This is a genomic window from Pseudomonas sp. YQ_5, assembly GCF_043103305.1.
Taxonomy (GTDB): domain Bacteria; phylum Pseudomonadota; class Gammaproteobacteria; order Pseudomonadales; family Pseudomonadaceae; genus Aquipseudomonas; species Aquipseudomonas putida_Y.
This window is the reverse complement of the sequence record NZ_JBICJS010000042.1, coordinates 1-225,880: the sequence shown is the minus strand read 5'-3', so window position 1 is coordinate 225,880 and position 225,880 is coordinate 1. Positions and strand designations below refer to the sequence as shown.

The window sequence follows — 225,880 nt, the reverse complement described above, 5'->3', positions numbered from 1 at the left end:
TGCGCCGATCGCCCACATGGTATGGAGCGGTGACGGTGCCCTGATGTGGGACTGGGGCGTACTGGACTTCGCTGGCGGCACCGTGGTGCACATCAACGCCGGTATCGCAGGCCTGGTCTGCTGCCTGGTACTGGGCAAGCGCAAAGGCTACCCGACCACCCCGATGGCCCCGCACAACCTCGGCTATACCCTGATGGGCGCGGCGATGCTGTGGATCGGCTGGTTCGGCTTCAACGCAGGCTCTGCTGCTGCCGCCAACGGCACTGCCGGCATGGCCATGCTGGTCACTCAGATCGCTACCGCCGCCGCCGCACTGGGCTGGATGTTCGCCGAGTGGATCGGTCACGGTAAGCCAAGTGCGCTGGGCATCGCTTCGGGCGTGGTGGCTGGCCTGGTCGCCATCACCCCGGCTGCGGGCACCGTCGGGCCGATTGGCGCGCTGATCATCGGCCTGGTTTCGGGTGTGCTCTGCTACTTCTGCGCCACCACGCTCAAGCGCAAACTCGGCTATGACGATTCGCTGGATGCCTTCGGCGTGCACGGTGTTGGCGGCATCATCGGTGCCATCCTCACGGGTGTGTTCGCAGCCCCGGCACTGGGTGGCTTCGGTACCGTCACCGACATCGGCATGCAAGTCTGGATCCAGGCCAAGGGTGTGATTTTCACTGTGGTCTACACCGCCATCGTCACCTACGTGATCCTCAAGGTGCTGGATGTTGTGATGGGCCTGCGGGTCAACGAAGAAGAAGAGTCGGTCGGCCTCGACCTGGCTCAGCACAACGAACGCGGCTACAACCTGTAACTGCGACGCGGTAAAAACTTGCCCGGCTTGCCGGGCATTTTTTTGCCAGTTTTTCAGCATTTCCCGCACGGCAAACGGTTTATTCGACACGTTCGTGACGTAGGTAAAAAACTTACAAGTCGCAGGGCGTTTATGGTGCTTTGCTTTTTCTACGGGCGCGCTAGAATGCGCGCCGAAGGGTGTTTGACGAGTAGTCCACACACTTCGCCAGCCTTTGCTAGGCTTGCCAATAGCGTGTGGCCAGCAGGGGCTCATGGATTTGTCAGGTCCTGCCAGGAGCAGGGCCTGCTGGGTACCGCCTCCCATCAGGAGTGCCGACCCAAGGGCAGTGGCCTAACCCACGGCCAGTTGAATTTTCACTGGTGGCTGCCGGTCTACGGCTGCACTGGTCTATAACCAACCTGCTTTTCGCAAGTCATGAGGTAGAACATGAGCGACGACGATCTGGAAAATGATGACCTCGAAGTAGGCGACGAAGACGAGGGTGATGAGGTCCTTGAAGGGGCGGCTGACGACGGCGTGGAAGACGCTGGCGATGACGACAGCAGCCCGGCACCCGTTGCCAAGGGCAAATCCAAGGCAGCAGTCTCGGTAGACGAGATGCCGAGCATGGAAGCCAAGCAGAAAGAGCGTGATGCACTGGCCAAGGCGATGGAAGAATTCCTTTCTCGCGGTGGCAAGGTGCAGGAAGTCGAGGCCAACGTGGTCGCTGACCCGCCCAAGAAGCCAGACAACAAGTACGGCAGCCGCCCTATCTGAGTGGCTGATCGCAAAAAAGCCCGCCGTCGCTGCGGGCTTTTTTATGCCTGTGGGTTTTGTGTTGCCTGTTCCGGCCTCTTCGCGGGCATGCCCGCTCCCACAGGTTCACCACAAGGTCCAGGGCCTGCGCGGTCCCTGTGGGAGCGGGCGTGCCCGCGAATGGGCCGCAAAGCGGCCCCGTCAGCGCCAGCGCGCGAGCACGTCAGGCAGCTGCGACAGGCGCTGGATCTCGGCATCCGGCGCCTGTTCGCCAGCCCAGGCCTTGCCCTGCGGGTTGAACCACACCGCGCGCAAACCGGCGCGCTGGGCACCGGCAATGTCATCGCCAGGGTGATCGCCGATGTGCACCGCCGCACCCGCGTCCACCTCACCACGGCGTAGCGCTTCGAGGAACGGCGCCGGGTCTGGCTTGCCAATGCCCAGGTCCTCGGCGCACAGGGCAAAGCGGAAGTAATCGGCCAGCCCCAGCCGGCTGACGTCGGCATTGCCGTTGGTGACCACGCCCAGGATGTATTGATGGCGCAAGATCTCGAGCACCGGTTGCACCTCTGGGAAGATCTCCACCTGGTGGCGGGCATGCAGGAACACTTCGAAGCCTTCGTTGGCCAGCGCCTGTGCGTGCTGCTCGCTGTAGCCGACCTCTTCCAGGGCATGGAACAGCACGCGCCTGCGCAGGGCGCTGATGCGGTGCTTGAGGCCGGGCTCTGCTTGCACCAGGCGCTCGCGGATGGCGAACAGGTGTTCCACCGGCACGCTGCCGAGGGTTGGTGCGTTGGCCTCGAGCCAGTCGCGCAGCACGACTTCCGCGGTGGCAATCACCGGCGCGGTGTCCCACAGGGTGTCGTCGAGGTCGAAGGTGATCAGCTTGATGCTCATGAGTCTGTGCCTTTGCTGCGTTTGGCCCGAGGGTGGGCGCTGTCGTACACCGCGGCCAGGTGCTGGAAGTCCAGGTGGGTGTAGATTTGCGTCGTGCTGATGTCGGCATGGCCGAGCATCTCTTGCACCGCGCGCAGGTCCTGGGACGATTCCAGCACATGGCTGGCGAAAGAATGGCGAAGCATGTGCGGGTGCAGGTGTTGGCCCAGCTCACGCTCACCGGCGGCCTTTACCCGCAGCCGAACGGCCCGGGGGCTGATGCGATTGCCCTGGCGGGTAATGAACACTGCACGGTCGCGCGGGTTGCCGATGCCGCGCAAACGGTACCAGGCCTGCAACGCCTCGCGAGCCTTGCGACCCACCGGCAGCACGCGGGCCTTTCCACCCTTGCCCAGTACCTGCACCAGGCCGGCGGCGAGGTCGAGGTGATCAAGATCGAGGTTGGTCAGCTCGGACAGGCGCAGGCCCGAGGAGTAGAACAGTTCGAGGATCGCCTGGTCGCGCCGAGCGATGAAGTCGTCGTCCACACCCCCATCGAGCAACTGCAGTGCGCGGTCGGTATCCAGTACTTTGGGCAGCCGACGCTCACCTTTGGGTGCGCTCAGGCCGGTGGCCGGGTCGTGCTGGCAAAGGCCTTCGCGGTTGAGGTAGCGGTACAGGCCGCGCACAGCCGACAGCAGGCGTGCCAGGCTGCGCGGGGACTGGCCATGGTGGTGCAGGCGAGCGACCAGCTGGCGCAGCTGCTGGATTTGCAGCGCCTGCCAGTCGGCAATGCCGTGCTCTTCGCAGTAGGCGATGACTTTTTCCAGGTCGCAACGGTAGCCCTGCGAGGTGTGCTCCGACACCTGGCGCTCGTTGCGCAGGTGTGCGCAATAAGCCTCCAGCTGGCGTTTCATCAGCGTACCGGGCGCAGGGTCTGGGTAACGCGTGGCACAACGCGGCCGAGCACCTCGGCGATATAGCCGAGGAAAAGGGTGCCGACGCTGCTCTTGTAGTGTTGCGGGTCGCGGCTGCCGATGGCCAGCACCCCGTGCAGCCCTTGGTACTCAAGAGCTGCCACGGCGCTGGAGCCCACTTCCTGGCGCTGCTCTTCACCGAACAGGAAAGCCAGCTCGTGCTCGCGCAGGTTGCCACTGACGGTCTTGCCACCGCCCAGCAGGGCACCGATGGCTTGCTGCGCCTCGGCATTGCTGACCCAGCGCCCGACCGGCGCGACGTTGTCGCCGAACAGGATCAGGCTGACGAAGGGCACCTGGAATTCCTGGCGCAGGCTGTCTTCGACCGCCATTACCACTTCTTCCAGGCTGGCGGCATCGAGCAGGTCAAGGATCAGCCGGCGGGTCTTGTCGAACAGCCGGTCGTTGTCGCGGGCCACGTCCATCAGTTGCGACAGGCGATGGCGCATTTCGATGTTGCGGTCACGCAGCAGCTTGAGCTGGCGCTCCACCAGCGACACGCTGTCACCTCGCTGGTGCGGGATGTGCTGTTCGATCAGCAGCTCGTCGTGCTCGGCGAAGAAGGTAGGGTGGGCGCGCAGGTAGGCGACCACCGCTTCGGCATCGAGCTCGGCGGACTGCTTGGGTACAACCTTGGGCTGATCGGTCATGGCGGTTACTCGTTTAGAGACGAACCTGTCCTTCGTAGACGCGTACGGCCGGGCCGGTCATCATCACGGGCTTGCCGGGGCCGGCCCATTCGATGTGCAGGCGGCCACCGGGCAGGTCGAGGGACACCGGGGAGTCCATCCAGCCCTGGCTGATCGCCGCCACGGCCGCGGCGCAGGCGCCGGTGCCGCAAGCCTGGGTTTCGCCGGCGCCGCGTTCCCACACGCGCAGGTTGGCGCGGTGGCGGTCGATGACTTGAATGAAGCCGGCATTCACCCGCTGTGGGAAGCGTGGGTGGTTTTCGATCTTCGGGCCCAGCTCGTGCACGGGTGCAGTATGCACGTCGTCGACACGCAGCACGGCGTGCGGGTTACCCATGGACACGGCGGCTATCGAGTACAACTGGCCGTCAACTTCCAGGGGGTAGCTTGGCGCTTGTGCGTCGGCGACAAAGGGAATTTCGGCAGGGATGAAGCGCGGCGGGCCCATGTCGACACTCACCTGGCCGTCGTTCTGCACGTCCAGCACGATGATGCCGCTCTTGGTTTCCACGCGGATGCGCTTTTTCGCGGTCAGGCGCTTGTCCAGCACGAAGCGGGCAAAGCAGCGAGCACCGTTGCCGCATTGCTCGACCTCGGAGCCGTCGGCGTTGAAGATGCGGTAGCGGAAGTCCACTTCCGGGTTGTTCGGCGCCTCGACGATCAGCAACTGGTCGAAGCCGACACCGGTATGGCGGTCACCCCATTGCTTGGCGTGCTTGGGCTGGATGTGCGCGTGCTGGCTGACCAGGTCCAGGACCATGAAGTCGTTGCCCAGCCCATGCATCTTGGTAAAACGCAGCAGCATGGGCTTACTCCGGTAGCAGGCTTTCGCCAGCATACAGTTCGGCGACGGTCTCGCGGCGGCGTACTTCGAACGCCTGGTCGCCGTCGACCAGGATTTCAGCGCAACGGCCGCGGGTGTTGTAGTTGGAACTCATGACAAAACCATAGGCGCCCGCGGACTCTACGGCCAGCAGGTCACCTTCGGCCAGGTTGAGGACGCGGTCCTTGCCGAGGAAGTCGCCAGTCTCGCAGATAGGGCCGACCAGGTCGTAGGCGCGGCCTTCGCCTGCACGTGGCTTGACCGCACTGACACCCATCCAGGCCTGGTACAGGGCCGGGCGGATCAGGTCGTTCATCGCTGCATCGATGATGGCGAAGTCCTTGTGTTCGGTGTGCTTGAGGTATTCCACGCGGGTCAGCAGCACGCCAGCGTTGGCGACGATGTAGCGGCCTGGCTCGAACACCAGGGCCAGGTCGCGTTCACCCACACGCTCGCGGATGGCCTTGATGTAGTCGGCCACCCGTGGCGGCTGTTCGTCACGGTAGCGCACGCCGACACCGCCACCCAGGTCCAGGTGGCGCAGGTGTATGCCGCACTCGGCCAGGCGGTCGACCAGCACCAGCAGGCGGTCGAGGGCGTCGAGGAATGGCTCGACGGTGGTCAGCTGCGAGCCGATGTGGCAGTCGACACCGACCACTTCCAGGTTCGGTAGCTGAGCGGCGCGCACGTAGATGGCCTCGGCATCGGCAATGGCGATGCCGAACTTGTTTTCTTTAAGGCCGGTGGAGATGTACGGGTGAGTACCGGCATCGACGTCCGGGTTGACCCGCAGCGACACCGGGGCAACCTTGCCCATTTCGGCGGCGACTACTTGCAGGCGCTCCAGCTCGTCAGTGGATTCGACGTTGAAGCAGTGCACGCCAACTTCCAGGGCGCGGCGCATGTCTTCGCGGGTTTTGCCAACGCCGGAGAACACCACGCGGTCGGCACGCCCGCCAGCGGCCAGCACACGCTCCAGTTCACCACCGGAGACGATGTCGAAGCCTGCGCCCAGGCGCGCCAGCACGTTCAGCACGCCAAGGTTGGAGTTGGCCTTGACCGCGAAGCACACCAGATGCTCGGTGCCTTGCAGGGCGTCTGCGTAGCTACGGTACTGAGCCTCGATGTGGGCGCGCGAGTACACATAGGTAGGGGTGCCGTAACGTTCAGCAATGGCCGACAGGGCCACGCCTTCCGCGAACAGCTCGCCGTCGCGGTAATTGAAAGCGTTCATCTGGTTTCCTTACTGCGCTGGCGACTGCTCGGGCTCGGACTGCAGCTCGGGCTGCTGTTCTTGTTCCGGGGCCGGCTTGGCTTTTGGCTGGTGCTGGTGCGACTTGTGCGCTTTGCCGTTATCGCCATCTTCAGGCAGATACAGCGGGCCTTTCTGGCCACAGGCCGAAACGAGGCAGGCAACAGCGACCAGCGCCGCGAAGGAGGAAATCAGGCGCTTCATGGGTGAAATCCTTAGAAAAATGCAGTATTGCGCCCGAGTATACCGAGCGACCGGCGGCTTGCCTATGCAAGGACCGGTCCGCCGGGCGGGCTATGCTTAGCCTCTGCGCAGCCCCCTGTAGGAGCGGGCTTGCCCGCGAAGAGGCCGGTGAAGGCAACGGCTAAACCTTTGCATTCGGCGGCGAGCGCCCGTATCTTGCCCGGCTTGCCTGTAACGCAGCCAATTTCGAGGTTCCTGCAATGAGTTTGAGTGAAGCGCGTTTCCATGACCTGGTCGACGCGACCCAACAGGCCCTGGAAGATCTGTTCGACGAGAGCGGTCTGGACCTGGACATGGAGAACTCCGCTGGTGTCCTGACCGTCAAGTTCGAGGGCGGCGCCCAGCTGATCTTCAGCCGTCAGGAGCCACTGCGCCAGTTGTGGCTTGCCGACCGCTCCGGTGGTTTCCACTTCGATTACGACGAAGACAGCGGCAAGTGGGTGTGCGAAAAGAGCGAAGAGTTACTGGGTGAAATGCTTGAGCGTATCGTCTGGGAGCGGGCCGGCGAGAAGCTGGACTTCGACGAAATCTGACATGAGTAACGCCCAGGTCCGGCCGCCCAAGCCGCTTTACAGCAACGTCAGCCCGGCAGTGCCGTCACCGTGCATCAGCGTATGCCGGCTGGACGAACAGCGGGTGTGCACTGGTTGCCATCGGCATGTCGAGCACATTCGCGAATGGCGCTCGGCCGATGACGAACGACGCCGGCAGATCTGCCGCGAGGCCCAGGTCTTGCGCGAGCAGGCTAAGGCACACTGAACGCAGGGGCTTGAGTATTTGCCCGGCTGTGGTAGTGTCGGGTTCTGCGTCGGTGACGCCAAAGCCTTCTCAAACCCCGCCCTTGGGCGGGGTTTTGCTTTATTTGCGCATTGAAAACTGCCTGTTCAAAGGAGTCTGACTGGATCATGAGCACCAAGCCTTCCCTAATCCTCACCCGATTGGACGTACAACGTCTGGAGCGTCTGATCGACAGCCTCGACGAGAGTACGCCGGGTGTGCTCGCCCTGCAGGACGAGCTGGACCGCGCCGAGCAGGTGGTTGGTCACGAGGAAGTGCCGGCGGGCGTGGTGACCATGAACTCGCGGGTGCACTGCCGTGAGGAAGCCAGCGGCAAGGACTACCACCTGACACTGGTGTATCCCAAGGATGCCGGGCCGGAAGGCAAGGTCTCGATCCTGGCGCCGATTGGCTGCGCCTTGCTGGGGCTGTCGGTAGGCGAACAGATCGACTGGCCGGCACCGGGGGGCAAGACCCTCAAGCTGAAGTTGCTGGAAGTGGAGTACCAGCCGGAAGCGGCGGGTGATTTCGACCTGTAAGGGCCAGAGGGCCGCTTCGCGGCCCATTTGCGGCATAGGGCTAGCCGCCTTGTGCTGCGAATTCACACGCCCTGCGCCAAAACCTGCTGCAGCCCCTCATTCAAAGCCTGCTCCAGTACCCGCTTGTAGCTCAGGTATACCTGCGTTGCCCCCAGCCGGTCATCCAGCAGCTCGGACAAATCCAGGTCGGTGATATAGCACCGGTACTGCTCTGCGCCGCGCCGCTGCCCGATGATCTGTCGGGCCACTACCGCATACAGCTGCTCACCATGTTCCAGCTCGGAAAACTCCTGCTGGTCGCAGTACAGCGTCACATGCGCCACGCCCGCTACACCCGCCTGGATAATCGCCTGTACCTCATAGTAAGGCTGGTCGCTGCCCTCGGCCGGGGCCAGGCGCGGCTCGATGTTGCGTGCCTTGCCTGGGCCGGTGGGCAACAGCTGCGCGTAGTGGATATCCAGCGAGGCGGGTCGCAGGCTATCGAGGGGCAGGCGGGCATCGCGGCGCATCACCACCGAGCGCAGAAAACGTTGCAGTGGCAACAGCAGATGCGCTTCGTCATGCAGCGGCAGGCGTTGTTGCCACAATGCGTTGTATTCATCCAGCACATACACGTCGGCCCAGCCGGCCTGCAGGCGGTAGAACACCTGAATGCAGGCTGGCCGGCCTTGCTCCAGCACCAGGCGCAGGTCGTGGTCCTGCAGCGCATTGGCATCCAGGTACAGCGGGCTGTAGGTGCGGCGCTCTTCGCCCAGGTAGGCCAGTAGCGCCTCATGCTCGGCCAGGGTCGTCAGGCTGACATGCTCGGGCAACAGCTCCAGCACATGGGTGTGGTGGGCCACTTGCAGCAGGTAGCGGTGGTGTAGCCCTTGATCCCGCAGCAGCTGCGCAGTGTCGAAAATTTCTTCTACGCGTTGGCCGATAGGCTGGGCGCGGCTTTGGCAGAAGCAGCGTACTCGCACCCGTGGCCGGTGGCCGCGCTGCGCCGGGCTGTTGAGGAAGTCGCGCAGGCAGCGCACCAGCGCGTGTTCGCCGTCATAGCGCTGGACCAGCACCTCGTTCCAGCTGTTGACGGTGACCTGGTCCAGGGTCAGCACCAGGTTTTCGCGCACGCCAGCGTAGCTCAACGCGTCGGTGCGCTCTGTGGTCATCAAAACGTTCAGGTCGCGGTGGTGACGCAGCGGGTCGACGCCGACGTTGACCAGCAACAACACCTCATCGGCAACGCTGGGCTGCAACAGGCGCACTTCGCTGACGGTCGGCAAGGGCAGGGGAATACTTTGCCGCAGACAGCCCAGCAGGTTGAACAGCTCGAATTCCCCGAGGTCGCTGGCCCCTGGATGCAGCGCCATGCGGGTGCTGCTGTCGATCACGCCGTTGCGATGGGCCCAGGACAGTAGTTCGAGTAGCTCGCGGCAGCGTTTGATCGGGCTGAAGTGCTGCACCTCATGGGTGCTCAGATTGCCGCTGTACAGCTCCCAGTGGTAGCTGCCCGGCTCCTTGCGGTTGGGGGCCTGAACCAGCGTAAGGGTGCCTTCGGCGAGGTCGGGGGCGATGCCGGGGTTGATCACTTCGACCTTGCCGGCGCGGCGCTCGAAGGCGGCGTACAGGCGCCGGCCCAGCACATTGAGGTCGCGCTGGTCGGCGCGGCTGCTGGCGTTCTGGGTGCGAGCGAACTGGCTGAGGAAGCGATAACTGAGGTTAAGCTCGGCAACCAGCTCACGCCGCTCGACGGCAACCTGCTGCACTTTCCATTGGCTGCGGCTGTCCAGCAGGGCCAACTGGCGCTGGTCCCAGCCCCACTCGTCGGCCAGGCGCTGCAGCAGCCGGCGTTGCCAGCCATGGCTGCGGCCCTGATCGCTGAGCTTCTTGTTCACCTTCAGGTACAGGCTGCGCCTTACCAGCTCCAGGCGCGCGGGTTCGCCGCGTTGCAGCAGGTAACGTTCGATGCGCCGGTAGATCATCACGTAGGGGTCCAGCTCGTCGAGGTCGAGCTGGTTGGCAAACACTGCCTGCTTGTAGTCCAGGCTCAGGCAGCGCACCGCAGGGTGTTCGTCGGCGTAGGCTTCGGTCAACAGCAGTTTGAGCAGCGATTTGTAGGGCGAGTCGATGCCTTTGAACAATTGCCACAGGCCAGCGCCGACGAACTCACCGGGCGGAATGTGCGCCAGGTTGCCGAGATCAAGGGCGTCCTGGCTGCGGATGAAGCGCTTGGACAGCAAAGTCTGGGTGTAGCTGTAATAGTTGTGCTCCTCGTACACCGGTACCAGCCACCACAGCGGCGTGCGTCCGGCCAGCCACAGGGTGGTGCGGTAGAACTCATCCAGCAGCAGGTAGTGCTGGGTGGTGCCACAATCGTCGGAGCCGAGCTGGCCATCGCGCTGACCCTGGGCGAAGCCCTGTGTATCGATCAGGAAAAAGTGTGCTTCGGCCCCCAGGCTTGCCGCCCAGACCTCCAGCAGCTGGCACTTGCGGCGCAGCTCACCCAGCAGCTGTTCGGGCAAGCCGGGTGCATGGCACACCCACAGGTCCATGTCGCTGTGCTCAGCCTGCGCCAGCGAGCCCAGGCTGCCCATCAGGAACAGGCCGTGGATCGGGCGTGGCGGGTTGCCATGCTGGGCCTTGTAGGTGAACGAGCGGGCCAGGCGTTGGGCATCTGCCACCAGCTCGGCGCTTGGCTCGTAAGCCGATACGCCCGCGGGTGTGCTGCCGGAGACGTAACCCGGCAATAGCGGGTGGTTCACGTGAAACAGCAGCGGCAGCAGCGACAGTACCTGTTGCTGGCGCGTTGACAGGCCCTCCTTTGCCCGCTGCAGTCGGCCCTGGTTGAGATGCAGGAAGCGCGCACGCAATGTCGCCAGGACCTTGCGGTCGATGCCTTCGTCCAGGTCAGGGCGTATTTCGTGAGGGTGGTTCATTGCGCGCTCGGGCAGGCCATTGAAACTGTGGCGAGTTTAGCCTGAGTGGCGGGGTCGGATAAGCGGCAATTGAAATTCTGGCGCCATTTTTCCAGCGCTTGCCTGCTCCAGCTTTCGCTGCGCTTCAGGCATGATGGGCGCATTGAGTTCATGTAGAGAGTGTCCAATGCGTGTATGGATCGATGCCGACGCCTGCCCCAAGGCGGCCAAGGATCTGATCGTCAAGTTCGCCCTCAAGCGCAAGTTCGAGGTGGTGATGGTGGCGGGGCAGGCTGTGGCCAAGCCGGCGTTCGCGATCGTGCGTCTGATCGTGGTGCCCAGCGGCATGGATGCGGCCGACGATTACATTGTGGAGCACGCCGTGCCTGGCGAGCTGGTGATCTGCAGTGACGTGCCGCTGGCCGACCGCCTGGTGAAAAAGGGCGTGGCCGCATTGGACCCGCGTGGGCGCGAGTTCGACGAGCGCAACATGGGCGACCGCCTGGCGGCGCGCAACCTGTTCACCGAGCTGCGTGAGCAGGGCCAGGTGGGGGGCGGGCAGGCGGCCTATGGCGAACGCGAGAAACAGGCGTTTGCCAATGCACTGGACCGGATCATTGCCCGGCTCTCGAAAAGCTGAGCGCTGACACGGTTCCTGTAGGCGACAGCCCAGCCTGGCGCGGTGGATGGCACCGGCTCTGCCGGTGTTCGCGGGTAAACCCGCTCCTACAGGCGATCGCGCAGGCTTTTCATGAGTTGCCCCCACAGGTACCGAGTGATCTTGAAGCCTGCGCTGGACCTGTGGGAGCGGGCATGCCCGCGAAGAAGCGAACGCAGTCACTTACTCGTGCGTCAGCTCCAGCACTCTGTCCACCAGCTTGTAGATCCCGCCCGCCGCCTCGCTGATCGACTTGGCCTCCATGTACGCCGGGGTAGTCACGAGCTTGCGCTGGGTGTCTTCGACAATGTCGTGTACATCGCATTCTTCATGGGTGCCGCCCATCTTTTCGACAGCCGCCGCAGTGCCGGCATCGCTCCCGATGGTGCAGACCACGCCCGGCCCGTAGATCTTCGCCGCCAGCGCCGGCGAGATGCAGATCAGGCCTACGGGTTTGCAGGCGTCGGCAAAGGCTTCGGCCAAGGCCAGCACGTCTGGGTTCACGCTGCAGTTGGCGCCTTCCACGGCAAAGTTGGACAGGTTTTTCGCTGCCCCGAAACCGCCCGGCACGATCAGCGCATCGAAGTCTTCGGCCTTGGCCTCACGGATATCCTTGACCTCGCCGCGGGCGATGCGCGCCGACTCCACCAGCACATTACGCGATTCGGGCATTTCTTCGCCGGTCAGGTGGTTGATTACATGCATTTGTGCGATGTTCGGCGCGAAGCACTGCACCTGCGCACCGCGCTGGTCGAGGCGCAGCAGCGTGATCACGCTTTCGTGGATTTCGGCGCCGTCATACACGCCACAGCCGGAAAGAATCACCGCTACTTTTTTTGTCATGCTCATTACTCCAGTGTCGAGGCGCTAAATGTCCTCTAGTTTGGCAGATGTCGCCATAGGGATTCCTGCGGGTGCGGCCTAATCTTGGTGGATAACGCCTGAGGTCGCGCCCATGGACCTGATACTGCTGGCCGTACCGTTCTTTTTTGTGCTGATAGCCGTCGAGCTGGTCGCCGATCGCGTGCGTGGCCAGCGCAATTTCACCCTGGCCGACTCGATCAACAGCCTGAGTACCGGCGCACTGTCGACCAGTACCGGGCTGCTGACCAAAGGCGTAGGGCTGGTCACCTATGCCCTGGCCTTCGAGCACCTGGCGCTGCTGCGATTGCCGGCAGAGGCAGGGTGGGTCTGGTTGCTGGCCTTTGTCCTGTACGACTTCTGTTACTACTGGCTGCACCGCCTGGGGCATGAGCGCAACGTGCTGTGGGCTGCGCACTCGGTGCATCACCAGAGCGAGGAGTACAACCTCACCACGGCGCTGCGCCAGACCAGTAGCGGGTTCATTTTCTCGTGGCTGTTCTATCTGCCGCTGGCGCTGCTGGGCGTGCCGCCACTGGTATTCATCACCGTGGCCTCGCTCAACCTGCTGTATCAGTTCTGGGTGCATACCCGGCATATCCCCAAACTTGGCTGGCTGGAGTGGGTGTTGATCACGCCATCCAATCATCGCGTCCACCATGCGCAAAACCCTGCTTACTTGGATCGCAATTACGGCGGTGTGTTCATTCTCTGGGACCGTCTGTTCGGCACTTTCAAGGAGGAGGACCCGGCCGAGCCGGTGGTGTTCGGGGTGACCACGCCGCTGGCCAGCTGGAACCCGCTATGGGCAAACCTGCAGTTCTATGCCCAGCTCTGGCACGACGCCCGGCGCACCACCAGCCTGTGGGACAAGCTGCGCATCTGGTTCATGCCTACCGGCTGGCGTCCGGCCGATGTGGCCGCACGCTACCCACAGGCCAAGCAGGACCTGGCGCTGTTTCGCAAGTTCGAGATTGCCCTGGGGCGCGCGCAGCAAGCCTACGTGGGCGCGCAGTTCGTGGTCTACGTGGCCTTGGGCAGCTACTTGATGGCCGTGGCCGAGCACGTGCCGGTCGCCGCGCTGGTGCTCGGTTGGTCACTGATGGCGTTTGGTTTGTTCGTGCTGGGCGCGTTGCTGGAGAACCGGCCCTGGTCTGCACGCCTGGAGGTGGTGCGGCTGTTTCTGAATGCGCCGGCATTGTACCTGGCCGGCGCCTTGGGCTTAGCGGTGGTCGTGCCGCTGGCCTGGCTTCTGCTCGTGGTTTACAGCCTGCTCAGCCTCTGGGGGTTGGGGCTGGCTCGCCGCCCTGCGCTCCGCGCGCAACGCGCGGAAGCGCCGGCGCAGCCAAAGCAGGCCGCCCAGCGCCACCAAACCGCCAAGCACCCATAGCTCGTAACGCTTGACGTTGCCCAGCAAGCCTTCGAGGATGGCGCCGAAGTGGTAGGCAGCGGCGCCCAGGGCCACTGCCCAGATGCCCGCGCCAATCCCGTTCAGCAGCAGGTAGCGGCGTGGCGGGTAACCCGACAGGCCTATGGCCACCGGCATGACCGTGCGCAAACCATAGACAAAGCGGAAGCTCAGCACCCATATATCAGGATGGCGGCGGATGTGGTCCAGCGCGCGGTCACCCATTGCCTGCCAGCGCGGCTTGCGCGCCAGGATCCTGCGCCCGTGGCGTCGGCCCATGAAGTACCACAACTGGTCGCCCGCGTAGCTGCCGAAGAAGGCCACCAGGCACACCAGATTGATATCCATGTAACCGCGGAACGCAAGGAAACCCGCAAGCACCAGAATGGTCTCGCCTTCAAAGAAGGTGCCTAGAAAAAGGGCGAAGTAGCCGAAATCCTGCAGGAATTGTTGAAGCATTTTCTGAGGTGCTGGCGAAATGAACGCGCAGCCTACCCCTTCGCGCGCGTTCGTGAAAGTGTCCAAATGTGTCTCGACGTGAACAATTTCAGCGCAGACAATGCCAGAGGCCACTTGCCACGGCTTGCCCATGTGTGTAACACGGGCGTCATAATGGGCGCTTATCTTGCCGCTCAATAGATGATAGGGCGTTAACGTCCTCAGGAACGCCAGATGAATAATGAAGTGCTAAGCCCTGTCGCGATCAAGGATGCTCAGGAGCTCCCAGAAGAGATGGTGCAAACCCCGCCAGACCTGCCTCCGGCGGCCGAGCCTGAAGCGGAACAGGTGGCCGAGCCTGTGGCTCCGGTGCCTGCGCCGGCCCCGGCAATCGCCGTCCCTGGCCTGGACGACAGCAGCCTGTACATTCATCGCGAACTCTCGCAACTGCAGTTCAATATCCGGGTGCTGGAGCAGGCACTGGACGAGAGCTACCCGCTGCTGGAACGCCTCAAGTTCCTGTTGATCTTCTCCAGTAACCTCGACGAGTTCTTCGAGATTCGCGTCGCCGGTCTGAAGAAACAGATCAACTTCGCCCGTGAACAGGCCGGAGCCGATGGCCTGCAGCCCCACCAGGCGCTGGCGCGCATCAGCGAACTGGTGCACATCGAGGTAGAGCGTCAGTACGCGATCCTCAACGACGTGCTGCTGCCTGAGCTGGAAAAGCATCAGATTCGCTTTATCCGCCGCCGTTACTGGACACCCAAGCTCAAAACCTGGGTGCGCCGGTACTTCCGCGACGAAATTGCCCCGATCATTACCCCGATTGGCCTCGACCCGACTCACCCGTTCCCGCTGCTGGTGAACAAGAGCCTCAACTTCATAGTCGAGCTCGAGGGGGTGGACGCCTTTGGTCGCGACTCGGGTCTGGCGATCATTCCGGCACCACGCCTGCTGCCGCGGGTTATTCGCGTGCCGGAAGAGGTGGGCGGCCCGGGCGCAAACTACGTGTTCCTGTCGTCGATGATCCACGCGCACGCCGACGATCTGTTCCAGGGCATGAAGGTGAAGGGCTGCTACCAGTTCCGTCTGACGCGTAACGCCGACCTGGCGCTGGACTCTGAAGAGGTCGACGACCTGGCTCGCGCGCTGCGCGGTGAGCTGTTCTCGCGCCGCTATGGTGACGCCGTGCGCCTGGAAGTGGCCGATACCTGCCCGAAACACCTGTCGGACTACCTGTTGAAGCAGTTCAGCCTCAGCGAAAGCGAGCTGTACCAGGTCAATGGCCCGGTCAACCTCACCCGCCTGTTCAGCATCACCGGCCTGGACAGCCATCCGGAGCTGCAATACACACCGTTCACCCCGGCGATCCCCAAGCTGCTGGCGAACGCCGACAACATATTCAGTGTGATCAGCAAGCAGGACATCCTGCTGATGCACCCGTTCGAGTCCTTCACGCCAGTGGTCGACCTGCTGCGCCAGGCCGCCAAGGACCCGCACGTGCTCGCCGTGCGCCAGACCCTGTACCGCTCGGGGGCTAACTCGGAAATCGTCGACGCCCTGGTGGACGCAGCGCGTAACGGCAAGGAGGTCACTGCGGTGATCGAGTTGCGTGCCCGCTTTGACGAAGAGTCCAACCTGCAGATGGCCAGCCGCCTGCAAGCGGCCGGTGCGGTAGTGATCTACGGTGTGGTCGGGTTCAAGACTCACGCCAAGATGATGCTGATTCTGCGCCGCGAGCAGGGCGAGATCGTGCGTTATGCGCATCTGGGTACCGGTAACTACCACGCCGGCAACGCCCGTCTTTACACCGACTACAGCCTGCTGACCTCTGACGACGCACTCACCGAGGACGTCGGCAAGTTGTTCAGCCAGCTGATCGGCATGGGCAAGACCTTGCGTATGAAGAAGCTGCTGCATGCGCCGTTCACCCTGAAAAAGGGCATGCTCGACATGATCGCGCGGGAAACCCAGTTTGCCCTCGAAGGCAAGCCGGCGCACATCATCGCCAAGTTCAACTCGCTGACCGACGCCAAAGTCATCAAGGCGCTGTACAAGGCCAGCCAGTCGGGCGTGAAAATCGACTTGGTGGTGCGTGGCATGTGCTGCCTGCGCCCGGGCATTCCGGGGGTTTCGCACAACATCCAGGTGCGCTCGATCATTGGCCGCTTCCTTGAGCACACGCGGGTGTTCTACTTCCTCAATGGCGGCGAAGAGCAGATCTACCTGTCCAGCGCCGACTGGATGGAGCGCAACCTCGACAAGCGTGTCGAGACCTGCTTCCCGGTGGAAGGCAAGAAACTGTTGCTGCGGGTGAAGAAGGAGCTGGAAGGCTACCTGACCGACAATACCCACGCCTGGACCTTGCAGCCAGACGGGCGCTACGTGCGCAGCACCCCGACCGGCAACCAGAACCCGCGCAGCGTTCAGGCGACCCTGCTGGAGCGCCTGAGCAACCCGGTCCTCAACGTACGCTGAGGACGAAGCCGACCCGGGCCAGCCACTCCGCCTCGTTGGCGAAGTCGGCCTGGGTCAGCTGATTCTGCTCCAGCCAACCTTCAGGGAAAGCTACATCCAGGCTGTTGTCCCCGCCGTGCAGTTCTACCTTTGGCATTTGCTGGGTGCCGCGGATGTGGTGGAACAGGATGGCAAAGCGCAGTAGCACGCACAGGCGCAGCAGCTTGACCCCTTCATCGCCCAGTTCGGCGTAACGGTCCTTGGGGATGTTGCGGCGGTGGCCGCGCACCAGCAGGGCCATCATCTGCTGATCTTCCCGGGAAAAGCCCGACAGGTCCGAGTGCTCGATCAGATAGGCACCGTGCTTGTGGTAGTGATAATGGGCGATGTCCAGCCCGATTTCGTGCACTTTCGCGGCCCAGCCCAGTAGATCCCGCCAGTTTCCTTCTTTCAGATCCCAGGCGTCGGCCACCTGGTCGAATGCGTGCAACGCCTTGCGCTCGACGCGCGCAGCCTGGCCCTGGTCCACGTGATAGCGCTCCATCAGCGAGTTCAGGGTGCGTTCGCGCACGTCTTCGTGATGGTGGCGGCCGAGCAGATCGAACAGCACGCCTTCGCGCAGGGCGCCGTCGCAGTGGTCCATGCGGTTCAGTTCAAGGGCATCGAAGATCGCTTCGAGAATTGCCAGGCCAGCCGGGAAGATGGTGCGGCGGTCTGGCTTGACGCCGTCGAAGTCGATCTTGTCGACCTCGCCCAGCTTGAACAGCTTGCGTTTGACCCAGGCCAGGCCTTCGGCGTTGACCTCGCCATTGCCCAGGCCGCCGGCCTTGATGGCGGCGCCGATGGCGCGAATGGTGCCGGATGAGCCGATCGCCTCATCCCAGGTCAGGCGGTGCAGGGCATTTTCGATGCTCATCAGTTCCAGGCGCGCGGCGGTGTAGGCCTGGGCATAGCGGGCCGGGGTGATCTTGCCGTCGCGGAAGTAGCGCTGGGTAAAGCTGACGCAACCCATCTGCAGGCTTTCGCGCAGCAGCGGCTCGAAGCGCTGGCCAATGATGAACTCGGTGCTGCCGCCGCCGATGTCGGCGACCAGGCGCTTGCCGGGGGTGTCGGCCAGGGTGTGCGACACGCCCAGGTAGATCAGGCGCGCCTCTTCACGGCCGGAGATGACCTCCACCGGGTGGCCGAGGATGGCTTCGGCGCGCTGGATGAATTCGTTACGGTTGCGCGCTTCGCGCAAGGCGTTGGTACCGACGATACGCACGGAGCCTGCCGGCATGCCGTTGATCAGCTGGGAAAAGCGCTTGAGGCAATCCAGGCCTCTTTCCATTGCCTCTTCACTGAGCATGCGTTCTTCGTTGATGCCGGCGGCCAGCTGAACCTTCTCGCCGAGCCGCTCAAGGATGCGGATTTCGGTATGGTGGGCCTTGGCCACGACCATGTGAAAACTGTTGGAGCCAAGGTCGATGGCGGCGATCAGGGACAGGTTCTTCGCGATGGTATGCGGCATGATCTGGTTGTTCTCGGTCGTTAACCTGGCAATCGTGCCACGATAGCAGGCTATCGCCAACGCGTGGCACTCCGCCGTTGTGCTGGCCTTGATGCAAGGCAATGTGCCATTCGATTCTATGACGGTCATATGACAGTTTCGATTCGCGGCTTCTTGCGCAACTATAGTTACACTCAATCGTCCGTGGCTTCCTGTCCGGCGTGGGTGCGGCTATCATGGGCCACGTTTTTTGCTTACGACCCTGGAGATATCCATGAGCAGCGATCTGATCAAACATGTCACCGACGCCTCCTTCGAAGCCGATGTCCTGAAGGCCGAAGGCGCGGTACTGGTCGACTACTGGGCTGAATGGTGCGGTCCATGCAAGATGATCGCTCCGGTTCTGGACGACATCGCTTCCACCTACGCGGGCAAACTGACCGTCGCCAAGCTGAACATCGACGAGAACCAGGAAACCCCGGCCAAGCACGGTGTGCGTGGTATCCCGACGCTGATGCTGTTCAAGAACGGCAACGTCGAAGCTACCAAGGTTGGTGCGCTGTCCAAATCGCAGCTGGCCGCATTCCTCGACGCCCACCTGTGATGTGAGAAGGCCCCGCAAATGCGGGGCTTTTCTTTTTCAGAGCACTAGACGCAGAAAAAAGCAAGTGTTACATTCGGCCTCGCACTGCTTTTCCAGTGCCCTCTACATGCCGTCGCCGAAGCATCCCTAATTCGAATCAGTACGCGATCCTGTCGCCATCCAGCGGCGCGGCCTCATTAAGCCAGAAGCTTAATTCTCCCTTCTTACATGATTACGTCATTCCCCTTATGAACCTGACTGAACTCAAGCAAAAGCCGATTACCGATCTTTTGGAAATGGCCGAACAGATGGGCATCGAAAACATGGCCCGTTCGCGCAAACAGGACGTGATTTTCGCCCTGCTGAAGAAGCATGCGAAAAGCGGCGAAGAGATCTCGGGTGACGGCGTGCTGGAGATTCTCCAGGATGGTTTCGGTTTCCTGCGTTCGGCTGATGCGTCCTACCTGGCCGGCCCAGACGATATCTATGTATCGCCCAGCCAGATCCGCCGTTTCAACCTGCGTACCGGCGACACCATCGTCGGCAAGATCCGCCCACCGAAGGAAGGGGAGCGTTACTTCGCCCTGCTGAAGGTCGATACCATCAACTTCGACCGCCCGGAAAACGCGAAGAACAAGATCCTGTTCGAAAACCTGACGCCGCTGTTCCCGAACAAGCGCCTGAAGATGGAAGCCGGTAACGGCTCCACCGAGGACTTGACCGGTCGCGTCATCGACCTGTGCGCCCCGATCGGCAAAGGCCAGCGCGGCCTGATCGTTGCCCCGCCGAAAGCCGGTAAGACGATCATGCTGCAGAACATTGCGGCCAACATCACCCGCAACAACCCCGAGTGCCACCTGATCGTCCTGCTGATCGACGAGCGCCCGGAAGAAGTGACCGAAATGCAGCGCACCGTGCGTGGCGAAGTGGTCGCTTCCACCTTCGACGAGCCACCAACCCGCCACGTGCAGGTTGCCGAAATGGTGATCGAGAAGGCCAAGCGCCTGGTCGAGCACAAGAAAGACGTGGTTATCTTGCTGGACTCGATCACTCGACTGGCACGTGCCTACAACACCGTGATCCCGAGCTCCGGCAAGGTGCTGACCGGTGGTGTCGACGCTCACGCCCTCGAGAAGCCCAAGCGCTTCTTCGGTGCTGCGCGTAACATCGAGGAGGGCGGCTCGCTGACCATTATCGCCACTGCGCTGGTTGAAACCGGCTCGAAGATGGACGAAGTGATCTACGAAGAGTTCAAGGGCACCGGCAACATGGAGCTGCCGCTGGACCGCCGCATCGCCGAGAAGCGCGTGTTCCCGGCCATCAACATCAACCGTTCCGGCACCCGCCGCGAAGAGTTGCTGACCGCTGACGACGAACTGCAGCGTATGTGGATTCTGCGCAAGCTGCTGCACCCGATGGACGAAATCGCCGCCATCGAGTTCCTGGTCGACAAGCTCAAGCAGACCAAGACCAACGATGAGTTCTTCCTGTCGATGAAGCGCAAGTAAGCTTCCCGATCAGGCAGTAATTGGGGCCGCCTCGCGGCCCTTCGCGGGCACGCCCGCTCCCACAGGTTAAATACAATCCTTGTGGGGGCGGGCGTGCCCGCGAAGGGGCGCAAGGCGGCCCCAGTGCATTTTTGCCCCCAAACAGGCCTCGAACGGCGCTACACTCTGCACCCCGACCGATACGGCCAACACGAGGCTCCTGCATGCAGTATCGCGACTTGCGCGACTTCATCCGTGGCCTGGAACAGCGCGGCGAACTCAAGCGCATCCAGGTACCGATCTCCCCCGTCCTGGAAATGACCGAGGTCTGCGACCGCACCCTGCGCGCCAAGGGCCCGGCATTGCTGTTCGAAAAGCCCACCGGCTTCGACATTCCCGTGCTGGGCAACCTGTTCGGTACCCCGGAGCGGGTGGCCATGGGCATGGGCGCCGAGTCGGTCAGCGAATTGCGGGAAATCGGCAAGCTGCTGGCCTTCCTCAAAGAGCCCGAGCCGCCCAAGGGCCTGAAGGACGCCTGGTCGAAGCTGCCGATCTTCAAGAAGGTCGTGTCGATGGCGCCAAAAGTGGTCAAGGACGCGGTGTGCCAGGAAGTGGTGGTCGAGGGGGATGATGTCGACCTCGGCGCCCTGCCGATTCAGCACTGCTGGCCTGGCGACGTGGCGCCGCTGATTACCTGGGGCCTCACCGTTACCCGTGGCCCGAACAAGGACCGCCAGAACCTGGGCATCTACCGCCAGCAGGTGATCGGCCGCAACAAGGTGATCATGCGCTGGCTCAGCCACCGTGGCGGCGCCCTCGACTACCGAGAGTGGTGCGAGAAGAACCCCGGCCAGCCGTTTCCGGTCGCCGTGGCGCTGGGCGCTGACCCTGCGACCATTCTCGGCGCCGTGACCCCGGTACCGGACACCCTCTCCGAGTACGCCTTCGCCGGCCTGCTACGAGGCAATCGCACCGAGCTGGTCAAGTGCCGCGGCAGCAACCTGCAGGTACCGGCAACCGCCGAGATCATTCTGGAAGGGGTGATCCACCCGGGCGAAATGGCCCCGGAAGGCCCGTACGGCGATCACACGGGCTACTACAACGAAGTGGACAGTTTCCCGGTGTTCACCGTCGAGCGCATCACCCACCGGCAAAAACCGATCTACCACAGCACCTACACCGGCAGGCCGCCAGATGAGCCGGCCATTCTCGGCGTGGCGCTGAACGAAGTGTTCGTGCCGATCCTGCAGAAGCAGTTCCCGGAAATCACCGACTTCTACCTGCCGCCGGAAGGCTGCTCGTACCGCATGGCGGTGGTGACCATGAAGAAGCAGTACCCAGGCCACGCCAAGCGCGTAATGCTGGGTGTGTGGTCGTTCCTGCGACAGTTCATGTACACCAAGTTCGTTATTGTCACCGATGACGATATCAACGCTCGTGACTGGAACGATGTGATCTGGGCCATTACCACGCGTATGGACCCCAAGCGTGATACGGTAATGATTGACAACACCCCGATCGACTACCTGGACTTTGCGTCTCCGGTGTCGGGGCTGGGTTCGAAGATGGGCCTGGACGCTACTCACAAGTGGCCGGGCGAGACTACACGCGAATGGGGCCGGGTCATCGTCAAGGATGAGGCCGTCACCCGCCGTATCGATGAGCTGTGGGATCAGTTGGGAATAGATTGATGCAGGTAACGTTGCAGCCGTCCGGGGCGGTGCTGGCGCTTGAACCCGGGGAACGGATCCTGGATGGAGCACGGCGGCTGGGCTATGACTGCCCAAACAGCTGCCGCAATGGCAATTGCCATGTTTGCGCCGCGTTGTTGGTTGAAGGACGGGTTCGCCAGGATGGCGAAGTCCGCGACCATGGCGAGTTGTTCACCTGCATTGCCGAACCGCTGGAGGACTGCGTGTTGCTCTGGGACGGTGTGCTTGCCTTGGGCGAGCTGCCAGTGCGCAAGCTGGCGTGCAGCGTCAGTGAGTGCGTCGACGTCGGTGGCGACGTCTGGCGGGTGCGCCTGCGTGCGCCTGCCGGCAAGCCACTGCGCTACCATGCAGGGCAATACCTGATGATCGAACGTGAGGGCGGCAAGCAGGTGGCCTTCTCGCTGGCGTCCGCGCCACATGCCGGGCGCGAGCTGGAGCTGCATGTGCTGGCGCGTGAACCCAGTGCGGTGCAACTGATCGACCAGCTCAGGCGAGATGGCCTGGCGCGCATCGAACTGCCGTTTGGCGACACCCACCTGGCCGAGCTGCCAGACGGGCCGCTGGTGCTGATCGCCGCCGGCACCGGAATGGGCCAGATGCACAGCCTGGTCGAGCACTGCCGGGCCCAGGGCTTCAAGCACCCGGTGCACCTGTACTGGGGAGTGCGCCGGCCTGAGGACTTCTACCAGATCGAGCACTGGGACGAATGGCTGCGCCTGCCCAACCTGTTCCTGCATCAAGTGGTCAGCGACCTGTGCGGCTGGGAAGGCCGCTGCGGCATGCTGCATGAAGCGGTATGCGAAGACATTGCCGACCTCAATAGCGTGCACGTGTATGCCAGTGGCTCACCGAACATGATCTACGCCACACTCGACGCCCTGGTCGAAGCCGGTATGGATGCGCACCGCATGCGTGCCGATGTGTTCGCCTACGCGCCGCGCGGTTAATAACCGAAGTTTGAAAGTATGGGTATAAGGCGGTAATTATTACCGCCTTGGCCAATAACTTTCACCGTTGCTGAAGCAGTACTTTCCAGTCGTCGGAGCCGTGCATGAAACGCGTGCTCAAGGGCTTGAGTATTCCTGTAATTCTGGCCTATGGTTACTGCAAGCGCCCTTGGTAAAGCGGCCTCGGGCCGCAGCGTAATCGAATCTCGCTACCTCCGTAGTTCACAGGAATAATGGCGGCAGCTTATGTCGGCTCTTGAAAGTATGTCTTGGGAAGTTTCATACCCTCCAGCACTCGATTTCGGTCAGCAACATACTCGCGAACAGTTGTTCAGCTCCATGAAGACAACCATGTCCAGGCATCAGGGTGGGCCGGTGTGGCTGTTTGCCTATGGCTCGTTGATCTGGCGCCCGGAATGCAATTCGGTGGAGCGTCAGCGCGCGCGGGTACATGGTTATCACCGTGGCTTGTACCTGTGGTCGCATGAACATCGCGGCACCCCGGAAACCCCCGGCCTGGTGTTTGGCCTGGACCGAGGTGGTTCCTGCAGCGGTTTTGCCTACCGGCTGGATGAGCGCAACCTGGACGACTCACTGATGGCCCTGTGGCAGCGCGAGATGCCGTATCCGGCCTACCGGCCACACTGGCTCCACTGTCGCCTGGGCGATGGTAGCAAGGTGCAGGCCTTGGGCTTTGTGCTGGAGCGGCATTTGCCGTGCTATGCCGGCAACTTGCCGGATACTTTGCTCAGCCAGATCCTGGCCAGTGCCAAGGGGCGTTATGGCACCACGCGCGACTATGTCGAGCAGACCTTGAATGCACTGCGCAGTCACCAGATGCCCGATCGCAATCTGGAAGCGCGATTCAGGCGTTGCCATAATCTGCGCGAAGTGTGAACAACCAGCTCCGGCCTCTTCGCGGGTAAACCCTGCGCGGTCGCCTGTAGGAGCGGGTTTACCCGCGAAGGGGCCGGGCCTGCCGGCCAATTCCACCCGCCGTTAACCGTTGCCGTCACCACCGTATTCGCGGTACTGCCTTACCTGGCCAGCACCACCAACTTACCCACAGCCTGCCGTTGCCCCAGCTTCTCGATAGCAGCCCCGGCTTGTTCCAGTGGATAAGTCTGCGACACCAGCGGCTTCAACTTGCCCTCGGCATGCCAGGCAAACAGCTGGCGGAAGTTGGCGGCATTGTCCTTCGGCTGGCGCTGGGCAAATGCCCCCCAGAACACGCCCAGTACCGCCGCGCCCTTGAGCAGCACCAGGTTGGCCGCCAGCTGTGGAATGCTGCCGCTGGCAAAACCCACCACCAGCAGCCTGCCATTCCATGCCAACCCGCGCATCGCTTGTTCGAACAGCTCGCCTCCGACCGGGTCGTAGATCACGTCCACGCCTTGGCCGCCGGTCAGACGTTTGATTTCTTCGCGCAGGTTGGCCTGGCTGTAATCGATCAGTTCATCCGCCCCGGCAGCCTTGGCCACGGCCAGTTTCTCGGCGCTGCTGGCCGCCGCGATCACCCGCGCGCCCATGGCCTTGCCGATCTCCACCGCCGCCAGGCCGACTCCACCGGAAGCGCCCAGTACCAGCAGCGTCTCGCCTGCCTGCAACTGGCCACGCTGGCGCAGGGCGTGCATCGAGGTGCCGTAGGTCATGCCGAAGGCCGCAGCGGTGGTGAAGTCCATGCTCGCCGGGATCGGCAGAACGTTATAGAACGGCACCGCCACTTGCTCGGCGAACGCACCCCAGCCGGTGAGCGCCATGACCCGGTCGCCTACCTTGAACGCACCGGCCTTTTCACCGATGGCGGCCACCACGCCCGCTGCCTCTCCACCGGGAGAGAACGGCAGCGGTGGCTGGAACTGGTACTTGCCTTCGATGATCAGGGTGTCGGGGAAGTTGACCCCGGCAGCGTGCACGTCCAACAGGATCTCGTTTTTCTTCGGCAGTGGGCTGGCCACCTCTTCCAGCACCAGGTTGCGCGCTGGACCCAGGGTTTTGCACAACACAGCTTTCATCGGGGCTATTCCTTTGCGGGTAGTGGCCGATAAGTGTAGGAGGGCCGCTTGGTAGGTCAACGAGCATGGCCCGCCCTGATGGGGCGGCATAAGCCCGGGCTTGGGTTTGAGCGGTGTGCTGGGTAAGCTGGCGCCAATTGTATTGAGGAGCGAATTCGTGAAAGCGTGGATCTTGATGGTGCTGGCGCTGCTGCTGCCGGCTGCGGCCATGGCCGAAGAAGCCAAGGAAGGGGCGCCCAAGGTCGCCTACATCAGTCTGAGCCCGCCCTTTGTTGGCAACTATGCGCTCGACGGCAGCCCGCGGCTGCGCGTGTACAAGGCTGACGTGGCCCTGCGCGTGACGGGTGACGAAGCGGCCAAGACGGTGAAACACCACGAACCGCTGATCCGTAACCAGCTGGTGGCATTGTTCACCCAGCAGACGGTGGACAGCATGAGCAACGTCGAGGCCAAGGAGCATCTTCGCCAAGAGGCGCTGAAACAGGTGCAGCAGGTGCTGGAGGCGGAAGAGGGCAAGCCGATCGTTGAGGACCTGCTGTTCAACAACCTGATTGTGCAGTGACCTGAAACAGTGTGAGGTCCATCACTGATAAGTCGGATTGAATTCAGGCTTACCCCGTGTGTAGGACCCTTCTGTCTTTCCTGTAAGCCCGCCAGTTTTCAGTTTTTGGGGCCATGGCCAAGCTAGATTGTGCCCTGTCTTCAGTTGCTCGAGAGTGTTGGCAATGGCTTTGAAGTACCAGCCGAAAGAGGCGACTGTACTGATGTGCGACTTTTCAGGCTTTCAAGTGCCTGAAATGATCAAGGTGCGTCCCGTGGTCGTTCTTCGCAAGCACAGTCAAAATCGCCAGTTAGTGACGATAGTCCCTTTGAGTACCACTGCACCGGATCACATGGCAGGGCATCACGTTGTGCTGCCGAGTTATCTGCCTGGTTCGGCCCTGACATGCTGGGCCAAGTGCGACATGATCTACACGGTGGCTACCTCCAGATTGGACAGATGTCGGGTCAAATCGCGGCAAGGAAGTGGTCGGGAATACATGACCTTTACAATGCGGCCAGAGCATTTCGCCGCCGTGAGGGCTGCAGTTGGCTTTACGCTGGGTTTCACACATCCAGCAACAGAGCGGTCTGTTGTCAATGTTACGCTCGATGCGTGATAATCAGCCTGTTCCCGCAAGGGGCTTGTAAGACTCTGAGGATCCTGGTTCAACCAGCAATTACAGAGCCGGGCAGGTATATGGCGATGACAAGTCGACCTGTCTGTGAGTAGGGCGCCGAAAGGCGCCCTTTGTCTTTGTGCCAGTTTTCCAACTTTCGGCGGACGCTCGCGCATGCCTTCAAGACGCCAGGGTACGGCGGAACCGCGCGAGGGCCACGCTGAAGAACACCAGGCCGATCAGCGTCAGCGCCAGGATATCCGGCCATACCACCGCCCACCCGGCATCCCGGAACAGGATTGCGGCACTCAGGCTGACAAAGTGCGTTGAGGGTGACCCCTGCATCACCCACTGCAGCCACTGCGGCATGCTGTCCAGTGGTGTGCTGCCACCGGACAGCAACAGCATCGGGATGATCACCGGGATCGCCAGCAAGCCGAACTGCGGCGTCGAGCGCGCCAGGGTGGCGAGGAAAATACCCAGCGCAGTGCTGGCGAACAGGTACAGCGCGGTCACGGCCAGGAACAGCCCCATCGAGCCAGAAAGCGGCACGCCCAGTGCACCTTTGACGACTACCACCAACGAAATCCAGGTGCAGATCACCACCACCAGCGCGTTGCTGCCGATCTTGGCCAGCATGATCTCCAGCGCGGTCAGCGGCAGCACCAGCAGGTGGTCGAGGGTGCCGTGCTCACGCTCGCGCAGCAGCGCGGTGCCGGTGAGGATGATCGCCAGGATGGTGATGTTGTTGACGATCTGGATCACTGCCAGAAACCAGCCCCCCTCCAGGTTGGGGTTGAACAGCGCCTTGGGGTTGATTAGCACCGGGCTTTGCACGTTGCCACGCTGGCTGTAGTCGAGCAGCTCGCGCTCGAAGATGCGGCCGATGTAGCCGGCGCCCATGAATGCTTGGCTCATGGCCGTGGCGTCGACGTTGATCTGCAGCTCCGGCGAGCGCCCGGCCAGCAGGTCGCTCTGGAAGTTCACCGGTACGTTGATGACGAAGGTGTACTGGCCGCTGTCCATGGCCTGGTCCAGGCGCTGCGGGGGCAGCGGCACGGCTGGCTGGAACTCGGGGGGTTGCAGGGCTTCGCTGAGCTTGCGCGAGAGCAGGCTATGGTCTTCATCCACCACCGCCACGCTGGCGTTGTGTACGCCGATCACCGAGCCGGCCGCCGGCATGTAGATCGCCACGCTGAAGGCATATAGCAGGAACAGCAGCAGTACGCTGTCATGGCGCAGGCTGGTCAGTTCTTTCAGGCCCAGGCGCAGGGTGTGGTTCAGGCGCGACATGTCAGGCCTCCTGCTTCTTCAGCATTGCCAGGCTCAGGCCAGTGAATGCGGCAAAGAAACTGAGCAGGATCAGGCACTGCGGCCACAACTCACGCAGGCCTAACGCTTTGGTGAAGGTGCCGACTGCAATGTCGAGGAAGTAGCCTGCCGGGAACAACTGGCCCATCACCGCTGCCGCGCCGTCTAGCGACGAACGTGGCACGATCAGCCCGGAAAACTGGATGGTCGGCAGGCTGGTAATGATCATGGTGCCGAGAATGGCGGCGATCTGGGTGCGGGTGAATGCCGAGATCAGCAGGCCCAGGCTGGTGGTTGCCAGCAGGTAGGCTACGCCGCCACACGCCAGGGCCAGTACGCTGCCCTTGAGCGGTACGGCGAACAGCCAGCGGTTCATCGCCACCAACAGCGCCAGGTTGACCAGGCTCACAGCCAGGTAGGGCATCTGCTTGCCAAGCAGGAACTCCAGGCGGGTGAGGGGTGTGGCGTAGAAGTTGGTGATGGAGCCGAGCTCCTTCTCGCGCACGATGCCCAGCGCAGTGAGCATGGCCGGAATGAAGGCCAATATCAGCGCCATTACGCCAGGGCCGATGGCGTTCACGCTGACCACATCCTGGTTGTAGCGGAAACGCGTTTCCAGGCGCACCGGGTCCTGGCGTGGCTGCGGTTGTGGGCTGGCCTGTGCCAGTTGCTCCAGGTTGGCCTGGTGCACGGCTTCCACGTAGTTGCGGCTGGTTTCTGCGCGGAACGGCATGCCACCGTCGAGCCAGGCGGCCACCACCGGCTGGCGCCCTGCATACAGGTCGCGGCCAAAGCCGGGCGGAATCTCCAGTGCCAGTTTGATTTCCGAGCGTTGCAGGCGTTGGTGCAGCTCTCTGCTGTCGCGGATTGGCGCTTGTTCAGCGAAGTAGCGTGAGCCACGGAAGGCTTCGAGGTAGGCGCGACTTTGCGGGCTCTGGTCCTGATCGTGCACGGCGAAGGCGAGGTTTTCCACATCCAGTGAAATGCCGTAGCCGAAGATCACCATCATGAACAGTGCACCCAGTAAGGCAAAGGCCAGGCGCACCTTGTCGCGCAGCAGCTCCTTGCCCTCACGGCCGGCCACTGCCAGCAGGCGGCGCAGGCTGAAACCCTGGCGTAGCGGCAGGCTGGGGGGGGACGCCTGTTCCAGCACGCTGCTGTCGGTGGCGGCTGGCGCCAGCTCCTGGGCCTGCTCCAGGCAGCGAACGAACGCGTCCTCCAGCGTGGCGCCCTGGTACTGATGCTGCAGGGCATCGGGTGTGTCGCAGGCCAGCACCCGCCCAGCGTGCATCAGCGAAATACGATCGCAGCGCTGGGCTTCGTTCATGAAGTGGGTGGAGAGGAAAATGGTCACGCCCTGCTCGCGCGACAGTTCTACCAGCAGGCGCCAGAAGTCGTCGCGGGCGGCCGGGTCGACGCCAGAGGTCGGTTCGTCGAGGATCAAGACTTCCGGGCGATGCAGAACCGCCACTGCCAGCGACAGACGCTGGCGCAAACCAAGGGGCAGGGCGCCAGACGGTTGGTCTGCGATAGCGGCGAGGTCGAAGCGCTCGATCAGCTCATCGATGCGCTGGGCGCTCTCGGCTTTGGGCAAGTCGAACAGGCGGGCATGCAGGGCCAGGTTCTGCCGGGTGCTGAGCTCGCCATACAGAGAGAAACTCTGCGACATGAAGCCGACCCGCTTGCGTGTGGCCAGGTCGCTGGCGTCCACTGGGCGACCCAGCAGGCTAGCGCTGCCCTCGCTGGCCGGCATCAGGCCGGTGAGCACCTTCATGGTGGTGGTCTTGCCGCAACCGTTGGAGCCCAGGAAGCCAAAGATCTCCCCTCGGCCAATGGCGAAACTGACCTTGTTCACCGCTGTGAAGTCGCCAAAGCGTAGGGTCAGGTCGTGCGCCTCGATGGCGACCGGGCCGTCCGTGGCTTGGCGCGGCGGGATTGCCAGTGGTTGATGCTGCGCCTTGCCCGCGCCCTGGTAGTGGGTAAAGGCGTCATCCAGCTTGCCGCTGGGGGTTACTGCAGCCAGTTCGTGGCTAGGGCCGGCGGCCAGCAAGTGGCCGCCATCGAGCATCAGGCAATGCTCGAACTGTTCGGCTTCTTCCATGTAGGCGGTAGCCACCAGCAGGGTCAGTTGCGGGCGTTGTGCGCGAACCTGCTCAACCAGCTCCCAGAAGCGCCGCCGCGACAGTGGGTCGACGCCGGTGGTCGGCTCGTCCAGGATCAGCAGGTCTGGCTCGTGGATCAGCGCGCAGCAAAGGCCCAGCTTCTGCTTCATGCCACCCGACAGCTTGCCGGCCGGGCGCTGGGCAAAGCGCTGCAGGTCGGTGGCCTGCAACAGATTGGCCATGCGCTGCTCACACTCGCGGCGGCCCAGCCCGAACAGGGTGGCGAAAAAGCGGATGTTCTCGCTGATCGACAGTTCCGGGTACAGGTTGTTGCCCAGCCCCTGCGGCATGAACGCTACTTTGGGGTATAGCGCGGTGCGATGGCGGCGTTGGCGGATCGAGCCGCCCAGCACCTGCAGCTCTCCCTGCTGCAGGCGTTTTACGCCGGCGATCAACCCCAGCAGGGTCGATTTACCGGCCCCATCGGGGCCGATCAGCGCGCAGCGGGTGCCCACAGGCAGGCTGAAACCTAGCGGGTGCAGGGCTATGAGGTCGCCGTAACGGTGGCTGATGCCTTCGGCCAGCAGTGCCGGGGCGTTCATTGCAGGTTGGCCGGCCAGTCCACCTCAGCCGTGCGTACATAGCCGGCGCCTGGCATGCCTGGTTTGGCTTGCGGCACGGCGCCCGGGTCGCTCAGGCGCAGTTTGACCCGGAACACCAGCTTTTGCCGTTCGTCGCGGGTTTCCACCTGTTTGGGGGTGAACTGGGCCTTGGCGGCAACAAAGGCCACCTTGGCCGGCAGCGCGCGCTCGGGCAGGGCGTCGAGCACGATGCGCGCCTGATCGCCTACGGTCAGCCGGCCGCTGGTGGACGCCGGCAGGTACAGGTTCATGTACTGGTCGCTGGGGTCGATCAGCATCAGGACGCGGCCGCCGGCACCCAGCACTTCACCGGGTTCGGCCAGGCGCAGCTGGATGATGCCGTTGATGGGCGCACGCAGGCTGCTGTCGTCGATTTCGCTGGTAAGCTGTGCCACTTGAGCTTCGGCGGCGCCGATTGCAGCCTTGATCGCTGCCAGTTGGGCGCGGGCAGCGACTACTGCTGCGTTGGCCGTGTCAAAGCGCGCCTGCTGTTGGTCGAGCAACTGCTGGCTGGCGTACTTGCGCTGGAAAATTTCGCGCACGCGCTTGAGCTCCTGGCTGGCCAGCAGCAGTTCGCTCTGGCGCAGTTGCACGCTGGCCTGGGCGGCGGCGTAGTTTTCCCGGGCGCGCAGCACTTCGGCTTCGGCCTGGCTGCGCTGGGCTTCCATCGTGCGGGTGTCGATGCGTGCCAGTAGCTGACCACGGGTAACGTTGTCGCCTTCATCGACCAGTACTTCGGCCAGGCGACCTGGGATCTTGCTGGCGATCTGCACTTCGGTGGCTTCAAGGCGGCCGTTGCCCATGCTCAGGCCTTCGGGCAACTGGTCGTGGAGCGACTTCCAGTACCCCAGCCCGCCGGCTGCAACGAGCAGTGCGATCAGTGCAGTGGCGAAGATTCTAGGGGCGTATCGGTTCATCGATCTGCATCCTTGCGGTCATGCACAGTCCATCATGCCTGACGGCCATGTATGGCGTGTTGATATTGGTCAAGCCCTTGACCTTAGCTGCGCATTCAGCGCAACGCGACAATCACCGCCCATTGCTCGGGCGTTACCGGCATGACCGACAGGCGGCTGCCTTTTTGCACCAGCGGCAACTCGACCAGCCCGGCCTGCTGTTTCAGCCACCCCAGCTCCAGCACTCTTGGGAAGGTTTGTACGTGGGCCACATCCACTGCGCTCCACGGGTTCTTGTCGGTCGTGGCCTTGGCATCGTGATAATGGCTTTCCGGGTCCAGCGCGGTAGGGTCCGGGTAGGCCGCGTGGGTGATTCTGGCAATGCCGGCGATGCCGGGTTGCGGGCAGCTGGAGTGGTAGAAGAAAAATTCGTCACCCACGCTCATGGCCCGCAGAAAATTACGCGCCTGATAGTTGCGCACGCCGTCCCAGCGCGCTTCACCCAAGCGTGCGAGGGCTTCGATGGAGAGCTCGTCGGGCTCGGATTTCATCAGCCAGTAGGCCATGAATGCTGCTCCTGAAAAGGTTTGAAATAACCTGTTGCACGAAACCGACAGCCGGTTGGCGTCAAGGTTTGCGTGCGGACGCATGTTGTCGGAAAATGCGCACCGTTTAAAGCGCGTGCACCGGCGGTACCCAGAATATCGCCGAGTACAGAACAGTTTGCCTGGGGGGCAATCTTCGATGAATCAACGTAAAAAGCCGGATCTACTGTGGATCCTGGTGTTCATTTTTGGCCTGGGTGTGGTCACTACCGGTTATGCGCAGGGGTTCTGGGAGCGCAAGCTGGACAGCGCCTATCAGATGCCGGTTGACGCCAGCCAGCCACAACGTTGATATCCCCCGCTGGCGCCGCTCAACGTGGCGCCAGGTACCAGCCACGGTCCGAGACCGTGCCTTGCAGTGGTACGTCCCAACTGGCCTGCGCCAGCCGCTCGACCTTCTGGCATTCATGCGCAAGCCCCAGCAGCAACGGTTTTTTCCAGGTTTGCCGACGCGCCTGGTAGGCCAGGCTGCGATCATAGAAGCCACCGCCCATACCCAGGCGGCCGCCCACTTCGTCAAACCCGACCAGCGGTAGCAGAATCAGATCCAGCGCCCAGATTGGCCGTTGGCGTTTGCGATCGATAATCGGCTCTGGAATACGGAAGCGATTGGGCTTGAGCTTCTCACCCTGCTCAAAACGCTGGAACACCATGCGCGTGCGCGGCCAGGCGTGCAGCACCGGCAGATAGGTGCGCTTGCCGCGACGCTGTGCTTCGCGTAGCAGTAGGCGAGGGTCGATTTCACCGTCGTTGGGCAGGTACAGGGCGATGTGGCGGGCGCGGCGGAACAAGGGGTGTTGCGCCAACTGGCGGTACAGGCCGAGCGTAGCCTGGCGTTGCTGGGCAGGGGTCAGGGCGCGGCGGGCATTGCGAAGCAGGCGACGTAGCTGGGGGCGGGTGAGCGGCACGGTTTCGGTCATGGCACAGGTGGTCCCAGATGTGCTGCCTTATACGAAAAGTGCCTGCGCGGTGACTATTCGTACAAAGCTTGAATAAAGTCGGCCAAAACGAATTGCCCGCCGGGGAGGGCGGGCAAGAGAATTCAGGCTCCCCGATAAGACCGCTATCGGTGTAGCCCTTGAACCCGAAAGTTCAAGGTGGAGATTGCAGGGGGCGTTAAGGCTTTCCGTCGGGCGGACATGCACACCGGCCCCAGCGTGCAACCCCCGTGGTTGTGCGTATCGGCTCAGGGACATAACCGACTGGCGCATCCCCCAGGGAGTGGCGCCAGTATACCAATCTCAGCCGATTTTGGTATCCGTGTCGTCGGACAAAGCCTTATCTACCCGATCCAGCAGGTCGCGCACCTGTTCGCGGTTTGTGCCGCTGACCGGCGCATCATTGCGGTCTTCCTGGCGGTGCAGCATTTCGTGGGTAATGTTCAACGCTGCCATGACCGCGATGCGGTCGGCACCGATCACCTTGCCGCTGCTGCGGATTTCGCGCATTTTGCCGTCCAGGTAGCGCGCAGCGCTGACCAGGTTGTTGCGCTCTTCCGGCGGGCAGATGATCGAGTATTCCTTGTCGAGGATCTGCACAGTGACGCTATTGCTTGAACTCATGAGTCTTGCTCCAGAGCCTTGAGGCGTAAAATCATCGACTCGACTTTGCGCTTGGCGATCTCGTTCTTTTCGATGAGGTGGGCGCGCTCTTCGCGCCAGGATTTTTCCTGAGCTACTAGGAGTGCATTTTGCCGTTTTAGTTGCTCGATGCGTTCGATCAGCAACTCGAATCGGCTCATCAGTGCCTGCAGGTCGTTCTCTTGCGTGGGTTGCACTCGATTCGCTCCGTCGTTGAGTCCCCTGGCGATGATGCCTCTCCCTGGGCGGCAACGGCCAGTGCCGATAGTCTTGGCGCGCCTGCCGATGCTAGGATACAAGGTCTTCATTCTAGACATTGCGCCGTCTGGCGCCTAGCTGCCCATGCCCAATACTCAATCGCCCTACAACGCCTTCGCCATGCTGCTCTCGAGCAATGGTCATCCCGTCACCCCGGCCGAACTGCACGGCCTGCTGATTGGCCGCAGCTGCGCCGGGGCCGGCTTCGATGCCGATGCCTGGTTGGCCGATGCCGCCCAACTGCTGGAAACCGAGCCTGGTGACAGGGTCCGCAACGCCTTGGTCGGCTTGCAGGAAATGGTCAAGGGCGAGCTGACCAGCGACGACATGGCGATCGTCCTGCTGCTGCCTACCGATGATGCTGCACTGAGCGACCGCGCCACCGCGCTGGGCCAGTGGTGCCAAGGCTTCGTGACCGGTTTCGGCCTGAACGCTGGCGGTAAGGACTTGTCCGACGAGGCCAAGGAAGTGCTGCAGGACCTGGTAGCCATTTCGCAGGTCCAGGAAGCGCTCGAAGAGTCCGAAGACGGCGAGAGCGACTACATGGAAGTCATGGAATACCTGCGCGTGGCGCCCCTGCTGCTGTTCTCCGAACTGGCCAAGCCGGCCGCACCCGCGCCCAAGCCCTCGCTGCACTGATCAACCAGGGGTAGTCTGCCCATGAGCCACATTCCCAAGGCCGAGTATGCCCGTCGGCGCAAGGCGCTGATGGCGCAGATGGTCCCCAACAGCATCGCCATTCTGCCCGCCGCCGCGGTTGCCATCCGCAACCGCGACGTCGAGCACGTGTACCGCCAGGACAGCGACTTCCAGTACCTCAGCGGCTTCCCGGAGCCCGAGGCGGTGATTGCTTTGATTCCAGGGCGCGAGCATGGCGAGTACGTGCTGTTCTGCCGTGAACGCAACCCCGAGCGCGAGCTGTGGGACGGCCTGCGGGCGGGCCAGGAAGGGGCAGTGCGCGAGTTCGGCGCTGACGATGCCTTCCCCATCACGGATATCGACGAGATCCTGCCTGGCCTGATCGAAGGCCGCGAGCGGGTCTACAGCGCCATGGGCAGCAACCCGGAGTTCGACCGCCGGCTGATGGACTGGATCAACGTGATCCGCTCCAAGGCACGCCTGGGCGCCCAGCCTCCGAACGAGTTCGTTGCGCTGGATCATCTGTTGCACGATATGCGCCTGTATAAATCGGCGGCGGAAGTGAAGGTGATGCGTGCTGCCGCAGATATTTCTGCGCGAGCCCACGTGCGGGCCATGCAGGCCTGCCGGGCCGGGCTGCACGAGTACAGCCTGGAAGCCGAGCTGGATTACGAATTCCGCAAGGGCGGGGCAAAGATGCCGGCCTACGGCTCGATTGTTGCGGCCGGGCGCAATGGCTGCATCCTGCACTATCAACAGAACGATGCGCCGCTCAAGGATGGCGACCTGGTGCTGATCGACGCCGGCTGCGAAATCGACTGCTATGCCAGCGACATCACCCGCACCTTCCCGGTCAGTGGGCGGTTTTCGCCCGAGCAGAAGGCCATCTACGAGCTGGTGCTCAAGGCACAGGCGGCGGCGTTTGCCGAAATAGCCCCCGGCAAGCACTGGAACCACGCCCATGAGGCGACCGTGCGGGTCATCACTGCAGGCCTGGTGGAGCTGGGCTTGCTCGAAGGTGATGTGCAGGCGCTGATCGACAGCGAAGCCTATCGCGCCTTCTACATGCACCGCGCCGGGCACTGGCTGGGCATGGATGTGCACGACGTGGGCGAGTACAAGGTGGGCGGCGAGTGGCGGGTACTGGAACCCGGCATGGCGCTGACCGTGGAACCGGGGATCTACATTGGCGCCGACAATCAGGCCGTGGCCAAAAAGTGGCGCGGTATTGGGGTAAGGATCGAGGACGACGTGGTAGTGACCAGGCAAGGTTGTGAAATCCTGACTTCGGGCGTGCCGCGTACGGTCGCCGAGATCGAGGCGCTGATGCAGGCTGCCCGCAAGGCCGTGGCATGAGCCGGGTGAACCTGGCGATCATTGGCGGCGGCCTGGTTGGCGCAAGCCTGGCTTTGGCCCTGCAGGCCGGCGCCAAGGCGCGCGGCTGGAAGATCCTGCTGATCGAGCCGTTCGCCCCCGGCGACAGCTACCAGCCCAGTTACGATGCACGCTCGTCGGCGTTGTCATTCGGTACCCAGCAGATTTATCAACAACTGGGCCTGTGGCAGGCCATCGGCCGCCGCGCCGAGCCTATCCGGCAGATTCACGTTTCCGACCGTGGTCGCTTTGGCGCCACCCGCCTGGATGCCATGGAAGAGGGCGTACCGGCGCTGGGTTACGTGGTGGAAAACGCCTGGCTCGGGCAGTGCCTGTGGCAAGGGCTGGACAGCGAGGTGGTCAGCTGGCGCTGCCCGGCGGAAGTCACCTCGATGCAGGCCACCGAACGCGGTTACCGCCTGCGGCTGAACGACGATACCCAACTGGAATGTGACCTGGCGGTACTGGCCGATGGAGGCCGCTCCGGCTTGCGCGAGCAGTTGGGTATCCATGTGCGCCACACGCCGTACCAGCAGAGCGCGTTGATCGCCAACATTACCCCGGGTGAGGCCCATGGCGGCCAGGCTTTCGAGCGCTTCACCGAAGAGGGCCCCATGGCCTTGCTGCCGTTGCCGGAAAACCGCTGCGCACTGGTATGGACCCGTCAGGGCATGGATGCGCGGCGCCTGGCCGACATCGACGAGCGCAGCTTCCTGCGCGAACTGCAGGGCGTGTTCGGCTACCGCCTGGGCGCGCTGCGCCAGGTGGGCGCACGGCACCTCTACCCGCTGTCCTTGATCGAGGCCCAGGAGCAGGTGCGGCCGCACCTGGTGGTGCTGGGCAACGCAGCACACAGCCTGCACCCCATCGCGGGTCAGGGTTTCAATCTGTCGCTGCGTGACGTGCAATCCCTGGCCGAAGCGCTGCTGGCAGGTCCACAGCAGCCTGGCGACCTGACCACGCTGCAGGCCTATCACCAGCGCCAGCGCCTGGACCAGGCGATGACCATCGGCTTCTCCGACCAGGTCACCCGCCTGTTCGGCAGCAATCAGCCGTTGCTGACTGCCGGGCGCAACCTGGGCCTGCTCGGGCTCGACCTGTTGCCACCGGCAAAAAGCTGGTTCGCCCGCCAGGCCATGGGCCTGGGCACCCGTCCTGATCCGCGGGGCCAGGCATGAGCAACCCGCGTAAACTGGCGCGCCGGGCGCGCATGCTGCGCTGGCTGCTGAACCTCTACCCACCGTACCTGGGTGCCGGTATCCGTGTGCAGCACATCAGCCCGGACCTGCGTAGCGTCAAGGTGGCGATGAAGCTGACCCGCTGGAACCGCAATTACGTCGGCACCCAGTTCGGTGGCAGCCTGTATGCCATGGTCGACCCGTTCTACATGCTGCTGCTGATCGAGCAGTTGGGGCGTGACTACATCGTCTGGGACAAGGCCGCCAGCATCGACTTCATCTCGCCGGGCAAAGGCCCGGTCTATGCCGAGCTTCACGTCGGTGACGCACTGCTGGACGAAATCCGCCAGCAGGCAGCCACCGGCAAGAAATGCCTGCCGCGTTTGCAGGTCGATATCCGCGATGGCGCCGGCGAGTTGGTGGCGCGGGTCGATAAAACCCTATATGTGCGGCTCAAGCCGCAAGCGAGGCTGGCGTAAGGCATGGAAATGCGCGCAGATCTGTTGATTGTCGGTGCCGGTATGGTCGGCAGCGCCCTGGCCCTGGCGTTGCGCCACAGTGGCCTGCAAATCCTGTTGCTCGATGGTGGCCCGCTGACGGTCGTACCCTTCGATGCCCAGGCCCCGTTCGAGCCGCGTGTCAGCGCGCTGTCGGCGGCCAGCCAGCGCATCCTCGAGCGCCTTGGCGCTTGGGACGGCATTGCCCAGCGGCGCGCCACGCCGTACTCCGACATGCATGTGTGGGATGGCAGCGGCACCGGGCAGATTCACTTCTCGGCGGCCAGTGTGCATGCCCAGGTGCTCGGCCATATCGTCGAGAACCGCGTGGTGCAGGACGGCCTGCTGGAGCGCCTGCATGACAGCGACATCGGCCTGCTGGCCAATGCGCGGCTGGAGCAGTTACGCCGCTCTGGCGATGAGTGGCTACTGACCCTGGCGGATGGCCGGCAACTGCGTGCGCCATTGGTGATCGCTGCCGACGGTGCCAATTCGGCGGTGCGGCGTCTGGCCGGCTGCGAAACCCGCGAATGGGACTACCTGCACCATGCCATTGTCACCAGCGTGCGTTGCAGCGCCGGGCACCAGGCCACGGCCTGGCAGCGCTTCACTGACGAAGGTCCGCTGGCTTTCCTGCCATTGACCCGCGATGGCCAGCAGGACTGGTGCTCGATCGTCTGGTCGACCACCCCGGAGCATGCCGAGCAACTGATGGCGCTGGATGAAGCAGCCTTCCGGCAGGCTCTGGAACGTGCCTTCGAGGGCCGTCTGGGCCAAGTGTTGCAGGCCGACCCAAGGGTATGCGTGCCGCTGCGCCAACGCCACGCCAAGCGCTATGTGGGTGAAGGCCTGGCGTTGATCGGCGATGCCGCGCACACCATCCACCCGCTGGCCGGGCAGGGTGTGAACCTCGGCTTCCTCGACGCTGCGGTGCTGGCCGAGGTACTGGTCAATGCTTGCGAGCGTGGCGAGCGGTTGGCGGATGTGAAGGTGCTGAGCCGTTACGAGCGGCGGCGTATGCCGCACAACCTGGCGTTGATGGCGGCGATGGAGGGCTTCGAGAGGTTGTTCCAGGCCGATCCGCTGCCGTTGCGCTGGTTGCGCAACAGCGGGTTGAAGCTGGTGGAGCAGATGCCGGAGGCCAAGGCGCTGTTTGTGCGCCAGGCGTTGGGTTTGAGTGGTGACCTGCCGGATCTGGCCAAGGCTTGAGAGTGCCGGGGTTGCGTAGCAGCCTTTTGCAACATCCGGTAACGGATAGGTAGATGAGCCGGAAAATGGGATTCACTACCATTCGCACCTCTCATACGATCCGAGGAGTGCTTTTCATGTTGCCACGCAAGCCCCTACTGGCCGCCTTGGCCCTGACCCTGTTCGGCGGCACTGCCCAGGCAGCGGACGAAGTTGTGGTGTACTCCTCGCGCATCGACGAGCTGATCAAGCCGGTGTTCGATGCCTATACCGCCAAGACCGGCGTCAAGATCAAGTTCATTACCGACAAGGAAGCCCCGCTGATGCAGCGCATCAAGGCCGAGGGCGACAACGGCGTGGCCGACCTGCTGCTGACCGTCGATGCAGGCAACCTGTGGCAGGCCGAGCAGATGGGCATCCTGCAGCCGATCGAGTCCGACGTCATCGACCAGAACATCCCGTCGCAGTACCGCGCCTCGTCGCACGACTGGACCGGCCTGAGCCTGCGCGCCCGCACCATCATCTACTCCACAGAGCGGGTCAAACCCGAAGAATTGAGCACCTACGAAGCCCTGGCTGACAAACAGTGGGAAGGCCGTCTGTGCCTGCGCACGGCAAAGAAGGTGTACAACCAGTCGCTGACCGCCACCCTGATTGAAACCCACGGTGAGGCCAAGACCGAGCAAATCGTCAAAGGTTGGGTCAACAACCTGTCCACCGATGTGTTCTCCGACGACAATGCGGTGATCCAGGCCATCGAGGCCGGGCAGTGTGATGTGGGCGTGGTCAACACCTACTACTACGGCCGTCTGTACAAGCAGAACCCGAACCTGCCGGTGAAGATCTTCTGGCCCAACCAGGGTGACCGTGGCGTTCACGTGAACCTCTCGGGTATCGGCCTGACCAAGCACGCGCCACACCCGGAAGCCGCGAAGAAACTGGTTGAATGGATGACCGGCGAAGAAGCGCAGAAGCTGTTTGCCGACATCAACCAGGAATTCCCGGCCAACCCGAAGGTGAAACCATCGGAGGAAGTGGCGGCGTGGGGCAGCTTCAAGGCCGACAGCATTCCGGTGGAAATTGCCGGCAAGCGCCAGGCTGAAGCCATTCGCCTGATGGATCGGGCTGGCTACAACTAAGCGCCAGGCTTTATCCTCTTTGGGCCCCTTAGGGCCCTTTCGCGGGTAAACCCGCTCCTACAGGATCTGCACTGCCTTGCGCAGTCCCTGTAGGAGCGGGTTTACCCGCGAACGACCGCGCAGCGGTCGCAATCGCACTCGAGATTTCAGCCTTGCCCCACACCCCTCAACGCCGCTGGTACCTCCCGGTCTCCCTGATTGCCGCCTTGGTGCTGCTGCCCCTGAGCGTGCTGCTGCTGTCCTGGCAATCCATCGACCTGCAGATCTGGTCCCACCTGCTCGACACCCAGATGGGTCGCCTGCTCGGCAATACCCTGACCCTGGTGGTGGGTGTGGGCATTGGTGTCACCGTACTGGGCGTCAGCCTGGCCTGGCTCACCAGCCTCTGCGACTTCCCTGGTCGACGCTGGCTGGACTGGGCGCTGATGTTACCGTTCGCCATCCCGGCCTACGTGCTGGCGTTTGTCTTCGTCGGCCTGCTGGACTTTGCCGGCCCGGTGCAAAGCGCCCTGCGCGAGGTGTTCGGGCCAATGCGCCTGCCCCGGGTGCGTTCCACCGGAGGGGTAATCACTGTTCTGGTACTGGTGTTCTATCCCTATGTCTACTTGTTGGCTCGCACGGCCTTCCTGGCTCAGGGCAAGGGGCTGATGGAGGCGGCTCGGGTACTTGGGTTGTCACCCCTGCAGGCGTTCTGGCGGGTGGCCCTGCCCATGGCGCGGCCGGCGATCGGTGCCGGTATCGCCCTGGCGCTGATGGAAACCCTGGCCGACTTCGGTGCAGTGGCCGTATTCAACTTTGACACCTTCACCACGGCCATCTACAAGACCTGGTACGGCTTCTTCAGCTTGTCCAGTGCGGCCCAGTTGGCCAGCTTGCTGTTGCTGGCGGTGATGCTGGTGCTGTACGGCGAGCGCCGCGCCCGGGGTGCCAGCCGCAGCGGCAACGAGCGACCACGCGTGCAGGCGCTTTATCAACTGCGTGGTCTCAAGGCGCTGCTGGCCAGTGGCTGGTGCCTGCTGGTGTTCGCCTGCGCTTTCGTCATCCCGCTGCTGCAGTTGCTGGCGTGGTTCTGGCAACGCGGCCGGCATGACCTGGATGAGCGTTATGTCGGCCTGGTGCTGCACACCCTGTACCTGGGCAGCATGGCGGCGCTGGTCACGGTATGCGTGGCGTTGCTGCTGGCCTTTGCCCGGCGCCAGGCACCGACGGGCGGTATCCGCGCCGGGGTTGGCCTGGCCAATCTGGGGTATGCCCTGCCCGGTTCGGTGTTGGCGGTGTCGATCATGCTGGCTTTTAGTTACCTCGACAACCACTTGGTCATTCCGCTGTCCAGCTGGCTGGGCGGCGCCGGCAAGCCGCTGCTGCTAGGCAGCCTCTCGGCGTTGCTGCTGGCCTACCTGGTGCGCTTCATCGCGGTGGCCTACGGGCCGCTGGAGAGCAGCCTGGAGCGTATCCGCCCGTCACTCCCCGAAGCCTCGCGCAGCCTGGGTGTAGGCGGCGCTAGATTGTTTTTCAAGGTGTATCTGCCGCTGCTGGTACCCGGTGCCCTTAGTGCCGCGCTGCTGGTGTTCGTCGATGTGCTCAAGGAAATGCCCGCCACCTTGCTGATGCGGCCGTTCGGCTGGGACACCCTCGCCGTGCGGGTGTTCGAGATGACCAGCGAGGGCGAGTGGGCCCGAGCCTCGCTGCCGGCACTGACCTTGGTATTGGTGGGGCTGCTGCCGGTCATCGGCCTGATTCGCCGTTCGGCACGTCGACCCGGTCACAGTCACTGAGGATGTCAGCTTGCGACCTTGCGGCTACAATGCGCGGCATTCGCGCGGCGGGTGTGAGTAACAAGAAAAGCTGACGACCCAACGTCATCGACCGCCGCCGCTTCGCCACGCCCGGAAGGAGAAACCCATGGGACAGCGCACGCTTTTGTATGACCTGCACCTGGCGCTAGGCGCCAAGACGGTCGATTTCGGTGGCTGGGACATGCCCCTGCACTATGGCTCGCAGGTCGAGGAGCACCACCAGGTGCGCAGCGATTGCGGCGTCTTTGATGTCTCCCATATGACCGTGATCGATGTCGACGGCACTGATGCCACCGTTTGGCTGCAGCGCTTGCTGGCCAACGATGTGGCCCGCCTCGACGATACCGGCAAGGCGTTGTATAGCCCACTGCTGCACGAACAGGGCGGGGTGATCGATGATCTGATCGTCTACCGCACGGAAACTGGCTATCGCCTGGTCACCAATGCCGCCACCCGTGCCAAGGTGCTCGATTGGCTGCAATTGCAGCGTGCCGGTTTTTCCGTGGGCTTCCAGGTCCGGCCTGATCTGGCCATCCTTGCCATCCAGGGGCCGCATGCCCGCGAAAAGGTCGCGGCCCTGCTCAGCGCCGGGCGCGCAGCTCTCATTCGCGAACTGCGCCCGTTTGAAGGCGTTGCCGACGGCGACTGGTTCATTGCCCGCACCGGCTATACCGGTGAGGACGGCCTGGAGATCATCTTCCCGGGCGAGCAGGCGGTGGCCTTCTTCAACGACCTGGTCGGCGCCGGTATCGCCCCAAGCGGCCTGGGCGCCCGCGATACCCTGCGCCTGGAAGCTGGCATGAACCTGTACGGCCAGGACATCGACGAAAACCACACCCCGCTCACCTCCAACCTGGGCTGGAGTATCGCCTGGGAACCGGCCGAGCGCGACTTCATCGGCCGTGCCGGCCTGCTTGCGGAAATCGAGCACGGCGTGCAAGAAAAACTGGTGGGTCTGGTGCTGGAAGAGCGCGGTGTACTGCGCGCCCATCAGGTAGTACGTGTAGCCGGTATTGGCGAAGGGGAGATCACCAGTGGTAGTTTCTCGCCTACGCTGAGCAAGTCCATTGCGTTGGCGCGCGTGCCAATGGCTACCGGTGATCGGGCCGAGGTGGAAATTCGCGGCAAGTGGTACCCGGTGCGGGTGGTCAAACCGACCTTCGTGCGCCACGGCAAGATCCTGATCTGAACAATTTATAACCGGCGGGCCTACCGCTGAGCCAATCGAGGAATTCAAGACATGAGCAATATCCCCGCCGACCTGCGTTTTGCCGAAAGCCATGAATGGGCTCGCCTGGAAGCCGACGGTAGCGTGACCGTGGGTATCAGCGATCACGCCCAGCAAGCCTTGGGTGATGTGGTGTTCGTCGAGCTGGCTGAAGTCGGCAAAGTGTTTGGTGCTGGCGACGCTGCGGGTGTGGTGGAGTCGGTCAAGGCCGCTTCGGACATCTACGCCCCGGTCGGTGGCGAAGTGATTGCGGTCAACGAAGAGCTGGCCGATAGCCCGGAACTGCTCAACGAAGAGCCTTACGGTTCGTGGATCTTCAAATTGAAGCCAAGCAACCCGGCCGACCTGGACAAGTTGCTGGATGCGGCTGGCTACCAGGCGCTGATTGGCGAGTAAGACCGCGTCGCTTGCTTCGCGGCTAAAGCCGCTCCTACACAGGTACAGCGCTGCATTCGAGACGGGTACAGCCCCTGTGGGAGCGGCTTTAGCCGCGAAGAGGCCGGGCCTGCAAACAAGTTTCCCCGCACAATCGGCAATCCCTTCCTAGACTTGTAAGTCTCCATGAGGCCTGGTCTAGGAAGAGAGCGTCGTCATGTCCCAGTCGCCATCCCTGCATCAACTGCAAGAGCTCAACCCATTTTTGCGCCGCCACCTGGGCCCCGATGCCACAGAGCAGCAGGCCATGCTCAACGCGCTGGGTATCAACAGCCGCAACGAACTGATCGAGCAAACCGTTCCGCCAGACATCCGCCTCAATCGCCCCCTCGACCTGCCTGCGGCGCTGGACGAGCAAGCCGCCCTGGCCAAGCTCGCCGGCTACGCCGAACAGAATCAGGTCTGGACCAGCCTCATCGGCATGGGCTACCACGGCACCATCACCCCCACAGTCATCCTGCGCAACGTGCTGGAGAACCCTGGCTGGTACACCGCCTACACGCCCTACCAACCCGAAATTGCCCAAGGCCGGCTGGAGGCGCTGCTGAACTTCCAGCAAATGGTCATCGACCTCACTGGCCTGGCTCTGGCCAATGCCTCGCTGCTCGATGAAGCCACCGCTGCCGCCGAAGCCATGGCCCTGGCCAAGCGGGTGGCACGCAACAAGAGCAACGCCTTCTTCGCCGACGAGCACTGCCATCCGCAGACCCTTTCGGTACTCAAGACCCGCGCCGAGGGTTTCGGCTTCGAGCTGATCGTCGACTCTGTGGATAACCTTGCCAAACACTCGGTGTTCGGTGCTTTGCTGCAGTACCCCGACACCCACGGTGAAGTGCGCGACTTGCGCCCGCTGATCGACCAGGTGCACAGCCAGCAGGCCTTGGCCTGCGTGGCCGCGGACTTGCTCAGCCTGGTAGTGTTGGCGCCGCCCGGAGAACTGGGCGCCGATGTAGTGCTGGGCTCGACCCAGCGCTTTGGTGTGCCGATGGGTTACGGCGGGCCTCACGCGGCCTACTTCGCCTGTCGCGATGACTACAAGCGGGCTATGCCGGGACGCATCATCGGCGTGTCACGCGATGCCCGTGGCAACACCGCACTACGTATGGCCCTGCAGACCCGCGAGCAGCATATTCGCCGCGAAAAGGCCAACTCCAACATCTGCACGGCCCAGGTGCTGCTGGCCAACATTGCTGGCTTCTACGCGGTTTACCATGGCCCGGAAGGCCTGCAGCGTATCGCTCAGCGTGTGCACCGGCTGACCTTCATCCTGGCTGCCGGCCTCGAGGCCAAAGGCATCAAACGCCTCAATCAACACTTCTTCGACACCCTTACCCTGGATGTTGGCGGTGCCCAGGCGGCCATCATTGAAAGCGCCGAGGCCGCGCACATCAATTTGCGTATTCTCGGTCGCGGGCACCTGGGGGTGAGCCTGGATGAAACCTGCAACGAACAGACGGTGCTGCGCCTGCTCGACATCTTCCTGGGGGTGGATCATGGCCTGGAAATCACCGCCCTCGACCAGCTGGCCCTGCCTGAAGGTATCCCTGCCAGCCTGGTGCGACGCACGCCATTCCTCGCCCACCCCGTGTTCAACCTGCATCACAGCGAAACAGAGATGCTGCGCTATCTCAAGCAGCTAGAGAACAAGGACCTGGCGCTTAACCAGTCGATGATCCCGTTGGGCTCGTGCACCATGAAACTCAACGCCACCAGTGAGATGATCCCCATCACCTGGCCCGGTTTTGCCCAGCTGCACCCGTTCGCCCCGGCGGCCCAGGCAGCAGGCTACAAGGCGATGATCGACGAACTGGAAAGCTGGCTGTGCGCGATCACCGGCTTCGATGCGATCTGCATGCAGCCTAACTCCGGTGCTCAGGGTGAATACGCCGGCCTGATGGCCATCACGCGCTATCACCGCAGCCGCCATCAGCCGATGCGCACGTTGTGCCTGATCCCGTCGTCGGCCCACGGCACCAACCCGGCGTCGGCACAGATGGCCGGCATGGAAGTGGTGATCGTCGATTGCGACAACGATGGCAACGTCGACCTGGCTGACCTCAAGGCCAAGGCACACGCGGCCGGTGAGCGTCTGTCGTGCCTGATGATCACCTACCCCTCGACCCACGGTGTGTACGAAGAGGGGATACGCGAAATCTGCGAGGTGGTGCACCATCACGGCGGCCAGGTTTACATGGACGGTGCCAACCTCAATGCCCAGGTGGGCCTGGCGCGCCCCGCAGACATTGGGGCCGATGTTTCACACATGAACCTGCACAAGACGTTCTGCATTCCCCACGGTGGCGGCGGTCCAGGCATGGGGCCGATCGGTATCCGCGCGCACCTCAAGCCGTTCGTCGCCAGCCACCCGGTAGTGCCGGTGCCTGGGTTGGACCCGAACAATAGCGCGGTCAGCGCCGCCCCTTGGGGCAGTGCAAGCATCTTGCCGATAAGCTGGATGTACATCGCCATGATGGGCCCGCAGCTGGCCGATGCCAGCGAGGTGGCTATCCTCTCGGCCAACTATCTCGCCAGCCAGTTGGGCGCGGCGTTCCCGGTGCTCTACCGCGGACGCAACCAGCGTGTGGCGCATGAGTGCATCCTCGACCTACGGCCGTTGAAGGCACTGACAGGCATCAGCGAAGAGGACGTGGCCAAGCGCCTGATGGACTATGGCTTCCACGCACCGACCATGTCCTTCCCGGTGCCGGGCACGCTGATGGTGGAGCCGACCGAGAGTGAATCGAAGGCCGAGCTGGACCGGTTTGTCGAAGCGATGCTGGCGATTCGCGCGGAAATTGACGAAGTACAGCAGGGCAACTGGCCAGCGGAGAACAACCCGCTGAAGCATGCACCGCATACCTTGGCTGATGTGCTGGGGGTATGGGACAGGCCGTATAGCCTGGAGCAGGCGGTGGCCCCCAGTGCTCACGTGCGCCAGCACAAGTACTGGCCGGCGGTGAACCGGGTAGACAACGTGTATGGAGACAGGAACCTGTTCTGTGCGTGTGTGCCGGTGGAGGCTTATCGCTGAGGTTGGTGTTGGATGCTTCGCGGGTTTACCCGCGAAGCAGGCGACGCGGTTACTCGGCTACCGCATTCTTGGCCAGGATGGCATTGGCCAGTTCCATGTCGGAAGCCTGCATCCCTGGGTTCTCTGCCCGTGCCTCGCGCATGGCCGCTTCCAGGAACGGCCCGCGGATCGCGCCTTCGCTGGCGACGAAGCTGCTGGCGTCATCCTGCGCGGCCACTACCAGCTTGTGATCCCGCGAGGTCAGGTAGCTCGACGCCGTGGTAGCACCGGACGTCATCACGTTGCGCCAGAAGGTATCGGCCATGGCCGAGCCAAGAGGCAGCGAAAGCAAGGTAGCCGCGGCAATGGCGGTTTTGAGACGCATGTTGAAACACCTCGAAGGGTGATGATTGAAGATGCGCGCTTGGATCTTTTCGGGCAAGGCAAGTTCCTTGAATACAAAGGACTTTTCGTCAGTTGCAGACGCGCAGCACTTCCTCGGCACGGGTCTGCCCAGCGGCCACTTTGGCCTCGCCGCAACGGCGCAGGTCAACCAGGCCATCGGCCAGCGCCTGGCGCCGCAAACGGGTCAGGTCGGCATGCGGGCCGATCAATGCGCGCAAGGCGTCGCTGGGCTCGAGCAGTTCGAATAATCCCGTGCGCCCCTGAAAGCCAGTACCGCGGCAAGCTCGGCAGGCGGGTGATGAACCTGCCTGGCAGTCGGTGCAGACGGTTCGCACAAGGCGCTGGGCCATCACCCCGATAAGCGTCGCCTTGATCAGGTAGTCGGCCACACCCAGCTCTTGCAAGCGGGTGATGGCTGCGCAGGCATCGTTGGTATGCAGGGTCGACAGCACCAGGTGCCCGGTCAGCGCTGCCTGCACCGCTACCAGGGCGGTTTCGCGGTCGCGGATTTCGCCGATCATGATGATGTCGGGGTCTTGGCGCAGCATGGCCCTGACCGCGTTGGCAAACCCCAGGTCCAGCGCGGGCTGCACCTGCAACTGGTTGAAGGCTGGCTCCAGGCGCTCGATCGGGTCTTCGATGGTGCACAGGTTGACCTGTGGTGTGGCCAGCAGTTTGAGGCTGGTGTACAGCGTGCTGGTCTTGCCGGAGCCGGTGGGGCCGGTGACCAGGATGATGCCTTGGCGTTGACGTAGCAGGCTCTGCCATTGGGCCAGCTGCTGGCCGTGCAAGCCAAGGCGTTCGAAGCCTTCTTGCAATTGTTGCGGGTCGAACAGGCGCAGCACCAGTTTCTCGCCAAACGGGGTGGGCAGGGTCGAAAGCCGCAGCTCCACCTCGCCACCACCGGGCAGGCGGCTTTGCAGCCGGCCGTCCTGCGGCCGGCGCTTCTCTGCAACGTCCATGCGGCCCAGGTGTTTAAGGCGGCTGACGAGGGCCAGGGTGACCCCGGCGGGGAAGGCATAGACGGTGTGCAGCAGGCCGTCGATGCGGTAGCGCAATTGGCCCTGTTCGCGGCGTGGCTCCAGGTGGATATCGCTGGCGCGTTGCTCAATGGCGTACTGCAACAGCCAGTCGACGATATGCACGATATGTGCGTCGTCTGCGCTGGCCTCGGCCTGGCGTTTGCCCAGCTCCAGCAATTGCTCAAGTTCCCCCAGGCTGGCCGACTGCTGGTATTGCGCGCCTTTTACCGACTGGGCCAGGCGGTGGAACGACTGCGCCGACTGACGGATCTGCTGCGGGCTGGCCAGTACGCGACGGATCGACCGGCCGAGGCTGCGGGCCAGGTCGGCTTGCCAGTCATCCTGGAAAGGCTGGGCGCTGGCGACGGTGACGCTGGAGGCATCGGCCGCGACGATGAGGATGCCGTGGCGCTGGGCGAAGGCAGGGGAGATCAGGCCGGTGACCTGGGGCAGGTCGAGTTGCATGGGGTCGATGCGCAGGTAGGGTTGTCCGACCTTGTCGGCCAGCCACTGGCAAAGGTGCTCCAGGTCCAGGGGCTGGCCGGGGCGCTGGCGGCTTTCCAGGCTGCAGGCGGCGATGTGTTCCAGCGGGTGGCTAGCGGGGTGGGTGGCGGCGTGTTCGAGTACTTGCAGGGTATCGCTGGCGTGCAGGTGCTGGTCAGCGAGCAGGGCCTGAAGCACGCGCTTGAGGTCGAGTGCCGGGTTGTCGGGGGTGTGCATGGTTGGCGTCCGTGCCTGATCGGGTAGTGCTGATCAAGGCTAGCCCGGCGGCGGGAGACTATTGGAGGTGAAAGGTTTCGGGATTTTGCTGCGCCTGTATCGGACGCTTCGCGGGTGGACCCGTTCCTAAAGGGATCGCACGGGCCTTTAGTGCTATGCGGTAAAGGCCCGGTAGAGAGGGTGGTTCAGACCACTGCCAACGCCACTCGCTGCAAGTTGGTCAGGCTCACCTCACCCACACACACCAGGTTACGCAGCTTCTGTGCAATGACCTCGGCCCGGTGCCAGCTCAACCCGCCAATGCCGATTTCGATATCCAGCCAGTCATCCAGCTGGCTGACCTGCACGCTATGCGGGGTCAGGAACTGCAAGGCAAACAGGTTGAGCACCCGGCACAGGCTATCGGGCTCGGCCTCGGCCTGCAGGCGATAGTGCACGGTGCTGTGGGCGTTAGTAGCGGCCCAGGCGTCGGTACGGGGCTGTGCGTTCATGCTGGTCTCCGCAAATGAGGGAGAAATTCTTGCACGTTGGTGGCGGTATTTTTTCGCTATGATTGGGTTATTTCACCTTATTAGTGAATTCTTTTATTCAAAAAAATCTAATGTGGAGAATAAACAATGCACAGCGAGCTGGACGCCTACGACCGTCGCATCCTCGAAATGCTGCAGGAGGATGCTTCGCTGTCCAGTGCACAGATCGCCGAGCGCGTCGGGCTGTCGCAATCGCCGTGCTGGCGGCGCATTCAGCGCTTGAAGGAAGAGGGGGTGATTCGTGGGCAGGTGACCTTGCTGGACCGCAAGAAGGTCGGCCTGAACACGCAGATTTTCGCCGAAGTGAAACTGAACGCCCACGGGCGCTCCAACTTCACCGAGTTCACCGAGGCGATCCGCGGGTTCCCTGAGGTGCTGGAGTGTTATGTGCTGATGGGGGCTGTGGACTTTCTGCTGCGAATCGTCACGTCGGACATCGAGGCCTACGAGCGGTTCTTCTTCGAAAAACTGTCGAACGTGCCGGGGATTCAGGAAGTGAATTCGATTGTGGCGCTTTCCGAGATCAAGTCCACCACTAGCCTGCCACTATCGCGTTGAGGCCATTCGCGGGTAAACCCGCTCCTACACTGGCCCCACGCCTGGCGCGGATCGTATGTAGGAGCGGGTTTACCCGCGAAGCAGGCGGCGCGGTATCACGCCTTGAGCAGGTGCTTCCAGCCGCGGCTCTGGTCCACCGCCCGAGCCTGTTCGATACGCGCTTCCAGTACTTCATCGCTGATAGGCTGCTCGGCCAGCTCGTGCAGCTTTTTCAGGTCGCCGTACAAGCGGTCCATCTGCGGCGCTTCCAGCACCTGGCGGGCGTGGTGCAGCCAGGCTAGAAGCTGCTCGATACGTGGCAACTGCTCGGCCAGGTCTTCCGGGCGCTGGGTGTACAGCGGCAGCTTCAACGCGCGGCCTTCCTCGCCCAGCAGATGCCCCAGCCAGCTGGCCAGTTGCGCTTTGCCCTGGCGTTCGCCGCGGCCCTTGCGCTCTGCGGTCCAGGTACGGGCCGTCAGCCAGCGTGAGGTTTCCAGCGAGAACTGGCCCCAGCGTACGTCTTGCAGTTCTTCGGCAAACTGCTCGGGTGCGGCGCGACGGATGTCTTCGTCATCGTTGCCGGCCTGCACCAGCGGGCGCCAGTCTTCAAGCAAGGCATCAAGGCTGGTGCGCAGGTCGCGGGTGGTAGCGCGCGGTGCTGCCTGGCCCAGGCTGGCAGTGAGTGCGCGCAGCTCGCTCAGGCACTCGACCCAGTCCTGCAACAGGCGCCAGTGGCCGTTGTGGCGGTACTGCTCGGCCAGGCGCTGGCTGCTGGCCAGCAGCTGCCAGGCGAGGGCGGCATAGGCGTCGTCCAAGGCCATTTCGGCTTCCAACGCGGTGTGCGGCAGGTCCAGCTCGTAGCTGTCCGGTTCCAGCAGGCGGTAACCGCGCTCAGCCTTGCTGATGTCGCACGGCATCAGTGGCAGGCTGGCGGCCAGTTCTGCGGCCAGTTCCAGCAGGGCTTGCGGCTCACCTTCGCGCAGTTCCAGCTCCAGCTCGCAGATCTCTTCCTTGCGCTTGCCGGCGATCACGAAGCCTTGGTCCAGCGCGGCCTCGATCACCACCTTGCTCTTGCCACGGCCCCAGGCGATTTCAGCGTATTCACGGCTGAAATCGGTGGTGAACAGTGGCTTGATGGTTTTCTTGTCCAGGTTGGCCAGTTGCTCGGGCCAGCAGGTGGCGTCCAGCTTCTTCAGGTCGAGCTTGACCTTGTCCAGGTTCCATTCGTACTCGTTGCGCTCGGACAGGCCGGCCACGCTCTGGCCGCGGCACTTGAGGGTTTGAATGATCGCGTCGCCATCGCGGCGCAGGCGCAGGGCGACACGGGCGGCGGACAGTTCACGCTCGGGGGTGTCGAAGTACTGGTTAAGCAGTTCACGGGTCTGCCAGCCGGACTTGTTGCGCTTTTTCAGCAGAGGGTGCTCGCGCAGGGCGGCAAGGGTCTCGCGGCTGGCGCGGAGCTTCAGTTCGGTTTCTTTGTGCATCACAGACTCGAAAGAGGGGGCGTGGTTGGCGGAGAGTCTACAGCAGTCAGCCATCAACGGTTTATTCCAGACAGCGGATAGTCCTATGATGGGTAACGTTTCCGAGGAGTACGCGCATGCCGTTGCCGACGCTGAAAGACCAGTTTGCCGCCTTGATCGCCGCGCCTTCGGTCAGCTGTACCCAACCTGCGCTGGACCAGTCCAACCGCCAGGTTATCGACCTGCTGGCCGGTTGGCTCGGCGACCTGGGTTTCAAGTGCGATATCCAGCAGGTCAGCCCCGGCAAGTTCAACCTGCTGGCCAGCCGTGGCACCGGCCCGGGAGGGCTGGTGCTGGCCGGGCACAGCGATACCGTGCCCTATGACGAACAGCTGTGGGCCAGCGACCCGTTGAAGCTTACCGAGACCGATGGCCGCTGGGTCGGCCTGGGCAGCTGCGACATGAAGGGCTTCTTCGCCCTGGTCATCGAAGCGGTCATCCCGCTGCTGGAGCACGACTTCAAGGAGCCGCTGCTGATCCTTGCCACCTGCGACGAAGAAAGCTCCATGTCCGGCGCCCGTGCCCTGGCCGAGGCCGGCCAGCCTCTGGGCCGTGCAGCGATCATCGGTGAGCCTACCGGGCTGCGGCCGATCCGCATGCACAAGGGCATCCTCATGGACCGCATCGACATCCTCGGTCGCAGCGGCCATTCGTCGGACCCAAGCCTGGGGCGCAGCGCCATGGAGGCCATGCATGCGGTCATGGGCGAGCTGATGGGCCTGCGCCAGCAGTGGCAACAAACCTATAGCAACCCGCAATTCACCGTGCCGACCCCTACCATGAACTTCGGCTGCATCCACGGCGGCGACAACCCCAACCGTATCTGCGGCCAATGCGCCCTGGAGTTCGACCTGCGGCCACTGCCTGGCATGGACGTGGAGCAACTGCGCGCGGCCATTCGCGAAAAATTGCTGCCGGTTGCAGAGCGCCATGAGGTGCGCATCGACTATGCGCCGCTGTTCCCGGAGGTGCCGCCGTTCGAGCAGGCTGCCGATGTCGAACTGGTACAGGTCGCGGAGCGCCTGACCGGCCATCGCGCTGAAGCGGTGGCGTTCGGCACCGAAGCACCTTATCTTCAGCAACTGGGCTGCCAGACCATCGTGCTGGGCCCTGGCGACATTGCCTGTGCCCACCAGCCCGGCGAATACCTTGAAATGTCACGAATCGAGCCTACCGTGCGTCTATTGCGTGACCTGATCCGGCACTATTGCCTGCACTAAACGTCAATCGAACTGATTCGTTCCTGCATAGAGGAGACCGCGCGTGACCGCAAGCCTGTTCCGACGATGATCCTGAACGCCCCCTGCATCGCCGTTCTCCGTCCACTTATCCACAGGCTCTGTCATGCCCGATTACGTCAACTGGCTGCGTCATGCATCCCCCTATATCAATGCCCATCGCGACTGCACCTTCGTGGTCATGCTCCCTGGCGATGGGGTGGAACACCCTAATTTCGGCAACATCGTCCACGACCTGGTGCTGCTGCACAGCCTGGGCGTGCGCCTGGTGCTGGTGCATGGCTCGCGCCCGCAGATCGAAAGCCGGCTGGCTGATCGCGGGCTGACCCCGCACTACCACCGGGGCATGCGTATTACTGATGCGGCCACCCTGGACTGCGTGATCGATGCCGTCGGCGCCCTGCGCCTGGCCATTGAAGCGCGGCTGTCGATGGACATTGCCGCTTCGCCCATGCAGGGCTCGCGCCTGCGCGTGGCCTCCGGCAACCTGGTCACTGCGCGGCCGATCGGCGTGCTCGAAGGCGTAGACTACCACCACACTGGCGAAGTGCGCCGGGTCGACCGCAAGGGCATCAGCCGCCTGCTCGACGAGCGCTCCATCGTGCTGTTGTCGCCCTTGGGCTACTCGCCTACCGGGGAAATCTTCAACCTGGCCTGCGAAGACGTGGCTACCCGCGCGGCCATCGAACTGGGCGCCGACAAACTGCTGCTGTTCGGCGCCGAGCCGGGCCTGCTGGACGCCGACGGTAGGTTGGTGCGCGAACTGCGCCCGCAGCAGGTTGCCCCGCATCTGCAGCGTCTTGGCAGCGACTACCAGGGCGAACTGCTGGATGCTGCGGCCGAGGCCTGCAAAGGCGGCGTGGCGCGCAGCCATATCGTCAGCTATGCCGAGGACGGCGCGCTGCTCACCGAGCTGTTCACCCGTGGCGGTGGCGGTACGCTGGTGTCGCAGGAACAGTTCGAAGTGGTGCGCGAGGCAACTATCGAGGATGTGGGTGGCTTGCTGGAGTTGATCAGCCCGCTGGAAGAGCAGGGCATCCTGGTGCGCCGTTCGCGCGAAGTGCTGGAGCGAGAGATCGAGCAGTTCAGCGTGGTCGAGCGCGAGGGCATGATCATCGCCTGTGCGGCGCTGTACCCGATTGCCGATTCCGAGGCCGGCGAGCTGGCTTGCCTGGCGGTGAACCCGGAGTACCGCCATGGCGGGCGTGGGGACGAGCTGCTGGAACGGATCGAGAGCCGGGCACGGCAGATGGGCTTGAGTACTTTGTTCGTGCTGACTACACGCACGGCGCACTGGTTCCGCGAGCGCGGCTTTGCGCCGAGTGGCGTGGAGCGGCTGCCGGCGGCGCGGGCTTCGCTATACAACTACCAGCGCAATTCGAAGATTTTCGAGAAGCCCCTGTAAGCCTGGGCTCGCCCGCTCCCACAGGGTAATTTCGAGGGCTGAAGCCTGTGGCTTACCTGTGGGAGCGGGCGTGCCCGCGAAGCAGGCGACACCGGTCTCAAACAAAAAACGCCGCCCTTGAGGGGCGGCGTTTTTGTTTACACGGTATGCAGGTACCAGTTGTACTCGAGGTCGGAGATCGAGTGCTCGAACTCTTCCAGCTCGCTTTCCTTGCACGCGACAAAGATGTCGATGTACTTCGGATCGATGTACTTGTTCAGGATCTCGCTGTCGTCCAGCTCGCGCAGGGCATCGCGCAGGTTGTTCGGCAGGCTTTGCTCCAGCTGCTCGTACGAGTTGCCTTCGATCGGCTCGCCCGGCTCGACCTTGTTGGTCAGGCCATGGTGAACGCCCGCCAGCACCGCAGCCATCATCAGGTACGGGTTGGCGTCGGCACCGGCCACGCGGTGCTCGATGCGCACGGCGTCCGCAGAACCCGTTGGCACGCGCAGCGCCACGGTGCGGTTGTCCAGGCCCCAGCTTGGCGCGTTCGGCACGTAGAACTGCGCGCCAAAGCGGCGGTACGAGTTGACGTTCGGGCAAAGGAATGCCATGGACGCGGGCAGGGTCTCGAGCACACCGCCGACAGCGTGACGTAGCGCGGCGTTCTGCTCGGGATCCTCGCTGGTGAAGATGTTGTTGCCATCTTTGTCCAGCACGGAAATGTGCACGTGCAGGCCGTTGCCTGCCTGGCCCGGGTAGGGCTTGGCCATGAAGGTGGTGTCCATTTCATGGTCGTAGGCGATGTTCTTGATCAACCGCTTGAGCAGTACCGCGTAGTCGCAGGCCTTGAGCGGGTCGGCCACGTGGTGCAGGTTGACTTCGAACTGCGCCGGGGCGCTTTCCTTGACGATGGCATCGGCCGGGATGCCTTGTTCTTTCGCGCCTTCAAGGATGTCCTGCAGGCAGTCGGCATATTCGTCGAGGTCGTCGATCAGGTACACCTGGGTCGACTGCGGGCGCTTGCCCGAAATTGGCGAGCGTGGTGGCTGCGGGCGGCCGTTCACGTTCTCCTGGTCGATCAGGTAGAACTCCAGTTCGAATGCGGCGCAGATAGTCAGGCCCAGTTCGTCGAACTTGGTCACCACCTGACGCAGCACTTCGCGCGGGTCGGCGAAGAACGGCTCGCCTTCCAGTTCGTGCATGGTCATCAGCAGCTGGGCGGTGGGGCGCTTTTGCCACGGCTCGTTACAGAGCGTGTCGGGGATTGGATAGCAGATGCGGTCAGCATCGCCGATGTCCAGGCCCAGCCCGGTGCTTTCGACGGTGGAGCCGTTGATGTCCAGGGCGAAGAGGGAGGCCGGCAGGTTGATGCCTTTCTCGTAAACCTTGTGGAGGCTGGTGCGCTCAATGCGCTTGCCACGCACCACACCATTCATATCTGCAATCAGAAGGTCAACGTAGAGAACCTCAGGATGTTCCTTAAGGAACGCGTTCGCTTCGTTAAGCTGAACGGCACGCGGGGGTACCGACATGATGCAACACCTTTGTTGTTAAAAATATCAATCAAGGGGGGCTTGCAAGACCAGTCAATCGAAAAGCCATACTGATGTCAAGCCAACCCCATGATGCCCTGAAATGGCACATCTACGGCAGATTTGCTGCATATCGGGGCAAACCATTATCCGCTATTTCCTGCGTAAAGGGCTATCTCCGGTGCGCCGTGTTTTATTTTTTACGGAGGTGTTGTGTAAAAAAATGAACAAGGCTAAGCTCGGTCTCAACCCAGAACACAATAATACGAGGGTCACATGGTCCGCTTGCCGCGACCTGAAAGCACTGCCTGCGCAGTGCCAACAGGCACTTCCGTCATTTTTGCAAGCTTCGTCAATGGCGTGGTCGCCCTGGCCGCAATAATTGACGTTTCGCGTTCCCGGACCGGTCCTCGCAGCGGCTTGCCGCCCTTCGCTTCGTCTTCCTGCCTTTTGAACTCATTACGGACACAGCTGATTTCAGTGTATCCACTGTGGCTCTGCGCGTGGGTTTTTGCTTTAGCAATCTACTCCATCCAGAATCAAGTCGTGGACCACCTTACCTCCTGAGGTATTTATGAGTAACAACCTCGACCAGCTCACCGATTGGTTGAAAGAGCACAAGATTACCGAAGTCGAATGCATGATCAGCGACCTGACCGGCATCACGCGCGGCAAGATTTCGCCAACCAACAAATTCATCGCCGAAAAAGGCATGCGGCTGCCCGAGAGCGTGCTGCTGCAGACCGTGACCGGTGACTACGTCGACGACGACATCTATTACGAACTGCTTGACCCGGCAGACATCGACATGATCTGCCGTCCTGACGAGAACGCCGTGTTCCTCGTGCCGTGGGCTATCGAGCCGACCGCACAGGTCATCCACGACACCTACGACAAGAAGGGCAACCCGGTCGAACTGTCGCCGCGCAACGTGCTGAAAAAAGTGCTCAAGCTCTACGCCGACAAGGGCTGGCAGCCGATCGTCGCCCCCGAGATGGAGTTCTACCTGACCAAGCGCAGCGAGGACCCGGACTTTCCGTTGCAGCCCCCGGTCGGCCGTTCAGGCCGCCCGGAAACCGGCCGTCAGTCGTTCTCGATCGAAGCTGCCAACGAATTCGACCCGCTGTTCGAAGATGTCTACGACTGGTGCGAGCTGCAGCAACTGGACCTCGACACGCTGATCCACGAAGACGGCACGGCGCAGATGGAAATCAACTTCCGTCACGGCGACGCCCTGCACCTGGCCGACCAGATCCTGGTGTTCAAGCGCACCATGCGCGAGGCGGCGCTCAAGCACAACGTGGCCGCCACCTTCATGGCCAAACCGATGACCGGCGAGCCGGGCAGTGCCATGCATCTTCACCAGAGCGTGGTCGACGTGGCGACCGGCAAGAACATCTTCAGCAATGAAGACGGCAGCATGAGCGAGCTGTTCCTCAACCACATCGGCGGCCTGCAGAAGTTCATCCCCGAGGCGCTGCCGCTGTTCGCGCCCAACGTCAACTCGTTCCGCCGCTTCCTGCCCGACACCTCGGCGCCGGTGAACGTGGAGTGGGGCGAAGAAAACCGCACCGTCGGCCTGCGCGTACCGGATGCCGGCCCGCAAAGCCGGCGCGTCGAAAACCGCCTGCCGGGCGCCGACGCCAACCCTTACCTGGCCATCGCCGCCAGCCTGCTGTGTGGCTACATCGGCATGGTCGAAGGTATCGAGGCCAGCGCGCCAGTGCAGGGCCGTGGTTACGAACGCCGCAACCTGCGCCTGCCCCTGACCATCGAAGACGCCCTGGAACGTATGGAAAACAGCCGTGCGCTGGTGCAGTACCTGGGCAAGAAATTCATTACCGGATATGTCGCCACCAAGCGCGCCGAGCACGAAAACTTCAAGCGCGTCATCAGTTCCTGGGAGCGTGAGTTCCTGCTGTTCGCTGTCTGATCAACCCTGGTGCCGCAGGAGCGCGGCGGTCCAATAACGGAGAAGCACATGAGCGTCAACAACCCGCAAACCCGTGAATGGCAAACCCTGAGCGGGGAGCATCACCTCGCACCCTTCAGTGACTACAAGCAACTGAAGGAGAAGGGGCCGCGCATCATCACCAAGGCCCAGGGTGTGCATTTGTGGGATAGCGAGGGGCACAAGATCCTCGACGGCATGGCCGGTCTATGGTGCGTGGCGGTCGGCTACGGCCGTGAAGAGCTGGTGCAGGCGGCAGAAAAACAGATGCGCGAGCTGCCGTACTACAACCTGTTCTTCCAGACCGCTCACCCGCCGGCGCTCGAGCTGGCCAAAGCGATCACCGACGTGGCGCCGAAAGGTATGACCCATGTGTTCTTCACCGGCTCCGGCTCCGAAGGCAACGACACTGTGCTGCGCATGGTGCGTCACTACTGGGCGCTGAAGGGCAAACCGCACAAGCAGACCATCATCGGCCGTATCAACGGTTACCACGGCTCCACCTTCGCCGGTGCTTGCCTGGGTGGCATGAGCGGCATGCACGAGCAGGGTGGCTTGCCGATCCCGGGCATCGTACACATCCCTCAGCCTTACTGGTTCGGCGAGGGCGGCGACATGACCCCTGACGAATTCGGTGTCTGGGCTGCCGAGCAGCTGGAGAAGAAGATCCTCGAAGTCGGCGAAGACAACGTCGCTGCCTTCATCGCCGAGCCGATCCAGGGCGCAGGTGGCGTGATCATCCCGCCGGAAACCTACTGGCCGAAGGTGAAGGAGATCCTCGCCAAGTACGACATCCTGTTCGTCGCCGACGAGGTGATCTGCGGCTTCGGCCGTACCGGCGAGTGGTTCGGCTCTGACTACTACGACCTCAAGCCCGACCTGATGACCATCGCGAAAGGCCTGACCTCTGGTTACATCCCCATGGGCGGTGTGATCGTGCGTGACACCGTGGCCAAGGTGATCAGCGAAGGCGGCGACTTCAACCACGGTTTCACCTACTCCGGCCACCCGGTGGCGGCCGCGGTGGGCCTGGAAAACCTGCGCATCCTGCGTGACGAGAAAATTGTCGAGAAGGCGCGCACGGATACGGCACCGTATTTGCAAAAGCGTTTGCGCGAGCTGCAGGACCATCCTCTGGTGGGTGAAGTGCGCGGCCTGGGCATGCTGGGTGCGATCGAGCTGGTCAAGGACAAGGCCACCCGCAGCCGTTACGAAGGCAAAGGCGTGGGCATGATCTGTCGCACCTTCTGCTTCGAGAACGGCCTGATCATGCGTGCGGTGGGTGACACCATGATCATCGCGCCGCCGCTGGTAATCAGCCATGCGGAGATCGACGAACTGGTGGAAAAGGCACGCAAGTGCCTGGATCTTACCCTTGAGGCGATTCGATAAGCGTTTGCTAGGCTAGCGTTGTGACATTAAGCCGTTACATGGCCCTGCTTTCCTTGATACAGGGCCTTGTAACTTGCCAGACTAGCGGCTGTTTCAGTCGCCGCGCGCTCTGCACCGTGGGTTCTGGCTGCTGGACAGTTGCTAAATAAAAATTCTGGAGCATTACGCATGAATAAAATGGGCAAAACGTTGCTGGCCGCCGCCCTGATGGGCGCCATGGCCTCCGCTGTTCAGGCTGAAGACAAAGTGTTGAACGTCTATAACTGGTCGGACTACATCGCTCCGGACACCATCGCCAAGTTCGAGAAGCAGACGGGTATCAAGGTCAAGTACGACGTCTTCGACAGCAACGAAACCCTGGAAGCCAAGCTGCTGGCAGGCAAGTCGGGCTATGACATCGTCGTGCCGTCGAACAACTTCCTGGCCAAGCAGATCAAGGCGGGTGTGTACGAGGAACTGGACCGTTCGAAACTGCCGAACTGGAAAAATCTCGACCCCGACCTGCTCAAGGCCGTTGGCGATGCCAGCGACAAGGGCAACAAGCATGCCTTCCCTTATATGTGGGGCTCGATCGGCATCGGCTACAACCCGGAGAAGGTCAAGGCTGCGCTGGGCGTGGACAAGATCGATTCGTGGGACGTGGTGTTCAAGCCTGAGAACATCGCCAAGCTCAAGAGCTGCGGCGTGAGTTTCCTTGACGCCCCGACCGAAATGCTCCCGGCTGCGCTGCACTACCTCGGCAAGCCGACCGACAGCACCAAGAAAGAAGACCTGAAGGCCGCCGAAGACCTGTTCCTCAAGATCCGTCCTTCGATCACCTACTTCCACTCGTCCAAGTACATTGGCGACATGGCCAACGGCAACATCTGTGTAGCCGTCGGTTACTCGGGTGACCTGGAGCAGTCCAAGGCCCGTGCCCATGAAGCGGGCGACAAGGTAAAAGTGGACTACGTCATTCCGAAGGAAGGTGCCGGTACCTTCTACGACATGGTCGCCATCCCGAAAGATGCCGAGCATAAAGACGCTGCCTACCAGTTCATGAATTTCCTGATGCAGCCGGAAATCATGGCTGAAATCACCAATGCCGTGCGCTTCCCGAACGGGAACGCTGCTGCCACCCAGTTCGTGGACAAAGACATCACCAGCGACCCGAGCATCTACCCGCCTGCCGAAGTGAAGAAGCAGCTGTACGCGATCGCTGCGCCTGACGCTTCTGTGCAGCGAGTGATCACCCGCAGCTGGACGAAGATCAAGTCGGGCAAGTAAGCCTGATGCGACAGCTCTGGGCCGGGTTTCCTGGCCCAGAGCCATTGAAAGGTAATTGATGATTGCGGCATCGAAGCTGCGAAGTTAAGTTGCGCGCCGGTTTTGCGTGTGCGGCAGCATTGTCGCTACCCAGGCACTGATTGTGAGGACCCCCACTTGTCTATTTCTGTATTCCGCAAGGCCTTGATGGCTGGCGCGGGCCTGACGCTGGCATGCAGCGTCCAAGCGGCGCCGACGGTGCACTTCTATAACTGGTCCGACTACATCGGCCCTAACACACTCGCGGACTTCGAGAGCGCCACGGGCATCAAGCCTGTGCAAGACGTGTTCGACTCCAATGAAACCCTGGAAGGCAAGCTGCTGGCCGGTAACACCGGTTATGACGTGGTGGTGCCGTCCAACCATTTCCTCGGCAAGCAGATCAAGGCGGGCGCGTTCCAGAAGCTCGACAAGAACCTGCTGCCCAATTATTCCAACCTCGACCCGGCGCTGATGAAGCGCCTGGAAAAGAACGACCCGGGTAACCAGTACGCGGTGCCTTATCTGTGGGGCACCAACGGCATCGGTTACAACGTCGACAAGGTCAAGGCTGCGCTGGGCGTGGATACCATCGACTCCTGGGCCGTGCTGTTCGAGCCCGAAAACATGAAGAAGCTCTCCAAGTGCGGTGTGGCCTTCCTCGACTCGGCGGACGAAATGCTGCCAGCGGTGCTCAACTACATGGGCCTCAACCCGAACAGCACCGACCCCAAGGATTACGCCAAGGCCGAGCAGAAGCTGCTGGCGGTGCGCCCGTACGTGACCTACTTCCACTCGTCCAAGTACATCAGCGACCTGGCCAACGGCGATATCTGCGTCGCGGCAGGTTTCTCGGGTGATGTGTTCCAGGCCAAGGCTCGCGCTGAAGAAGCGAAGAAGGGCGTGAACCTGGCCTACGCCATTCCCAAGGAAGGCGGCAACCTCTGGTTCGACGTGCTGGCGATCCCCAAGGACGCCAAGAACGTCAAAGAGGCGCATGCCTTCATCAACTATTTGCTGAAACCTGAGGTTATCGCCCAGGTCAGTGATTACGTCGGTTACGCCAACCCGAACCCCAAGGCTGGCGACCTGATGGACCAGGCCGTGAGGACTGACGCTGCGGTTTACCCACCGCAGGAAGTGCTGAACAAGATGTTCGTGAACTCAGAGTTGCCACCCAAGGTGCAACGGCTGATGACCCGTAGCTGGACCAAGGTCAAGTCGGGCAAGTAAAAAATCCAGACCCGCGGCGGCCTTTGCAGGTCTGGCCGCGCGGGCACAAAAATCTTGTTGGGAGTTTCACTCATGGCAGTTGCCTCCGGTGCCTATAAAAAAGCCCTCGAGGGTGACCAGCAACCCAAGCAGGTGCTGGTCAAGATCGACCGGGTCACGAAAAAGTTCGACGAAACGGTAGCCGTGGACGATGTGTCCCTGGAAATTCGCAAGGGTGAGATCTTCGCCTTGCTGGGTGGCTCCGGTTCCGGCAAGTCTACCTTGCTGCGCATGCTGGCCGGCTTCGAGCGCCCTAGCGAAGGGCGGATCTTCCTCGATGGCGTCGACATCACCGATATGCCGCCCTACGAGCGGCCGATCAACATGATGTTCCAGTCCTACGCGTTGTTCCCGCACATGACCGTGGCGCAGAACATCGCCTTCGGCCTGCAGCAGGACAAGCTGCCCAAGGCCGAGATTGATGCGCGCGTGGCCGAGATGCTCAAGCTGGTGCACATGACCCAGTACGCCAAGCGCAAGCCGCACCAGTTGTCGGGCGGCCAGCGTCAGCGTGTGGCGTTGGCCCGCTCGCTGGCCAAGCGCCCCAAGCTGCTGCTGCTCGACGAGCCGATGGGTGCACTGGACAAGAAACTGCGTTCGCAGATGCAGCTGGAGCTGGTCGAGATCATCGAGCGCGTGGGTGTGACCTGCGTGATGGTGACCCACGACCAGGAAGAGGCCATGACCATGGCCCAGCGCATCGCCATCATGCACCTGGGCTGGATCGCCCAGATCGGCTCGCCAGTGGACATCTACGAGACACCTACCAGCCGCCTGGTGTGCGAGTTCATCGGTAACGTCAACCTGTTCGAAGGTGACGTGGTCGATGACGCCGAAGGCTACGCGATCATTGCCAGCCCGGAGCTGGAGCGCAAGATCTACGTGGGCCACGGCATCACCACTTCGGTTGAAGACAAGCACATCACCTACGCCCTGCGCCCGGAGAAACTGCTGGTAACCACCAAGCAGCCCGAGTTCGAGCACAACTGGTCGCGCGGCAAGGTGCACGATATCGCCTACCTGGGTGGCCACTCGGTGTTCTATGTGGAGCTGCCGAGCGGCAAGGTCGTCCAGTCGTTCGTCGCCAACGCCGAGCGCCAGGGTGCTCGTCCTACCTGGGGCGATGAAGTGTACGTGTGGTGGGAAGACGACAGCGGCGTGGTACTGCGGTCATGAAACTGCGCAAGCTCAAGCGAGCCTTCCAGCGTCTGGTCCCGGAGGGGCGGCATCTGGTGATCGGCGTGCCGTTCATCTGGCTGTTCCTGTTCTTCATGCTGCCGTTCTTCATCGTCCTGAAGATCAGTTTTGCCGAAGCTGATGTGGCAATTCCGCCTTATACCGAGATCTACACCTACGTCGAAGACAAGATCCAGCTGGTCCTCAACCTGGCCAACTACGGGCTGTTGACCGAGGATGATCTGTATCTCGCGGCCTATCTGGGTTCGTTGAAGATGGCGTTCTTCAGCACCCTGCTGTGCCTGCTGATCGGCTTCCCGATGGCCTACGCCATCGCCAACGCCAAGAAGGAGACCCAGACGGTCCTGCTGTTGCTGATCATGATGCCAACCTGGACCGCGATCCTGATCCGCGTCTATGCCTGGATGGGTATCCTCAGCAACAATGGCCTGCTCAACGGTTTCCTGCTGTGGACCGGGTTGATCGACCAGCCGTTGCAAATCCTCAACACCAACCTGGCGGTGTACATCGGCGTGGTCTATTCGTACCTGCCGTTCATGATCCTGCCGCTGTTCGCCAACCTTGTGAAGCATGACCCGAGCCTGCTCGAAGCTGCATCCGACCTGGGTTCGAGCACCTTCAACAGCTTCTGGAAGATCACGGTACCGTTGTCGAAAAACGGCATCATCGCCGGCTGCATGCTGGTGTTCATTCCGGTGGTGGGCGAGTTCGTGATCCCGGAACTGCTGGGCGGCCCGGAAACCCTGATGATCGGTAAAGTGCTGTGGCAGGAGTTCTTCAACAACCGTGACTGGCCGGTAGCATCCGCCCTGGCGGTGGTAATGCTGGCGATCCTGATCGTGCCGATCCTGCTGTTCAACCGTAGCCAGGCCAAAGAGATGGAGGGCCGCGCATGAAACGCTTCAGTTTCTCCAAGCTGATGCTGGTGCTCGGCTTGCTGTTCATCTACCTGCCGATGCTGATCCTGGTGATCTACTCGTTCAACGCCTCCAAGCTGGTGACGGTGTGGGGGGGCTGGTCGATCAAGTGGTACGTCGGCCTGCTCGACAACACCCAGCTGATGGGTTCGGTGATGCGCTCGCTGGAAATCGCCTGCTACACGGCGGTGGCAGCGGTGGCGCTGGGTACCCTGGCAGCCTTCGTGCTGACCCGCGTCACCCGCTTCAAGGGCCGCACGCTGTTCGGTGGCCTGGTCACTGCGCCGCTGGTAATGCCCGAGGTGATCACCGGTCTGTCGCTGTTGCTGCTGTTCGTGGCCATGGCGCAGTCGATCGGCTGGCCCCAGGAGCGTGGTGTCGTCACCATCTGGATTGCCCACACTACGTTCTGTGCGGCGTACGTCGCGGTGGTGGTGTCGGCTCGCCTGCGTGAGCTGGACCTGTCGATCGAGGAAGCGGCGATGGACCTGGGTGCCAAGCCGTGGAAGGTGTTCTTCCTGATCACCATCCCGATGATCGCACCGTCGCTGGCGGCGGGCGGCATGATGTCGTTCGCCCTGTCGCTGGACGATCTGGTACTGGCCAGCTTCGTCTCCGGGCCTGGCTCGACCACCTTGCCGATGGAAGTGTTCTCGGCGGTGCGCCTGGGCGTGAAACCGGAGATCAACGCCGTGGCCAGCCTGATATTGCTGTCGGTATCGCTGGTGACCTTCTTCGTCTGGTACTTCAGCCGCCAGGCCGAAGAGCGTCGTCGCAAGGCGATTCAGCAGGCGATCGAAGAGGGTGCTGCGGCCAACGCTTCGCAGCCGCAGGTCAAGCGCTCGGCGCAGGTGGCTGCATCGGCCTGAGCCGGCCCTTTCGCGGGCACGCCCGCTCCCACAGTCGTAGTGCACAACCTTTAAAATGTGCGCGGTCGCTGTGGGAGCGGGTTTACCCGCGAATTCCCCCAGCACACATTCAAAGCCAGACTGCATCCCAGTGTGGATAGTCCCTGACACTTCCTGCCAAGCCGGCCCGCAACGGGTTGGCAACTATGTATCTGGCGACATGCACTATGCTTTCCTCCCTTCTCATTGCCCGGTCCTGATATCCAGGCTGCCATACCGGATGATGCTCAACCCCTGCCTGATGTAACGCGAGACTGGACCTGGACTTGAACCTGCGCATCAAGGTATCCAGCGTTGCTCCTTTCAATTCGATCAGCCAATGCAGATGGTCGGGCATCAACACCCAGGCCAGTGAACGGCAGGCTTGGTCGTGATCGGATTACCGCAATTGATGAATGACCAAGCGGGCATGGTGGAATTCATCGAATAGCGGCTTGCGCTGATGGGTAATGGTGGTCAGCAGATAGAGTCTGCCGAGCTCTGAATAGCGACCACGACGAAGCAGGTGGGATTGAGCTCTGGGCATCAGGTTCTTCCTTGCAAACAGATGACCTCCCAAAGGTAGTAACTGTGATGCCGGCGCAATGAAGTGGATGGTTTCTGGATATGGCAGAGGTTATATGTACCTGTACCGGCCCATTCGCGGGTGAACCCGCTCCCACAGGTACTGTACAGAATTCAGCATAGGCACGATCTCTGTGGGAGCGGGTTCACCCGCGAAGAGGCCCGCACCGGCTGTGAAAATGCCGGAATGATCCCCGCCAGTGATGTTTATCGAACCCTGAACTACGCTCACAGTCGCATCCCACAAATCATTTGTGCGCAAGCAAGGAGCCAGCATGGCGTTGATGCGTCCGCTGTCGGTCGTCTGTCTGGGGTTGTTGTACATGCTCACCGGCTGTAGCAAGGAAGAGGTTCCCGAGACACTGCCTCGGGTGGGTGTGCAGCAGGTACAACCCACCGATTTCGCTGCCAGGGTCACCCTGACCGGCGACGTACAGGCGCGGGTGCAGACAGATTTGTCATTCCGCGTTGGCGGCAAGATCATTTCGCGTAGCGTCGACGTGGGCGATCACGTCAAGGCCAACCAGGTGCTGGCACGGCTGGACCCGAAAGACCTGCAGAACAATGTCGACTCGGCCAAGGCCGAAGTGTTCGCCGCGCAGGCGCGGGTCACCCAGACCAGCGCGGCCTTCGTGCGCCAGCAGAAACTGCTGCCCAAGGGCTACACCAGCCAGAGCGAATACGATGCTGCTGAAGCCGCGCTGCGCAGCAACCAGAGCGCACTCAAGGCCGCCCAGGCGCAACTGGCCAATGCCAACGAGCAACTCAGCTACACCGCACTGGTCTCCGAGGCCGCCGGGGTAATCACCGAGCGCCAGGCCGAGGTTGGCCAAGTGGTGCAGGCGACCATGCCGATCTTCAGCCTGGCCGTCGATGGCGACCGCGATGCGGTGTTCAACGTCTACGAGTCGCTGCTGGTGGCGCCGCCCAGCGATGCCGGGGTAGTCGTGAGCCTGCTGGACGATCCCAAGGTCCAGGCCCGTGGCTTCGTGCGCGAAATCACCCCCACCGTGTCCGCGCAAAGCGGCACCGTGCAGGTCAAGGTGGGGCTCAAGGACGTGCCGCCCGAGATGCAGTTGGGGGCACCGGTTACCGCCACTACCAATGCCCAGGGCCGGCCCAGCGTCGAGTTGCCATGGTCGGCGCTGACCAAGGCCCTGCATGAGCCTGCCGTGTGGGTGGTGGGCGAGGGCGACAAGGTGGAACTGCGCAAAGTCGAAATCCGCCGTTACCTCACCGGCAAGATCGTGGTCGCCAGCGGCCTGAAAGGCGGCGAGACCGTAGTGGTCAACGGCGGCCAGTTGCTGCACCCCGGCATGCAGGTACAGAAGGTCGACGCCAAGAGCCCAGGGGGTGAGCTATGAAGCGTCTGTTGCTGATGCTCTCGGCCGGTGTGCTGCTGGCGGGTTGTAGTAGTGAAGAAGAGGCACCAGAGCCGATTCGGCCAGTGCTGTCGGTCAAGGTCGAACCTCAGGTGCAGTCGCAGCTGGGCCGTTTCGCCGGCAGTATCCAGGCGCGCTTCGAAAGCACCTTGGGCTTCCGGGTTTCCGGGCGCATTGCCCGGCGCTGGCTGGACGTCGGGGCCCGGGTGAAACCGGGCGACACCTTGGCCACCCTGGACCCGACCGACCAGCAGAACCAGTTGCGCGCTGCCGAAGGCGATCTGGCCAAGGTGCAGGCACAGTGGATCAACGCCCAGGCCGATGCCCGTCGTCAGCAGCAGTTGTATGACCGTGGGGTTGGTGCCCAGGCACAGCTGGATATCGCCCAGACCAACCTGAAAACCACCAGCGCAGCGTTGGAGCAGGCCCGTTCCGCCGTCAGTCAGGCACGTGATCAGCTCGACTACAGCACCCTGCGTTCCGACCACGCTGCCGTGATTACCGCGTGGCAGGCCGAAGCCGGGCAAACTGTAACCGCTGGTCAAGCCGTGGTGACCCTGGCCCGGCCGGACGTGAAGGAAGCGGTCATCGACCTGCCGATCGATCTGGCCGAGCAGTTGAGCAAAGACCTGACCTTCACTGTTGCCTCGCAACTGGACCCGACCATCAACACCACAGCGAGCCTGCGCGAACTGGAGCCTCAGGCTGATGCCACCACCCGTACCCGCCGTGCTCGCCTGACCCTGGCCAGCACACCGGCGGCCTTCCACCTCGGCACCTCCATCAGTGTGACCCTTAGCTCGGAAGTGTCCCCGCGCAGCGAACTGCCCCTGAGTGCCTTGCTTGAGCGTGACGGCAAGACCCAGGTATGGGTGATCGATACGCAGCACAAGACCGTGGCCACCCGTGACGTGGCGCTGATCGACCGCACCGCTGACAGCATCGTACTGGGCTCCGGCGTGCAGCCTGGTGAACGCGTGGTCACAGCCGGCGTCAACAGCCTCAAGCCTGGCCAGAAGGTCACCTTCGACGAGGATGCGCAATGAAAGGAAGCTTCAACCTGTCCGACTGGGCACTCAAGCATCAATCGTTCGTCTGGTACCTGATGTTCGTTAGCCTGTTGATGGGGATTTTTTCCTACTTCAACCTGGGCCGAGAGGAAGACCCGTCGTTCACTATCAAGACCATGGTCATCCAGACCCGCTGGCCCGGTGCGACCCAGGACGAAACCCTGTACCAGGTTACTGACCGCATCGAGAAGAAGCTCGAGGAACTCGACTCGCTCGACTACACCAAAAGCTACACCCGCCCCGGCGAGTCCACGGTCTACGTGTACCTTCGCGACACCACCAAGGCCAAGGACATTCCGGATATCTGGTATCAGGTGCGCAAGAAGATCCAGGATATTCGTGGCGAATTTCCCGCTGGTATTCAGGGGCCGGGCTTCAACGACGAATTCGGTGATGTATTCGGCTCGATCTATGCCTTTACCGCTGACGGCCTGACCCTGCGCCAACTGCGGGACTACGTGGAACAGGCGCGGGCCGAGGTCCGCGATGTACCCAACATCGGCAAGATCGAGCTGGTCGGCACCCAGGACGAAGTGCTGTACCTGAACTTCTCCACCCGCAAGCTGGCAGCCCTGGGCATTGATCAGCGCCAGGTGATGCAGGCACTTCAAGCACAGAATGCGGTGACGCCGGCCGGCATGATCGAGGCCGGCCCGGAGCGCATCTCGGTGCGTACGTCCGGGCAGTTTGCCTCGGAAAAAGACCTGCAATCCGTCAACTTGAGGATCAACGACCGCTTCTTCCGCCTGGCTGATATCGCCGACATCGAGCGCGGCTACGTCGACCCGCCTTCGCCAATGTTCCGTTACAACGGCCAGACAGCCATTGGCCTCGCCATCGGCATGAAGGCCGGCGGCAACATCCAGGTGTTCGGTGCAGCGTTGAAAAAGCGCATGGACCAGGTGGTCCAGGACCTGCCGGTGGGTGTCGGGGTACACACCGTTTCTGACCAGGCCGTGGTGGTCAAGCAGGCGGTCGGCGGTTTCACCAGCGCGCTGTTCGAGGCGGTGGTGATCGTGCTGGCTGTGAGCTTTGTCAGTCTTGGCGTGCGCGCCGGGCTGGTGGTGGCCTGCTCGATCCCGCTGGTGCTGGCCATGGTGTTCGTGTTCATGGAGTACAGCGGCATCACCATGCAGCGGATTTCGCTGGGGGCGCTGATCATTGCGCTTGGCCTGCTGGTGGACGATGCGATGATTACTGTGGAGGTGATGGTCACGCGGCTGGAAATGGGCGAAAGCAAGGAGCAGGCGGCGACGTTCGCCTACACCTCCACAGCCTTCCCCATGCTTACCGGCACCTTGGTGACCGTGGCCGGGTTCGTGCCTATCGGCCTCAACGCCAGCTCTGCGGGTGAATACACGTTCACCCTGTTCGCGGTGATCGCCGTGGCCCTGATCGTGTCGTGGGTGGTGGCGGTTTTCTTCGCGCCGGTGCTTGGGGTGCATATTCTCAAAAGCGACAAGATCAAGGCCCACGAAGCTGAGCCTGGCCGGGTCGGGCGGGCATTTGAAGGCGGGTTGCTGTGGTGCATGCGCAACCGCTGGTTGACCATCATCGGCACCGTGGTGCTGTTCGCCCTGTCGATCTTCTGCATGCGTTTTGTGCAGAACCAGTTCTTCCCGTCCTCGGACCGCCCGGAAATTCTCGTCGACCTCAACCTGCCGCAGAACGCTTCGATCGAGGAGACGCGTAAGGTGGTCGACCGCTTCGAGGCGCGGATCAAGGACGACCCGGACCTGGTGCACTGGAGCACCTACATTGGCCAAGGCGCGATCCGCTTCTACCTGCCCCTCGACCAGCAGTTGCAGAACCCGTACTACGCGCAGCTGGTGATCGTCAGCAAGGGCTTCGAAGAGCGTCAGGCCTTGATGGACCGCCTGCAGAAGATCCTGCATGAAGAATTCGTCGGCGTCGGCACCAACGTGCAATCGCTGGAGATGGGCCCGCCAGTGGGCCGGCCGATCCAGTACCGGGTCAGCGGTGCCGACATCGACCAGGTACGCAAACACGCCATCGAGCTGGCCACCTTGCTCGACCAGAACGAGCACATCGGCGAGATGATCTACGACTGGAACGAGCCGGGTAAGGTGCTGCGCGTGGAAATTGCCCAGGACAAGGCACGCCAGCTGGGCCTGTCGTCCGAAGATGTTGCCAATGTGATGAACAGCATCGTCAGTGGCGTGCAGATCACCCAGGTCAACGACAACATCTACCTGGTCGATGTGGTCGCCCGCGCCGAAGACAGCGAGCGTGGCTCGCCTGATACCCTGCAGAACCTGCAAATTCTTACCCCTAACGGCACGTCGATCCCGTTGCTTTCGTTCGCCACCGTGCGCTACGAACTGGAACAGCCGCTGGTATGGCGCCGCGACCGCAAGCCGACCATTACCATCAAGGCCTCGGTCAATGGCGACATTCAGCCCACTGACCTGGTGGCCCAGCTGAAGCCAAAAATTGACGAGTTCGCCAGCAAGCTGCCGGTCGGTTACGAAGTGGCCACGGGTGGTACGGTTGAAGAAAGCAGCAAGGCCCAGGGGCCGATCGCCAAGGTCATCCCACTGATGCTGTTCCTCATGGCGACCTTCCTGATGATCCAGCTGCACAGCGTGCAGAAGCTGTTTCTGGTGGTCAGCGTGGCGCCGCTGGGGTTGATCGGCGTGGTGCTGGCGCTGGTGCCCACGGGGACGCCGATGGGCTTCGTGGCGATCCTCGGCATCCTTGCGCTGGCTGGCATCATTATTCGTAACTCAGTGATTCTGGTGACCCAGATAGACGAGTTCGAAGCCCATGGCCTGTCGCCGTGGGATGCGGTGGTGGAGGCCACCAACCACCGGCGCCGGCCAATCCTGCTGACGGCGGCGGCGGCGAGCCTGGGCATGATCCCGATTGCCCGCGAGGTGTTCTGGGGCCCCATGGCCTACGCCATGATTGGCGGGATCATCGTGGCCACCTTGCTGACGCTGCTGTTCCTGCCGGCGCTGTACGTGGCCTGGTACAAGATTCGCGAGCCTGAAAACAGTACCAAAACCCAGCGCTGAACCCTGTGGGAGCGGGCGTGCCCGCGAATGCGATGGTGGATTCACTGCCGCATTCGCGGGCACGCCCGCTTCCACAGAGGTATTTTGTCGCCTGCAAAATCGTGATCTGATTTTGGTTATATAAAAATGCTTAAACAGTATTTTTAAGAATAACCGCGCCTCACTACTATTGCCCTCAAGCCAGGCGCAAATCCCCTTCAAACCTCTGCCCGGCGCCCTCACTCCAAGGAGAACGAGCATGAGTGCATCTCTGCGTAGCATCGACGGCCAGGACGAAGCCACCCTCTTGCGTGAAATCCAGAGTGCCTTGCGCGGCCTGCGTTTCGGTGCGGTGGAGATCACCGTGCACAACGCTCAGGTCGTACAGATCGAGCGCAAGGAGAAGTTCCGCCTGCAACAGCCCGGCAACAAGCCCGGCTGATCGGCGCCACAACATCCAAAACTGGAAAAATGCCAATCGGGAGCTTCACCATGTCCATCCGCCGTTATGCGCTCGCCGCCCTGGCCAGTGCTGTTTTTGCCGGTTCCGCCATCGCCAAGGACTACGAACTGCTCAACGTGTCCTACGACCCGACCCGTGAGCTTTACCAGCAGTACAACGCCGAGTTCATCAAGCACTGGCAACAGGCCCACCCGGGCGACAAGGTGAAAATCCAGCAATCCCATGGGGGGTCGGGCAAGCAGGCCCGTGCGGTGATCGACGGTCTGCGCGCCGACGTGGTGACCCTGGCCCTGGCCGGTGACATCGACGAAGTGGCCAAGCTTGGCAAGACCCTGCCCGAGAACTGGCAGACCCGCCTGCCTGACGCCAGCACCCCATACACCTCGACCATCGTGTTCCTGGTGCGCAAGGGCAACCCGAAAGGCATCAAGGACTGGGGCGACCTGATCAAGAAGGATGTGTCGGTCATCACCCCGAACCCGAAAACCTCTGGCGGTGCCCGCTGGAACTTCCTCGCGGCGTGGGCCTACGGCCTGAAGGCCGGCGGTAGCGAAGAGAAGGCCAAGGCGTATGTGCAGGAGCTGTTCAAGCACGTCCCGGTGCTGGATACCGGCGCCCGTGGTTCGACCATCACCTTCGTCAACAACGGCCAGGGCGACGTGTTGCTGGCCTGGGAAAACGAGGCCTTCCTGGCCCTGAAGGAAGACGGTGGTGCCGACAAGTTCGACATTGTCGTGCCGTCGCTGTCGATCCTGGCCGAGCCGCCAGTGGCCGTGGTCGACAAGAACGCCGAGAAGAAGGGCAATACCGAGATTGCCACCGAATACCTCAAGCACCTGTACAGCCCGGCCGGGCAGAAGATTGCCGCCGAGAACTTCTACCGCCCGCGTGACGAGAAAGTCGCTGCGGAGTTCGGCAAGCAGTTCCCGAAACTGGACCTGGTGACCATCGACAAGGACTTTGGTGGGTGGAAGGCTGCACAACCGAAATTCTTCAATGACGGCGGTGTGTTCGACCAGATCTATCAGGCACAGTAAGGGCCCCAAGATTCAGAAGCCTGCACTGGCCCGGAAACTCTCCGGGCCAAGTGCGTTCAACCAGGGATATTTATGTCACGTCGCATCTCCCCCGTCATACCCGGCTTCGGGCTGACGCTGGGCTACACCTTGGTGTACCTCAGCCTGATCGTGCTGATACCGCTGGCGGCCATGTTCATCCATGCCTCGCAGCTGACCTTCGAGCAGTTCTGGAACATCATCAGTGCGCCGCGGGTGATCGCCGCGCTCAAGCTGAGTTTCGGCACCGCCCTGTTCGCCGCCATCATCAACGGTGTGATCGGTACCCTGCTGGCCTGGGTGCTGGTGCGCTACACCTTCCCCGGGCGCAAGGTCATCGATGCCATGATCGACCTGCCGTTCGCCTTGCCCACCGCTGTTGCCGGTATCGCCCTGACTGCCCTGTACGCGCCGCAGGGCTGGGTCGGCCAGTTCGCCACCGACCTGGGCTTCAAGATCGCCTACACCCCGCTGGGCATCACTCTGGCACTGACCTTCGTGACCCTGCCGTTCGTGGTGCGCACGGTGCAGCCGGTACTGGCCGACATCCCGCGTGAAGTGGAAGAGGCTGCAGCCTGCCTGGGGGCCAAGCCATTGCAGGTGTTCCGCCACATCCTGGCGCCGGCCCTGCTGCCGGCATGGCTCACCGGCTTCGCCCTGGCCTTCGCCCGTGGCGTAGGCGAGTATGGTTCGGTGATCTTCATTGCCGGCAACATGCCGATGAAGACCGAGATCCTGCCGCTGTTGATCATGGTCAAACTCGACCAGTACGACTATACCGGCGCGACCGCCATCGGCGTGCTGATGCTGGTGGTTTCCTTCATCCTCCTGCTGCTGATCAACCTGCTGCAGCGCCGCATCGAAACCCCTTGAAGGAGGCCGGCATGTCCAGTTCATCCCTGAGTGCAAGTGCCGCAGCCAACGCCGCCCGCCGTGGCAGTGCCACAGCGCGGCGTATCCTGATCGGCCTTGGCTGGCTGGTGTTCACCCTGTTCCTGCTGCTGCCGCTGGTGATCGTGGTATCCCAGGCGCTGAAAAACGGTTTTGGCACCTTCTTCGAGGCGATTTTCGAACCCGATGCGTTGTCGGCGCTGAAGTTGACCCTGCTCGCCGTGGCTATCTCGGTGCCGCTGAACCTGGTATTTGGCGTAAGCGCTGCATGGTGCGTGAGCAAGTACACCTTCCGTGGCAAGAGCATCCTGGTCACCCTGATCGACCTGCCGTTCTCGGTGTCGCCCGTGATCGCCGGCTTGGTCTACGTGCTGATGTTCGGCGCGCAAGGCCTGTTCGGTCCGTGGCTGCAGGACCACGATATCCAGATCGTGTTCGCCCTGCCTGGCATTGTCCTGGCGACCATTTTCGTTACCGTACCGTTCGTGGCCCGTGAGCTGATCCCGCTGATGCAGGAGCAGGGCACGCAAGAGGAGGAGGCTGCACGGCTGCTCGGTGCCAACGGCTGGCAGATGTTCTGGCACGTCACCCTGCCGAACATCAAATGGGGCCTGATTTACGGCGTGGTGCTGTGTACCGCGAGGGCCATGGGCGAGTTTGGCGCGGTGTCGGTGGTGTCGGGCCACATCCGTGGCGTGACCAACACCTTGCCGCTGCATGTGGAGATTCTCTACAACGAGTACAACCACGTCGCGGCCTTCAGCGTGGCCAGCCTGTTGCTGATCCTGGCGCTCTTCATCCTGCTGCTCAAGCAGTGGAGCGAGAACCGTATTAACCGCCTGCGCCACAGCGCCGCGGAGGAATGATTCATGTCGATCGAAGTTCGTAACGTCAGCAAGCGCTTCAACAGCTTCCAGGCCCTGAACACTATCAACCTGGACATCAACAGCGGCGAGCTGGTGGCCTTGCTCGGCCCGTCCGGCTGCGGCAAGACTACCCTGCTGCGCATCATTGCCGGCCTGGAAACCCCGGACCAGGGCAACATCGTGTTCCATGGCGAGGACGTTTCCGGCCATGACGTGCGTGACCGTAACGTCGGGTTCGTGTTCCAGCACTACGCGCTGTTCCGCCACATGAGCGTGTTCGACAACGTTGCCTTCGGCCTGCGCATGAAGCCCAAGGGCGAGCGCCCGAGCGAGAGCAAGATTGCCGAGAAGGTGCATGAGCTGCTGAACATGGTGCAACTGGACTGGCTGTCCGATCGCTACCCTGAGCAGCTTTCCGGTGGCCAGCGTCAGCGTATCGCCCTGGCCCGGGCCCTGGCGGTGGAGCCGAAGGTGCTGCTGCTGGACGAGCCATTCGGTGCGCTGGATGCCAAGGTGCGCAAGGAGTTGCGTCGCTGGCTGGCGCGGCTGCACGAGGATATCAACCTGACGTCGGTGTTCGTTACCCACGACCAGGAAGAAGCCATGGAAGTAGCCGACCGCATCGTGGTGATGAACAAGGGCGTGATCGAGCAGATCGGCTCGCCGGGCGAGGTGTACGATCAGCCGGCCAATGATTTCGTCTACCACTTCCTCGGTGACTCCAACCGCCTAGCCTTGAGCGAAGGGCATCACGTGCTGTTCCGCCCGCACGAGGTATCGCTGTCGCGGCATGAGACCGAAGGGCACCACGCGGCCGAGGTGCGCGACATTCGGCCGTTGGGCGCGACCACGCGGGTGACCTTGAAGGTGGAAGGGCAGAGCGAGCTGATCGAGGCCGAGGTGGTGAAAGACCATGACAGCCTGACCGGGCTGGCGCGGGGGGAAACGTTGTTCTTCCGTCCGAAGGTTTGGCAGAAGGTAGCGGATATCTGAGTCGCATAAGGTTAAGAGAACCCGGGCATGGTCCCGGGTTTTTCTTACCTGAAAGGTGACGGGGCGGTTATGCAGCCCTTACGAGAGAGCGACCGCCGCCCGTTGTTTATGCAATTAAGGAATTAATAAATATATTCTTATTCCTTTGCGAATATATCGCCCACCCTATACTTGTCTCCAAGCACGCAAACTTACTGGAGGCGTCCCCATGCGCAATGACTCGATTCGCTACCTGATTGTGCCGGGCTGGCAAGGGTCGCCAGACAACCATTGGCAAAGTCACTGGCAGCGCACCCTGCCCAACAGTGCCCGGGTCGAACAGGACGACTGGCTCACCCCGCAGCGGCAGGACTGGGTGCACGCGCTGGAGCAGGCGATTGCCGCCGAGCGCTCGCCGGTGATCCTGATTGCCCACAGCCTTGGTTGCATCACTGTCGCCCATTGGGCAGCGCAGGCAAGCCCGGCCTTGCTGCGGCAGGTGCGTGGTGCACTGCTGGTGGCGCCGGCAGATGTCGAACGGCCCACCTGCGCGCCAGTGCTGCGCAACTTTGCGCCGATCCCTACCGAGGTGCTGCCGTTCCCCAGCCAGGTCGTCAGTTCGGACAACGACCCGGCCGTGAGCGTGCCGAGGGTGCTGTACCTGGCCCAGGCATGGAACGCCGAAGCAGGGTTGCTGAGCAATGCCGGGCACATCAACGTCAAGTCCGGTCATGAGCGTTGGGAACAAGGCTTCGCCTACCTGTATCGCTTGCAGAGCCGGATCGAGCAGCGCGCACTGCGCCGCGCCTGATCGCCCTCACTTTTCACCCTTTGCCTGACGCCTGGCCATCACGGGCCTGGGGCGGGAGTTCGTCATGACGTTTCAAAACCCGTTCGGCCAGCCGCTGCTGACCTTCCCCGAGCTGGACAAGAGCCCGCTGAGCATTCGTGCCAAGGCGCTGGTGTTCATCGACCCGCGCTCGCAGCAGCTGCGCGAGGACCTTGAGCGCCTGGCGCCGCAACCTTTGCCGGTGCTGATCCGAGGCGAGACCGGCACCGGCAAGGAGCTGCTGGCTCGGCAGATCCACCGTGCCAGCGACCGTGGAGGGTTGTTCGTGTCGGTCAACTGCGCGGCCATCAGCCCCACCTATGCCGATGCCGAGCTGTTTGGCTATAGCGCTGGCACTCATGGCGGTACAGCCAGCAGCCGCGCCGGCTGGTTCGGTTCGGCCAGCGGCGGCACCTTGTACCTGGACGAGATTGCCGACTTGCCGCTGGCCATCCAGGACAAGCTGCTGGCGGCCCTGGAAAACCGCGAGGTCACTCGGGTGGGTGCGCAGCAGCCACAGCCGGTTGACGTGCGTCTGGTCGCCGCCACCAGCATCGACCTGGCCCGTGCGGTACGTGCAGGGCGCTTCAACGAGCGCCTGTACCAGTATCTGCGCGAGGGCGCGCTGGAACTGCCGCCGCTGCGCGAGCGGCCGGGCGATATCCTGCCGCTGGCCGAGTACTTCGTGGGCATCTACAGCGTGCGCCTGCAACGGCCACTGCCCTTGGTGAGCGAGGCGGCGCAGCGGGTGCTGGAGGCGCATTTCTGGCCGGGCAATACCCGCGAACTGGAGAACGTCATCCACTTTGCCTTGCTGGTCAATGACGGCGAAGAGATCCTGCCAGAGGATCTCGAACTGCCTGACCCCGCGCGTTAGACATCGCTCATGGGTAAAGAGGCTGATGGCATTGTGTTTTTGGAATAAGCAGCTAAATAAAAGATATTGTTGCGGAATAAAAAATTTGGGTATCGTCCGCCTCAAGCCCACTGGTGAACCGGTTGGGCACCCGATTTGCCATCGTCGATGGCCCAGATTCAGAACAAGGACCACCATGAAGAAGACCCTGCTGACCACTGCCCTGGCTGCTGCCCTGTCGTTCTCCGGCCTGGCCGCTGCTGCCGAGAAACTGGTGGTTGCCGCTACCCCGGTACCGCACGCCGAAATTCTTGAACTGATCAAGCCGACCCTGGCAAAAGAAGGCGTGGACCTTCAGATCAAGGTCTTCACCGATTACGTACAGCCGAACGTGCAGGTGGACCAGAAGCGTCTGGATGCCAACTACTTCCAGACTCTGCCGTACCTGCAGAACTTCAACGAAGGCAAGGGCACCCACCTGGAAACCGTGGTGGGTGTACACGTAGAGCCCTTCGGTGGCTACTCGAAGAAGGTCAAGGCCCTGAGCGAGCTGAAAGAAGGCGCAACCGTTGCCATCCCTAACGAGGGCAGCAACAGCGGCCGCGCCTTGCTGCTGCTGCAGAAGGCCGGCCTGATTACCCTGAAAGACCCGAAGAATGCCCTGGCCACCCCCAAGGACATCGCCGAGAACCCGAAGAAGCTGAAGTTCCGCGAGCTTGAGTCGGCGATGCTGCCCCGTGTGCTGGACCAGGTCGACCTGGACATGATCAACACCAACTACGCCCTGGAAGCTGGCCTGAACCCGGCTAAAGATGCACTGGTGATCGAAGGTTCCGATTCGCCCTACGTGAACTTCCTGGTGGCCCGCCCGGACAACAAGGACAGTGAGGCCATCCAGAAACTGGCCAAGGCCCTGACCAGCCCGGAAGTCAAGGCATTCATTGCCAAGAAGTACCAAGGTGCGGTGCTGCCGGCGTTCTGATGCGCTTGCTTCACCTTGCATGACCCGACGCCGACACCTTTGTGTCGGCGTTTTCATTGCTGGGATCTCTGAAAGCTGGCGCGATCCCTGTGGGAGCGGGTTTACCCGCGAAGAATCCAACGCGGTGCATGGCACCGGCTGCGCCGGTGTTCGCGGCTAAATCCCCACAGTGCTCGCGCAAACTTTTGGGTTTTGAGCAAGGCAGCCCCTTACGGCCCTGGCACCAATCGCAAGGTACTCTGCGCCGGTATTATCCCCATCTGTGCCTTCTGATACTGCCCCTGCACATACCCTTCGGCCTGGTCCGCGTAATGTCGGTCGAACGGCACGCCACTCTGCCCGACCGGGTTGATGGTCAGCGCCTGCCCGGCATCGGCAAAGTCGACCAGCCGCCGCGTCGACGGCCCATAGGTCACCGGCCATGGCGCAGAGCTGATCTTCGCCGAGAGGTTGTTCGGCACTTCATGGGTACCGGGTGCGGCGAATGGCCCAACGTTGAACAGCAGGTTCAGCGGTTTTTTCACCCCAAGCGGATGGTTGTGGGTCAGGGTATGGGCCTTGCCCCATTGCCAGCTGGCCGTATCGCTGCCCAGTGTGTCACGCAGATGCTTCAGGCTTTTCTGCCAGGCCATGCGCACGACGGCGGTACGGTCGGTACGCTGGCTGCCGCCACGGGTGTTCCACCAGGGTGAATCGGCTTGCGCTGCCAGGCGTGGCAAGGCGGCGTCGATCACGCGGGTGCTGATCAGCACCGGGAACCAGGTATCGCCCAGCTCGTCATGCAGGGCCGCGAATGCCAGTTCATAGAGGAACTGGTTGAACAGCGTGGCGCTGGTCGAATCGAGCGGGTAGTCCCCAGCCCAAGCTGCCAGTTGCTCGACCAGCTCTTTCTCTTCGTCACCTTCGGCCACTGCACGCAGGGTTGCCAGAAGCGGGGCAAGGGTACGCGGGCCATAGTCACTGGCGGTGTCCAGTTGCAATGCCTGGCTGTTTTGGGTATCCCATTTCACCTCTGGGTTGGCCAGGTGACGATCAAGCTGGCGGCCACGGTCGGGCAGGTTGTAGTAACCCGGTATCGGCACCGCCGCCGGTGGCTGGTAGTTGGCCGAGACGATATAGCCGCGGGCCGGGTTCTCCTGCTGCGGGTTGATGCTGAAGGGGTAGAAACCGAGCTTGTCGGCCTGCGCGCTGGCCCCGTCGAGGATGAACGCCGGGTCGACGCCGTCGGGGCGGATTGGCAGCTTTGCCGCTGCCCACCAACCGATATCGCCACGGGCATTGGCCCAGACAAAATTGAGCCCGGGCGCGTGAACCTTGGCGGCGGCCTCGCGCATCTTGCCCAGGGTGTCGGCGCGGTTGAGCTGGTAGAAGCCGTCGAGGATCGGGTTTTCAGTTTCCAGAAATGCCCACCACATGGCGATTGGCGTGGTGCCGGAGGTATTACCCAGCACGTTGTTGACGATCGGGCCGTGGGGCGAGCGGCGCAGGCTGATGGTGACCGGCTGCTCGCCTTTGACGGCAATCTTCTGTTCGGTCGTTTCCAGTGTGTGCCACTGGCCATCGACCATCACCTGATCGGCGTTGGCGGGGTTGGTCTTTTCGGCGACCAGGTCAACGTCATCGTTCTGGAACATGGTCAGGCTCCAGCCAAAGTCACGGTTGTGGCCGAGCAGGGCGAACGGGTTGAGTGCCTGGAAATAGCCGTAGAGGTTGAGGCCGGGCGCTGACAGCTCGGCCTCGTACCACACTGCAGGTACGGCAAAGCTGATGTGCGGGTCGCCAGCCAGCAACGGCTTGCCACTGCGGGTGCGGCTACCCGCGACCGCCCAGGCGTTGCTGCCTTCGAACTGCGGGATGCCGGCGTCGCCCAGCGCCTCATGGCTTAAGCGCGCAAGTGCTTCCAGGCTTTGCCAGTCGGCGGCGGCCAGTGGCGTGCCCAGCGCGCCCTCGGGTTGCCAGCCAAGATCGAATATTTTCAGGTAGTCAGGCCCAAGCTGGTCGCGGATGTAGGTCAGAGCAGGCTCGGTGCGGAACGCGGCGGCAAAACTGTAGGCCAGGTAGCCGGCGATGCTCAGCGTGTCCTCGGCGGTGAACGGGCGCGGGGGGATGCCGAGCAGGTCGAATTCCGTGGGTTTGGGGTGGCTGGCCTGCCAACTGTTGACCCCATCGAGGTAGGCTTGCAGGGCCTGCCATGCCGGCGCCTGCGGATCCTGCCGCTTGGCCATCAGCGCGGCTTGCTCGCGTATGCGCAGGCTGCGGAACAGGGTATCGGTGGGCAGCAGCTTGTCGCCGAGCACTTCAGCCAGTTCGCCCCGGGCCAGGCGGCGCAGGATCTCCATCTGGAACAGCCGGTCCTGGGCATGCACGTAGCCCAGTGCACGGTAAAGGTCCGGCTCGCTCTGTGCCTGCAGGTGTGGCACGCCGCGGGCGTCGTAGCGCACGCTGACCGGGGCTTGCAGACCGGCAACGGCGACCTCGCCCTCGCGCTGCGGCAGCTTGCCCTGCACGTACCAGTAACCGGCGCCAGCGGCCACGGTGACTACCACCGCCAGCAGGGTCAGGCTGCGCTTCATTCAGACTCCTTGTGCATTCAAACGGAAAATGTGGTCCGATCATCGGCGGATTCGCGAACAGAGCATAGCCCCAGGAAGGAGTTTCCATGTCCCTCAGCGAAAAACACAAAATGCTCACCGGTCAGCTCTACCACGCTGGCTGCCCTGAACTGCAGGCCGAGCAGATCGCCAACAAGCACTGGATGCATCGCTACAACAACAGTGTCGAACTGCTCAACGACGCACGCCACGGGCTGCTTGTGGAACACTTTGGCCAGGTTGGCGAAGGCGCGGTGATTCGCCCGCCGTTCTATTGCGACTATGGCTACAACATCAGCGTTGGCCGCAATACCTTCATGAACTTCAACTGCGTGATCCTCGACGTGGTGCCGGTGCGTATCGGCGACGACTGCCAGATCGGCCCCAACGTGCAGATCTACACCGCCGACCATCCGCTCGATCCTGAAGTGCGGCGCAGCGGGCTGGAGAGTGGGCGGCCGGTGACCATCGGCGACAACGTGTGGATCGGCGGTGCGGCGATCATCCTGCCAGGGGTGAGCATCGGTGATAACGCCATCGTCGGCGCCGGCAGTGTGGTGACCCGGGATGTGCCTGCGGGCGCGACGGTGGTGGGTAACCCGGCGAGGGTCCGTCAGCCCGACCAAGGGCAGTAGCAGCCCACCGCCAGGGTATTGGAGGCGCTGACCTGACGGCCGTCGAGCAAAGCCTTGAGGATTGGCTCGATGAAGCTGTTGCTGGCGTTGCACACGGCGCCTTCGCTGTACGGGCCAAAGTAAGCCAGGCGGCCTTGCCGGTCCCAGATGGCCACGGCAGGAGAGGCAGGCAGCTGCTCGCTGCCGGGCAGGTGGGTGATGGGGTGCAAGCTGCCGATATTGGCCGGTAGCTGGCCGTGGCTGCCGGGCTTTTGCAGCACATGGAAGGTAACGTCGTGGCCTGCGAACTGGCTGATAAGGTCGCCCAGGTGCTGCTGGTTGCCGACGTTGCATGGGCAGGCCGGGTCCCAGAAATGCACCACGCGGATCGGACCAGCACCGGCCAGCTCGGCAGGTAGCTGTAATTGGCTGCCGTCGAACAGCGTGGCCTGGTTGCCGAACGGGCGCAGGTAGCGAGCCTGAAAGGCGCTGTAGGCCTGCCAGAGGATTACGGCGCCGAGCAACAAGGCGGTTGCCGTGCACAGCGGTTTGATGATTCGGCTATTCATGAAGAGTCGGTGGCCCTTTCGCGACACAAGGCCGCTCCCGCAATTGGATCGATGCTGGTTGTTCGAGGTGAGCAAGCTTGCCATGGCGCCGGCCAGAGCTGAAGATTCCAGATCAATACTTGCTCGATGTGGATGTACCCCGATGCCCCCTGCCTTTCACCCTGACCGCCTGCGCTCCAGCCTGGCGCCGTTGACTGCTCGCCAGCCGCTGTCGGCACAAGCGCAGGACTACCAGCGCTTCTATGGCCTGGACCTGTCGGCACACAGCTGGCTGGGCGGCTTCCAGGCGGCGGGGTTCGACCTGGTCGGGCAGGCCTGGCTACCCGAGCAGCCAAGCGCGACGCTGTTTCTGCTGCACGGCTATTACGACCACATGGGCCTGTACCAGCATGTGATTGCGTGGGCACTCAAGCAAGGTTTTGCGGTGATCAGTTGTGACCTGCCCGGCCACGGCCTGTCCAGCGGCGAGCGGGCCAGCATCAATGACTTCGCGGTGTACCAGCAAGTGCTGGAGGCCTTGTTCGAACAGGCGCACACGCTGCAACTGCCGCACCCGTGGCACCTTTGTGGGCAGAGTACGGGAGGGGCGATTGCCGTGGACCATCTGCTGCACCAGGGCGCACGCAGCCCCGTCGATGGCCAGATCATCCTGCTGGCCCCGCTGGTGCGGCCATGTTCCTGGCGCTGGTCGAAGTTCAGTTATTGCGTGCTGCGCCACTTCGTCAATGGCATCGAACGGCGCTTCAGTGAGAACACCAACGACCCGGCCTTCCTGCCGTTCCTGGAGGCCGACCCGCTGCAACCGCGTCGCCTGCCAACGGCCTGGGTGGGCGCACTGATCGCCTGGGTCAAACGCATCGAGGCTGCGCCGCGCAGTGCGCGGCGGCCATTGATCGTGCAGGGGGAGGCGGATGGTACGGTGGACTGGCCCCATAACCTCGAAGTGCTCAAGGCCAAGTTTGCCGAGCCGCAGATACTGATGCTGCCTGAGGCCCGTCACCACCTGGCCAACGAGTTGCCGGGCATCCGTCAGCGCTACTTCGACTTCATCGACCAGCGCCTGGGCTGATCACTTGAGGTCGTTGGTGCTTTGGCCAACCGCCAGGCCGGCGCGCACAGCGGCCAGGGCCGCCTGGTAGTAAGCCTTGCCCTCGGGCGACTCGGCAAAGGTGGCGAACGCTTCCAGCTCGGCATCGGACAGGTCGCGGTAGACGTACAGCAGGGTGTTGTTCAGGTCTTCGCCAATTTGCCCCATCAGCCGCTGGCGCTGGCCATCCAGCAGGCTCTGGGCCTGGCCGCCGCCGAACAGGCCGGGGATCATCGAGCTGAGGCTGTCGGCTGCGACACCGGCGATGGCAAGGCTGACTTCAGCGCCTGCTTCACGCGCAGGCAGGGCTTGGGCCAAGTGGCCGATGACCAGCAGACGATCGTCGCTTGCCTGGATCTTGGGCAGGCCTTTGGCGTTCTTGGCCAGTTCGTCCTTGCGTGTGGCCTTGAGCTCGGCCGCCACCACTTTGCGCCCCAACGGCGACTGGAAGAAGGCCAGGGCCGGTGCCGGGTTGGCCAGGGTGGCACGCAGCTTGGCCTGGGCGCGACGGTCCACTGCCTGGGCCTGGAAGCGCTGGTTGCTGTTGTTGACCAGCGCCTGGTACACGGCAGGAGGCAAACTGTTGCGGTAGCGCTCCTGGGCGGCGGTCAGGGCATCGTTGAAGTGGGCGCGCTGGTCGGGCCAGCCGGCAGCCTTGTACAGTTGATCCAGGTTGTCTGCCCAGACAGGCATGGTACAGATCATCAGCAGAATCAGGGAAAACAGACGGCGCATTCAGGACTCCTGTCGGCAGGGGCCTATTGTCCTTGGCCCGGCGCCGGTTTGTCGAGATATCCGCGTGTTTCTCGGCCAAGTGGCGCTGTGCGGCGACAGGGCGAATGGATATGATGCGCGCCATGCACATCTCCCCTGAATACCCGATGCTTGCGGCCGTCGTCGACGATCTGGCCACCCATGGCTGGTCCCAGCAGGCGCACTTTCTGCCTGCCGACCTGGTACGCGCGCTGGCAGCCGAGTGCCGGCGCCGTGATGCCGAAGGCGAACTCAACCCCGCAGGGGTTGGGCGCGGTGCTACCCAGGAGGTGCGCGAAGCCATTCGCGGTGACCAGATCCAGTGGATCGACCCGGGGCAGGCCGAGGCCTGCGACCAGTACCTGGCGGCCATGGACCAGCTGCGCCTGGCGATCAACCAAGGCCTGTTCCTGGGCCTGGAAGACTTCGAATGCCACTTTGCCCTGTACCCACCGGGGGCGTTCTATCGCCGGCACCTGGACCGCTTTCGCGACGATGACCGGCGTATGGTCTCGGCGGTGCTTTACCTCAATGAAGGCTGGCAACCGCATGACGGTGGCCAGTTGCGCATGTTCCTGGCCAACGGTGTCGAGCACGATGTCGAGCCAGTGGCCGCTTGCCTGGTGGTATTCCTGTCGGGCGAAGTGCCTCACGAAGTATTGCCGGCCGGGCGCGAGCGGCTGTCGTTGACCGGCTGGTTCAGGCGGCGTGGCAATGACCCGTTCTGATATGCCCAAGGTGCTGGTGAGCGCATGCCTGTTGGGGCAGCCAGTACGCTATGACGGCCGGGCCAGCGGCCATCCCGATTTGTTGCAGCAGTGGCAGGCCGAAGGGCGCGTGGTGCCGTTGTGCCCAGAGGTAGCCGGCGGCTTGCCGACACCGCGGCCGCCAGCGGAGATCCCGGGAGGGCAGGGCAGCGCAGTGCTGGATGGCAACACGCAGGTGCTGACGGTGACGGGGGAAGATGTCAGTGCCGAGTTTCTGGCCGGTGCGCAGTTGGCGCTGGAACTGGTGCGCCGGCATGGCATTCGCGTAGCGGTGCTGAAGTCTGGCAGCCCTTCGTGTGGCAACCGGTTGACCTATGATGGCACCTTCAGTGGTGTGAAAGTGGCCGGGGAAGGGGTAACCACGGCGTTGCTGCGGCGGGCGGGGGTGCAGGTGTTCAGCGAGCTGGAACTGGACCAGGCGCAGCGTGCTTTGGGTGATATCTCTGTTTGAACCTGTGCTGGCCCTTTCGCGGGTGAACCCGCTCCTACAGGGGTCGCACTGTACCCAAGGCGGGGTTACCCGCGAAGAGACCGGTACAGGTTGCAAAGAAGACCTTACTGCCCGGCTGCAGTCTCCTGCACACCCTTGAACCACTTCTGCTCAAGTTCGGCAGTCCGGCCACTGTCTTTCAAGCGCTGCAACGCATTGTTTACAGCACTTTCAAAAGCCGGGTTGTCCTTCTGGAACGGGATCACCAGCTTCTTCTCGCCAATCGGCCGGCTCACATCGAGTGGGCCGTCGCCTGTGAGCGACTCACTCGACGGGGTGAGTGCGATGTCGTACTTGCCACTCTCGACACCCGCCAGCACTTCGGCAGCTGGGGCTTCGACGAACTCGGCGCGCAAGTCCAGTTCCTTGGCCAGGGCCTGGCCAAATTCGATGTCGAAACCTGTCAGGTGGTCATCTTGTTTAAAAGCGTACGGCGAGTTGTCGGCCTGTACGGCAATGCGCAGTTCGCCCCGGTCGGCGATTTCGTCGATCAGCTCCGCCTGAGCCAATGGACTGATCAGTACTGCCAGCAGTACCCCTATGGTCGAACGCATGTATGCCCCTTTTCTTTTAGCAGATTGAAAACGATCGCCACGGCTTTCTTCCTCGCCGTGATCGAGCGCAGCCTATGACCTTCAAGCCTTGGCATTGTTTAACCCTGACGGAAATATTTCTGTCAGGCAATGTGAACACCTTGGCGATTATTTCAACTAAGGTGAACTACCGCCGCTTTTGGATTACAGGCTGCGGTCAATAAGTGAATCACAGGAGAAGTGAATGAACAGCCTATTTTCGCGTGCTGCCGTTGCCGGTCTGCTGATGGGAGCGTCGGTGTTCGCCAGTGCCGCAGACGCCCTGAAGAGCCAGGAGCCGCCCAAGGAGGCAAAGGTCTTCATCGTTTCCCCCGCCGATGGTGCCACGGTCGACAAGACCTTCACCGTCAAATTCGGTATCGAGGGTATGGGCCTCAAGCCTGCGGGCGATCAAACCCCGCACACAGGGCACCACCATCTGTTGGTGGATGTCGACAAAGAGCCCGTGGCTGACATGCCACTACCGTCCAGTCTGATGCCAGAGGCCGGCGTCGCGCTGCCGGCGGGTCCGCAAGTGCTGCACTTCGGCAAGGCACAGACCGAAACCAGCATTACCCTGACCCCGGGCAAGCACACCCTGCAACTGATTCTGGGTGACCAGTATCACGTGCCGTTCAAGCCTAGCGTCGAGTCGAAGAAAATCACGGTTGAAGTGAAATAAAAAAAGGGAGGCCTTCATGGCCTCCCTTTTTCATGCTGTTCCGTCCTGAATAAGGTTTACACCTCCCATCCCGAATTTCCGGAGAGTCAGATGGAGCAAGGTGTAAAGCGCACACAGCGAGATTACTCACTGTCTTTTAAATTGGCGGTGGTTGATCAGATTGAAAAAGGCGAGATGACCTACGGCCAGGCCCAGGAACGGTATGGCATCCAGGGCCGGTCGACGGTTCTGGTATGGTTGCGTAAGCACGGTCGGCAGGATTGGAGCCAAGGGGCATCGATCCGAGTCGAGAGGAGCTGCGCGATGTCTGACCCCAAACCGCTCACTCCGGAGCAGCGGATCAAAGAGCTTGAGCAGCAGCTTGAGCTGATGAGCCAGAAGGCCCAGTTCTTCGAGACGGTCGTTGATGTTCTGAAAAATGACTATGGTGTTTCGGTCGTAAAAAAGCGATCCGGCAAGTCCTCTCGCAAGGCCAAGTCGCAGGACTGAGCATTGCCAGGGCTTGTCAGTTTCTAGGCATCAGTCGACAGGCATACTACAAGCGCAACCGAGCCGCTGATGGCAAAGAACGCCAGGCAGACCGGGTGGTTGAGTTTGTACAGCAAGTCCGAATGCGCCAGCCCCGTCTGGGTACCCGCAAGCTGCACTATCTGCTGCATTGCCAACCTGACAGACGATTCCAGGTCGGCCGAGATAGGCTGTTCCAGGTCTTGGGAGAGCACCGTTTGCTCGTACTGCCTAAGCGGGCCTACCACAAGACAACACAAAGCTTTCATCGCTTCTACCGCCATCCCAACTTACTCAAGCCTGGGCCAAGCCAGATTGTTCCGACAAGGCCGGAACACGTCTGGGTGGCCGACATTACTTACCTGCCCGCACGTAACGGTCCGCTATACCTGAGCCTGATAACGGATGCGTACTCCAGGAAAATCGTTGGCCACCACGTCCATGAAAGCCTGCATGCCGAATCGGTGGCGCAAGCTTTCAAGCAGGCATTGCGCAAGCGACGTCATCGCCAGCCATTAGTCCACCATTCGGATCGAGGCATCCAGTACTGCTCGGCGCTATACCAGTCACTGCATCAACGGCACGGCGTTCAGTGCTCCATGACCGATGGGTATGACTGCTACCAGAACGCGCTGGCCGAGCGAATCAACGGAATCCTCAAGATGGAGCTGCTGTTGAGTAGCCCTGCAGATCTGGAGCAAGCGAGGCAGATGGTTGACGAGGCAGTGCAGATCTACAACACAGAACGGCCTCATATGGCCCTGAAAAACAAAACGCCCGATGCTGTGCATCGGGCGTTTTGAGGCCTGTCGGCCTACCTGAACAGGTGTAAACCTATTTCAGGACTAGACATGCTGCTGGACTTAGAACAGGACGCGGGAACGGATGGTGCCCTTGACCTGTTGCAGTTTCTCTTGCGCAAGGTCCGAGTATTCGGCGTCAACGTCGATTACCACGTAACCGACTTTCTCGTTGGTCTGCAGGAACTGACCGGAGATGTTGATACCGTTCTCGGCGAAGACCTTGTTGATCTCGCTGAGCACGCCCGGGATGTTTTCGTGAATGTGCAGCAGACGGTGTTTGCCTGGATGCGCTGGCAGGGCCACTTCCGGGAAGTTGACCGAAGACACCGAAGTACCGTTGTCGCTGTACTTGACCAGTTTCTCGGCCACTTCCAGGCCGATGTTGGCCTGGGCTTCGGCGGTGGAACCACCAATGTGCGGCGTCAGGATCACGTTGTCGAGGCCGCGCAGCGGGCTCTCGAACTCTTCGTCGTTGGAGCGTGGCTCGACCGGGAACACGTCGATGGCGGCGCCGATCAGGTGCTTGTCCTTGATGGCAGCGGCCAGGTGGTCCAGTTCGACAACGGTGCCACGGGCGGCGTTGATCAGGATCGCGCCCTTCTTCATCGAGCGGATTTCCTTCTCGCCGATCATCCACTGGGTGGATGGCAGCTCAGGCACGTGCAGCGAGACGATGTCGGCCAGGCTCAGCAGCTCGTTCAGGCTGGTGACCTGCACGGCGTTGCCCAGTGGCAGCTTGGTCAGCGGGTCGAAGAAGTACACCTGCATGCCCATGTTCTCAGCCAGTACCGAAAGCTGGGTACCAATCGAGCCGTAGCCGACGATGCCCAGTTTCTTGCCGCGGATTTCGAACGAGTTGGCCGCGCTCTTGATCCAGCCGCCACGGTGGCAGGAGGCGTTCTTCTCAGGGATGCCGCGCAGCAGCAGGATGGCTTCGGCCAGTACCAGCTCGGCGACCGAGCGGGTGTTGGAGTATGGCGCGTTGAACACGGCGATACCGCGCTCGCGGGCAGCTTCCAGGTCAACCTGGTTGGTACCGATGCAGAAGCAGCCGACTGCGACCAGTTTCTTGGCGCAGTCGAAGATCTCTTCGGTGAGCTGGGTACGCGAACGGATGCCGATGAAGTGGGCATCGGCGATCTTTTCCTTCAGCTCGGCTTCCGGCAACGAACCAGTGAGGTATTCGATGTTGGTGTAGCCGGCGGCCTTGAGGGTATCGACCGCGTTCTGGTGCACACCTTCAAGAAGAAGGAACCGGATCTTGCTCTTGTCGAGAGAAGTCTTGCTCATCTGCGTAAACCTGTATCCCGGAGATAAAATGGCGAGGGGTGATGCCAGGCGCGAGGGCAGCCTTAGCATGAACAGCGGGAGGGCTATGCTAGCATACGCGACACAATCTGAGCTTATCCCGACAGTTGAAGAGTGCTCAGGGTGACCATGAATAAGTCGAGAGTTCCAGCGATGACCCGCCCCGCTGTTATTGAAGAACTGATGACCCTTGTCGACCCGGGCAAGGTCCTGACTGACCCGGTTTCCCTCGAAGCGTATGGCAAGGACTGGACCAAGCATTACCCGCCCGCGCCCAGCGCCATCGTCTTTCCCAAAACGGTAGAACAGGTGCAAGCCATTGTGCACTGGGCCAATGCGCACCAGGTGGCGCTGGTGCCCTCTGGCGGGCGTACCGGGCTTTCTGCTGGTGCGGTGGCGGCCAATGGTGAGGTTGTGGTCGCCTTCGACTACATGAACCAGATCCTTGGCTTCAATGCCTTCGACCGCACTGTGGTTTGCCAGCCAGGGGTCATCACCCGCCAGTTGCAAACCTTCGCCGAAGAGCAAGGCCTGTATTACCCGGTGGACTTCGCTTCCAGCGGCTCCAGCCAGATTGGCGGCAATATCGGCACCAATGCCGGCGGAATCAAGGTGATCCGCTACGGCATGACCCGCAACTGGGTGGCCGGGCTGAAAGTGGTCACCGGCAAGGGCGAGTTGCTGGAACTGAACAGGGACCTGATCAAGAACGCCACCGGTTACGACCTGCGGCAGCTGTTCATTGGTGCCGAGGGTACGCTGGGCTTCGTGGTCGAGGCCACCATGCGCCTGGACCGCGCACCGCGCAACCTCACCGCCATGGTGCTGGGCACACCGGACTTCGACTCGATCATGCCGGTGCTGCACGCTTTCCAGGGCAAGCTGGACCTGACCGCTTTCGAGTTCTTTTCCGACAAGGGGCTGGCCAAGATCCTTGCGCGCGGCGATGTACCTGCGCCGTTCGCGACTGATTGCCCGTTCTATGCGCTGCTGGAGTTCGAGGCCAGCACTGAAGACGTTGCCAACGAAGCATTGGCTACCTTCGAGCATTGCGTCGAGCAGGGTTGGGTGCTGGATGGGGTGATGAGCCAGAGCGAAACCCAGCTGAAAAACCTGTGGAAGCTGCGCGAGTACCTGTCGGAAACCATCTCGCACTGGACACCGTACAAGAACGACATTTCCGTCACTGTCTCGAAAGTGCCTGCGTTCCTGCGCGATATCGACGCCATCGTCTCAGAACATTATCCGGACTATGAAGTGGTGTGGTACGGCCATATTGGTGACGGCAACCTGCACCTGAACATCCTCAAGCCTGAACATATGAGCAAGGACGACTTCTTCGCTTCGTGTGCCAAGGTCAACAAGTGGGTGTTCGAGATCGTCGAGCGTTACAACGGGTCGATTTCTGCGGAGCATGGCGTAGGCATGACCAAGCGTGACTACCTGGGCTACAGCCGCTCCCCCGAAGAAATCGCCTGCATGAAGGCAATAAAGGCCGTGTTTGACCCTAACGGCATCATGAATCCGGGTAAGATCTTCGCACCTGAATAAAAAGCAGTATCCAGAAGGAGTCGGCCATGAGTTACCAGCACCAGTACGTAGACGGCACGCGCATTCACTTCCCCCTGGGCAAGGTGGTGTGCATCGGCCGTAACTATGCCGAGCATGCCAAGGAACTGGACAACCCGATCCCCACCGAGCCGCTGCTGTTCATCAAGCCAGGCAGCTGCGTGGTGCCGGCCGAAGGTGGCTTCAAGATCCCGGCCGAGCGTGGGTCGGTGCACTATGAGGTTGAAATCGCCGTATTGCTGGGCAAGCCGCTGTCGACCCATCCGAGCGAGGAAGAGGTGCTGGACGCCATTTCCGGTTACGCGCCGGCGCTGGACCTGACCCTGCGCGACGTGCAGGCCAAGCTGAAGGAAAAGGGCCTGCCTTGGGAGCTGGCCAAGTGCTTTGACGGCGCTTGCGTGCTGCCACCGTTCGTCTCGGCCGCCAGCTTCGAGGACGTGACAGATATCCCGGTGCGCCTGACCGTGAACGGCGAAGTACGCCAGGATGGTAATAGCGCGATGATGCTGAACCCGATCGTGCCGATGATTCAGTACATGGCAGCGCATTTCTCGTTGCAGGCGGGGGATGTGATCCTCACCGGTACCCCGGCGGGCGTTGGGCCGTTCAACGTTGGTGACGAGTTGGTGCTGGAGCTGCCGGGTGTGAGCCGCTTCGAAAGCCGGGTGCTTTAACTCGAAACCGCGTCGCCTTCTTCGCGGGTAAACCCGCTCCCACGGGATATCACAGGCTTCAGGCCTGTGGAGAACCTTGTGGGAGCAACTGTCTTGCTCAATTTCTAAAAGCTGGCGCGATCCCTGTGGGAGCGGGCATGCCCGCGAATGGGCCGGCCCTGTTTACCGATTTTTCACACCCAATCCGGATAATGCGCGCACCTACGCCCATTTTCCCAGGATCACTGCATGCCATCCTCCTCCAGCGCCCCGGTAACCCCCAAGCGTCGCTTCTACCTGCGCTGGCCCTTCGGCCTGGCCGTGGCGGCGGTGATCGGCTATGGCGTGGCGGTGGCCATGCACTGGGATGACCGCGGTGCACTGTGGGTAAAAGAAAGCTTCGAAAGCACCGCCGAGCGTAGCGAGAGCGTTTGGTTGCCGGATTACCAGGTGGACATCGACGCCAAACCGCTGCCGGGCATGGACGATGATGAAGCCTCGGATGTGGCCTTCAACCCGCAAACCCGCACCCTGTTTGCGGTCATGGGCAAGAACCCGATCCTGGTCGAGCTGAGCCTGGAGGGCGATGTACTGCGCAAGATCCCGCTCAACGGCTGGAACAACCCCGAAGGCGTCGCGGTGCTGGAAGACGGCAACCTGGCCATCACTGACGAGCGCCTGCACGATCTGACCGTGGTCAAGGTGGACGCGCAGACCACGGCACTGAATCACGACGACTTCCCGAGCTACGACCTGGGCCCGTCGGTCAAAAGCAACAAGGGCTTTGAGGCCGTCGCCTGGGACCCGCTGCGCCAGCGCCTGATCATTGGCGAGGAGCGCCCGCCCAAGCTGTACACCTGGAGTACCGATGGCCGCAGCCCGCTCCAGGGTGACAAACAGTCGTTGCCGAGCGATGAACTCGACTTGCGCAACCTGTCTGCGCTGGGTGTCGACCCGCGTACTGGCCACTTGCTGGTGCTTTCGGCCGACTCCAACATGCTGCTGGAGCTGGACGAGCAGGGCCAGCAAGTCAGCTTCATGACGCTGCTGGGCGGCTTCAACGGGCTTGAAGACACCATTCCGCGGGCTGAAGGGGTGGCCATGGACGACAAGGGCAACCTTTACATGGTCAGCGAGCCGGCGCTTTTCTATCGTTTCAAGAAGAACTGACAACATCATCAGATTTGCCTGACGCTTGCATTAAGCTTTGCTTCAGCCATTCATGATTAGATTCGCCATCCTTGTGTCGAGTCTGTCCCTATGCGTCGTTTTGTTCGCCTGCTCCTTGTTCTGGCTGCCGTTGGTCTGCTCCTGCTTGGCTGGGCTGGGCAGGAGTTTCGCCTGTTCGAGCGTGGCTGGTTCAATCTGAAGACATGGTGGCAGCCTGTGGAGCGCAGCATTGGCCTGGATCGCTACCGGGTGGTGCTGGAGGCGCAACCGATCGAAGGGCTGGATGATGACATTTCGGCGCTGACCTACGACCCTGACCGCAAAACCCTCTTCACAGTCACCAATGCACGTTCGGAGCTGATCGAGCTGTCGCTGGACGGTCGTATCCTGCGACGTGTGCCGCTGACTGGCTTCGGCGACCCGGAGGCGGTGGAGTACGTTGGGCCAAACAGCTATGTGATTACCGACGAGCGTCAGCAGCGGCTGATTCGCGTACGACTGGAAGACGACACGCTGTTTCTCGATGCCGGTGATGCCGAACAGCTGACGTTGGGCATTGGCCTCAATGGCAACAAGGGCTTCGAGGGCCTGGCCTACGATTCAGCGGGCAAGCGCCTGTTCGTGGCAAAGGAGCGTGACCCGATGCTGATCTATGAGGTGCATGGCTTCCCGCATGACAACCCGGAAAAGCCCTACGCCGTGCATGTGGTGCAGGACCGCAAGCGCGATTCACGGCTATTTGTGAGGGACCTTTCGAGTTTGCAGTTCGATGAGCGCAGTGGGCATCTGCTGGCGCTGTCGGACGAGTCGCGGCTGGTGCTGGAGCTGGATGTACAGGGCCAGCCGCTGAGTACCTTGTCGTTGCGCAAGGGCTTCCAGGGGTTGCAGGCGACGGTGCCGCAGGCAGAGGGTATTGCGATGGATGAAGCGGGGACCATTTACCTGGTCAGTGAGCCGAACCTGTTCTATGTGTTCAAGCAGCCGGCTGACTGATCGCCTGTCAGGGCCTATTCGCGGGTAAACCCGCTCCTACAGGGATCGCCACGGTTCCAGGCTTGTGGGGTACCTGTGGGAGCGGGCTTGCCCGCGAAGAACGTTACTCGGCCTTCAGGCTCTTCACGCCCTCAGCGGTGCCCAGCAACAGCAGATCCGCTGGTCGCGCCGCGAACAGACCGTTGGTCACCACGCCGACGATGGCGTTGATCTGCGCTTCCAGCTCCACCGGGTTGGTGATCTGCAGGTTGTACACATCCAGGATCACGTTGCCGTTGTCGGTGACCACGCCTTCACGGTACACCGGGTCGCCACCCAGCTTCACCAGCTGACGTGCCACATGGCTGCGGGCCATGGGGATCACTTCGACCGGCAGGGGGAAGGCCCCCAGTACCGGCACCAGCTTGCTGCCGTCGGCGATGCAGATGAAGGTCTTGGCCACGGCTGCGACGATCTTTTCGCGGGTCAGGGCTGCGCCGCCGCCCTTGATCAGGTGCAGGTGTGCGTCGCTCTCATCGGCGCCGTCCACGTAGAACTCAAGCTCGCTGACGCTGTTCAGTTCGTAGACCGGGATGCCATGGCCTTTCAGGCGCTGGGCAGTGGCTTCGGAGCTGGCGACTGCACCGTCGAAAGCGGTCTTGTGCTGAGCCAGGGCATCGATGAAGAAGTTGGCGGTCGAACCGGTACCGACGCCTACGACGCTCTTTTCATCCAGCTTGGGCAGAATGAAGTCGACAGCGGCCTGGGCGACGGCCTGTTTGAGTTGGTCCTGGGTCATGCGGGCTCCGGAAGGGGCAGGGCGGTTTCAAAGTCACCTAGTATAACGGCTCGCACGGCTTTGCTGTGGTCGCCCGACGTAGCGCTAGGGTAGACTCCCAGCCCTCGTCCCGCGGCCCAGTGATGCTTTCCCGATGCTCGAACAGTACGTCAAGAAGATCCTCACCTCGCGCGTCTATGACGTTGCCGTCGAAACCCCGTTGCAGAGCGCCGGGCAGCTGAGCAAGCGCCTGGGCAACCAGATTTTGCTCAAGCGCGAAGACCTGCAGCCAGTGTTCTCGTTCAAGATCCGCGGCGCGTATAACAAGCTGGCCCAGCTGAGCCCGGAAGAACTGGCCCGTGGCGTGGTGACCGCCTCTGCCGGCAACCACGCCCAAGGCCTGGCCCTGGCCGCGCGCGAAATGGGCATCAAGGCCACCATCGTGATGCCCAAGACCACCCCGGAAATCAAGGTCGAAGGCGTGCGCTCGCGCGGTGGCAAGGTGGTGCTGCATGGCGACTCGTTCCCTGAGGCGCTGGCCTATTCGCTGAAACTGGTCGATGAAAAGGGCTTCGTCTACGTTCACCCTTACGATGATCCGCACACCATCGCCGGGCAGGGCACCGTCGCCATGGAAATCCTGCGCCAGCACCCTGGCCAGCTAGACGCGATCTTCGTCCCGGTGGGCGGTGGCGGCCTGATCGCCGGCATTGCCGCCTATGTGAAGTACCTGCGCCCGGAAATCAAGGTAATCGGCGTCGAGCCGGACGATTCCAACTGCCTGCAGGCAGCCATGGCCGCCGGTGAGCGCGTGGTGTTGCCGCAGGTCGGGCTATTCGCCGACGGCGTGGCGGTGGCGCAGATTGGCCAGCACACCTTCGATATCTGCCGCCACCATGTGGACGAAGTCGTCACCGTCAGTACCGATGAAATCTGCGCGGCAATCAAGGATATCTACGACGATACCCGCTCGATCACCGAGCCTGCCGGCGCGTTGGGTGTGGCGGGCATCAAGAAGTACGTCGAGCTCTACGGCGTCAGCGGCCAGACCCTGGTGGCCATCGACTCCGGTGCCAACGTCAACTTCGATCGCCTGCGCCATGTGGCCGAGCGTGCCGAGCTGGGTGAGAAGCGCGAGGCGATCATCGCCGTGACCATCCCTGAGCGCCCGGGTAGCTTCAAGGCCTTCTGCGAGGCTATCGGCAAGCGTCAGATCACTGAGTTCAACTACCGCAAGCACACCTCTGACGAAGCGCATATCTTCGTTGGGGTGCAGACCCACCCGGAAAACGACCCCCGCGCGGCGCTGGTGCAGCAACTGACCGAACAGGGTTTCCCGGTTACCGATCTGACCGACAACGAACTGGCCAAGCTGCATATTCGTCATATGGTCGGCGGCCACTCGGCCGGTGCCAGTGACGAAATGGTGCTGCGCTTCGAATTCCCCGAACGGCCAGGGGCGCTGTTCAACTTCCTCAACAAGCTGGGCGGGCGCTGGAACATCTCGATGTTCCACTACCGCAACCATGGCGCGGCTGACGGGCGCGTGGTGGCTGGGCTGCAGGTGCCGGAGGACGAACGTCACCTGGTGCCGGCAGCGCTGGCCAAGATCGGTTACCCGTACTGGGACGAGACCGAAAACCCGGCCTACAAACTGTTCCTGGGCTGAGCGGCTAAGCTAGGGCTGATGGCCCTTTCGCGGGCTTGCCCGCTCCCACAGGTACTGCGCAGGCCTCAAGGCCTGAGATACCTTGGCAGGAGCGGGTAAGCCCGCGAAGAAGCTACCGCAAAATGCCAGTTTAAGGACGACCGAGACATGGAACACCTGACCACGCTCAAGACCTTGCACATCGTTGCCACCGCGCTGCTGTTTCTGGGCGCCCTGGGCCTGGCGATCTGGACCTGGCGCGCCCGCCGCCAGGGCGATGCCGAAGCCTACGCCAAGCTGCTGCGCCGGCCGTTGGTGTTCGTCTGGCTGGTGATGGGCCTGTGCCTGGTGAGCATGCCGTTCACCGGCTGGTGGTTGGTACACCTGGTGGGCTGGCCACTGGGGCAGACCTGGGTGTTGGCATCCAGTGTCATCTATACATTCGGCGCGTTTGCCGTGTGGTGGCTGCTGGTGCGGCTGAACCGGCTGCGCAAGGCCGAGGTGGTGGGGTTGCGGTTTACTCTGGCGCTGGCGGTATTCAGTGGGGTTTGCTTCCTGTCCATTGCCGGGCTGATGGGGGCCAAGCCGGTCTGACAGGCCTGGATTGCCTGTGCCGGCCTCTTCGCGGGTGAACCCGCTCCTACAGGTACAGCGCAGCCCTCAAGGCCTGTGGTGATTCCTGTGGGAGCGGGCGTGCCCGCGAAAAGGCCGGCACGCGAAACCTCAATCCCGCAGCGAGATCACCGGCCACCCGCGCTTATCCGCCTCGGCCCGCAGGTCCGGGGCCGGGTCCACTGCCACTGCATGCGTCACCCGCTGCAACAACGGCAGGTCATTCATCGAGTCGCTATAGAAGTAGCTGTCCTCAAGGTCAAAGCCGTTCTCCAGCATCCAGCGCTCCAGCCGCGTCACTTTGCCTTCACGGAAACACGGTATATCGGTACTACGCCCGGTATAGCGGCCGTCGCGCACCTCGCATTCGGTTGCCAGCAACACCCGCACCCCCAGGCGTCGGGCGATCGGTGCGGTAACGAAGCGGTTGGTAGCGGTGATGATCACCAGTTGGTCGCCCGCCTCGCGGTGCTGCTGCAGCAAGGCCAGGGCCCTGGGCAGGATGATGGGCTCGATGCAGTCGCGCATGAAATCGCGGTGCCATTCGTCGAGCTTGGCCCTGGGTGTTGCCGCCAGGATTTCCATGGAAAAGGCCAGGTAGGCCTGCAGGTCCAGGGTGCCATCGAGGTAGTTCTGGTAGAAGCTGTCGTTGCGTTGCTTGTAGGCGACCGGGTCGAGAATGCCGCGCTCGCAAAGATAGTCACCCCAGGCATGGTCGCTGTCGCCACCGAGGAGGGTATTGTCCAGGTCGAATAAAGCCAGGCGCATCGCGGTCACTCGCATCAGCCACAGGGTAGGCCCGCAGAATACGGAGTTTTCACGCAGCTGCACATAAGCTTGGCGGGCGCGTTGCTGCGCTCGCAAGCTTTGTGGAACAATGCGTTGACATGCGTTTGCGAGGTTGCTGCCGTGATCGACCCGGATGGTTTTCGCCCCAATGTCGGGATCATTCTCACGAATGATGCCGGGCAGGTGCTATGGGCTCGACGGATCAACCAGGATGCCTGGCAATTCCCCCAGGGCGGAATCAACCCTGACGAGACGCCGGAAGATGCCCTGTACCGCGAGCTGAACGAAGAAGTTGGCCTTGAACGCGATGATGTAGAAATTCTTGCCTGCACCCGTGGCTGGTTGCGTTATCGTTTACCACAGCGGTTGGTACGTACTCACAGCCAGCCGCTGTGCATCGGCCAGAAGCAGAAATGGTTCCTGCTGCGCCTGGTCAGCAATGAACAACGGGTGCGAATGGACCTGACCGGCAAGCCGGAATTCGACGGCTGGCGCTGGGTGAGCTATTGGTATCCGCTGGGCCAGGTTGTGACATTCAAGCGCGAGGTGTACCGACGCGCCCTGAAAGAGCTAGCACCGCGTCTGTTGACGCGCGACTGACGACGGAGTTCGACCCCGAGCCATGCTCAATACGCTGCGCAAGATCGTCCAGGAAGTAAACTCCGCCAAAGATCTCAAGTCGGCGTTGGGGATCATTGTCTTGCGCGTCAAGGAAGCCATGGGCAGCCAGGTCTGCTCGGTCTACCTGCTCGACCCGGAAACCAACCGCTTCGTGCTGATGGCTACCGAAGGCCTGAACAAGCGCTCCATCGGCAAGGTCAGCATGGCCCCCAACGAAGGCCTGGTTGGCCTGGTCGGTACCCGGGAAGAGCCGCTGAACCTGGAAAACGCTGCCGACCACCCGCGTTACCGCTACTTTGCCGAAACCGGCGAAGAGAAATTCGCCTCCTTCCTGGGTGCGCCAATCATCCACCACCGCCGTGTGGTCGGTGTACTGGTCATCCAGCAAAAGGAGCGCCGCCAGTTCGACGAGGGCGAAGAAGCCTTCCTGGTCACCATGAGCGCCCAGCTTGCCGGGGTTATCGCCCACGCCGAGGCTACCGGCTCGATCCGTGGCCTGGGCCGTCAGGGCAAAGGTATCCAGGAGGCGCGCTTCGTGGGTGTGCCGGGGTCGCCTGGCGCCGCCGTGGGGCGTGCGGTGGTGATGTTGCCGCCGGCCGATCTGGAAGTGGTCCCGGACAAGACCGTCGATGATATCGACGCCGAACTCAGGCTGTTCCAGAACGCCCTGGAAGGTGTGCGCGACGACATGCGCAAGCTGTCGGCCAAGCTCGCCACCCAGCTGCGCCCGGAAGAGCGCGCGCTGTTCGATGTGTATCTGATGATGCTTGAAGACGCAGCCTTGGGCGGAGAGGTGACCGAGGTCATCAAGACCGGCCAATGGGCCCAGGGCGCCCTGCGCCAGGTGGTTGGTGAGCACGTCAACCGCTTCGAACTGATGGACGATGACTACCTGCGTGAGCGTGCCTCCGACGTCAAGGACCTGGGGCGGCGCCTGCTGGCGTACCTGCAGGAAGCACGTTCGCAGTCGCTGGTGTATGCCGACAACACCATCCTGGTCAGTGAGGAACTGACACCGGCCATGCTCGGTGAAGTGCCGGAAGGCAAGCTGGTCGGCCTGGTCTCGGTACTCGGCTCGGGCAACTCCCACGTCGCCATCCTCGCGCGGGCCATGGGCATCCCCACGGTGATGGGCCTGGTCGACCTGCCGTACTCCAAAGTCGACGGTATTGAACTGATCGTCGACGGCTACAAGGGCGAAGTGTTCACCAACCCCAGCGAAGTGCTGCGCAAGCAGTACAGCGAAGTGGTCGAGGAGGAGCGCCAGCTGGCCCAAGGGCTGGATGCACTGCGCGAACTTCCGTGCATCACCCCCGACGGCCACCGCATGCCCCTGTGGGTCAACACCGGCCTGCTCGCTGACGTGGCCCGTGCCCAGCAGCGCGGTGCCGAAGGGGTAGGCCTGTACCGCACTGAAGTGCCGTTCATGATCAACCAGCGCTTCCCCAGTGAGAAAGAGCAGCTGGCCATCTACCGTGAGCAGCTGGCGGCCTTCCACCCGCTGCCGGTGACCATGCGAACCCTCGACATCGGTGGTGACAAGGCGCTGTCGTACTTCCCGATCAAGGAAGAAAACCCGTTCCTCGGCTGGCGCGGCATCCGCGTCACCCTCGACCACCCGGAAATCTTCCTGGTACAGACCCGCGCCATGCTCAAGGCCAGCGAGGGCCTGAACAACCTGCGTATCCTGCTGCCGATGATTTCCGGCATTCACGAGCTGGAAGAGGCGCTGCACCTGATCCACCGCGCCTGGGGTGAAGTGCGTGATGAAGGTACCGATGTACCGATGCCGCCCGTGGGTGTAATGGTGGAAATTCCAGCGGCGGTGTACCAGACCAAGGAACTGGCGCGGCAGGTGGATTTCCTGTCGGTCGGCTCCAACGACCTGACCCAGTACCTGCTGGCGGTGGACCGCAACAACCCGCGGGTTGCCGACCTGTACGACTACCTGCACCCGGCGGTACTGCAGGCGCTGAACACGGTGGTGCGTGACGCCCATGGCGAAGGCAAGCCGGTGAGCATCTGCGGCGAGATGGCCGGTGACCCGGCAGCGTCAGTCCTGTTGATGGCCATGGGCTTTGACAGCCTGTCGATGAACGCCACCAACCTGCCGAAGGTCAAGTGGATGCTTCGCCAGATCAATATGGGCAAGGCCAAGGAGCTGCTGGCCGAGGCCTTGAGCCATGACAACCCGCAGGTTATCCACAGCTCGCTGCAACTGGCCTTGAAGAACCTTGGGTTGGCGCGGATGATCGGGCCTGAGGCCAACAAGACCCTCTGACTGAGCGTTTGCCTGTTCGGGCTCTTCGTGGGTAAACCCGCTCCTACGCGCGGAGCGGGGGGGGCAAACATCGGTGGCCCGGCACAGGCCGTTGTAGGAGCGGGGTTACCCGCCAAGAGGCCCGAACAGACAACATCAAATGCTCAGGCCAGCAACTCAATTTCCCCCAAATGCCCGCCAAAAGGCCCGAAACTGCGCTCAACCAGCCGCCTTCGCCCCTGATCATCCACAATCAGCACTGTACTCGCCCGGGTCCCGTAATTCTGGCTGGCGATGAACACGCTCGACAGCAACTTCTCGGTTGCCAACCCCACGCCTGTCTCGGGTAGATCACCATCAGCCGCGGGCTCGTTATCCGCAAGTAATGCCAGCAGCCTGTGCGGCTCCGGTGTGTCCAGCAGGCTCTGCAGCCCGTCACGTGCCTTCACCAGTTTCGGCCACGGTGTATCCAGCCCGGCGTTCGAAAGCCCGTAAACCCCAGCCTTCAGCAGGCGCGGCGTGGCCTCACGGGCATGCAGATAACCCAGTTGCTGCCCGTCACCCACCAGCAGGTTGAACCCCGAGTACTGCCCGCTACGGCTGGTCACCTGGTCCAGGTAAGCCTCGACCCCCAGCTCCCCTTGCAGAAACGCCGCCACCAGCTCACCCCGCGAGCGAGGCCCCGGCGCCTGGCCCGGGTCGCGGATGTTGGTCAGCGCGGCAAAGCGCTGCTGTGGGCCTACGCCCAGCCAGGTACCGCCTGCCTCCAGGTCGCGCCCGGCATGCACCCCAGGTGCATCCTCCCAGGCCGCCAGGGGCTGAGTGGGGCGGGCATAGAATTCGTCGCGGTTGGCCGCCACGATCAACGGCAGGGCGTGCCCCGGCCGCCAGGCAAATACGATCAGGCACATGGGGTGGGCCTCCGTGTTTTTTTGTCACTGTACCCACAGGAGCAGTGCGGATCCATCCTGACACAGAGTTCACTAGAGCCCCGAGCCCGGCTTCCGTTACCATGCCGGATTGATTTTCTAGGGGAAGCCGAATGGAATTCGTGCTCTATCTGTTGTTGGGCGCCTGTGCCGGTGTGCTGGCCGGGCTGTTCGGCGTGGGCGGCGGTATCATCATCGTGCCGGTGCTGGTGTTCAGCTTTACCCTGCAGGGTTTCGACGCTTCGGTGCTGACCCACCTGGCCGTCGGCACGTCATTGGCCACCATCGTCTTCACTTCGATCAACGCCGTGCGGGAGCACCACCGCAAGCGCGCGGTGCAATGGCCGATCTTCATCTGGATGACCATCGGCATCCTCCTGGGGGCCGGTGTCGGTGCCAAGACCGCTTCGCTGATCCAGGGCCCACTGCTGCAGAAGATCATCGGTGTGTTCGCCCTGGTCATCGCCGCGCAGATGGCGCTGGACCTCAAACCCAAGGCCAGCCGTGGCGTCCCCGGCAAGCCCGCATTGATCGGCGCAGGCGGCGTAATCGGCTGGGCTTCGGCCATTTTCGGCATTGGCGGTGGCTCGCTGACAGTGCCGTTCCTTACCTGGCGCAGCCTGCCCATGCAGCAGGCAGTGGCCACGTCCTCGGCCTGTGGCCTGCCGATTGCTGTGGCCAGTGCCCTGAGCTTCATGCTGCTGGGATGGCACGAGGAGCATCTGCCGCCTAACAGCCTGGGTTATGTGTACCTGCCGGCGCTGGTCGGCATTGCCGTGACCAGCATGTTTTTTGCCCGCTTCGGCGCGCGCCTGGCGCACAAGCTGTCGCCACGTTTGTTGAAACGCCTGTTCGCAGCCCTGCTGTTCTGTGTCGGCCTCAGCTTTTTGATTTGAATCGAGAGGAAGTTCCATGCTGCCTTACCCGCAGATAGACCCCGTGGCCTTGGCCATCGGGCCGCTGAAAATCCATTGGTACGGCCTGATGTACCTGATCGGCATCGGCGGTGCCTGGCTGCTGGCCTCACGCCGGCTGAACCGCTTCGACCCCACCTGGAACCGCGAGAAGCTGTCCGACCTGGTGTTCTGGCTGTCGATGGGGGTGATTGTCGGCGGGCGCCTGGGCTATGTGCTGTTCTACGACCTGCACGCCTACCTGGCCAACCCGACGCTGATCTTCGAAGTGTGGAAGGGCGGTATGTCGTTCCACGGCGGCTTCATCGGCGTGATGCTGGCGGCCTTGTGGTTCGGCAAACGCAACAACAAGTCGTTCTTCGAGCTGATGGACTTCGTCGCCCCGCTGGTGCCGATTGGCCTGGGCGCCGGGCGTATCGGCAACTTCATCAACGCCGAGCTGTGGGGCAAACCCACCGACGTGCCATGGGCGATGATCTTCCCGCCGTTCAGCGACCCGGCCCAGTTGCCACGCCACCCGTCGCAGCTCTACCAGTTCGCCCTTGAGGGCGTGGCGTTGTTCGTCATCCTGTGGCTGTTCTCGCGCAAGCCACGGCCGACCATGGCGGTGTCGGGAATGTTCTCGCTGTGCTACGGCATCTTCCGCTTTGCCGTGGAGTTTGTCCGGGTGCCGGATGCACAACTCGGTTACATCGCGTTCGGTTGGCTCACTCAAGGCCAGTTGCTGTGCATTCCGATGATAGTCGGTGGCCTCGTCTTGATCTGGTGGGCTTATAATCGCAAGCCCACGGCGAAACCCGCCTGATTAATCCCACGGCAGGGGCGATCCCCCTGCCGTTTTTGCTACAGGTAAGCCATGAAACAGTATCTGGACCTGGTCCGCGACGTCATCGACAACGGCACGTTGCAAGGAAACCGCACCGGCATCCGCACCATCAGCCTGCCGGGCGCGATGCTGCGTTTCGATCTGCAGAAGGGTTTTCCGGCCATTACCACGCGCAAGCTGGCGTTCAAGTCGGCGATCGGTGAAATGGTCGGTTTCCTGCGTGGCGTGAAGAACGCCGGTGAGTTCCGCGAGCTGGGCTGCAAGGTCTGGGACCAGAATGCCAACGAAAACGCCCAGTGGCTGGCCAACCCGTTCCGCCAAGGCCATGACGACCTGGGCGAGATCTATGGTGTGCAATGGCGCCAGTGGCCGGGCTACAAGCGCATCCCGCTGAGCAACCCGGCGGCCATCGAAATGGCCGAGCAAGCCGGTTTCCGCCGCATTGCCCAGGACGAAGAGGACGGCGTCGCGTTCGTCATCCTGTATAAGGCGATCGATCAGGTGCGCCAGTGCCTGGACACCATCGCCAACGACCCGGGTAGCCGCCGCATCCTGTTCCACGGCTGGAACTGCGCGCAACTGGACGAAATGGCACTGCCACCGTGTCACCTGCTGTACCAGTTCCACCCGAATGTCGAGACCAGGGAAATTTCCCTGACCCTCTACATCCGCTCCAACGACCTGGGGCTGGGCACACCGTTCAACCTCACCGAAGGTGCGGCGCTGCTGTCGCTGTTCGGCCGCCTGACCGGCTATACACCGCGCTGGTTCACCTACTTCATCGGCGATGCCCATGTGTATGAAAACCATCTGGACATGCTGAACGAGCAGCTCCAGCGCGAGCCGTTGGAGGCGCCGAAGCTGGTCATCAGCGACCGTGTGCCGGCATTTGCCGAAACTGGCAAGTATGAGCCGGAGTGGCTGGAGAAGATCGAGCCGAGTGATTTCTGGCTGGAAGGTTATGAGCACCACGCGCCGATGACAGCGCCGATGGCGGTCTGATAGATCTTCATTGTTTGAACTGGCCTCTTCGCGGGTGAACCCGCTCCACAGGGTACTGCACAGGCCTAAGTCGTGCGCGGTCCCTGTGGGAGCGGGTTCACCCGCGAAGCTTTTGGCTCAATGCCCGTGACTGCGCCCCACATGCGAATGTTCGGTATCCGGCACCGATACCGCCCCGTTCGTCTCCAGTTGCTGCAAGATCGCGCATTCACTCCCCTGCGCGTTGCAGCGCCGCCGCAGCTCCACCAGCTGCTCCTGCAATGCCACCAAGCCATCGATCCGCGCCTGAACATGCTCGATATGCTCGTCGATCAGCGCATTGACGCTGCCGCACGCGTCGGCGGGGCTGTCGCGCAGGCGTAGCAGGCTGCGAATTTCGTCCAGGGTCATGTCCAGCGTGCGGCAGTTGCGGATGAAGGTCAGCCGCTCCACATGGGCCTGGGTGTACAACCGGTAGTTGCCCTCGCTGCGCGCCGGCTCCGGCAGCAGGTTTTCACGCTCGTAGTAGCGGATGGTTTCCACCGCGCAGTCGGTGGCTTTGGCCAGTTCTCCGATCTTCATCGCGAAATCTCCAGCAAGTGGCTTGACCCTATAGTGGCTACAGGGTGTTCACTTGGCAACAGGCTCAATTTAAGGATGACCCATGAACCAGCCTGTCAGCCACGAACACAAGCATCCGCACGATCACGCTCATGGCGATGACGACCATGGCCATGCTGCCCACGGCCAGAGCTGCTGCGGCGCCAAAGCCGCACCGCCGCTGGTGCAACTGAGCGAAACGGCCAGCGCCCAGGCGCAACTCAGCCGTTTCCGCATTGATGCGATGGACTGCCCCACCGAGCAGACCCTGATCCAGGACAAGCTGAGCAAGCTGGCCGGTATCGAACAGCTGGAATTCAACCTGATCAACCGCGTGCTTGGCGTGCGCCACACCCTGGATGGCACCGCCGATATCGAGCGGGCTATCGACAGCCTGGGCATGAAGGCCGAGCCGATTGCCGCCCAAGACGATGGCAGCGCCAGCGTGCCACAACCGGCCAAGGCCCGCTGGTGGCCACTGGCATTGTCGGGCGTTGCCGCAATCGCCGCCGAAATCGTGCACTTTGCTGCACTCGCCCCGGAATGGGTGGTGGCGGGCCTGGCACTGGCAGCGATCCTCGGTTGCGGCCTGGGTACTTACAAGAAGGGCTGGATTGCCCTGAAAAACCGTAACCTCAACATCAATGCACTGATGAGTATCGCCGTGACGGGGGCCGTATTGATTGGCCAGTGGCCGGAAGCGGCTATGGTGATGGTGCTGTTCACCGTTGCCGAACTGATCGAAGCGCGCTCGCTGGACCGTGCGCGTAATGCCATCGGCGGCTTGATGCAACTGACCCCGGACATGGCTACGGTGCAGCAGGCCGATGGCCAGTGGCGCGAGCTGGAAGTGCGTGAGGTAGACATCGGCGCACTGGTGCGGGTGCGCCCGGGTGAGCGCATCGGCCTGGACGGTGAAGTGACCAGTGGGCAATCCAGCGTCGATCAGGCACCGATTACCGGCGAAAGCCTGCCTGTGGAGAAGGGGGTGGGCGACAAACTGTTCGCGGGCACCATCAACCAGGCGGGGGCGCTGGAGTTTCGCGTCACCGCCGCTGCCGGGCAGTCGACCCTGGCGCGGATCATCAAGGCGGTGGAGGAAGCGCAAGGCGCGCGGGCGCCTACCCAGCGCTTTGTCGACCGTTTTTCGCGCATCTACACCCCGGTGGTGTTCGCCATCGCCTTGGCCGTGGCGCTGATACCACCGCTGTTCATGGCTGGCGCCTGGTTCGACTGGGTTTACCGCGCCTTGGTGCTGCTGGTGGTGGCCTGCCCGTGCGCGCTGGTGATCTCGACCCCGGTGACCATCGTCAGTGGCCTGGCCGCCGCTGCGCGCAAAGGCATCCTGATCAAGGGTGGCGTGTACCTGGAGGGTGGCCGCCACCTTGATTTCCTGGCCCTGGACAAGACCGGCACCATTACCCATGGCAAGCCGGTGCAGACCGACGCCAAGGTGCTGGTGCCGCTGTTCGAAGACCGTGCACAGGCCTTGGCGGCCAGCCTGGGCGAGCGATCGGACCACCCGGTGTCCCGCGCCATTGCCGAGTTCGGCAAGCAGCAAGGCCTGGTCTTGAGCGAGGTCAGTGACTTCGCCGCCCTGGCCGGGCGTGGCGTGCGTGGCGTGATCGCCGGTGAGGTCTACCACCTGGGCAATCATCGTCTGGTCGAGGAACTGGGGCTGTGTTCGCCAGCGCTGGAGGCCCAACTGGATGCGCTGGAGCGCCAGGGCAAGACAGTGGTCCTGCTGCTCGACCGCTCCGGGCCACTGGCACTGTTCGCCGTGGCCGACACGGTCAAGGACAGCAGCCGTCAGGCGATCGCCGAATTGCATCAACTGGGTATCAAGACTGTCATGCTGACCGGTGACAATCCCCATACTGCGCAGGCCATTGCCGCCGTGGTGGGGATCGACCGCGCCGAGGGCAACCTGTTGCCGGCCGACAAGCTGAAAACCATTGAGGCCTTGTACGACCAAGGCCATCGGGTGGGCATGGTCGGTGACGGCATCAACGACGCCCCGGCGCTGGCTCGCGCCGAAATAGGCTTTGCCATGGCTGCTGCCGGCACCGACACGGCGATCGAGACTGCCGATGTGGCGCTTATGGACGATGACTTGCGGAAAATCCCGGCCTTCGTCAGGCTGTCGCGCCAAAGTGCGGCGATCCTTATGCAGAACATCGTTCTGGCATTGGGCATCAAGGCGATATTTTTGGCGATTACCTTTGCCGGCATGGCCACGATGTGGATGGCGGTGTTCGCTGATATGGGCGTGAGCTTGCTGGTGGTGTTCAACGGCTTGCGCCTTTTGCGTAAATAGAGGACGTGCATGCTGAGTGCCGAGCTGAAGGCCTTCTACATGGTGGCCCGTCTGGGCAGCATCACCCAGGCGGCGAAGAAGCTTGGCCTCAGCCAGCCCACGGTGACCACCCAGATCCGCAGCCTGGAAGGCCAGTACGCTGTGGAGCTGTTCTACCGCGGCGGGCGGCGCCTGGTATTGAGCGAGGAAGGCCTACGCCTGCTGCCGATGGTCAAGGCGCTGCTGCAGCAGGAAGCCGACATCGAGTTCGAGCTGCGCAACAGTGGCCAGGCCCAGGGCAGCTTGCGCATCGCTGCCACTGCGCCTTACTACATTCTCGACCTGGTCAAGGTCTATCGCGAACGCCTGCCGCAGGTTGAGGTAGCGGTGGAGATCGGCAATTCGCAGCAGGTACTGGAAATGCTCGAGGATTACCGGGTGGATATTGCCGCGTCGTCGCAATGGGTGGAGGACGCACGGTTGGTGCGGCGGATATTGGGCACTGACCCTTTGGTGGTGGCGGTGCACCGTAACCACCCGCTGGCCCATCGCCAGACGGTGTCGATCGAGGTGGTGTCGGGGCATTGCCTGCTGATGCGCGAGAAGGGCTCGACCACACGCAAGCTGACCGAGCAGATGATGCAGGAGGCTGGGGTCAAGGCCAGCGCCACGATGGAAATCGGCAGCCGCGAGTCGATCCGCGAAGCGGTGCTGCGCAATATCGGCATCAGCGTGATTGCCCGCCATGAGGTGCCGCACAATCCCGAACTCCGGGTGCTGGCGCTGGAAAATGCGCCGGTGATGCATGAGTACCTGTATTGCCTGAAGGAGCGGCGCCAGGCCCGGTTGCCGGCGGCATTCCTGGGAGTGGCGCAGGAAGTGGCCGGTTCGCAGTTCTAGATTCGCGTTGGCTTGTTCGCGGGTAGACCCGCTCCTGCATTTCTGCGTACATTTTCCGCAAACACGCATTCCGTTGTAGGAGCGGGTTTACCCGCGAAGAGGCCGGCACAGGCCACTACTAAATCTGCCTATACCACTATCACCGGCTTTTGCCTTAAAGCCACAGAACCTTCGCACAGCCTGCCTAGCATGGCCCCATCTCTTCGATGAGGCCCTGCCATGAACCACACCACCCCCGGCGCACAGATAAAAGTGTGCAATATCCACAAGCGCTTCGGAGCCTTCACGGCGCTCAACGATGTCTCGCTGGACATCGCCGCGGGCGAGCTGGTGTGCCTGCTCGGCCCATCCGGCTGTGGCAAGACCACGCTGCTGCGTTGCATTGCCGGCCTGGAACGCCAGGACCGCGGTACGCTGTACATCGGCGAACGCGATATCTCCGATCTGTCTCCCCAGGCGCGGGACTACGGCATCCTGTTCCAGTCCTACGCGCTGTTTCCCAACCTTACCGTCGAAGCCAATATCGCCTATGGCCTGTCGGGCAGTGCTCGGGAGCAGGCCCGCCAGCGGGTGGCCGAAATGCTCGAACTGGTAGGCCTGTCGGGCAGCGAGAAGAAGTACCCAGGCCAGCTCTCCGGTGGCCAACAGCAACGTGTGGCCCTGGCCCGCGCGCTGGCACCGTCGCCGTCGCTGCTGCTGCTCGATGAGCCGATGTCGGCGCTGGACGCCCGGGTGCGTGAGCACTTGTGCACCGAACTGCGTCAGTTGCAGCGCCAACTGGGCATCACCACGTTGATGGTTACCCACAACCAGGACGAGGCCATGTTGATGGCCGACCGCATTGCGGTGATGAACAACGGTCAGGTCGAGCAGTACGCCACCCCGCAGGAAATCTATGACCACCCGGCCACGCCGTTCGTCGCGGAGTTCGTTGGCCAGGGCAACTGGCTGCCTTTCCACCGCAGCAGCGACAGCCATGCCCAGGTCGGCGACATGAACATGCGCCTGGCGCCGGGTTCAGCCCAGGCCAGCAGTGGCCGGCTGTTCTGCCGCCCGGAAGCGATCACGGTCAACCCGGTGGTGCACGAAGAAAATCTGTTCCCGGCCATGGTCCGCGAAATCACCTTCCTCGGTAACCGCTGCCGCATGAGCTTTGAACTCAAGGCCCTGCCAGGCCATGCCCTGCTGGCCGAGCTGGCCCCAGAGGCCATGCCGCGCCTGGGCTCGCAGGACATCTGGGTGGCGTTGCCGCCGCAGAGCCTGCAGGTGTTTGCCTGAGATGGCCGCGCCAATGTCCCTGCCGTTGAGCCAGGCCAAAGCCGCGCCGCGTGCTGGCATCGCCCTGGGTGACCGGCTGTTCGTCGTCGGCGGCAAGAGCCTGCTGCTGATCCTGTTGGTGCTGGCCGTGCTGATGCCGTTGCTGGCGATCTTCTGGCGTGGTTTCAGCGGGGAAGCGGGCCAGGGTGGTGGCTTGCTGGCGGCCCGTGAACTGTTCGCCAGCGCCAGCTTCCACTGGCTACTTGGCAACAGTCTGTCGGTGGCCTTCACCGTCGCGGCCATTGTGGTACCGCTTGCCTATTTGTTCGCCTTTGCCCTGCAACGCACGTTGATCCCGGCCAAGGGCCTGTGGCGGGGGATTTCGCTGCTGCCATTGCTGGCACCGTCGATGCTGCCGGCCATTGCCCTGGTCTACCTGTTTGGCAATCAGGGCCTGCTGCGCGGGTTGCTCAGCGACAATATCTACGGCTTCTGGGGCATCGTGCTGGGCGAGGCTATCTACACCTTCCCGCATGCGCTGATGATTCTGCTGTCGGCACTGTCACTGGCTGATGCTCGCCTGTTCGATGCGGCCTCCAGCATGGGGGCAGGCTCGTGGCGGGCGTTCACCAGCATCACCTGGCCGGCCTCGCGCCAGGCGGTATTCGCGGCGTTTTGCCTGGTATTCACGCTGACTATCACAGACTTCGGTGTACCGGTCGTGGTGGGGGGCGACTATCAAGTGCTGGCGCTGGAAGCCTACAAGGCGGTGGTGGGCCAGCAACAGTTCGGCCGTGGCGCGCTGATCGGCATGGTGCTGCTGTTGCCAGCGCTGTTCAGCTTTACCGTCGACGCCTGGCTGCGCCGACGCCAGGGCGAGGCCATGGGCGGCCGTGCGCAGGTATTCGAACCCAAGCCATCACGCAGCCGCGATGCCTGCTTCCTGACCATTGTGCTGCTGGTGTGCGCGGCGTTGCTGGTGGTGATCGGTATGGCGGTGTACTCCTCGCTGGTCACTTTCTGGCCCTACAACCTGTCGTTGTCGCTGCGCCACTACATGTTCGAAGACACTGCCGGTGGCGGCTGGCTGGCCTACCGCAATAGCGTGACCATGGCCATTGGCACCGCGCTGATTGGCAGCATCGTGATCTTCACCGGTGCCTACCTGATGGAGAAGACCCAGGGCCAACGCCTGCTCAACCATGCGCTGCGCCTGCTCAGCTTCATCCCCATGGCCGTGCCGGGCCTGGTACTGGGCCTGGGCTATGTATTCTTCTTCAACCTGAACGGCAACCCGCTGCATGTGTTGTACGGCGGCATGGGGTTGCTGGTGGTGTGCACCATTGCCCATTACCTGACCACCGCGCAGATGACCGCGACCACCGCCCTGCGCCAGCTCGACGGCGAGTTCGAGGCCGCCGCGCTGTCGCTGAAAGCGCCGTTGTACAAGCACTTCCTGCGGGTGACCGTGCCGATTTGCCTGCCGGCGCTGCTGGACATCATCCGCTACCTGTTCGTATCGGCAATGACCACCGTGTCGGCAGCGATCTTTCTGTACAGCCCCGACACCATCCTGGCTGCCGTTGCCGTGCTGAACATGGACGACGCCGGCAACGTTGGCGGTGCCGCCGCCATGTCCACCTTGATCCTGCTGACCAGTGCCGGCGCTTCACTGTTGCTGGCTGCAGCCTCGCGCGGCCTGCTGCGCCGCTCCCAAGCCTGGCGCCAACGCGCCGCGACCGTCTGACTTCCAAGGAACCTACCCATGCACAAGCACCTTGCCCTTGCCGCTGCCGTTTCCGCCGTGTTCAGCCTGCAGGCGTCGGCCGCCGATACCCAGCTGACGGTCTACACCGCGTTGGAAGCCGAACAGCTGAAAACCTACAAGCAGGCCTTCGAGAAGGCCAACCCGGATATCGAGATCAAGTGGGTGCGTGATTCCACCGGTATCATCACCGCCAAGCTGCTGGCCGAGAAAGACCGCCCGCAAGCCGACGCTGTGTGGGGTCTGGCGGCGTCGAGCCTGGCCATCCTCGACCAGAACGGCATGCTTGAAGCCTATGCGCCCAAGGACCTGGGCAAGATCTCCGGTAATTATCGCGACGCCGCCAACCCGCCAGCCTGGGTCGGCATGGACGTGTGGGCCGCCACCATTTGCTTCAATACCATCGAGGCCGAGAAACAGGGCCTGAGCAAACCGGTGAGCTGGCAGGACCTGACAAAGCCTGAGTACAAAGGCAAGATTGTCATGCCCAACCCGGCCTCGTCCGGCACCGGCTTCCTGGATGTCAGTGCCTGGTTGCAGACCTTTGGCGAGCCGCAGGGCTGGGCCTATATGGACGCGCTGCACCAGAACATCGGCCAGTACGTCCATTCTGGCTCCAAACCGTGCAAGCTGGCGGCGGCGGGCGAGTTCCCGATCGGTATTTCGTTCGAATACCCGGCCGTGCAGCTCAAGCGCCAAGGTGCGCCGTTGGACATCGTGCTGCCAAAGGAGGGTTTGGGCTGGGAGATCGAGGCAACCGCAGTGATCAAAGGCTCGCCCAAGGCGGATGCAGCCAAGCGCCTGGCCGATTTCTCGGCCAGCCCGGCGGCCATGGAACTGTACAAGGAAAACTTCGCCGTACTGGCCGCGCCGGGCATTGCCAAGCCGCAGACCGAACTGCCGGCAGATTATGAGCAGCGGTTGATCAAGAACGACTTTGTCTGGGCTTCGAAAAACCGTGACCAGATTCTGGCCGAATGGCGCAAGCGCTATGACGGTAAGTCGGAGAAGGTGGCAGCGCAGTGATTGGGTGAGGGCTGGTGGGTGTCCGGCTTGAGGTTTTTGTCGCCTGTGAGATCGAGCGCCGCCCGCGCGGCGCATCGCGAGCTGCGCTCGCTCCTACGTTTGTTTCGGGCCAATCATTCCTGCGGGATTTGCGCGCGTCCCCCCTTGGCGCATGCCGCGATATCGCGTCGTACAATCAAGGCGGTCGCGCGCGCCTGTCACAGGCATAACTGGCCCGAAACAAACGTAGGAGCGAGCGCAGCTCGCGATGCGCCGCGCGGGCGGCGCTCGATCTCACAGGCACCACATCCTTCAAGGCATACCCCTCGCAGCCCCTCAAATCTGCGAAACCAGCGCTTCGAGCTGCTCCTGCCGCTCAGCCTGATTCAGCTTCGCCCCTGGATTGAGGGTGGACCACTGCGGGTGCGCCCGCGCTTTGACCAGCGCCTCCGGCAACTTGCCCTCACGCCAGGCCTTCTCATCCAGCTCCACCAGACGAATGCTGTCCTGTGCCGCATGCCCGCGGTTATCCAGCGCCACCATCAACTGCTGCTGACGCAAGGCCAGCAGACGCAATACCGTATCGTCCACGGTCAGCTCGCGCTTGCCCTTGAGCTTGCCCATCAACCGTGACCCATAGTTGCGCGCCGTCTGCAGCGCGCCGCCGGCAATCGCCCCGGCCAGCGCCGCTGCGCCGAGGGTAAGGCCACCAACCAGCAAATCGACCCCGGCCCCCGCTGCCGCCCCCGCCGCAACGCCACTGCCCAGGCGCACGCCCAGCAGTTTCAACGTCTCTGGATTGAACAAATCATCGCCCCAGCGGCCATCCAGCAACGGCAGGTCGCTGGCATGGGCGTCCTCGCGGCGGAAGGCATACAGCTTGAGCAAGGCTTCGACGCAGCGTTGTTCTCGTTGGCGTATGTCCTGGCGCAGCGCCTCGATGGCCCGGGCTTCTGCCGCCGGTTCGGCCTCGACACTGCGCCGGCATGCAGCGCAGTCGAGCAGCAGTTCGGCGATCAGGCGCTTGCCGCTGTGCCGGCGTGCCAGGCGCTGCGCCTGCTGGTCGTCGATCAGCCGTTGCAGTGCCGGGCGGGCGCTTTCCAGCAGCAGCGCCAGGCTTTCGTACAAACGGCGTTCGCCATCCTCTGGCGGGGCCACGCTGTCGAACCGCACCAATGCGTGAAGCCCAAGCCGGGCAAGGGCTTCACGCCATTCCGGTTCGCGGTGCTGGCTGCTGGCGACGAAGTTGAGCACCGGCAGCAACGGCTTGCCGCAGTTGGCCAGTACTTCCAGTTCGTCTCGGTACTTGGCCAGCACCGGCTCGCGCGCATCGATCACATACAGGCCGGCATTACTGGCCAGCAGTTGGCGCAATACCTTGGCCTCCTGCTCGAAACGTTGGCGCGCTTCGCTGCCCTGCAGAAAACGCTCCAGGCGGGCCGGGCCGTCCAGGCGCTCGCCCGGGCGTTCCAGACGTTCAAGGTAGTCGAGCAGCGCGATGGCATCTTCCAGGCCGGGCGTGTCGTACAGCTCCAGCAAGGGTTCACCGTCCACAGACAGTCGCGCACCTTCCACATGGCGGGTGGTGCTGGGGCGGTGGGACACTTCGCCAAAGCCGACGTCGCGGGTCAGGGTGCGCAGTAGCGAGGTTTTGCCAACATTGGTATGGCCGACCACGGCCAGTTTCAGTGGCTCAGTCATAGCCATGCTCCAGCCAGGTCAGCGGTGAGGTGTCGGCATGTTGCAGGCCAAGGCGGTCAAGGGCCTCGTGCCAATCGCCCAGGCGCTCGGCATCGAGGGGCTGGCCCGGTGCGGCCTGCAGCAGCCAGATACGGGTGGCGCCGGCATTGCGCGCCAGTTCGGCGAGCAGCGCCAAACTGCCTCGGTCGGGCGAGCGGCGTGGGTCGCAGGCGATGGCCAGGCGTGCTGGTGGGAAGCGGCTGAGCTGTTCCAGCAGCCGGTTGCGTGATTCGCGGCTGTCGAGCACGCCGGCATCGGTCACGCTTTTGGGCAGGGCGGGTGGCCAGGGGCGCTGGTCATCCAGCTCCAGGCCCACCAGCAGGGCACCGCTGCTGCCGCTTTCCAGCTGCCCGGCGGCAAATTGTGGCAAGGCTTCCGGTGCGGCGTCCTGCACGCCGATGCGCTCGCTGCGCGGCATCAGTGCCTCGCGCAGTTGCGCGTAACCGGGCAGGCCCAGGTCCAGCGTCAGGCGTTCACGGCCCTGGCGCCAGCGCCACAGGCATAGCCCGGCCAGCAGCAGGCGGGGCAGCAGGCCGTATACCAGCACCACGCCGAGCAGCCAGCTGGCCCAGGCCTGGCGTGCCATGTCCAGGGCCGGCAGGCTGTCGCCGCTGGAGCGGATCATGGCTTCGTCGGGCACGGCGAAGCCTAGCAACGAGGGCAGGGCGCCCAGCGCTTGGGTCAGGTGAATGAACGGGTCGGCGGCGAGCAAGGTGGTTTCCCAGACAAAGCCATAGCGCCGGGTCGCCAGCAAGGCCAGCAGCATGCCCAGTGCGGTAAGCATCGCCAACAGCCAAAGGCCATGTACCAACAGGCCGAGCAGCCACCGGTTGAGGCGTTGACGTTGCAGCAGCACCAGCAGCGCTGGCGCCAGGTGCGCGGCCTTGGCATCGCGGGCAAAGCGTTCGCTTAGCCACAGCCACAAGCGGCCCAGCCCTGCGCCATGCTCGCCGCTCAGGGCAAAACCCATGGCCCAGCCCAGCAGCATCAGCAGGTTCAGCCCGAGCAGGCTGCCCAGCGCCCAGAACACATTCACCGGGCGCTGCCCGTCACCGAGGGCGGCCAGCCCCAGGCCTGCGCCGCTGAGCACGGCCATCAGCAGCAAGGCCAGCAGCGCCAGGCGCGCGCCCTGCTTCCAATGGCGCAGGGCGCCGGTCATGCCATCGCGCTCGGCGAGGAACAGCGCACGTGTTTCGATGCGCGTGGCCAGGTCGCCACCTAGCTGGCGGGCGTGGCGGTTGGCTTCCTGGTCTTCCAGCGGGCCGGCATGTTCTTCGCGCAGGCGTACCGCTTCGGTGAGCCAGCGCTTGTCCAGTGGCGTGGGTGCAGTCACAAGGTCTTCCATTGCACAGGTCAAGGCAGAAGCATAACCCACACGCCCGGTGCTATCCTCGCTGGCATGAATACATCACTCCCCCTCAGCCTGATCGCGGCGTATGCCGAGAACCGCGTGATCGGCATCGACAACTCCATGCCCTGGCATTTGCCGGGGGACTTCAAGTACTTCAAGGCCACCACCCTGGGCAAGCCGATCATCATGGGGCGCAAGACCTGGGATTCGCTGGGGCGGCCGTTGCCTGGGCGGCTGAACATCGTGGTCAGCCGCCAGCCGGAGCTTCAACTGGCGGGTGCCGAGGTGTTCGCCTCGCTTGAAGAGGCGTTGGTGCGGGCCGAGCAGTGGGCGCGCGAGCAGGGCGTCGGAGAGCTGATGCTGATAGGTGGGGCGCAGCTGTATGGGCAGGCGCTGGAGAAGGGGCTGGTAAACCGCATGTACCTGACGCGGGTTGAGTTGGCGCCAGAGGGGGATGCGTGGTTCCCGGCGTTTGATGAAGGGCAGTGGAGGCTGACTTCTAGCGAGGCACAGGGTGAGGAAGGCAAGCCGGCGTATCACTTCGAGGTTTGGGACAAGGTTTGAGGTTGTCGGGGGGCTGCTTTGCAGCCCTTCGCGGGTGAACCCGCTCCTACGGGGGACCACAGGGTGTTCAGATTTTGAGCAAGACTCAAGCGGTCTTGCCGCGAAAGGGGCGCAAAGCGCCCCGGGCGATCTGTCAGGTGTGGCTCAGCTCGGCATGTTCATCTCCGGCCAGCACTTCCTTGTCTGTCTCTTTCAGCAGCTGGCTGGTGACAACGCCCGCCGTCATCGAACCGTTCACGTTCAACGCCGTACGGCCCATGTCGATCAGCGGCTCCACCGAAATCAGCAGCGCCACCAACTCCACCGGCAAGCCCATGGCTGGCAGCACGATCAGCGCGGCGAAGGTAGCACCGCCGCCCACGCCGGCAACCCCTGCCGAACTCAGCGTGACGATGGCCACCAGGGTGGCAATCCACAGTGGGTCGAAGGTGTCGATGCCTACCGCTGGCGCAACCATCACCGCCAGCATGGCCGGGTAGAGCCCGGCACAGCCGTTCTGGCCAATGGTGGTGCCGAACGATGCGCTGAAGCTGGCGATCGATTGCGGCACGCCCAGACGGCGGGTTTGTGCTTCGATGTTCAGTGGAATGCTGGCGGCGCTGGAGCGGCTGGTGAAGGCAAAGGTCAGCACCGGCCACACCTTGCGGAAGAAGCGCAGCGGGCTCACGCCGGTGGCGGCGAGGATGATGCCGTGCACTACGAACATCAACCCCAGGCCCAGGTACGACACCACCACGAAGCTGCCCAGCTTGAGGATGTCCTCCGTGTTGGAGCTGGCCACGACTTTGGTCATCAACGCCAGCACGCCATAGGGGGTCAGCTTCATCACTACCCGCACCAGGCGCATCACCCAGGCCTGCAGGGTGTCGATGGCCGACAGGGCGCGCTCGCCCTTCTCTGCGTCGTCCTTGATCAACTGCAGCGCGGCCAGGCCGAGGAACACGGCAAAGATCACCACGCTGATGATCGAGGTCGGCTTGGCCCGCGCCAGGTCGCCTACCGGGTTGCTGGGGATGAACGACAGCAACAGTTGCGGGATGTTGAGGTCGGCGACCTTGCCCGCGTAGTCACTGTGGATAACCTGCATGCGTGCGCTTTCCTGGGCACCGGCCACCAGGCCCTCGGCGCTGAGGCCGAACAGGTTGGTCAACACAATGCCGATCAGAGCGGCAATGGCGGTGGTCACCAATAGGGTGCCGATGCTCAGCACGCTGATGCGGCCCAGTGAAGAGGCATTGTGCAAGCGTGCCACGGCACTGAGGATCGAGGCGAAGATCAGCGGCATGACGATCATCTGCAACAGGCCGACATAGCCGTTGCCGACCAGGTCGAGCCAGGCAATGGTTGCCTTGAGCACGGGGTGGCCAGCGCCGTAGATCGTGTGCAGCACAAGGCCGAAGACCACGCCCAGCACCAGGCCAAGCAGTACCTTCTTGGCCAGGCTCCAGTCTGTGCGGCGGGTTTGTGCCAGGCCCAGCAACAGGGCCAGGAACGCCAGCAGGTTGAGTGACAGCGGCAGGTTCATTGAAGCTCCAGCAGAAAAAGGCAGAAATGGCATCGCCTCTGTGAGCGATTGCGAACGGAAATGCTAACAGCCTGAAAACAAACGAATTTATACCCAAATGGAATTTGCATAGTCGTTTATGGAATAACGAGGTGTCGCAAATTGCAATGAACAAGGCGTTTACAGTTGCCTGGGGGTCGTTATCGAGGGTTTGCAGTGGGGATTGTTGCACTAGCGTTTCTGGGTCATTTCAGGAGATTCGTACATGAAAGTCGCTGTGAAAGCCGCCGCCATCGGCCTGTCCCTGCTGTTCAGTATCGAAACCTTCGCCACCGAGCTCAAACACTGGCCTGCCGACGCAGCCAAGCAGCTCGACAGCATGATCGCCGCCAATGCCAACAAGGGTAACTATGCGGTGTTCGACATGGACAACACCAGTTACCGCTATGACCTGGAAGAAGCCTTGCTTCCGTTCATGGAAAACAAGGGCCTGCTAAGCCGCGACAAGCTCGACCCATCGCTGAAGCTGATGCCGTTCAAGGACACTGCCGAGCACAAGGAAAGCCTGTTCAGTTACTACTACCGGCTGTGTGAAATCGATGACATGGTCTGCTACCCGTGGGTAGCCCAGGTGTTCTCTGGCTTTACCCTCAAGCAGCTGAAGGCGCAGGTGGATGAGCTGATGGCTTCGACCAAGCCGATCCCCAGCACCTATTACGAAGGCGACCAGGTCAAGGCCATCGAGGTTCAGCCGCCCAAGGTCTTCAAGGGCCAGGCCGAGCTGTACAACAAGCTGATGGAGAATGGCATCGAGGTCTATGTGGTTTCGGCGGCCTCCGAAGAGCTGGTGCGCATGGTCGCCTCGGACCCCAAGTATGGATACAACGTGAAGCCCCAGAACGTGATTGGCGTGAGCCTGTTGCTCAAGGACCGCGCCAGCGGCCAGCTGACCACTGCGCGCAAGCAGATCAGCGCCGGGCACTACGATGCCAAGGCTAACGAGGGCCTGGAGCTGACCCCTTACCTATGGACCCCGGCCACCTGGATGGCGGGCAAGCAGGCGGCGATCCTTACCTACATCGATGAGTGGAAGAAACCGGTGCTGGTGGGCGGCGACACGCCGACCAGCGATGGCTACATGCAGTTCCACGGGGTGGATGTGGGCAAAGGCGGTATCCACCTGTGGATAAACCGCAAGGCCAAGTACATGGACCAGCTCAACGGGATGATTGCCAAAAATGCGGCAGCGCAGGCCAAGGAAGGGTTGCCGGTGACGGCAGACAAGAACTGGGTGATTGTCACGCCGGAGCAGATCCAGTAAATCTTGCCCTACCTGTGCGGCCCCTGTGGGAGCGGGCGTGCCCGCGAAGGGGCCGGTGCAGGCATAAAAAACCGGCGCCCAGGGCGCCGGTTCTTATTTCACGCCAAAAGCACCTCAGAGGCCTTCCAGCATCGCCTTGTTACGCACAGCGCCTTTGTCGGCACTGGTGGCCAGCAGGGCATAGGCCTTGAGCGCGGTGGTCACCTTGCGTGGACGGACCTCGGCTGGCTTCCAGCCCTTCTTGTCCTGCTCGACGCGGCGTTCCGCCAGCTCTTCATCGCTGACCAGCAGGTTGATCGAACGGTTAGGGATGTCGATCAGTACCTTGTCGCCGTCGCGCACCAGGCCGATGGCGCCACCTGCCGCGGCCTCTGGCGAGGCGTGGCCGATCGACAGACCCGAAGTACCGCCTGAGAAGCGGCCGTCGGTAAGCAGGGCGCAGGCCTTGCCCAGGCCTTTGGATTTGAGGTACGAGGTCGGGTACAGCATCTCTTGCATGCCCGGGCCGCCTTTCGGGCCTTCGTAGCGGATTATCACGATGTCGCCCGCTTTCACCTCGTCGGCGAGGATGCCGCGTACGGCGCTGTCCTGGCTTTCGAAGATCTTCGCGGTGCCCTCGAACACGTGGATCGATTCGTCGACACCGGCGGTTTTGACCACGCAGCCATCCAGCGCGATGTTGCCGTACAGCACGGCCAGGCCGCCCTCTTGCGAGTAGGCGTGTTCGAAGCTGCGGATACAGCCGTTTTCACGGTCGTCGTCGAGGGTTTCCCAACGGGTCGACTGGCTGAATGCGGTCTGGGTCGGGATACCGGCAGGGCCGGCCTTGAAGAAGGTGTGCACGGCTTCGTCATCGGTCTGGGTGATGTCCCATTTGGCGATGGCTTCTTCCATGCTGCGGCTGTGAACGGTCGGCAGGTCGGTGTGCAGCAGGCCGCCACGGGCCAGCGAACCGAGGATGCTGAAGATGCCACCAGCGCGGTGGACGTCTTCCATATGGTACTTCTGGATGTTCGGCGCCACTTTGCACAGCTGCGGCACTTTGCGTGACAGGCGGTCGATGTCGCGCAGGTCGAACGCCACTTCGCCTTCCTGTGCTGCTGCCAGCAGGTGCAGGATGGTGTTGGTCGAACCGCCCATGGCGATGTCCAGCATCATGGCGTTTTCGAACGCTTTGAAGTTGGCGATGCTGCGTGGCAGGACCGACTCGTCATTCTCGCCGTAGTAGCGTTTGCACAGTTCGACGATGGTGCGGCCGGCCGTGAGGAACAGCTGCTCGCGGTCGGAGTGGGTGGCCAGGGTCGAACCGTTGCCTGGCAGGGCCAGGCCCAGGGCTTCGGTCAGGCAGTTCATCGAGTTGGCGGTGAACATGCCGGAGCACGAACCGCAGGTCGGGCAGGCGCTGCGCTCGTATTCGGCGACTTTCTCGTCGGAAGCCGTGGAGTCGGCCGCGATGACCATGGCATCGACCAGGTCCAGGCCGTGGCTGGCCAGCTTGGTCTTGCCGGCTTCCATCGGGCCGCCGGAAACGAAGATCACCGGGATGTTCAGGCGCAGGGCGGCCATCAGCATGCCGGGGGTGATCTTGTCGCAGTTGGAGATGCAGACGATGGCGTCAGCGCAGTGCGCATTGACCATGTATTCCACGGCGTCGGCAATGATTTCGCGGCTTGGCAGCGAGTACAGCATGCCGTCGTGGCCCATGGCGATGCCGTCATCGACCGCGATGGTGTTGAATTCCTTGGCCACGCCACCGGCGCGTTCGATTTCGCGGGCCACCAGTTGGCCCAGGTCCTTCAGGTGCACATGGCCCGGGACGAACTGGGTGAACGAGTTGGCGATGGCAATGATCGGTTTCTTGAAGTCTTCGTCCTTCATCCCGGTGGCGCGCCACAGGGCGCGGGCGCCGGCCATGTTGCGGCCTTGGGTGGAAGTCTTGGAACGATAATCAGGCATGAAACACTCCTGGCGGCTTAATCAGGTCACAAATAGGGGAGTGAGCTTCTCTTGTCCTTTGCGCCGCAGGCCGGTTGCCACTGGCACGGATGGGGCCAAGACGGCGCGGGATCGCCGCGTGCTTGACCAGAGCTCATAAACCCGCCGGGGATGACTGGCGATGAATAGGCCGATTCTACACCGCTGGCGCGGTGAGGGAATGCAGATGTGGATGGTTGGCGGGGGGATTGCGGCAGGAAAGGGCCGCTGGGCGGCCCTTTTTGGCAGATTTCAGCTGTTCGGCAGTAACCGGCAGGTGATGCTTTTGATGTAGCGGGTTTCGGCAATGGCCGGGTGTACCGGGTGATCCGGGCCCTGGCCGCCACGCTCGAGCAACTGCATGTTGCGGTCCAGGTGACGGGCGCTGGTCAGCAGGATGTTGTTCAGGTCGTCCTCGGGCAGGTGCATCGAGCATGAGGCGCTGACGAGGATGCCGTCTTTGTTCAACATGCGCATGGCCTGTTCGTTCAGGCGGCGGTAGGCCGCTTCGCCGTTTTTCAGGTCTTTTTTGCGCTTGATGAAGGCAGGTGGGTCGGCAATGATCACGTCGAAGCGTTCTTCGGCTGCCTTGAGCTCGCGCAGGGCTTCGAACACATCGCCTTCGATGCAGGTCAGCTTCTCGCTGATGCCGTTCAGTGCAGCGTTACGCTCCACGCCGTCCAGGGCGAAGCCCGAGGCATCGACACAGAACACTTCGCTGGCGCCAAAGGCACCGGCCTGCACGCCCCAGCCGCCGATGTAGCTGAACAGGTCGAGTACACGCTTGCCCTTCACGTACGGCGCCAGGCGGGCGCGGTTCATGCGGTGGTCGTAGAACCAGCCCGTCTTCTGGCCTTCGCGCACCGGGGCCTCGAACTTGACGCCGTTCTCTTCCAGCGGCACCCAGTCCGGCACTTCGCCGTAGACGGTTTCGACATAGCGCTGCAGGCCTTCGGCGTCGCGCGCGGCGGAATCGTTCTTGAACAGGATGCCGCTGGGCTTGAGCACCTGCACCAGCGCGGCGATCACGTCATCCTTGTGCGCTTCCATGGTGGCCGAGGCCAGCTGCACCACGAGGATATCGAAGAAGCGGTCGACCACCAGGCCTGGGAGCAGGTCGGAGTCACCGTAGACCAGGCGGTAGCACGGCTGGTCGAACAGGCGCTCGCGCAGCGACAGGGCGACGTTCAGGCGGTGTACCAGCAGCGACTTGTCCAGCGGCAGCTTGCTGTCGCGTGACAGCAGGCGGGCGCAGATCAGGTTGTTCGGGCTCAGTGCGACGATGCCCAGCGGCTTGCCGTTGGCTGCCTCGAGAATGGCCTGCTGACCCGCCTGGAAGCCTTGCAAAGGGGTCGCGCTGACATCGACTTCGTTGCTGTAGACCCACAGGTGGCCGGCGCGCAGGCGGCGGTCGGCATTGGCTTTGAGGCGAAGGCTGGGCAGGGACATGACGTCGCTCCGGGAAAAAGAGCGGGATTATAGCGTGTCTGCGGTGCTTTCGCCTTTAGAGGTGTGGTAACCGGGGGCGCTTAGAGGGTTAAAATGCCGCGTCCTAAACGAGTGTGCACGTATGTCCCAAGAACTCAGCGCCGAACAGATCCAGCAAGCCTTGCAAGGCATCACCATCCCGCCTCAACCGCAGATCATGGTCGATCTGCAGTTCGAGCAGTACATGCCTGACCCGGACCTGGAAACCATCGCCAAGCTGATTTCCCAGGACCCGGGCCTCTCTGGCGCCTTGCTCAAGCTGGTCAACTCTCCGCACTTTGGCTTGTCCAACAAGATCGGTTCGATCCAGCGTGCGGTGAACCTGCTGGGTAGCCGTTCGATCATCAACCTGATCAACGCCCAGTCGATCAAGGGTGAGATGAGCGACGAGACCATCGTTACCCTCAACCGCTTCTGGGATACCGCCCAGGACGTGGCGATGACCTGCCTGACGCTGGCCAAGCGTACCGGCATTCAGGCGGCGGACGAGGCCTATACCCTTGGCCTCTTCCATGACTGCGGCGTGCCGTTGATGCTCAAGCGCTTCCCCACTTACATGGAAGTGCTGGAAGAGGCATACGCCAAGGCCGACGAAGAAACACGCGTGGTCGATACCGAAAACCGCACGTTCAACACCAACCATTCAGTGGTCGGCTACTTCACCGCCAAATCCTGGCGCTTGCCTGAGCACCTCAGTGCGGCCATCGCCAACCACCACAATGCCTTGGGCGTGTTCCGCGACGATACTTCGCGCAATACCCAGAGCCAGCTGAAAAACCTGCTGGCGGTGCTGAAGATGGCCGAGCACATCTGCGCGTCCTACCGGGTGCTGGGCAACCAGTCGGTGGACCACGAATGGAATGCGGTCGGCCCTTTGGTGCTCGATTACATTGGCTTGTCGGAATACGATTTCGAAAACCTCAAGCAGAACATTCGCGAGTTGGGCGGACACTGACACATGCCGGAATTGCCAGAAGTAGAAACCACCCGGCGCGGTATTGCGCCACACCTGGAAGGCCAGCGCGTCAGCCGTGTGGTGGTACGCGACCGACGCCTGCGCTGGCCGATTCCGGAAGACCTCGATGTGCGTCTGTCAGGGCAGCGCATCGTCAGCGTGGAGCGACGCGCCAAGTACCTGTTGATCAATGCTGAAGTGGGGACGCTGATCAGCCACTTGGGCATGTCGGGCAACCTGCGGCTGGTCGAGCTGGGCTTGCCGGCGGCCAAGCATGAGCATGTCGACATCGAACTGGAGTCCGGGCTGATGCTGCGCTACACCGACCCACGTCGCTTTGGTGCCATGCTGTGGAGCCTGGACCCTCTGAACCATGAGCTACTGTTGCGCCTGGGGCCTGAGCCGCTGACCGACCTGTTCGATGGTGAACGGCTGTTCCAGCTGTCCCGCGGGCGGTCGATGGCGGTCAAGCCGTTCATCATGGACAACGCGGTAGTGGTGGGGGTGGGCAACATCTACGCCACCGAGGCGCTGTTTGCCGCCGGTATCGACCCACGCCGGGAGGCGGGCGGGATTTCCCGGGCGCGCTACCTGAAACTGGCGATCGAGATCAAACGGGTGCTGGCGGCGGCGATCGAGCAGGGCGGTACCACCCTGCGTGACTTCATTGGTGGCGATGGGCAGCCGGGGTACTTCCAGCAGGAACTGTTTGTGTACGGGCGTGGCGGGCAGCCGTGCAAGGTATGCGGCACTGAGTTGCGCGAAGTGAAGCTGGGGCAGAGGGCGAGCGTGTACTGCCCGCGCTGCCAACGATGAAACGTTCGCTGCGAACCTGTTGAAGCGAAACCTGAACGTTGGCGCGGTAACTGTGGGAGCGGGCAAGCCCGCGAAACAGGCGACGCGATGAATGGCACCGGCTACGCCGGTGTTCGCGGGCATGCCCGCTCCCACAGGGACCGTGCAGGGAAGGGCAGTGATCAGCCCTTTCCAGTGATCCGGCGATACTTGGCCATCAGCTGTTCTTCGGTTTCCGGGTGCGCTTCATCCAGCGGGATGCAGTCGACCGGGCAGACCTGTTGGCACTGCGGCTCGTCGTAATGGCCTACGCACTGGGTGCACAGGTTAGGGTCGATCACGTAGATCTCTTCGCCTTGGGAGATAGCCTCGTTCGGGCACTCGGGTTCGCAGACGTCGCAATTGATGCAATCGTCGGTGATGATCAGGGACATGGGGGCTCCGGCCGGGGCTCATAGCCCGGGCATGTTCAACGCAATGGGCACAATTGTGCCGCATTCGCGCCCGCAGTGCACGCGGGCGCGACAATCAGGCGTCAGGCTTGCTTCTTGAAGCGTTCAGTCAGCGCGTCGGCCACCACCGGGTGGACGAACTTGCTGATATCACCGCCCAGCGCCGCAATCTCCCGGACCAAGGTCGAGGAAATGAACGAATAACGCTCCGACGGCGTCAGGAACAGGCTCTCGACATCGGGGGCCAGTTGCCGGTTCATGTTCGCCAGCTGGAACTCGTACTCGAAGTCAGACACTGCACGCAGGCCACGCAGGAAGACGTTGGCGCCCTGTTCCTTGGCGAAATGCGCCAACAGGGAAGAGAAGCCGATGACTTCGACATTGGGCAGGTGCTTGGTGACCTCACGGGCGAGCTCAACCCGTTGTTCCAGCGGGAACAAGGGGTTTTTCTTGGGGCTGGCCGCCACCGCGATGATCACGTGGTCGAATAGCCGCGAAGCGCGCTCGACCAGATCGCCATGGCCTTTGGTAATGGGGTCGAAAGTACCCGGGTACAACACTCGGTTCATCGCGTCATCCTGGCTGGAGTGCGTTGGGGAGTCGGATGGTAGCGCAGCGACGGCGCCCCGGCCAAGTCATGCGGCCGACTGATGGCACTATAGACAGGGGCCATATTCGTTGTCATGCGCTGTGTGCCAAGCGGGTGGCCAGTGCTTCACTGAGCCTGGCGCTGATGGCATACACCGACAGTTGCGGGTTGGCGCCGATGCTGGTGGGGAACAGCGAACCGTCGTGAATCGACAGGTTTTCCAGCTGGTGATGGCGTCCCAGGCTGTCGCACACCGCCTGGCGCGGGTCTTCGCCGAGTGCGCAGCCGCCCATCACATGGGCGCTGCCCAAGCGTGTGCGGAAGGGCTCCAGGCGCAGTTTGTCGATCATGGTCAGGGTCTGTTCCAGGCCTGATGCGGCGCTGGCGTCGCTGTGCACTGGGGTCACCTGGGTGGCGCCAGCGGCGAACTGTACTTGCGCCATGCTGCGGTAGGCTCGTCGCAAGCCGTCACGCAGGTAGTCGGTGACCGGGTAATCGAGCACGGGTGAACCATCGCCGCGCAGTTCCACGGTCCCACCCTGGCTTTCGGGGTGAAAACCATCGCGTAGCAGCGCCAGCATCACATGGGTATGGGGCAGCTCGGCCATGCGCTGGGCATTCTCGTGGCCGTGCCCACCCAGCAGGGTGCTGGCCAGGGCCGGGTGCAGCGGCGGTACTTCCAGCTTGTAGCCAACCGGACCGTCTGCGCCGCCTTGCCACTGGAAGTGGTCGCTGTAGATCGACTGCGGGGCGCCATAGTAAGGGTCGATACGCTCGCTGAAGCGTGCCGCACTGAAGTTGACCAGGTGCAGGAAGGTCCGCTTGCCGAGGCGGCCATGCGGGTCGGGCGCGGCAGAGCGCAGCAGCAGGGCCGGGCTGTTGATACCGCCACCGGCCAGGAGGTAATGGCGTGCCCGCACGCTGATCTGCCTGCCGGTTGGGTGTATGCCTTGGGCGTCCAGGGCCTGGCATGTCAGGCCCTGAATGCGTTCGCCGTTGTGGGTGAAGCGCTCGGCCCGCGCCAGGTACAGCAGCTCGCCGCCTTGCTCGAGGGTGGCAGGTATACGGGTCACCAGCATCGATTGTTTGGCATTCACCGGGCAACCCATGCCGCAGTAGCCCAGGTTCCAGCAGCCGCGCACGTTGCGCGGGATCACCCCCCAGCGGTAGCCCAACTGTTCGCAGCCCCGGCGCAGCACATCGTTGTTGGCATTCGGCGGCAAGGCCCAGGGGCTGATGCCCAGCTCCTGCTCCATGCGTTCGAACCAGGGGCGCAGTTCATCCTCGCTCAAACCGTTCACACCGTGGACCGAGGCCCAGTGCGCCAGTGTTTGCGGCGGGGTACGAAAGCTCGAGGTCCAGTTCACCAGCGTGGTGCCGCCCACGGCGCGGCCCTGCAGGATGGTAATGGCGCCATCCTTGCTCATGCGCCCCAGGCCTTCTTGGTAAAGGCTGGCGTAGGCTTCGTTTTCCAGCAGGTGAAAGTCGCTGCTGGTCTTCAGTGGGCCTTCTTCGATCAGCAGTACCTTGAAACCGGCAGCGCTGAGCATCTGCGCACTGGTGGCGCCGCCGGCACCACTGCCGATCACGGTAATGTCGGCCTCCAGAAACAGGTCGTGCTCCAGACGCGAGGCGTCGTGGGTGATCCAGCCGCGTTCGAGGCCTTGGCGAAACGGGTCGGGGACAGGCATTGGCGATGCTCTTGTTGTTTTCAGATTTTCGGTGGGCCCGGGTAACCGCAGTCTGCCCAGGATTCGGGGCGTTCGTACCAGGCCATTTGCAGTAGTTGCAGCAACGAGGCGTGCCCCATGCGTAGCAGGTTCAGCGAGCTGTCCTGCCAACGCTGCAGGAACGCCGTGACCTGCGTGGCGCCAGCCTGGCCCCAGCTGACCCAGACGCCGGTCAGCGGGCCGCGAGTCAGTGGCAGGCTGAGCACGTCGAACAATTGCCGGGTGAGCTTGAGCATTTCCGGCGACAACGCCGCCAGCTTGTTGTCGAGGCTGCGCATTACCGGCGTCTCGGTGGCCTGCGTGCCGGCCAGCACCACCGGGATCAGCGCTCGCAGCAGTGGCAGGTCGTCGTCGCGGAGTACCTGATAGCCGGTCGCGGCTGTTTGCGCGCTGCACCCCACCAGGCTGGCGCCCGCCAGAAAAGCACTGGCGCCGAGGCTGAAACGCAGCAGTTCGCGGCGGTGCATGGTGCGATCCTCAGCGGATGAACAGTTTGTAGACCAGGCGCTGCAAGGCCTTGCCATAAGGCGGGTAGATCAGCCGTGCGGCGTTGAAGCGTTGCTTGGCAAGTACCGCCTTGGCCTTGCTGAAGGTGAGGAAGCCGTCATGACCATGGTAGTGACCCATGCCTGAAGGACCGATGCCGCCGAAGGGTAGATCGTCCTGGGCAACATGCAGCAAGGTGTCGTTCAGGCACACACCACCGGAGTGGGTGTGACGCAGCACATGCTCCTGGGTGCGGCGGTCATAGCCAAAGAAGTACAGCGCCAGTGGGCGTGGGCGCTGGTTGATGTAGGCCAAGGCCTGGTCGATGCCGTCATAAGGCACTAGCGGCAATAGCGGGCCGAAGATTTCGTCCTGCATCACCTGCATGCTGTCGTTCACATCCAGCAGCAAGTGTGGCGGCAGGCGCCGGCCTTGAGGAGCCTCGCCTGGGTACAAGTCGAGTACTTGCGCGCCTTTGGCCCGGGCATCGTCCAGCAGGTGCTGCAAGCGCTGCAACTGGCGCGGGTTGATGATGGCGGTGTAGTCGGGGTTGTCGGCTATGCGCGGGTAAAGTCGGTGCACGGCGCGCTGGTAGGCGTCGCTGAAGGCGGGCAGCCGTTCGCGCGGCACCAGTACGTAGTCGGGGGCAACGCAGGTCTGGCCGGCGTTGAGGGTCTTGCCGAAGGCGATGCGCTCGGCAGCGCTGTCCAGCGGCACATCGTCAGAAACAATAGCGGGAGACTTGCCACCCAACTCCAGGGTGACCGGGGTCAGGTTGTGTGCGGCAGCCTGCATCACCTGGCGGCCCACGCTGGTGGCACCGGTGAACAGCAGGTGGTCGAAGGGCAGGCGGGCAAAGGCCTGGCCCACCTCGACTTCACCGAGCACAACGCTGACCAGGTCTGTGGGGAACACACGCTCGAGCAGTTGCTGCAGGGCCAGGCCAGTCGCGGGCGTGGCCTCGCTAAGCTTGAGCATGACCCGGTTGCCGGCGGCCAGGGCGCAGGTCAACGGGCCGATGGCGAGGAACAGCGGGTAGTTCCACGGCACGATGATGCCGACCACGCCCAGGGGTTGATAGCGCACCTGTGCGCTTGCCGGCTGGAACGCCAGGCCGACGCGGCGTCGGCTGCTGCGCATCCAACGTTGCAAGTGCTTTTCGGCGTGGCGCAGGCCCTGCACCGACGGTAGCAGTTCGGCCAGCAAGGTCTCGTCGGCGCTGCGCCCGGCAAAATCCTGGCTGATGGCATTGATCAGTTCTGCCTGGTTGCCCAGCAAGGCTTCACGCAGGCTTTTCAACCACTGGCGCCGCTGTGCCGCTGGTGGCAGCGGGTTACCGGCAAAGGCCAAACGCTGGGCCGCGAACGTCGTCGCGAGGTCGAGGTCGAATTGCACAGAGGGCAAGGCACTGGGCGAGTTCATGGCGGTGTCGAGTCCGGGCAGGGGTTGCCTAGAGCCTATACTCTAATTTGTACCATGGTGCGAATTTTTACATGCCGTTCAACGGTGCATTCCACCTGTAATACGCCGTAAGATAAACCTTTGATGAAGGCCCGCAGACTGGGAGCTGAGCATGGCCCCGCGCATGAAGACCCGAGAGCGCATCGTGCAGAACAGCCTGGAGCTGTTCAACCAGCAGGGCGAACGCAGCGTCAGTACCAACCACATTGCCGCGCACATGGAAATCTCGCCCGGCAACCTGTATTACCACTTCCCCAACAAGCAGGCGATCATTGCCCTGTTGTTCAGCCAGTACGAAGCGCTGGTGGACAGTTTTCTGCGCCCGCCGCAGGGCCGCGCGGCAACCGTGGAAGACAAGCGCTTCTACCTCAAGGCCTTGCTGGCGGCGATGTGGAACTACCGCTTCCTGCACCGTGACCTGGAGCATCTGCTGGACAGCGATGCCGAACTGGCCGCCCGTTACCGGCGTTTTTCCGAGCGCTGCCTGCGCCAGGGCCAGGCGATCTACCGCGGCTTCGTCGAGGCTGGCATCCTGGCCATGGTGCCGGCGCAGATCGAGTCACTGACCATCAACGCCTGGATCGTGCTGACGTCATGGGTACGTTTTCTCAGTACCACGCGTGAACATTCCGCGCACTTGGGTGAAGAAGCCTTCAAGCGCGGCGTCTATCAGGTGCTGGTGCTGGAGCTCGGCTTCGTCACCGACAATGCCCGCACTGCCGTGGACGCGCTGTGCGAAGAATTCCATGTACCGTTCAACCAGGCCCTGGAGCACTAGCTCAGGGCCCTCGTGCCATTGACCAGGAGATTGTCATGCCCCTTGCGCAATTGATCACCCCGCAGCAGTTGGCCGAGCGACTGGACTCGCCCGGGTTGGTGATCCTCGACTGCCGTTTTGCCCTCGAGGATGTGGACTATGGCCAGCGCAGCTATGCCCAGGGGCATATTGCTGGGGCGAATTTTGCCGACCTGGACCGCGACCTCAGCGGGCCGGTGAGCAAGGGGCGCACCGGGCGCCACCCATTGCCCGATCCGCAGCGGCTGGTCGAGCGCCTGCGAGAGTGGGGGCTGAACAACGATAGCGAAGTGGTGCTGTATGACGATGGCCCCGGCGCCTTTGCCGCCCGGGCCTGGTGGCTGCTGGTCTGGCTGGGCAAGCGCAGCGGTGTGGCGATTCTCGACGGTGGCCTGAAGGCCTGGCACGCGGCGCACCTGCCGTTGAGCCTGGACCCGCCGCCCAAACGTGAGGGCACTTTCAGTGGTGAGCCGGACGCGAAGCTGCTGATTGATGCCGACCATCTGGGCAAGCGCCTTGGTAGTGCAGACCTGACTTTGATCGATGCGCGTGCCTTGCCACGTTTTCGTGGTGAAGTGGAGCCGATCGACCCGGTGGCGGGGCATATTCCCGGTGCCCAGTGTGCGGCGTTTACCGACAACCTGGGGGCTGACGGGTGTTTTCTGCCGGCGGATCAGCTAAAGCAGCGTTTTGCCGAAAAACTGGGTGGACGGGTGCCGGAGCAGTTGGTGTCTTACTGCGGCTCTGGGGTAACGGCTTGTCATAACCTGTTTGCCATGGCGCTGGCGGGGTACCCGCTGGGCAAGTTGTATGCCGGGTCGTGGAGTGAATGGATCAACAACCCGCAGCATGCTGTGGCCACCGGCGAGTAAGCAGGTCGGGTTGAATCCCTGTAGGCGCGCGCAGCCTCTATCAGCTTGAGGCTAGCTACCGTCCACCAGCCACTGCGGAATCCGTCGTTCCAGGTAGTACCCCGGATTTCGCAGGCTGCCATCGACAAAGCCCACATGCCCACCGCGGCCATGCAGTTCGAAACGGGTCTGTGGTGACAGTTCACGGGCCGTCGGCAGGCTGTGACTGGACACGAACGGGTCATCGCTGGAATGGATGATCAGCGTCGGCGTGCGGTTCTGGCCAAGGAAGAAGTGGCTGGATGAGCGGCGATAGTAGTCGTGTGCATCGCGAAAGCCATTGAGCGGTGCAGTGACTTTTCCGTCGAAGTCCCAGAATGTGCGCAAGTTGGTGAGTTGGCCCAGACGTTCCAGTGTCGCCAGCTGCTCGTGCTGGCCCCGGGCGTGGAAGTGCCGCTGCTTGAGCTGAACATATGCCAGCATCTCGCGCATGAAATGCGCCTGATACACCTTGGAGAAGCCCTGGCCGATACGGTCGGCACAGTGGTCCAGGCGAAAGGGCACCGATACTGCAACTGCTGCCTCCAGTTGGCTGGCGACGCCGCTCTCACCCAGGTACTTCAACAGTACATTGCCACCCAGCGAATAACCCACTGCGTACAGCGGTGCCAGCGGGCGCTGGGCGCGAAGATGGCTGACAATTTCCGCCAGGTCTTCGCTGGCGCCGGAGTGGTAGCTGCGCGGCAACAGGTTGGGCTCGCCTGAACAACCCCGCCAGTTCACGGCCACACTGGCCCAGCCGCGACCTTGCAGCGCTTGCTGCAAGCCTTTCACGTAAGGCGAGTGAGACGAGCCGGTCAGCCCATGCAGCACAATGACCAGTGGCGCATGGGGTTGGTGCGGGCCATGCCAGTCCAGGTCGATGAAGTCGCCATCGGCCAGCCACAGTCGCTCGCGGTCACGCTGCAGCTCAGGCAGCTTGCGCCAGAGTGGCCCCCACAGGGTCTGCAGGTGGGGATTGGATAGGCCGATGGCTGGACGGAATGTGGCGTTGTGGCTGGGCATGCTGGGTGGCTCATGATGTGCCTTGCTAGCTTGCCATGAAACAGCGCCACAGTACCTGCGCTATTGGTCGGGGGCTGGCAGCGGCTGTTGCTGAACGTCTGGTCCGACACTGACAAGCACCTTGCGGCTCAGGGCCAGCCGGCGCTGCATGACGGCTCGGACATCTGCCGGGGTAAGCTCGGCAATACGGGCGCTGTACGTGTCGAGATGATCGGCAGGTTGTCGCTGATGGGTTACTTCCGTCAGCAGTGTTGCGAGTTGCCTGTTCTGCGCGATTCCTCGCAGCAACTGCCCTTCCAGCTGTTTGCGTGCCAGTTGCAGCTCCCGCTGGGTGGGCCCCTCGTCGATGAACGCCTGCAGCAGGGTTTCTACCAGTGCCTGCGTGCCCTGCACATGCTGGGGCGCAACCTCCCATTCCACGGTGAACAGGCCGCCTGCACTCAATGGCAATACATGCGTGTACACGCCGTAGGTCAGGCCGCGTCGTTGGCGCAACTCCACCATCAAGCGCGACTCGAGGCCCTCTCCCAGAACAGCACTTGCCAAGGTCAGGGCCAGAAACTCCGGATCGTTGGCGGGTACGTTCATGGGCAGTGCCAGCAGGACCGCACTGCTGGCACCAGCCTGTTCGACGGCTATCGTCGCGCTGGGGGCCGCCGGGGCCGCCGGTAGTTCAGTGGCCGACCAGCCTTGCGGCAGGGCCTGGCTGATCTGTTGTGAGATGGCTTGGGCTTGTGCAAGGGAAAGGTCGCCTACCACGACCATCTCAAGGTTGCTGGCGCTGTAGGCGCGTTGGTGGAATGCCCGCAAGTCCTCAGGGGTAATGGCCTCGATACCTTGAGCGGTGCTGCCCAGAGGGTTGCCGTAAGGATGCCCGTTGAACAGGTGGCGGAAGACTTCGCTACGTGCTCTGAGGATGGGTAGCCGCTCGCGCGATGTATGGTTTTGCAGCAACTGGCGCTTGATCTTGGTCAGGGCCATTGGGTGGAAGACAGGGTGGGCCACGAGGTCGGTGAGCACCGCCAGGGCCGGGTCGAGCAGAGAAGGGGGGCTAAGGCTGCGAAGGCGCAGCGTCGCATGTTCCAGACGTACTTGTTTTTCCATGACCGCGCCCAGGTGCTCCAGGTGTTCAGCCTGCTGGGCAGCCGTGTAGGCCTGGCTACCCTCATCGAGCATGGAGAGCGTCAAGGCTGCCAGGCCAGGGTACAGAGTGTCCTGCGTGCTGCCGGCCTTGAACCGTAGTATCACGTCAACGATTGGCAGTTCCCGTGCTTCAACGAATTTGACGTCCGTGCCCGCAGTCGTCTTCCACGCTTGAACCTGTGTATGGATGGTTTCGAACTGGTCCAGGTCAAGTCCCTGGGCAGAGAGCAGCCCGCCGTAGAGGTTGTTGGCCCCGGCAGGCTGTTGCAGGGTCGTTGAGTCAGTCATGAGCGCTTTCCTTGTGGTGCGTGAACGTGAAGGCTGCACGGGAATCGGTGAGGAATTCATAGGCAGCCAGGCCTACCTGCTCGGCTGTCACGGTCTCGATGGCCTGTTGTTCTTCCTCGAGCGAAATAACCGGCAAGCCACAGGCGGCCTGTTTACCCATGGTTTGGGCCTGCTCGGCAATGTCGTCCCGTTCGAAAATCAGCCTGGCCAGCAGACGAGCCTTGGCACGTTGCAGGTGTTCCTTGGCTGGCGCTGACTGGCGAAACGCTTCGATCTCCTGCATCAGCCGCTCGGCCGCGGTCTCCGGGGTTACATGTGGGCTGCAGAACGCGTAAAGGGTCAGCAGGCTGTCACCGCGCTGCCAGGGTTCATAGGTCGCTTTCATGTATTGCAGGATTGGTTCGTCCAGCAGCAGCCTGCGCTGGAGGATGCTGCTGTAGCCGTTGGCAAGCAGATCGGGAAGCAGACGTAGCGCGTAGGCCTGCCTGGCAGACTGCGCGGTACGCTGGCTGGGTAGTTTGAAGCTTATGATCGCGCCGTTGTGCAAGCCTGGCAGGCGCAGCGTCTGAAAGCGCCGGCCCTGGGAGGAGGGCCCTGTGGGTAAGGGCTGCAACGGCAAGCGATGGGCGGGAATCGCCGCAAAGTGGCGCGTCACCAAGGTCTGCAGTTGTAGCAGGCTGATGTCGCCGGCCACGGCGAGGGTGGCATTGTTGGGGTGATACCAGGTCTTGTACCAGGTACGCGCTGCGGCTGGAGTGAGGCTCTCCAGATCTGACATGTGGCCAATGACAGGCGTGCCATGGCCACTATTGCCGTAAGCCAGCAGGTCGTGATGTTCCAGTGCCAATGCCCAAGGATTGTTGTCCACTGCCTCGCGCCGCTCAGCCATGACCACTGCCAGTTCCCGAGCAAAGGGCGTATCGCCGAGGGTGGCACTGGCCATGACATCAGCCATGGCCTCCAGGGCAATTTCCAGGTGGCGGGTTGGCAATGTGAGCGGAAATACCGTGGCATCCGAATAGGTGAATGCATTGGGGTCGCCGCCCAAGCGGGTCATGAGCGTTGAGTACTGGCCAGGCGCCAGTTTGCTGCTGCCCTCGAACAGTAGATGCTCCAAGGCATGGGACAGGCCGGTGTGGCCTTCAGGTTCGTAGCTGGAGCCTACGTGGTACCACAGCTGTACGCTGACCAGTGGCGCACGGTGGTCTTCACGCAGGCATACGTGCAGGCCGTTGGCGAGGGTAAAAGAACCTTTCGAGCTCGCCATTAGCGGCGGGGAGGGGTGTTCGGCCATGGTTGAACTGCTCCTTCAGGAAATGAAGGTGCAGCTTCAACCATGGCGCAGGTGGGGTGCGGTAACTAAGTACACCCAACCCGCGGGTAATCAGCCCCGCTGCCAGAGTGCGTAGTGCACCTGGCCGGTCTTCTTCTCGCGGTGCAGGCGCCAGTTGCCTGGCAGCTGCAAGGTCGAGGGTGCCGCTTCGCTTTCGGTGTAGACCCAGGCCTGCTCGCTCAGCCACTGATTCTGTTCCAGCAAGTTGCAGGTGTTGGCCAGCAGGTCCTGGTGGAACGGCGGGTCGAGGAACACGACATCGAACTGCTGCTTGGCCGGGCCTTGCAGGTAGCGCAGGGCGTCGGTCTGCAGAATTTGCCCGCGGGGACAGCGCAGGATTTCGAGGTTGTTCTTCAGGTTGGCGATGGCCGCAGGGTTGTTGTCCAGCGCCACGGCGTCCTCGGCCCCACGGGACAGGGCTTCGAGCACCAGAGCGCCACTGCCGGTAAAGGCGTCCAGCACGCGGGCACCCTCGATGTAGGGGGCCAGCCAGTTGAATACGGTTTCCCGCACGCGATCAGGCGTTGGCCGCAGGCCTTCGCCTTCCGGCACCGCCAGGCGGCGGCTGCGCCACTCGCCGGCGATGATGCGCAGGTGGCCCTGGCCCTTGCTTTTGCCCGCTTGCGGGCGGGCGGGAGGGGTGGATCTTGGCATTAGTGCTCCGGTACCCCGAGCGTTTGCTCGGAGGGCTTGTCAGTGGGTGCTGGCAGCGGTTTTTGTGGCACTTTCGGGCCAACGGTGACGATCACCAGTTTATCGGCTGACAGGTGTTTGTTCATGGCTGCCTTGACCTGTTCGACGGTGAGGGCCTGGGACTGTTGCATGAAGTCCTCCAGCCAGGTCAGCGGCAAGTTGTAGAAGCCGATCGCGCCCAGTTGGCCGACGATGCTGGCATTACTGGCATTGGACAGCGGGAAGCTGCCGGCCAGCTCACGCTTGGCATCGTCCAGCTCCTGTTGGGTCGGGCCCGTCTTCAGGTAGTCGGCGAGAATGTCTTGCACCAGCTTGAGCGTGCCCTCGCTGAGCTCGGCACGGGTTTGCAGGTTGATCATGAATGGGCCGCGCACCTGCATCGGGCTGAATGCCGAGTAAACGCCGTAGGTCAGCCCGCGCTTCTCCCGCACCTCGCTCATCAGCCGGGTACCGAAGGCACCACCGCCAAGGATCTGGTTGCCCAGCGACAGGGCTGGCCAGTCCGGATCCTGCCGGTCGATCCCCAGTTCGGCCAGCATCAGGTGGGTCTGCTTGGACGGGAAGTCGATGTGGGTCAGGCCGGCCTTGGCGTCCGTGGGTTGGGCCGGTGCGGCCAGCGCAGGGCCCTTGGGCAGGCCGGCAGACACTTGGGCGGCGATGGCTTCGGCCTCTGCACGGCTGAGGTCGCCGACCAGGGCGATTACCGCATTGCCGCCGGTATAGGCCTTTGCGTGGAACGCGCGCAGTTGGGCAAGGCTTATGCCCGTGATGCTCTCTGCGGTGCCGTCGCTTGGGTGGGCGTAGGGGTGGTCACCATAGAGCTTGCCGAAAAGGGCCTTGCCGGCGATCTTGCCCGGATTCTGCTTCTCATATTCGAAGCCTGCCAGCATCTGGTTCTTGATGCGCTTGAGAGCATCCTCGGGGAATGTCGGCTTGCCCGCTACCTCTGTAAACAGCTTGAGGGCCGGTTCGCGCTTGTCCTTGGCACTGAGGCTGCGCAGTGATGCCACGGCCATATCGCGGTAGGAACCGTTGCCAAAGTCTGCACCCAGGCCTTCGAAGCCCTCGGCGATGGCGGTGACGTCCTTGCCGGCCACGCCCTCGTTGAGCATGGCGTTGGTCAGAGCGGCCAGGCCTGGCGTGCCGCCATCCTGGCTGCTGCCGGCGGCGAAGGTGACACGCAGGTCGAACATGGGCAGTTCGCGGGCCTCGACGAACAGCACCCGGGCACCCTCGGCGGTGTTCCAGTGCTGGATGTTCAACTGACGCCGGCTGGGTGCCTTGCCATTCAGTTCGGCCAGCGATTGCAAGGTGTTGGCCGGGCGGGCTGCGCTGCTGTCGGCCTTGGCAGCGTTATCGGCCATGGCCGGAGCGGCCAGCACAGCCGCCAGCGCCAGGGCACGAATGCCCGTGGCCAGCAGGGTTGGGCGTGGTGCGCGGCGATCACTCATGAGCGGACTCCTCAGGCAGTACATGGGCAACGCTCAGGCGTTCGCGGGTGAAGTAGGTGCGCGCGGCGTTCTGGATGTCCTGCGGGGTGACGCGCTTGAGCTCGTCCAGTTCGCTGTCGATCAGCTTCCAGGACAGGCCGACGGTTTCCAGCTGGCCGATGGTGGTGGCCTGGCTGCTGATGGAGTCGCGGTCGTAGACGAGGCCGGCGATGACCTGGGCGCGTACGCGCTCCAGCTCTTCGGCGCTGGGTGGCGTGCTCTTGAGTTCGTCAAGCAGCTGCCAGATGCCTTTCTCGACGTCGGCGAGGGTTTTCTGCTTCTGCACATTCGGTGTCGCCGAGATCAGGAACAGGCTGTCGCCGCGGGTGAAAGCGTTGTAGCTGGACGAAGCGCCGGCCACCAGTTCCTGGCCACGCTCCAGGCGTGCCGGCATGCGGGCGCTGTAGCCGCCGTCGAGCAGTGCCGAGATCAGGCGCAGCGCATGCACCGTACGTGGGTCCTTGGCGGTGGGCAGGCCGGGCACGTTGAAACCGTAGATCAGGCTTGGCAGCTGGGTTCGTACGTGCAGGGTCAACTGGCGCCAACCTGGTTCGGCCAGCTCCAAGGGCAGCTTGGCTGGCGGTACGGCGCGTTTGGGAATATTGCCGAAATACTTCTGCGCCAGGCCCTTGACCTCGTCGGCGGTGACATCACCGACCACCACCAGGGTGGCGTTGTTGGGGGCGTACCAGGACTCGTACCAATGGCGAAGCTCCTCGACCTTCATGCGCTCCAGGTCTGCCATCCAGCCAATGGTCGGCGTGTGGTAGCCGCTGGCCGGGTAGGCCATGGCGCGGAACAGCTCGAATGCCTTGGCATTGGGCTGGTCGTCGGTGCGCAGGCGGCGTTCTTCCTTGATGACCTCGATTTCGCGGCTGAACTCGTCGGCAGGCAGGCGCAGGCTGGCAAGGCGGTCGGCCTCCAGTTCCAGGGCTACCGGCAGGCGGTCGCGGGCCAGCACTTGGTAATAGGCGGTGTAGTCGTCGCTGGTGAAGGCGTTTTCATCGGCGCCGAGGTCACGCAGAATGCGCGAAGCCTCGCCGGGGCCGACCTTGGCGCTGCCCTTGAACATCATGTGTTCCAGTGCATGGGACAATCCGGTCTGGCCCGGGGTCTCGTAGCTCGAGCCGACCTTGTACCAGATCTGCGAGACCACCACCGGGGCGCGATGGTCTTCGCGGACCACAACCTTCAGGCCATTGTCGAGGATGAATTCGTGGGTGGGTTGCACATCGGCGGCAAATGCCGCGAGCGGCAGGCAGAGCGTGCCGAGCAACAGGCCAGCGGCGCGGCGGGCTAGAGCATTCATACGGTGTTTAACCTGTTCGGCGGCCCGCTGGGTTTAGCGTCGGCGGGCCAGGAGGTGCTAGGATACTGATCCGGTTGCCTGGCGACCATGCCTGTCGCCGTTCTGGCCCACAGGACACTAAGACAAAACGTTGCGCATGAACCAGCCGGCTTCAAGATAGTCTGTTCTGCGTAGAGAGAATTCCTGATTGGCCCTCGCTGGCCCATCGCTACCCTGAGATAGCCGTCTTCCATGTTTGGTTCCAACGACGACAAAAAAGCGCCGGCCGAGGCTGGTGAGAAGAAAGGCCTGTTCAGCTGGTTTCGCAAGAAGCCGCAGCCACCTGCGGGAGCGGGCGTGCCCGCGAATGAACCCCCCGCTGCCGAGCAGTCTGCAGCCGCGCCGGTCGAGGGCTCAACCGCCGAAGTGCCACAGGCCCCCGAACCCGTTCAGGCCCCTGCGGCTCCACAGCTGGCTGAGCCGCAGCCGGTCGCCGCACCCGCCCGGCCCCCGGTAGTCGAGGCCCCCGTCCCAGAACCGGTTGCGTCCCAGCCGTTGCAGGCCCCTGAGCCCGAGCCGGTCGCGTCCCGGCCGCTGGTGGCGCCTGCACCGCAGCCGGTCGCGTCCATGCCCTTGCAGGCGGCCCCTGTCGAGTCTGCCCCTGTCGAGGCCGCAGCGCCGGTCAGCAACCTGGTGCTGCCGGTTGCCGAAGAGCCCGTCGCCCTGGTGCCGGACCTGGAGCCGAAAGCGCCGCCCGCAATCCCGGAACGCGCGGTACCAGCCCCGGCGGCGCCTGTTGCGGCACCCGTCGAACAGGCCAAGCCCGGCTTCTTCGCGCGCCTCAAGCAAGGCCTGTCCAAGACCAGTGCCAGCATCGGCGAGGGCATGGCCAGCCTGTTCCTCGGCAAGAAGGTCATCGACGACGACCTGCTCGACGAAATCGAAACGCGCCTGCTGACAGCCGACGTGGGTGTGGAGGCTACCTCGGCCATTGTCCAGAACCTGACCCAGAAGGTCGCGCGCAAGCAGTTGGCCGATGCCGATGCCCTGTACAAATCGTTGCAGGAAGAACTGGCTGCGCTGCTGCGCCCGGTCGAGCAGCCGCTTAACGTACAAGCCCAGAACAAACCCTATGTGATCCTTGTGGTTGGCGTGAACGGCGCCGGCAAGACCACCACCATCGGCAAGCTGGCGAAGAAGCTGCAACTGGAAGGCAAGAAGGTAATGCTGGCTGCCGGTGATACCTTCCGTGCAGCGGCGGTCGAGCAGTTGCAGGTGTGGGGCGAGCGTAACCAGATTCCGGTGATAGCCCAGCACACGGGCGCCGACTCTGCCTCGGTAATCTTCGATGCCGTGCAGGCCGCCAAGGCCCGTGGCGTTGACGTGCTGATCGCCGACACTGCCGGTCGCCTGCACACCAAAGATAACCTGATGGAAGAGCTGAAGAAGGTCCGCCGGGTTATCGGCAAGCTCGACGTTGAGGCACCGCACGAGGTGCTGCTGGTGCTTGATGCCGGCACCGGCCAGAACGCCATCAGTCAGGCCAAGTACTTCAACCAGAGCGTCGAGCTGACCGGCCTGGCCCTGACCAAGCTGGACGGCACTGCCAAGGGCGGGGTGATCTTCGCCCTGGCCAAGCAGTTCAACATCCCGATCCGTTTCATCGGCGTCGGTGAAGGCATCGACGACCTGCGTACCTTCGAAGCCGAGCCGTTCGTCAAGGCTCTGTTCGCCGAGCGAGATTGACCATGATCCGATTCGAGCAGGTTGCCAAGCGCTATCCCAATGGTCATGTGGGTTTGCATGAGCTGAGTTTCCGGGCGCGCCGGGGCGAATTCCTGTTCGTCACCGGCCACTCGGGCGCTGGCAAGAGCACCCTGCTGCGCCTGTTGCTGGCCATGGAGCGCCCGACCAGCGGCAAGCTGATGCTGGCAGGGCAGGACCTGGGCCAGATCAGCAATGCGCAAATCCCGTTCCTGCGCCGGCAAATCGGCGTGGTGTTCCAGAACCACCAGCTGTTGTTCGACCGCACCGTGTTCAACAACATTGCCTTGCCGCTGCAGATTCTCGGCCTGTCCAAGGTCGAGATCGCCAAGCGCGTGGACTCGGCCCTGGAGCGTGTGTCGCTGTCCGACAAAGGCGAGCTGTTCCCGGCCGACCTGTCCACCGGGCAGCAGCAGCGGGTCGGTATCGCCCGAGCCATCGTTCACCAGCCGGCTCTGCTGCTGGCCGACGAGCCCACCGGTAACCTCGACCCGCGTCTGGCTGCAGAGATCATGGGCGTGTTCGAGGACATCAACCGCCTGGGCACGACGGTATTGATCGCCAGCCACGACCTGGCACTGATCGCGCGCATGCGCCACCGCATGCTGACGTTGCAACGCGGCCGCTTGATCGGCGATGGGGAGGCCGGGCAATGAACACTACACGTACTCCGAAGGTTTCCGAGCGGGTCGCACCGAAACCGGCCGATCCGCAACCTGCGAAGAAAAAACGCGGGGAAGACGATGATGGCCCGGACTTCCGCACCCTGCTGCATGCCTGGCTGGAAAGCCACCGTGCCAGCCTGGCCGACAGCCTGCGCCGCCTGGGCAAGCAACCGATTGGCAGTTTCTTCACCTGCCTGGTGATGGCAGTGGCGCTGAGCATGCCGATGGGCCTGTCCTTGTTGCTGAAGAACGTCGAGCAGCTTGGCGGTTCGTGGCAGCGCGCTGCGCAGATTTCGCTGTACCTCAAGCTTGATGCCGGCAGCCGTGATGGCGAAGCGCTGCGCGACGAGATCAAGGGCATGCCTGGCGTGGCGGACGCCCAGTATGTCAGCCGCGAGCAGGCGCTGGAGGAGTTCCAGCAGCAGTCCGGGCTGGGCGAGGCCCTGCGCGAACTGCCAGACAACCCACTGCCGGGTGTGGTGGTTGTAACTCCGACCGAGGTCGACAAGCCGGCCCTGGAAGCCTTGCGTCAGCGCCTGTCGGAGCTGCCGCGGGTGGACGTGGCGCAACTGGACCTGGTTTGGGTCGAGCGGCTGGCAGCCATCCTCAAGTTGGGTGACCGCTTCGTCTTCGGTCTGGCCGTGATGCTGATTTCTGCCCTGCTGTTAGTAATCGGTAACACAATTCGTTTACACATTGAAAACCGTCGTATCGAGATCGAAGTGATCAAGCTGGTCGGCGGCACCGACGCCTACGTGCGCCGGCCTTTCCTGTACATGGGCGCCCTGTATGGCCTGGGCGCAGGCCTGCTGGCGTGGGGCATCCTGGCGTTTGGCCTGAACTGGCTGAACGAGGCGGTGGTAGGGCTTTCCGGGCTGTATGGCAGTGACTTCGCCCTGGGCGGCGTTCCGGCTTCCGATGGTCTGTCGCTCTTGATCGGAGCAGTGTTGTTGGGGTATATCGGTGCATGGATTGCAGTCGCCCGCCACTTGAACGAGCTGGCGCCGCGATAGTTTTTACGTGTCAGCATTGACATTTTCTTCACTGCGGAACTTGTACCGTCGTTCCAGGTCAATGTTGGTAGCGCCCACAAGGTGCGAGTTTTGTAAGTCGGAGGTTCTTGAATGACCACATCGTTGCAACCTGCCTATGCCCTGGTACCCGGTGCAAACCTGGAAGCCTATGTGCACACGGTCAACAGCATCCCGCTGCTGACGGTCGAGCAGGAGCGTGATCTGGGCGAGCGTCTCTATTATGAGCAGGATGTCGAGGCCGCTCGTCAGATGGTGATGGCCCACCTGCGTTTCGTTGTACATATCGCCCGTAGCTATGCCGGCTACGGGTTGGCTCAGGCTGACCTGATCCAGGAAGGCAACGTCGGCCTGATGAAAGCCGTCAAACGCTTCAACCCGGAAATGGGCGTGCGCCTGGTGTCGTTCGCGGTGCACTGGATCAAGGCTGAGATCCACGAGTTCATTCTGCGCAACTGGCGTATCGTGAAGGTGGCTACCACCAAGGCTCAGCGCAAACTGTTCTTCAACCTGCGTAGCCAGAAGAAGCGCCTGGCGTGGCTGAACAACGACGAAGTGCATCGCGTGGCGGAAAGCCTTGGCGTCGAGCCGCGCGAAGTGCGCGAGATGGAAAGCCGCCTCAGCGGCCAGGACATGGCCTTCGACCCGGCAGCGGAAGCGGACGACGACAGTGCATTCCAGTCGCCTGCGCATTACCTGGAAGACCACCGTTACGATCCGGCGGTGCAGCTGGAGGATGCCGACTGGAGTGACAACTCCACCAGCAACCTGCACGAAGCGCTGCAAGGTTTGGACGAGCGTAGCCGCGATATTCTCTATCAGCGTTGGCTGGCGGAAGAGAAGGCCACGTTGCACGAACTGGCAGACAAGTACAGCGTATCGGCTGAGCGTATTCGCCAGCTGGAGAAGAATGCGATGAACAAGGTCAAGGCGTTGATCGCTGCCTGATCGAGTCTTGGTTGTAAAGAAAAGCCGCTGGCCCTGATGGGGTGAGCGGCTTTTTTTGTGCTCGGCGTGAGGGGTGTGGCGCCTGTGAGGTCGAGCGCCGCCCGCGCGGCGCATCGCGAGCTGCGCTCGCTCCTACGTTTGTTTCAGGCCGGTAACGCCTGTGACAGGCGCGCGCGACCGCCTTGTTTGTTCAACGCGAATGGTGGCATGCGCCAAGGCGACCGCGCGCAAATCCCATAGGAATGACGGGCCCGAAACAAACGTAGGAGCGAGCGCAGCTCGCGATGCGCCGCGCGGGCGGCGCTCGATTTGCGCATCACCGCAAAACTCAAAGCTTGTTGCGCGACGTGTCGAGCTGCATCAGGTAGCTGGGCCCGCCCAACTGGCTCATCTGCCGGCGAATCCAGCTGGCCCGGCTGGCCACATACGCACTCGGCCGGCTGGCGCTCCACTTGATCGGACTAGGCAGCACCGCAGCCAGCTGCGCCGCCTGCTGGCGGCTGAGCCGGCTGGCGTCGACACCGAAGTGATAACGCGCCGCCGCCTGGGCGCCAAACACGCCCTTGCCCCACTCGGCGCTGTTCAAATAGACCTCGAGAATCCGTTCCTTCGACCAGAACAACTCAATCAGCGCGGTGAACCAGGCCTCCAACCCCTTGCGAAACCAGCTGCGGCCTGACCACAGAAACAGGTTCTTGGCCACTTGTTGGGTCAGGGTGCTGGCGCCGCGAATGTTGCCGCCGCGCTCGTTGTGGGCCAGCGCCGCCTGAATGGCCGGGATGTCGAAGCCCCAGTGGCTGGCGAACTTCTGGTCCTCGCCAGCAATGACTGCGACCTTGAGCTGATCGGAGATGTTCTCCCATGGCTCCCAGTCGCGCTGCAGGTCGATCGGTTCACCACTCACCCAAGACTGTACCTTGCGCTCGACCATCAGCGCCGTGCCGGGCGGTGGGACCCAGCGGAACACCAGCACCAGTACGATGCTGCAGGCAACGAACCAGAGCAGGGCACGGGAAAGGCGACGGATAAGCGTTGACAGCATGTCGATGGCTTGGCCCTAAGGGTGGAAGGGGCCATTATACAGACCCGATACAAGGAGTCGTCCCATGCTTCGCAGCTTCCTGATGCTTGCCGCCTTTTTTGGCTTTACCGGGGTCGCCCTGGGCGCCTTCGCCGCTCATGGCCTGAAAAACCGGCTGACGGCTGACTACCTGGCGATCTTCCATACCGGCGTGACTTACCAACTGGTCCATGCCTTGGCGATCTTCGGCGTTGCGGTGCTCTCGGCGCACCTGCCCGGGCGCCTGGTGGGGTGGGCCGGCGGCCTGTTTGCGTTGGGCATCGTGCTGTTCTCCGGCAGCCTGTACCTGCTGACCCTCAGCGGCATCGGCAAGCTTGGCATCATCACCCCGATTGGTGGCTTGTGCTTCCTCGGCGGCTGGTTGTGCCTGGGCCTGGCAGCCTGGCGGCTGGGCTGACCGAGTGGTCCACAATCACGACTAATGGCGCGCACCGCCCTTGGGTTGCAGGGCGGTTCGGCGCTAGAATGCTGGCCCCAAAGAACAATGGTGGCCGTGCGCATGCGCATTAAATTGAACGGTGAACCTTACGAACTGCCTGCCGGCGAAAGCGTTGCAGCCCTGCTGGCGCGCCTGGAACTGACCGGGCGCCGTGTTGCAGTGGAACTGAATCTGGATATCGTGCCGCGCAGCCAGCACGACAGCACGCTGCTGAATGACGGCGACCAGGTCGAAGTGGTCCACGCCATCGGTGGCGGCTGACAGCAGCCCGGCGGTTCACAAGCAAGCCCTGCAACCTTTTCCCGAGGAACAACGATGAGCAACGTTCGTAGCGACAAGCCCTTCACCCTGGCCGGGCGTACTTTCCAGTCGCGCCTGCTGGTCGGTACCGGCAAGTACCGTGACATGGAAGAAACCCGCCTGGCCACCGAGGCCTCGGGTGCCGAAATCGTCACTGTCGCTGTGCGCCGCACCAACCTTGGCCAGAACGCGGGCGAGCCGAACCTGCTCGATGTACTGTCGCCCGACAAGTACACCATCCTGCCGAACACTGCAGGCTGCTTTGATGCGGTGGAAGCGGTACGCACTTGCCGTCTGGCCCGCGAACTGCTCGATGGGCGCAAATCGCACGAGTCCCGCACGCTGGTGAAGCTGGAAGTGCTGGCTGACCAGAAAACCCTGTTCCCTAACGTGATCGAAACCCTCAAGGCTGCCGAAGTGCTGGTCAAGGAAGGTTTCGATGTAATGGTCTACACCAGCGACGACCCGATCATCGCCCGTCAGCTGGCCGAAGTCGGCTGCATCGCGGTCATGCCGCTGGCTGGCCTGATTGGCACCGGCCTGGGTATTTGCAACCCCTACAACCTGCAGATCATCCTGGAAGAATCCAAGGTGCCGGTGCTGGTCGATGCTGGCGTGGGTACCGCATCCGACGCCACCATCGCCATGGAAATGGGCTGTGAGGCAGTGCTGATGAACTCGGCCATTGCCCATGCCCAGCAGCCGGTGCTGATGGCCGAGGCCATGAAACACGCCATTGTTGCGGGTCGCATGGCCTATCTGGCCGGTCGTATGCCGAAGAAACTCTATGCCAGCGCCTCTTCGCCGCTGGATGGTCTGATCAAGTAAGAGCAACTGATGACTGAATCGCACGATACGCCGATCACCCCCGACGGCGACGCCCGCCCACACCGCCGCATCAAGAGCTTCGTGATGCGTGCCGGGCGCATGACCGAAGGCCAGCAACGCGGCCTGGACCAAGGCGGCCCGCTGTACATCCTGCCACTGGCTGACAGCCCGGTTGACTACGACCAGGTGTTCGGCCGTTCGGCCCCGCGCACCTTGGAGATTGGCTTCGGCATGGGCCATTCCCTGCTGGAAATGGCGGCTGCCGCACCTGAGCAGGACTTCATCGGTGTGGAAGTGCACCGCCCGGGTGTTGGCGCGCTGCTCAATGGCGTGCTGACCCAGGGGCTGAAAAACCTACGGGTGTATGACTGCGATGCCATCGAGGTGCTGAACCGTTGCGTGGCGGATAACAGCCTCGATCGGTTGATGTTGTTCTTCCCAGACCCTTGGCACAAAGCGCGTCACCACAAGCGCCGCATCGTCCAGCTGGAGTTCGCAGAGCTGGTACGTCGCAAGCTCAAGCCCGGTGGCGTGTTCCACATGGCCACCGACTGGGAGCCGTATGCCGAGTACATGCTGGAAGTGATGAGCGCTGCCCCGGGTTATCGCAACCGTGCGGCAGACGGCACTTATGTGCCGCGCCCCGAAGAGCGCCCGATCACCAAGTTCGAACGCCGCGGTGAGCGGCTGGGCCATGGGGTGTGGGACTTGAAGTTCGAGAAGGTGGATTGATCGGCTGATACGGCCTTTCGGTGTGCCGATGCTTGCAGGCATGCAGGCGAAAAAAACGCCCTGAAAAGGGCGTTTTTTAGTTAATCCACAACACTTCAGGGCTGTGCTGGTCTTGTGGGGGCGGGCATGCCCGCGAAAAAACCAACGCGGTGGATGGCGCCGGCTCTGCCGGTCTTCGCGGGTAAACCCTACAAGGGCCCGGTGCCACTAGCTCAGCCTCGGCGATCCGCCACCACGCCAATCAATACCAGCACCACCAGCAACACAGGCGCCAGCGCATAGTTGTTGAACTGGCTCAGCCCCTTCACCACCCACGGCGTGGCATAGATCAGCGCGGCACCGCTGCCGATCATTACCATCAGCGCCATGAACGGCACGCGCAGGGCGCCGGCCAAGCCCCCCAGGCGTTGTTCTGCCCAGGCTTTGACATCGGTGCCGAACAGCACCAGCAGGCAGCCTACCAAGGCCAGTGAAATCTCCGACAGGTTGCTGCGGCTCCAGCGGGAAATCGTCGCGAGCAGATCAAGTACCAGATCCATGGGTCATCCTTAGGTCAAGAAATACTGCAGCAGGTCATTGAGGAACAGCTGGCCCCTCGGCGTGGCTACCAGTCGATCCGGTTCGACCTGCAAAAGGCCCTTTTGTTCGGCGGCACGGCGTGCCTCATGCAGCTGTGCCAGTGGCAAGCCGGTGCGTTGGGTGAACAGTTCGGCTTCCACGCCATCGGTCAGGCGCAGGGTGTTCATCAGGAACTCGAACGGCAGTTCATCGACTGGCAGCAGCTTCTCGCCGGCCTTGAACGGCTTGGCCAGGTTCAGGAAATCCTTGGGCAGGCGGGTCTTCCAGGTACGCAGGATGCGCCCGTCGGCAAAGGTGAGCTTGCCGTGGGCGCCAGCGCCGATACCGATGAAGTCGCCGAAGCGCCAGTAGTTGAGGTTGTGCCGGGCGGCGCGGTCTGCCTGGGCGTAGGCTGATACCTCGTACTGGCGGTAGCCGTGCGCGGCCATCAGCGCTTGGCCGGCTTCCTGAATATCCCAGAGGATATCGTCTTCGGGTAGCTCTGGCGGCTGGTTCCAGAACACCGTGTTCGGTTCCACGGTGAGCTGATACCACGACAGGTGTGTCGGGCCCAGGTCGATGGCCTGGCGCAGGTCAGCCAGTGCGTCGTCCTGCGACTGGTCGGGCAGGCCGTGCATCAGGTCCATGTTGAAATTGTCGAAACCGGCCGCGCGCGCCATGCCAGCGGCCCGAACCGCTTCGTCGCCATTGTGGATGCGTCCAAGTGCTTCCAGCTTGGCTGGCTGGAAGCTCTGCACACCGATCGACAGGCGGTTGATGCCGGTCTGCCGGTAGGCCTTGAACTTGTCCTGCTCGAAGGTGCCCGGGTTGGCTTCCAGGGTAATCTCGATGTCTGGCGCGAACGTAATACGTTGCTCTACGCCGCGCAGCAGCCGGCCGAGGGCGTTGGCACTGAACAGGCTTGGCGTACCGCCACCGAAGAAGATCGAGCTGAGCGGGCGGCCTTGTACGGCAGACAGTTCCTGGTCGAGGTCGTCGAGCAGGGCTGTGACATAGGCATCTTCCGGTAGCTCAGGCCCGGCAGCGTGGGAGTTGAAGTCGCAATAAGGGCATTTGCGTACGCACCACGGGATGTGGATGTACAGCGCCAGCGGCGGCAGGCTGGTAAAGCCCGCCGCGCCGGGGGGCGACAGCATTTCGATCATGCCAGGCCCAGACGTTGGCGCAGCAGGGCCATGGCACGGGCGCGGTGGCTGAGCTGGTTCTTGTCTGCCGGGGCCAGGTCGGCGCTGGAGCAGTTGCGCTCCGGTACCCAGAACAGCGGGTCGTAGCCAAAGCCCTGCTCACCGCTGGCCTCGAACAGGATGCGCCCTTGCCACAGTCCTTCGCACAGGATCGGCAACGGGTCGTCGGCGTGACGCACCAGTGCCAGAACGCAGACGAACTGTGCACTGCGCTCACCTTCAGGCACGTCTTTCAAGGCTTCGAGCAGCTTGGCGTTGTTTGCCGCGTCACCCTGGCCATCGGCATAACGTGCCGAGTAGATGCCCGGCGCGCCGCCGAGGAAATCCACCGCCAGACCGGAGTCATCGGCCAGGGCCGGCAGGCCGGAAATGCGGGCGGCGTTGCGCGCCTTGAGGATGGCGTTCTCGACGAACGACAGGCCGGTTTCTTCCGGCTCTACCTGGCTGAACTCACCAATCGAGCGCAGTTGCACGGATTGGCCGAGCATGGCCTGGAGTTCCTTGAGTTTGCCGGCGTTGTGGCTGGCCAATACGAGTTGCTGGAAATTCATCATTCGCCTGGGAACACTTCCTGGTTGAAGCGGAGAGAGTTGCTGATGCCGCCGGTTTCGATGTTCAGGTCGAAGGTGACGGTTTCTGGCTGGTCGATCTTGAACTGGGCGATGTAGTACACCGCACCCTGTTCGGTAATCTGCTTGAACGACAGCGGGCTGCTGCGCCCGGTCAGGTCCTTGATCGTGCCGCTGACCACCGCTGTGGCCGGTTTGCTGGCCTTGAGTACGGTAATGTTGAGCACGCCCTGGTTCTTGCTGCGAATCAGGCCGGTGGCCGCTGCCACCTCGGGAGTGAGCATGCTCGACGTGAATGCGCTGTAGTGCACCGTCACGTCGCCAAATACCTCCTTGCGCTCGGGGCGTGCGGCATCGGCAGCCAATACTGGCAGGGCCAGGCACAGGCTGATCAGGAACAGGGCTAGGCGGCGCATGGGGCGATTCCTCCGGTGGGCGTCAGACCGCGAGCGGCTGCTCTTGCAGGCCCGGGCTGCTGACGCGGTAGATGCCGATCTCACCTAGAAGATTAGGCCATAGCCGCCCACCCCACCCATTGCGGTGCAAGTGGTCGACCGCCAGGCGGTCGAGTACCTTGGCTCGGCGTTCGTGCACAAGTTCTTCGAAGTCGGCGAAGGTGCAGAAGTGGATGTTCGGCGTGTTGTACCAGGTATACGGCATGAAGTCCGATACCGGCATGCGGCCTTTGGTCGCCAGGTACCAGCGGCAGCGCCAGTGGCCGAAGTTGGGGAAGGTGATGATGCACTGACGGCCCACGCGCAGCATTTCGTCGAGGATGCGGTCGGGGTACTCCACGGCCTGCAGGGCCTGGGTCATGATCACCACGTCGAAACTGTTGCTGGCGAAGTTGCCCAGGCCTTTGTCCAGGTCTTGTTCGATGACGTTGACGCCCTTGGCCACGCAGGCGGCGATGTTGTCGGCGTCGATTTCCAGGCCATAGCCGGTGACCTGTTTGCGGTCACGCAGCGAGGCCAGCAGTTCGCCGCTACCGCAGCCCAGGTCGAGTACCCGGCTGCCGGCGGGGATCCAGTCGTGGATGATTTCCAGATCGGCTCTCATGCTGTCCTCAGATGGCAATGCGGTTCATGTAGTTCGAGAAACCCTGCATGTAGCGAGGTGTGGGGATCAGGAAGGCATCGTGCCCGTAGGGCGAATCGATCTCCAGGTAACAGACGTTCTTGCGCGCAGCCATCAGTGCGTCGACGATCTCGCGCGAACGGGCCGGAGAGAAGCGCCAGTCGGTGGTGAACGACATGATGCAGTAGTCCGCCGTGACGTGGGCCAGAGTGGCTGCCAGGTCACCCCCCTGCTTGGCGGCCGGGTCGAAATAGTCCAGTGCCTTGGTCATCAGCAGGTAGGTGTTGGCGTCGAAACGGCCGGAAAACTCTTCGCCCTGATAGCGCAGGTAGCTTTCGACCTGAAACTCGACGCTGTGGAAATCGTAGTTGAGCTTGTCGCTTTTCAGCTCACGGCCGAATTTTTCACCCATCGAGTCGTCGGACAGGTAGGTAATGTGCCCGACCATGCGTGCCAGCATCAGGCCGCGCTTGGGGATCACGCCCTGGTCCTGGAACGAACCGCCATGGAACTCAGGGTCAGTGAGAATGGCTTGGCGCGCCACCTCGTTGAAGGCGATGTTCTGCGCCGACAGCTTGGGCGCCGAGGCAATGTCGACGCAATGGCGCACACGCTCGGGGTAGCTGATGGTCCATTGCAGTGCCTGCATGCCGCCAAGGCTGCCGCCCACGACAGCGGCCCACTGCTGGATGCCCAAGCGCTCGCCCAGGCGCACCTGGCTGTGTACCCAGTCCTCTACGGTCAGTACAGGGAAATCGGCGCCATACGGTTTGCCAGTGGCAGGGTTGACGCTGCTGGGGCCAGTGCTGCCGTTGCAGCCGCCGAGGTTGTTCAGGCTGACCACGAAGAAGCGGTTGGTATCGATCGGCTTGCCGGGGCCGATGCAGCTATCCCACCAGCCCGGCTTGCGGTCGGTGGCGGCATGGTAGCCAGCGGCATGGTGGTGGCCGGACAGGGCATGGCAGATCAGCACGGCATTGCTCGCGCTGGCGTTCAGGGTGCCATAGGTCTCGTAGACCAGTTCGTAACTGGCCAGTGAACGGCCACAGGCCAGTGCCAGCGGTTCATCGAACCGGGCGGTTTGCGGTACTACCAGACCGACGGAATCTTCGGGAAAGACAGTTGACATCGACCCTGCTCACGCTTGACGGAGGCGTAAGTCTAAAGAGCGCTACCCCCAGCGGCAAGCAAAGGCTTGCGACTGGGGGCAAGCTGGGGCTGGCGAGCCTCAGATCATTCGCCACAGCTCTTGAGGCATGCCGGCGTAGGCGGCCAGAGGGGGCATGACAAACGACTGGATCACCTGGATCGCCAGGAAGGCGAAGATCGGCGAAATGTCCATGCCGCCCAGATTTGGCACCAGCCGGCGGAACGGCGCCAGCACTGGCTCGCTGATCTGGTAGGCCAGTTCGGCCGCCGGGTTGTGACTGTTGGGTGCAACCCAGGAAACGATCACCATGACGATCATCGCCACCCAGAAAATCTTCAGGAACAGCGAGGTGATGCCGATGATTGCCCACATCAGCAGGTGCAGGACGTCGCCGAAGGTACCGTAGGTGACCATCAGCACGAAGCCCATCAGCAGGGCCTGGATGACCACCGCCAGCAGTAGCGACGAGGTATCCAGCCCGCCAACGCTAGGGATGATCCGGCGGATCGGCTTGAGCAGCGGTTGGGTGGCACGAACTGCGAACTGGCACAGCGGGTTGTAGAAGTTGGCCTTGACCAACTGCAGTACGAAGCGCAGCAGGACGATTACCAGGTAAAGGCTTACCAGGGTTTGCACCACGAAAATCGCGGCGCCTGACAGTGCATTCATCTAAAGCTCCTTATTTGCCCAGTTGTTCGGCCAGCTCGGCGGAGCGCGTGGCTGCAGCCTGCAGCGCCTGCTCGACGATGGCTTCGAAGCCGCTAGCCTGGAACGACTTGATCGCCGCTTCCGTGGTGCCGGCGGGCGAGGTGACGCGGCGGCGCAGTTCGGTGGCATCGACATCGCTAGCAACCGCCATGCGCGCGGCGCCCAGGGCCGTCTGCAAGGTCAGTTGGGAGGCGGTTTCGCGTGGCAGGCCGAGTTTTTCGCCGGCCGCGGTCATGGCCTCGATCAGCAGGAAGAAGTACGCCGGGCCACTGCCAGACACAGCAGTCACGGCGTCCAGCTGCTGTTCCTGCTCCAGCCACAGGGCGGTGCCCACGGCCGACAGCAGTTGTTCGGCCTGCTGACGCTGTTCGCCGGACACTTCAGCGGTGGCGTACAGGCCGCTCACGCCTTGGCGCAGCAATGCCGGGGTGTTGGGCATGCAGCGCACTACCGGGCGAGCGCCCACCCAGCTTTGCAGGCTGGCGCATGTGATGCCGGCGGCGATGGAAACGATCAGCTGGCCATCCTGCAGGTTGGGCTGCAACGCCTGACAGACGGTTTTCATGACTTGTGGCTTGACCGCCAGCACGATGACGTCGGCGCCATCAATAGCCTGGGCGTTGTCCTCGAAGGCTTCAATGCCGTGCTCGGCCTGGATGCGACTGCGGGTGTCGGCGCCGGGGTCGCTGGCGCGGATCTGCGAGGCGTCCAGGCCCTGGGCACGCAGACCACCGATCAGGCTGGCGGCCATGTTGCCGGCGCCGATAAAGGCAATACGTGTCTTGCTCATGTCAGGTCCTTGTGGAAAAGAGTGAGTGAAGCATGGAATCAGGTGTTGCCGTAGTCGCGGGCTCCGAACAGGGCCGTGCCAATCCGTGCCCACGTCGCGCCCTGGGCGATGGCCGCTTCCAGGTCGTGGCTCATGCCCATGGACAGGGTGTCCAGGCCAAGCCCCAGGCCTTCCTGCAACTTGCGCAGGCTGGCGAAGGCGGCCTCCTGGGTGGCGCGGTCTTCGGTGGGTTCGGGAATTGCCATCAGCCCGCGCAGGCGCAGGTTGGGCAGTGCGGCTACGGCTGCGGCCAGCGCGGGCAGGTCGGCCGGGGCGCAGCCGGACTTACTGTCTTCGCCGCTGACGTTTACCTGCAGGCAGATGTTCAGCGGCCCCAGCCCGGCAGGGCGCTGTTCCGACAGGCGTTGGGCAATTTTCAGGCGGTCCACGGAATGTACCCAGTCGAAGTGCTCGGCGATCGCTTTGGTCTTGTTCGACTGAATGGGGCCGATGAAGTGCCAGATCAAGGGCAAGTCGCTGAGCGCCTGCTGCTTTGTCAGTGCTTCCTGTAGGTAATTTTCCCCGAAGTCGCGCACACCGGCGGCATGGATCTCGCGGATAGCGCTGGCGGGCTTGGTCTTGCTCACGGCCAGCAACTGGACGCTGGCCGGATCACGCCCGACTGCCTGGGCAGCACTGGCGATACGGGCGGAAATCGCGGAAAGGTTGTCTGCTAGGGTGGACATGGATCAATGCCGGCAGCTGTAGGGTCTGCGGCATTCTACCTGCTTGAAGGCCTTTGGGGAGTCTCATGGATGTGACCGACCTGTTGGCCCGAGCTGTGGATGCGGGGGCTTCGGACCTGCACCTGGCGACGGGCCAGATTCCAATGCTGCGCCTGGATGGCGAGTTGCAGCGTATGGGCTTGCCGCCCTTGAGCGCGGGTGCCTTGATCGAGGGCATGGCGAGCGTGCTGGATGACCACCAGTGCCAGCAGTGGGCCCAAGGCGATGAACTGGACCTTGCGCTGGAGTTGCCGGCGCTTGGGCGCTTTCGGTTGAACCTGTTTCGCCAGTTGAAGGGCCCGGCGGTGACCTTTCGGCTGATTCCGGGGCGCATTGCCACAGTGAGCGAGCTGGACCTTGCGGATGTGTTTCAAGCTGTTGCGCAATGCAGTGATGGCTTGATCCTCGTCGGCGGGCCGACAGGCAGTGGCAAGTCCAGCACCCTGGCAACGCTGCTCGACCAGCTGAACCGCGAGCGGGCACTGCACATCATTACCCTGGAAGACCCTGTTGAGGTCATCCATGACAGTCAGCGCAGCCTGGTCAACCAGCGTGAGATGGGGCGCCATAGTCGCGGCTTTGCTCAGGGGCTACGCAGTGCACTGCGCCAGGACCCGGACGTGATCATGATCGGCGAGTTGCGCGACCTGGAAACCATTCGTCTGGCCCTGCGCGCGGCCGAAACCGGGCACCTGGTGCTGGCAACCGTGCATGCGCGTTCTGCGACCAGCAGCATCGACAGGTTGGTTGAGGTTTTTGCTGCCGAGGAAAAACCGTTGGTGCGGGCGATGCTGGCCGAGTCGCTGCGCCTGGTGGTCGCGCAGGTGCTGGTCAAGCGTGTGGAAGGTGGGCGGGTGGCTGCGCGGGAAGTGCTGGTGGCGACGCCGGCGGTGCGTAACCTGGTTCGGGAGGGGCGGTTGGCGCAGTTGTCTTCGGTGATGCAGGGCGGGGCGGCGGAGGGGATGCGGACGATGGAGGGGGCGATGCGGCGGCTGAGGGCGAAGGGGGTGATCGGTGATCTCTAGTGCCTGTCAGGGCCTTTTCGCGGGTAAACCCGCTCCCACAGGTACGGCACAGGTTTTAAAGGCTGTGCTGTCTGGGAGCGGGCTTGCCCGCGAAGAGGCCGGACCTGTTAGCGCTTGGCCAGGTTCAGCTGTTGCTGTTCCTTCGGCAGTACCCGCTTGGCCACCACGTAGTGCTTCTGCCAGTAAGGCTTGCTCAAGGTGTCGATACTCACCCGCTTGCCACGGCGTGGCGCGTGGATGAAGCGGTCGTTACCCAGGTAGATGGCGACGTGATTGACCCGACGGCTCTTGATGTTGAAGAAGATCAGGTCTCCAGGCTTCAGATCAGCCTTGGCTACCTTCACCCCGTGGCCCTGGGCCATGGCATTGGAGGTGCGCGGCAGGTTGACGTCAGCGACGTCGTTGAAGGCGTATTTGACCAGCCCGCTGCAGTCAAAGCCTTTTTTCGGGCTGCTGCCGCCCCAAACATAAGGGGTACCGAGCACATTGACCGCACGGCTCAGCACATCGCTGCTTTGCTTAGGCGACATGGCGGCGACATTCGCACCGCGGCTGCTGACGGCGTTGCTTGGGCGGGCGCGCAGCGCGGTCTGTTTGACTGGTGTGCGTTTCACCGAGGCGTTGGTCGTGTAGCCGGTAAAACCATTGGGAAGACGTTGCTCACGATTGGTGGCGTGGGCGGCCAGGGGCAATAATAGGCAGAGGGTCAGCCATGTCTTGATCAAAGGCGGCATAGATGAAGCTCTTATGAATAGTTATGTGTTGGGCGCGCAACTTTATAACAGCTTTTTGATCAATCATTGATCCGTTGGTCGATTGCCCAGTTGCCGTATGTCGGCTTGCGACGAGAAAGTCACATTTTTTCTTAGAAAATTTTCGGATAACCCACAGGGGCTATGAATGAACAGTTATCAACAGGGGGTGCCCTTTCACGACACCCACAGCAAAACCATTGGCTACCTGCTGTGGATTTTCGGCTTCACCGGGTCCCATCGCTTCTATTACGGCAAGCCGATTACCGGGACCATCTGGTTCTTCACCTTGGGCTTGCTGGGCATTGGTTGGTTGATCGACCTGTTCCTGATCCCGTCCATGGACCGTGAAGCCGACCTGAGGTTTCAGTCCGGGCGTATCGACTACAACATCGCCTGGATTCTGCTGACCTTCCTCGGGGTGTTTGGCCTGCACCGGCTGTATCAGGGCAAGTGGATCACCGCGATCATCTACTTCTTTACCGGTGGGTTGTTCCTGGTGGGGGTGCTGTATGACTTCTGGACGTTGAACACCCAGGTGTCCGAGAGGAATGCGGGGCGGGGCTGAGGGTGCCGGGGCTGTTCTGCAGCCCACTCACGGGCAATGCTGCCGATACAAAAAAGGCCTTGTCGCACTGCTGCGGCAAGGCCTTCTTTGTTACTGGCGGGTCTGCCGCTGTTGCAGCAACAGGTTGCTGAAACCGGCTCCAGCCAGCTGCTTCTGTGCCCCGGTCAATTGCTCGCGGTTGCTGAACGGCCCGACCAGCACGCGGTACCAGGTTTCTTCCTTGACCGTACCCGACTCCACCTTCACCGACTGGCCCAGCAGGATGATCTGTGCCCGTACCTTGTCGGCATCGGCCTGCTTGCGGAACGAGCCTGCCTGAAGGAAGTACTGCGTGGTCGCAGCCGGCTTGATCACAGGTGGTGGCGGTGGCGGGGTTTGGCCGAGCAGCGCTGCCTGGGCCCTCGCCGTGTCGATTTTAGCCGCTTCTGCTGGTGTTACCGGGGCTACCGGCTGGGCCGGCACGGGTGGCGTTTTCTCCGGTACGGCTTCCGGCGGCACGATCACCTCAGATTCCGGCAGCAGGGTGTAGAAGTCGTACTTCGGCTTCACCGGCTGTTGCGGGGTAGCTTGCGCTGGCTTGCCGGCTTCGGCCGTTTTCGCCGGCTTCTGCTGCTCGGGTTTGGTGCGTTTGATGTCGTCGCCACCGGGTTCGAGCTTCATCAGGAACACGATGAACGCGCCTACGGTCAGGCCGACCGCCAGCCATACCCAGCCGGGGATCGGCTGTTTGGCCGGTGCCGTCTGGCGGCTGGCGCCGCGTTTCGGGGCAGGTTTTTTCTTGGCAGCCAACTTACATGCGCTCCAGGGTTTCCAGGCCGAGCAGTTCCAGACCTTGTTTGAGGGTGCGGCCGGTCAGGGCGGCCAGGCGCAGCCGGCTCTGCTGCTGCGAAGGGGTTTCGGCAGCGAGGATCGGGCAGTTCTCGTAGAAGCTGGAGAACAGGCCGGCCAGGTCGTACAGGTAGCTGCACAGCACGTGCGGCGTGCCTTTTTCGGCGACGTTGTTGAGAATTTCGCCAAACTGCGCCAGGCGCGCGGCCAAATCTTGCTCGTGGGCAGCTTGCAGCACGATTTTGCCGTCGACTTCGTCAAACCCTTTGCCCAGCTTGCGGAACACGCCGGCTACGCGGGTATAAGCGTACAGCAGGTAAGGCGCGGTGTTGCCTTCGAAGTTGAGCATCAGCTCGAAGTTGAAGCTGTAGTCGCTGGTGCGGTGCTTGGACAGGTCGGCGTATTTCACCGCGCCAATGCCCACCACCTCGCCGATGTGGCGCAGTTCGTCGTCGGCCAGGCTCGGGTTCTTTTCCTTGACCAGCGCGTAGGCGCGCTCCTTGGCCTCGGTGAGCAGGTCGATCAGCTTCACGGTGCCGCCGTCACGAGTCTTGAACGGGCGGCCGTCGGCGCCGTTCATGGTGCCGAAGCCCATGTGCTCCATTTGCATCGGGTGGCTGACGAAGCCAGCGCGGCGGGCCACTTCGAACACCTGGTTGAAGTGCAGGGCCTGGCGCTGGTCGACGAAGTACAGTGCGCGGTCAGCTTTCAATACGTTGCTGCGGTAACGCACGGCAGCCAGGTCGGTGGTCGCGTACAGGTAGCCTCCGTCGGCCTTCTGCACGATCACCGGCAGGGGGTCGCCTTCGCTGTTCTTGAACTCGTCGAGGAACACACACTGGGCGCCTTGGTCTTCGACCAGCAGGCCCTTGGCCTTGAGGTCGGCCACCACGTTGGCCAAGTCGTCGTTGTAGGCGCTTTCGCCCATCACGTCGGCCATGGTCAGCTTGACGTTGAGCAGCTCGTAGGTCTTCTGGCAGTGCGACAGCGAGATGTCCTTGAAGCGAGTCCACAGGGCCAGGCACTCGGGGTCACCAGCTTGCAGCTTGACCACCAGGCCGCGGGCGCGAGTGGCGAACTCTTCCGATTCATCGAAGCGTTTCTTCGCCGCACGGTAGAAGTTTTCCAGGTCCGACAGCTCGTCGCTGGTGATCGGGTTTTCCTGCAAGTAGGCCATCAGCATGCCGAACTGGGTACCCCAGTCACCGACGTGGTTCTGGCGGATGACGTTGTCACCCAGGAACTCCAGCACACGTGCAACGCTGTCACCGATGATGGTCGAGCGCAGGTGGCCGACGTGCATTTCCTTGGCCAGGTTGGGTGCCGACATGTCGATCACCACCTTTTGCGCCGGACCGGCTTTGCGCGCACCCAGGTGGGCGTCGGCCAGGGCGGCATCCAGGCGGTTGGCCAGGGCGTCGGTGTTCTGGAAGAAGTTGAGGAAGCCGGGGCCTGCAATCTCGACCTTGCTGATGTCGGCGCTGGCCGGCAGGGCGTTGATCAGTTTTTCGGCGAGGTCGCGCGGCTTCATGCCGGCCGGCTTGGCCAGCATCATGGCGATGTTGCTGGCGAAGTCGCCGTGGGTCTTGTCCCGGGCGTTTTCCACCTGGATCGCCGGCGACAGCCCTTCAGGCAGCACACCGTCGGTGACGAGTTGGGTGAGGGCTTGCTGGATCAGCTGGCGAATGGTGTCTTTCATGGGGATCTCTTTTCGACCGCAAGCGCGGTGAGCGCCTGGATGCGCAGGTGGAAAAACTGGGCATTATCCGTTGCCGGGAGCAGGTTGCCAACCTTTGGGCGGCAAGCGGGGGGCCACAAGCGGCGAGAAAAAGCGGCATCGCACCCGCCCGGCGCTTGCTTGCCGCTGGTCACTCGCAGCTTGCAGCTCAATACAGGTCTACCGGGTCGACATCCAGCGACCAGCGCACCTGGCGCCCGCTCGGCAACTGTTCCAACACTAGCAACCAGGCGCTGATCAGTCGATGCAACGGCGCCCGGGTATTGGCCTGTATCAACAGTTGCGCGCGGAATCGTCCGGCGCGACGCTCCATGGGTGCCGGTACCGGGCCCAGCAGTTCGATGCCCGGCAGGAGTTGTTCGGCCACCAGGCGCTCGGCGGCGGCACAGGCTTCGTCGAGGAAACCTTCGGCCTGCCCCGGCTTGTGTGCTTCGGCACGCAGCAAGACCAGGTGCGAGTAGGGCGGCAGCCCGGCGGCCCGGCGTTCGTCCAGGGCCTGTTCGGCGAAAGCGAAGTAGCCTTGCTCGGTTAGCTGTACCAGCAGTGGGTGGTCGGCCAGGTGGGTCTGGATGATGACCTTGCCGGGTTCTTCGGCCCGCCCGGCCCGCCCGGCCACCTGGACGATAAGTTGTGCCATGCGCTCGCTGGCGCGGAAGTCGCCGGAAAACAGCCCGCCATCGGCATCGAGGATGGCCACCAGGGTCACCCGCGGGAAGTGGTGGCCCTTGGCGAGCATCTGGGTGCCGACGAGGATGCTCGGCTGGCCGCGCTGGATGGTGCTGAACAAGTTGTGCATGGCGTCCTTGCGCGCCGTGCTGTCGCGGTCCACGCGCAGGATCGGGTAATCCGGGAACAGCACCTTCAGGCGCTCTTCGGCGCGCTCGGTGCCGGCGCCGACCGGGCGCAGGTCGACATGGTTGCATTGCGGGCACTGGTGCGGCAGGCGTTCGTCATAGCCACAGTGATGGCAGCGCAGGACGCCGGAGCGCTGGTGCACGGTCATGCGCGCATCGCAGCGTGGGCATTCGGACAGCCAGCCGCAGTCGTGGCACAGCAGGGTTGGGGCAAAGCCGCGGCGGTTGAGGAACACCAGCACTTGTTGGCCGGCCTCCAGCGTCTGTCGGATAGCCTGCTGCAGCGGGCCGCTGATACCGCTGTCCAGCGGCAGGCTCTTCACATCCAGGCGCAGCATGCGCGGCGGGCGTGCCCCCCCGGCGCGCTGGTTCATGCGCAGCAGGCGGTAGCGGCCGGTCAGGGCGTTATGCAGGGTTTCCAGCGACGGTGTGGCGGAGCCGAGCAGGATCGGGATGTTCTCCTGGTGAGCGCGTACCAGCGCCAGGTCGCGGGCGTGGTAACGCAGGCCTTCCTGCTGTTTATAGGAGCCGTCGTGCTCTTCGTCGATGATGATCAGGCCGGGGGTTTTCATCGGTGTGAACAATGCCGAACGGGTGCCGATGATGATATCGGCCTCGCCATCCCGTGCCGCCAGCCAGGCATCCAGACGTTCGCGGTCGTTCACCGCAGAGTGCAGCAGGGCAATGCGCGCGTTGAAGCGTTGCTCGAAGCGCGCCAGGGTTTGCGGGCCGAGGTTGATCTCCGGGATCAGCACCAGCGCCTGCTTGCCGGCTTCCAGGGTTTCGCGGATCAGTTGCAGGTAGACCTCGGTCTTGCCACTGCCGGTGACGCCGGCCAGCAAGAACGCGCCGAAGCCGCCAAAGCCCTCGCACACGGCGTCGAAGGCATCGCGTTGTTCTTCGTTGAGTGGCAGTTCCGGCTGTGCCAGCCAGTGCTCATGGCGTTGTGCCGGCAAGTGGCGGCGCGTCTCGACCTGCACCAGATCCTTGGCCAGCAGCAGGTCGAGGCTGTCCTTGTTCAGATTGAGTTTGGCCAGCAGGCTGTGGGCCACGCCGTGCGGGTGCTGGGCCAGGGTCTTGAGGGCGTCGCGCTGGCGCGGCGCGCGGGCAATGCGCGGGTCTTCCAGGCGGGCGCCAGGGGCTATATGCCAGAAGCGTTCCTGGCGCATTTCGGCGGCTTCGCCCTGGCGCAGTAGCGTGGGCAGCGCCCAGCTCAGGGTATCGCCCAGGCTGTGCTGGTAGTACTGGGCGGTCCACAGGCACAACTTGAACAGCGACGCGGGGATGGGGGACACCGGGTCGAGCAGGGCGCTGGCCGGCTTCAGTTTGTCGGCGGGCACTTCGCTCTGCGTGCACACCTCTATCAGCACGCCGATCATTTCGCGGCGGCCAAAGGGCACGCGGATGCGCATGCCAGGGGTCAAGGTCTGGCGCGCCATGCTCGCCGGCGCCTTGTAGTCGAACAGGCGCCGCAGCGGAGAGGGCAGGGCAAGGCGCAGGATGACGTCGGACACGCGGAAAGTCTCGGAGGGCGTTACAAGGACTGGCGAGCCTAGCAGACGACGGTCGGTGCAAGCGACATCTTGCGCTGACGGTGTGCTCTGGTATTATTCGCCGCCTAATTACGTGCGGTATTCAACAATTGGTGTTGGGTGGCGGCACGCAGCTCGAGGAAGTGACCATGAAAGAAGGTATCCACCCGAACTACGAAGTAGTTGCAGTCACCTGCAGCTGCGGTAACAAGTTCGAAACTCGTTCGACCCTGGGCAATGTCCTGTCGATCGACGTTTGCAACCTGTGCCACCCGTTCTACACCGGTAAGCAGAAAGTTCTGGACACCGGTGGTCGCGTACAGAAGTTCGCCGATCGCTTCGGCATGTTCGGTGCCAAGAAGTAATCATGCGCATGGCGAATCCTTCGGGTTTCGCATTGTTGCTGAAGAAGGCGCCCCTTGTGGGCGCCTTTTTTGTGGGCGTTATCTGGCATTTCCCGGTCCTGGCGTTCTGCCCACTGCCGGACAAGCCCCAATGGGTAGCGGTACGACAGGTGGTCGATGGCGACACCTTGCGTCTGGTCGATGGCCGCAGTGTGCGGCTGATCGGCATCAATGCACCGGAAATCGGTCGCAAGGGGCGTACCAGTGAGCCTTATGCCGAAGCTGCCAGGCGGCGATTGCAGGCCTTGGTAAAGGCCAGTGACCATCGCGTCGGGCTGGTGCCTGGTGTTGAAGGCAAAGACAAGTACGGTCGCACACTGGCGCACATCTACAGCCGCAATGGCGACAATCTGGAAGCACAATTGCTTAGCGAGGGCTTGGGCTATCGCGTGGCAATTGCCCCTAATGTGCGCTTCAGCGGCTGCCAGCAGCTTGCCGAACAAGCGGCGCGCCAGGCTGGTGTTGGGCTGTGGCGGCGTTCACCCGTGGTGCCTGCAGGCGATGTCAGGCAGTCAGGTTTCGCTGTTGTACGTGGTCGTATCGTAGGCATTGAGCATAATCGTGGCGGGGTCTGGCTGACCCTGGGCAATACCATGGTGCTGCAGGTTCCCGCTCGTCTGCAGCGCAACTTCCCCGCCAGCTTCTTCGATAACCTCAAGGGACACCAGGTCGAAGCGCGCGGCTGGGTGCTGGATCGTTCCCGCAGGGGAGGCCTCAAGCCCGGGCAGCGACGCTGGGTGTTGCCGTTGACCGATCCGAGCATGCTGGCGCGCATTTCAGGCTAAAAGATGTAGACATTTCGATAGTGGATTGTACACACTGTAGGTCGTATGCCCCCGTGGGTTGTAGCGTAAAGTCGTAGGCTAAAGGCCTTGACACAAGTGACCGGCCAGTCTTGTGGCTCCCCGGCTCTTTGCGTATCCTCGGCGGTCCGTCAGAACAGTAAATAGCGGAATGCCCACCATGTCAGACCTGAAAACCGCCGCTCTCGAATATCACGCTCAACCTCGTCCGGGGAAACTGAGCGTTGAACTCTCCAAGCCCACTGCCACCGCCCGTGATCTCGCCCTGGCCTACAGCCCAGGTGTTGCAGAGCCGGTGCGCGAAATTGGCCGTGATCCAGAGCTGGCTTACAAATACACCGGCAAAGGCAACCTGGTTGCGGTGATTTCCGATGGCACTGCCATCCTCGGTCTGGGTGATCTTGGCCCACTGGCTTCCAAGCCGGTCATGGAAGGCAAGGGTGTTCTGTTCAAGCGTTTCGCCGGTATCGATGTGTTCGACATCGAAGTCGAGTCGGAAAGCCCGCAAGCGTTCATCGACACCGTTCGCCGCATTTCGATCACCTTCGGTGGCATCAACCTTGAAGACATCAAGGCACCTGAGTGCTTTGAAATCGAACGTACCCTGATCGAACAGTGCGATATTCCGGTGTTCCACGATGACCAGCACGGTACCGCCATCGTGACTGCCGCTGGCATGATCAACGCCCTGGAAATCGCCGGCAAGAAACTGGAAGACGCCAAGATCGTCTGCCTGGGCGCCGGCGCTGCTGCCATCTCCTGCATGAAGCTGCTGGTAAGCATGGGTGCGAAGGTCGAGAACATCTTCATGATCGACCGTAGTGGCGTGATCCACGCTGGCCGTGACGACCTGAACCAGTACAAGGCGCAGTTCGCCCACGCGACCGACAAGCGCACTCTGGCCGACGCCCTTGACGGTGCCGACGTGTTCGTAGGCCTGTCTGGCCCGAACCTGCTGAGCCCAGAAGGCCTGAAGTCGATGGCTGCCAACCCGATCGTGTTCGCCTGCTCGAACCCGGACCCGGAAATCTCCCCAGAGCTGGCGCATGCCACTCGCAATGACGTGATCATGGCGACCGGTCGTTCCGACTACCCGAACCAGGTCAACAACGTGCTGGGCTTCCCGTTCATCTTCCGTGGTGCTCTGGACGTTCGCGCCAAGCGTATCAACGAAGAGATGAAGATCGCTGCCGCTATCGCCCTGAAAGACCTGGCCAAGCTGCCAGTGCCGAAGGAAGTTTGCGAAGCCTATGGCGTTGAAGGCCTGGAGTTCGGCCGTGAGTACATCATTCCGAAGCCGCTGGATGCACGCTTGATCACCGTCGTTTCCGATGCTGTGGCCAAGGCTGCCATCGAATCTGGCGTGGCTACCCTGCCTTATCCGAAGCACTACCCGCTGACCAGCGTGGATGAAGTGTTCAACGGCTGATTGCAGCAAGCGACATAAAAAAGCCCCGGCTCGCATGAGCCGGGGCTTTTTGTTGGGGCATTGGAATTGCGAGGTGGTTGTCACACTATATTTGGCGCTTGATTGGCGCGCCCACGCATATCCTGGATAAGGCGCCCTGTTTCAGAACAGATCCATCGGCGTCGCTTCATCGGCTGGCAGCGGGCTGCCCGGTGCCACGCCATTGCCCAGTTCGTCCACCGACGGCGGCGAGTCTTCGGCTTTGAACAGCTCGAAGTAGGCATTCGGTGTGCTCGGCGATGCGGCTCGACCGCTGACCGGGTCGACGCGCAAGCTGAGAATGCCTTCCGGCTCTGCCGGGGCGTGCGCAGGCTTGTCCTTGAGTGCCGCGCCCATGAAGTTCATCCAGATCGGCAGGGCCGCAGTCCCGCCATATTCGCGGCGGCCGAGGGTTTCCGGCTGGTCGAAGCCGACCCAAACGGTAGTCACGTAATCGGCGTTGTAACCGGAGAACCAGGCGTCCTTGGATTCGTTTGTGGTCCCCGTCTTGCCCGCCAGGTCGGTACGGCCCAAGGCCAGGGCCCGGCGGCCGGTGCCGCGCTTGATCACATCCTGCAGCATGCTGGTGAGGATGTAGGTGGTACGCCCGTCGATGATCCGTTCGGCCACTGCTGGCGTTTGCGGTGCCGCGGCCACCTGGCTGACGGCAGAAGGTGCCTCGCCTGGCATGGCGGCAGTGCTGATTGGCTGCTCGGGGGCGGCCAGGCCCGCCTGGTCCTCGGCACCTTGCGGTACGCGGGGCGGGTTGGCGGTGAACAGTGTCTCGCCGCTGCGGCTTTCGATGCGGTCGATCAGGTACGGGGTGATCTTGTAGCCACCGTTGGCAAAGGTACTCCAGCCGGTGGCGATCTCCATCGGGGTCAGGGTGGCGGTGCCCAAGGCCAGCGACAGGTTGCGCGGCAGGTCCTGTTTGTTGAAGCCGAACTTGGCGATGTAGTCGATGGTGCGGTCCACGCCCATGGCTTGCAGCAGGCGGATCGACACCAGGTTGCGCGACTTGTACAGCGCCTCACGCATGCGGATAGGGCCGAGGAAGGTGTTGTTGTCGTTCTTCGGTCGCCACACTTTATCCACCGACTCGTCAACGAACACGATCGGCGCATCGTTGACCAGGCTGGAAGCGGTGTAGCCGCTGTCCAGCGCGGCGCTGTAGACGAATGGCTTGAAGCTTGAGCCCGGTTGGCGCTTGGCCTGCACGGCGCGGTTGTAGTTGCTCTGCTCGAACGAGAAACCGCCAACCAGGGCGCGGATGGCGCCGCTGTTCGGGTCGAGGGTGACCAGGGCGCTTTGCGCAGCGGGTACCTGGCTGAACTTCAACGTGCCATCTTCGAGGCGTTGCAGGCGCACCAGGTCACCGACCTGGGCCACGTCGGCCGGCGATTGCGGTGCGCGGCCCTGGGCGTTGTTGTTGATGAACGGACGCGCCCATTTCATGGTGTCCCAGGCAACCTGCGCCTCTTGGCCGTCGCGGGTCAGCACCTTGAGGCCGGTTTGTTCCACCTGGGTGACAATGGCTGGCTCCAGGCCGCCAAGGGTGCGTTGCTTGCCCAGCTCCTTCAGCCAGGCTGCCTGGGTGCGGCCCGGGAAACGTGCTTCAGGGCCACGGTAGCCGTGGCGCTCATCGTAGTCGGAGAGCCCTTTGAGGACGGCCTTGTTGGCCATTTCCTGCATGTCACTAGGCACGGTGGTCGTGACGCGGAAGCCTTCGGTGTAGGCGTCGCTGCCGTAGCGGCCGACCATTTCCGCGCGGGCCATTTCGGCGATGTACGGGGCATTCACCTCAGGCGTCGGCACGTGGTAGCTGGCATTGAGCGGCTCGGCCAGGGCGGCCTGGTAGCTGGCCTCGTCGATCTTGCCCAGCTTGTACATGCGTCCGAGGATCCAGTCGCGACGCTCTTTGGCGCGCACCGGGTTGGCCAGCGGGTTGAAGCGTGACGGTGCCTTGGGCAGGCCGGCGATCATCGCCATCTGCGCCAGGCTCACGTCACGGATGGACTTGCCGTAATACACCTGTGCAGCTGCATCGATACCGTAGGCGCGGTTGCCCAGGTAGATCTTGTTCACGTACAGCTCAAGGATTTCGTCCTTGGTCAGCTCACGCTCGATCTGCAGGGCCAGCAGGATTTCGTTGGTCTTGCGTGAGAAGCTGCGCTCGCTGGTGAGGAAGAAGTTCTTCGCCACCTGCATGGTGATGGTGCTGCCGCCGGTCTGGATATGACCGGTTTTCACCAGCTGGGTCGCGGCGCGCATCAGGCTGCTGGGGTCGACACCATAATGGTTGAGGAAATTGTCGTCCTCGGCTGACAGCAGCGCCTGAATGAATTGTGGGGGAATATCCGCGAAGCGGATCGGCGAGCGGCGCATTTCGCCGAATTCGGCAATCAGCTTGCCATCGCTGCTGTACACCCTGAGGGGGATCTGCAACTGGATGCTTCTGAGGGACTCGACCGAGGGCAGGCTGGGGCTAAGATACAGAAACGCACCGCTCACACCGAGTACGAGCGCGCAGATGACTGCGACGGAAGACCACCAGAAGAACTTCAGCAGACGTATCAAGGCTTTTCGGTGTCCAGGTTGGGAGTGGATTGCACGCAGGTCCGGTGGACCAAAAAACGCTGGGCATTATAAGCATTTTTCGCCTCTCCGGGTGACCGGCCAGGCTACCCGTCGACTCGATGAGTAGCCCCGGCCCAGTGTTGCCGCGGGGTTGCGACAGGCAGTTGCGTTTGGCAGCTGCACCAAACAGCAAAGGAGTCGCGATGCTTGGACGCTTCGGCAAGGATGCCGGTTCACTCGTGGGGGTGGAAATTACCCCCGACGCCGTTCGGATAATGCAACTGCAACAGCGCAATCGGCGCTGCCGTGTGATGGGGTCGGCACAAGAGCTGTTTCAGGCGCCGCTGGCCGATGACTGGGCTGCGGAACCTGACGTGGTGGCGGCTGCGCTGCAGCGAGCATACCGGCGCAGCGGCCTCAGGCAACGCCGGGTAGCACTGGCGCTGCCGGCCAGTCAGGTTATTTGCAAGTTGTGCCATCTGCCTGTGCAGCAGGACGGGGCACAGTTGGAGGCGCAGTTGCTTGCCGATGCAGAGCGGCTGTTTCCGTTTCCGCTGGAAGATCTGGCCCTGGATTTTCAGGTCATGGGCGCTTCCCATGCCCAGCCAGGTTGCTCCGAGGTGATGGTTGCCGCCTGTCGGCAGAGTGCGCTGGCGTCACTCGAAGCCGTCGTCGAGGAGGCGGGCTTGCAGTTGGAAGCCGTCGAGGTCGACAACATTGCCTTGTGCCGCATGTTGCCACAGGGCGGCCTTGAGGGCGCAGCACTGCTGCGTGTCGAAGCCCGCAGCGTAACCCTTCATGACTGGCAGCCCGGCAGGGCCTACCAGCGCTGTGAGCTGCAAACGGCTGGCCCGGACATGCACGGGCAATGGCCAGAGCGCCTGCAGGCTTGGCTTGCCGGGCAGGGCCTGCCTGCGCGGTTGTGGGTTGTCAGCAGCTCATCGGTCAGTCCGGACTGGCTGCAGGGCCTTGGCAGCCGGCTGAATGTGCCGTGCACGTACCTGCCTGGTCTGGCAGGGCTTGAACATGTTGATGGGTCGATGCTCCTGGCCAGCGCCTTGGCCTTGGGAGGGTTGCGTCCATGATGCGGCTGAACCTTCTGCCCTGGCGCGAAAGGCAGCGTCAGGCGGCGCTGCGGCGCTTTCGAGGCCAGCTGGTTGCTGGCGCACTGTTGGCTTTGTGCGCCGTGATGCTGGTCGATCAGCTGGCCCGCCAGCGCGGGCAGCAGCAGGTGTTGGCCAATACCCAGCGCCAAGCGACCCTTGATGTACTGGGTGAGCAGGTGCAACCGCTGGCCGAGGTACGTGCACAGCATGAAGCGATACTTGCCCGTGCGGTGGCTTTGGAAGGCCTGCGCGCCCATCAGGATGTATTGGCCGGTGTGTTCGCCGACCTTGAAGGGGCGCTGCCTGAAGGTGTGCAGCTACTAGACCTGAGCCTTGATAGTGACCGCTTGCAGATGACAGGGGTGGCTGCGTCTGGTGCTGTGGTTGCGCAGTTCATGCGCGACTTGAACCGCTCGAACGCTTTGCTCGATCTGGAACTCAAGCACATCAAGAGCCTGCCGGACGGCGATGAGTTTTTGCTGACCGCTCGCGTTGCGGCGTTTTGGTCGTGAGTGCAGCACAAATGGTCGCTTGGCTGGCGGTGGTCGAGCGCTCAGGCCGCTTCCGACGGCTGGCGCCAGTGCTCGTAGCTGTTGTGCTGTTCGGCCTCGGCTGCGCGATACGCCTGCCCCCACTGTTACAGCAGCAGGCGCGGGAGGAGGCCAGGCATGTCGAGCTGAGCCAGCTGCAGGCAGCCAGTGCATCGCAGTTGGCAGAACTGGAGCGGCTGAAGGCTTCAGTGGTGCTTGCCGAGCAACGGTTGCAAGAAGCGCACTGGTATCTGGCAGCCGGGGAAAGCATGAGCGACCTGCTTGAGCGTCTGGCAGTGTCGGGGCATGCGCATGGCTTGCTTGTCGAGCGCCTGGATGTAAGTGAGGGCGAGCAACAGGCCGGATTCAGCAAGGTACCGCTGGAGGTGCAAGTGGTAGGGCGTTACCCGGCCTTGCGGCTGTGGCTGGACGAATGGTTAGGGCAGGCGCGGATTCTGCGCAGCGGTGACATGAGCCTGGCAACCGTTGATCGCCAGCCTGGGCTGTTGCGCCTGCGGTTGCGGGTTGATGCCTATCATGCGGCAACGCCCATGAAGGCACCCGCAATGCTGGCGCACCTGCCGGCAAGAGCCGCAATGGCTGCGCCTGAGGTGGACCCGTTTGCCCCTGCTATGGCGCGAGTGGCCAGTACTGGCCTGGTCGGCGTGCCTTTGGCACAGCTGGAGATGGTCGGCAGCCTGGCGCGCGGGACGGCACGCGAGGCGCTGCTGATGGCGGCTGGCAAGCTCTATCGCGTGCGCCCGGGGGACCGGGTAGGGCGCGATCAGGGGGTAGTGAAGCATATAGACCAACGTCAGGTCGAAGTGCGTGAGCGGCTTTTCATGGCGGGGGTATGGCACGAGCGCACGGCGTTCATCACCCTCGCCAAGCGCCTGGGCAAGGAGGCCTCGGACCCGAATGAAAACGTGGATGAAATACCTGCTGGCAACCCTGCTGTCGATCCCGCTGGCTTCGGCGACGCCTTACCAGGGTGAACCCCTGTCGCTGAACTTCCAGGATGTAGAGGTGCGTGCAGTGCTGCAGGTGCTGGCTGACTACGCCGGCGTCAACCTGGTCGCCAGTGATGCAGTACAAGGCAGTGTCACTTTGCGTTTGCAGGACGTGCCGTGGGATCAGGCGCTTGACCTGGTGCTGCGCAGCAAGGGCCTGTCCCGGCGCCAGGAGGGTAATGTGCTGTTGGTGGCGCCTGCAGCCGAGTTTGCCGCGCAATCAGCAGATGCCCGGGTGAGTCAGGTGCTGGATGCGCACCAGCAGCCATTGCGTCGGGAGCTGCTGCCCATTCACCACGCCAAGGCCGCCGATTTGGCGCAGTTGCTGCAGGCAAGTCTGGAGGGTGACGGCATCCCCACGGGTAGCCTGAGTGTCGATGAGCGCACCAATACGCTGGTGGTGTATCTGCCCGCTGAACGCCTGGCCGAGTTGCGCCAGCTGGTGGCGCAGCTGGATGTGCCGGTGCGCCAGGTAGCGATCGAGGCGCGTATCGTCGAGGCCAACGTCGATTATGAGAAAAGCCTGGGGGTGCGCTGGGGCGGGCCGCTGTACGGCGAGAAGCTGCGGCCCGGCAAGGAATTGTTCGTCGACCTCGGCCTGGAGCGTGCCGGCAGCAGTATCGGCCTTGGTTTGTTGCGCGGTGACGTGTTGCTGGACCTGGAACTCAGTGCCATGGAAAAAAGCGGCAACGGCGAGATCATTTCGCAGCCCAAGGTGGTCACGGCTGACAAGGAAACGGCGAGGATCCTCAAGGGTACCGAGGTGCCTTACCAGGAAACGAGCCAAAGCGGCGCTACCTCGGTATCGTTTCGCGAAGCCTCTCTGTCGCTGGAAGTAACGCCACAGATCACCCCGGACAACAAGGTGATCATGACCGTCAGGGTGACCAAGGACGAGCCGGATTACGTCAATGCCTTGAACAACGTACCGCCGATCCGCAAGAACGAGGTCAATGCCAAGGTTCGTGTGGCGGACGGCGAAACGATCGTGATCGGTGGCGTCTACTCGACTTCGCAAAACAATGTGGTCGACAAGGTGCCATTTTTCGGCGATCTGCCGTATGTTGGGCGGCTGTTTCGACGCGATGCATTACAAGAGAAAAAATCCGAGCTGCTGGTCTTCCTGACTCCGCGTATCATGAGTGACCAGGCGATTGCTGTGAGTCGTTGATTCTGTGCGAAATTTGATACTTGTGGGGCCCATGGGCGCTGGTAAAAGCACCATCGGACGCCTGTTGGCCAAAGAGCTGCGCCTGCTGTTCAAGGATTCCGACAAGGAAATCGAACTGCGATGCGGCGCAAACATCCCGTGGATATTCGACAAGGAAGGCGAGCCGGGTTTTCGTGATCGCGAGCAAGCGATGATCGCCGAGCTGTGCGCGCTCGACGGTGTGGTCCTGGCCACCGGCGGTGGCGCGGTAATGCGCGAAGCCAACCGCCAGGCGCTGCATCAGGGTGGCCGGGTGATCTACCTGCATGCTTCGGTCGAACAGCAAGTCGGCCGCACCGCGCGCGACCGCAACCGCCCGCTGCTGCGCACGGCCAACCCCGAGGCGACCTTGCGCACTTTGCTGGAAACCCGCGACCCGCTCTATCGCGAGATCGCCGACCTGGTGGTTGAAACCGACGAGCGGCCACCACGCATGGTGGTGATCGATATTCTCGAGCGCTTGCAGCAGTTGCCGCCCCGTTAACCCGGGACTATTCTCGGCCACCAGCGCCGAGGCGAGGCTCAACGTTACCGCGCAGGTCGCCGGATGGCGCCGCGCCCAAGTACATTGTGGGGATACATGCAGACACTAAAGGTCGACCTGGGCGAGCGTAGCTACCCGATCTACATTGGCGAAGGCCTGCTGGACCAGCCCGAGCTGCTGGCACCGCACATCGCGGGTCGGCAGGTTGCCATCGTTTCCAACGAGACCGTCGCGCCGCTGTATCTCGAACGCCTGAGCAAGGCCCTCGGTGCCTATTCGGTACTGCCAGTGGTGTTGCCCGATGGTGAAGCCCACAAGAACTGGGAAACACTGCAGCTGATCTTCGATGGCCTGCTGACAGCCCGCCATGATCGTCGTACTACGGTGGTCGCTCTGGGCGGTGGCGTGATTGGTGACATGGCTGGCTTCGCTGCCGCTTGCTACCAGCGCGGCGTCGACTTTATCCAGGTGCCAACGACCCTGTTGTCCCAGGTCGACTCTTCCGTGGGTGGCAAGACCGGCATCAATCATCCGCTGGGCAAGAACATGGTCGGTGCCTTCTATCAGCCCAATGCGGTGCTGATCGATACCACCAGCCTCAAGACCCTGCCAGCGCGCGAGCTGTCTGCAGGCCTGGCCGAAGTGATCAAGTACGGCCTGATTTGCGACAAGCCGTTCCTCGCCTGGCTCGAAGACAATATGCAGGCACTGCGTGCCCTCGATTCGGCCGCCCTGACCGAGGCCATCCGCCGCTCTTGCGCGGCCAAGGCCGCAGTGGTGGGCGCCGACGAGCGCGAGTCTGGCGTACGGGCCACGCTGAACCTGGGGCATACCTTCGGGCATGCTATCGAAACCCACATGGGCTATGGCGTGTGGTTGCACGGCGAAGCCGTGGCGGCGGGTACCGTGATGGCCCTGGAAATGTCCATGCGCCTTGGCTGGATCGACCAGGCTGAGCGCGATCGTGGGATCCGCCTGTTGCAGGACGCAGGTTTGCCGGTGGTGCCACCACAGGAAATGACCCCGGCGCATTTCATGGAGCACATGGCGGTCGACAAGAAGGTGCTCGACGGTCGTTTGCGTCTGGTGCTGCTGCGCCAGATGGGCGAGGCCGTGGTGACCGACGACTATTCGAAAGAGATTCTTCAGGCCACGCTGTCGGCGGATTACCGCGCGATCGTGGCCCAGCTTTGAGGTTGTGACAGCGCAATGACAAGTTTGCATGCCGATGAGGCCTTTCTCGACCATTACCAGTTGAGCCATGATCCATTCGCGCCCCGCGTACCTGGCTTCAAGTTCTTCCCGGCCCAGCGCAAGCCTGTGCTTGGCCAACTGCACCACCTGGCGCGCTATAGCCAGTTGATGCTGGTGGTCAGTGGCCCATTGGGCAGCGGCAAGTCGCTGTTGCGCCAGGCCCTGGTGGCCAGCACCAACAAGCAGGCTGTGCAAAGTGTGGTGGTGTCGGCCCGCAGCGCCAGCGATGCCTCCAGTATGCTCGCGCAGGTCGCGCAGGAGCTGGGTGTGGCCCAGCCCGAGGTACAGGCGATCCTGTCGAAGGTGGTGCAGCTGGCACTGACCGGGCAGGAAGTGTATTTGCTGGTGGACGATGCGGAACAACTCGACGAGTCGGCACTCCAAGCGTTGCTGGAATTGGCGGCGGGGGTACCTGAGGGGCGTCCGCACGTGTTTCTGTTCGGTGAGCCATCGCTGATTGCCGGGCTGGACGAGCTCAATGTCGAGGAAGAACGTTTCCACATCATCGAGCTTGCGCCCTACAGTGAAGAAGAAACCCGCGAGTACCTGGAGCAGCGCCTGGAAGGGGCTGGCCGGGGCATCGAGGTGTTCAGCCGTGAACAAATCGCCGATATCCATGAAAACTCCGACGGCTGGCCTGGCAACATCAACCAGGTCGCCCGTGACACTTTGATCGAAGCGATGATCGCCAGCCGCTCGACGGCCAAGCGACCAACCATGGGGTTCAAGATGCCTAAAAAACATGTGCTCGCGCTGTCCGCTGTGGTCGTGGTTGCCGTTGCGGCCGCGGTATTGATGCCCAAGAAAGGCGACAAGGCCCCCGCCGAAGCGCCGGCCGCCCAAGCCCAGTTGCCGCTGGGTGACGGTAAGCAGGGCGCTGCCATCGAGTTCTCCGGCTCCTCCCAGCCAATGCCGCTGCCACTGGTTGGCCAGTCGCAGCCGGTGATGCGCGAACCGCTGGCCCAAGCCGCAGGCATGGGCGACGGTGAAGAGGGAAGCCCGGCGGGCGACACCGCGCTGCAGCCTGGCAACCCGCCACCGACCGTAACCACCATCGCCCCGCCACAAGGTGTGCCGGCTGGCCCGGCGCCTGCGCAGCCAGTACAGTCGGTTGCGCCTGAGCCGAAGCCTGTTGCAACCCAGCCCGCCAAGCCGGTTGCGCCTGCCAAGCCAGCGCCGACCCAGGTCGCCGTGGCCAAGCCGGCCGGCAAAGCCGCCGAGAAACCAGCAGCCGCTAGCGCTGGCAACGGTGGCTGGTATGCTGGACAGAAGCCGGGCAATTATGTGGTGCAGATCCTCGGAACCAGCTCCGAAGCGTCGGCCCAGGCTTACGTCAAGGCCCAGGGTGGCGACTATCGCTACTTCAAGAAAAACCTGCAGGGCAAACCCCTGTACGTCGTGACTTACGGCAGTTTCGCCAACCGCGACGCAGCGGTTGCAGCAATCAAGAACTTGCCAGCGAAGGTCCAGGCTGGTAAACCTTGGCCACGTACCGTCGCCAGCGTCCAACAAGAGCTGGCTGCGGCCCGCTGATACCTTCCGGGCGGCATCACCCCGCCGCCCAGTAGCTAAGCGAATTCTAGCTTTCGACTAGCCTGCTGCGCCCGAGCGCGGCAGGCTTTTCTGTCCCGGACTGCCGGCCACAAGCCCCTAGTTGCAGTCATGGCTGAAACGCTTCAGACTCGAGTCAAGCCGATATCACGGCGCATGGCGCAAAAACATTCAAAATTGCGACATAAATTTTCAATGCCGAGACATGAAAATTTGTGGGCATCGCTGTCGCTGTGCAACAATGGTTTTCCATGACCACCGCAAAAAAGCTGGCGTTTGATCGGCGTGGATGGTAAGTGGTTGTTAAAAAAGAGATTTACCTCCGTTGAGAGGTGAACCTGGTGAGAATGTGTCTATGAAAACAGGTCTGTACCATCCCGAAGAATTCAAGGACAACTGTGGTTTTGGCCTGATCGCCCATATGACGGGCGTGCCGAGCCACCACCTTCTGCAAACTGCCATGCAGGCGTTGACGTGCATGACCCACCGCGGCGGCATCAATGCCGACGGCAAGACCGGTGACGGTTGCGGTCTGCTCATGCAGAAGCCCGATCAATTCCTGCGAGCCGTGGCCCAGGAGCACTTCGCTGTCGAGCTGCCCAAGCAGTACGCCGTCGGCATGGTGTTCTTCAACCAGGACCCGGTCAAAGCCGAAGCTGCCCGCGCCAACATGGACCGCGAGATCCTCGCCGCCGGCCTGAAACTGGTCGGCTGGCGCAAGGTGCCGATCGATACCAGCGTACTCGGCCGCCTGGCCCTGGAGCGCCTGCCGCAGATCGAGCAGGTGTTCATTGGCGGTGAAGGCCTGAGCGATCAGGAATTCGCCATCAAGCTGTTCAGCGCCCGTCGTCGTTCGTCGGTGGCCAACGCCCATGACGCCGACCACTACATCTGCAGCTTCTCGCACAAGACCATCATCTACAAAGGCCTGATGATGCCGCGCGATCTCGCGGCGTTTTACCCAGACCTGGGTGACGAGCGCCTGCAAACCGCGATCTGCGTGTTCCACCAGCGCTTCTCCACCAACACCCTGCCGAAATGGCCGCTGGCGCAGCCGTTCCGCTTCCTCGCCCACAACGGCGAGATCAACACCATCACCGGCAACCGCAACTGGGCCGTGGCTCGTCGCACCAAGTTCGCCAACGACCAGATCCCCGACCTCGAAGAGCTCGGCCCGCTGGTCAACCGCGTCGGTTCCGACTCGTCGAGCATGGACAACATGCTGGAGCTGATGGTTACCGGTGGCATCGACCTGTTCCGCGGCGTGCGCATGCTGGTACCGCCGGCATGGCAGAACGTCGAGACCATGGACGCCGACCTGCGCGCCTTCTACGAATACAACTCCATGCACATGGAACCGTGGGATGGCCCGGCCGGTATCGTCATGACCGAAGGCCGCCACGCGGTGTGCCTGCTCGACCGTAACGGTCTGCGCCCGGCGCGCTGGGTGACCACCACCAATGGCTACATCACCATCGCCTCGGAAATCGGCGTATGGGGCTATCAGCCTGAGGAAGTGCTGGCCAAGGGCCGTGTCGGCCCGGGCCAGATCCTTGCCGTGGACACCGAAACCGGCCAGATTCTCGACACCGACGCCATCGACAACCGCCTGAAGTCGCGGCACCCATACAAGCGCTGGTTGCGTCAGCACGCTACGCGTATCCAGGCGACACTGACCGACGACCAGGGCGTGGCCAGCTACGACGCTGACCAGCTCAAGCAATACATGAAGATGTTCCAGGTTACCTTCGAAGAGCGTGACCAGGTGCTGCGCCCGTTGGGTGAGCAGGGCCAGGAAGCCGTTGGTTCGATGGGTGACGACACGCCGATGGCCGTGCTGTCGCAGCGTGTGCGTTCGCCATACGACTTCTTCCGCCAGCAGTTCGCTCAGGTGACCAACCCGCCGATCGACCCGCTGCGCGAAGCGATCGTGATGTCGCTGGAAATCTGCCTGGGTGCCGAGCGCAACATCTTCCAGGAGTCCCCGGAGCACGCTTCGCGGGTGATCCTCAGCTCGCCGGTCATCTCGCCTGCCAAGTGGCGTTCGCTGATGAACCTGGAGCGCGAAGGCTTTGACCGCCAGCTGATCGACCTCAACTATGAGCAAAGCGTCGGCCTGGAAGCGGCCATCCGCAACATTGCCGACCAGGCCGAAGAAGCTGTGCGTGGGGGCAAGACCCAGCTGGTGCTGAGCGACCGTTATATCGCCCCGGGCAAGCTGCCGGTGCACGCTTCGCTGGCCGTGGGTGCCGTGCACCACCGCCTGACCGAAAAGGGTCTGCGTTGCGACAGCAACATCCTGGTGGAAACCGCTACCGCCCGTGATCCGCATCATTTCGCCGTGCTGCTGGGCTTCGGTGCCTCGGCCGTTTACCCGTACCTGGCGTATGAAGTACTGGCTGACCTGATTCGTACCGGCGAAGTGCTGGGCGACCTGGATGAAGTGTTCAAGTACTACCGCAAGGGTATCTCCAAGGGCCTGCTGAAGATCCTGTCGAAGATGGGGATCTCCACCATCGCTTCGTACCGCGGTGCACAGTTGTTCGAGGCCATCGGCCTGGCCGAGGAGGTGGTAGGCCTGAGCTTCAAGGGCGTGTCCAGCCGCATCAAGGGTGCGCGCTTCGAAGACCTGGAAAACGACCAGAAGCTGCTGGCGGCCGAAGCCTGGAGCGCGCGCAAGCCGATCCAGCAAGGCGGCCTGCTGAAGTTCGTCCACGGTGGCGAATACCACGCCTACAACCCGGACGTGGTCAACACCCTGCAAGCCGCCGTGCAGCAGGGCGACTACGCCAAGTTCAAGGAATACACCACGCTGGTGGACCAGCGCCCGGTGTCGATGATCCGTGACTTGCTCAAAGTGAAGGTGGCCGACCAGCCGCTGGCGCTGGAGCAGATCGAGCCGCTGGAGGCGATTCTCAAGCGCTTCGACTCGGCGGGTATCTCGCTGGGTGCACTGTCGCCGGAAGCTCACGAAGCGCTGGCTGAGGCCATGAACCGCCTGGGCGCGCGCTCCAACTCTGGTGAAGGCGGCGAAGACCCGTCGCGCTATGGCACCATCAAGAGCTCGAAGATCAAGCAGGTGGCCACCGGCCGTTTTGGTGTGACCCCGGAGTACCTGGTCAACGCCGAAGTGTTGCAGATCAAGGTTGCCCAGGGCGCCAAGCCTGGTGAGGGCGGCCAGTTGCCGGGCGGGAAGGTCAACGGCCTGATCGCCAAGCTGCGTTATGCGGTGCCGGGCGTGACCCTGATCTCGCCACCTCCACACCACGACATCTACTCGATCGAAGATCTGGCCCAGTTGATCTACGACCTCAAACAGGTCAACCCGCAGGCGCTGGTATCGGTCAAGCTGGTAGCCGAAGCGGGCGTGGGCACCATCGCCGCTGGTGTGGCCAAGGCCTATGCCGACCTGATCACCATCTCCGGTTACGACGGTGGTACCGGTGCTTCGCCGCTGACCTCGATCAAATACGCCGGCGCCCCTTGGGAGCTGGGCCTGGCGGAAACTCACCAGACCCTGCGCGGCAACGACCTGCGCGGCAAGGTGCGGGTGCAGACCGACGGCGGCCTGAAAACCGGCCTGGACGTGATCAAGGCGGCCATCCTCGGTGCCGAAAGCTTCGGCTTTGGTACCGCGCCAATGATTGCCCTGGGCTGCAAGTACCTGCGCATCTGCCACCTGAACAACTGCGCCACCGGCGTGGCCACCCAGAACGACAAGCTGCGCAAGGACCACTACATCGGCACCGTCGACATGGTGATCAACTTCTTCACCTTCGTCGCCGAAGAAACCCGCGAGTGGTTGGCCAAGCTGGGCGTGCGCAGCCTTGGTGAACTGATCGGCCGTACCGACCTGCTCGATGTGCTGCCAGGTGACACCGAACGCCAGCAGTACCTGGACCTGTCGCCGCTGCTGGGCAGCTCGCACATTCCGGCGGACAAACCGCAGTTCTGCGAAGTCGACAAGAACCCGCCGTTCGACCTGGGCGAGCTGGCCGAGAAGATGGTTGATATGGCCATGCCGGCCATCCGCGACCAGGCGGGTGGTGAGTTCAGCCTCGACATCTGCAACTGCGACCGCTCCATCGGTGCGCGTGTGTCGGGCGAAATCGCCCGCCTGCACGGCAACCAGGGCATGGCTGCGGCGCCGATCACCTTCCGCTTCAAGGGGACTGCGGGCCAGAGCTTTGGCGTGTGGAACGCTGGTGGCCTGAACCTGCACCTGGAAGGCGACGCCAACGATTACGTCGGCAAAGGCATGACCGGTGGCAAGGTCACCATCGTGCCGCCAGCCGGCAGCCCGTTCGAAACCCAGCACAGCGCCATCGTCGGCAACACCTGCCTGTACGGTGCCACTGGCGGCAAGCTGTTTGCCGCAGGTACTGCGGGCGAGCGCTTCGCTGTACGTAACTCCGGCGCCCATGCTGTTGTCGAGGGCACTGGCGATCACTGCTGTGAATACATGACCGGCGGCTTTGTCTGCGTTCTGGGCAAGACCGGTTACAACTTCGGTTCTGGCATGACTGGCGGCTTTGCCTACGTGCTCGACATGGACAATAGCTTCGTCGACAAGCTCAACCACGAGCTGGTGGAAATCCAGCGTATCAGTGGCGAAGCGATGGAGGCCTACCGTAGCCACCTGGCGCGTGTCCTTGCCGAGTATGTGGATGAGACCGGCAGCGCGTGGGGGCGTGAGCTCTCGGAGAACCTGGACGACTACGTGCGGCGCTTCTGGCTGGTCAAGCCGAAGGCAGCCAACCTGAAGCAGCTGTTGTCCAGCACCCGTGCCAACCCGCAGTAAAAACAGCTGCAAGTGGCAAGCCTCAAGCTGCAAGTAATGGCAGTACGAGGTTTGCCCGGCTTAAGTGATCGTCTTGCGGCTTGCAGCTTGTAGCTTGCAGCTGCTGTAAAGAGGTTTTGAAAAATGGCTGAACGTCTGAACAATGACTTCCAGTTCATCGAAGTGGGCCGAAAGGATCCGAAAAAAAAGCTGCTGCGCCAGCGCAAGAAGGAGTTCGTGGAAATCTACGAACCGTTCAAGCCGCAGCAGTCCGTAGAGCAGGCGCACCGCTGCCTGGGCTGCGGTAACCCGTATTGCGAGTGGAAGTGCCCGGTACACAACTTCATCCCCAACTGGTTGAAGCTGGTCTCCGAAGGCAACATCCTGGCCGCGGCGGAACTGTCGCACCAGACCAACACCCTGCCCGAAGTATGCGGCCGTGTTTGCCCGCAAGACCGCCTGTGCGAGGGTGCCTGCACCTTGAACGACGGCTTTGGCGCGGTGACCATCGGCTCGGTGGAGAAGTACATCACCGACACCGCCTTCGCCATGGGCTGGCGCCCGGACATGTCCAAGGTCAAGCCAACCGGTAAACGCGTCGCCATCATCGGCGCCGGCCCGGCGGGCCTGGGCTGCGCCGACGTCCTGGTGCGCGCTGGGGTAACCCCGGTGGTGTTCGACAAAAACCCTGAGATCGGCGGCCTGCTGACCTTTGGTATCCCCGAGTTCAAGCTGGAAAAGACCGTGCTCAGCAACCGCCGCGAAGTCTTCACCGGCATGGGTATCGAGTTCCGCCTGAACACCGAGGTGGGCAAGGACGTGACCATGGAACAGCTGCTCGCCGAGTACGATGCAGTGTTCATGGGCATGGGTACCTACACCTACATGAAGGGTGGCTTCCCGGGCGAGGACCTGCCGGGCGTGCATGACGCACTGGACTTCCTGATCGCCAACGTCAACCGCAACCTGGGCTTCGAGAAGTCGCCGGAAGACTTCGTCGACATGCAGGGTAAGAAAGTGGTGGTGCTGGGCGGTGGTGACACCGCGATGGACTGCAACCGTACCTCGATCCGTCAGGGTGCCAAGGCGGTGACCTGTGCTTATCGTCGTGACGAAGCCAACATGCCGGGTTCGCGCAAAGAGGTGAAGAACGCCAAGGAAGAGGGTGTGAAGTTCCTCTACAACCGCCAGCCCATTGCCATTGTGGGTGAGGACAAGGTCGAAGGCGTCAAAGTGGTCGAGACCCGCCTGGGCGAGCCTGATGCCCGTGGCCGCCGCAGCCCTGAGCCCATCCCGGGCTCCGAAGAGATCCTGCCGGCAGATGCCGTGGTGATCGCCTTCGGCTTCCGCCCGAGCCCGGCGCCATGGTTTGAGCAGCATGGCATTCAGCTGGACAGCCAGGGCCGTGTGGTTGCCCCGGAAAAGGGCAAGTTCAAGCACCAGACCAGCAACCCGAAAGTGTTCGCCGGTGGCGATATGGTGCGTGGTTCGGACCTGGTGGTGACTGCGATCTTCGAAGGGCGTACGGCCGCCGAGGGTATCCTCGACTACCTCGAAGTCTGATTGGCGACCTATTCGCGGGCATGCTCGCTCCCGCAGGTTTAAGCGCAGAACCTGAGGGAGCGGGCATGCCCGCGAAGCTTTTGTATACAAAAACGCTTGATCTGTGGCATCCAATAGACAAAACACATGGCCATGGCCGTGCCTTTTGCGCTGGTGTCTGAGAAAATGCCCGCACTATTTTTCCGGATGCCGACATGACTGCCCTGAAGAACGATCGTTTCCTGCGTGCACTGCTCAAGCAACCTGTAGACGTCACCCCTGTGTGGATGATGCGCCAGGCCGGCCGCTACCTGCCGGAGTACCGCGCCAGCCGCGCCAAGGCCGGTGACTTCATGAGCCTGTGCATGAACCCGCAGTTCGCCTGCGAGGTCACCCTGCAGCCGCTGGACCGCTACCCGCTGGACGCGGCGATCCTGTTCTCGGACATTCTCACCATTCCCGATGCCATGGGCCTGGGCCTGTACTTCGAAACCGGCGAAGGCCCGCGTTTCAAGAAGGTCATCAGCACTCCGGCCGACATCGAAGCGCTGCCAGTCCCGGACCCACAGAAAGACCTTGGCTACGTGATGGACGCGGTCAGCACCATTCGCCGTGAGCTCAATGGCCGTGTGCCACTGATCGGCTTCTCCGGCAGCCCGTGGACCCTGGCCACCTACATGGTCGAAGGCGGCTCGTCGAAAGACTTCCGCAAGACCAAGGCCATGGCCTACGACAACCCGCAAGCCCTTCACCTGCTGCTGGACAAGCTGGCCCAGTCGGTCACCAGCTACCTTAACGGCCAGATTCTGGCCGGCGCCCAGGCCGTGCAGATCTTCGACACCTGGGGCGGCAACCTGTCGGCGGCGGCCTACCAGGAGTTCTCACTGGCCTACATGCGCAAGATCGTCAGCGGCCTGATCCGCGAGCACGAAGGGCGTAAGGTGCCGGTGATCCTGTTCACCAAGAACGGCGGCTTGTGGCTGGAAAGCATTGCCGAAGCCGGTGCTGACGCGCTGGGCCTGGACTGGACCTGCGAGATCGGCGACGCCCGTCGCCGTGTGGGTGACAAGGTGGCGCTGCAAGGCAACATGGACCCGACCGTGCTGTACGCCAAGCCTGAAGCCATTCGCAAGGAAGTGGCGCGCATCCTGGCCAGTTATGGCCACGGTACTGGCCATGTGTTCAACCTTGGTCATGGTATTACCCCGGAAGTTGACCCGGAGCATGCCGGTGTGTTCATCAATGCTGTGCACGAGCTGTCGGCGCAGTACCACCAGTGACTTGATGCACTGCTCAGTAAACCCGGCTTCGATGCCGGGTTTTTTGTGCATTAAGTTTTAATTCAGCGATCGTCGTTAATCTGGTCCCATCGAAACCGAAACAGGACCCAATCCTCATGAAAACCCATTATCTCGCACTGATCCTCGTCCCGCTGTTCAGTACCGCTGCCCTTGCTGGCAGCTATACGGGCCCTGGTGCCCAGCCAGTTTCCACAGTGGCTGCCGCCAACGATGCCGCCGATGATACTCCGGTGGTGCTGCAGGGGTTCGTGACCAAAAAGATCAATAACGACGACAAGTACGAGTTCAAGGATGACACGGGCACCATAACCGTCGAGATTGACGATGAAGATCTCCCGCAGACACCGTTCAACGAAAAAACCAAGGTCAAACTGACTGGTGAGGTGGAGAAGCACCTGATGAGCAGGGAGGTCGATGTAGATGTTGTCGAACTCCTCACCCCGGTTGGGCGATAGCAGCGCGTGTAACGAGCTAATTCCTACATATTGATCCCTGGCGCGTAAATAGACTGGGCCACTCAGTCGGGCTTGCTGGTGCAAGTCCATTACGCCGGGGGGCATCATGAGTACAACAAAGAATGTGCGAAGGCTGTTGGCTACCAGTGTGTGGGTAGCAATGGCCGGTGCGGGTATACAGGGACAATTGGCCTATGCCCATGGTTATACCAGCGAGCCGCCTTCGCGCGCCTACGCCTGTCGCTTGGGGCAAAATACCGAGTGCGGGGCAGCGACGTACGAGCCCCAGTCAGTCGGAGAAACCGTTAAAGGATTCCCTGCACGTGGCCCTGTCGACGGCAAACTCGCCAGTGGTGGAGAGCGAGGTGACTTTGCTCCGCTTGACGAACAGTCTGCCAATCGTTGGCACCTGACCACTATCAAGCAGCGCGACATTACCTTCGAGTGGCATTACACCGAAGGGCACAAGACAACCGGTTGGGAATACTTCATCACCAAGGCCGGTTGGAATCCCAATTCACCCTTGGCACGCGATGCGTTCGAGTTGACGCCTTTCTGCAAGGTAGATGGCCACGGCAAGCCTGCGCGCGGCGAAGGTCAACCCACCGTCGGGCCATCGCCGGTCAAGCATCAGTGCACCTTGCCGGCAGACAGGTCGGGGCACCATGTCATCATGGGTGTCTGGACTGTCGATGATACGGCCGCTGCGTTTTACAACGTGATGGATGTGGATATCCAAACTGATGGCGGCCCTGTTCCGCAATGGCCAAAAGTAGGCGCCATCAACCCACATCGGGACTTGCAGATTGGCGACAAGGTGAAGGCCCGTGCGTTCGTGGCGGGCTCAGAGAGCGCGCCTTACAGCGTGAGTATTACCATCGAGAACGCTGAAGAAGGCCTTGCACCCAACTGGTCGTACAAGCTCGCCACGCGTATCAATGAAAGCCAGTCGCTGGTACAGGCAGGTCAACCCGATCAAGAAGGCAATATCACGCCGGTACAGGGCGCCAACAATATCTATGCAAAGCCTGAGACAGGTATCAGCAGCTATCAGTTGGACTTCGAAGGCGTGCCTTCGGATGACAGCTATCTGCACCTGCATGATCTCAAGTCGGAATATACCCTGACTGATGGAAAGGCGGCGCTGGACTTCACGGTGATGACCAACCGTAACTTGCAGGTGAGTGCGCGACTGTACGATTCAGCCAACCAGCAGGTCGGCTTCGTCCGTCAGCAAGTGGATGCCACCACCAGCCCGATTTCTCTGCCGGTAGCCAGTGTTGAAGGCGAGCACCTGCTCAAGGTTGTCGGTGTCAATAAAACCGGGCGCATATTGCTTCAGGAAGAGCGCAAGGTTCAGTTGAAGGCGGCCGGGGGTGAAGGCTACGACTTCGAATTCCCGCAATCGCTTGCCAGTTACAAGGCAGGAACTCGCGTCCTGCAACCGAAAACTGGCGAGGTGTTCGAGTGCAAGCCATTCCCGTATGAAGGCTGGTGCAAGATCTATTCGGAAAGTGCCAGTCAGTATGAGCCAGGTGTGGGCAGCAACTGGCAAGACGCCTGGATCAAACGCTAAGGAGATCTGGCCTGGCAGCCTGAGTTGGGCTGCCGGGTCAGGCTCGGGACTTTTCGATGTCGCAAGATAAATATGCTTGGCAACAGGTTGTGTTGCACTGGATCTCTGCCCTGATTATCGGTTGGGCGCTGGCGAGTGGTTTCTATGTTTCCCTGGTTGAGGTCCAACCCTCCAGCGCTGACTTCATCGGCTTCGTGAATGTTGGGCTGACCACGCTTTTTATCCCGGTTTTTCTCATGCGTTGGCTGCTTCGCGTGTGCATGGCCAGGCCAGGCGCGGTACACCAGAGTGTCGCCGGGCGCCGGGTAGCTCATTTCGTCCATGAAGGGCTGTACTGGCTCACGGCATTGGTTCTGCTGACCGGTGTGCTGATGATGGACCGACCGATCGAGGTGTTCGGCTGGTTTGCCATAGCGCCCTTGCTGGTTGACCCTTCATGGCTGGATGCCTGGCGCAAGTTGCACGTTGCAGCAAGTACGTTGCTTGCTGGCGCCATGTTGCTGCATGTCGTAGCGGTGGTAATGCACGAACTTTCGGGTCGACGCATCATTCGGCGGATGTTGCCTTGAGTCGATGAAACGGTTGGGGCATTGGGCCTGGGCGGCGATACCTGTGATGACGATGGTGGCGCTGGGCATCCGCGAAACGGCACGGCCATGGTCGTTTGAACCTGAAGTGCCCGAAGGTTTCGCCCACAGCGCACCTTTGGAAAAGCCGCTCTCCACGGCATCACTGGTCCTGGCCTTCGGTCTCAGCTCGCCTGACGGGCAACCTACGGGCCGGGCTGATCTGGTGCTCAAGGCATGCTTCATTCCCAGCCGTGGCGAAGCGCGTGCGCTTGTGGGCAGCCGGGACGGTGACGCCCTCTATCGGGTAGGCGACCGGTTGCCGGACGGGAGCGTTGTGCGCCGTATCGAGGTGCGCAGCATCACGCTCTGGGACGGCAGCGTCGAACAAAGCGTGGCGATGTCCGGCAGCCGCCCCAGTATATTCCTTACCTCTGGCAGCGCGGCTGTGGCTGGCCCTGCTCCAGCAGATCCACCCCGCTTGTTGCGGGAGGTGCAATGACTTTACAACGCTATTTGCAGGTTGCCTTGGTCGGCACTTGCCTGTCTGTGGCCGGCACGTTGGCATTGGCAGATACTGCAACCTGGCAGTTGGCGATGAGCGATGCCGATGTGCGCGATGTCGTACGGGAAGTCGGGGCGATTCTGGATCAGACGATCGTGCTCGACCCTCGCGTGCAGGGGCGTATCACCGTGCTATCGAATGAGCCGCATGATCGCGAGGGCGTTCGCCGGCTGTTTTATTCGGTATTGAATGCGCAGGGTTTTGCAGCGGTGAACGATGGCGACCGCTTGCTGGTGCTTCCAGCCAGCGAAGCCAAGGTCTGGGCGAACCAGCAAGCCGACGCGATCCCGGCTGCCTTCACCACGCGGGTGTTCAGCCTGTCGGGCAGCATTTCCGCCGATCTGGCGGGCTTGCTGCGGCCGCTGGTATCGAGCAATGGCTACATTGGCCCGTCCAGTTCTGCCAATGCCTTGGTGGTTACCGACTCGGCTGCGAACCTGGACCGCTTGCAAGCCTTGGTGGCACAACTGGACAGCGGTCAGCGACATGACTATGAACTGGTGACGTTGCGTACGGCACAGGCTGCTGAAGTGTTGCCTGTCGTCGAAGCATCGGCCGGTGGCCCCGATAGCGGTGTACGGGTGCTTGCAGATGTGCGCGGTAATCGCCTGCTTGTTCTCGGCCCGGAAAAGTCCCGGCAACGTATGGCGCAGCTGGCCCGAGACCTGGATGTGGCGGCACCGGCCTCTTCGCAAAACTGGCGGGTGGTGCGCCTTCAGCATGGCAATGCCGAGCAGTTGGCCGAGGTACTGAACGATGTAGGCAAGCAACTGGATGGCAAGGCCTATAGCGAGAGCCCGGCGCCGGCGTTGGCGGCTGGGGTAATGGTCAAGGCCGATGCCAGTCAGAATGCGCTGCTGCTGTTGGGGGAGCCACGCATGCTCGACAATGTGGCGCAAATGATCGAGCAGTTGGACCAGCCCCGCGCGCAGGTGCTGATACATGCAGCCATTGTCGAAGTCAGCGGGGATATCAACGAAGCCCTGGGCCTGCAGTGGGGCGTCGATACCGGCAGCCTGAAAGGCGGCGTGACCTTCCCCGACAGCGGGGCTGCTTTCGCTGATCTGTTCGACGCGGACAAACTGTTGCCCAGCGGCGCAGCGCTGGCCATCGGGTCGGACAGGTTTGGCCTGCTGGTGTCGGCTCTGGCCAGCAACAGCCGAAGCAACCTGCTTTCCACGCCCAGCCTGCTTACGCTGGACAACCAGGAAGCGCAGATTCTGGTGGGCCAGAATGTACCGTTCAAGACCGGCTCCTATACCACTTCCGGCAGCGGCGCGGACAACCCGTTTACAACCGTGGAACGCAAGGATATCGGTATCAGCCTCAAGGTTCGCCCGCATATCAATGAGGGCCGGAGCCTACGCCTGGAGGTCGAGCAGGAAAGCTCCGAACTCGCCCCCAGCACCGTCGAAGGCGACCTGATCACCAGCAAGCGAACGCTCAAGAGCACCATCCTTGCCGCCGATGGCGAGATCATCGTGATCGGAGGGTTGATAAAGGACAGCGTGCGTACCGAGCAGCGAGGGGTGCCACTGTTGAGCCGCATACCGCTGATAGGCGGGCTTTTCCGCTGGAGCCGGGACATTCAGGAGAAGACCAACCTGATGGTCTTCCTGCGGCCTACCCTTTTACGTACCCAGGCTGAACTGATCGATTCGGGGCGCCGCGCTTACCGTGATGTGCACTCAGCCGATCCGCAGCGTATGCCTCGGGAGGCCCGCGAGCTGTTCGAAACCCGGCCTGTCCCTACCCGGGAGCCTGGCTCTTGAACCCTGAACTCTCATTCGGCTTTGCCCGGCGCCACGGCATTCTGCTGGACCGGCAGGCGGCAGAACCGGCCGTTTTGATGCGCGACAGCGCCTCGCTGCAGGTGCTTTCTGAGGTGTTGCGCGTGACAGGCAGTCACTGGCCGCTGCGTCTGGTCGATGAAGGGCATTTTGCCGAGCGCCTTGCTGCTTGCTATGGCGGTACTCAGGACGCTGCCCATACCGTCATCCAGGGGCTGGATGAGCAGATTGACTTGCCACGCCTGGCGCAAGACTTGCCGCAGTCATGCGACCTGCTCGACCAGCAAGGGGACGCGCCGATTATCCGCTTGCTCAATGCCTTGCTCAGCGAGGCAGTCAGGTCGCGCGCCTCGGATATCCACTTGGAAACCTTCGAACAACAGTTGCGGGTACGCATGCGTATCGATGGCGTCATGCGTGAGGTCCTGTCGCCGCCACGGGCGCTGGCGGCGCTGCTGGTGTCGCGTATCAAGGTCATGGCGCGACTGGATATCGCCGAAAAGCGTGTGCCCCAGGATGGCCGCATCAGCTTGCGCCTGGCAGGCCATGAGGTGGATGTGCGGGTGTCGACGTTGCCCGCTGCTCACGGCGAGCGCGTTGTGCTGCGGTTGCTGGACAAGCAGGCAGTGCGCCTGGATATCCAGCACATGCAAATGGAGGCTTCGGTGAGCAAGGCCTTCCTCGCCATGCTGGACAGGCCAAATGGCATCTTCCTGGTGACAGGACCAACCGGGTCCGGCAAGACCACAACGCTTTATACGGCGCTTTCGGTGCTTAACCGGGAGTCCCGCAACATTCTTACTGTCGAGGATCCGATCGAATATCACCTGCCCGGCATAGGCCAGACCCAGGTCAACACCAAGGTGGACATGACCTTCGCCCGAGGTCTTCGGGCGATACTTCGCCAAGATCCGGACGTTGTGATGGTGGGCGAAATTCGTGACCGTGAAACTGCCGATATTGCCGTGCAGGCATCTCTGACCGGGCATCTGGTGCTCTCGACCTTGCATACCAACAGCGCTTTGGGGGCCATCACGCGGCTGGCGGACATGGGCGTTGATACCTGCCTGCTGGCTACTTCCCTTGCCGGCGTCATGGCTCAGCGGCTGGTGCGGGTGCTGTGCCCGCATTGCAAGGCTGCTTGTGTGGTCGATGATGCCATGGCCAGTGCCCTGGGCTACCCCAAGGAGCTGCCGACGCATGTCTATCAGGCGGTGGGGTGTGAACAGTGTCAGCAGGGCTACAGCGGCCGCCTGGCGTTACACGAGATGGTTGTCGTCGATGAACAGTTGGCCCAGGCGATTCACGCCCGGGCGTCACAAGCGACCATGCGCGAAATAGTCCGTGGCGACTCAGCCAGCCTGTTTCAGCATGGCGTGCAAAGGGTCTGTATGGGACAGACCAGCGCCGCAGAACTTTTGCGCGTGACTGGCCAGGACTGAGCATGGCGGTTTTCAGCTTCATCGCACGGAACAATAGCGGCGTTCGTCAGCGCGGCTGCATAGAGGCCAGTAGTGCGCAACAGGCCCGGCAGCAGCTGCGTGATCAGGGCCTGTTCGTGCTCAAGGTCAAAGCGGCCAGGCAGTCTTCATTTTCCATCGTGCCCGTGCGCAGGCGATTGACGCTTGCCCGGCGGTGCCTGTTGACGCGTCAACTGTCGACCCTTTTGCAGGCGGGCGTGCCGCTGACCGAGGCGCTACAGGCGGTGGCTGCCCAGAACGGTCAACGGCAGGTCCGGCAGGTGTTGCTCGGGGTCGCTGAGCGGGTAGTGGAAGGCAATACGTTTGCAGATGCACTGGCGCACTACCCATTGGCATTCCCGGTTGTCTACCGCGCAACCATAGCTGCTGCAGAGCGCTCCGGGTACCTGGCTGCCGTGCTTGAACGGTTGGCCGAGCATGGCGAACATCAGCAGGCGTTACGCCAGAGGGTACAGCTGGCGATGGCCTATCCCGTGATCCTGATGGTGGTATCGCTGTTGGTGGTGGGGTTTCTGCTCGGTTATGTAGTACCGGACGTTGTTCAGGCATTCAGTCGTGACCACGCCCAACTTCCGCTGGCGACACGGATATTGATCGCGCTCAGTGACGCGGCCGGGCGCTATGGGGTGATCGCAGTGCTGGTGCTGGCTGCGTTGATCGCATCGATTGCCCTGGCACTTCACCACCCCGCACGCAAACGGCAATGGCATGCCCTGGCATTGCAGTTGCCCGGCTATGCCGAATTCGTTCGCACCCGTGAAGCCGCCCGCTTCGTCAGTACCCTGGCAATTCTTGGCCGTAGTGGCGTCGTGCTCGTGGAAGCCATGAGCATTGGCGCGGGGGTAGTCGGCAATCTGGTGCTACGGGAACGCTTGCTGACTGCCGTGCGCGAAGTAGCCGAAGGTGCAACGCTGGCCAGCAGTCTGGCGCGCAGTAAAACCCTGCCTGCGCTCATGTTGCACATGATTGCCAGTGGTGAGCGAGCAGGGGAGCTGGACAGCATGCTCGAGCGCGCTGCCGACCTTCAGGAAAAGCACCTGGCAGGTCGTATCTCGTTACTGGTCAGCCTGTGCGAGCCCCTGATGCTGCTGGTGATGGGGGGCATCGTGCTGTTCATCGTCCTGGCCATTCTGCTGCCTATTCTCAACCTCAACCAACTGGTCAACTGACATGCTCAATGGCTCTGCACGTCACTCGCAACGTGGCTTCACCCTTATCGAAATCATGGTCGTAGTCATCATCCTCGGTGTACTCGGAGCGTTGGTGCTGCCCAATGTCATGAGCCGCCCGGACCATGCCAAGGTCACGGCGGCGCGCACCGATATTCAGTCCATTTCCACTGCACTGGAGATCTACCGGCTGGATAACGGGCGTTATCCGACCACGGCTCAAGGCCTCGAAGCGCTGGTTCGGCGCCCAAGCGTGGGGCCTCTGCCGCGTCAGTGGAACGCCCAGGGCTATCTCAAGCGCGCTGCGTCAGACCCTTGGGGGGCGCCTTACCGGTACGCAAGCCCCGGAGTGCGCTCGGGCCAGGGCTATGACCTGTACTCGTTAGGTGCCGATGGCCAAGCGGGTGGTGAAGGCTTGGATACAGACATCGGTAACTGGGACGAATGATCCGGCGCCGCTCCCAGGGTTTTACCCTCCTTGAATTGCTGTTGGTACTGGTACTGGCGGGTATCGTCATGGGCATGAGCGGGTTGATGGTCGGGCACGATCCGCAACGGACCGCACGCCAGGAGGCCGGGCTGTTCCTGCAGGTGGTTCAACAGGCCAGGCAGCGAGCAGTGCTCGAGGGGCAGACCCTGGGTATTCGCATCGACACTGACGGATACCAGTTGATGTTGCGTACGGGGCAAACCTGGATGCCGACGGGGCAGCGCCGTAGTTTGAGCCTGAGCCTGCGGCTGGAGATCGACGGGTTGCCGGCAGGGCTTTCGAGGCACGGCGAAACAGCACAACTCACGTTTGCCAGCAACGATGAGTACACCCCGTTCCTGTTGTATTTCCTTGAGGCAGGTGTGCGGCTTGCCCATGTATCGAGCGATGGCCTGAATGACCCCCAGCTTCACCTCTGAACGCGGATTCACGTTGCTGGAAGTGCTGGTGGCGTTGGCGATCTTTGCAGTATTGGCTGCGGCCGTGACTGCCGCCAGCCAGCACGTGTTGGTGCAAACGCAGGGTGCCCATGACCGGTTGTTCGCAAGTTGGATCGCTGATAACCGTTTGACGGAGCTTGGCCTTAACCCACTGCCCGTTGCAGGGCAACGCGCCGAGACAGTCGTTTTTGGCCAGCGTACCTGGTTCGTGCGGGAGTCGATGCATCACCTGGCCGATGTGGGGTTGATCGAAGTATCCATCACTGTGGGGCTGGCTGCAGATCGCACAGTGCTCCACCAGGCCACGGGCTGGCTGGAGGGTGGCAATGCTCTGCCATGAAAGCAAAACAGCGGGCCGCCAGCGGGGCTTCACCCTGCTGGAGCTGTTGCTGGCCATTGCCGTATTTGCCCTGCTGGCTCAAGGGACGAGCCAGTTGGTGGCAGCAGTGTTACAGACGGATACGGTACGTCAGCCCCAGGCCGCTGAACTGCGAGCCCTTGGCCGGGCGATGAGCGTAATGCAGCGAGATGCCTTGCAGGGTTATTGGCATGCGGGCAAGGCAAAGGGCAGCGGTCATGGCGTGACGCTGGAAAAGCATCGGGTGAGCTGGGTACTGGGAGCGGAGCGTGACAGCCAGCCGTTACCACGCAGCGATCTGAGAGTCGTGGAGTATTGGTTGGCGGAAGGTGTGCTGTGGCGCCAACGCCGCGGGCTGGAAAATGGCCAGGGCCAGCCTCAGCGCCTGTTGGAGGGGGTTGTCGAGTTGCGTTGGCGCATGCATGCAGCCGGTGTGGGCTGGCAGCCCGAGTGGCCATCGGTCCACACCCGGCAACCACCGCAGGCGCTTGAGGTAATGTTGTCGACCAAACGATTGCAGGCGATACGCCGCGTGCTGCCGCTGGCCGGGGGCACTCTGTGAAAAGCGCGCAGCAGCGTGGCCTGGCGCTGGTTACCGTGCTACTGGCCATGGCGCTGTTGTCGTTCCTGGTGGCCGGGATGTTGCGCAGCCATCAGGGAATGCTGGGCAGTGTGGGCCAGCAGATTGACGCATCGCAGTTGCTGAAACTGGCGCTGGCCGGGGAGCGTCATGCGCTGGGGCATTTGAAGCAGCAGGTTGCCACTGTGCTTCAGGTGACCCATCTCGGCCAGCCCTGGGCGCGCAGCCGTCAGCTGAGTCTTGGTGAAGGCCAGCTCCGCTATCGCCTGGAAGACCTTTCAGGCCGGTTCAACCTCGCTGCCCTGACGGTGAACGGGACACCCAATCCAGTCTTGCTCAAGCGCTGGAAACGCCTTTGCCGGTCATTGAAGATCGAACCTCCAGCGCTCGATCCGCTGCTGGGGCAGCCCATGCTCGACCCTTCCCAGCTGCGTGCGCTACCAGGCATGGATGCTCAAGCCGTGGCGCGGTTGCAGCCTTGGGTGACAGCCCTGCCGCGCACAGCAGGGCTGAACATCAATACGGCTTCGGCACGGCTGCTGGCGGCCCTTGAAGGTGTGGAGCTGTCTGTTGCGCGGCAGTTGGTAGGCGAGCGCCCCGAGCATGGCATTCCCACCGTGCAACGTTTTCTGGCACTCCCCTCGTTGGACGGCCTGGGCGTCGACAGTCATGGTTTATCCGTGACGAGCCGATGGTACCGCCTGGAGGTTCAGGCAGAACTGGCAGGCAGGCGGATGTACCTCTACAGCGACCTGGAAATCGATTTGGACACGCACCAAGTGCGCGTCATGCGACGTTCATATTCTGCACAACCGGAGCAAAGGCCAGATGAGTAGGCATTACCTGTTTTTGCTGGCCCAAGGCATGCCTGCCGCGGGGCTGCAGTGGCCGGTGCTGCTGTACACGGCGCAAGGCGAACAATGCCGAACCACCCTCGGGGCGCTACCTACTTGGTTGGCGGGTGCTGCCGTGGTACTGGTGTTGCCGATGGAGATGGCCGGATGCTGCAAGCTGGACCCGGTGCCGGGCAGGCGGCCGACGCGCGAGTCGCTGGCTTACGCAGCCGAGGAGCAGCTTGCTGAGGCACTGGAAACCTTGCATTTGGCATTCGGTCCCCCAGACGCAGGTGGTTACCGGCAAGTTGTGACAGTCGCGCTGGAGGAGTATCGACACCTCATGTCGATGTTGCAGGCACAGGGCATCGACCCGGTTGCGGTGCATGTAGACGCCGACCTGTTGGGCACTGAGGAGGCTTGCGCGCTATGGTTCGAGGGTCGCTGGCTGTTGGGTGGGGCGGACGGTACGCGCCTGGCTGTCAGTGAACGGCAGGCTCATGTGTTGTCGCGCCGCTTGGCTCCCCGGCTCTGGCTGGCCGAGCCGGGTTCGCCTGGCGAGGCTTTGAGCGACAAGCATGTCGCCAGTGCAGTTGGCAGGCTGGTGGACGGGGGTGGCACTGCGGTGGACCTGCGCCAGGGCCCGATGCGTCGACAGCGTAGCAGCCCGCCTTGGCAAGCCTTGGGTGGTGGCATGCTGGCAGCGCTGCTGCTGGTGTGTCTGGCTGATTACCTGCGTGCTGACTGGCTGCAGCAGCAAGCCTCACTGCAACATGCCGAAAATGTGCAGATGTTCGCGCGCTGGGCTCCCGGGCAGGTGCCCGGCGCTGACCTGGCCGCTCAGGTCCAGGCTCTGGAGCAACGGCCTGGACCACCGACGGCTGTCGAGCGGTTGGCGATGTTTGCAGACCCGTTGGCGGGTGTTGGCAACGTTACGATCGAGCACGCCGAGGCCAAGACCTCAGAGGGTTGGACCATCGACGTCGTCGCCCAAGGTTTCGATGATCTGGAGCGCCTTCGTCAGCGTGCCCCAGGGGTGCGGATGGGGCACGCACGGCAGGTCGGCGAAGGTGTACGGGCAACCATCTCCTGGCTGGAGGCTGAATGAAACGCTTGAACAAAAAGGCGCTTGCGCAGCAGTGGCAGCAGATACCGGCTGCCAGGCGAACGATTTTGACGCTGGCACTTTGGGCTGTGGGCCTGTTGATTGTCTGGCAGCTGGCCTGGTTACCGAGCCAGACCCGTTTGCGTAATGCTGAGGCTCACCTTGTGCAAGAACAAGCGCTGGCTGCGCTGTTGAAGCGTGTTACCCAACGCCAACCTCAGTCGGCTGACACTTCCGAGCCGCTTACGCCTGCCAGTTTGAGCGAGCGTGCACGGCTTGCCGGCCTGCATGTTGCGGGCCTGGAGGCCAGGGAGGGGCAACTGGAGGTCAGCCTGCAAGGCCCGCCAGCTGCTGTGCTGAGCTGGTTGCATGCCCTGGAACGGGACGGTGGACAGGTTCAGCGCCTGCAGTTGCAGGCTGTGGATGAACAGTTGCAGGTGCAGTTGGCTATGGCGCTGGCTGAAGGCTGAAGTCCGTATTGCGTGTGCGTTCAGGTTGCTTTGGCTGGCAGACGGCTCAGGTGCAACGCCACCACTAATGCCACCGCCAGCAAGCTGCCAATGAACAGCCCGATCCCGTTCCAGCCCCACTGGTGCCAGAACACCCCGCCCGCGGTACCGGCCACACTGGAGCCGGCGTAGTAGCAGAACAGGTACAGCGACGACGCCTGCCCCTTGGCCTTCAGTGCCCGGCGGCCGATCCAGCTGCTGGCCACCGAGTGCGCACCAAAGAAGCCGAAGGTGAACACCAGCATGCCCACGATCACCATCACCAGTGGACTGGCCAGTGTCATCAGCAAGCCAACCGCCATTACCACGATGCTGGCCCAGAATACCTTGCGCCGGCCCAGCTTGTCCGCCAGGGCGCCGACCTGTGCCGAACTGTAGATGCCCGACAGGTAAACCACCGACAGCAAGCCGACCAGTGCCTGGTTCATGTGGTAGGGCTCGGCCAACAGGCGGTAGCCGATGTAGTTGAACAGGGTGACGAAGGCGCCCATCAGCAGGAAGGCTTCAAGGAACAGCCAGGGCAGGCCGGCGTCCTTGAAGTGCACGACAAAACCGTCCAGCAGGCTGCGTGGGTTCATCGTCTGTGCGCGGAAATTGCGTGACTCCGGCAGCACCTTCCAGAACACCAGTGCGGCCACCAGGGCCAGGCCGCCAATGGTCAGCATCGCCGTGTGCCAGCTGACGAAGTCGATCAGTACACCAGTGATGAGCCGCCCGCTCATGCCGCCAATCGCGTTGCCGCCGATGTACAGGCCCATGGCCAGGCCAATGTGTTGCGGGTGGATCTCTTCGCTCAGGTAGGTCATCGCCACTGCCGCCAGGCCGCTCAGCGACAGGCCGACCAAGGCGCGGGTGGCCAGTACCAGCTCCCAGCTGGGCATCACTGCGCTGGCCAAGGTGGACAGGGCGGCGCAGACCAGCGCGAACACCATCACAGGCTTGCGTCCGATGCGGTCAGAAATGGGGCCGGTGATCAGCAGGCCGAACGCCAGCATGGCGGTGGACACCGACAGCACCAGGCTGCTCTGCGCCGCGTTGATGGCAAACTCCCTGGATAGCAGAGGCATCATCGGCTGTACGCAGTACAGCAAGGCGAAGGTGGCGAAACCGCCGCTGAACAAGGCCAGCACGGTTTTCATGAAGGCGGGTGTGCCTTTTTCGATCCACATTTCGGTCAGGATGGCAGGCTTTGGCTCAAGGAGGAGGGGGGCTACTGCAGTTTTCACGGACGGGTACCTCTGGCGCAATGAAAAAAGCATATAGCTGGCTAACGATTAGATCCAATATATTGTTCGACCTATTTGAGATGTTTGGCGACTTGTTTGGAGCGGATCATGGAACTGCGTCATCTGCGTTACTTCATTGCTGTGGCCGAGGAGCTGCACTTTGGCCGCGCCGCCCAGCAGCTGGGTATTTCCCAGCCGCCCTTGAGCCAGCAGATCCAGGCCCTGGAGCAGGAGTTGGGGGCCCGGTTGTTCGACCGGACCAATCGTCGTGTCGAACTGAGCGAGGCCGGTCGATTGTTCCTCGAGGAAGCGCGCCAGGTATTGGCGCAGGTGGAGAAGGCTGCGGATGTAGCCCGGCGTGCGCAGTTGGGCGAGCTGGGCGAGATGAAAATCGGTTTCACCTCCTCGGCCCCGTTCACCTCCAAAATCCCCAAGGCCATTCATGCCTTTCGTCAGCGCTTTCCGGCGGTGCACCTGAACCTCAAGGAAATGAGCAGCCGTGACGTTGCCGAAGGGGTGTTCGACGAGTCCATCGAGGTGGGGTTGATGCGGCCGATGCCGCTGCCGGAGGGGTTGGTGGCCACCGAGTTGTTCCGAGAACCGTTGGTGGCAGTGATCAATGCCTCGCATCCGCTGGCCGAGGGCACTGAACAAGGCGTCTACATGGCGGCGTTGGCCCCTGAGCCTTTCGTGTTCTTCCCGCGCAGTTATGGCAGCGGCTTGCATGCACAATTGCTGAGCCTGGCGCGGCATGCGGGTTTCAGCCCCCATTTTGCGCAAGAGGCAGGTGAAGCGATGACCATCATCGGCCTGGTCTCGGCGGGGCTGGGGGTGTCGGTGCTGCCGGCGTCGTTCCAGCGCATGCGCATAGAAGGGGTGGTGTACCGTACCTTGCTCGATGAAGAGGCGATGACGGCGGTGTGGCTGGTGCAGCGCGAGCGCGGTCATTCGGTGATGGCCAAGGCATTCGCCGAGTTGTTGACGGGGCAGGTGGTCGGTCAGGCGTGATGCCGGCCAAATGGCGCTGGTCATTGCCCCACTGCCGCCACATACTCGGGCATTCGTTGATACACGGAGGTCAATCATGCGGCGCGTGGTGTTCAATCAGAAAGGTGGCGTGGGCAAGTCGAGCATTGCCTGCAACTTGGCGGCGGTCAGTGCCAATGAAGGTTACCGGACCTTGTTGATCGACCTGGATGCCCAGGCGAACTCGACCCAATACCTCACCGGCCTGACCGGCGAGGACATCCCCATGGGTATTGCCGACTTCTTCAAGCAAAGCCTCTCCAGTGGGCCGTTCAGCAAGAAGAACAAGGTCGATATCTATGAAACCCCGTTCGACAACCTGCATGTGGTCACCGCCACTGCCGAGCTGGCCGACCTGCAACCAAAGCTGGAGGCAAAACACAAGATCAACAAGCTGCGCAAGTTGCTCGACGAGCTGGACGAGGATTACGAGCGTATCTACATCGATACCCCGCCGGCGCTGAACTTCTATGCGGTTTCTGCGCTGATCGCTGCCGATCGCGTGCTGATCCCCTTCGACTGCGACAGCTTCTCGCGCCAGGCCTTGTATGGCCTGTTGGCCGAGATCGAAGACCTCAAGGAAGACCACAATGAAGACCTGATGGTTGAAGGCATCGTGGTCAACCAGTTCCAGTCACGTGCCAGCCTGCCACAGCAGATGCTCGACGAGCTGCTGGCCGAAGGGTTGCCGGTGCTGCCGGTGTACTTGGGCAGTTCGGTGAAAATGCGCGAATCGCACCACGCCAGCCTGCCGCTGATTCACCTGGAACCGCGGCACAAGCTGACTCAGCAGTTTGTCGAGTTGCATTCGCTGCTTGAAGAGAACGGTTGAATAGGCCGGAGCGGTTGGCGGGGGATTTTCATCGCTTATGAGATCGAGCGCCGCCCGCGCGGCGCATCGCGAGCTGTGCTCGCTCCTACGTTTGTTTCGGGCCAGTCATGCCTGTGACAGACGCGCGCGACCGCCTTGTTCGCGCAACACGATATCGCGTCGTGCGCCATAACGTTCGCGCGCAAATCCCTCAGGACTGATTGGCCCGAAACAAACGTAGGAGCGAGCACAGCTCGCGATGCGCCGCGCGGGCGGCGCTCGATCTCACAGGCGCCCCCCCCCTCAAGGCCTACGCTTGGCCGCCCCAACCCGATCACGCGTACTCCCTAATTCCTTGTAGAAGAGGCGTTACTCAGGAAGAGCAACTGATTTCCAGGTGCTTGCCCCACTCCGGCGGTCGCTCGGCGTAGGCTTGCATCCCGGGCTGTTCCTCGAAAGGCCTGGTCAGTGCTTGGTGCAGCCGTCGAACTTCACTGTAGTCCCCCGCCTCGGCCGCTTCGATGGCGTTCTGCGCCAGGTAGTTGCGCAGCACGTACAGCGGATTCACCGCATGCATCCGCTCACGGCGGCCTTCGGCATTACCGGGTTCACGCCCACAACGGGCCAGGTAGTCTGCGCCCCAGGCATCGAAACCGGTCAGGTCGATAAAGTCATCGCGCACTACCTTGAGTGCCTCGGCCACCGGCTGCTCACCCAATTTGCGGAAGAACAGGCTGTAGTCCACGCCACCGCGTTGCATACACTGCAGCAGGCGCTCGACCAGCGCCATGTCGTCATCTTCGGCCGTGGTCAGCCCCAGGCGCCGGCGCATCAGGTCCAGGTAATGGGCCTGGTACAGCGGCAGGAACAGGCCCAACGCTTCCTTCAGTGGCTCAACTTCGATCACGGTGGTCAGTGCCTGGGCCAGCGCGCTGAGGTTCCAGTGGGCGATGGGCACCTGGTTGGCGTAGCTGTAGCGGCCACGGTCGTCGGAGTGGTTGCAGATGAAGTTGGCATCGAAGTCGTCCAGAAATGCGTACGGGCCGAAGTCGAAGGTGATGCCCAGGATCGACATGTTGTCGGTGTTCATCACGCCGTGGCAGAAGCCATACGCTTGCCAGCGGGCGATCAGTTCGGCATTGCGCTCGACGATGGTGCGGAACATGGCCAGGTAGGGCTGCTCGGCGTCACGGCATTCGGGATAGTGCTGTTCCAGCACGTGGTCGATCAACACGCGCTGCTGCTCGGGCTGCTTGGTGTAGTAGAAGTACTCGAAATGGCCGAAACGCACATGGCTCTGCGCCAGACGCGTCAGCATGGCCGCACTTTCACGGGTTTCACGCCACACCGGGGTGCTGGAACCGATTACGCAAAGTGCCCGGCTGGTAGCGATGCCCAAGGCGTGCAGGGCTTCGGAGGCGAGAAACTCGCGAATCGACGAGCGCAGCACGGCGCGGCCGTCACCCATGCGGGAGTAGGGTGTCTGGCCGGCGCCCTTGAGGTGCAGGTCCCAGTGTTCGCCAGCGTCGTTGAGCACTTCGGCCAGCAGCAGGCCACGGCCGTCGCCCAGTCGTGGGTTGTACGAGCCGAACTGGTGGCCGGAATAAACCATCGCCCGAGGGTCGGCCTCTTCCCACAGTTTGTGGCCGCTGAACAGCTCGGCGAACACCGGCAGTTCGGCCTGGGCGGGGTCGAGGTCAAGCAAAGCCATGGCCGACTCGCTCGCTACCACCAGGCGCGGGTCTGCAATGGGCTCGGGCAGCACCTGGGTGGAGAACGCATCGCCCAGGCGGGCGAAGCGGTTGTCGAAGGTGAGTTGGTCGAGGGCTTTCACGGGACTGCTCCTTGGGTTCGGTGCCAATCGGGCCGCTTGGCGGCCCTTCGCGGGTGAACCCGCTCCTACAAAGAATATGCAGAGCTGAAAGCAGTGCTATCGCTGTGTAGGAGCGGGTTCACCCGCGAACGAGGGCGAAGCCCTCGCAGCCATTTTGCACACAATAAAGTATTCGAGCCCATTCAGGCCGAAGCAGTGCCATCCGATTTCGGCTGTTCCATCGGAATCAATTGCTGCTTGCTACCCTTCGCGTCCATCAAGAATACCTCTACCTGGCGCACCGAGATCTTGATGTTGTGGGCTTTGAACTCGCGGTTGATGTACCGGTTGATCTCGTCCAGCGTCGGGTTGCGGTCGCCCAGGTCACGGACGTGCATGCGCAGTTCGTGGTCCAGCGAGCTTTCGCCGAAGTTGAGGAAGTACACGATCGGTTCCGGATCCTTGAGCACGCGGGGGTTCTCATGCGCGCCCTTGAGCAGCAGGTCGCGCACCAGGTCGAGGTCTGAGCCATAGTCGATGCCCAGCTTCAGCGTCACCCGGGTGACCGTATCGGTCAGCGACCAGTTGATCAGTTGGCCAGTGATGAAGGTCTTGTTGGGGACGATGATGTCCTTGCGGTCGAAGTCGGTGATGGTGGTGGCCCGGATGCGGATCTTGCTTACCGTACCCGACAGGTTGCCGATGGTGATGGTGTCGCCAATCCGTACCGGGCGCTCGAACAGGATCATGATGCCGGAGATGAAGTTGGCGAAGATTTCCTGCATGCCGAAGCCCAGCCCTACTGACAGCGCGGCCACCAGCCATTGCAGCTTGTCCCAGCTCACCCCCAGGGTCGACAGGGTACTGACGATGCCGATACCGACGATGGTGTACGACAGCAACGTAGTAGTGGCGTAGGCACTGCCCTGGGCGAGGTTCAGGCGTGACAGCACCAGTACTTCCAGCAGGCCTGGCAAGTTGCCGGCCAGGGCGAAGGTGATGCCGACGATCACCAGTGCGCCGAGCAGGTCGCCGAGGCTGATCGGTACCATGCTGGCGGCGGCGCCGGTGCCGCTGGTGTATTCGTAGAGGACGAAATTGTTGAGGTAGGCGAACACCGAAATCAGGTCGGCCCATACCCAGTACAGGCCGGCGATGAAGCCGCCGAGCAGGGCCAGGCGGATCAGGCGCAGCGACTGCTGGTTGACCTGTTCGATATCCAGCGTTGGCTCTTCGGTGATGACTTCGCCATCCAGCCCTTCCTTGGCCGCCGCACGCTTGCTCAACGCACGCTGGTAGGCCAGGCGTCGTGCAGCTACCGACAGGCCGCGCACGAAGGCGGCTTCGATCACCAGCCAGAACAGCAGCAGGTACAGGGTATAGATCAGACGGTCGGTAAGCTTCAGTGCGGTGTAGTAGTAGCCGAAGCACACGGCGACGAACAGGGCGACGGGCAGGGCGGTGAATGCTACGCCCACGGCCCTGCGGAACAGCGAGGTGTCACGGTGTGCCGGGCTGCTGAGCAGCAGACGGCTGAGCAGCCAGGCCATCAGCGCATAGCAGGTCAGCACCACGCCGATGCCCAATACGTCGTCTGCCAGTGCCGAAGGCTGGTGCTCGGCCACCGCAACGACGCCGACCAGTGCCAGCACCACGGTGCCCAGGCGGCGAACCCAGCCGCGCAGGAACTCGACCTGCGGTTTGTGCCAGCGGAAGTGGACTTCCGCCACGCCACCGGGTGCCAGGATACGGTAGGCGGTGTAGAACACCAGCCAGGCCTGGGCCAGCTGCCAGAGTGCGGCACCCAGGTTGGCATTCTGCCCGCGGGCGTCGATCTGCAGGGCGTAGCTGCACAGCGCAAGGCCAAGGCTGACCGGCATCGCCAGCAGAATGTTGATGAGAATTGCCTGGGGCGTGTGCCATTGGCTGTCACGGCGGAAGTGGCCGATATCCTGGTGCACTTTGCCTAACCGTTGGTAAAGGTATTTGCGCCGCCACAACAGCGCGCCGATCACCAGTAGCAGCGGCAGGAACAGCAACGGGCGCTGGCTCAGGCCATCGGCCAGCTCTTTCAGGCTGGAGCCCCACGGCAGGTTGGCGACCTGGTCGGCCAGGCGCGCTGGCACGTATTGCAGCCAGTCCCAGTCCAGCGGCTTGTTGCTGGGGATCCAGAACATTTGCTCGTCGAGGGTGGTACGCAGGCTCTGCGCGGTGCCCAGCAGTTGCTTCTGGTTGAGTTGCAGGGTGATCGATTCGTTGAGCAGCGCCGACAGCTCGCGGTTCAGCCGCTCCAACAGGTCGCTGCGGGTGATGGCTACATCCAGCAGGGCTTTGCGCAGCTGCGGGGTCACATCCTCCTGGGGTTGCGCCGCCAGCAGCTTGTCGACATAGGTGACCGGGCTGCTCATCTGCTCGCGTTGCTGGTTGACTTCGAACTGGTACAGGCGGGTGTCCGCGATCTGGTCGGCCAGGTCGCGGTCGACCTTCAGGTGCGGCAAGGTCTGTTTCTGCTTATAGAGGATCTTCGACAGCAGCAGGCTTCCCTTGAGCACGTTGATCTGCTCGTCGAGCGCCTGGTCGGCCTGGGTCAGGCTGTCGAGCTGCTGCTTGGTGCGCAGGTTCTGCTGGGTCAATTCGTTAAGGCGGTCGGTGCTCTTGAGTAGGTAGTCGGAAAGCTTGAGGTTGACCGCGCTTTCAGTGGCCAGCAGGCTGCTGCCGCCGGCCTTCTGAGCTTCGATCGACTGCTGGGTGACGGCTTCCTGGGACTGGGCCAGGCGTTTGTCGTTGATCAGCGTCTGCAGGTCCTGGATTTCCTGCTCCAGGCGCGCAGCACGCTCGACCAGCAAGTCGTGACGCGCATTGCCGAGGTCTTGCAGCACGCTGTTGCCGGCCAGTTCCTGGCGGCGCAGCAGGGTCAACGCGTTGAGCGAGGCCAGCTCGGCGTTGAGCTGGTTGCGTTGGTCGGCATTGATGGATTTGCCGCCGTCCTTGCCGGTTTTGAGGATGTTGTTGATCTGCTGGGTGCGAGTCTGGCTGCTACTGATCTCGGCCTGGGCGCGTTCGGGGCGGGTTTGCGAGTTGATGATCAGGCTGTTGGCTTCAGACAGCGCCTTTTGCAGTTCGCCCTGCTGCGTGTTGCGTTCGCTGAGCATCTGTTCAAGCTGCGGCACGGTGAGGTTGGCGTAGCGCTGGGCCACCGGTTGTGCCTTGGTTTCCTTGAGCCTGGCCAACTCCTTCTGGCTGTCACTGGTCTCTTTGGGGGCACTGCTCAACTGCTGCTTCAGTGCAGCAAGCTTCTTCTCGCTATCTTCCTTGGCAGCAAGCAGGCTCAACGTTTGTTCGAGCACCTGCTGCAGCGCCTTCTGGTCTGCCTCGGGCAGCTTGCGCTCGGCGATCTTGTCGAGGCTGTTCTGGATGCTGGCGGTGGCCGGGGCTTCTGCCGCAGTAGCCGCAAAAGAAAGGGACAGGCACAACCCGAGCAGGGCTGTGCGAAGGTACACGCGCAGGGACATAGGCAGGCTACTTGTGGATCCGGCTGAAACGAAGTTTAGAGGAACAATCCTGGTCCGGGTCGCGTTCCTTCGGGGAATCTGACGCCTACTTTCTGGATCTTGTTCCCGTCCATGGTTGCCACGGTCCAGATCGTGCCATGCCATTCGACCTGGTCCCCTACTACTGGAGCGCCTCCGACCTTCTGTCGGATAAACTGCGCCAGCGGCATTTTCGCGTCCAGGCCATCGAGTTTCAGGCCGTACAGCGCCGCCACGGCACCCAGTTCGGCATCGCCTTCGAGCACGAAGTCACCGAAGAAACGCAGGTCCAGGCCACGTTGCGGCGCCTGGCTGAACAGTTTGCCCAAGGCAGGCAGGTTGTGCTCGTGGCCGATCACGCAGAGCATGTCGCCAACCTCCAGCACGGTGCTGCCCGACGGGTGCAGCAGTTGCTCGCCACGGAACAGCGCGGCAATCCGCGTGCCTTCGGGCATTTTCAGTTCGCGCAGGGCGGCACCGATGCACCATTTTTCTGCGCCCAGGCGGTAGACGAACATTTCCCACTCGCTGGTGATGTGCACCTCAAGGGCGGAACGGGAGATCGGCGCCGGGTCTGGCGGTACCGTCACTTTCAACAGCTTAGCCATCCACGGCAGGCTGGTGCCTTGCACCAGCAGCGATACCAGCACGATGAAGAAGGCCAGGTTGAAGAACAGTTGGGCGTCTGGCAGGCCCGCCATCAGCGGGAACACTGCCAGAATGATCGGTACCGCACCGCGCAGTCCGACCCACGAAATGAAGCCCTTTTCACGGCCGTGGAAAGCCTTGAACGGCAGCAGGGCAGCAACCACCGACAATGGCCGCGCCACCAGGATCATCCACAGCGCCAGGCCCAGTGCTGGCAGGGCGATGGGCAGCAGGTCGTGCGGCGTGACCAGCAACCCCAGCACCAGAAACATGCCGATCTGGGCCAGCCAGGCCATGCCGTCGAGCATATGCAGTATGCCATGGCGGCTACGGATCGGCCTGTTGCCCAGCACCAGGCCGCACAGGTATACGGCGAGGAAGCCGCTACCATGCAGGGCGTTGGTCAGCGAAAACACCACGAGGCCGCCGGCCACTACCAGAATGGGGTACAGGCCGCCGGCCAGATTGATGCGATTGACCAGTTGCAGCATCAGCCAGCCGCCGCCCAGGCCCACCAGCGCGCCGATACCGAACTCACGCAGCACGTGGCCCAGCAGGCTCCAATGCAGGCCGGTCTCGCCGCTGGCGATCATGTCGATCAAGGTGACCGTGAGAAACACCGCCATTGGGTCGTTGCTGCCCGACTCGATCTCGAGGGTAGCAGAAACCCGCTCGTTCAGGCCTTTGCCGCCGAGCAGCGAGAACACTGCAGCGGCGTCGGTGGAACCGACGATGGCGCCGATCAGCAGGCCCTGGATCAGGCTGAGCTGGAACAGCCAGGCGGCGACCAGACCGGTGAGGGCGGTGGTGATCATTACCCCGACCGTGGCCAGCGACAGCGCCGGCCAAAGCGCTACGCGAAAGCTTGCTACCCGCGTGCGCAGGCCACCATCAAGCAGGATGACGGCCAGTGCCAGGTTGCCCACAAGGTAAGCAGTTGGGTAATTGTTGAAGATGATACCGCCACCATCGACACCGGCGAGCATGCCGACGGCGAGGATGATGACCAGAATAGGGATACCCAGGCGCGACGACAGCGAGCTGACCAGGATACTTGCACCCACCAGCAATGCGCCGATCAGGAACAGGCTGTTGATGGTGCTTGCATCCAAAGGCAGGTACTCCGAGACAGCGGGGAAGGGACGTGGTAGCGCATTTTCCAGCAAAAGCTAGCAGGTCGCGTGCCAATCGATTCTAACCTGAGGCCGACGCAGGCTGTAAAGCGATACCGCATCGTCGCTGCGGCGTGCAGCTGTAATGGTTCGCCCACTGTCAGGCAGCCAAGGACATGAATGTCAAAGAAACCATTTCTCTCGCCCAGGTGGCCCAGCGCCTGCTCGGGCAATTTCCTGATTTGCACAATCTGGCGCGCCAGGCGGCGGGCCACGTGCTTCGCCGCCAACTGGGGTACTGGCTGGACCCGGACGGGCTCTATTGGCACGAGTTCCAGTCGGCGGCCAGCAGTTCGTCGAGCTTCACCGGCTGGCGCCACAGTGGGCCGCCACTGCGGTCTTTGAGCCTTACCGAACTGGTCATCCAGCGATTCAGCCCGCAGCAGCAGGCCAGTGCTGACGAGTTGAGTATTTATGGTGGCTTCTACCGGGTGGATGCCAGCCACGCAGTTTACGACGAGCGCAACGAAGTGCGGCTCGACCCTCAGCAAGTACTGACGGCGTTCTGGCGGTTGGACTTTGCAGGGCGCTACACCGAGGCGCTGAGCACGTTTCGGTCACGGCATGGCGAAGACTATTGTGTCCTGGCCCGTGCCCGCTTCATTGCTGCTGTGGGCCAATCTGGGTTGAGCGAACCTGAGCGCCAGGAACTGATGGCGGTGACGGTCGCTGATGCCGCTCTGCCAAGCACCGTGCAAGGCCTGCGACAGGCCAGGCAGGCGAATGCCCAACCTCAATGGAACGCACTTGTCATCGACGGTATCAGCGCCAAGCTGATGTTCTTGCACAAGCTAAAGACTGGCAGGTTGTGCCTCTATCTTGCCGATGCGCAGGCTGTGGTGCAGGTGCTCGACGATCGTCATGCGTTTCAGGAGTGGATGGCTGACCAGGCCACCACGACTGCGGGGCGAGAGCGGCTGGTCAGGCTGTTCGTCGGGGACGGGGTACTGGCGCAGTCGCTACGCCCACGTCTACGCAATTACTTCAAGTTGCTCGCACAGTCGCGAGGCGGCACCACGTTTTCAGAACAGGCCATCGAAGGGGACCTGTTCGTTCGTCTGCGCGATTCGGTCATGGATGATCTGACCAGCGACGCTCACGAACGGCTGACCACCAACGCACAGTTGCGCAAGGCCGATTGGCTGTCGGGCTTGCAAGCAGCGAGTTTTATAATTGCGCCGATGGCGCCGCTTGGCTGGCCAGTGATATTGGCATCGCTCGGTCTGGGCACCGCAAGCCTGGCTCTGCACCTGGACAGGGCAATCAATGGCAAGCAGGCCTGGCGCACGGCAGCATGGTGGTCAGTACTGACGGATATCCTGTTCATCCTGCTCGATGTAGCCATGATGCGTGCCAGCGAGCTGTTCACTGATGGCCACGTCCCCCCGCGTGTGACTGGTCAGGCGCAAGCCTCCGCTGCCAAGGTCGATTGGGAGCTTTACATGGCGCCGGCGGCAGACGACCTGCTGGCTGTGTCGGATCAGGCGCTGGCCCGCCAGGAAGCCCTGTTGGGCGCGGTTCCGTGGGCTGATCTCGATGCTGTGGGGCCCAATGGCGAGTATCTGGATGCATTCGGTGAACCCTATCCCGTCTACCGCGATGAGCTCGGTTTTGGTTCGCCCGCCATTGCCGAGTACACCAGCTCGCCAGAGCGCTACAACAACCTGTGGCGGGGTATGCCGCTGGAGGGCACTCGCGCCGGGAATATCCAGCGCAGCCATGACCTTGCCCGCGCACTTGGGCAGATTGGCGCCAGTAATCAGGTAAGGCTGTATCGGGCTGCCTCCAGCCTGCGGGGCACGGGTTTTCAGGCAGTTGGTGAGGGTGCCATTGAAGTGGGTGACGTGCTGGTGACAACCGACTTCACGTCATTCACGGAAAACCCCTATGCCCTCTGGGAGGTTTTCAACGACCCGCAGACCCAGGTTAGCGGCAGGGGGGCTTTTGATGAAAATGCGTTGGTGTATGTATTGGAACCGGGCGAAGACATGCAGGCGACGCCCATCGGGCCCTTTTCAAGGCGACCTGATGAAGCGGAGTCTTTGATGATGCCCGGGCGCTACCTGCAAGTGGAAAAGGTGACGGCCGTTCAAGGGCACAATTATCGCTTTACCGAGGTGTGCCTGAAGGCACTGGCGCAGGCGCCAGGCGGGAAGGCCGTGCGTGAAATGCGCACAGGACAGTTGTTCGATCGCCAGGCGCTGGCGGGGCGACTGGGTGTCGAGGATGATTCGTTGATGCGCACATTCTTTGCGCTGCCCGCCTGAGCAAGCGTGAAAGGGGCCGCTGCGCGGCCCCTGATCAAGGCCTCAGCCCTGTTTCACTTCACGCATCGGCTTGCCTTTCACTGGTGCATCCCCTGCCACGTAGTACTTGGCGGTGCTGCGCGGCAGTGGCTTGCGACCACGGATCTTGTCCGAAATCTTTTCGGCAATCATGATCGTGGTGGCATTGAGGTTACCGGTGATGATCAGTGGCATGATCGACGCATCGACCACACGCAGGCCCTGCATGCCATGCACGCGGCCTTCACCATCGACCACGGCCATGTCGTCGGTGCCCATCTTGCACGAGCAGGATGGGTGGAAGGCGGTTTCGGCGTGCTCGCGGATGAACTTGTCCAGCTGCTCGTCGGTTTGCACGTCGGCGCCCGGGCTGATTTCGCGGCCACGGTACGGGTCCAGGGCCGGCTGGGCCATGATTTCACGGGTCAGGCGGATGCCGTCACGGAATTCCTGCCAGTCCTGCTCGGTGGACATGTAGTTGAACAGGATGCTCGGGTGTTGGCGTGGGTCTTTCGACTTGGCCTGGATGCGGCCGCGAGCAGGTGAGCGCATGGAGCCCATGTGCGCCTGGAAGCCATGTTCCTTCACGCCATTGGAGCCGTTGTAGTTAATCGCAACCGGCAGGAAGTGGTACTGGATGTTCGGCCACTTGAATTCAGGGCGGGTACGAATGAAACCACCGGCCTCGAACTGGTTGCTGGCGCCGATGCCGGTGCCATTGAACAGCCACTCGGCACCGATGGCCGGCTGGTTCCACCACAGCAGCGATGGGTACAGCGATACTGGCTGGGTGCAGGCGTACTGCAGGTACAGCTCCAGGTGGTCCTGCAGGTTTTCACCAACGCCCGGCAGGTCGTGCACAACCGGGATGTCGAGGCTTTCCAGCAGGGCGCGCGGGCCGACGCCGGAGCGCTGCAGCAGCTGCGGCGAAGCGATGGCGCCAGAGCTGACGATCACTTCCTTGCGGGCGCGGGCTTCAACGCGTTCTTCGCTGTCGCCGACCAGGTAGGTCACGCCTACGGCGCGCTTGCCGTCGAACAGCACGCGGTCGGTCAGGGCGTGGGTGACGATGGTCAGGTTCGGGCGTTTTTTGGCCTGGTCCAGGTAACCACGGGCGGTGCTGGAGCGGCGGCCGTTCTTGGTCACCGAACGGTCCATCGGGCCGAAGCCTTCCTGCTGGTAGCCGTTGAGGTCTTCGGTGCGCGGGTAACCGGCTTGCACGCCAGCTTCAACCATGGCGTGGAACAGCGGGTTGTTGCCAGCCTTTGGCGTGGCGACACTGACCGGGCCATCACCGCCGTGGTAGTCGTTAGGGCCGATGTCACGAGTTTCGGCTTTGCGGAAGTACGGCAGGCAGTCGAGGTAGGTCCAGTCTTCCAGGCCTGGCAGTTCTGCCCAGCCGTCGAAGTCCATGGCGTTACCGCGGATGTAGCACATGCCGTTGATCAGCGACGAGCCACCCAGGCCCTTGCCACGGCCACATTCCATGCGGCGGCCGTCCATGTGCGGCTCTGGGTCGGTCTCGTAAGCCCAGTTGTAGCGGCGGCCTTGCAGCGGGAAGGCCAGGGCGGCTGGCATCTGGGTGCGGAAGTCGAAGCGGTAGTCGGGGCCACCGGCTTCCAGCAGCAAAACGGTAACGCCGGCGTCTTCGGTCAGGCGGGTCGCCAGGGTGTTACCGGCCGAGCCGGCACCGACGATGATGTAATCGAATTCTTGGGACATGAAAGTACCCTCGTGTTGGCGGTGATCGGGGAGCGGGTACGCCCGTGCGCGGTGGCACGGGCGTGGCTAGACAGGGTTCAGAAAACCGAGTTGTAGCCGCCCAGCTCGACCTGGACCGACTTGATGCGAGTGTATTGAGCCAGCGAGCTGACGCCGTTTTCACGGCCGACGCCCGACTGCTTGTAGCCACCTACCGGCATTTCGGCCGGCGATTCACCCCAGGCGTTGATCCAGCAGATACCGGCTTCGAGCTTGTGGATGATGCGGTGGGCGCGGGTGATGTCGTTGGTGCAGACGCCAGCGGCCAGGCCGTAGTCGGTGTCGTTGGCACGGCGGATCACTTCTTCTTCGGTTTCGTAGGTGAGGATGCTCATCACCGGGCCGAAGATCTCTTCCTTGACGATGGTCATGTCGTCGGTGCAGTCGGTGAACACGGTTGGGGCAACGAAGGCACCTTTGGCGAAGTCACCGGCAGTCAGACGCTCGCCGCCGCACAGGACGCGGGCACCTTCTTCCTTGCCTTTGGCGATGTAGCCCAGCACGCTTTCCATGTGCTGGAAGCTGACCAGCGGGCCGAAGTTGGTGTTTTCGTCTTCCGGGTTGCCAACGCGGATGCGGGCAACGCGCTCGGCGATCTTGGCTTCGAAGGCCGCCTTCATTTCAGCCGGGATGAACACACGGGTGCCATTGGTGCACACTTGGCCCGAGCTGTAGAAGTTGGCCATCATGGCGATGTCAGCAGCCTTGTCCAGATCGGCGTCGGCACAGATGATCAGTGGCGACTTGCCGCCCAGCTCCATGGTCACTTCCTTCAGCGAAGAGCTGGAGGCGCTGGCCATGACTTTCTTGCCGGTGGTGGTGCCGCCGGTGAAGGACACTTTTTCGATGCGCGGGTGCTCGGTCAGCCAGGTGCCGACTTCGCGGCCGCTACCGGTCAGAACGTTGAACACGCCGTTTGGCAGGCCGGCTTCGGTGTAGATCTCAGCCAGTTTCAGGGTGGTCAGCGAGGTGACTTCCGACGGTTTGAAGATCATCGCGTTGCCAGCGGCCAGGGCCGGGGCAGATTTCCACAGGGCGATCTGGATCGGGTAGTTCCAGGCACCGATACCCACGGTCACGCCCAGCGGCTCGCGGCGGGTGTAGACGAAGGACGATTCACGCAGCGGGATCTGCTCGCCCTCGATGGCCGGCACCAGGCCTGCGTAGTATTCCAGCACGTCGGCGCCGGTGACGATGTCGACGTAGCGGGTTTCGGAGTACGACTTGCCGGTGTCCAGGGTTTCCAGCATGGCCAGCTCATCGTTGCGCTCGCGCAGGATGTCGACGGCGCGGCGCAGGATGCGCGAACGCTGCATGGCGGTCATCGCGGCCCAGATCTTCTGGCCACGCTCGGCGCTTTCAACGGCCTTCTCGACGTCTGCCTCGGTAGCACGCTGTACGTGGGCGAGGACTTCGCCAGTGGCCGGGTTGATGGCTTCGAAAGTGGCATCGCTGCCAGCGTCGACGTAAGCGCCATCAATGTAGAGTTTTTGCGTTCCGAAACGGGCCATAGTGTCCTCGCAAGTGCAGTGTGTGGTTTGGCTCGCGCGTCATGCTCCTGCCGGGTTGGCAAGGGCCCTGCGCGCATGGTCAGCAGCCTGGTCGTTTGTGCCCAGGGTGTGCTGCTTGGCCAGTTGTAGTTCCATGTATTCGTAAGCAATCCGTACCGCCTGGTCGGTGTCGAATGCATCACCCGACAGGGCGCCACGCAGCCACAAACCGTCGATCAGGGCTGCCAGGCCGCGGGCTGCCTTGCGCGCATGGTAGAGCGGCAGGGCGCGGCGGAACTGGCAGCACAGGTTGGAATACAAGCGGTGGTCGTTGATCCGCTGCAACCTGTGCAAATCGGGCTGGTGCATGCTGGAAGCCCAGAAGGCCAACCAGGTTTTCATTGCCGGGCCGTTTACCTGGCTGGCATCGAAGTTGCCCTCGATGATCACTTTCAGGTGAGCGCGCGGGCTGTCGTCTTTCAGGGCCTGGCGACGTGCTCTGACGCCTTCGTTGAGCATGCTCATGATGTAACCCATCGTCGCTGCGATCAGGCCGTTCTTGTCCCGAAAGTAGTGACTGATGATGCCGTTCGACACACCGGCCAAACGGGCAATCAGCGCAATGCTGGCGTCCCCCAGTCCGACCTGATCGACCGCCTGCAATGTGGCTTCGATCAACTGCTGGCGCCGGATGGGTTGCATACCGACCTTGGGCATCTTGCTATCTCCTCAGGCCTGCGAGCAGACGACAGGCGGCTAACTCGGCGAAGGCCAGTCTATTTTGTTTTGATTGAACGTTCAATCAATAAAGAATAAGCTCTGCGACAATTTGTGCCATTGACAGTTTTTCAGGCGGTCGAGAAGGCACGGATTGACACCCCAGGAAATCGTGTAACCCCCGGAATACAAGGCGTTGACGGGCGTGAGCGATGCGAAATGCAGATTCTGCCGTACGGCCATTGGTCCTGCGACAGGCCCTTGGAGCGGGCGGGGTGACCTGTGACGAATGCGCGCACCTGCGTTGAGGCGTGGCATTTTCAGCGGGCCACCTGTCTGTTTTTGGCAACGTATCGATTCGGGATCACGGTTTCCAAGGTTCATTTATAACACCTGATGCAGTGGGGATATTCCACCAATTGCTCGGGAAAGACTGATTAGCCTCCACAGCCGCACTGCCCGGAGCATTCGTGCAATGAGTTCTGCCTCACTTATCAAGCCCCCCGCCGAGAGGGTACGGGTCAACCGCGTGGTGTTCTTCACCTCTGCGCTGATGATCCTTGTTCTGACTGCCTTGCTGATCGCTGCACCCGAAACCGCCGGCCAGGTGCTGGGCGTGGCCCAGAAGTGGCTGACGCGCACCTTCGGCTGGTACTACATGCTGGTCATTTGCGGATACCTGCTGTTCGTCGTCTACCTGGCTTTCTCCGACTACGGCAGCCTCAAGCTGGGTGGCAAGGACGACCAGCCGGACTTCAGCTATGGCGCCTGGGCCGGCATGCTGTTCTCGTCCGGTATCGGTATTTCGCTGCTGTACTTCGGCGCCTCCGAGCCGCTGGACCACTATTTCAACCCACCGGAAGGCACACCGGCCAGCCTTGAGGCCGCGCGCCAGGGCTTGCAGCTGACCTTCCTGCACTGGGGCCTGCACGGCTGGGCGATCTATGCCCTGGTCGGCCTGGCCGTGGGTTACTTCGCTTACCGCCACAACCAGCCGCTGGCACTGCGCTCGGCGCTGTACCCGCTGGTGGGCGAGCGTTGGGTCAAGGGTGCTGCCGGCAATGCCGTCGACATCTTCGGCATGTTCGTCACCCTGCTTGGCCTGGTGACCAACCTGGGTATCGGCTCGATGCAGGTATCCTCGGGCCTGGAATACCTGTTCGGCATGGACCACAGCAAGACCAACCTGCTGGTGGTGATTCTGGTCATGGCCGGTGTGGCCACCGTGGCTGCGGTCTCGGGTGTGGAAAACGGCATTCGTCGCCTGTCCAACCTGAACATCGTGCTGTTCAGCGGGCTGCTGATTTTCGTATTGCTGGGCGGCGAAACCCTGCACCTGCTCAATGGTCTCGTGCAGAACGTCGGCGACTACCTCAACGGCATCGTGCTGAAAACCTTCGACCTGTATGTGTATGAAGGCGAAGCCGGCAAGTCCGAGCGCTGGTTGGGCCTGTGGACCGTGTTCTATTGGGCCTGGTGGATCTCCTGGGGCCCGTTCGTCGGCATGTTCATTGCGCGTATCTCCAAGGGCCGTACCGTGCGCCAGTTGGTAATGGGCGTGCTGCTGATTCCGCTGGGCTTCACCCTGGCCTGGCTGTCGATCTTCGGCAATACCGCACTGGACCTGGTGATCAACCAAGGCGCTGTGGAGCTGGGCAAGACTGCGCTGGAACAGCCGTCGATGTCGATCTACCAGCTGCTGGAATACTTCCCGGCAGCCAAGATCGTCATTGGTGTGGCAGTGTTCGTCGGTTTCGTGCTGTTCCTCACCCCGGCCGACTCCGGCGCGGTGATGATGGCCAACCTGTCGTGCAAAGGCGGCAAGGTCGACGAAGACGCCCCGCACTGGATGGTGGTGTTCTGGTCCGTGGTGATCACCCTGGTGACCATCGGCCTGCTGTTCGCCGGTAACTTCGAGGCCATGCAGACCATGGTCGTGCTGGCGGGCCTGCCGTTCTCGGTGGTGCTGGTGCTGTTCATGTTCGGCCTGTACAAGGCCATGAAGCAGGACGTGGTGATCGAGCAGGAGCGCGCCGAACTGGCCGCCCGTGGCCGTCGCGGCTTTAGCGAGCGCCTGACCCAGCTGGAACTGCAGCCCACCCAGGCCGTGGTGCAGCGCTTCATGGACAAGCAGGTCAGCCCGGCGTTGAAAGAAGCCGCAGCGCAGCTGCAGACTTTGGGCTTCGAGGTGGAAACCCGTGTCGGTCAGTCGCGCAACCTGATGGGCTTGCGGGTGATGATGGAAGAAGGTAACCCGTTCGTCTACGAAGTGAGCCTTGATGGCTATATGGCCGCGCCGAGCGAGGCGCCGGTCGAGGGTGAGCCTGAACTGCGCCAGCGCTTCTACCGTGCCGAGGTCTACCTGCATGACGGCAGTCAGGAATACGACCTGATGGGCTTTGTCCCAGACCAGATCGTGCGTGATGTGCTCGATCAGTTCGAGAGCCATCGTCAGGTGCTTGGCCGCGTCTATAGCTGAATGCCCGGCAAGCCGCCGCACTGCCAGGTGTCGCGGCTTGCCAGCAGCAATATGTAGCACCTCATTCGATAACATCTCCAGGACGCTTTGTGGTTCATTCCACAACGAGTCCTGGTCATGCCCGCCACTCACGCGCACAACCTCAATCACGCAGTCGCCACCCAGTTCGCCAGCCGTCCCACGCTCCGCCAGGTTGTAGGCGAACAGGTCATGAAGGTGATCCTGGAGCACTATCCTCTGGTTGGCGTGCATCGCCCTGAAATGGCCTCGGCTGCACCGCTGTACCTGATGTCCCTGCAGCCGGATGGTGTCTGGCACCCTCAGCCGCTGGTGGATGTGGTGCTGCAGGCCCTGCTTGAGGCTAAACCACTGGACCTCACCCCTGCGGGTGACTACCGCCTTAGCCTGAACCCGCCCCGGCGCTTTTTCGCCATCGAGTCGAGCCTTGAAACTACCGAGGGCGATTTGATCGAGCCCGCGCGCCTGACCGATGGCCTCAACGCGTTGCTGCCGATGCTGCTTTGGCACTTCCAGCAAGCGCAGATCGACTATTGGAACGGCGACGCCACGATCGACCGCGACCTGTGGTTGCAGCAATTGTTGCGCGCCAACCTGCTCGATGGCCTGAAAGACGAAGCGCTGGACGACGAACAACGCAAGCTGCTGCGTGACCTGATGATGGGTAACCGTACCGGGCTCGATGTGCAGCTGGTGCGGGTTGCGTTACGTGAGGGCGAAGACACTTTCCATGAGCTGTTGCCCGGTTTGCTGATTACCGCCTCCAGTGAAGTTCGCGAACTGACACTCTGGTGTTCTCCCGAAGGCCTGGTCCGCAGTTACGACGCCCAGGCTGCGTTCGGCACGGCGTTGCAAATGCAGATGGCTGGACGTTACCGGTTTGATGAGTTGAGCTGGCAAGGCCTGACTGTGGAGGGCGACGCTTTCGCCCTGTACAGCGCCTTGTTGCTGGAAATCTTGCTCGAGCGCGTGGCCCGCCTGCGCTGGAGCGCGATCGACAGCGTCGACCAACTGGAGCAATACTGCCATTTGGCCTGCGACCCCGCGTCCTTTTTTGCCGAGTTCAGTGACTATGGCTCCGGTGGGCTGGGCCTGGCGCTTCCCAAGGGCCTGTCGCGAGCCGATACGGATAGCCAGACCGCCTATCTGCAAGCCATGCTCGACTTGTCGCTACTGCAACAGCACAGCCCAGCCCAGGGCATTCAGGACGGTCTGCCGGACTTGCACACCTATGCGGCAACGCGCCTGCGCGAGGAGATGCTGCATGACCACCCGGTAGACGCCAATTACTTCCCTGACGACCTTATCCTCACTGTCGAGACCTTTGTCAGTGACGGTCACGGGCTGGGCTTCGGCCAGAAGACCGGTGAAAAGAAGCTGACCTTGACGCAACTGGCGATCGGCCGCCTGGATGCCACCGCAGGAGGGGTGGTGACACATATCGCGCACCGGGAAAACCAGCTGATCATGAAGTGGATGACTATTGATTACGTCCGTGATCTGGTGCAGCGAGTCGACATCGGCGGCAGTTATCCACGTCATGTACAGTCGATGCTCGATCGCTCGGCGAGCCGGGCCGAACACATCTCGGCATTTGCCATACGCTGGCGTATCACCCTGATGTTCGATGCTGCGCGGGCGCGGGCAGTCAAGCGGCTCGACAAGTTCGCCTACGGCGCCCTGGCAGAATTCTGCCGTAGTGGCCAGGAAGGTGCAGCGGCTGTGCGGATTGCACCGCTTGCGTTCAAACGCTCGCCGACATCAGAGAGGGTCGACGTGGCGCATGGTTTCTACGTGATCGAACTCATCGAGCTGGGGGCTCATCTGTTGTATTGCCCGCTGTACACCGACAAGGCGCTGATTCAGTTCGACAGCGCTCAGGCGCTGTTGGATGCGATCAGCCGCCCGGGGGCGTTGCAGGACAGCGTGCTGCTGTGGATCGAGCAAGCTCAGCGCGCGGTCTACGACAATGGCGGCTTCCGGGAGCCGCACCTGCCCCAATGGCTGCTCGACCCTTACACCCTCCCGGCGAAACCGCAGCCTGTTCAGTTGGCGCTGCAGTTCTGGGCGCAGGACGTGGATCGGCAGATGTTCGAAGCCAAGGGCCGGATGTTGCTGGAGCTGGCTGATCGCAGCGCCATGAGCAACAGCGAGGTGCGCTGGCGGCTGGTCACGGCATTTTCCTGGGAGCTGCTGAATGTTGTGTTTCCGGTGTTACCGGGGCCGCTCACCTCGGTTGCCTGGCTTTACATCGGCATGCGCAGCCTGATCAACGATGTGCAGGGGCTGGCCAGCCCGCATCTCGACGAGCGAATCCAGGCGATGGTCGATGTGCTGAACAACACCTTGCTGGCGCTGATACACCTGCAGACGCCGAAACTGGCAGCGCCGGCCGTTTCTGGTGACCTGCCGCCATCGCTGCTCCAGGGGCCACCTCCAGGCAACGGGATCGAGTTGGCGAACCTTTCCACAGCAACGCGGGAGCCCAGTGCCTCGGTCGACAGGCTGCAGGCGATGGCCAACACCCACCTCGACTTTTCCTGGCGTGGGGCTGGGGGGCTCAACGGCCTGTCGAGTGCCCAGCGCGGTCAAATGCGGGCGTTGGCGACCAGCGTTTCGCTGGCGGGGCGTGAACCGCAGACGCAGGGCGTGGCTGCTGGCCTGGTGCGGATTGGGGATGATTTCTATGTGTCTCTGGACGGTGATGTCTACCGAGTCAGTCTTGATAACGCAGCGTTTCGCATCATCGGTCCGGACGGCACGGTTGGGCCATACCTGATGCGCGACGGCAATGTCTGGCACCTCAATAATTCGCGATTGTACGGTGGCAATGATCGCTCCGGCGAGTTGGCCCGCGAGCGACTGCGCAAGAAGCTTAGCGGACCGATCGCCAAGGCTCAGTCCGAGATAGAGCGGCTTCTCTTGGCCGCGGAGGCTGCCACGAAGGATTTCAACGCGTTGAGCGAGCAGGTTGTCGGTTTGCGTGATCCGGTAAAGAAAGTCGAGGATCGGTTGCAAAAGGCGCCACCAACCGACCCGGGCGAACGTGCGCAATTCGAGCAGGCTACCGAGTTGTTCAAGCGCAAACTCCAGCAGTTGCACGAGCAGACGAATGCGCTGCGCACCCGGCGCCTGGCGTTGAACGACAGTCTATTCCAGGGGTATCTCGAGGCTGAACGCAACATTATCTACGTGCTCGACAAGGCGAGCGCTTCGACGCAGGGCGGCAGCGTGAGAGATCAACGGATACTCTTGGGCCAGGTCCGCAAGAACCTGATCAGCTTTGGCATGTTCTTCATTGATGAGCTCCTGGCCTTGGGTGGGTTCAGGGAATACGACCAACTCACCAATGCGCTCAATGAGGCACCGCCAGAGAAACAGGCCGAGTTGTATGCCAGGTTCCGGACGATGTTGGAGAAGTTGCTTGAAGAGCAGCCCAGGATCATCAATGTCTCCAGCCAGCTGGATCGCCTGTTGGCCATCACCGATATCGACATGCAAGTGCCTTACGTCAATACCACGCTGACCGTTTCGAGCATTATCGAGAGCCGCAAGACGACCACGATCAACATCCGGTTTTTCCAGGCCATGGGCCTGGTCGAGCTCGCCCTGCAGTGGCACAAAGGCACGCCTACCCAGCACTACATGATCTTCCGCCATGCGCTCGCCAGTCAGCGTTTGCGGGTGGCCGCACAAACGCATCATCTGCTGATGTTCTGTGATTTGCCTGTCGCCGAACGAATCGAGGTACTGCAAAGTGCGTGGGACGAATACCTCGCGGCGATTCTCAACGCCGAACGGATCAAGACACTCGGTAGCAAGCTCATCGATGTCCAGCGCCTTGAGGCCTACAAGCAACAGATGGTGGAGCTGAAAAGCATAGCCGGTGAGGCGTTGGTCGAGGCCATGCGCGAGCAGGCGGACGGGCAGGTCCGAGGCACACGTCGTGCGGTCTATTCACGAAAGAGCCTGCAGGTGGCCCATACACGGGCTGGTCAGATAGTCATTGGCAGCGAATCGGTAGTCGACGGGCAGGCTGTGCTGCAAGTTGTAGCGGCTTTCAACAAGAGCGCGCTGCATCGCTTCCAGAAGCAGGGAAACACCTGGGTTGAAGAGGTCGCCGCGGGCGAACCGGAACCGCAGTCGCGGAATTCTACGCCGGACTCCGAAAGGAACAACCGGGAACTGGCCGAGGCCATGCTGGCACAGAACGAAAATGTCATCGCTCAAGCCAGAGCCCTGGTTGCCAAGGATGCTGACGACATGGGCCTGATGTCGATGCTGGACGGCCAGATCAACGAAGTGGCCGAGCTGCGGGAACAGCTCAGCGATGCCGACGCAGAGCACGCGCTGCTGGCAGGCATGGACGATGCGTTGATTCAGTTGCGCCAGGCCCGCCGCGACTGTTTGGTAGCGCTTTACAGCAAGACGCGCTACCCAGGTTCCAGAGGGCTGAATTTTCTCCATCAGCAGGGGTTGCTCGCCGTGGAATATGTCGGGCCTCGGCAGGTGGTCTCCGATGGCTATCTGGACGAGTACCGGATCAGCCTGTTGCGGGCTCCCGGCGAGGCCAAGGGTAGACCCTTGTGGGCCGCGCATTTCCACTTTGCCGACTCGCAGGCGGCGCCCACGGCGTTTGGCAAAGGCCATCTGAAGCTGTGGAGCCAGCGCAAGATGGGGTATCGCGAACAAATGAAGGCCGCGAGCGAGGGGCAGGTACTGAGCATCTATCGAGGTAACCTGACCTATGCGCAGGCCAAGGATGTGATCCCGTTCAACCTCTGAACAGTTGCACTTTCAGCCCAGTGGTAACCCGCGATCGGCAACGCTAGCGATTGCTGTAACGGCCATGCTTACCGTGTGCAGGCATGGCCTGGTTGCCCCGTGTGGCGATCATCTGTTGCAGCGTGATCAGTTCGATACCCGATTGCTTGAGCCGTGGAATCTGCCTTTCCAGCACCGCTAGCGTTTGTGGGTAGGGGTGGCCGATCAACACGGCTGAGCCTTGCTTGCGGGCCAGCGCAATGCCCTGTTGCAGCTGAGCGTCGATGGCTTCCGGAGTGCGCACGTCATCCAGAAATACATCCCGCGACACATGCGCCACATCGTGTGCTTGAGCCTCGGCCGCGGCGACCGTGGCGGCGCTGGTGCGGCTGTCGACGAAGAACAGTTGGCGCCGCTGCAGCTCGCCCATCAACCACGCCATGGGTTCACGCTGTGCGGTCATGCGGCTGCCCATGTGGTTGTTGATGCCGGCGGCGTAGGGCACCTTGACCAATGCTGCGTCCAGGCGCCGCGCCAGTTCTTCGATGGCGATGCCCGGGTGCCAGGCATAGGGCCCGGTGGCCGGGTCCATGGGCATGTGCAGGATCACCGTCTTGCCGGCCTTGTGCGCCTGGCGTGCGAAGTCGGTGGCATGGGGGGTGTCGGGCATGATCGCCATGGTCACCGGCCCGGGCAGCGCCAGGGTACGGCTGTCACGCTCGGGGTTCTGGCCCAGATCGTCGATGATGATGCTCATGTAGGCGGTGTTGGCCGGCGCCGCTTGCGCGATTCCGGCCATCAGGCAAAACAACAGACACAGCAGATAACGCATAGGGTAGATCAGTCGCCCTTGGTGATGTTCAGGCCTTTGAGCAGGCTCAGAGCCTGGCTCAACTGGAAGTCGTCATCCTGCGGGCGTTCCTTGCGCTTGCTGCTGCCGGTCGGGCGGTCGGCGCCGCCGTTGCCGTTGCCCAGGTGGCCCTGCAGGTCGGCCTCCTTGAAGCTTTCGGTGTCGGCCTCGGCGGTGAGCTTGGCCTGGCGCACTTCGATGTCCGGGACGATGCCCTGGGCCTGGATCGAACGGCCGTTGGGGGTGTAGTACAGCGCAGTGGTGAGCTTCAGGGCGCGGTCGTTGGCCAGTGGCAGCACGGTCTGCACCGAGCCTTTGCCGAAACTGTCGGTGCCCATCAGCACGGCGCGCTTCTGGTCCTGCAGGGCGCCGGCGACAATCTCCGATGCCGATGCACTGCCACCGTTGATCAGTACCACCAGCGGCACGCCTTCGCTGGCATCGGCCGGGTCGGCCGAGAATCGCAGCTCGGAGTTGGCGATGCGGCCCTTGGTGTAGACGATCAGGCCTTTGGTCAGGAAGTGGTCGGCTACTTCCACCGCCGACTGCAGCACGCCGCCCGGGTTGTTGCGCAGGTCCAGCACTACCCCGCGCAGCTTCTTGCCGTTGTCCTTGCGCAGCTTGGCCAGGGCCTTGCCCACTTCGTCACCGGTCTTGACCTGGAACTGGGTGATACGGATGTAGCCGTAATCGTTCTCCAGTAGCTGGCTCTTCACGCTCTTGACCTGAATGACCGCGCGGCTCAAGGTCACGTCAAACGGGGTGCCGCCGTCGCGCACCAAGGTCAGGGTGATTTTCTCGCCGACCTTGCCGCGCATCTTGTCGACCGCTTCGGTCATGGTCTGGCCGCGGGTCGGGGCGCCATTGATCTTGACGATCAGGTCACCAGCTTGCACGCCGGCCCGCGAGGCAGGGGTGTCGTCGATTGGCGAGACCACCTTGATGAAGCCGTCTTCCTGGCCTACTTCAATGCCCAGCCCGCCGAACTCGCCGCTGGTGCTTTCCTGCAGCTCCTGGAAGTCCTCGGGGCCAAGGTAGGCCGAGTGCGGGTCAAGGTTGCTTAGCATGCCCTTGATGGCGTTCTCCAGCAGGGTCTTGTCGTCTACCGGTTCGACGTAGGCGGCCTTGATACGGTCCAGAACCTCGGCGAAGGTGCGCAGTTCTTCCAGCGGCAGTGGCGCCTTGGCGGTCACCTCGGTGGCTGGCACTGCGGCGACCTTGGCCGGCTCTGCGGCGGTGGCCAGGGGCGCGCCGACCGCCAGGGCGATGGACAGGGCCAGCTGGGTGAGACGAGGCGAGTGCAGCATGTCGAACGAACTCCTGATCCTGTAGGTGCTCCTTGGGGAGCATCGGTGCAGCACTCAAGCTGCGCCGTAGAAATTTAACTAGCCTCGGCACCACTGCGAAGGGTCGGTAGGGCGGCCCTGCTGGCGGATAGCGAAGTACAAGCCTGCCGCTTCCTGGCCACCGCTGTTGCCAACGGTGGAAATGGCCTCACCGGCCTTGACGATATCACCGGCATTCTTGAGCAGGCTCTGGTTGTGGCCGTACAGGCTCAGGTAACCGTTGCCATGGTCGAGAATGACCAGAAGCCCGGCGCCGCGCAACCAGTCCGCGAATACCACACGCCCGCCGTGCACGGCACGTACCTGAGTGCCCGGTGTGGCGCTGATCATCACCCCGTCCCACTTGGCGCGGGCGTCGCTGCCGCGGGCATCACCGAAGCGTGCCAGCAGTCGACCATTGACTGGCCATGGAAGTTTGCCTCGCGCAGCAGAAAATGCGCCGCCGTAGTTCGCGCCATCGCTGGAAACCATCGGCCCGAGGGTGGTGCGGGCCTTTTTCGGCGGCTCCGCTGGCTCACGGGCCTGGTCGCGGGCAGCCGCAGCGGCCAGCGCTTCCTGCTTGCGGCGCTTTTCCGCTTCCTGCTGCGCCAGCAGGGCCTTCTTGCGCGCTTCTTCAGCTTCACGGGCCTGGCGGGCGAGGGTTTCCTCGATGGTTTTCAGGACCTTGGCCAGGTCGGCCTGGTCCTGCTCGCGCGCTTGCAATTTTTGACCGCGGTCCTTTACATCGCTGTTGAGCTTGGCCAGTACCTGCTGGCGCTTGGCGCGCTCGGTTTCCAGCGCCTGCCGGCGGCTGTCGAGGTCGGCGCGCTGGGCCAACAGCTGTTGCTGCTGGCTGGAAATTTCCTGTTCGACGTTGGCCAGTTGGCGCAAGGTCTCGTTGAAGGTGCGCAATTGCTCCAGGCGCGCCTTGCTCAGGTAGTCGTAATAGGTGAGGGTGCGGGCGAACTTCTCGGGGTTCTGCTGGTTGAGCAGCAGCTTGAGGTATTCCTCGCGACCGTTGTTCTGGTAGGCCGAGCGGGCCTGAATGGCGATCAGTCGTTGTTGTTCAACGCGGGCGCTCTGGAGTTTTTTTTTCTCGGTATCAAGGCGCTCCAGCTCGCCTTCAGTCTTTTTTAGTTCTTGCTGCAGGGCCTCCACCTGCTTTTCGAGGTTACCGATGTCGGTTTCGGTGGTTTTGAGGTCCTTTTGCACACCGGCCTTTTCTTCCTGGAGCTTGCTCAGCGTTTTCTTGAGCTCGGCAATGTCCTGGCGGGTGGCATCCAGTTGCTGCTGGGTCTGCGCGCGCTCATCGGCGAAGGCCGGGCTGAGCAGGCAAGACAGGGCTAGGAGGATCAGGGCGCGAAGCATGGGGTTTGGCGTACCAAGGATGGAGACTGGCCTAGTATGCCCGCGTGGGCAGGCAAAAAAAACGCCTCGCTGCGGATGCAGGGGGGCGTTTGTCTGGAATTCATGTGCAATTGGGGCTGCAAAGCAGCCCCTTGTCGCCGATCAGGCGTCGACCAGAATCGAGGTACCGGTCATTTCCACCGGCTTTTCCAGCCCCAGCAGCTTCAGCATGGTTGGCGCCACGTCGGCCAGCACGCCGCCCGCACGCACTTTCACGTTGCGCTTGCCCACATAGATGAACGGTACCGGCTCGGTAGTGTGCGCGGTGTGCGCCTGGCCGGTGCACTCGTCTTCCATCTGCTCGACGTTGCCGTGGTCGGCGGTGATCAGCGCCTCGCCGCCGACCTTGTCCAGCGCTTCGACAATGCGGCCTACGCAGGTATCCAGCGCTTCGACGGCCTTGACTGCCGCCTCGAACACGCCGGTGTGGCCAACCATGTCGCCGTTGGCGTAGTTGACCACGATGACGTCGAAGCGCTGCTGTTCGATGGCTTCGACGATGCGATCGGTGACCTCTGGTGCGCTCATTTCCGGTTGCAGGTCATAGGTGGCGACCTTCGGCGACGGGATCAGGATGCGTTCTTCGCCTTCGAACGGCTCTTCGCGGCCACCAGAGAAGAAGAAGGTGACGTGGGCGTATTTCTCGGTTTCGGCGATGCGCAGTTGGGTCTTGCCGTTTTTCGCCAGGTATTCGCCCAGCACGTTGTTCAGGCTGGACGGCGCAAAGGCCGCCGGTGCCGGAATCTTCGCCGAATACTGGGTCAGGCCGATGTAAGCCGCCATCTTCGGCAGGCGCGCACGGGCGAATTCCGTGAAGTCTGGCTCTACAAATGCACGCGACAGTTCGCGAGCACGGTCGGCGCGGAAGTTCATGAAGATCACGGCATCGCCATCTTCGACCTTGACTGCTTCGCCAATGCGCGTGGCTTTTACGAATTCATCGCTCTCGTCACGGGCATAAGCGGCTTCCAGGCCTGCCAGAGCCGTGTCAGCGGTGTACTCGGCAGCGCTGTCGACGATCAGGTTGTAGGCGGCGCTGACGCGGTCCCAGCGGTTGTCGCGGTCCATGGCGTAGTAGCGGCCGATCAGGCTGGCGATGCGGCCCTTGCCCAGTTTGGCGAAGGTGGCGTCGAGCAGTTCGATGGACGACTGCGCGCTGCGTGGCGGGGTGTCGCGGCCATCGAGGAAGGCGTGCAGGTAGATCTTTTCGGCACCACGCTGCGCGGCCAGTTCGGCCATGGCCACCAAGTGGTCCTGGTGGCTGTGTACGCCACCATCGGACAGCAGCCCGAGGATGTGTACGGCCTTGCCAGCACTGGCTGCCTTGTCCACAGCACCGGTCAGCACCGGGTTTTCGAAGAACTCGCCGTCGCGGATGGCCTTGGTCACCCGGGTGAAGTCCTGATAGACGACGCGACCTGCGCCGAGGTTCATATGACCGACTTCGGAGTTGCCCATCTGCCCGTCCGGCAGGCCGACATCCATGCCCGAGCCGGAAATGAGGCCATGCGGCTGGGTGGCGCACAGGCGGTCATAGACCGGTTTATTGGCGGCAAAGATGGCGTTGTGTTCGGGGATATCGCTATGGCCGAAGCCATCCAGGATAATCAGGACCAGGGGTTTGGGCGTGCTCGTCATCAATCAAACTCACGGTTGTTCAAAGATGATAAAGACACGCATTTTAGGGCAAATACGCCACCCGCGGCGAATATTCGTCCCATTCCACCGACCGGCGCACCTGTGCTAGCAACATGAAGGTGGTTTTGTGGCCGGCCCGCCGGGCTTTGGTGGCACCAAGGGGCTGTGTATACTGGCCGGCATTTTCAATCGCCTGGAACACCGCTGATGGTTGCTCACCTGATTCAATTCGCGACAGATCACTACATCCTGGTTGCGATCTTCCTCATTCTGCTGGTTCTGTTGCTCATCAATGAAATCCGTCGTGGTGGCCAGAGCCTGACTAATGGCCAACTGACAGCCCTGGTCAATGCCGAGAAGGCCCTGGTTATCGACATTCGCCCGGCCAAGGAATACTCCGCTGGTCATATCGTCGGTGCGGTGAACATCCCGCAGGACAAACTGGCCAACCGCATGACCGAGTTGGGCAAACATAAAGAGAAGACCCTGATTGTCGTCGACGCGATGGGCCAGCAGTCCGGCACTATTTGCCGCGAGCTGCTCAAAGCTGGTTACAACGCCGCCAAACTGAGCGGTGGCGTTTCCAGTTGGAAAGCCGATAACCTGCCCCTGGTGAAGTGATATGAAGCCTGTCATCGTCTATTCCAGCGACTACTGCCCCTACTGCATGCGCGCCAAGTACCTGCTCGAGAGCAAGGGTGTGGCCTTCGAGGAAATCAAGGTCGACGGCAAGCCGCAGGTTCGCGTCGAGATGAGTCAGAAAGCCGGCCGTACGTCTGTGCCGCAGATCTGGATCGGCAGCACCCATGTCGGTGGATGCGATGACCTCTATGCCCTGGAGCGCGCCGGCAAGCTCGACGCGCTGCTGGCGGCCTGATTTGCACTGCATTCAAAAACATTAGGATAAGGATCTGACATGACTGACCAACAGACCAACGGCGCTGCTGCAGAAGACAACAGCCCGCAGTTCTCCCTGCAACGCATCTATGTGCGCGACCTGTCGTTCGAGGCCCCGAAAAGCCCGCAGATCTTCCGTCAGACCTGGGAGCCAAGCGTTGCCCTGGACCTGAACACCAAGCAGAAATCCCTGGAAGGCGACTTCCACGAGGTCGTGCTGACCCTGTCGGTTACCGTCAAGAACGGTGACGAAGTGGCTTTCATTGCTGAAGTGCAGCAGGCCGGTATCTTCCTGATCGCCAACCTCGATGCGCCTTCGATGAGCCACACCCTGGGTGCGTTCTGCCCGAACATCCTGTTCCCTTATGCCCGTGAGGCCCTGGATAGCCTGGTGACCCGCGGTTCGTTCCCGGCGCTGATGCTGTCGCCGGTCAACTTCGACGCCCTGTACGCGCAAGAAATGCAGCGTATGCAGGAAGCGGGTGAAGCGCCGACTGTGCAGTAATAACTGCCGGTATCCAGAAAGCGCCTCTCGGGGCGCTTTTTTGTTGCCTGTGCGGGCCTCTTCGCGGGTAACCCCCTCCTACAGGGGATCGCGCCGTTCCCTCGACTTGTGTAGGAGCGGGTTTGCCCGCGAAGAGGCCCGCACAGGCGACACATCAGCTCCCGGCAAACCCGTTCTGCCGCCACGCCTCATACACCGTCACCGCCACGGTATTGGACAGGTTCAGGCTACGGCACCCCGGCCGCATCGGCAGGCGCAGGCGATGCTCGGCCGGCAGGCTGTCCAGCACCTCGGCCGGCAGCCCGCGGCTCTCTGGCCCGAACAGGAAGGCGTCGCCCGGCTGGAAGGCCACTTCGTGGAACGGGTGCGAGCCCTTGGTAGTAAAGGCGAACAACCGTGGGTTGCCTAGGCTTTCCAGGCATCCGGCCAGGCTCTCGTGGCGCTTGAGCGTGGCATACTCGTGGTAGTCCAGCCCTGCGCGGCGCAGGCGCTTGTCATCCAGTTCGAAGCTGATGGGTTCGATCAGGTGCAGGGCGCAGCCGCTGTTGGCGCATAGACGAATGATGTTGCCGGTATTCGGCGGAATTTCTGGTTGAAAAAGGATGACGTGAAACATGCACGGCTCCAAGCGTGAAGATGACGGGCATTCTACCCCTGAACCGGACGTGCGTTCGAAGGCCTTCCCACGGGTGATGTTGTCGTTGGCGATCGTCGGCTTGATGGTGGGGCTGATGATCGGTCGCCTGACTACGCCTGACGAGCGCGAGCTGCAGCAGGTGCAGGTGATGCAGGATGGCCTGGAGCTTTGGTTCAACGAAGAGCCCAAGCTGCATGGCGAGAACGTGGAAGGGACGGTGGCGTTGCTGTTCCAGGCCCAGGGCAAGGCTCAGCAAGGGCAGCTTAGCCTGCTGGGCAAGCCGGTGAGCTGGCGGATACAGCACAGCAAGGAAGGTTTGTTGCTGACGGTGGTGGCCGCGCGCCCCCTGCACGGCGAATGGGCCGGTGCAGAGGACGCTGGGCGCTGGCGGGTGCAAGTGAAACTGCACGAATAAAAGAGGGGATATCCCGGCCTGCCTGTACCAGGGTCCCCGAAAGGGGTACTGCGTATAAAGGGGGGATGTCCCGGCCTGCCTGTACCGAGGTCCCCAAAACGGGCGGTGCTGCGTATAAAAGAGGGGTTCACCCGGCCTGCCTGTACCAGGGCCCCCGAAATTGGAGATGTATTGCTTATTGCAGGGGGCGTGCCAGTTTTGCAAAGCCCGTGAATACTGGGCTTTGAGGACGAATTGGCCGGCTTTTGAGGGGGTTTGTGCCTTCGTGAGGTGCATCGGGCACAGGATCGGTGCATCGGGGGGCTGAAATGACTGGGGCCGCAAAGCGGCCCCAGAGGTCTACGGATTAACCCGGAACTCAGTGGTCATCACCGTCCTCATCATCCCCTCCCGCCACATTCATCCCCAACTCCTTGATCTTGCGCGTCAGGGTGTTACGCCCCCAGCCCAGCAACAGCGCGGCATCCCGCCGACGTCCGGCGGTGTGCTTGAGTGCCGTCTCGATCATGATGCGTTCAAAACTCGGCACTGCGCTGTCCAGCAGGTTGGTCTGGCCGCGCGTTAACGCCTGGTCGGCCCACTGGCGCAGGGCCTGCTCCCAGTTGGTTACCGGCGCGGCGTCTTGTGGCAGGTTCAGCAGTTCTGGCGGCAGGTCGCCGATCAGCACTTCACGGCTGGAGGCCATCACGGTAATCCAGCGGCAAGTGTTCTCCATCTGCCGCACGTTGCCCGGCCATGGCAGGTTGCGGATGAACTCTTCAGTCTCCGGCTTGAGGATCTTCGGCTCGACTGCCAGCTCCTGGGCGGCCCGGGCAAGGAAGTGGCGGGCGAGGGCGGGGATATCTTCGCGGCGGTCGGCCAGGCGCGGAATATGGATGCGGATCACGTTCAGCCGGTGGAACAAGTCCTCACGGAACTTGCCGGCCTGCACCAGTGACTCCAGGTTCTGGTGGGTGGCGGCGATGATGCGCACGTCGACCTTGACCGGCACGTGGCCGCCCACGCGGTAGAACTCGCCATCGGCCAGTACACGCAGCAGGCGGGTCTGGGTGTCGGCAGGCATGTCCCCGATTTCATCGAGGAACAGCGTGCCGCCATCGGCCTGCTCGAAACGGCCGCGACGCAAGTTGGCAGCACCTGTGAAGGCACCTTTCTCATGGCCGAACAGCTCCGACTCCATCAAATCCTTGGGGATGGCGGCCATGTTCAGGGCAATGAACGGCGATGCTGCGCGCGGGCTGTGCCGGTGCAGGGCGTGGGCCACCAGTTCTTTGCCGGTGCCGGACTCGCCGTTGATCAGCACGGTGATGTTGGAGTGGCTGAGGCGTCCGATGGCGCGGAACACCTCCTGCATCGCCGGGGCTTCACCAATGATTTCCGGGGTGCGCGCCAGGTTCTGTGGCACATCCAGGCCTTGCTGCTCCTGGGCGTGCTGGTTGGCGCGCTTGACCAGCGATACCGCTTCGTCGACGTCGAATGGCTTGGGCAGGTACTCGAAGGCACCGCCCTGGTAGGAAGCCACGGCGCTGTCCAGGTCGGAGTGGGCGGTCATGATGATGACCGGCAGGCGTGGGTGCTGCTCGCGGATCTGCGCCAGCAGGTCGAGGCCGCTGGTGCCAGGCATGCGAATATCGGAAATGATCACGTCGGGTTGCTGGCGTGCCAGGCGCCCCATGACACCGTCTGCGCTGTCGAAGCTCTGGGTGGTCATGCCTTCCTGTTGCAGGGCTTTTTCCAGGACCCAGCGGATGGAGCGATCATCGTCGACGATCCATACGGTTTCACTTCGGCTCATGAGGCGGTGGCTCCTTGTTCCAGAGGCAGGTAAATCGAGAAGGCGGTATGGCCTGCGTGGCTTTCACACTCGATCAGGCCCTGATGCTGGCTGATGATGTTCTGGGTAATGGCCAGGCCAAGCCCGGTACCGTCCGGGCGGCCACTGACCATGGGATAGAAGAGGGTGTCCTGCAGTTCTGGCGGGATGCCCGGGCCGTTGTCGATGATCTCTACCCGCGCTACCAGGCGGTGACGAACGTGGCCGATGGTGAACTGGCGCAGGGCGCGGCTGCGCAAGGTGATGCGACCCAGGCGCAGTTCATTCTGCGAGCTGATCGCCTGCATGGCGTTGCGCACGATGTTGAGTACGGCCTGAATCATCTGTTCTCGGTCGATCAGCACGTCCGGAAGGCTTGGGTCGTAATCGCGCACCAAAGTGATGCACCCCTGGCTTTCGGCATCGACCAGGCTGCACACCCGCTCCAGCACTTCGTGAATATTGGTCATGGCCAGCGACGGCAGCTTGTTCGAGCCGAGCATGCGGTCGACCAGGTTACGCAAGCGGTCGGCCTCTTCGATGATCACATTGGTGTAGTCGCGCAGCCCTTCCTCGGGCAGTTCGCGGGCCAGTAGCTGGGCCGCTCCGCGGATGCCGCCAAGGGGGTTCTTGATTTCGTGGGCCAGGCCGCGCACCAGCATCTTGGTGGTTTCCTGCTTGCTCAGCTGGGCCTCTTCCTTGGTGATGCGCAGCAGCCGGTCCCGCGGGTGCACTTCGAGCAACAGCAAGGTCTGGCCTTGATGCAGTATCGGCGTTACCGCGTAGTCGACGGTGATGGTCTGCCCGGTCAGCGATGTAAGCTGCGCTTCACGCTTGGTGAACGGGTGCGCCTGCTCGACCGCCTGGCGCAGCGAGCTGAGCGCTTCGGTCGATTCGGTGAACAGCTCGCTGATGAACTGCCCATGGCTGCGCTGGCCACTGACGGCCAGCAGCATTTCTGCGGCCGGGTTCATGTACTCCAGGCGCAGCTCGGCGTTGAGCAGCAACGTGGCGGTGGTCAGGTTGTCCAGAAGCAGACGGTGCTGTGCATCGCTGATGGTCATAAGGCGTCGTTGACCTCTTTTGGCGCTTGCCTGGCACTTGGGGCCAGATCCTGGCGTGCTGTGGATCCGCTGATGCGAGACTCTCTTCCTGCAAAAAATGCAAGAAACAAACCAAGGCTCCGAAAAGAAGCGGAAATAGCTGAGAAAGGCCTGAATTTGCGCCCAATCGGATCAAAATTTGCTGAGCTGGCGCTCCGCGCGACCTATTTTGGGGTGCATGGCGGAGCGTTTGACGTTGTTATGCACCAATATAGAGCATTGGCGCGTCTAGTGTTTCGGGCACAGCTGTGCGGTCGCGCGGACCAGGGCTAGGTGGCGTATCGGGTCATTGGTGCGGGCGTGCAGGGCGTTGGCGAGTTTACGCGCGCAGTCCACTGGAGGGTGCCGGTCGAATCGCCCCAACTCGAACAGAAGCGTTGTTTGAAGCTTGTCCAGACGAGGTCGCAGTTGGTCGACCAAATCAAGGGCTGTTGCTGACGGACTCTGCCCTAGCATGACCCAGTGATCGAGCAAGGTGTACTGCATCAGCTTGTTGGCCTCGATCTGGTCGCTGAAGAAAGCGGCGGCGCGTTCAGGGCTGAGGTCATGGTCGGCGGCCTGCTGGCGCACCAGGGCAAGGACTTCGCGCTCGCGCTCGGGCGCTGCTACGGCAAGGTTGTGTTCCCACTTGTGCAGTGCAACCGAGCTGGCCAGATCCAGTCGGTACTCGATGTTGGATAGGAGTGGGTTGAATTCAGGCTGGGAAGCTTCAGGAGCGATGCAGCCGATCAAGGCAAACGGCAAGCAAAGTGATGTGATGGCCAGGCGCATGGTGTTCTCCATACAGAGGGAGAATGGATTGTGCGCAGTTGACCAACTGCTGCTTGTAGGGGCGTTCTGATTCGCATGTATGAAAACAAAAACGGCCTCCCGAGGGAGGCCGTTGTGATCATGTCATCGGCGCGAGGCGCCAATCAGATCAGCAGCTGTAGTACAGCTCGTATTCCAGCGGGTGTACGAAGGTGCGGACCTTGATTTCTTCTTCGCTCTTCAGCTCGATGAAGGCATCGATGAAGTCGTCGGAGAACACGCCGCCCTTGGTCAGGAACGCACGGCCTTTATCCAGCTCTTCCAGAGCTTCTTTCAGGCTGCCGCACACTTGCGGAATGTTCTTGGCTTCTTCTGGCGGCAGGTCGTACAGGTTCTTGTCGGCCGCGTCGCCTGGGTGGATCTTGTTCTGGATGCCGTCCAGGCCAGCCATCAGCAGGGCCGCGAAGGCCAGGTACGGGTTGGCCGATGGGTCCGGGAAGCGTGCTTCGATACGGCGGGCTTTCGGGCTGCCAACGTAAGGAATACGGATCGAGGCGGAGCGGTTGCGAGCCGAGTAGGCCAGCATTACCGGGGCTTCGAAGCCTGGGACCAGACGCTTGTAGGAGTTGGTCGACGGGTTGGTGAAGCCGTTCAGGGCCTTACCGTGCTTGATGATACCGCCGATGAAGTACAGAGCGGTGTCGGACAGGCCGGCATAGCCTTCACCCGAGAAGGTGTTCTTGCCGTCTTTCCAGATCGACATGTGCACGTGCATGCCCGAGCCGTTGTCGCCGTACAGTGGCTTCGGCATGAAGGTGGCGGTACGGCCGTAAGCGTCGGCAACGTTGTGCACGACGTATTTCAGCGCCTGTACTTCGTCAGCCTTCTTCACCAGGGTGTTGAACTTGACGCCGATTTCGTTCTGGCCGGCAGTCGCCACTTCGTGGTGGTGAACTTCAACGGTCTGGCCCATTTCTTCCAGAGCGTTGCACATGGCAGTACGGATTTCGTGGTCGTGGTCGAACGGCGGAACCGGGAAGTAGCCGCCTTTCACGCCTGGACGGTGGCCTTTGTTGCCGCCTTCCACGTCAGCGCCGGTCATCCACGAGCCCTGCTCGGAGAAGATCTTGAACATCGAGCCGGAGATGTCCGACTGGAACTTCACTTCGTCGAAGATGAAGAACTCAGGCTCTGGGCCGGCGAATACGGTGTCACCGATGCCGGTGCTCTTCAGGTACTCTTCGGCGCGCTTGGCGATTGCACGTGGGTCGCGATCGTAGCCCTGCATGCTCGACGGGTCGACGATGTCGCAGGTAATGATCAGGGTTGGCTCTTCGGTGAACGGATCCAGAACGGCGGTTTCGTCAACCGGCATCAGGATCATGTCGGAGGCTTCGATGCCTTTCCAGCCAGCGATGGAGGAACCGTCGAACATCTTGCCGACTTCGAAGAAGTCTTCGTCCAGCGCATCACGCGACGGCATGGTCACGTGGTGCTGAGTGCCTTTGGTGTCCGTGAAACGCAGATCAATCCACTTGACGTCATGATCTTTGATGAGTTGAACCGACTTCGACATGTTGTCCTCCGGATGGTCTAGAGCGCGGTGGGCCGCTGCCCTGGAAAAAGGGTGTTGCCGGGCGCGGATAGTCGGCCAAGCTTACCTGCCTCACAAGGGAGCAAATTGCATGCCAGTGCCCGAAAATGGCGAGGCTGGGATAAAAGGGGGCGTTTGCGGGCATTTGGCGTTGGGGTAGGCTGGGAAAGTGCACTCTTAAGATGCGAATTTTGGAGGCGGCGCACCATTAGGGTGCACGCCTTGGTTTTTGTGGTGCCCGTGAGACCGAGCGCCGCCCGCGCGGCGCATCG

198 protein-coding genes, 1 other RNA gene and 4 pseudogenes (1 of these 203 cut by a window edge) are annotated in these 225,880 nt (G+C 62.4%); 122 read left to right on the top strand and 81 right to left on the bottom strand.

The window, feature by feature from the left end:
- Both ACF8EA_RS07950 and sutA read left to right on the top strand, forming a co-directional pair.
- A protein-coding gene (locus tag ACF8EA_RS07950; RefSeq protein ID WP_392521458.1) for an ammonium transporter crosses the window boundary here: on the top strand, window positions 1-802 show its 3' portion. 530 nt of this gene lie to the left of the window's left edge; only the last 802 of its 1,332 coding nucleotides appear in the window; its start codon lies off the left edge, out of view; it ends in the stop codon at window positions 800-802.
- Between the two features lie 429 nt (window positions 803-1,231).
- Window positions 1,232-1,561 carry a transcriptional regulator SutA gene (gene sutA / locus ACF8EA_RS07945; protein WP_003253643.1) on the top strand — a complete coding sequence of 110 codons (330 nt, stop codon included), beginning with the start codon at window positions 1,232-1,234 and terminating at the stop codon, window positions 1,559-1,561.
- Between the two features lie 180 nt (window positions 1,562-1,741).
- Here the strand turns inward: sutA and ACF8EA_RS07940 are convergent, their stop codons facing one another.
- From ACF8EA_RS07940 to ACF8EA_RS07915, 6 genes are read right to left on the bottom strand one after another with little or no spacing between them, the layout of a single operon-like run.
- Window positions 1,742-2,437, bottom strand: a complete 696-nt coding sequence (locus ACF8EA_RS07940) for an HAD family hydrolase (protein ID WP_021783510.1) — start codon at window positions 2,435-2,437, stop codon at window positions 1,742-1,744.
- Window positions 2,434-3,333 (bottom strand): tyrosine recombinase XerC, encoded by a 900-nt coding sequence (xerC, locus tag ACF8EA_RS07935; protein WP_392521456.1) that lies wholly within the window; start codon window positions 3,331-3,333, stop codon window positions 2,434-2,436. Before xerC ends, ACF8EA_RS07940 begins: the two co-directional genes overlap by 4 nt.
- Window positions 3,333-4,043, bottom strand: coding sequence for a DUF484 family protein (locus tag ACF8EA_RS07930; protein WP_392521454.1), 711 nt, complete (start codon window positions 4,041-4,043; stop codon window positions 3,333-3,335). Before ACF8EA_RS07930 ends, xerC begins: the two co-directional genes overlap by 1 nt.
- A gap of 13 nt (window positions 4,044-4,056) precedes the next feature.
- A complete protein-coding gene (dapF, locus tag ACF8EA_RS07925) occupies window positions 4,057-4,887 on the bottom strand; it encodes a diaminopimelate epimerase (RefSeq protein ID WP_392521452.1) in 831 nt (276 codons plus the stop codon).
- A 4-nt stretch (window positions 4,888-4,891) separates the two neighbouring features.
- Entirely contained in the window at window positions 4,892-6,139 is a 1,248-nt protein-coding gene (gene lysA, locus ACF8EA_RS07920; protein ID WP_010955746.1) for a diaminopimelate decarboxylase, read from the bottom strand.
- A gap of 9 nt (window positions 6,140-6,148) precedes the next feature.
- Window positions 6,149-6,361, bottom strand: a complete 213-nt coding sequence (locus ACF8EA_RS07915) for a lipoprotein (RefSeq protein ID WP_021783515.1) — start codon at window positions 6,359-6,361, stop codon at window positions 6,149-6,151.
- A 239-nt stretch (window positions 6,362-6,600) separates the two neighbouring features.
- Between ACF8EA_RS07915 and cyaY the strand changes: the two genes are divergently transcribed.
- The 3 genes from cyaY (at window position 6,601) to rnk (ending at window position 7,716) form a co-directional block, all read left to right on the top strand.
- Window positions 6,601-6,933: an iron donor protein CyaY gene (gene cyaY / locus ACF8EA_RS07910; RefSeq protein ID WP_004575827.1), complete on the top strand. Its 333-nt coding sequence runs from the start codon at window positions 6,601-6,603 to the stop codon at window positions 6,931-6,933.
- Between the two features lies 1 nt (window position 6,934).
- Entirely contained in the window at window positions 6,935-7,159 is a 225-nt protein-coding gene (locus ACF8EA_RS07905; RefSeq protein ID WP_021783516.1) for a DUF1289 domain-containing protein, read from the top strand.
- Window positions 7,160-7,305: 146 nt separating this feature from the next.
- Window positions 7,306-7,716 (top strand): nucleoside diphosphate kinase regulator, encoded by a 411-nt coding sequence (gene rnk / locus ACF8EA_RS07900; protein WP_016712630.1) that lies wholly within the window; start codon window positions 7,306-7,308, stop codon window positions 7,714-7,716.
- A gap of 62 nt (window positions 7,717-7,778) precedes the next feature.
- On the opposite strand, the gene ACF8EA_RS07895 is transcribed toward rnk, so the two are convergent.
- Window positions 7,779-10,634, bottom strand: coding sequence for a class I adenylate cyclase (locus ACF8EA_RS07895; protein ID WP_392521450.1), 2,856 nt, complete (start codon window positions 10,632-10,634; stop codon window positions 7,779-7,781).
- A 166-nt stretch (window positions 10,635-10,800) separates the two neighbouring features.
- On the opposite strand from ACF8EA_RS07895, the gene ACF8EA_RS07890 reads away from it, so the two are divergent.
- Entirely contained in the window at window positions 10,801-11,253 is a 453-nt protein-coding gene (locus ACF8EA_RS07890; RefSeq protein ID WP_003253654.1) for a YaiI/YqxD family protein, read from the top strand.
- Window positions 11,254-11,454: 201 nt separating this feature from the next.
- On the opposite strand, the gene elbB is transcribed toward ACF8EA_RS07890, so the two are convergent.
- Complete coding sequence (gene elbB, locus ACF8EA_RS07885; RefSeq protein WP_017148021.1) at window positions 11,455-12,114, bottom strand: isoprenoid biosynthesis glyoxalase ElbB; 660 nt, start codon at window positions 12,112-12,114, stop codon at window positions 11,455-11,457.
- Between the two features lie 112 nt (window positions 12,115-12,226).
- Between elbB and ACF8EA_RS07880 the strand changes: the two are divergent.
- A pseudogene (locus tag ACF8EA_RS07880) lies at window positions 12,227-12,853 on the top strand (sterol desaturase family protein); the annotation flags it as partial.
- A gap of 501 nt (window positions 12,854-13,354) precedes the next feature.
- Here the strand turns inward: ACF8EA_RS07880 and ACF8EA_RS07875 are convergent.
- Complete coding sequence (locus ACF8EA_RS07875; protein ID WP_162149597.1) at window positions 13,355-13,999, bottom strand: DedA family protein; 645 nt, start codon at window positions 13,997-13,999, stop codon at window positions 13,355-13,357.
- Window positions 14,000-14,212: 213 nt separating this feature from the next.
- Here ACF8EA_RS07875 and ppk1 point away from each other — a divergent pair, with 213 nt between their 5' ends.
- Window positions 14,213-16,456 (top strand): polyphosphate kinase 1, encoded by a 2,244-nt coding sequence (gene ppk1, locus ACF8EA_RS07870; protein ID WP_274118877.1) that lies wholly within the window; start codon window positions 14,213-14,215, stop codon window positions 16,454-16,456.
- On the opposite strand, the gene ppx is transcribed toward ppk1, so the two are convergent.
- Complete coding sequence (gene ppx, locus ACF8EA_RS07865; RefSeq protein ID WP_021783522.1) at window positions 16,443-17,945, bottom strand: exopolyphosphatase; 1,503 nt, start codon at window positions 17,943-17,945, stop codon at window positions 16,443-16,445. The two genes, ppk1 and ppx, sit on opposite strands and share 14 nt — an antisense overlap.
- 253 nt (window positions 17,946-18,198) lie before the next feature.
- Here ppx and trxA point away from each other — a divergent pair, with 253 nt between their 5' ends.
- The 5 genes from trxA to ACF8EA_RS07840 all read left to right on the top strand — a co-directional run bounded on the left by trxA (window position 18,199) and on the right by ACF8EA_RS07840 (window position 23,550).
- Window positions 18,199-18,528, top strand: a complete 330-nt coding sequence (trxA, locus tag ACF8EA_RS07860; RefSeq protein ID WP_021783523.1) for a thioredoxin TrxA — start codon at window positions 18,199-18,201, stop codon at window positions 18,526-18,528.
- A gap of 227 nt (window positions 18,529-18,755) precedes the next feature.
- Window positions 18,756-20,015 carry a transcription termination factor Rho gene (rho, locus tag ACF8EA_RS07855; protein ID WP_003253661.1) on the top strand — a complete coding sequence of 420 codons (1,260 nt, stop codon included), beginning with the start codon at window positions 18,756-18,758 and terminating at the stop codon, window positions 20,013-20,015.
- 203 nt (window positions 20,016-20,218) lie between these two features.
- Complete coding sequence (ubiD, locus tag ACF8EA_RS07850; protein WP_020192776.1) at window positions 20,219-21,685, top strand: 4-hydroxy-3-polyprenylbenzoate decarboxylase; 1,467 nt, start codon at window positions 20,219-20,221, stop codon at window positions 21,683-21,685.
- The gene (locus ACF8EA_RS07845) at window positions 21,685-22,653 is read left to right on the top strand and encodes a CDP-6-deoxy-delta-3,4-glucoseen reductase (protein WP_392521448.1); all 969 of its coding nucleotides are present in this window, start codon (window positions 21,685-21,687) and stop codon (window positions 22,651-22,653) included. The genes ubiD and ACF8EA_RS07845 overlap by 1 nt, the downstream gene beginning before the upstream one ends.
- A gap of 246 nt (window positions 22,654-22,899) precedes the next feature.
- Window positions 22,900-23,550, top strand: coding sequence for a gamma-glutamylcyclotransferase (locus ACF8EA_RS07840; protein WP_021783525.1), 651 nt, complete (start codon window positions 22,900-22,902; stop codon window positions 23,548-23,550).
- A 140-nt stretch (window positions 23,551-23,690) separates the two neighbouring features.
- Here the strand turns inward: ACF8EA_RS07840 and ACF8EA_RS07835 are convergent, their stop codons facing one another.
- Window positions 23,691-24,668, bottom strand: coding sequence for an NADPH:quinone oxidoreductase family protein (locus ACF8EA_RS07835; RefSeq protein WP_392521447.1), 978 nt, complete (start codon window positions 24,666-24,668; stop codon window positions 23,691-23,693).
- A 157-nt stretch (window positions 24,669-24,825) separates the two neighbouring features.
- Here ACF8EA_RS07835 and ACF8EA_RS07830 point away from each other — a divergent pair, with 157 nt between their 5' ends.
- Window positions 24,826-25,230: a flagellar basal body-associated protein FliL gene (locus ACF8EA_RS07830; protein WP_021783527.1), complete on the top strand. Its 405-nt coding sequence runs from the start codon at window positions 24,826-24,828 to the stop codon at window positions 25,228-25,230.
- Window positions 25,231-25,393: 163 nt separating this feature from the next.
- Window positions 25,394-25,828: a type II toxin-antitoxin system PemK/MazF family toxin gene (locus tag ACF8EA_RS07825; protein ID WP_060489058.1), complete on the top strand. Its 435-nt coding sequence runs from the start codon at window positions 25,394-25,396 to the stop codon at window positions 25,826-25,828.
- Window positions 25,829-26,008: 180 nt separating this feature from the next.
- On the opposite strand, the gene ACF8EA_RS07820 is transcribed toward ACF8EA_RS07825, so the two are convergent.
- The 4 genes from ACF8EA_RS07820 to ACF8EA_RS07805 form a co-directional block, all read right to left on the bottom strand.
- Window positions 26,009-27,121, bottom strand: coding sequence for an ABC transporter permease (locus ACF8EA_RS07820; RefSeq protein WP_101196396.1), 1,113 nt, complete (start codon window positions 27,119-27,121; stop codon window positions 26,009-26,011).
- Window position 27,122: 1 nt separating this feature from the next.
- Entirely contained in the window at window positions 27,123-29,843 is a 2,721-nt protein-coding gene (gene rbbA / locus ACF8EA_RS07815; RefSeq protein ID WP_392521445.1) for a ribosome-associated ATPase/putative transporter RbbA, read from the bottom strand.
- A complete protein-coding gene (locus ACF8EA_RS07810) occupies window positions 29,840-30,799 on the bottom strand; it encodes an HlyD family secretion protein (RefSeq protein ID WP_021783530.1) in 960 nt (319 codons plus the stop codon). Before ACF8EA_RS07810 ends, rbbA begins: the two co-directional genes overlap by 4 nt.
- Before the next feature lie 95 nt (window positions 30,800-30,894).
- Window positions 30,895-31,344 carry an EVE domain-containing protein gene (locus ACF8EA_RS07805; RefSeq protein ID WP_392521443.1) on the bottom strand — a complete coding sequence of 150 codons (450 nt, stop codon included), beginning with the start codon at window positions 31,342-31,344 and terminating at the stop codon, window positions 30,895-30,897.
- Window positions 31,345-31,522: 178 nt separating this feature from the next.
- Between ACF8EA_RS07805 and ACF8EA_RS07800 the strand changes: the two genes are divergently transcribed.
- Complete coding sequence (locus ACF8EA_RS07800) at window positions 31,523-31,675, top strand: hypothetical protein (protein WP_021783531.1); 153 nt, start codon at window positions 31,523-31,525, stop codon at window positions 31,673-31,675.
- Between the two features lie 19 nt (window positions 31,676-31,694).
- Here ACF8EA_RS07800 and ACF8EA_RS07795 read toward each other — a convergent pair whose 3' ends face one another.
- From ACF8EA_RS07795 to ACF8EA_RS07780, 4 genes are all read right to left on the bottom strand, one after another.
- Window positions 31,695-32,303: a 5-formyltetrahydrofolate cyclo-ligase gene (locus tag ACF8EA_RS07795; protein ID WP_021783532.1), complete on the bottom strand. Its 609-nt coding sequence runs from the start codon at window positions 32,301-32,303 to the stop codon at window positions 31,695-31,697.
- A gap of 124 nt (window positions 32,304-32,427) precedes the next feature.
- A non-coding RNA gene (ssrS, locus tag ACF8EA_RS07790) (6S RNA) lies at window positions 32,428-32,607 on the bottom strand.
- Between the two features lie 17 nt (window positions 32,608-32,624).
- The gene (locus ACF8EA_RS07785; RefSeq protein ID WP_003253687.1) at window positions 32,625-32,945 is read right to left on the bottom strand and encodes a cell division protein ZapA; all 321 of its coding nucleotides are present in this window, start codon (window positions 32,943-32,945) and stop codon (window positions 32,625-32,627) included.
- Window positions 32,942-33,124, bottom strand: coding sequence for a TIGR02449 family protein (locus ACF8EA_RS07780; protein WP_031322377.1), 183 nt, complete (start codon window positions 33,122-33,124; stop codon window positions 32,942-32,944). The genes ACF8EA_RS07785 and ACF8EA_RS07780 overlap by 4 nt, the downstream gene beginning before the upstream one ends.
- Window positions 33,125-33,305: 181 nt before the next feature.
- Between ACF8EA_RS07780 and ACF8EA_RS07775 the strand changes: the two genes are divergently transcribed.
- The 10 genes from ACF8EA_RS07775 to gcvP all read left to right on the top strand — a co-directional run bounded on the left by ACF8EA_RS07775 (window position 33,306) and on the right by gcvP (window position 45,726).
- On the top strand, window positions 33,306-33,860 hold the full coding sequence (locus tag ACF8EA_RS07775) for a YecA family protein (RefSeq protein ID WP_021783534.1): 555 nt from the start codon (window positions 33,306-33,308) through the stop codon (window positions 33,858-33,860).
- Between the two features lie 21 nt (window positions 33,861-33,881).
- Window positions 33,882-35,216, top strand: coding sequence for a Xaa-Pro aminopeptidase (gene pepP, locus ACF8EA_RS07770; RefSeq protein ID WP_392521442.1), 1,335 nt, complete (start codon window positions 33,882-33,884; stop codon window positions 35,214-35,216).
- Window positions 35,213-36,412 carry a 2-octaprenyl-6-methoxyphenyl hydroxylase gene (gene ubiH, locus ACF8EA_RS07765; RefSeq protein ID WP_135192597.1) on the top strand — a complete coding sequence of 400 codons (1,200 nt, stop codon included), beginning with the start codon at window positions 35,213-35,215 and terminating at the stop codon, window positions 36,410-36,412. Before pepP ends, ubiH begins: the two co-directional genes overlap by 4 nt.
- Complete coding sequence (locus ACF8EA_RS07760; protein WP_021783537.1) at window positions 36,409-36,891, top strand: DUF4442 domain-containing protein; 483 nt, start codon at window positions 36,409-36,411, stop codon at window positions 36,889-36,891. Before ubiH ends, ACF8EA_RS07760 begins: the two co-directional genes overlap by 4 nt.
- A gap of 9 nt (window positions 36,892-36,900) precedes the next feature.
- On the top strand, window positions 36,901-38,118 hold the full coding sequence (locus ACF8EA_RS07755) for a 2-octaprenyl-3-methyl-6-methoxy-1,4-benzoquinol hydroxylase (RefSeq protein WP_392521440.1): 1,218 nt from the start codon (window positions 36,901-36,903) through the stop codon (window positions 38,116-38,118).
- Window positions 38,119-38,234: 116 nt separating this feature from the next.
- Window positions 38,235-39,236: an extracellular solute-binding protein gene (locus ACF8EA_RS07750; RefSeq protein WP_392521439.1), complete on the top strand. Its 1,002-nt coding sequence runs from the start codon at window positions 38,235-38,237 to the stop codon at window positions 39,234-39,236.
- 152 nt (window positions 39,237-39,388) lie between these two features.
- Window positions 39,389-41,011 (top strand): iron ABC transporter permease, encoded by a 1,623-nt coding sequence (locus ACF8EA_RS07745; protein WP_252460451.1) that lies wholly within the window; start codon window positions 39,389-39,391, stop codon window positions 41,009-41,011.
- Between the two features lie 127 nt (window positions 41,012-41,138).
- Entirely contained in the window at window positions 41,139-42,221 is a 1,083-nt protein-coding gene (gene gcvT / locus ACF8EA_RS07740) for a glycine cleavage system aminomethyltransferase GcvT (RefSeq protein ID WP_084850169.1), read from the top strand.
- Window positions 42,222-42,272: 51 nt separating this feature from the next.
- The gene (gcvH, locus tag ACF8EA_RS07735; protein WP_392521436.1) at window positions 42,273-42,656 is read left to right on the top strand and encodes a glycine cleavage system protein GcvH; all 384 of its coding nucleotides are present in this window, start codon (window positions 42,273-42,275) and stop codon (window positions 42,654-42,656) included.
- Window positions 42,657-42,852: 196 nt separating this feature from the next.
- Entirely contained in the window at window positions 42,853-45,726 is a 2,874-nt protein-coding gene (gene gcvP / locus ACF8EA_RS07730; protein ID WP_101196390.1) for an aminomethyl-transferring glycine dehydrogenase, read from the top strand.
- 49 nt (window positions 45,727-45,775) lie between these two features.
- Here the strand turns inward: gcvP and ACF8EA_RS07725 are convergent, their stop codons facing one another.
- The 3 genes from ACF8EA_RS07725 to ACF8EA_RS07715 form a co-directional block, all read right to left on the bottom strand.
- Complete coding sequence (locus ACF8EA_RS07725; RefSeq protein ID WP_003253711.1) at window positions 45,776-46,090, bottom strand: DUF2388 domain-containing protein; 315 nt, start codon at window positions 46,088-46,090, stop codon at window positions 45,776-45,778.
- 88 nt (window positions 46,091-46,178) lie between these two features.
- Window positions 46,179-47,852: a GspE/PulE family protein gene (locus tag ACF8EA_RS07720; protein WP_021783544.1), complete on the bottom strand. Its 1,674-nt coding sequence runs from the start codon at window positions 47,850-47,852 to the stop codon at window positions 46,179-46,181.
- A gap of 185 nt (window positions 47,853-48,037) precedes the next feature.
- The gene (locus ACF8EA_RS07715) at window positions 48,038-48,343 is read right to left on the bottom strand and encodes a hypothetical protein (protein WP_176682816.1); all 306 of its coding nucleotides are present in this window, start codon (window positions 48,341-48,343) and stop codon (window positions 48,038-48,040) included.
- Window positions 48,344-48,469: 126 nt separating this feature from the next.
- Between ACF8EA_RS07715 and ACF8EA_RS07710 the strand changes: the two genes are divergently transcribed.
- On the top strand, window positions 48,470-48,940 hold the full coding sequence (locus ACF8EA_RS07710; RefSeq protein ID WP_392521434.1) for an Lrp/AsnC family transcriptional regulator: 471 nt from the start codon (window positions 48,470-48,472) through the stop codon (window positions 48,938-48,940).
- A 95-nt stretch (window positions 48,941-49,035) separates the two neighbouring features.
- On the opposite strand, the gene ACF8EA_RS07705 is transcribed toward ACF8EA_RS07710, so the two are convergent.
- Window positions 49,036-50,403: an inorganic triphosphatase gene (locus ACF8EA_RS07705; protein WP_101196387.1), complete on the bottom strand. Its 1,368-nt coding sequence runs from the start codon at window positions 50,401-50,403 to the stop codon at window positions 49,036-49,038.
- 116 nt (window positions 50,404-50,519) lie between these two features.
- Here ACF8EA_RS07705 and argE point away from each other — a divergent pair, with 116 nt between their 5' ends.
- Window positions 50,520-51,662 carry an acetylornithine deacetylase gene (gene argE / locus ACF8EA_RS07700; RefSeq protein WP_021783547.1) on the top strand — a complete coding sequence of 381 codons (1,143 nt, stop codon included), beginning with the start codon at window positions 50,520-50,522 and terminating at the stop codon, window positions 51,660-51,662.
- A gap of 124 nt (window positions 51,663-51,786) precedes the next feature.
- The gene (gene argA, locus ACF8EA_RS07695; RefSeq protein WP_003253723.1) at window positions 51,787-53,085 is read left to right on the top strand and encodes an amino-acid N-acetyltransferase; all 1,299 of its coding nucleotides are present in this window, start codon (window positions 51,787-51,789) and stop codon (window positions 53,083-53,085) included.
- 137 nt (window positions 53,086-53,222) lie between these two features.
- Here argA and ACF8EA_RS07690 read toward each other — a convergent pair whose 3' ends face one another.
- Window positions 53,223-54,599 carry a glutamine synthetase family protein gene (locus ACF8EA_RS07690; RefSeq protein ID WP_021783548.1) on the bottom strand — a complete coding sequence of 459 codons (1,377 nt, stop codon included), beginning with the start codon at window positions 54,597-54,599 and terminating at the stop codon, window positions 53,223-53,225.
- Between the two features lie 574 nt (window positions 54,600-55,173).
- On the opposite strand from ACF8EA_RS07690, the gene ACF8EA_RS07685 reads away from it, so the two are divergent.
- From ACF8EA_RS07685 to ACF8EA_RS07655, 7 genes are all read left to right on the top strand, one after another.
- Window positions 55,174-56,532, top strand: coding sequence for a glutamine synthetase family protein (locus ACF8EA_RS07685; RefSeq protein ID WP_003253727.1), 1,359 nt, complete (start codon window positions 55,174-55,176; stop codon window positions 56,530-56,532).
- A gap of 48 nt (window positions 56,533-56,580) precedes the next feature.
- Entirely contained in the window at window positions 56,581-57,942 is a 1,362-nt protein-coding gene (locus tag ACF8EA_RS07680) for an aspartate aminotransferase family protein (protein WP_084850175.1), read from the top strand.
- A gap of 168 nt (window positions 57,943-58,110) precedes the next feature.
- Window positions 58,111-59,208 (top strand): polyamine ABC transporter substrate-binding protein, encoded by a 1,098-nt coding sequence (locus ACF8EA_RS07675; protein WP_209969265.1) that lies wholly within the window; start codon window positions 58,111-58,113, stop codon window positions 59,206-59,208.
- A gap of 156 nt (window positions 59,209-59,364) precedes the next feature.
- On the top strand, window positions 59,365-60,459 hold the full coding sequence (locus tag ACF8EA_RS07670) for a polyamine ABC transporter substrate-binding protein (RefSeq protein WP_021783551.1): 1,095 nt from the start codon (window positions 59,365-59,367) through the stop codon (window positions 60,457-60,459).
- 72 nt (window positions 60,460-60,531) lie between these two features.
- Window positions 60,532-61,674 (top strand): polyamine ABC transporter ATP-binding protein, encoded by a 1,143-nt coding sequence (gene potA / locus ACF8EA_RS07665; RefSeq protein ID WP_021783552.1) that lies wholly within the window; start codon window positions 60,532-60,534, stop codon window positions 61,672-61,674.
- Entirely contained in the window at window positions 61,671-62,591 is a 921-nt protein-coding gene (locus ACF8EA_RS07660; protein WP_021783553.1) for an ABC transporter permease subunit, read from the top strand. Before potA ends, ACF8EA_RS07660 begins: the two co-directional genes overlap by 4 nt.
- Window positions 62,588-63,481: an ABC transporter permease subunit gene (locus ACF8EA_RS07655; RefSeq protein WP_021783554.1), complete on the top strand. Its 894-nt coding sequence runs from the start codon at window positions 62,588-62,590 to the stop codon at window positions 63,479-63,481. Before ACF8EA_RS07660 ends, ACF8EA_RS07655 begins: the two co-directional genes overlap by 4 nt.
- A 109-nt stretch (window positions 63,482-63,590) precedes the next feature.
- Here the strand turns inward: ACF8EA_RS07655 and ACF8EA_RS07650 are convergent.
- Window positions 63,591-64,046: pseudogene (locus ACF8EA_RS07650) on the bottom strand (transposase).
- A gap of 313 nt (window positions 64,047-64,359) precedes the next feature.
- Between ACF8EA_RS07650 and ACF8EA_RS07645 the strand changes: the two are divergent.
- From ACF8EA_RS07645 to ACF8EA_RS07595, 11 genes are all read left to right on the top strand, one after another.
- Complete coding sequence (locus ACF8EA_RS07645) at window positions 64,360-65,448, top strand: efflux RND transporter periplasmic adaptor subunit (protein WP_021783556.1); 1,089 nt, start codon at window positions 64,360-64,362, stop codon at window positions 65,446-65,448.
- A complete protein-coding gene (locus ACF8EA_RS07640; protein ID WP_392521432.1) occupies window positions 65,445-66,512 on the top strand; it encodes an efflux RND transporter periplasmic adaptor subunit in 1,068 nt (355 codons plus the stop codon). The genes ACF8EA_RS07645 and ACF8EA_RS07640 overlap by 4 nt, the downstream gene beginning before the upstream one ends.
- Window positions 66,509-69,574: an efflux RND transporter permease subunit gene (locus tag ACF8EA_RS07635; protein WP_021783558.1), complete on the top strand. Its 3,066-nt coding sequence runs from the start codon at window positions 66,509-66,511 to the stop codon at window positions 69,572-69,574. Before ACF8EA_RS07640 ends, ACF8EA_RS07635 begins: the two co-directional genes overlap by 4 nt.
- 238 nt (window positions 69,575-69,812) lie before the next feature.
- A complete protein-coding gene (oscA, locus tag ACF8EA_RS07630) occupies window positions 69,813-69,995 on the top strand; it encodes a sulfur starvation response protein OscA (RefSeq protein ID WP_392460437.1) in 183 nt (60 codons plus the stop codon).
- A gap of 50 nt (window positions 69,996-70,045) precedes the next feature.
- Window positions 70,046-71,053, top strand: coding sequence for a sulfate ABC transporter substrate-binding protein (locus tag ACF8EA_RS07625; protein ID WP_021783560.1), 1,008 nt, complete (start codon window positions 70,046-70,048; stop codon window positions 71,051-71,053).
- 72 nt (window positions 71,054-71,125) lie between these two features.
- Entirely contained in the window at window positions 71,126-71,944 is an 819-nt protein-coding gene (cysT, locus tag ACF8EA_RS07620; protein WP_009683704.1) for a sulfate ABC transporter permease subunit CysT, read from the top strand.
- Window positions 71,945-71,955: 11 nt separating this feature from the next.
- Window positions 71,956-72,828 carry a sulfate ABC transporter permease subunit CysW gene (gene cysW / locus ACF8EA_RS07615; protein WP_103469587.1) on the top strand — a complete coding sequence of 291 codons (873 nt, stop codon included), beginning with the start codon at window positions 71,956-71,958 and terminating at the stop codon, window positions 72,826-72,828.
- Window positions 72,829-72,831: 3 nt separating this feature from the next.
- Complete coding sequence (locus tag ACF8EA_RS07610) at window positions 72,832-73,821, top strand: sulfate/molybdate ABC transporter ATP-binding protein (protein WP_021783562.1); 990 nt, start codon at window positions 72,832-72,834, stop codon at window positions 73,819-73,821.
- A gap of 208 nt (window positions 73,822-74,029) precedes the next feature.
- Complete coding sequence (locus ACF8EA_RS07605) at window positions 74,030-74,611, top strand: alpha/beta hydrolase (protein WP_028697551.1); 582 nt, start codon at window positions 74,030-74,032, stop codon at window positions 74,609-74,611.
- A gap of 64 nt (window positions 74,612-74,675) precedes the next feature.
- Window positions 74,676-75,506: a sigma 54-interacting transcriptional regulator gene (locus tag ACF8EA_RS07600; RefSeq protein WP_392521430.1), complete on the top strand. Its 831-nt coding sequence runs from the start codon at window positions 74,676-74,678 to the stop codon at window positions 75,504-75,506.
- Window positions 75,507-75,681: 175 nt separating this feature from the next.
- The gene (locus tag ACF8EA_RS07595; RefSeq protein ID WP_021783565.1) at window positions 75,682-76,467 is read left to right on the top strand and encodes a MetQ/NlpA family ABC transporter substrate-binding protein; all 786 of its coding nucleotides are present in this window, start codon (window positions 75,682-75,684) and stop codon (window positions 76,465-76,467) included.
- A gap of 209 nt (window positions 76,468-76,676) precedes the next feature.
- On the opposite strand, the gene ACF8EA_RS07590 is transcribed toward ACF8EA_RS07595, so the two are convergent.
- Window positions 76,677-79,040, bottom strand: a complete 2,364-nt coding sequence (locus tag ACF8EA_RS07590; protein ID WP_392521429.1) for a penicillin acylase family protein — start codon at window positions 79,038-79,040, stop codon at window positions 76,677-76,679.
- An 86-nt stretch (window positions 79,041-79,126) separates the two neighbouring features.
- Here ACF8EA_RS07590 and ACF8EA_RS07585 point away from each other — a divergent pair, with 86 nt between their 5' ends.
- Window positions 79,127-79,693, top strand: coding sequence for a sugar O-acetyltransferase (locus ACF8EA_RS07585; RefSeq protein WP_084850185.1), 567 nt, complete (start codon window positions 79,127-79,129; stop codon window positions 79,691-79,693).
- Here the strand turns inward: ACF8EA_RS07585 and ACF8EA_RS07580 are convergent.
- Complete coding sequence (locus tag ACF8EA_RS07580) at window positions 79,672-80,241, bottom strand: DUF6436 domain-containing protein (RefSeq protein ID WP_392521427.1); 570 nt, start codon at window positions 80,239-80,241, stop codon at window positions 79,672-79,674. The two genes, ACF8EA_RS07585 and ACF8EA_RS07580, sit on opposite strands and share 22 nt — an antisense overlap.
- Before the next feature lie 142 nt (window positions 80,242-80,383).
- Here ACF8EA_RS07580 and ACF8EA_RS07575 point away from each other — a divergent pair, with 142 nt between their 5' ends.
- A complete protein-coding gene (locus tag ACF8EA_RS07575; protein WP_392521426.1) occupies window positions 80,384-81,310 on the top strand; it encodes an alpha/beta hydrolase in 927 nt (308 codons plus the stop codon).
- Here ACF8EA_RS07575 and ACF8EA_RS07570 read toward each other — a convergent pair whose 3' ends face one another.
- Window positions 81,311-82,063 carry a DUF2059 domain-containing protein gene (locus ACF8EA_RS07570; RefSeq protein ID WP_047603666.1) on the bottom strand — a complete coding sequence of 251 codons (753 nt, stop codon included), beginning with the start codon at window positions 82,061-82,063 and terminating at the stop codon, window positions 81,311-81,313.
- A 113-nt stretch (window positions 82,064-82,176) separates the two neighbouring features.
- On the opposite strand from ACF8EA_RS07570, the gene ACF8EA_RS07565 reads away from it, so the two are divergent.
- Together ACF8EA_RS07565 and ACF8EA_RS07560 are read left to right on the top strand one after the other, a co-directional pair.
- Window positions 82,177-82,809 carry a 2OG-Fe(II) oxygenase gene (locus ACF8EA_RS07565; protein WP_028697547.1) on the top strand — a complete coding sequence of 211 codons (633 nt, stop codon included), beginning with the start codon at window positions 82,177-82,179 and terminating at the stop codon, window positions 82,807-82,809.
- Window positions 82,796-83,299 (top strand): DUF523 domain-containing protein, encoded by a 504-nt coding sequence (locus tag ACF8EA_RS07560; RefSeq protein WP_392521424.1) that lies wholly within the window; start codon window positions 82,796-82,798, stop codon window positions 83,297-83,299. The genes ACF8EA_RS07565 and ACF8EA_RS07560 overlap by 14 nt, the downstream gene beginning before the upstream one ends.
- Before the next feature lie 104 nt (window positions 83,300-83,403).
- Here the strand turns inward: ACF8EA_RS07560 and ACF8EA_RS07555 are convergent, their stop codons facing one another.
- Complete coding sequence (locus ACF8EA_RS07555; RefSeq protein WP_392521423.1) at window positions 83,404-83,892, bottom strand: transporter substrate-binding domain-containing protein; 489 nt, start codon at window positions 83,890-83,892, stop codon at window positions 83,404-83,406.
- Between the two features lie 223 nt (window positions 83,893-84,115).
- On the opposite strand from ACF8EA_RS07555, the gene ACF8EA_RS07550 reads away from it, so the two are divergent.
- Both ACF8EA_RS07550 and ACF8EA_RS07545 read left to right on the top strand, forming a co-directional pair.
- Entirely contained in the window at window positions 84,116-84,592 is a 477-nt protein-coding gene (locus tag ACF8EA_RS07550) for a DUF4399 domain-containing protein (protein ID WP_392521422.1), read from the top strand.
- Between the two features lie 90 nt (window positions 84,593-84,682).
- A protein-coding gene (locus ACF8EA_RS07545; RefSeq protein ID WP_392521420.1) for an IS3 family transposase occupies window positions 84,683-85,902 on the top strand; the annotation gives its coding sequence in 2 pieces (ribosomal slippage) (window positions 84,683-85,031 and window positions 85,031-85,902; 1,221 coding nt in all).
- A gap of 60 nt (window positions 85,903-85,962) precedes the next feature.
- On the opposite strand, the gene serA is transcribed toward ACF8EA_RS07545, so the two are convergent.
- Window positions 85,963-87,192: a phosphoglycerate dehydrogenase gene (gene serA / locus ACF8EA_RS07540; RefSeq protein WP_020189953.1), complete on the bottom strand. Its 1,230-nt coding sequence runs from the start codon at window positions 87,190-87,192 to the stop codon at window positions 85,963-85,965.
- 171 nt (window positions 87,193-87,363) lie between these two features.
- Here serA and ACF8EA_RS07535 point away from each other — a divergent pair, with 171 nt between their 5' ends.
- The 4 genes from ACF8EA_RS07535 to ACF8EA_RS07520 all read left to right on the top strand — a co-directional run bounded on the left by ACF8EA_RS07535 (window position 87,364) and on the right by ACF8EA_RS07520 (window position 91,595).
- Window positions 87,364-88,761, top strand: a complete 1,398-nt coding sequence (locus ACF8EA_RS07535) for an FAD-binding oxidoreductase (RefSeq protein ID WP_028697546.1) — start codon at window positions 87,364-87,366, stop codon at window positions 88,759-88,761.
- A gap of 26 nt (window positions 88,762-88,787) precedes the next feature.
- Window positions 88,788-89,453: a fumarylacetoacetate hydrolase family protein gene (locus tag ACF8EA_RS07530; RefSeq protein ID WP_010955685.1), complete on the top strand. Its 666-nt coding sequence runs from the start codon at window positions 88,788-88,790 to the stop codon at window positions 89,451-89,453.
- 228 nt (window positions 89,454-89,681) lie between these two features.
- Window positions 89,682-90,602, top strand: a complete 921-nt coding sequence (locus ACF8EA_RS07525; protein ID WP_021783575.1) for an SdiA-regulated domain-containing protein — start codon at window positions 89,682-89,684, stop codon at window positions 90,600-90,602.
- 90 nt (window positions 90,603-90,692) lie between these two features.
- Window positions 90,693-91,595, top strand: a complete 903-nt coding sequence (locus tag ACF8EA_RS07520) for an SdiA-regulated domain-containing protein (RefSeq protein WP_021783576.1) — start codon at window positions 90,693-90,695, stop codon at window positions 91,593-91,595.
- 103 nt (window positions 91,596-91,698) lie between these two features.
- Here the strand turns inward: ACF8EA_RS07520 and rpiA are convergent, their stop codons facing one another.
- Window positions 91,699-92,373 (bottom strand): ribose-5-phosphate isomerase RpiA, encoded by a 675-nt coding sequence (rpiA, locus tag ACF8EA_RS07515; RefSeq protein ID WP_003249004.1) that lies wholly within the window; start codon window positions 92,371-92,373, stop codon window positions 91,699-91,701.
- Window positions 92,374-92,506: 133 nt separating this feature from the next.
- Here rpiA and ilvA point away from each other — a divergent pair, with 133 nt between their 5' ends.
- Window positions 92,507-94,021, top strand: a complete 1,515-nt coding sequence (ilvA, locus tag ACF8EA_RS07510) for a threonine ammonia-lyase, biosynthetic (RefSeq protein ID WP_003249006.1) — start codon at window positions 92,507-92,509, stop codon at window positions 94,019-94,021.
- A gap of 147 nt (window positions 94,022-94,168) precedes the next feature.
- Window positions 94,169-94,594, top strand: a complete 426-nt coding sequence (locus ACF8EA_RS07505) for a DUF2269 domain-containing protein (RefSeq protein WP_021783577.1) — start codon at window positions 94,169-94,171, stop codon at window positions 94,592-94,594.
- Window positions 94,595-94,723: 129 nt separating this feature from the next.
- Here the strand turns inward: ACF8EA_RS07505 and ACF8EA_RS07500 are convergent, their stop codons facing one another.
- Window positions 94,724-95,380, bottom strand: a complete 657-nt coding sequence (locus ACF8EA_RS07500; protein WP_392521419.1) for an HAD family hydrolase — start codon at window positions 95,378-95,380, stop codon at window positions 94,724-94,726.
- A gap of 141 nt (window positions 95,381-95,521) precedes the next feature.
- On the opposite strand from ACF8EA_RS07500, the gene ACF8EA_RS07495 reads away from it, so the two are divergent.
- Together ACF8EA_RS07495 and ptsP are read left to right on the top strand one after the other, a co-directional pair.
- Complete coding sequence (locus ACF8EA_RS07495; protein ID WP_003249017.1) at window positions 95,522-96,001, top strand: RNA pyrophosphohydrolase; 480 nt, start codon at window positions 95,522-95,524, stop codon at window positions 95,999-96,001.
- 22 nt (window positions 96,002-96,023) lie between these two features.
- Window positions 96,024-98,303, top strand: coding sequence for a phosphoenolpyruvate--protein phosphotransferase (gene ptsP, locus ACF8EA_RS07490; RefSeq protein WP_021783579.1), 2,280 nt, complete (start codon window positions 96,024-96,026; stop codon window positions 98,301-98,303).
- Window positions 98,304-98,446: 143 nt separating this feature from the next.
- Here ptsP and ACF8EA_RS07485 read toward each other — a convergent pair whose 3' ends face one another.
- Window positions 98,447-99,193, bottom strand: coding sequence for an NRDE family protein (locus ACF8EA_RS07485; protein WP_392521418.1), 747 nt, complete (start codon window positions 99,191-99,193; stop codon window positions 98,447-98,449).
- Window positions 99,194-99,324: 131 nt separating this feature from the next.
- Here ACF8EA_RS07485 and ACF8EA_RS07480 point away from each other — a divergent pair, with 131 nt between their 5' ends.
- The 3 genes from ACF8EA_RS07480 to ACF8EA_RS07470 are packed head-to-tail and all read left to right on the top strand — an operon-like array spanning window position 99,325 to window position 101,953.
- Window positions 99,325-100,107 carry a sulfite exporter TauE/SafE family protein gene (locus ACF8EA_RS07480; RefSeq protein WP_392521416.1) on the top strand — a complete coding sequence of 261 codons (783 nt, stop codon included), beginning with the start codon at window positions 99,325-99,327 and terminating at the stop codon, window positions 100,105-100,107.
- Between the two features lie 16 nt (window positions 100,108-100,123).
- Window positions 100,124-100,930 (top strand): prolipoprotein diacylglyceryl transferase, encoded by an 807-nt coding sequence (lgt, locus tag ACF8EA_RS07475; protein WP_010955678.1) that lies wholly within the window; start codon window positions 100,124-100,126, stop codon window positions 100,928-100,930.
- Window positions 100,931-100,981: 51 nt separating this feature from the next.
- On the top strand, window positions 100,982-101,953 hold the full coding sequence (locus ACF8EA_RS07470) for a thymidylate synthase (RefSeq protein WP_028697543.1): 972 nt from the start codon (window positions 100,982-100,984) through the stop codon (window positions 101,951-101,953).
- A 117-nt stretch (window positions 101,954-102,070) separates the two neighbouring features.
- Here the strand turns inward: ACF8EA_RS07470 and cadR are convergent, their stop codons facing one another.
- Window positions 102,071-102,514 (bottom strand): cadmium resistance transcriptional regulator CadR, encoded by a 444-nt coding sequence (cadR, locus tag ACF8EA_RS07465; protein ID WP_019439122.1) that lies wholly within the window; start codon window positions 102,512-102,514, stop codon window positions 102,071-102,073.
- 82 nt (window positions 102,515-102,596) lie between these two features.
- On the opposite strand from cadR, the gene ACF8EA_RS07460 reads away from it, so the two are divergent.
- The 5 genes from ACF8EA_RS07460 (at window position 102,597) to ACF8EA_RS07440 (ending at window position 109,776) form a co-directional block, all read left to right on the top strand.
- Window positions 102,597-104,849 (top strand): heavy metal translocating P-type ATPase, encoded by a 2,253-nt coding sequence (locus tag ACF8EA_RS07460; RefSeq protein ID WP_392521414.1) that lies wholly within the window; start codon window positions 102,597-102,599, stop codon window positions 104,847-104,849.
- 9 nt (window positions 104,850-104,858) lie between these two features.
- The gene (locus tag ACF8EA_RS07455) at window positions 104,859-105,728 is read left to right on the top strand and encodes a LysR family transcriptional regulator (RefSeq protein WP_392521412.1); all 870 of its coding nucleotides are present in this window, start codon (window positions 104,859-104,861) and stop codon (window positions 105,726-105,728) included.
- Window positions 105,729-105,947: 219 nt separating this feature from the next.
- A complete protein-coding gene (locus tag ACF8EA_RS07450; RefSeq protein ID WP_392521410.1) occupies window positions 105,948-107,006 on the top strand; it encodes a putative 2-aminoethylphosphonate ABC transporter ATP-binding protein in 1,059 nt (352 codons plus the stop codon).
- 1 nt (window position 107,007) lies between these two features.
- Complete coding sequence (locus ACF8EA_RS07445) at window positions 107,008-108,732, top strand: putative 2-aminoethylphosphonate ABC transporter permease subunit (protein WP_392521409.1); 1,725 nt, start codon at window positions 107,008-107,010, stop codon at window positions 108,730-108,732.
- A gap of 18 nt (window positions 108,733-108,750) precedes the next feature.
- Complete coding sequence (locus tag ACF8EA_RS07440; RefSeq protein WP_392521407.1) at window positions 108,751-109,776, top strand: putative 2-aminoethylphosphonate ABC transporter substrate-binding protein; 1,026 nt, start codon at window positions 108,751-108,753, stop codon at window positions 109,774-109,776.
- Between the two features lie 315 nt (window positions 109,777-110,091).
- Here the strand turns inward: ACF8EA_RS07440 and ACF8EA_RS07435 are convergent, their stop codons facing one another.
- Complete coding sequence (locus tag ACF8EA_RS07435) at window positions 110,092-111,456, bottom strand: GTPase/DUF3482 domain-containing protein (RefSeq protein WP_021783638.1); 1,365 nt, start codon at window positions 111,454-111,456, stop codon at window positions 110,092-110,094.
- Window positions 111,449-112,840 (bottom strand): DUF2868 domain-containing protein, encoded by a 1,392-nt coding sequence (locus ACF8EA_RS07430; RefSeq protein ID WP_392521405.1) that lies wholly within the window; start codon window positions 112,838-112,840, stop codon window positions 111,449-111,451. The genes ACF8EA_RS07435 and ACF8EA_RS07430 overlap by 8 nt, the downstream gene beginning before the upstream one ends.
- A 54-nt stretch (window positions 112,841-112,894) precedes the next feature.
- On the opposite strand from ACF8EA_RS07430, the gene ACF8EA_RS07425 reads away from it, so the two are divergent.
- Window positions 112,895-113,410, top strand: coding sequence for a dihydrofolate reductase (locus tag ACF8EA_RS07425; protein ID WP_274101973.1), 516 nt, complete (start codon window positions 112,895-112,897; stop codon window positions 113,408-113,410).
- A gap of 133 nt (window positions 113,411-113,543) precedes the next feature.
- On the opposite strand, the gene ACF8EA_RS07420 is transcribed toward ACF8EA_RS07425, so the two are convergent.
- Window positions 113,544-114,935 carry an L-cystine transporter gene (locus tag ACF8EA_RS07420; RefSeq protein ID WP_392521404.1) on the bottom strand — a complete coding sequence of 464 codons (1,392 nt, stop codon included), beginning with the start codon at window positions 114,933-114,935 and terminating at the stop codon, window positions 113,544-113,546.
- Between the two features lie 244 nt (window positions 114,936-115,179).
- Between ACF8EA_RS07420 and ACF8EA_RS07415 the strand changes: the two genes are divergently transcribed.
- Window positions 115,180-116,235 (top strand): phosphorylcholine phosphatase, encoded by a 1,056-nt coding sequence (locus tag ACF8EA_RS07415; protein ID WP_021783642.1) that lies wholly within the window; start codon window positions 115,180-115,182, stop codon window positions 116,233-116,235.
- A gap of 114 nt (window positions 116,236-116,349) precedes the next feature.
- Here ACF8EA_RS07415 and ilvD read toward each other — a convergent pair whose 3' ends face one another.
- Both ilvD and ACF8EA_RS07405 read right to left on the bottom strand, forming a co-directional pair.
- On the bottom strand, window positions 116,350-118,191 hold the full coding sequence (ilvD, locus tag ACF8EA_RS07410) for a dihydroxy-acid dehydratase (RefSeq protein WP_003249056.1): 1,842 nt from the start codon (window positions 118,189-118,191) through the stop codon (window positions 116,350-116,352).
- A gap of 270 nt (window positions 118,192-118,461) precedes the next feature.
- Window positions 118,462-119,658 (bottom strand): class I SAM-dependent rRNA methyltransferase, encoded by a 1,197-nt coding sequence (locus tag ACF8EA_RS07405; protein WP_392521403.1) that lies wholly within the window; start codon window positions 119,656-119,658, stop codon window positions 118,462-118,464.
- 175 nt (window positions 119,659-119,833) lie between these two features.
- Between ACF8EA_RS07405 and ACF8EA_RS07400 the strand changes: the two genes are divergently transcribed.
- Together ACF8EA_RS07400 and mutM are read left to right on the top strand one after the other, a co-directional pair.
- The gene (locus tag ACF8EA_RS07400; RefSeq protein WP_172402782.1) at window positions 119,834-120,652 is read left to right on the top strand and encodes an HDOD domain-containing protein; all 819 of its coding nucleotides are present in this window, start codon (window positions 119,834-119,836) and stop codon (window positions 120,650-120,652) included.
- Between the two features lie 3 nt (window positions 120,653-120,655).
- Entirely contained in the window at window positions 120,656-121,468 is an 813-nt protein-coding gene (gene mutM / locus ACF8EA_RS07395) for a bifunctional DNA-formamidopyrimidine glycosylase/DNA-(apurinic or apyrimidinic site) lyase (protein ID WP_010955661.1), read from the top strand.
- A 161-nt stretch (window positions 121,469-121,629) separates the two neighbouring features.
- On the opposite strand, the gene ACF8EA_RS07390 is transcribed toward mutM, so the two are convergent.
- The 5 genes from ACF8EA_RS07390 to ACF8EA_RS07370 form a co-directional block, all read right to left on the bottom strand.
- Window positions 121,630-121,881, bottom strand: coding sequence for a YfhL family 4Fe-4S dicluster ferredoxin (locus ACF8EA_RS07390; protein WP_003249063.1), 252 nt, complete (start codon window positions 121,879-121,881; stop codon window positions 121,630-121,632).
- 101 nt (window positions 121,882-121,982) lie between these two features.
- The gene (coaD, locus tag ACF8EA_RS07385; protein WP_010955660.1) at window positions 121,983-122,468 is read right to left on the bottom strand and encodes a pantetheine-phosphate adenylyltransferase; all 486 of its coding nucleotides are present in this window, start codon (window positions 122,466-122,468) and stop codon (window positions 121,983-121,985) included.
- Window positions 122,469-122,580: 112 nt separating this feature from the next.
- Window positions 122,581-124,179, bottom strand: coding sequence for a GMC family oxidoreductase N-terminal domain-containing protein (locus ACF8EA_RS07380; RefSeq protein WP_392521402.1), 1,599 nt, complete (start codon window positions 124,177-124,179; stop codon window positions 122,581-122,583).
- Between the two features lie 20 nt (window positions 124,180-124,199).
- Window positions 124,200-124,685, bottom strand: coding sequence for a twin-arginine translocation pathway signal protein (locus ACF8EA_RS07375; protein WP_392521400.1), 486 nt, complete (start codon window positions 124,683-124,685; stop codon window positions 124,200-124,202).
- 10 nt (window positions 124,686-124,695) lie between these two features.
- Window positions 124,696-126,126, bottom strand: coding sequence for a coniferyl aldehyde dehydrogenase (locus ACF8EA_RS07370; RefSeq protein WP_021783647.1), 1,431 nt, complete (start codon window positions 126,124-126,126; stop codon window positions 124,696-124,698).
- A gap of 151 nt (window positions 126,127-126,277) precedes the next feature.
- Here ACF8EA_RS07370 and ACF8EA_RS07365 point away from each other — a divergent pair, with 151 nt between their 5' ends.
- Together ACF8EA_RS07365 and ACF8EA_RS07360 are read left to right on the top strand one after the other, a co-directional pair.
- Window positions 126,278-126,943 (top strand): TetR/AcrR family transcriptional regulator, encoded by a 666-nt coding sequence (locus ACF8EA_RS07365; protein WP_392521398.1) that lies wholly within the window; start codon window positions 126,278-126,280, stop codon window positions 126,941-126,943.
- Between the two features lie 35 nt (window positions 126,944-126,978).
- Window positions 126,979-127,833, top strand: a complete 855-nt coding sequence (locus tag ACF8EA_RS07360) for a sulfurtransferase (RefSeq protein ID WP_392521396.1) — start codon at window positions 126,979-126,981, stop codon at window positions 127,831-127,833.
- 51 nt (window positions 127,834-127,884) lie between these two features.
- On the opposite strand, the gene ACF8EA_RS07355 is transcribed toward ACF8EA_RS07360, so the two are convergent.
- The 6 genes from ACF8EA_RS07355 to ACF8EA_RS07330 all read right to left on the bottom strand — a co-directional run bounded on the left by ACF8EA_RS07355 (window position 127,885) and on the right by ACF8EA_RS07330 (window position 135,133).
- Window positions 127,885-128,877 carry a hydrolase gene (locus ACF8EA_RS07355; RefSeq protein ID WP_392521395.1) on the bottom strand — a complete coding sequence of 331 codons (993 nt, stop codon included), beginning with the start codon at window positions 128,875-128,877 and terminating at the stop codon, window positions 127,885-127,887.
- 60 nt (window positions 128,878-128,937) lie between these two features.
- Window positions 128,938-130,308, bottom strand: a complete 1,371-nt coding sequence (locus tag ACF8EA_RS07350; RefSeq protein ID WP_392521394.1) for a M16 family metallopeptidase — start codon at window positions 130,306-130,308, stop codon at window positions 128,938-128,940.
- Window positions 130,301-131,602, bottom strand: coding sequence for a M16 family metallopeptidase (locus ACF8EA_RS07345; protein ID WP_392521393.1), 1,302 nt, complete (start codon window positions 131,600-131,602; stop codon window positions 130,301-130,303). Before ACF8EA_RS07345 ends, ACF8EA_RS07350 begins: the two co-directional genes overlap by 8 nt.
- Before the next feature lie 90 nt (window positions 131,603-131,692).
- Entirely contained in the window at window positions 131,693-132,295 is a 603-nt protein-coding gene (gene rsmD, locus ACF8EA_RS07340) for a 16S rRNA (guanine(966)-N(2))-methyltransferase RsmD (RefSeq protein ID WP_392521391.1), read from the bottom strand.
- The gene (locus ACF8EA_RS07335) at window positions 132,295-133,785 is read right to left on the bottom strand and encodes a M16 family metallopeptidase (RefSeq protein WP_392521390.1); all 1,491 of its coding nucleotides are present in this window, start codon (window positions 133,783-133,785) and stop codon (window positions 132,295-132,297) included. Before ACF8EA_RS07335 ends, rsmD begins: the two co-directional genes overlap by 1 nt.
- Complete coding sequence (locus tag ACF8EA_RS07330; RefSeq protein WP_021783655.1) at window positions 133,778-135,133, bottom strand: pitrilysin family protein; 1,356 nt, start codon at window positions 135,131-135,133, stop codon at window positions 133,778-133,780. Before ACF8EA_RS07330 ends, ACF8EA_RS07335 begins: the two co-directional genes overlap by 8 nt.
- Window positions 135,134-135,364: 231 nt before the next feature.
- On the opposite strand from ACF8EA_RS07330, the gene ftsY reads away from it, so the two are divergent.
- The 4 genes from ftsY (at window position 135,365) to rpoH (ending at window position 139,520) form a co-directional block, all read left to right on the top strand.
- A complete protein-coding gene (ftsY, locus tag ACF8EA_RS07325) occupies window positions 135,365-136,858 on the top strand; it encodes a signal recognition particle-docking protein FtsY (protein WP_392521388.1) in 1,494 nt (497 codons plus the stop codon).
- 2 nt (window positions 136,859-136,860) lie between these two features.
- A complete protein-coding gene (gene ftsE, locus ACF8EA_RS07320) occupies window positions 136,861-137,532 on the top strand; it encodes a cell division ATP-binding protein FtsE (RefSeq protein WP_003249079.1) in 672 nt (223 codons plus the stop codon).
- Complete coding sequence (gene ftsX, locus ACF8EA_RS07315) at window positions 137,529-138,554, top strand: permease-like cell division protein FtsX (protein ID WP_021783657.1); 1,026 nt, start codon at window positions 137,529-137,531, stop codon at window positions 138,552-138,554. Before ftsE ends, ftsX begins: the two co-directional genes overlap by 4 nt.
- Before the next feature lie 111 nt (window positions 138,555-138,665).
- On the top strand, window positions 138,666-139,520 hold the full coding sequence (rpoH, locus tag ACF8EA_RS07310; protein WP_003249083.1) for an RNA polymerase sigma factor RpoH: 855 nt from the start codon (window positions 138,666-138,668) through the stop codon (window positions 139,518-139,520).
- 328 nt (window positions 139,521-139,848) lie between these two features.
- Here rpoH and mtgA read toward each other — a convergent pair.
- Window positions 139,849-140,597: pseudogene (gene mtgA, locus ACF8EA_RS07305) on the bottom strand (monofunctional biosynthetic peptidoglycan transglycosylase).
- 29 nt (window positions 140,598-140,626) lie between these two features.
- Between mtgA and ACF8EA_RS07300 the strand changes: the two are divergent.
- The 4 genes from ACF8EA_RS07300 (at window position 140,627) to trmB (ending at window position 142,900) form a co-directional block, all read left to right on the top strand.
- Window positions 140,627-140,998, top strand: a complete 372-nt coding sequence (locus ACF8EA_RS07300; RefSeq protein ID WP_021783659.1) for a DUF423 domain-containing protein — start codon at window positions 140,627-140,629, stop codon at window positions 140,996-140,998.
- A 102-nt stretch (window positions 140,999-141,100) separates the two neighbouring features.
- Window positions 141,101-141,301: a sulfur carrier protein ThiS gene (thiS, locus tag ACF8EA_RS07295; protein ID WP_003249090.1), complete on the top strand. Its 201-nt coding sequence runs from the start codon at window positions 141,101-141,103 to the stop codon at window positions 141,299-141,301.
- Window positions 141,302-141,355: 54 nt separating this feature from the next.
- Window positions 141,356-142,168, top strand: a complete 813-nt coding sequence (locus tag ACF8EA_RS07290; protein WP_003249091.1) for a thiazole synthase — start codon at window positions 141,356-141,358, stop codon at window positions 142,166-142,168.
- A gap of 9 nt (window positions 142,169-142,177) precedes the next feature.
- The gene (trmB, locus tag ACF8EA_RS07285) at window positions 142,178-142,900 is read left to right on the top strand and encodes a tRNA (guanosine(46)-N7)-methyltransferase TrmB (RefSeq protein WP_019097204.1); all 723 of its coding nucleotides are present in this window, start codon (window positions 142,178-142,180) and stop codon (window positions 142,898-142,900) included.
- Window positions 142,901-143,112: 212 nt separating this feature from the next.
- Here the strand turns inward: trmB and ACF8EA_RS07280 are convergent, their stop codons facing one another.
- The 9 genes from ACF8EA_RS07280 to ACF8EA_RS07240 all read right to left on the bottom strand — a co-directional run bounded on the left by ACF8EA_RS07280 (window position 143,113) and on the right by ACF8EA_RS07240 (window position 149,682).
- Window positions 143,113-143,439 carry a DUF3392 family protein gene (locus ACF8EA_RS07280; RefSeq protein WP_021783660.1) on the bottom strand — a complete coding sequence of 109 codons (327 nt, stop codon included), beginning with the start codon at window positions 143,437-143,439 and terminating at the stop codon, window positions 143,113-143,115.
- 9 nt (window positions 143,440-143,448) lie between these two features.
- Window positions 143,449-144,624, bottom strand: a complete 1,176-nt coding sequence (hemW, locus tag ACF8EA_RS07275) for a radical SAM family heme chaperone HemW (RefSeq protein ID WP_392521387.1) — start codon at window positions 144,622-144,624, stop codon at window positions 143,449-143,451.
- Window positions 144,621-145,217, bottom strand: coding sequence for an RdgB/HAM1 family non-canonical purine NTP pyrophosphatase (gene rdgB, locus ACF8EA_RS07270; RefSeq protein ID WP_101196377.1), 597 nt, complete (start codon window positions 145,215-145,217; stop codon window positions 144,621-144,623). The genes hemW and rdgB overlap by 4 nt, the downstream gene beginning before the upstream one ends.
- Window positions 145,214-145,648 carry a DUF4426 domain-containing protein gene (locus ACF8EA_RS07265; protein WP_101196376.1) on the bottom strand — a complete coding sequence of 145 codons (435 nt, stop codon included), beginning with the start codon at window positions 145,646-145,648 and terminating at the stop codon, window positions 145,214-145,216. Before ACF8EA_RS07265 ends, rdgB begins: the two co-directional genes overlap by 4 nt.
- Before the next feature lie 22 nt (window positions 145,649-145,670).
- The gene (gene metW, locus ACF8EA_RS07260) at window positions 145,671-146,291 is read right to left on the bottom strand and encodes a methionine biosynthesis protein MetW (RefSeq protein WP_021783664.1); all 621 of its coding nucleotides are present in this window, start codon (window positions 146,289-146,291) and stop codon (window positions 145,671-145,673) included.
- A gap of 7 nt (window positions 146,292-146,298) precedes the next feature.
- Window positions 146,299-147,438 carry a homoserine O-acetyltransferase gene (locus ACF8EA_RS07255; protein ID WP_021783665.1) on the bottom strand — a complete coding sequence of 380 codons (1,140 nt, stop codon included), beginning with the start codon at window positions 147,436-147,438 and terminating at the stop codon, window positions 146,299-146,301.
- Window positions 147,439-147,537: 99 nt separating this feature from the next.
- The gene (locus tag ACF8EA_RS07250; RefSeq protein ID WP_012053960.1) at window positions 147,538-148,128 is read right to left on the bottom strand and encodes a YggT family protein; all 591 of its coding nucleotides are present in this window, start codon (window positions 148,126-148,128) and stop codon (window positions 147,538-147,540) included.
- A 10-nt stretch (window positions 148,129-148,138) separates the two neighbouring features.
- A complete protein-coding gene (gene proC / locus ACF8EA_RS07245; RefSeq protein WP_392521385.1) occupies window positions 148,139-148,957 on the bottom strand; it encodes a pyrroline-5-carboxylate reductase in 819 nt (272 codons plus the stop codon).
- Between the two features lie 38 nt (window positions 148,958-148,995).
- Window positions 148,996-149,682: a YggS family pyridoxal phosphate-dependent enzyme gene (locus ACF8EA_RS07240; RefSeq protein WP_392521384.1), complete on the bottom strand. Its 687-nt coding sequence runs from the start codon at window positions 149,680-149,682 to the stop codon at window positions 148,996-148,998.
- 65 nt (window positions 149,683-149,747) lie between these two features.
- Between ACF8EA_RS07240 and ACF8EA_RS07235 the strand changes: the two genes are divergently transcribed.
- Entirely contained in the window at window positions 149,748-150,746 is a 999-nt protein-coding gene (locus tag ACF8EA_RS07235; RefSeq protein ID WP_392521383.1) for a type IV pilus twitching motility protein PilT, read from the top strand.
- Between the two features lie 107 nt (window positions 150,747-150,853).
- Here ACF8EA_RS07235 and ACF8EA_RS07230 read toward each other — a convergent pair whose 3' ends face one another.
- Window positions 150,854-151,480, bottom strand: a complete 627-nt coding sequence (locus ACF8EA_RS07230) for a C40 family peptidase (RefSeq protein ID WP_392521382.1) — start codon at window positions 151,478-151,480, stop codon at window positions 150,854-150,856.
- A 166-nt stretch (window positions 151,481-151,646) separates the two neighbouring features.
- On the opposite strand from ACF8EA_RS07230, the gene ACF8EA_RS07225 reads away from it, so the two are divergent.
- On the top strand, window positions 151,647-152,066 hold the full coding sequence (locus ACF8EA_RS07225) for a TM2 domain-containing protein (protein ID WP_028697535.1): 420 nt from the start codon (window positions 151,647-151,649) through the stop codon (window positions 152,064-152,066).
- Window positions 152,067-152,156: 90 nt separating this feature from the next.
- On the opposite strand, the gene ACF8EA_RS07220 is transcribed toward ACF8EA_RS07225, so the two are convergent.
- The 3 genes from ACF8EA_RS07220 to ACF8EA_RS07210 form a co-directional block, all read right to left on the bottom strand.
- Window positions 152,157-152,855 (bottom strand): SPOR domain-containing protein, encoded by a 699-nt coding sequence (locus ACF8EA_RS07220; RefSeq protein WP_053870424.1) that lies wholly within the window; start codon window positions 152,853-152,855, stop codon window positions 152,157-152,159.
- Between the two features lies 1 nt (window position 152,856).
- Window positions 152,857-154,593 carry an arginine--tRNA ligase gene (gene argS / locus ACF8EA_RS07215; protein ID WP_209969416.1) on the bottom strand — a complete coding sequence of 579 codons (1,737 nt, stop codon included), beginning with the start codon at window positions 154,591-154,593 and terminating at the stop codon, window positions 152,857-152,859.
- Between the two features lie 187 nt (window positions 154,594-154,780).
- Window positions 154,781-157,000 carry a primosomal protein N' gene (locus tag ACF8EA_RS07210; protein ID WP_392521380.1) on the bottom strand — a complete coding sequence of 740 codons (2,220 nt, stop codon included), beginning with the start codon at window positions 156,998-157,000 and terminating at the stop codon, window positions 154,781-154,783.
- A 167-nt stretch (window positions 157,001-157,167) separates the two neighbouring features.
- Between ACF8EA_RS07210 and rpmE the strand changes: the two genes are divergently transcribed.
- The 3 genes from rpmE to ACF8EA_RS07195 all read left to right on the top strand — a co-directional run bounded on the left by rpmE (window position 157,168) and on the right by ACF8EA_RS07195 (window position 159,654).
- Window positions 157,168-157,383 (top strand): 50S ribosomal protein L31, encoded by a 216-nt coding sequence (gene rpmE, locus ACF8EA_RS07205; protein ID WP_003249127.1) that lies wholly within the window; start codon window positions 157,168-157,170, stop codon window positions 157,381-157,383.
- A gap of 2 nt (window positions 157,384-157,385) precedes the next feature.
- Entirely contained in the window at window positions 157,386-158,207 is an 822-nt protein-coding gene (locus ACF8EA_RS07200) for a thermonuclease family protein (RefSeq protein WP_392521379.1), read from the top strand.
- Window positions 158,208-158,385: 178 nt separating this feature from the next.
- Window positions 158,386-159,654, top strand: a complete 1,269-nt coding sequence (locus tag ACF8EA_RS07195; protein ID WP_003249133.1) for a malic enzyme-like NAD(P)-binding protein — start codon at window positions 158,386-158,388, stop codon at window positions 159,652-159,654.
- A gap of 141 nt (window positions 159,655-159,795) precedes the next feature.
- Here ACF8EA_RS07195 and ACF8EA_RS07190 read toward each other — a convergent pair whose 3' ends face one another.
- Window positions 159,796-162,246 (bottom strand): penicillin-binding protein 1A, encoded by a 2,451-nt coding sequence (locus ACF8EA_RS07190; RefSeq protein ID WP_392521467.1) that lies wholly within the window; start codon window positions 162,244-162,246, stop codon window positions 159,796-159,798.
- Window positions 162,247-162,452: 206 nt separating this feature from the next.
- Here ACF8EA_RS07190 and pilM point away from each other — a divergent pair, with 206 nt between their 5' ends.
- The 24 genes from pilM (at window position 162,453) to gspM (ending at window position 188,895) form a co-directional block, all read left to right on the top strand.
- Complete coding sequence (gene pilM / locus ACF8EA_RS07185) at window positions 162,453-163,334, top strand: type IV pilus biogenesis protein PilM (RefSeq protein WP_392521378.1); 882 nt, start codon at window positions 162,453-162,455, stop codon at window positions 163,332-163,334.
- On the top strand, window positions 163,331-163,867 hold the full coding sequence (locus ACF8EA_RS07180) for a PilN domain-containing protein (RefSeq protein ID WP_392521377.1): 537 nt from the start codon (window positions 163,331-163,333) through the stop codon (window positions 163,865-163,867). The genes pilM and ACF8EA_RS07180 overlap by 4 nt, the downstream gene beginning before the upstream one ends.
- Before the next feature lie 11 nt (window positions 163,868-163,878).
- Entirely contained in the window at window positions 163,879-164,880 is a 1,002-nt protein-coding gene (locus ACF8EA_RS07175; protein WP_392521466.1) for a pilus assembly protein PilP, read from the top strand.
- Window positions 164,804-166,066: a type IV pilus secretin PilQ gene (locus ACF8EA_RS07170; protein WP_392521376.1), complete on the top strand. Its 1,263-nt coding sequence runs from the start codon at window positions 164,804-164,806 to the stop codon at window positions 166,064-166,066. The genes ACF8EA_RS07175 and ACF8EA_RS07170 overlap by 77 nt, the downstream gene beginning before the upstream one ends.
- Before the next feature lie 4 nt (window positions 166,067-166,070).
- A complete protein-coding gene (aroK, locus tag ACF8EA_RS07165) occupies window positions 166,071-166,589 on the top strand; it encodes a shikimate kinase AroK (RefSeq protein ID WP_010955625.1) in 519 nt (172 codons plus the stop codon).
- Between the two features lie 96 nt (window positions 166,590-166,685).
- The gene (aroB, locus tag ACF8EA_RS07160; RefSeq protein ID WP_003249149.1) at window positions 166,686-167,783 is read left to right on the top strand and encodes a 3-dehydroquinate synthase; all 1,098 of its coding nucleotides are present in this window, start codon (window positions 166,686-166,688) and stop codon (window positions 167,781-167,783) included.
- 15 nt (window positions 167,784-167,798) lie between these two features.
- Window positions 167,799-169,376 (top strand): SPOR domain-containing protein, encoded by a 1,578-nt coding sequence (locus ACF8EA_RS07155; protein ID WP_392521375.1) that lies wholly within the window; start codon window positions 167,799-167,801, stop codon window positions 169,374-169,376.
- Window positions 169,377-169,749: 373 nt separating this feature from the next.
- The gene (gltB, locus tag ACF8EA_RS07150) at window positions 169,750-174,195 is read left to right on the top strand and encodes a glutamate synthase large subunit (protein ID WP_252460691.1); all 4,446 of its coding nucleotides are present in this window, start codon (window positions 169,750-169,752) and stop codon (window positions 174,193-174,195) included.
- A 123-nt stretch (window positions 174,196-174,318) separates the two neighbouring features.
- Window positions 174,319-175,737, top strand: coding sequence for an FAD-dependent oxidoreductase (locus ACF8EA_RS07145; protein WP_003249156.1), 1,419 nt, complete (start codon window positions 174,319-174,321; stop codon window positions 175,735-175,737).
- Between the two features lie 194 nt (window positions 175,738-175,931).
- The gene (gene hemE / locus ACF8EA_RS07140) at window positions 175,932-176,996 is read left to right on the top strand and encodes a uroporphyrinogen decarboxylase (RefSeq protein WP_101196373.1); all 1,065 of its coding nucleotides are present in this window, start codon (window positions 175,932-175,934) and stop codon (window positions 176,994-176,996) included.
- 116 nt (window positions 176,997-177,112) lie between these two features.
- Window positions 177,113-177,472: a YgiW/YdeI family stress tolerance OB fold protein gene (locus tag ACF8EA_RS07135; RefSeq protein WP_021783682.1), complete on the top strand. Its 360-nt coding sequence runs from the start codon at window positions 177,113-177,115 to the stop codon at window positions 177,470-177,472.
- Window positions 177,473-177,578: 106 nt separating this feature from the next.
- The gene (gbpA, locus tag ACF8EA_RS07130; RefSeq protein ID WP_392521374.1) at window positions 177,579-179,048 is read left to right on the top strand and encodes an N-acetylglucosamine-binding protein GbpA; all 1,470 of its coding nucleotides are present in this window, start codon (window positions 177,579-177,581) and stop codon (window positions 179,046-179,048) included.
- Window positions 179,049-179,104: 56 nt separating this feature from the next.
- Window positions 179,105-179,617 (top strand): cytochrome b/b6 domain-containing protein, encoded by a 513-nt coding sequence (locus tag ACF8EA_RS07125; RefSeq protein WP_392521372.1) that lies wholly within the window; start codon window positions 179,105-179,107, stop codon window positions 179,615-179,617.
- 46 nt (window positions 179,618-179,663) lie between these two features.
- Window positions 179,664-180,116 carry a hypothetical protein gene (locus ACF8EA_RS07120; RefSeq protein ID WP_392521371.1) on the top strand — a complete coding sequence of 151 codons (453 nt, stop codon included), beginning with the start codon at window positions 179,664-179,666 and terminating at the stop codon, window positions 180,114-180,116.
- Complete coding sequence (gspD, locus tag ACF8EA_RS07115) at window positions 180,113-181,951, top strand: type II secretion system secretin GspD (protein ID WP_392521369.1); 1,839 nt, start codon at window positions 180,113-180,115, stop codon at window positions 181,949-181,951. The genes ACF8EA_RS07120 and gspD overlap by 4 nt, the downstream gene beginning before the upstream one ends.
- Window positions 181,948-183,411, top strand: coding sequence for a type II secretion system ATPase GspE (gene gspE / locus ACF8EA_RS07110; protein ID WP_392521367.1), 1,464 nt, complete (start codon window positions 181,948-181,950; stop codon window positions 183,409-183,411). Before gspD ends, gspE begins: the two co-directional genes overlap by 4 nt.
- A gap of 2 nt (window positions 183,412-183,413) precedes the next feature.
- On the top strand, window positions 183,414-184,619 hold the full coding sequence (gspF, locus tag ACF8EA_RS07105) for a type II secretion system inner membrane protein GspF (RefSeq protein WP_392521365.1): 1,206 nt from the start codon (window positions 183,414-183,416) through the stop codon (window positions 184,617-184,619).
- 1 nt (window position 184,620) lies between these two features.
- Window positions 184,621-185,067: a type II secretion system major pseudopilin GspG gene (gspG, locus tag ACF8EA_RS07100; RefSeq protein ID WP_392521364.1), complete on the top strand. Its 447-nt coding sequence runs from the start codon at window positions 184,621-184,623 to the stop codon at window positions 185,065-185,067.
- Window positions 185,064-185,528 (top strand): type II secretion system minor pseudopilin GspH, encoded by a 465-nt coding sequence (gene gspH / locus ACF8EA_RS07095; protein ID WP_252460677.1) that lies wholly within the window; start codon window positions 185,064-185,066, stop codon window positions 185,526-185,528. Before gspG ends, gspH begins: the two co-directional genes overlap by 4 nt.
- Window positions 185,506-185,889: a type II secretion system minor pseudopilin GspI gene (gspI, locus tag ACF8EA_RS07090; RefSeq protein ID WP_392521363.1), complete on the top strand. Its 384-nt coding sequence runs from the start codon at window positions 185,506-185,508 to the stop codon at window positions 185,887-185,889. Before gspH ends, gspI begins: the two co-directional genes overlap by 23 nt.
- On the top strand, window positions 185,876-186,469 hold the full coding sequence (gspJ, locus tag ACF8EA_RS07085; RefSeq protein WP_392521361.1) for a type II secretion system minor pseudopilin GspJ: 594 nt from the start codon (window positions 185,876-185,878) through the stop codon (window positions 186,467-186,469). The genes gspI and gspJ overlap by 14 nt, the downstream gene beginning before the upstream one ends.
- A gap of 47 nt (window positions 186,470-186,516) precedes the next feature.
- Window positions 186,517-187,323: a general secretion pathway protein GspK gene (locus tag ACF8EA_RS07080; RefSeq protein ID WP_155249908.1), complete on the top strand. Its 807-nt coding sequence runs from the start codon at window positions 186,517-186,519 to the stop codon at window positions 187,321-187,323.
- Window positions 187,316-188,428, top strand: a complete 1,113-nt coding sequence (gspL, locus tag ACF8EA_RS07075) for a type II secretion system protein GspL (protein WP_392521359.1) — start codon at window positions 187,316-187,318, stop codon at window positions 188,426-188,428. The genes ACF8EA_RS07080 and gspL overlap by 8 nt, the downstream gene beginning before the upstream one ends.
- Window positions 188,425-188,895, top strand: coding sequence for a type II secretion system protein GspM (gene gspM / locus ACF8EA_RS07070; RefSeq protein WP_392521358.1), 471 nt, complete (start codon window positions 188,425-188,427; stop codon window positions 188,893-188,895). The genes gspL and gspM overlap by 4 nt, the downstream gene beginning before the upstream one ends.
- Window positions 188,896-188,915: 20 nt before the next feature.
- Here the strand turns inward: gspM and ACF8EA_RS07065 are convergent, their stop codons facing one another.
- Window positions 188,916-190,103: an MFS transporter gene (locus ACF8EA_RS07065; protein ID WP_323601497.1), complete on the bottom strand. Its 1,188-nt coding sequence runs from the start codon at window positions 190,101-190,103 to the stop codon at window positions 188,916-188,918.
- A gap of 165 nt (window positions 190,104-190,268) precedes the next feature.
- Between ACF8EA_RS07065 and ACF8EA_RS07060 the strand changes: the two genes are divergently transcribed.
- Entirely contained in the window at window positions 190,269-191,168 is a 900-nt protein-coding gene (locus ACF8EA_RS07060; RefSeq protein ID WP_010955618.1) for a LysR family transcriptional regulator, read from the top strand.
- A 76-nt stretch (window positions 191,169-191,244) separates the two neighbouring features.
- A complete protein-coding gene (locus ACF8EA_RS07055; protein ID WP_392521357.1) occupies window positions 191,245-192,018 on the top strand; it encodes a ParA family protein in 774 nt (257 codons plus the stop codon).
- 352 nt (window positions 192,019-192,370) lie between these two features.
- On the opposite strand, the gene selO is transcribed toward ACF8EA_RS07055, so the two are convergent.
- From selO to ACF8EA_RS07040, 3 genes are all read right to left on the bottom strand, one after another.
- On the bottom strand, window positions 192,371-193,831 hold the full coding sequence (selO, locus tag ACF8EA_RS07050; RefSeq protein WP_392521355.1) for a protein adenylyltransferase SelO: 1,461 nt from the start codon (window positions 193,829-193,831) through the stop codon (window positions 192,371-192,373).
- Between the two features lie 182 nt (window positions 193,832-194,013).
- Entirely contained in the window at window positions 194,014-197,322 is a 3,309-nt protein-coding gene (gene mscK / locus ACF8EA_RS07045) for a mechanosensitive channel MscK (RefSeq protein ID WP_392521353.1), read from the bottom strand.
- 35 nt (window positions 197,323-197,357) lie between these two features.
- A complete protein-coding gene (locus tag ACF8EA_RS07040) occupies window positions 197,358-199,100 on the bottom strand; it encodes a potassium/proton antiporter (RefSeq protein ID WP_021783701.1) in 1,743 nt (580 codons plus the stop codon).
- Window positions 199,101-199,276: 176 nt separating this feature from the next.
- Here ACF8EA_RS07040 and ACF8EA_RS07035 point away from each other — a divergent pair, with 176 nt between their 5' ends.
- Window positions 199,277-201,427, top strand: coding sequence for a dermonecrotic toxin domain-containing protein (locus ACF8EA_RS07035; RefSeq protein ID WP_392521352.1), 2,151 nt, complete (start codon window positions 199,277-199,279; stop codon window positions 201,425-201,427).
- 42 nt (window positions 201,428-201,469) lie between these two features.
- On the opposite strand, the gene betA is transcribed toward ACF8EA_RS07035, so the two are convergent.
- The 3 genes from betA to betI all read right to left on the bottom strand — a co-directional run bounded on the left by betA (window position 201,470) and on the right by betI (window position 205,413).
- Window positions 201,470-203,167, bottom strand: a complete 1,698-nt coding sequence (betA, locus tag ACF8EA_RS07030; RefSeq protein WP_021783703.1) for a choline dehydrogenase — start codon at window positions 203,165-203,167, stop codon at window positions 201,470-201,472.
- Between the two features lie 77 nt (window positions 203,168-203,244).
- Window positions 203,245-204,717 carry a betaine-aldehyde dehydrogenase gene (gene betB, locus ACF8EA_RS07025; RefSeq protein ID WP_021783704.1) on the bottom strand — a complete coding sequence of 491 codons (1,473 nt, stop codon included), beginning with the start codon at window positions 204,715-204,717 and terminating at the stop codon, window positions 203,245-203,247.
- Window positions 204,718-204,756: 39 nt separating this feature from the next.
- On the bottom strand, window positions 204,757-205,413 hold the full coding sequence (gene betI / locus ACF8EA_RS07020; protein ID WP_084850219.1) for a transcriptional regulator BetI: 657 nt from the start codon (window positions 205,411-205,413) through the stop codon (window positions 204,757-204,759).
- Between the two features lie 532 nt (window positions 205,414-205,945).
- Here betI and ACF8EA_RS07015 point away from each other — a divergent pair.
- From ACF8EA_RS07015 to ACF8EA_RS07005, 3 genes and pseudogenes are all read left to right on the top strand, one after another.
- Window positions 205,946-207,480 (top strand): annotated as a pseudogene (locus ACF8EA_RS07015) (BCCT family transporter).
- The gene (locus ACF8EA_RS07010) at window positions 207,428-207,892 is read left to right on the top strand and encodes a hypothetical protein (protein ID WP_252461035.1); all 465 of its coding nucleotides are present in this window, start codon (window positions 207,428-207,430) and stop codon (window positions 207,890-207,892) included. The pseudogene ACF8EA_RS07015 and the gene ACF8EA_RS07010 overlap by 53 nt, the downstream one beginning before the upstream one ends.
- A gap of 117 nt (window positions 207,893-208,009) precedes the next feature.
- On the top strand, window positions 208,010-212,695 hold the full coding sequence (locus ACF8EA_RS07005; protein ID WP_392521351.1) for a dermonecrotic toxin domain-containing protein: 4,686 nt from the start codon (window positions 208,010-208,012) through the stop codon (window positions 212,693-212,695).
- A 43-nt stretch (window positions 212,696-212,738) separates the two neighbouring features.
- Here the strand turns inward: ACF8EA_RS07005 and ACF8EA_RS07000 are convergent, their stop codons facing one another.
- The 4 genes from ACF8EA_RS07000 to gpmI form a co-directional block, all read right to left on the bottom strand.
- Entirely contained in the window at window positions 212,739-213,506 is a 768-nt protein-coding gene (locus ACF8EA_RS07000) for a divergent polysaccharide deacetylase family protein (RefSeq protein WP_392521350.1), read from the bottom strand.
- Window positions 213,507-213,514: 8 nt separating this feature from the next.
- The gene (locus tag ACF8EA_RS06995; protein WP_021783709.1) at window positions 213,515-214,831 is read right to left on the bottom strand and encodes a S41 family peptidase; all 1,317 of its coding nucleotides are present in this window, start codon (window positions 214,829-214,831) and stop codon (window positions 213,515-213,517) included.
- 78 nt (window positions 214,832-214,909) lie between these two features.
- Window positions 214,910-216,217 (bottom strand): murein hydrolase activator EnvC, encoded by a 1,308-nt coding sequence (locus ACF8EA_RS06990; protein ID WP_103469605.1) that lies wholly within the window; start codon window positions 216,215-216,217, stop codon window positions 214,910-214,912.
- A gap of 141 nt (window positions 216,218-216,358) precedes the next feature.
- Window positions 216,359-217,894, bottom strand: a complete 1,536-nt coding sequence (gpmI, locus tag ACF8EA_RS06985) for a 2,3-bisphosphoglycerate-independent phosphoglycerate mutase (protein WP_392521349.1) — start codon at window positions 217,892-217,894, stop codon at window positions 216,359-216,361.
- A 207-nt stretch (window positions 217,895-218,101) separates the two neighbouring features.
- Between gpmI and ACF8EA_RS06980 the strand changes: the two genes are divergently transcribed.
- From ACF8EA_RS06980 to secB, 3 genes are read left to right on the top strand one after another with little or no spacing between them, the layout of a single operon-like run.
- On the top strand, window positions 218,102-218,515 hold the full coding sequence (locus ACF8EA_RS06980) for a rhodanese-like domain-containing protein (protein WP_010955605.1): 414 nt from the start codon (window positions 218,102-218,104) through the stop codon (window positions 218,513-218,515).
- Between the two features lies 1 nt (window position 218,516).
- Window positions 218,517-218,771: a glutaredoxin 3 gene (grxC, locus tag ACF8EA_RS06975; protein ID WP_392521348.1), complete on the top strand. Its 255-nt coding sequence runs from the start codon at window positions 218,517-218,519 to the stop codon at window positions 218,769-218,771.
- A 39-nt stretch (window positions 218,772-218,810) separates the two neighbouring features.
- On the top strand, window positions 218,811-219,296 hold the full coding sequence (secB, locus tag ACF8EA_RS06970; protein ID WP_003249206.1) for a protein-export chaperone SecB: 486 nt from the start codon (window positions 218,811-218,813) through the stop codon (window positions 219,294-219,296).
- Between the two features lie 154 nt (window positions 219,297-219,450).
- Here secB and trmL read toward each other — a convergent pair whose 3' ends face one another.
- The gene (gene trmL, locus ACF8EA_RS06965; RefSeq protein ID WP_003249209.1) at window positions 219,451-219,912 is read right to left on the bottom strand and encodes a tRNA (uridine(34)/cytosine(34)/5-carboxymethylaminomethyluridine(34)-2'-O)-methyltransferase TrmL; all 462 of its coding nucleotides are present in this window, start codon (window positions 219,910-219,912) and stop codon (window positions 219,451-219,453) included.
- On the opposite strand from trmL, the gene ACF8EA_RS06960 reads away from it, so the two are divergent.
- Entirely contained in the window at window positions 219,911-220,348 is a 438-nt protein-coding gene (locus ACF8EA_RS06960) for a hypothetical protein (RefSeq protein WP_021783713.1), read from the top strand. The two genes, trmL and ACF8EA_RS06960, sit on opposite strands and share 2 nt — an antisense overlap.
- A gap of 358 nt (window positions 220,349-220,706) precedes the next feature.
- On the opposite strand, the gene ntrC is transcribed toward ACF8EA_RS06960, so the two are convergent.
- The 4 genes from ntrC to glnA all read right to left on the bottom strand — a co-directional run bounded on the left by ntrC (window position 220,707) and on the right by glnA (window position 225,590).
- Window positions 220,707-222,143, bottom strand: coding sequence for a nitrogen regulation protein NR(I) (gene ntrC, locus ACF8EA_RS06955; protein ID WP_135192483.1), 1,437 nt, complete (start codon window positions 222,141-222,143; stop codon window positions 220,707-220,709).
- Window positions 222,140-223,225, bottom strand: coding sequence for a nitrogen regulation protein NR(II) (glnL, locus tag ACF8EA_RS06950; RefSeq protein WP_003249215.1), 1,086 nt, complete (start codon window positions 223,223-223,225; stop codon window positions 222,140-222,142). Before glnL ends, ntrC begins: the two co-directional genes overlap by 4 nt.
- Window positions 223,226-223,492: 267 nt before the next feature.
- Window positions 223,493-224,035 carry a gamma subclass chorismate mutase AroQ gene (gene aroQ, locus ACF8EA_RS06945; protein ID WP_392521347.1) on the bottom strand — a complete coding sequence of 181 codons (543 nt, stop codon included), beginning with the start codon at window positions 224,033-224,035 and terminating at the stop codon, window positions 223,493-223,495.
- Between the two features lie 148 nt (window positions 224,036-224,183).
- Complete coding sequence (gene glnA / locus ACF8EA_RS06940; protein ID WP_021783715.1) at window positions 224,184-225,590, bottom strand: type I glutamate--ammonia ligase; 1,407 nt, start codon at window positions 225,588-225,590, stop codon at window positions 224,184-224,186.
- Window positions 225,591-225,880: the final 290 nt, after the last annotated feature.

Bases quoted from the DNA above. Each gene is read 5' to 3' on its own strand.
- sutA (WP_003253643.1), top strand. From the start codon at position 1,232: ATGAGCGACGACGATCTGGAAAATGATGACCTCGAAGTAGGCGACGAA.
- ACF8EA_RS07940 (WP_021783510.1), bottom strand. From the start codon at position 2,437: ATGAGCATCAAGCTGATCACCTTCGACCTCGACGACACCCTGTGGGAC.
- xerC (WP_392521456.1), bottom strand. From the start codon at position 3,333: ATGAAACGCCAGCTGGAGGCTTATTGCGCACACCTGCGCAACGAGCGC.
- ACF8EA_RS07930 (WP_392521454.1), bottom strand. From the start codon at position 4,043: ATGACCGATCAGCCCAAGGTTGTACCCAAGCAGTCCGCCGAGCTCGAT.
- dapF (WP_392521452.1), bottom strand. From the start codon at position 4,887: ATGCTGCTGCGTTTTACCAAGATGCATGGGCTGGGCAACGACTTCATG.
- lysA (WP_010955746.1), bottom strand. From the start codon at position 6,139: ATGAACGCTTTCAATTACCGCGACGGCGAGCTGTTCGCGGAAGGCGTG.
- ACF8EA_RS07915 (WP_021783515.1), bottom strand. From the start codon at position 6,361: ATGAAGCGCCTGATTTCCTCCTTCGCGGCGCTGGTCGCTGTTGCCTGC.
- cyaY (WP_004575827.1), top strand. From the start codon at position 6,601: ATGAGTTTGAGTGAAGCGCGTTTCCATGACCTGGTCGACGCGACCCAA.
- ACF8EA_RS07905 (WP_021783516.1), top strand. From the start codon at position 6,935: ATGAGTAACGCCCAGGTCCGGCCGCCCAAGCCGCTTTACAGCAACGTC.
- rnk (WP_016712630.1), top strand. From the start codon at position 7,306: ATGAGCACCAAGCCTTCCCTAATCCTCACCCGATTGGACGTACAACGT.
- ACF8EA_RS07895 (WP_392521450.1), bottom strand. From the start codon at position 10,634: ATGAACCACCCTCACGAAATACGCCCTGACCTGGACGAAGGCATCGAC.
- ACF8EA_RS07890 (WP_003253654.1), top strand. From the start codon at position 10,801: ATGCGTGTATGGATCGATGCCGACGCCTGCCCCAAGGCGGCCAAGGAT.
- elbB (WP_017148021.1), bottom strand. From the start codon at position 12,114: ATGACAAAAAAAGTAGCGGTGATTCTTTCCGGCTGTGGCGTGTATGAC.
- ACF8EA_RS07875 (WP_162149597.1), bottom strand. From the start codon at position 13,999: ATGCTTCAACAATTCCTGCAGGATTTCGGCTACTTCGCCCTTTTTCTA.
- ppk1 (WP_274118877.1), top strand. From the start codon at position 14,213: ATGAATAATGAAGTGCTAAGCCCTGTCGCGATCAAGGATGCTCAGGAG.
- ppx (WP_021783522.1), bottom strand. From the start codon at position 17,945: ATGCCGCATACCATCGCGAAGAACCTGTCCCTGATCGCCGCCATCGAC.
- trxA (WP_021783523.1), top strand. From the start codon at position 18,199: ATGAGCAGCGATCTGATCAAACATGTCACCGACGCCTCCTTCGAAGCC.
- rho (WP_003253661.1), top strand. From the start codon at position 18,756: ATGAACCTGACTGAACTCAAGCAAAAGCCGATTACCGATCTTTTGGAA.
- ubiD (WP_020192776.1), top strand. From the start codon at position 20,219: ATGCAGTATCGCGACTTGCGCGACTTCATCCGTGGCCTGGAACAGCGC.
- ACF8EA_RS07845 (WP_392521448.1), top strand. From the start codon at position 21,685: ATGCAGGTAACGTTGCAGCCGTCCGGGGCGGTGCTGGCGCTTGAACCC.
- ACF8EA_RS07840 (WP_021783525.1), top strand. From the start codon at position 22,900: ATGTCGGCTCTTGAAAGTATGTCTTGGGAAGTTTCATACCCTCCAGCA.
- ACF8EA_RS07835 (WP_392521447.1), bottom strand. From the start codon at position 24,668: ATGAAAGCTGTGTTGTGCAAAACCCTGGGTCCAGCGCGCAACCTGGTG.
- ACF8EA_RS07825 (WP_060489058.1), top strand. From the start codon at position 25,394: ATGGCTTTGAAGTACCAGCCGAAAGAGGCGACTGTACTGATGTGCGAC.
- ACF8EA_RS07820 (WP_101196396.1), bottom strand. From the start codon at position 27,121: ATGTCGCGCCTGAACCACACCCTGCGCCTGGGCCTGAAAGAACTGACC.
- rbbA (WP_392521445.1), bottom strand. From the start codon at position 29,843: ATGAACGCCCCGGCACTGCTGGCCGAAGGCATCAGCCACCGTTACGGC.
- ACF8EA_RS07810 (WP_021783530.1), bottom strand. From the start codon at position 30,799: ATGAACCGATACGCCCCTAGAATCTTCGCCACTGCACTGATCGCACTG.
- ACF8EA_RS07805 (WP_392521443.1), bottom strand. From the start codon at position 31,344: ATGGCCTACTGGCTGATGAAATCCGAGCCCGACGAGCTCTCCATCGAA.
- ACF8EA_RS07800 (WP_021783531.1), top strand. From the start codon at position 31,523: ATGAATCAACGTAAAAAGCCGGATCTACTGTGGATCCTGGTGTTCATT.
- ACF8EA_RS07795 (WP_021783532.1), bottom strand. From the start codon at position 32,303: ATGACCGAAACCGTGCCGCTCACCCGCCCCCAGCTACGTCGCCTGCTT.
- ACF8EA_RS07785 (WP_003253687.1), bottom strand. From the start codon at position 32,945: ATGAGTTCAAGCAATAGCGTCACTGTGCAGATCCTCGACAAGGAATAC.
- ACF8EA_RS07780 (WP_031322377.1), bottom strand. From the start codon at position 33,124: ATGAGCCGATTCGAGTTGCTGATCGAACGCATCGAGCAACTAAAACGG.
- ACF8EA_RS07775 (WP_021783534.1), top strand. From the start codon at position 33,306: ATGCCCAATACTCAATCGCCCTACAACGCCTTCGCCATGCTGCTCTCG.
- pepP (WP_392521442.1), top strand. From the start codon at position 33,882: ATGAGCCACATTCCCAAGGCCGAGTATGCCCGTCGGCGCAAGGCGCTG.
- ubiH (WP_135192597.1), top strand. From the start codon at position 35,213: ATGAGCCGGGTGAACCTGGCGATCATTGGCGGCGGCCTGGTTGGCGCA.
- ACF8EA_RS07760 (WP_021783537.1), top strand. From the start codon at position 36,409: ATGAGCAACCCGCGTAAACTGGCGCGCCGGGCGCGCATGCTGCGCTGG.
- ACF8EA_RS07755 (WP_392521440.1), top strand. From the start codon at position 36,901: ATGCGCGCAGATCTGTTGATTGTCGGTGCCGGTATGGTCGGCAGCGCC.
- ACF8EA_RS07750 (WP_392521439.1), top strand. From the start codon at position 38,235: ATGTTGCCACGCAAGCCCCTACTGGCCGCCTTGGCCCTGACCCTGTTC.
- gcvT (WP_084850169.1), top strand. From the start codon at position 41,139: ATGGGACAGCGCACGCTTTTGTATGACCTGCACCTGGCGCTAGGCGCC.
- gcvH (WP_392521436.1), top strand. From the start codon at position 42,273: ATGAGCAATATCCCCGCCGACCTGCGTTTTGCCGAAAGCCATGAATGG.
- gcvP (WP_101196390.1), top strand. From the start codon at position 42,853: ATGTCCCAGTCGCCATCCCTGCATCAACTGCAAGAGCTCAACCCATTT.
- ACF8EA_RS07725 (WP_003253711.1), bottom strand. From the start codon at position 46,090: ATGCGTCTCAAAACCGCCATTGCCGCGGCTACCTTGCTTTCGCTGCCT.
- ACF8EA_RS07720 (WP_021783544.1), bottom strand. From the start codon at position 47,852: ATGCACACCCCCGACAACCCGGCACTCGACCTCAAGCGCGTGCTTCAG.
- ACF8EA_RS07715 (WP_176682816.1), bottom strand. From the start codon at position 48,343: ATGAACGCACAGCCCCGTACCGACGCCTGGGCCGCTACTAACGCCCAC.
- ACF8EA_RS07710 (WP_392521434.1), top strand. From the start codon at position 48,470: ATGCACAGCGAGCTGGACGCCTACGACCGTCGCATCCTCGAAATGCTG.
- ACF8EA_RS07705 (WP_101196387.1), bottom strand. From the start codon at position 50,403: ATGCACAAAGAAACCGAACTGAAGCTCCGCGCCAGCCGCGAGACCCTT.
- argE (WP_021783547.1), top strand. From the start codon at position 50,520: ATGCCGTTGCCGACGCTGAAAGACCAGTTTGCCGCCTTGATCGCCGCG.
- argA (WP_003253723.1), top strand. From the start codon at position 51,787: ATGCCCGATTACGTCAACTGGCTGCGTCATGCATCCCCCTATATCAAT.
- ACF8EA_RS07690 (WP_021783548.1), bottom strand. From the start codon at position 54,599: ATGTCGGTACCCCCGCGTGCCGTTCAGCTTAACGAAGCGAACGCGTTC.
- ACF8EA_RS07685 (WP_003253727.1), top strand. From the start codon at position 55,174: ATGAGTAACAACCTCGACCAGCTCACCGATTGGTTGAAAGAGCACAAG.
- ACF8EA_RS07680 (WP_084850175.1), top strand. From the start codon at position 56,581: ATGAGCGTCAACAACCCGCAAACCCGTGAATGGCAAACCCTGAGCGGG.
- ACF8EA_RS07675 (WP_209969265.1), top strand. From the start codon at position 58,111: ATGAATAAAATGGGCAAAACGTTGCTGGCCGCCGCCCTGATGGGCGCC.
- potA (WP_021783552.1), top strand. From the start codon at position 60,532: ATGGCAGTTGCCTCCGGTGCCTATAAAAAAGCCCTCGAGGGTGACCAG.
- ACF8EA_RS07660 (WP_021783553.1), top strand. From the start codon at position 61,671: ATGAAACTGCGCAAGCTCAAGCGAGCCTTCCAGCGTCTGGTCCCGGAG.
- ACF8EA_RS07655 (WP_021783554.1), top strand. From the start codon at position 62,588: ATGAAACGCTTCAGTTTCTCCAAGCTGATGCTGGTGCTCGGCTTGCTG.
- ACF8EA_RS07645 (WP_021783556.1), top strand. From the start codon at position 64,360: ATGGCGTTGATGCGTCCGCTGTCGGTCGTCTGTCTGGGGTTGTTGTAC.
- ACF8EA_RS07640 (WP_392521432.1), top strand. From the start codon at position 65,445: ATGAAGCGTCTGTTGCTGATGCTCTCGGCCGGTGTGCTGCTGGCGGGT.
- ACF8EA_RS07635 (WP_021783558.1), top strand. From the start codon at position 66,509: ATGAAAGGAAGCTTCAACCTGTCCGACTGGGCACTCAAGCATCAATCG.
- oscA (WP_392460437.1), top strand. From the start codon at position 69,813: ATGAGTGCATCTCTGCGTAGCATCGACGGCCAGGACGAAGCCACCCTC.
- ACF8EA_RS07625 (WP_021783560.1), top strand. From the start codon at position 70,046: ATGTCCATCCGCCGTTATGCGCTCGCCGCCCTGGCCAGTGCTGTTTTT.
- cysT (WP_009683704.1), top strand. From the start codon at position 71,126: ATGTCACGTCGCATCTCCCCCGTCATACCCGGCTTCGGGCTGACGCTG.
- cysW (WP_103469587.1), top strand. From the start codon at position 71,956: ATGTCCAGTTCATCCCTGAGTGCAAGTGCCGCAGCCAACGCCGCCCGC.
- ACF8EA_RS07610 (WP_021783562.1), top strand. From the start codon at position 72,832: ATGTCGATCGAAGTTCGTAACGTCAGCAAGCGCTTCAACAGCTTCCAG.
- ACF8EA_RS07605 (WP_028697551.1), top strand. From the start codon at position 74,030: ATGCGCAATGACTCGATTCGCTACCTGATTGTGCCGGGCTGGCAAGGG.
- ACF8EA_RS07600 (WP_392521430.1), top strand. From the start codon at position 74,676: ATGACGTTTCAAAACCCGTTCGGCCAGCCGCTGCTGACCTTCCCCGAG.
- ACF8EA_RS07595 (WP_021783565.1), top strand. From the start codon at position 75,682: ATGAAGAAGACCCTGCTGACCACTGCCCTGGCTGCTGCCCTGTCGTTC.
- ACF8EA_RS07590 (WP_392521429.1), bottom strand. From the start codon at position 79,040: ATGAAGCGCAGCCTGACCCTGCTGGCGGTGGTAGTCACCGTGGCCGCT.
- ACF8EA_RS07585 (WP_084850185.1), top strand. From the start codon at position 79,127: ATGTCCCTCAGCGAAAAACACAAAATGCTCACCGGTCAGCTCTACCAC.
- ACF8EA_RS07580 (WP_392521427.1), bottom strand. From the start codon at position 80,241: ATGAATAGCCGAATCATCAAACCGCTGTGCACGGCAACCGCCTTGTTG.
- ACF8EA_RS07575 (WP_392521426.1), top strand. From the start codon at position 80,384: ATGCCCCCTGCCTTTCACCCTGACCGCCTGCGCTCCAGCCTGGCGCCG.
- ACF8EA_RS07570 (WP_047603666.1), bottom strand. From the start codon at position 82,063: ATGCGCCGTCTGTTTTCCCTGATTCTGCTGATGATCTGTACCATGCCT.
- ACF8EA_RS07565 (WP_028697547.1), top strand. From the start codon at position 82,177: ATGCGCGCCATGCACATCTCCCCTGAATACCCGATGCTTGCGGCCGTC.
- ACF8EA_RS07560 (WP_392521424.1), top strand. From the start codon at position 82,796: ATGACCCGTTCTGATATGCCCAAGGTGCTGGTGAGCGCATGCCTGTTG.
- ACF8EA_RS07555 (WP_392521423.1), bottom strand. From the start codon at position 83,892: ATGCGTTCGACCATAGGGGTACTGCTGGCAGTACTGATCAGTCCATTG.
- ACF8EA_RS07550 (WP_392521422.1), top strand. From the start codon at position 84,116: ATGAACAGCCTATTTTCGCGTGCTGCCGTTGCCGGTCTGCTGATGGGA.
- serA (WP_020189953.1), bottom strand. From the start codon at position 87,192: ATGAGCAAGACTTCTCTCGACAAGAGCAAGATCCGGTTCCTTCTTCTT.
- ACF8EA_RS07535 (WP_028697546.1), top strand. From the start codon at position 87,364: ATGACCCGCCCCGCTGTTATTGAAGAACTGATGACCCTTGTCGACCCG.
- ACF8EA_RS07530 (WP_010955685.1), top strand. From the start codon at position 88,788: ATGAGTTACCAGCACCAGTACGTAGACGGCACGCGCATTCACTTCCCC.
- ACF8EA_RS07525 (WP_021783575.1), top strand. From the start codon at position 89,682: ATGCCATCCTCCTCCAGCGCCCCGGTAACCCCCAAGCGTCGCTTCTAC.
- ACF8EA_RS07520 (WP_021783576.1), top strand. From the start codon at position 90,693: ATGCGTCGTTTTGTTCGCCTGCTCCTTGTTCTGGCTGCCGTTGGTCTG.
- rpiA (WP_003249004.1), bottom strand. From the start codon at position 92,373: ATGACCCAGGACCAACTCAAACAGGCCGTCGCCCAGGCCGCTGTCGAC.
- ilvA (WP_003249006.1), top strand. From the start codon at position 92,507: ATGCTCGAACAGTACGTCAAGAAGATCCTCACCTCGCGCGTCTATGAC.
- ACF8EA_RS07505 (WP_021783577.1), top strand. From the start codon at position 94,169: ATGGAACACCTGACCACGCTCAAGACCTTGCACATCGTTGCCACCGCG.
- ACF8EA_RS07500 (WP_392521419.1), bottom strand. From the start codon at position 95,380: ATGCGCCTGGCTTTATTCGACCTGGACAATACCCTCCTCGGTGGCGAC.
- ptsP (WP_021783579.1), top strand. From the start codon at position 96,024: ATGCTCAATACGCTGCGCAAGATCGTCCAGGAAGTAAACTCCGCCAAA.
- ACF8EA_RS07485 (WP_392521418.1), bottom strand. From the start codon at position 99,193: ATGTGCCTGATCGTATTTGCCTGGCGGCCGGGGCACGCCCTGCCGTTG.
- ACF8EA_RS07480 (WP_392521416.1), top strand. From the start codon at position 99,325: ATGGAATTCGTGCTCTATCTGTTGTTGGGCGCCTGTGCCGGTGTGCTG.
- lgt (WP_010955678.1), top strand. From the start codon at position 100,124: ATGCTGCCTTACCCGCAGATAGACCCCGTGGCCTTGGCCATCGGGCCG.
- ACF8EA_RS07470 (WP_028697543.1), top strand. From the start codon at position 100,982: ATGAAACAGTATCTGGACCTGGTCCGCGACGTCATCGACAACGGCACG.
- cadR (WP_019439122.1), bottom strand. From the start codon at position 102,514: ATGAAGATCGGAGAACTGGCCAAAGCCACCGACTGCGCGGTGGAAACC.
- ACF8EA_RS07460 (WP_392521414.1), top strand. From the start codon at position 102,597: ATGAACCAGCCTGTCAGCCACGAACACAAGCATCCGCACGATCACGCT.
- ACF8EA_RS07455 (WP_392521412.1), top strand. From the start codon at position 104,859: ATGCTGAGTGCCGAGCTGAAGGCCTTCTACATGGTGGCCCGTCTGGGC.
- ACF8EA_RS07450 (WP_392521410.1), top strand. From the start codon at position 105,948: ATGAACCACACCACCCCCGGCGCACAGATAAAAGTGTGCAATATCCAC.
- ACF8EA_RS07445 (WP_392521409.1), top strand. From the start codon at position 107,008: ATGGCCGCGCCAATGTCCCTGCCGTTGAGCCAGGCCAAAGCCGCGCCG.
- ACF8EA_RS07440 (WP_392521407.1), top strand. From the start codon at position 108,751: ATGCACAAGCACCTTGCCCTTGCCGCTGCCGTTTCCGCCGTGTTCAGC.
- ACF8EA_RS07435 (WP_021783638.1), bottom strand. From the start codon at position 111,456: ATGACTGAGCCACTGAAACTGGCCGTGGTCGGCCATACCAATGTTGGC.
- ACF8EA_RS07430 (WP_392521405.1), bottom strand. From the start codon at position 112,840: ATGGAAGACCTTGTGACTGCACCCACGCCACTGGACAAGCGCTGGCTC.
- ACF8EA_RS07425 (WP_274101973.1), top strand. From the start codon at position 112,895: ATGAATACATCACTCCCCCTCAGCCTGATCGCGGCGTATGCCGAGAAC.
- ACF8EA_RS07420 (WP_392521404.1), bottom strand. From the start codon at position 114,935: ATGAACCTGCCGCTGTCACTCAACCTGCTGGCGTTCCTGGCCCTGTTG.
- ACF8EA_RS07415 (WP_021783642.1), top strand. From the start codon at position 115,180: ATGAAAGTCGCTGTGAAAGCCGCCGCCATCGGCCTGTCCCTGCTGTTC.
- ilvD (WP_003249056.1), bottom strand. From the start codon at position 118,191: ATGCCTGATTATCGTTCCAAGACTTCCACCCAAGGCCGCAACATGGCC.
- ACF8EA_RS07405 (WP_392521403.1), bottom strand. From the start codon at position 119,658: ATGTCCCTGCCCAGCCTTCGCCTCAAAGCCAATGCCGACCGCCGCCTG.
- mutM (WP_010955661.1), top strand. From the start codon at position 120,656: ATGCCGGAATTGCCAGAAGTAGAAACCACCCGGCGCGGTATTGCGCCA.
- ACF8EA_RS07390 (WP_003249063.1), bottom strand. From the start codon at position 121,881: ATGTCCCTGATCATCACCGACGATTGCATCAATTGCGACGTCTGCGAA.
- coaD (WP_010955660.1), bottom strand. From the start codon at position 122,468: ATGAACCGAGTGTTGTACCCGGGTACTTTCGACCCCATTACCAAAGGC.
- ACF8EA_RS07380 (WP_392521402.1), bottom strand. From the start codon at position 124,179: ATGCCTGTCCCCGACCCGTTTCGCCAAGGCCTCGAACGCGGCTGGATC.
- ACF8EA_RS07375 (WP_392521400.1), bottom strand. From the start codon at position 124,685: ATGCACCGCCGCGAACTGCTGCGTTTCAGCCTCGGCGCCAGTGCTTTT.
- ACF8EA_RS07370 (WP_021783647.1), bottom strand. From the start codon at position 126,126: ATGAACTCGCCCAGTGCCTTGCCCTCTGTGCAATTCGACCTCGACCTC.
- ACF8EA_RS07365 (WP_392521398.1), top strand. From the start codon at position 126,278: ATGGCCCCGCGCATGAAGACCCGAGAGCGCATCGTGCAGAACAGCCTG.
- ACF8EA_RS07360 (WP_392521396.1), top strand. From the start codon at position 126,979: ATGCCCCTTGCGCAATTGATCACCCCGCAGCAGTTGGCCGAGCGACTG.
- ACF8EA_RS07355 (WP_392521395.1), bottom strand. From the start codon at position 128,877: ATGCCCAGCCACAACGCCACATTCCGTCCAGCCATCGGCCTATCCAAT.
- ACF8EA_RS07350 (WP_392521394.1), bottom strand. From the start codon at position 130,308: ATGACTGACTCAACGACCCTGCAACAGCCTGCCGGGGCCAACAACCTC.
- ACF8EA_RS07345 (WP_392521393.1), bottom strand. From the start codon at position 131,602: ATGGCCGAACACCCCTCCCCGCCGCTAATGGCGAGCTCGAAAGGTTCT.
- rsmD (WP_392521391.1), bottom strand. From the start codon at position 132,295: ATGCCAAGATCCACCCCTCCCGCCCGCCCGCAAGCGGGCAAAAGCAAG.
- ACF8EA_RS07335 (WP_392521390.1), bottom strand. From the start codon at position 133,785: ATGAGTGATCGCCGCGCACCACGCCCAACCCTGCTGGCCACGGGCATT.
- ACF8EA_RS07330 (WP_021783655.1), bottom strand. From the start codon at position 135,133: ATGAATGCTCTAGCCCGCCGCGCCGCTGGCCTGTTGCTCGGCACGCTC.
- ftsY (WP_392521388.1), top strand. From the start codon at position 135,365: ATGTTTGGTTCCAACGACGACAAAAAAGCGCCGGCCGAGGCTGGTGAG.
- ftsE (WP_003249079.1), top strand. From the start codon at position 136,861: ATGATCCGATTCGAGCAGGTTGCCAAGCGCTATCCCAATGGTCATGTG.
- ftsX (WP_021783657.1), top strand. From the start codon at position 137,529: ATGAACACTACACGTACTCCGAAGGTTTCCGAGCGGGTCGCACCGAAA.
- rpoH (WP_003249083.1), top strand. From the start codon at position 138,666: ATGACCACATCGTTGCAACCTGCCTATGCCCTGGTACCCGGTGCAAAC.
- ACF8EA_RS07300 (WP_021783659.1), top strand. From the start codon at position 140,627: ATGCTTCGCAGCTTCCTGATGCTTGCCGCCTTTTTTGGCTTTACCGGG.
- thiS (WP_003249090.1), top strand. From the start codon at position 141,101: ATGCGCATTAAATTGAACGGTGAACCTTACGAACTGCCTGCCGGCGAA.
- ACF8EA_RS07290 (WP_003249091.1), top strand. From the start codon at position 141,356: ATGAGCAACGTTCGTAGCGACAAGCCCTTCACCCTGGCCGGGCGTACT.
- trmB (WP_019097204.1), top strand. From the start codon at position 142,178: ATGACTGAATCGCACGATACGCCGATCACCCCCGACGGCGACGCCCGC.
- ACF8EA_RS07280 (WP_021783660.1), bottom strand. From the start codon at position 143,439: ATGGATCTGGTACTTGATCTGCTCGCGACGATTTCCCGCTGGAGCCGC.
- hemW (WP_392521387.1), bottom strand. From the start codon at position 144,624: ATGATCGAAATGCTGTCGCCCCCCGGCGCGGCGGGCTTTACCAGCCTG.
- rdgB (WP_101196377.1), bottom strand. From the start codon at position 145,217: ATGATGAATTTCCAGCAACTCGTATTGGCCAGCCACAACGCCGGCAAA.
- ACF8EA_RS07265 (WP_101196376.1), bottom strand. From the start codon at position 145,648: ATGCGCCGCCTAGCCCTGTTCCTGATCAGCCTGTGCCTGGCCCTGCCA.
- metW (WP_021783664.1), bottom strand. From the start codon at position 146,291: ATGAGAGCCGATCTGGAAATCATCCACGACTGGATCCCCGCCGGCAGC.
- ACF8EA_RS07255 (WP_021783665.1), bottom strand. From the start codon at position 147,438: ATGTCAACTGTCTTTCCCGAAGATTCCGTCGGTCTGGTAGTACCGCAA.
- ACF8EA_RS07250 (WP_012053960.1), bottom strand. From the start codon at position 148,128: ATGAATGCACTGTCAGGCGCCGCGATTTTCGTGGTGCAAACCCTGGTA.
- proC (WP_392521385.1), bottom strand. From the start codon at position 148,957: ATGAGCAAGACACGTATTGCCTTTATCGGCGCCGGCAACATGGCCGCC.
- ACF8EA_RS07240 (WP_392521384.1), bottom strand. From the start codon at position 149,682: ATGTCCACCCTAGCAGACAACCTTTCCGCGATTTCCGCCCGTATCGCC.
- ACF8EA_RS07235 (WP_392521383.1), top strand. From the start codon at position 149,748: ATGGATGTGACCGACCTGTTGGCCCGAGCTGTGGATGCGGGGGCTTCG.
- ACF8EA_RS07230 (WP_392521382.1), bottom strand. From the start codon at position 151,480: ATGCCGCCTTTGATCAAGACATGGCTGACCCTCTGCCTATTATTGCCC.
- ACF8EA_RS07225 (WP_028697535.1), top strand. From the start codon at position 151,647: ATGAACAGTTATCAACAGGGGGTGCCCTTTCACGACACCCACAGCAAA.
- argS (WP_209969416.1), bottom strand. From the start codon at position 154,593: ATGAAAGACACCATTCGCCAGCTGATCCAGCAAGCCCTCACCCAACTC.
- rpmE (WP_003249127.1), top strand. From the start codon at position 157,168: ATGAAAGAAGGTATCCACCCGAACTACGAAGTAGTTGCAGTCACCTGC.
- ACF8EA_RS07200 (WP_392521379.1), top strand. From the start codon at position 157,386: ATGCGCATGGCGAATCCTTCGGGTTTCGCATTGTTGCTGAAGAAGGCG.
- ACF8EA_RS07195 (WP_003249133.1), top strand. From the start codon at position 158,386: ATGTCAGACCTGAAAACCGCCGCTCTCGAATATCACGCTCAACCTCGT.
- pilM (WP_392521378.1), top strand. From the start codon at position 162,453: ATGCTTGGACGCTTCGGCAAGGATGCCGGTTCACTCGTGGGGGTGGAA.
- ACF8EA_RS07180 (WP_392521377.1), top strand. From the start codon at position 163,331: ATGATGCGGCTGAACCTTCTGCCCTGGCGCGAAAGGCAGCGTCAGGCG.
- ACF8EA_RS07175 (WP_392521466.1), top strand. From the start codon at position 163,879: ATGGTCGCTTGGCTGGCGGTGGTCGAGCGCTCAGGCCGCTTCCGACGG.
- ACF8EA_RS07170 (WP_392521376.1), top strand. From the start codon at position 164,804: ATGAAAACGTGGATGAAATACCTGCTGGCAACCCTGCTGTCGATCCCG.
- aroB (WP_003249149.1), top strand. From the start codon at position 166,686: ATGCAGACACTAAAGGTCGACCTGGGCGAGCGTAGCTACCCGATCTAC.
- ACF8EA_RS07155 (WP_392521375.1), top strand. From the start codon at position 167,799: ATGACAAGTTTGCATGCCGATGAGGCCTTTCTCGACCATTACCAGTTG.
- gltB (WP_252460691.1), top strand. From the start codon at position 169,750: ATGAAAACAGGTCTGTACCATCCCGAAGAATTCAAGGACAACTGTGGT.
- ACF8EA_RS07145 (WP_003249156.1), top strand. From the start codon at position 174,319: ATGGCTGAACGTCTGAACAATGACTTCCAGTTCATCGAAGTGGGCCGA.
- hemE (WP_101196373.1), top strand. From the start codon at position 175,932: ATGACTGCCCTGAAGAACGATCGTTTCCTGCGTGCACTGCTCAAGCAA.
- ACF8EA_RS07135 (WP_021783682.1), top strand. From the start codon at position 177,113: ATGAAAACCCATTATCTCGCACTGATCCTCGTCCCGCTGTTCAGTACC.
- gbpA (WP_392521374.1), top strand. From the start codon at position 177,579: ATGAGTACAACAAAGAATGTGCGAAGGCTGTTGGCTACCAGTGTGTGG.
- ACF8EA_RS07125 (WP_392521372.1), top strand. From the start codon at position 179,105: ATGTCGCAAGATAAATATGCTTGGCAACAGGTTGTGTTGCACTGGATC.
- ACF8EA_RS07120 (WP_392521371.1), top strand. From the start codon at position 179,664: ATGACGATGGTGGCGCTGGGCATCCGCGAAACGGCACGGCCATGGTCG.
- gspD (WP_392521369.1), top strand. From the start codon at position 180,113: ATGACTTTACAACGCTATTTGCAGGTTGCCTTGGTCGGCACTTGCCTG.
- gspF (WP_392521365.1), top strand. From the start codon at position 183,414: ATGGCGGTTTTCAGCTTCATCGCACGGAACAATAGCGGCGTTCGTCAG.
- gspG (WP_392521364.1), top strand. From the start codon at position 184,621: ATGCTCAATGGCTCTGCACGTCACTCGCAACGTGGCTTCACCCTTATC.
- gspH (WP_252460677.1), top strand. From the start codon at position 185,064: ATGATCCGGCGCCGCTCCCAGGGTTTTACCCTCCTTGAATTGCTGTTG.
- gspI (WP_392521363.1), top strand. From the start codon at position 185,506: ATGACCCCCAGCTTCACCTCTGAACGCGGATTCACGTTGCTGGAAGTG.
- gspJ (WP_392521361.1), top strand. From the start codon at position 185,876: ATGCTCTGCCATGAAAGCAAAACAGCGGGCCGCCAGCGGGGCTTCACC.
- ACF8EA_RS07080 (WP_155249908.1), top strand. From the start codon at position 186,517: ATGGCGCTGTTGTCGTTCCTGGTGGCCGGGATGTTGCGCAGCCATCAG.
- gspL (WP_392521359.1), top strand. From the start codon at position 187,316: ATGAGTAGGCATTACCTGTTTTTGCTGGCCCAAGGCATGCCTGCCGCG.
- gspM (WP_392521358.1), top strand. From the start codon at position 188,425: ATGAAACGCTTGAACAAAAAGGCGCTTGCGCAGCAGTGGCAGCAGATA.
- ACF8EA_RS07065 (WP_323601497.1), bottom strand. From the start codon at position 190,103: ATGTGGATCGAAAAAGGCACACCCGCCTTCATGAAAACCGTGCTGGCC.
- ACF8EA_RS07060 (WP_010955618.1), top strand. From the start codon at position 190,269: ATGGAACTGCGTCATCTGCGTTACTTCATTGCTGTGGCCGAGGAGCTG.
- ACF8EA_RS07055 (WP_392521357.1), top strand. From the start codon at position 191,245: ATGCGGCGCGTGGTGTTCAATCAGAAAGGTGGCGTGGGCAAGTCGAGC.
- mscK (WP_392521353.1), bottom strand. From the start codon at position 197,322: ATGTCCCTGCGCGTGTACCTTCGCACAGCCCTGCTCGGGTTGTGCCTG.
- ACF8EA_RS07035 (WP_392521352.1), top strand. From the start codon at position 199,277: ATGAATGTCAAAGAAACCATTTCTCTCGCCCAGGTGGCCCAGCGCCTG.
- betA (WP_021783703.1), bottom strand. From the start codon at position 203,167: ATGTCCCAAGAATTCGATTACATCATCGTCGGTGCCGGCTCGGCCGGT.
- betB (WP_021783704.1), bottom strand. From the start codon at position 204,717: ATGGCCCGTTTCGGAACGCAAAAACTCTACATTGATGGCGCTTACGTC.
- betI (WP_084850219.1), bottom strand. From the start codon at position 205,413: ATGCCCAAGGTCGGTATGCAACCCATCCGGCGCCAGCAGTTGATCGAA.
- ACF8EA_RS07005 (WP_392521351.1), top strand. From the start codon at position 208,010: ATGCCCGCCACTCACGCGCACAACCTCAATCACGCAGTCGCCACCCAG.
- ACF8EA_RS07000 (WP_392521350.1), bottom strand. From the start codon at position 213,506: ATGCGTTATCTGCTGTGTCTGTTGTTTTGCCTGATGGCCGGAATCGCG.
- ACF8EA_RS06995 (WP_021783709.1), bottom strand. From the start codon at position 214,831: ATGCTGCACTCGCCTCGTCTCACCCAGCTGGCCCTGTCCATCGCCCTG.
- ACF8EA_RS06990 (WP_103469605.1), bottom strand. From the start codon at position 216,217: ATGCTTCGCGCCCTGATCCTCCTAGCCCTGTCTTGCCTGCTCAGCCCG.
- gpmI (WP_392521349.1), bottom strand. From the start codon at position 217,894: ATGACGAGCACGCCCAAACCCCTGGTCCTGATTATCCTGGATGGCTTC.
- ACF8EA_RS06980 (WP_010955605.1), top strand. From the start codon at position 218,102: ATGGTTGCTCACCTGATTCAATTCGCGACAGATCACTACATCCTGGTT.
- grxC (WP_392521348.1), top strand. From the start codon at position 218,517: ATGAAGCCTGTCATCGTCTATTCCAGCGACTACTGCCCCTACTGCATG.
- secB (WP_003249206.1), top strand. From the start codon at position 218,811: ATGACTGACCAACAGACCAACGGCGCTGCTGCAGAAGACAACAGCCCG.
- ACF8EA_RS06960 (WP_021783713.1), top strand. From the start codon at position 219,911: ATGCACGGCTCCAAGCGTGAAGATGACGGGCATTCTACCCCTGAACCG.
- trmL (WP_003249209.1), bottom strand. From the start codon at position 219,912: ATGTTTCACGTCATCCTTTTTCAACCAGAAATTCCGCCGAATACCGGC.
- ntrC (WP_135192483.1), bottom strand. From the start codon at position 222,143: ATGAGCCGAAGTGAAACCGTATGGATCGTCGACGATGATCGCTCCATC.
- glnL (WP_003249215.1), bottom strand. From the start codon at position 223,225: ATGACCATCAGCGATGCACAGCACCGTCTGCTTCTGGACAACCTGACC.
- aroQ (WP_392521347.1), bottom strand. From the start codon at position 224,035: ATGCGCCTGGCCATCACATCACTTTGCTTGCCGTTTGCCTTGATCGGC.
- glnA (WP_021783715.1), bottom strand. From the start codon at position 225,590: ATGTCGAAGTCGGTTCAACTCATCAAAGATCATGACGTCAAGTGGATT.